This is a genomic window from Caldifermentibacillus hisashii, from assembly GCF_039654145.1.
GTDB lineage: Bacteria > Bacillota > Bacilli > Bacillales > Caldibacillaceae > Caldifermentibacillus > Caldifermentibacillus hisashii.
Map to the genome: position 1 here is coordinate 622672 of NZ_CP155467.1, position 230686 is coordinate 853357.

The 230686-nt window shown below is 37.5% G+C and carries 209 protein-coding genes, 9 pseudogenes and 4 riboswitches (2 of these 222 running past the window's edge); of the genes and pseudogenes, 148 read left to right on the plus strand and 70 right to left on the minus strand.

Translation table 11 applies throughout. The annotated features are described in order from the left end of the window. The 4 genes from ptsG to purB all read left to right on the plus strand — a co-directional run. Positions 1 to 1003 carry the 3' portion of a glucose-specific PTS transporter subunit IIBC gene (ptsG, locus tag NSQ14_RS02955; RefSeq protein ID WP_346216844.1) on the plus strand. Its footprint begins 1061 nt before the window's first position, so only the last 1003 of its 2064 coding nucleotides appear in the window; its start codon lies beyond the left edge, outside the window; its stop codon occupies positions 1001 to 1003. A gap of 270 nt (positions 1004 to 1273) precedes the next feature. Continuing rightward, positions 1274 to 1540 carry a phosphocarrier protein HPr gene (locus NSQ14_RS02960; RefSeq protein ID WP_034767942.1) on the plus strand — a complete coding sequence of 89 codons (267 nt, stop codon included), beginning with the start codon at positions 1274 to 1276 and terminating at the stop codon, positions 1538 to 1540. After that, complete coding sequence (ptsP, locus tag NSQ14_RS02965; RefSeq protein WP_095142193.1) at positions 1540 to 3255, plus strand: phosphoenolpyruvate--protein phosphotransferase; 1716 nt, start codon at positions 1540 to 1542, stop codon at positions 3253 to 3255. Before NSQ14_RS02960 ends, ptsP begins: the two co-directional genes overlap by 1 nt. A 280-nt stretch (positions 3256 to 3535) precedes the next feature. Continuing rightward, positions 3536 to 4828: an adenylosuccinate lyase gene (purB, locus tag NSQ14_RS02970; protein WP_346216845.1), complete on the plus strand. Its 1293-nt coding sequence runs from the start codon at positions 3536 to 3538 to the stop codon at positions 4826 to 4828. Positions 4829 to 4890: 62 nt separating this feature from the next. On the opposite strand, the gene NSQ14_RS02975 is transcribed toward purB, so the two are convergent. Then, entirely contained in the window at positions 4891 to 5280 is a 390-nt protein-coding gene (locus NSQ14_RS02975; RefSeq protein ID WP_095142191.1) for a YgaP family membrane protein, read from the minus strand. A 138-nt stretch (positions 5281 to 5418) separates the two neighbouring features. Between NSQ14_RS02975 and NSQ14_RS02980 the strand changes: the two genes are divergently transcribed. The 7 genes from NSQ14_RS02980 to NSQ14_RS03010 all read left to right on the plus strand — a co-directional run bounded on the left by NSQ14_RS02980 (position 5419) and on the right by NSQ14_RS03010 (position 15129). Then, positions 5419 to 7161, plus strand: coding sequence for an adenine deaminase C-terminal domain-containing protein (locus NSQ14_RS02980; RefSeq protein ID WP_034767948.1), 1743 nt, complete (start codon positions 5419 to 5421; stop codon positions 7159 to 7161). A 46-nt stretch (positions 7162 to 7207) separates the two neighbouring features. Then, on the plus strand, positions 7208 to 8227 hold the full coding sequence (locus tag NSQ14_RS02985) for a DUF3048 domain-containing protein (protein ID WP_041847411.1): 1020 nt from the start codon (positions 7208 to 7210) through the stop codon (positions 8225 to 8227). A gap of 177 nt (positions 8228 to 8404) precedes the next feature. Beyond that, positions 8405 to 8740: a YerC/YecD family TrpR-related protein gene (locus NSQ14_RS02990; RefSeq protein ID WP_041846696.1), complete on the plus strand. Its 336-nt coding sequence runs from the start codon at positions 8405 to 8407 to the stop codon at positions 8738 to 8740. 117 nt (positions 8741 to 8857) lie between these two features. After that, entirely contained in the window at positions 8858 to 9547 is a 690-nt protein-coding gene (locus tag NSQ14_RS02995) for a heptaprenylglyceryl phosphate synthase (RefSeq protein ID WP_041846695.1), read from the plus strand. A 71-nt stretch (positions 9548 to 9618) separates the two neighbouring features. Further along, positions 9619 to 11817: a DNA helicase PcrA gene (gene pcrA / locus NSQ14_RS03000; protein ID WP_041847412.1), complete on the plus strand. Its 2199-nt coding sequence runs from the start codon at positions 9619 to 9621 to the stop codon at positions 11815 to 11817. Positions 11818 to 11947: 130 nt separating this feature from the next. After that, positions 11948 to 13960 (plus strand): NAD-dependent DNA ligase LigA, encoded by a 2013-nt coding sequence (gene ligA, locus NSQ14_RS03005; RefSeq protein WP_346216846.1) that lies wholly within the window; start codon positions 11948 to 11950, stop codon positions 13958 to 13960. Between the two features lie 26 nt (positions 13961 to 13986). Then, positions 13987 to 15129, plus strand: coding sequence for a CamS family sex pheromone protein (locus NSQ14_RS03010; RefSeq protein WP_041847414.1), 1143 nt, complete (start codon positions 13987 to 13989; stop codon positions 15127 to 15129). 176 nt (positions 15130 to 15305) lie between these two features. Here NSQ14_RS03010 and purD read toward each other — a convergent pair whose 3' ends face one another. The 11 genes from purD to purE all read right to left on the minus strand — a co-directional run bounded on the left by purD (position 15306) and on the right by purE (position 27135). Next, the gene (gene purD, locus NSQ14_RS03015) at positions 15306 to 16580 is read right to left on the minus strand and encodes a phosphoribosylamine--glycine ligase (protein ID WP_340499280.1); all 1275 of its coding nucleotides are present in this window, start codon (positions 16578 to 16580) and stop codon (positions 15306 to 15308) included. 51 nt (positions 16581 to 16631) lie between these two features. After that, the gene (purH, locus tag NSQ14_RS03020) at positions 16632 to 18170 is read right to left on the minus strand and encodes a bifunctional phosphoribosylaminoimidazolecarboxamide formyltransferase/IMP cyclohydrolase (RefSeq protein WP_041846690.1); all 1539 of its coding nucleotides are present in this window, start codon (positions 18168 to 18170) and stop codon (positions 16632 to 16634) included. 1 nt (position 18171) lies between these two features. Next, on the minus strand, positions 18172 to 18777 hold the full coding sequence (purN, locus tag NSQ14_RS03025; RefSeq protein ID WP_052514602.1) for a phosphoribosylglycinamide formyltransferase: 606 nt from the start codon (positions 18775 to 18777) through the stop codon (positions 18172 to 18174). Beyond that, on the minus strand, positions 18774 to 19817 hold the full coding sequence (gene purM / locus NSQ14_RS03030) for a phosphoribosylformylglycinamidine cyclo-ligase (protein ID WP_041846689.1): 1044 nt from the start codon (positions 19815 to 19817) through the stop codon (positions 18774 to 18776). Before purM ends, purN begins: the two co-directional genes overlap by 4 nt. Before the next feature lie 291 nt (positions 19818 to 20108). Then, the gene (purF, locus tag NSQ14_RS03035) at positions 20109 to 21527 is read right to left on the minus strand and encodes an amidophosphoribosyltransferase (RefSeq protein WP_051988979.1); all 1419 of its coding nucleotides are present in this window, start codon (positions 21525 to 21527) and stop codon (positions 20109 to 20111) included. Then, positions 21512 to 23728 (minus strand): phosphoribosylformylglycinamidine synthase subunit PurL, encoded by a 2217-nt coding sequence (purL, locus tag NSQ14_RS03040; protein WP_326973994.1) that lies wholly within the window; start codon positions 23726 to 23728, stop codon positions 21512 to 21514. The genes purF and purL overlap by 16 nt, the downstream gene beginning before the upstream one ends. Further along, a complete protein-coding gene (gene purQ, locus NSQ14_RS03045; RefSeq protein ID WP_034767977.1) occupies positions 23712 to 24398 on the minus strand; it encodes a phosphoribosylformylglycinamidine synthase subunit PurQ in 687 nt (228 codons plus the stop codon). Before purQ ends, purL begins: the two co-directional genes overlap by 17 nt. Next, positions 24395 to 24649 (minus strand): phosphoribosylformylglycinamidine synthase subunit PurS, encoded by a 255-nt coding sequence (gene purS / locus NSQ14_RS03050; protein WP_346216847.1) that lies wholly within the window; start codon positions 24647 to 24649, stop codon positions 24395 to 24397. Before purS ends, purQ begins: the two co-directional genes overlap by 4 nt. Further along, complete coding sequence (purC, locus tag NSQ14_RS03055; RefSeq protein WP_326973997.1) at positions 24642 to 25361, minus strand: phosphoribosylaminoimidazolesuccinocarboxamide synthase; 720 nt, start codon at positions 25359 to 25361, stop codon at positions 24642 to 24644. The genes purS and purC overlap by 8 nt, the downstream gene beginning before the upstream one ends. A gap of 174 nt (positions 25362 to 25535) precedes the next feature. After that, entirely contained in the window at positions 25536 to 26663 is a 1128-nt protein-coding gene (gene purK / locus NSQ14_RS03060; RefSeq protein ID WP_326974010.1) for a 5-(carboxyamino)imidazole ribonucleotide synthase, read from the minus strand. Next, complete coding sequence (gene purE, locus NSQ14_RS03065) at positions 26647 to 27135, minus strand: 5-(carboxyamino)imidazole ribonucleotide mutase (protein WP_326973999.1); 489 nt, start codon at positions 27133 to 27135, stop codon at positions 26647 to 26649. The genes purK and purE overlap by 17 nt, the downstream gene beginning before the upstream one ends. 141 nt (positions 27136 to 27276) lie before the next feature. Further along, a riboswitch (purine riboswitch) is annotated at positions 27277 to 27378 on the minus strand. 425 nt (positions 27379 to 27803) lie between these two features. Here purE and NSQ14_RS03070 point away from each other — a divergent pair. From NSQ14_RS03070 to alr, 11 genes and pseudogenes are all read left to right on the plus strand, one after another. Next, positions 27804 to 28619, plus strand: a complete 816-nt coding sequence (locus tag NSQ14_RS03070) for a pyruvate, water dikinase regulatory protein (protein ID WP_034768082.1) — start codon at positions 27804 to 27806, stop codon at positions 28617 to 28619. A 1-nt stretch (position 28620) separates the two neighbouring features. Beyond that, the gene (ppdK, locus tag NSQ14_RS03075) at positions 28621 to 31284 is read left to right on the plus strand and encodes a pyruvate, phosphate dikinase (RefSeq protein ID WP_340499277.1); all 2664 of its coding nucleotides are present in this window, start codon (positions 28621 to 28623) and stop codon (positions 31282 to 31284) included. A 449-nt stretch (positions 31285 to 31733) separates the two neighbouring features. Continuing rightward, a pseudogene (locus NSQ14_RS03080) lies at positions 31734 to 31888 on the plus strand (IS1595 family transposase); the annotation flags it as partial. A gap of 203 nt (positions 31889 to 32091) precedes the next feature. Beyond that, on the plus strand, positions 32092 to 32601 hold the full coding sequence (locus NSQ14_RS03085) for a helix-turn-helix domain-containing protein (protein WP_034767992.1): 510 nt from the start codon (positions 32092 to 32094) through the stop codon (positions 32599 to 32601). Between the two features lie 265 nt (positions 32602 to 32866). Next, the gene (locus NSQ14_RS03090) at positions 32867 to 33319 is read left to right on the plus strand and encodes a YueI family protein (RefSeq protein ID WP_034767994.1); all 453 of its coding nucleotides are present in this window, start codon (positions 32867 to 32869) and stop codon (positions 33317 to 33319) included. Positions 33320 to 34162: 843 nt separating this feature from the next. Then, on the plus strand, positions 34163 to 34453 hold the full coding sequence (gene gatC, locus NSQ14_RS03095) for an Asp-tRNA(Asn)/Glu-tRNA(Gln) amidotransferase subunit GatC (RefSeq protein WP_034767996.1): 291 nt from the start codon (positions 34163 to 34165) through the stop codon (positions 34451 to 34453). A 12-nt stretch (positions 34454 to 34465) separates the two neighbouring features. Next, positions 34466 to 35923: an Asp-tRNA(Asn)/Glu-tRNA(Gln) amidotransferase subunit GatA gene (gene gatA, locus NSQ14_RS03100; protein WP_346206977.1), complete on the plus strand. Its 1458-nt coding sequence runs from the start codon at positions 34466 to 34468 to the stop codon at positions 35921 to 35923. 12 nt (positions 35924 to 35935) lie between these two features. Beyond that, positions 35936 to 37366: an Asp-tRNA(Asn)/Glu-tRNA(Gln) amidotransferase subunit GatB gene (gatB, locus tag NSQ14_RS03105; protein ID WP_041846992.1), complete on the plus strand. Its 1431-nt coding sequence runs from the start codon at positions 35936 to 35938 to the stop codon at positions 37364 to 37366. Positions 37367 to 37644: 278 nt separating this feature from the next. Continuing rightward, positions 37645 to 38199 carry a thioredoxin family protein gene (locus NSQ14_RS03110; RefSeq protein ID WP_322090812.1) on the plus strand — a complete coding sequence of 185 codons (555 nt, stop codon included), beginning with the start codon at positions 37645 to 37647 and terminating at the stop codon, positions 38197 to 38199. 220 nt (positions 38200 to 38419) lie between these two features. Next, complete coding sequence (locus NSQ14_RS03115; RefSeq protein ID WP_251246349.1) at positions 38420 to 39244, plus strand: aldo/keto reductase; 825 nt, start codon at positions 38420 to 38422, stop codon at positions 39242 to 39244. Positions 39245 to 39593: 349 nt separating this feature from the next. Beyond that, entirely contained in the window at positions 39594 to 40772 is a 1179-nt protein-coding gene (gene alr / locus NSQ14_RS03120; RefSeq protein ID WP_346216848.1) for an alanine racemase, read from the plus strand. A gap of 159 nt (positions 40773 to 40931) precedes the next feature. On the opposite strand, the gene NSQ14_RS03125 is transcribed toward alr, so the two are convergent. Beyond that, positions 40932 to 42380: an NAD-dependent succinate-semialdehyde dehydrogenase gene (locus NSQ14_RS03125; RefSeq protein ID WP_428831585.1), complete on the minus strand. Its 1449-nt coding sequence runs from the start codon at positions 42378 to 42380 to the stop codon at positions 40932 to 40934. Between the two features lie 166 nt (positions 42381 to 42546). Here NSQ14_RS03125 and NSQ14_RS03130 point away from each other — a divergent pair, with 166 nt between their 5' ends. The 8 genes from NSQ14_RS03130 (at position 42547) to NSQ14_RS03165 (ending at position 49998) form a co-directional block, all read left to right on the plus strand. Next, positions 42547 to 43464, plus strand: coding sequence for a diacylglycerol kinase (locus tag NSQ14_RS03130; protein WP_034768033.1), 918 nt, complete (start codon positions 42547 to 42549; stop codon positions 43462 to 43464). 522 nt (positions 43465 to 43986) lie between these two features. Then, a complete protein-coding gene (locus NSQ14_RS03135; protein ID WP_216405927.1) occupies positions 43987 to 44340 on the plus strand; it encodes a flagellar basal body rod protein in 354 nt (117 codons plus the stop codon). 45 nt (positions 44341 to 44385) lie between these two features. Continuing rightward, a complete protein-coding gene (locus NSQ14_RS03140) occupies positions 44386 to 45021 on the plus strand; it encodes a PspA/IM30 family protein (protein ID WP_041846995.1) in 636 nt (211 codons plus the stop codon). 122 nt (positions 45022 to 45143) lie between these two features. Further along, complete coding sequence (gene liaF, locus NSQ14_RS03145; protein WP_346208146.1) at positions 45144 to 45872, plus strand: cell wall-active antibiotics response protein LiaF; 729 nt, start codon at positions 45144 to 45146, stop codon at positions 45870 to 45872. Then, positions 45869 to 46912, plus strand: coding sequence for a sensor histidine kinase (locus tag NSQ14_RS03150; protein WP_095142263.1), 1044 nt, complete (start codon positions 45869 to 45871; stop codon positions 46910 to 46912). The genes liaF and NSQ14_RS03150 overlap by 4 nt, the downstream gene beginning before the upstream one ends. After that, positions 46905 to 47540: a response regulator gene (locus NSQ14_RS03155; protein WP_041846998.1), complete on the plus strand. Its 636-nt coding sequence runs from the start codon at positions 46905 to 46907 to the stop codon at positions 47538 to 47540. Before NSQ14_RS03150 ends, NSQ14_RS03155 begins: the two co-directional genes overlap by 8 nt. 983 nt (positions 47541 to 48523) lie before the next feature. Further along, positions 48524 to 48622, plus strand: a riboswitch (cyclic di-GMP riboswitch). A 274-nt stretch (positions 48623 to 48896) separates the two neighbouring features. Continuing rightward, a complete protein-coding gene (locus NSQ14_RS03160) occupies positions 48897 to 49646 on the plus strand; it encodes an EAL domain-containing protein (RefSeq protein WP_052514638.1) in 750 nt (249 codons plus the stop codon). Next, a complete protein-coding gene (locus NSQ14_RS03165) occupies positions 49639 to 49998 on the plus strand; it encodes a hypothetical protein (protein ID WP_216405930.1) in 360 nt (119 codons plus the stop codon). Before NSQ14_RS03160 ends, NSQ14_RS03165 begins: the two co-directional genes overlap by 8 nt. Before the next feature lie 69 nt (positions 49999 to 50067). Here the strand turns inward: NSQ14_RS03165 and NSQ14_RS03170 are convergent, their stop codons facing one another. From NSQ14_RS03170 to NSQ14_RS03180, 3 genes are read right to left on the minus strand one after another with little or no spacing between them, the layout of a single operon-like run. Then, positions 50068 to 51276 carry an ABC transporter permease gene (locus NSQ14_RS03170; protein WP_216405932.1) on the minus strand — a complete coding sequence of 403 codons (1209 nt, stop codon included), beginning with the start codon at positions 51274 to 51276 and terminating at the stop codon, positions 50068 to 50070. Next, on the minus strand, positions 51273 to 51953 hold the full coding sequence (locus tag NSQ14_RS03175) for an ABC transporter ATP-binding protein (protein ID WP_346206982.1): 681 nt from the start codon (positions 51951 to 51953) through the stop codon (positions 51273 to 51275). Before NSQ14_RS03175 ends, NSQ14_RS03170 begins: the two co-directional genes overlap by 4 nt. Next, entirely contained in the window at positions 51937 to 53154 is a 1218-nt protein-coding gene (locus tag NSQ14_RS03180) for an efflux RND transporter periplasmic adaptor subunit (RefSeq protein WP_346206983.1), read from the minus strand. The genes NSQ14_RS03175 and NSQ14_RS03180 overlap by 17 nt, the downstream gene beginning before the upstream one ends. Before the next feature lie 295 nt (positions 53155 to 53449). Here NSQ14_RS03180 and yfcE point away from each other — a divergent pair, with 295 nt between their 5' ends. Continuing rightward, positions 53450 to 53992 carry a phosphodiesterase gene (yfcE, locus tag NSQ14_RS03185; protein ID WP_269919306.1) on the plus strand — a complete coding sequence of 181 codons (543 nt, stop codon included), beginning with the start codon at positions 53450 to 53452 and terminating at the stop codon, positions 53990 to 53992. Here yfcE and NSQ14_RS03190 read toward each other — a convergent pair. Both NSQ14_RS03190 and NSQ14_RS03195 read right to left on the minus strand, forming a co-directional pair. Beyond that, entirely contained in the window at positions 53962 to 54402 is a 441-nt protein-coding gene (locus NSQ14_RS03190; protein WP_346216849.1) for a hypothetical protein, read from the minus strand. The genes yfcE and NSQ14_RS03190 overlap by 31 nt on opposite strands. Positions 54403 to 54450: 48 nt before the next feature. Then, complete coding sequence (locus NSQ14_RS03195; RefSeq protein ID WP_346216850.1) at positions 54451 to 55026, minus strand: hypothetical protein; 576 nt, start codon at positions 55024 to 55026, stop codon at positions 54451 to 54453. Between NSQ14_RS03195 and NSQ14_RS03200 the strand changes: the two genes are divergently transcribed. Continuing rightward, positions 54998 to 55291: a hypothetical protein gene (locus NSQ14_RS03200; protein WP_346216851.1), complete on the plus strand. Its 294-nt coding sequence runs from the start codon at positions 54998 to 55000 to the stop codon at positions 55289 to 55291. The genes NSQ14_RS03195 and NSQ14_RS03200 overlap by 29 nt on opposite strands. 88 nt (positions 55292 to 55379) lie before the next feature. Continuing rightward, a complete protein-coding gene (locus tag NSQ14_RS03205; RefSeq protein ID WP_346216852.1) occupies positions 55380 to 56900 on the plus strand; it encodes an amino acid permease in 1521 nt (506 codons plus the stop codon). A 51-nt stretch (positions 56901 to 56951) separates the two neighbouring features. Here the strand turns inward: NSQ14_RS03205 and NSQ14_RS18850 are convergent, their stop codons facing one another. The 3 genes from NSQ14_RS18850 to NSQ14_RS03215 all read right to left on the minus strand — a co-directional run bounded on the left by NSQ14_RS18850 (position 56952) and on the right by NSQ14_RS03215 (position 59483). Beyond that, positions 56952 to 57137 (minus strand): DUF4351 domain-containing protein, encoded by a 186-nt coding sequence (locus tag NSQ14_RS18850; RefSeq protein WP_368976681.1) that lies wholly within the window; start codon positions 57135 to 57137, stop codon positions 56952 to 56954. Between the two features lie 387 nt (positions 57138 to 57524). Further along, on the minus strand, positions 57525 to 58178 hold the full coding sequence (locus NSQ14_RS03210) for a hypothetical protein (protein WP_346216853.1): 654 nt from the start codon (positions 58176 to 58178) through the stop codon (positions 57525 to 57527). A 450-nt stretch (positions 58179 to 58628) separates the two neighbouring features. Further along, positions 58629 to 59483, minus strand: coding sequence for a TetR/AcrR family transcriptional regulator (locus tag NSQ14_RS03215; protein ID WP_346216854.1), 855 nt, complete (start codon positions 59481 to 59483; stop codon positions 58629 to 58631). Between the two features lie 87 nt (positions 59484 to 59570). Between NSQ14_RS03215 and NSQ14_RS03220 the strand changes: the two genes are divergently transcribed. The 4 genes from NSQ14_RS03220 (at position 59571) to rlmD (ending at position 68027) form a co-directional block, all read left to right on the plus strand. Then, positions 59571 to 62660, plus strand: coding sequence for an efflux RND transporter permease subunit (locus NSQ14_RS03220; protein ID WP_346216855.1), 3090 nt, complete (start codon positions 59571 to 59573; stop codon positions 62658 to 62660). A 712-nt stretch (positions 62661 to 63372) separates the two neighbouring features. After that, entirely contained in the window at positions 63373 to 64272 is a 900-nt protein-coding gene (locus NSQ14_RS03225) for an ABC transporter ATP-binding protein (RefSeq protein WP_041844896.1), read from the plus strand. Beyond that, positions 64265 to 65518, plus strand: coding sequence for an ABC transporter permease (locus NSQ14_RS03230; RefSeq protein WP_108897534.1), 1254 nt, complete (start codon positions 64265 to 64267; stop codon positions 65516 to 65518). Before NSQ14_RS03225 ends, NSQ14_RS03230 begins: the two co-directional genes overlap by 8 nt. A gap of 1138 nt (positions 65519 to 66656) precedes the next feature. Continuing rightward, on the plus strand, positions 66657 to 68027 hold the full coding sequence (rlmD, locus tag NSQ14_RS03235) for a 23S rRNA (uracil(1939)-C(5))-methyltransferase RlmD (protein WP_346216856.1): 1371 nt from the start codon (positions 66657 to 66659) through the stop codon (positions 68025 to 68027). A gap of 34 nt (positions 68028 to 68061) precedes the next feature. Here the strand turns inward: rlmD and NSQ14_RS03240 are convergent, their stop codons facing one another. Beyond that, complete coding sequence (locus tag NSQ14_RS03240) at positions 68062 to 69540, minus strand: recombinase family protein (protein ID WP_346216857.1); 1479 nt, start codon at positions 69538 to 69540, stop codon at positions 68062 to 68064. Then, entirely contained in the window at positions 69537 to 69707 is a 171-nt protein-coding gene (locus NSQ14_RS03245) for a hypothetical protein (RefSeq protein ID WP_162835916.1), read from the minus strand. Before NSQ14_RS03245 ends, NSQ14_RS03240 begins: the two co-directional genes overlap by 4 nt. A 521-nt stretch (positions 69708 to 70228) precedes the next feature. On the opposite strand from NSQ14_RS03245, the gene NSQ14_RS03250 reads away from it, so the two are divergent. From NSQ14_RS03250 to NSQ14_RS03270, 5 genes are all read left to right on the plus strand, one after another. Beyond that, complete coding sequence (locus NSQ14_RS03250) at positions 70229 to 71689, plus strand: class I SAM-dependent DNA methyltransferase (RefSeq protein WP_346216858.1); 1461 nt, start codon at positions 70229 to 70231, stop codon at positions 71687 to 71689. Beyond that, positions 71686 to 72822, plus strand: a complete 1137-nt coding sequence (locus tag NSQ14_RS03255) for a restriction endonuclease subunit S (RefSeq protein ID WP_346216859.1) — start codon at positions 71686 to 71688, stop codon at positions 72820 to 72822. The genes NSQ14_RS03250 and NSQ14_RS03255 overlap by 4 nt, the downstream gene beginning before the upstream one ends. Before the next feature lie 17 nt (positions 72823 to 72839). Then, the gene (locus tag NSQ14_RS03260) at positions 72840 to 76178 is read left to right on the plus strand and encodes a DEAD/DEAH box helicase family protein (RefSeq protein ID WP_346216860.1); all 3339 of its coding nucleotides are present in this window, start codon (positions 72840 to 72842) and stop codon (positions 76176 to 76178) included. Positions 76179 to 76282: 104 nt separating this feature from the next. Then, positions 76283 to 78301 (plus strand): DUF262 domain-containing protein, encoded by a 2019-nt coding sequence (locus NSQ14_RS03265; protein WP_041845299.1) that lies wholly within the window; start codon positions 76283 to 76285, stop codon positions 78299 to 78301. 420 nt (positions 78302 to 78721) lie between these two features. Beyond that, a complete protein-coding gene (locus NSQ14_RS03270) occupies positions 78722 to 79213 on the plus strand; it encodes a hypothetical protein (protein WP_041845298.1) in 492 nt (163 codons plus the stop codon). 74 nt (positions 79214 to 79287) lie between these two features. Here the strand turns inward: NSQ14_RS03270 and NSQ14_RS03275 are convergent, their stop codons facing one another. The 5 genes from NSQ14_RS03275 to NSQ14_RS03295 all read right to left on the minus strand — a co-directional run bounded on the left by NSQ14_RS03275 (position 79288) and on the right by NSQ14_RS03295 (position 83415). Continuing rightward, complete coding sequence (locus tag NSQ14_RS03275; RefSeq protein WP_346216861.1) at positions 79288 to 80862, minus strand: recombinase family protein; 1575 nt, start codon at positions 80860 to 80862, stop codon at positions 79288 to 79290. A 31-nt stretch (positions 80863 to 80893) separates the two neighbouring features. Next, positions 80894 to 82318, minus strand: coding sequence for a recombinase family protein (locus tag NSQ14_RS03280; protein WP_346216862.1), 1425 nt, complete (start codon positions 82316 to 82318; stop codon positions 80894 to 80896). Between the two features lie 6 nt (positions 82319 to 82324). Then, the gene (locus NSQ14_RS03285; protein ID WP_172967550.1) at positions 82325 to 82495 is read right to left on the minus strand and encodes a hypothetical protein; all 171 of its coding nucleotides are present in this window, start codon (positions 82493 to 82495) and stop codon (positions 82325 to 82327) included. Between the two features lie 59 nt (positions 82496 to 82554). Next, complete coding sequence (locus NSQ14_RS03290) at positions 82555 to 82689, minus strand: hypothetical protein (RefSeq protein ID WP_268235420.1); 135 nt, start codon at positions 82687 to 82689, stop codon at positions 82555 to 82557. A 333-nt stretch (positions 82690 to 83022) separates the two neighbouring features. Next, positions 83023 to 83415, minus strand: coding sequence for a hypothetical protein (locus NSQ14_RS03295; RefSeq protein ID WP_346216863.1), 393 nt, complete (start codon positions 83413 to 83415; stop codon positions 83023 to 83025). A 531-nt stretch (positions 83416 to 83946) separates the two neighbouring features. Here NSQ14_RS03295 and NSQ14_RS03300 point away from each other — a divergent pair. The 5 genes from NSQ14_RS03300 to NSQ14_RS03320 all read left to right on the plus strand — a co-directional run bounded on the left by NSQ14_RS03300 (position 83947) and on the right by NSQ14_RS03320 (position 90238). Beyond that, on the plus strand, positions 83947 to 85728 hold the full coding sequence (locus NSQ14_RS03300; RefSeq protein ID WP_346216864.1) for a hypothetical protein: 1782 nt from the start codon (positions 83947 to 83949) through the stop codon (positions 85726 to 85728). Positions 85729 to 85916: 188 nt separating this feature from the next. Continuing rightward, positions 85917 to 86630 carry an SEC-C domain-containing protein gene (locus NSQ14_RS03305; protein ID WP_346216865.1) on the plus strand — a complete coding sequence of 238 codons (714 nt, stop codon included), beginning with the start codon at positions 85917 to 85919 and terminating at the stop codon, positions 86628 to 86630. Positions 86631 to 86899: 269 nt separating this feature from the next. Next, positions 86900 to 88354 carry a transposase gene (locus NSQ14_RS03310; RefSeq protein WP_041845943.1) on the plus strand — a complete coding sequence of 485 codons (1455 nt, stop codon included), beginning with the start codon at positions 86900 to 86902 and terminating at the stop codon, positions 88352 to 88354. Positions 88355 to 88715: 361 nt separating this feature from the next. Beyond that, positions 88716 to 89348 (plus strand): tetratricopeptide repeat protein, encoded by a 633-nt coding sequence (locus tag NSQ14_RS03315; RefSeq protein ID WP_346216866.1) that lies wholly within the window; start codon positions 88716 to 88718, stop codon positions 89346 to 89348. A gap of 53 nt (positions 89349 to 89401) precedes the next feature. Beyond that, positions 89402 to 90238 carry a hypothetical protein gene (locus NSQ14_RS03320; protein ID WP_034768120.1) on the plus strand — a complete coding sequence of 279 codons (837 nt, stop codon included), beginning with the start codon at positions 89402 to 89404 and terminating at the stop codon, positions 90236 to 90238. A 269-nt stretch (positions 90239 to 90507) separates the two neighbouring features. On the opposite strand, the pseudogene NSQ14_RS03325 reads toward NSQ14_RS03320, so the two are convergent. Continuing rightward, positions 90508 to 90989 (minus strand): annotated as a pseudogene (locus NSQ14_RS03325) (IS1634 family transposase); the annotation flags it as partial. A 31-nt stretch (positions 90990 to 91020) separates the two neighbouring features. Between NSQ14_RS03325 and NSQ14_RS03330 the strand changes: the two are divergent. From NSQ14_RS03330 to NSQ14_RS03360, 8 genes and pseudogenes are all read left to right on the plus strand, one after another. Then, positions 91021 to 91083, plus strand: coding sequence for an SHOCT domain-containing protein (locus NSQ14_RS03330; RefSeq protein WP_311315803.1), 63 nt, complete (start codon positions 91021 to 91023; stop codon positions 91081 to 91083). A 362-nt stretch (positions 91084 to 91445) separates the two neighbouring features. Then, a pseudogene (locus tag NSQ14_RS03335) lies at positions 91446 to 91718 on the plus strand (MerR family transcriptional regulator); the annotation flags it as partial. An 8-nt stretch (positions 91719 to 91726) separates the two neighbouring features. Continuing rightward, on the plus strand, positions 91727 to 92623 hold the full coding sequence (locus tag NSQ14_RS03340) for a DUF2268 domain-containing protein (RefSeq protein WP_346216867.1): 897 nt from the start codon (positions 91727 to 91729) through the stop codon (positions 92621 to 92623). Positions 92624 to 92768: 145 nt separating this feature from the next. Then, positions 92769 to 92861: a DUF1413 domain-containing protein gene (locus NSQ14_RS18855; protein WP_428831586.1), complete on the plus strand. Its 93-nt coding sequence runs from the start codon at positions 92769 to 92771 to the stop codon at positions 92859 to 92861. Positions 92862 to 92883: 22 nt separating this feature from the next. Continuing rightward, on the plus strand, positions 92884 to 92967 hold the full coding sequence (locus NSQ14_RS18860) for a hypothetical protein (protein ID WP_428831588.1): 84 nt from the start codon (positions 92884 to 92886) through the stop codon (positions 92965 to 92967). A gap of 44 nt (positions 92968 to 93011) precedes the next feature. Next, positions 93012 to 93710 carry a VanR-ABDEGLN family response regulator transcription factor gene (vanR, locus tag NSQ14_RS03350; RefSeq protein ID WP_034768124.1) on the plus strand — a complete coding sequence of 233 codons (699 nt, stop codon included), beginning with the start codon at positions 93012 to 93014 and terminating at the stop codon, positions 93708 to 93710. Next, positions 93688 to 94833, plus strand: coding sequence for a vancomycin resistance histidine kinase VanS (gene vanS / locus NSQ14_RS03355; RefSeq protein ID WP_072012639.1), 1146 nt, complete (start codon positions 93688 to 93690; stop codon positions 94831 to 94833). Before vanR ends, vanS begins: the two co-directional genes overlap by 23 nt. 91 nt (positions 94834 to 94924) lie before the next feature. Further along, on the plus strand, positions 94925 to 95899 hold the full coding sequence (locus NSQ14_RS03360; protein ID WP_041844914.1) for a D-alanyl-D-alanine carboxypeptidase family protein: 975 nt from the start codon (positions 94925 to 94927) through the stop codon (positions 95897 to 95899). 723 nt (positions 95900 to 96622) lie between these two features. Here the strand turns inward: NSQ14_RS03360 and NSQ14_RS03365 are convergent. Beyond that, positions 96623 to 98077, minus strand: a complete 1455-nt coding sequence (locus NSQ14_RS03365; protein ID WP_041845943.1) for a transposase — start codon at positions 98075 to 98077, stop codon at positions 96623 to 96625. A 409-nt stretch (positions 98078 to 98486) separates the two neighbouring features. On the opposite strand from NSQ14_RS03365, the gene NSQ14_RS03370 reads away from it, so the two are divergent. The 4 genes from NSQ14_RS03370 to NSQ14_RS03385 are packed head-to-tail and all read left to right on the plus strand — an operon-like array spanning position 98487 to position 99793. Further along, complete coding sequence (locus NSQ14_RS03370; protein WP_251242468.1) at positions 98487 to 98786, plus strand: dsDNA nuclease domain-containing protein; 300 nt, start codon at positions 98487 to 98489, stop codon at positions 98784 to 98786. A 14-nt stretch (positions 98787 to 98800) separates the two neighbouring features. Beyond that, positions 98801 to 99229 carry a hypothetical protein gene (locus tag NSQ14_RS03375; RefSeq protein WP_346216868.1) on the plus strand — a complete coding sequence of 143 codons (429 nt, stop codon included), beginning with the start codon at positions 98801 to 98803 and terminating at the stop codon, positions 99227 to 99229. 10 nt (positions 99230 to 99239) lie between these two features. Continuing rightward, positions 99240 to 99446: a hypothetical protein gene (locus tag NSQ14_RS03380; protein WP_251242467.1), complete on the plus strand. Its 207-nt coding sequence runs from the start codon at positions 99240 to 99242 to the stop codon at positions 99444 to 99446. Then, positions 99443 to 99793, plus strand: a complete 351-nt coding sequence (locus NSQ14_RS03385; protein ID WP_251242466.1) for a hypothetical protein — start codon at positions 99443 to 99445, stop codon at positions 99791 to 99793. Before NSQ14_RS03380 ends, NSQ14_RS03385 begins: the two co-directional genes overlap by 4 nt. A gap of 357 nt (positions 99794 to 100150) precedes the next feature. Here the strand turns inward: NSQ14_RS03385 and NSQ14_RS03390 are convergent, their stop codons facing one another. Further along, positions 100151 to 100465 carry a hypothetical protein gene (locus NSQ14_RS03390; protein ID WP_346216869.1) on the minus strand — a complete coding sequence of 105 codons (315 nt, stop codon included), beginning with the start codon at positions 100463 to 100465 and terminating at the stop codon, positions 100151 to 100153. Between the two features lie 129 nt (positions 100466 to 100594). On the opposite strand from NSQ14_RS03390, the gene NSQ14_RS03395 reads away from it, so the two are divergent. The 4 genes from NSQ14_RS03395 (at position 100595) to NSQ14_RS03410 (ending at position 102574) form a co-directional block, all read left to right on the plus strand. After that, entirely contained in the window at positions 100595 to 100924 is a 330-nt protein-coding gene (locus NSQ14_RS03395) for a hypothetical protein (RefSeq protein ID WP_346216870.1), read from the plus strand. Beyond that, a complete protein-coding gene (locus NSQ14_RS03400) occupies positions 100834 to 101169 on the plus strand; it encodes a hypothetical protein (protein ID WP_346216871.1) in 336 nt (111 codons plus the stop codon). Before NSQ14_RS03395 ends, NSQ14_RS03400 begins: the two co-directional genes overlap by 91 nt. Positions 101170 to 101180: 11 nt before the next feature. Next, complete coding sequence (locus NSQ14_RS03405) at positions 101181 to 101951, plus strand: transposase (protein WP_343158005.1); 771 nt, start codon at positions 101181 to 101183, stop codon at positions 101949 to 101951. Between the two features lie 233 nt (positions 101952 to 102184). Then, positions 102185 to 102574, plus strand: a complete 390-nt coding sequence (locus NSQ14_RS03410; RefSeq protein ID WP_051988986.1) for a hypothetical protein — start codon at positions 102185 to 102187, stop codon at positions 102572 to 102574. A 7-nt stretch (positions 102575 to 102581) separates the two neighbouring features. Here the strand turns inward: NSQ14_RS03410 and NSQ14_RS03415 are convergent, their stop codons facing one another. Beyond that, complete coding sequence (locus NSQ14_RS03415) at positions 102582 to 102920, minus strand: winged helix-turn-helix transcriptional regulator (RefSeq protein ID WP_034768145.1); 339 nt, start codon at positions 102918 to 102920, stop codon at positions 102582 to 102584. Positions 102921 to 103103: 183 nt separating this feature from the next. On the opposite strand from NSQ14_RS03415, the gene NSQ14_RS03420 reads away from it, so the two are divergent. The 7 genes and pseudogenes from NSQ14_RS03420 to NSQ14_RS03450 all read left to right on the plus strand — a co-directional run bounded on the left by NSQ14_RS03420 (position 103104) and on the right by NSQ14_RS03450 (position 108795). Next, positions 103104 to 104177 carry an LLM class flavin-dependent oxidoreductase gene (locus tag NSQ14_RS03420; protein ID WP_034768160.1) on the plus strand — a complete coding sequence of 358 codons (1074 nt, stop codon included), beginning with the start codon at positions 103104 to 103106 and terminating at the stop codon, positions 104175 to 104177. Further along, positions 104174 to 104740, plus strand: a complete 567-nt coding sequence (locus NSQ14_RS03425) for an NADPH-dependent FMN reductase (RefSeq protein ID WP_034768147.1) — start codon at positions 104174 to 104176, stop codon at positions 104738 to 104740. The genes NSQ14_RS03420 and NSQ14_RS03425 overlap by 4 nt, the downstream gene beginning before the upstream one ends. A 211-nt stretch (positions 104741 to 104951) precedes the next feature. Beyond that, positions 104952 to 105296 carry a PadR family transcriptional regulator gene (locus tag NSQ14_RS03430; RefSeq protein WP_034768149.1) on the plus strand — a complete coding sequence of 115 codons (345 nt, stop codon included), beginning with the start codon at positions 104952 to 104954 and terminating at the stop codon, positions 105294 to 105296. Between the two features lie 65 nt (positions 105297 to 105361). Next, positions 105362 to 105880: an HAAS domain-containing protein gene (locus tag NSQ14_RS03435; protein ID WP_396122149.1), complete on the plus strand. Its 519-nt coding sequence runs from the start codon at positions 105362 to 105364 to the stop codon at positions 105878 to 105880. A gap of 229 nt (positions 105881 to 106109) precedes the next feature. After that, positions 106110 to 106514 (plus strand): VOC family protein, encoded by a 405-nt coding sequence (locus tag NSQ14_RS03440; protein ID WP_034768155.1) that lies wholly within the window; start codon positions 106110 to 106112, stop codon positions 106512 to 106514. A gap of 552 nt (positions 106515 to 107066) precedes the next feature. Continuing rightward, positions 107067 to 108547: pseudogene (locus NSQ14_RS03445) on the plus strand (cbb3-type cytochrome c oxidase subunit I); the annotation flags it as partial. Between the two features lie 56 nt (positions 108548 to 108603). Beyond that, positions 108604 to 108795 (plus strand): thioredoxin family protein, encoded by a 192-nt coding sequence (locus tag NSQ14_RS03450; protein WP_041848154.1) that lies wholly within the window; start codon positions 108604 to 108606, stop codon positions 108793 to 108795. Between the two features lie 385 nt (positions 108796 to 109180). On the opposite strand, the gene NSQ14_RS03455 is transcribed toward NSQ14_RS03450, so the two are convergent. Together NSQ14_RS03455 and NSQ14_RS03460 are read right to left on the minus strand one after the other, a co-directional pair. Further along, positions 109181 to 109510 (minus strand): hypothetical protein, encoded by a 330-nt coding sequence (locus tag NSQ14_RS03455; protein ID WP_346216872.1) that lies wholly within the window; start codon positions 109508 to 109510, stop codon positions 109181 to 109183. A gap of 118 nt (positions 109511 to 109628) precedes the next feature. After that, the gene (locus tag NSQ14_RS03460) at positions 109629 to 110633 is read right to left on the minus strand and encodes an Rpn family recombination-promoting nuclease/putative transposase (protein ID WP_346216873.1); all 1005 of its coding nucleotides are present in this window, start codon (positions 110631 to 110633) and stop codon (positions 109629 to 109631) included. A 377-nt stretch (positions 110634 to 111010) separates the two neighbouring features. Here NSQ14_RS03460 and NSQ14_RS03465 point away from each other — a divergent pair, with 377 nt between their 5' ends. From NSQ14_RS03465 to NSQ14_RS03495, 9 genes and pseudogenes are all read left to right on the plus strand, one after another. Then, positions 111011 to 111145 carry a hypothetical protein gene (locus NSQ14_RS03465; RefSeq protein ID WP_346216874.1) on the plus strand — a complete coding sequence of 45 codons (135 nt, stop codon included), beginning with the start codon at positions 111011 to 111013 and terminating at the stop codon, positions 111143 to 111145. Positions 111146 to 111157: 12 nt separating this feature from the next. After that, positions 111158 to 111412, plus strand: coding sequence for an HI0074 family nucleotidyltransferase substrate-binding subunit (locus tag NSQ14_RS03470; RefSeq protein WP_285847826.1), 255 nt, complete (start codon positions 111158 to 111160; stop codon positions 111410 to 111412). Between the two features lie 2 nt (positions 111413 to 111414). Next, on the plus strand, positions 111415 to 111738 hold the full coding sequence (locus tag NSQ14_RS03475; protein WP_041848310.1) for a nucleotidyltransferase domain-containing protein: 324 nt from the start codon (positions 111415 to 111417) through the stop codon (positions 111736 to 111738). Positions 111739 to 111805: 67 nt separating this feature from the next. Next, positions 111806 to 112000, plus strand: coding sequence for a hypothetical protein (locus NSQ14_RS03480; protein ID WP_041848311.1), 195 nt, complete (start codon positions 111806 to 111808; stop codon positions 111998 to 112000). Next, entirely contained in the window at positions 112000 to 112599 is a 600-nt protein-coding gene (locus tag NSQ14_RS03485; protein ID WP_251246468.1) for a zeta toxin family protein, read from the plus strand. Before NSQ14_RS03480 ends, NSQ14_RS03485 begins: the two co-directional genes overlap by 1 nt. A gap of 578 nt (positions 112600 to 113177) precedes the next feature. Beyond that, a complete protein-coding gene (locus NSQ14_RS18865; RefSeq protein ID WP_368993913.1) occupies positions 113178 to 113348 on the plus strand; it encodes a MarR family transcriptional regulator in 171 nt (56 codons plus the stop codon). 170 nt (positions 113349 to 113518) lie between these two features. After that, positions 113519 to 114172: a hypothetical protein gene (locus NSQ14_RS03490; protein ID WP_328188756.1), complete on the plus strand. Its 654-nt coding sequence runs from the start codon at positions 113519 to 113521 to the stop codon at positions 114170 to 114172. Positions 114173 to 114236: 64 nt separating this feature from the next. Next, a pseudogene (locus tag NSQ14_RS18870) lies at positions 114237 to 114326 on the plus strand (ATP-binding protein); the annotation flags it as partial. 49 nt (positions 114327 to 114375) lie between these two features. After that, positions 114376 to 114801, plus strand: coding sequence for an NUDIX domain-containing protein (locus NSQ14_RS03495; protein WP_012749280.1), 426 nt, complete (start codon positions 114376 to 114378; stop codon positions 114799 to 114801). A gap of 287 nt (positions 114802 to 115088) precedes the next feature. Here the strand turns inward: NSQ14_RS03495 and NSQ14_RS03500 are convergent. Beyond that, positions 115089 to 115436 (minus strand): annotated as a pseudogene (locus NSQ14_RS03500) (IS66 family transposase); the annotation flags it as partial. Between the two features lie 450 nt (positions 115437 to 115886). Here NSQ14_RS03500 and NSQ14_RS03505 point away from each other — a divergent pair. The 3 genes from NSQ14_RS03505 (at position 115887) to NSQ14_RS03515 (ending at position 119039) form a co-directional block, all read left to right on the plus strand. Then, a complete protein-coding gene (locus NSQ14_RS03505; RefSeq protein WP_346216875.1) occupies positions 115887 to 117101 on the plus strand; it encodes a DnaD domain protein in 1215 nt (404 codons plus the stop codon). 81 nt (positions 117102 to 117182) lie between these two features. Continuing rightward, positions 117183 to 118418, plus strand: a complete 1236-nt coding sequence (locus NSQ14_RS03510) for a replicative DNA helicase (RefSeq protein WP_041848313.1) — start codon at positions 117183 to 117185, stop codon at positions 118416 to 118418. A gap of 207 nt (positions 118419 to 118625) precedes the next feature. Next, positions 118626 to 119039, plus strand: a complete 414-nt coding sequence (locus NSQ14_RS03515; protein WP_041903402.1) for a hypothetical protein — start codon at positions 118626 to 118628, stop codon at positions 119037 to 119039. Positions 119040 to 119132: 93 nt separating this feature from the next. On the opposite strand, the gene NSQ14_RS03520 is transcribed toward NSQ14_RS03515, so the two are convergent. Next, complete coding sequence (locus tag NSQ14_RS03520) at positions 119133 to 119702, minus strand: Uma2 family endonuclease (protein WP_034768167.1); 570 nt, start codon at positions 119700 to 119702, stop codon at positions 119133 to 119135. Positions 119703 to 120029: 327 nt separating this feature from the next. Between NSQ14_RS03520 and NSQ14_RS03525 the strand changes: the two genes are divergently transcribed. Both NSQ14_RS03525 and NSQ14_RS03530 read left to right on the plus strand, forming a co-directional pair. After that, positions 120030 to 120989, plus strand: coding sequence for a LacI family DNA-binding transcriptional regulator (locus tag NSQ14_RS03525; RefSeq protein WP_346208173.1), 960 nt, complete (start codon positions 120030 to 120032; stop codon positions 120987 to 120989). Between the two features lie 888 nt (positions 120990 to 121877). Beyond that, complete coding sequence (locus NSQ14_RS03530; protein WP_346216876.1) at positions 121878 to 122207, plus strand: hypothetical protein; 330 nt, start codon at positions 121878 to 121880, stop codon at positions 122205 to 122207. A 384-nt stretch (positions 122208 to 122591) separates the two neighbouring features. On the opposite strand, the gene NSQ14_RS03535 is transcribed toward NSQ14_RS03530, so the two are convergent. Continuing rightward, complete coding sequence (locus NSQ14_RS03535; RefSeq protein WP_346216877.1) at positions 122592 to 122828, minus strand: hypothetical protein; 237 nt, start codon at positions 122826 to 122828, stop codon at positions 122592 to 122594. A gap of 76 nt (positions 122829 to 122904) precedes the next feature. Here NSQ14_RS03535 and NSQ14_RS03540 point away from each other — a divergent pair, with 76 nt between their 5' ends. After that, entirely contained in the window at positions 122905 to 123129 is a 225-nt protein-coding gene (locus NSQ14_RS03540) for a hypothetical protein (RefSeq protein WP_346216878.1), read from the plus strand. 290 nt (positions 123130 to 123419) lie between these two features. Here the strand turns inward: NSQ14_RS03540 and NSQ14_RS03545 are convergent, their stop codons facing one another. From NSQ14_RS03545 to NSQ14_RS03560, 4 genes and pseudogenes are all read right to left on the minus strand, one after another. Continuing rightward, on the minus strand, positions 123420 to 123557 hold the full coding sequence (locus NSQ14_RS03545; protein ID WP_251246476.1) for a hypothetical protein: 138 nt from the start codon (positions 123555 to 123557) through the stop codon (positions 123420 to 123422). Positions 123558 to 123626: 69 nt separating this feature from the next. After that, a complete protein-coding gene (locus tag NSQ14_RS03550; protein WP_034768180.1) occupies positions 123627 to 123974 on the minus strand; it encodes a DUF1048 domain-containing protein in 348 nt (115 codons plus the stop codon). Between the two features lie 9 nt (positions 123975 to 123983). Beyond that, a pseudogene (locus tag NSQ14_RS03555) lies at positions 123984 to 124331 on the minus strand (DUF1048 domain-containing protein). Beyond that, positions 124331 to 124654 (minus strand): PadR family transcriptional regulator, encoded by a 324-nt coding sequence (locus tag NSQ14_RS03560; protein WP_197057067.1) that lies wholly within the window; start codon positions 124652 to 124654, stop codon positions 124331 to 124333. The pseudogene NSQ14_RS03555 and the gene NSQ14_RS03560 overlap by 1 nt, the downstream one beginning before the upstream one ends. A gap of 193 nt (positions 124655 to 124847) precedes the next feature. Between NSQ14_RS03560 and NSQ14_RS03565 the strand changes: the two genes are divergently transcribed. Beyond that, positions 124848 to 125648, plus strand: coding sequence for a CPBP family intramembrane glutamic endopeptidase (locus NSQ14_RS03565; RefSeq protein WP_269920093.1), 801 nt, complete (start codon positions 124848 to 124850; stop codon positions 125646 to 125648). A gap of 275 nt (positions 125649 to 125923) precedes the next feature. Here NSQ14_RS03565 and NSQ14_RS03570 read toward each other — a convergent pair whose 3' ends face one another. Then, entirely contained in the window at positions 125924 to 126439 is a 516-nt protein-coding gene (locus NSQ14_RS03570) for an ABC transporter permease (protein WP_231553277.1), read from the minus strand. A 338-nt stretch (positions 126440 to 126777) separates the two neighbouring features. On the opposite strand from NSQ14_RS03570, the gene NSQ14_RS03575 reads away from it, so the two are divergent. The 3 genes from NSQ14_RS03575 (at position 126778) to NSQ14_RS03585 (ending at position 129038) form a co-directional block, all read left to right on the plus strand. Continuing rightward, positions 126778 to 127311 (plus strand): SRPBCC family protein, encoded by a 534-nt coding sequence (locus NSQ14_RS03575; protein ID WP_231553278.1) that lies wholly within the window; start codon positions 126778 to 126780, stop codon positions 127309 to 127311. Between the two features lie 337 nt (positions 127312 to 127648). Further along, positions 127649 to 128215 carry a DUF4256 domain-containing protein gene (locus NSQ14_RS03580; RefSeq protein ID WP_269920096.1) on the plus strand — a complete coding sequence of 189 codons (567 nt, stop codon included), beginning with the start codon at positions 127649 to 127651 and terminating at the stop codon, positions 128213 to 128215. A 181-nt stretch (positions 128216 to 128396) separates the two neighbouring features. Further along, positions 128397 to 129038, plus strand: coding sequence for a hypothetical protein (locus NSQ14_RS03585; RefSeq protein WP_041845857.1), 642 nt, complete (start codon positions 128397 to 128399; stop codon positions 129036 to 129038). 82 nt (positions 129039 to 129120) lie between these two features. Here the strand turns inward: NSQ14_RS03585 and NSQ14_RS03590 are convergent, their stop codons facing one another. Continuing rightward, positions 129121 to 130062 (minus strand): S66 peptidase family protein, encoded by a 942-nt coding sequence (locus NSQ14_RS03590; RefSeq protein ID WP_216408649.1) that lies wholly within the window; start codon positions 130060 to 130062, stop codon positions 129121 to 129123. A 690-nt stretch (positions 130063 to 130752) separates the two neighbouring features. Here NSQ14_RS03590 and NSQ14_RS03595 point away from each other — a divergent pair. Next, entirely contained in the window at positions 130753 to 131616 is an 864-nt protein-coding gene (locus tag NSQ14_RS03595) for a methyl-accepting chemotaxis protein (RefSeq protein WP_216408641.1), read from the plus strand. A 13-nt stretch (positions 131617 to 131629) separates the two neighbouring features. Continuing rightward, positions 131630 to 133090, plus strand: a complete 1461-nt coding sequence (locus NSQ14_RS03600) for an aldehyde dehydrogenase family protein (RefSeq protein WP_346216879.1) — start codon at positions 131630 to 131632, stop codon at positions 133088 to 133090. Between the two features lie 413 nt (positions 133091 to 133503). On the opposite strand, the gene NSQ14_RS03605 is transcribed toward NSQ14_RS03600, so the two are convergent. Continuing rightward, a complete protein-coding gene (locus tag NSQ14_RS03605) occupies positions 133504 to 133959 on the minus strand; it encodes a MarR family transcriptional regulator (RefSeq protein WP_346216880.1) in 456 nt (151 codons plus the stop codon). Positions 133960 to 134051: 92 nt separating this feature from the next. Then, positions 134052 to 134579: a glutathione peroxidase gene (locus tag NSQ14_RS03610; protein ID WP_346216881.1), complete on the minus strand. Its 528-nt coding sequence runs from the start codon at positions 134577 to 134579 to the stop codon at positions 134052 to 134054. A gap of 470 nt (positions 134580 to 135049) precedes the next feature. Between NSQ14_RS03610 and NSQ14_RS03615 the strand changes: the two genes are divergently transcribed. From NSQ14_RS03615 to NSQ14_RS03655, 9 genes are all read left to right on the plus strand, one after another. Further along, the gene (locus NSQ14_RS03615) at positions 135050 to 135874 is read left to right on the plus strand and encodes an MBL fold metallo-hydrolase (RefSeq protein ID WP_346216882.1); all 825 of its coding nucleotides are present in this window, start codon (positions 135050 to 135052) and stop codon (positions 135872 to 135874) included. 655 nt (positions 135875 to 136529) lie between these two features. Continuing rightward, positions 136530 to 137525, plus strand: coding sequence for a sugar-binding protein (locus tag NSQ14_RS03620; protein ID WP_251242273.1), 996 nt, complete (start codon positions 136530 to 136532; stop codon positions 137523 to 137525). Positions 137526 to 137541: 16 nt separating this feature from the next. Continuing rightward, positions 137542 to 138984: a sensor histidine kinase gene (locus tag NSQ14_RS03625; RefSeq protein ID WP_328188203.1), complete on the plus strand. Its 1443-nt coding sequence runs from the start codon at positions 137542 to 137544 to the stop codon at positions 138982 to 138984. Beyond that, the gene (locus NSQ14_RS03630; RefSeq protein ID WP_346216883.1) at positions 138981 to 140399 is read left to right on the plus strand and encodes a response regulator transcription factor; all 1419 of its coding nucleotides are present in this window, start codon (positions 138981 to 138983) and stop codon (positions 140397 to 140399) included. The genes NSQ14_RS03625 and NSQ14_RS03630 overlap by 4 nt, the downstream gene beginning before the upstream one ends. A 101-nt stretch (positions 140400 to 140500) precedes the next feature. Further along, entirely contained in the window at positions 140501 to 141799 is a 1299-nt protein-coding gene (locus tag NSQ14_RS03635) for an ABC transporter substrate-binding protein (RefSeq protein ID WP_095142347.1), read from the plus strand. Positions 141800 to 142047: 248 nt separating this feature from the next. Continuing rightward, on the plus strand, positions 142048 to 143019 hold the full coding sequence (locus tag NSQ14_RS03640) for a carbohydrate ABC transporter permease (protein ID WP_095142346.1): 972 nt from the start codon (positions 142048 to 142050) through the stop codon (positions 143017 to 143019). Next, entirely contained in the window at positions 143019 to 143840 is an 822-nt protein-coding gene (locus NSQ14_RS03645) for a carbohydrate ABC transporter permease (protein ID WP_095142345.1), read from the plus strand. Before NSQ14_RS03640 ends, NSQ14_RS03645 begins: the two co-directional genes overlap by 1 nt. Before the next feature lie 205 nt (positions 143841 to 144045). After that, positions 144046 to 144432 (plus strand): SMU1112c/YaeR family gloxylase I-like metalloprotein, encoded by a 387-nt coding sequence (gloA2, locus tag NSQ14_RS03650; protein ID WP_034768249.1) that lies wholly within the window; start codon positions 144046 to 144048, stop codon positions 144430 to 144432. A gap of 169 nt (positions 144433 to 144601) precedes the next feature. Beyond that, positions 144602 to 145147, plus strand: coding sequence for a cupin domain-containing protein (locus NSQ14_RS03655; protein WP_346216884.1), 546 nt, complete (start codon positions 144602 to 144604; stop codon positions 145145 to 145147). A 112-nt stretch (positions 145148 to 145259) separates the two neighbouring features. Here the strand turns inward: NSQ14_RS03655 and NSQ14_RS03660 are convergent, their stop codons facing one another. Continuing rightward, complete coding sequence (locus tag NSQ14_RS03660) at positions 145260 to 145535, minus strand: aminotransferase class IV (protein WP_346207290.1); 276 nt, start codon at positions 145533 to 145535, stop codon at positions 145260 to 145262. A gap of 83 nt (positions 145536 to 145618) precedes the next feature. On the opposite strand from NSQ14_RS03660, the gene NSQ14_RS03665 reads away from it, so the two are divergent. From NSQ14_RS03665 to NSQ14_RS03675, 3 genes are read left to right on the plus strand one after another with little or no spacing between them, the layout of a single operon-like run. Next, the gene (locus NSQ14_RS03665; protein WP_346207022.1) at positions 145619 to 146113 is read left to right on the plus strand and encodes a GNAT family N-acetyltransferase; all 495 of its coding nucleotides are present in this window, start codon (positions 145619 to 145621) and stop codon (positions 146111 to 146113) included. Between the two features lie 18 nt (positions 146114 to 146131). Next, a complete protein-coding gene (locus NSQ14_RS03670) occupies positions 146132 to 146620 on the plus strand; it encodes a diadenosine tetraphosphate hydrolase (protein WP_346216885.1) in 489 nt (162 codons plus the stop codon). 39 nt (positions 146621 to 146659) lie between these two features. After that, positions 146660 to 146794, plus strand: coding sequence for a hypothetical protein (locus tag NSQ14_RS03675; protein ID WP_268754504.1), 135 nt, complete (start codon positions 146660 to 146662; stop codon positions 146792 to 146794). Between the two features lie 101 nt (positions 146795 to 146895). On the opposite strand, the gene NSQ14_RS03680 is transcribed toward NSQ14_RS03675, so the two are convergent. From NSQ14_RS03680 to NSQ14_RS03690, 3 genes are all read right to left on the minus strand, one after another. Further along, on the minus strand, positions 146896 to 148710 hold the full coding sequence (locus tag NSQ14_RS03680) for a carbon starvation CstA family protein (protein WP_041845871.1): 1815 nt from the start codon (positions 148708 to 148710) through the stop codon (positions 146896 to 146898). A gap of 168 nt (positions 148711 to 148878) precedes the next feature. Continuing rightward, the gene (locus NSQ14_RS03685) at positions 148879 to 149616 is read right to left on the minus strand and encodes a LytTR family DNA-binding domain-containing protein (protein WP_346216886.1); all 738 of its coding nucleotides are present in this window, start codon (positions 149614 to 149616) and stop codon (positions 148879 to 148881) included. Positions 149617 to 149656: 40 nt separating this feature from the next. Continuing rightward, positions 149657 to 151408, minus strand: a complete 1752-nt coding sequence (locus NSQ14_RS03690) for a sensor histidine kinase (RefSeq protein ID WP_346216887.1) — start codon at positions 151406 to 151408, stop codon at positions 149657 to 149659. Positions 151409 to 151679: 271 nt separating this feature from the next. Here NSQ14_RS03690 and yiaA point away from each other — a divergent pair, with 271 nt between their 5' ends. Further along, positions 151680 to 152144 (plus strand): inner membrane protein YiaA, encoded by a 465-nt coding sequence (yiaA, locus tag NSQ14_RS03695; protein ID WP_216408701.1) that lies wholly within the window; start codon positions 151680 to 151682, stop codon positions 152142 to 152144. Positions 152145 to 152413: 269 nt separating this feature from the next. Here yiaA and NSQ14_RS03700 read toward each other — a convergent pair whose 3' ends face one another. Next, a complete protein-coding gene (locus tag NSQ14_RS03700) occupies positions 152414 to 153508 on the minus strand; it encodes an NAD(P)-dependent alcohol dehydrogenase (RefSeq protein ID WP_346216888.1) in 1095 nt (364 codons plus the stop codon). A gap of 334 nt (positions 153509 to 153842) precedes the next feature. On the opposite strand from NSQ14_RS03700, the gene NSQ14_RS03705 reads away from it, so the two are divergent. From NSQ14_RS03705 to NSQ14_RS03765, 13 genes and pseudogenes are all read left to right on the plus strand, one after another. Next, a complete protein-coding gene (locus NSQ14_RS03705) occupies positions 153843 to 155222 on the plus strand; it encodes a bifunctional metallophosphatase/5'-nucleotidase (protein WP_346216889.1) in 1380 nt (459 codons plus the stop codon). Between the two features lie 708 nt (positions 155223 to 155930). Continuing rightward, complete coding sequence (locus NSQ14_RS03710) at positions 155931 to 157385, plus strand: transposase (RefSeq protein ID WP_041845943.1); 1455 nt, start codon at positions 155931 to 155933, stop codon at positions 157383 to 157385. Positions 157386 to 157826: 441 nt separating this feature from the next. Then, on the plus strand, positions 157827 to 159251 hold the full coding sequence (locus NSQ14_RS03715) for an ABC transporter permease (RefSeq protein ID WP_346216890.1): 1425 nt from the start codon (positions 157827 to 157829) through the stop codon (positions 159249 to 159251). Positions 159252 to 159492: 241 nt separating this feature from the next. Further along, entirely contained in the window at positions 159493 to 159624 is a 132-nt protein-coding gene (locus tag NSQ14_RS03720) for a hypothetical protein (protein ID WP_328188002.1), read from the plus strand. Between the two features lie 360 nt (positions 159625 to 159984). Further along, positions 159985 to 160521, plus strand: coding sequence for a hypothetical protein (locus tag NSQ14_RS03725; RefSeq protein WP_346216891.1), 537 nt, complete (start codon positions 159985 to 159987; stop codon positions 160519 to 160521). A gap of 276 nt (positions 160522 to 160797) precedes the next feature. Further along, positions 160798 to 161271: a DUF523 domain-containing protein gene (locus NSQ14_RS03730; RefSeq protein WP_095141436.1), complete on the plus strand. Its 474-nt coding sequence runs from the start codon at positions 160798 to 160800 to the stop codon at positions 161269 to 161271. An 88-nt stretch (positions 161272 to 161359) separates the two neighbouring features. After that, the gene (locus NSQ14_RS03735) at positions 161360 to 161539 is read left to right on the plus strand and encodes a TetR-like C-terminal domain-containing protein (protein WP_268755843.1); all 180 of its coding nucleotides are present in this window, start codon (positions 161360 to 161362) and stop codon (positions 161537 to 161539) included. A 250-nt stretch (positions 161540 to 161789) separates the two neighbouring features. Continuing rightward, positions 161790 to 162404, plus strand: a complete 615-nt coding sequence (locus tag NSQ14_RS03740) for a 50S ribosomal protein L25/general stress protein Ctc (protein ID WP_034768245.1) — start codon at positions 161790 to 161792, stop codon at positions 162402 to 162404. 185 nt (positions 162405 to 162589) lie between these two features. After that, positions 162590 to 163540, plus strand: a complete 951-nt coding sequence (locus NSQ14_RS03745) for a methyl-accepting chemotaxis protein (protein WP_041845818.1) — start codon at positions 162590 to 162592, stop codon at positions 163538 to 163540. A 28-nt stretch (positions 163541 to 163568) separates the two neighbouring features. Further along, a pseudogene (locus NSQ14_RS03750) lies at positions 163569 to 163699 on the plus strand (transposase); the annotation flags it as partial. Beyond that, positions 163698 to 163835: pseudogene (locus NSQ14_RS03755) on the plus strand (IS1380 family transposase); the annotation flags it as partial. The pseudogenes NSQ14_RS03750 and NSQ14_RS03755, both read left to right, overlap by 2 nt. Before the next feature lie 508 nt (positions 163836 to 164343). After that, on the plus strand, positions 164344 to 164922 hold the full coding sequence (locus tag NSQ14_RS03760) for a TetR/AcrR family transcriptional regulator (RefSeq protein ID WP_216408719.1): 579 nt from the start codon (positions 164344 to 164346) through the stop codon (positions 164920 to 164922). Positions 164923 to 165037: 115 nt separating this feature from the next. Then, entirely contained in the window at positions 165038 to 167161 is a 2124-nt protein-coding gene (locus tag NSQ14_RS03765; RefSeq protein WP_095141438.1) for an MMPL family transporter, read from the plus strand. Positions 167162 to 167259: 98 nt separating this feature from the next. Here the strand turns inward: NSQ14_RS03765 and NSQ14_RS03770 are convergent, their stop codons facing one another. Further along, complete coding sequence (locus NSQ14_RS03770; protein ID WP_251246497.1) at positions 167260 to 168168, minus strand: EamA family transporter; 909 nt, start codon at positions 168166 to 168168, stop codon at positions 167260 to 167262. Positions 168169 to 168487: 319 nt separating this feature from the next. Between NSQ14_RS03770 and NSQ14_RS03775 the strand changes: the two genes are divergently transcribed. The 4 genes from NSQ14_RS03775 to NSQ14_RS03790 all read left to right on the plus strand — a co-directional run bounded on the left by NSQ14_RS03775 (position 168488) and on the right by NSQ14_RS03790 (position 172137). Beyond that, a complete protein-coding gene (locus NSQ14_RS03775; protein WP_342019744.1) occupies positions 168488 to 169117 on the plus strand; it encodes a VanZ family protein in 630 nt (209 codons plus the stop codon). Between the two features lie 79 nt (positions 169118 to 169196). Next, positions 169197 to 169385, plus strand: a riboswitch (Lysine riboswitch). 124 nt (positions 169386 to 169509) lie between these two features. Then, on the plus strand, positions 169510 to 170358 hold the full coding sequence (locus NSQ14_RS03780; RefSeq protein ID WP_095141441.1) for a transporter substrate-binding domain-containing protein: 849 nt from the start codon (positions 169510 to 169512) through the stop codon (positions 170356 to 170358). A gap of 261 nt (positions 170359 to 170619) precedes the next feature. Beyond that, positions 170620 to 171375, plus strand: coding sequence for an amino acid ABC transporter permease (locus tag NSQ14_RS03785; RefSeq protein WP_034768268.1), 756 nt, complete (start codon positions 170620 to 170622; stop codon positions 171373 to 171375). Positions 171376 to 171393: 18 nt separating this feature from the next. Next, positions 171394 to 172137 (plus strand): amino acid ABC transporter ATP-binding protein, encoded by a 744-nt coding sequence (locus NSQ14_RS03790; protein WP_041844577.1) that lies wholly within the window; start codon positions 171394 to 171396, stop codon positions 172135 to 172137. Between the two features lie 117 nt (positions 172138 to 172254). Here NSQ14_RS03790 and NSQ14_RS03795 read toward each other — a convergent pair whose 3' ends face one another. From NSQ14_RS03795 to NSQ14_RS03810, 4 genes are all read right to left on the minus strand, one after another. Next, positions 172255 to 172977: an exonuclease domain-containing protein gene (locus NSQ14_RS03795; RefSeq protein ID WP_251242261.1), complete on the minus strand. Its 723-nt coding sequence runs from the start codon at positions 172975 to 172977 to the stop codon at positions 172255 to 172257. Then, complete coding sequence (locus NSQ14_RS03800) at positions 172967 to 173947, minus strand: DUF294 nucleotidyltransferase-like domain-containing protein (protein ID WP_041902760.1); 981 nt, start codon at positions 173945 to 173947, stop codon at positions 172967 to 172969. Before NSQ14_RS03800 ends, NSQ14_RS03795 begins: the two co-directional genes overlap by 11 nt. Before the next feature lie 72 nt (positions 173948 to 174019). Next, entirely contained in the window at positions 174020 to 175285 is a 1266-nt protein-coding gene (locus NSQ14_RS03805) for an ammonium transporter (RefSeq protein WP_341287243.1), read from the minus strand. Between the two features lie 253 nt (positions 175286 to 175538). Continuing rightward, a complete protein-coding gene (locus NSQ14_RS03810) occupies positions 175539 to 180575 on the minus strand; it encodes a S8 family serine peptidase (protein WP_346216892.1) in 5037 nt (1678 codons plus the stop codon). A 614-nt stretch (positions 180576 to 181189) separates the two neighbouring features. Here NSQ14_RS03810 and NSQ14_RS03815 point away from each other — a divergent pair. Beyond that, entirely contained in the window at positions 181190 to 181501 is a 312-nt protein-coding gene (locus NSQ14_RS03815; protein WP_251242263.1) for a nitrous oxide-stimulated promoter family protein, read from the plus strand. A gap of 167 nt (positions 181502 to 181668) precedes the next feature. On the opposite strand, the gene NSQ14_RS03820 is transcribed toward NSQ14_RS03815, so the two are convergent. Both NSQ14_RS03820 and trhA read right to left on the minus strand, forming a co-directional pair. After that, on the minus strand, positions 181669 to 182115 hold the full coding sequence (locus NSQ14_RS03820) for an OsmC family protein (RefSeq protein ID WP_034768282.1): 447 nt from the start codon (positions 182113 to 182115) through the stop codon (positions 181669 to 181671). 74 nt (positions 182116 to 182189) lie between these two features. Beyond that, positions 182190 to 182837 carry a PAQR family membrane homeostasis protein TrhA gene (gene trhA, locus NSQ14_RS03825; protein ID WP_156103170.1) on the minus strand — a complete coding sequence of 216 codons (648 nt, stop codon included), beginning with the start codon at positions 182835 to 182837 and terminating at the stop codon, positions 182190 to 182192. 184 nt (positions 182838 to 183021) lie between these two features. Between trhA and mbcS the strand changes: the two genes are divergently transcribed. From mbcS to hemG, 3 genes are all read left to right on the plus strand, one after another. After that, the gene (mbcS, locus tag NSQ14_RS03830; protein ID WP_346216893.1) at positions 183022 to 184608 is read left to right on the plus strand and encodes an acyl-CoA synthetase MbcS; all 1587 of its coding nucleotides are present in this window, start codon (positions 183022 to 183024) and stop codon (positions 184606 to 184608) included. Positions 184609 to 184980: 372 nt separating this feature from the next. Then, entirely contained in the window at positions 184981 to 185553 is a 573-nt protein-coding gene (locus tag NSQ14_RS03835; RefSeq protein WP_041844583.1) for a DUF1836 domain-containing protein, read from the plus strand. A gap of 4 nt (positions 185554 to 185557) precedes the next feature. Then, positions 185558 to 186952, plus strand: coding sequence for a protoporphyrinogen oxidase (hemG, locus tag NSQ14_RS03840; RefSeq protein WP_328187977.1), 1395 nt, complete (start codon positions 185558 to 185560; stop codon positions 186950 to 186952). 1018 nt (positions 186953 to 187970) lie between these two features. Here hemG and NSQ14_RS03845 read toward each other — a convergent pair. After that, the gene (locus tag NSQ14_RS03845) at positions 187971 to 188444 is read right to left on the minus strand and encodes a QueT transporter family protein (protein WP_034768293.1); all 474 of its coding nucleotides are present in this window, start codon (positions 188442 to 188444) and stop codon (positions 187971 to 187973) included. A gap of 12 nt (positions 188445 to 188456) precedes the next feature. After that, positions 188457 to 188501, minus strand: a riboswitch (PreQ1 riboswitch). Positions 188502 to 188896: 395 nt separating this feature from the next. Continuing rightward, a complete protein-coding gene (locus NSQ14_RS03850; RefSeq protein ID WP_375293585.1) occupies positions 188897 to 189268 on the minus strand; it encodes a hypothetical protein in 372 nt (123 codons plus the stop codon). A gap of 577 nt (positions 189269 to 189845) precedes the next feature. Between NSQ14_RS03850 and NSQ14_RS03855 the strand changes: the two genes are divergently transcribed. The 7 genes from NSQ14_RS03855 to NSQ14_RS03885 all read left to right on the plus strand — a co-directional run bounded on the left by NSQ14_RS03855 (position 189846) and on the right by NSQ14_RS03885 (position 198048). After that, on the plus strand, positions 189846 to 190610 hold the full coding sequence (locus NSQ14_RS03855) for a threonine/serine exporter family protein (protein WP_095141449.1): 765 nt from the start codon (positions 189846 to 189848) through the stop codon (positions 190608 to 190610). Between the two features lie 315 nt (positions 190611 to 190925). Then, positions 190926 to 191378, plus strand: coding sequence for a threonine/serine exporter family protein (locus NSQ14_RS03860; protein ID WP_041902778.1), 453 nt, complete (start codon positions 190926 to 190928; stop codon positions 191376 to 191378). Positions 191379 to 191469: 91 nt separating this feature from the next. After that, positions 191470 to 191925 (plus strand): divergent PAP2 family protein, encoded by a 456-nt coding sequence (locus tag NSQ14_RS03865; RefSeq protein WP_034768315.1) that lies wholly within the window; start codon positions 191470 to 191472, stop codon positions 191923 to 191925. A gap of 424 nt (positions 191926 to 192349) precedes the next feature. Next, positions 192350 to 195052: a GTP-binding protein gene (locus tag NSQ14_RS03870; RefSeq protein WP_156103171.1), complete on the plus strand. Its 2703-nt coding sequence runs from the start codon at positions 192350 to 192352 to the stop codon at positions 195050 to 195052. Positions 195053 to 195238: 186 nt separating this feature from the next. Next, a complete protein-coding gene (locus tag NSQ14_RS03875) occupies positions 195239 to 195640 on the plus strand; it encodes a hypothetical protein (protein WP_034768319.1) in 402 nt (133 codons plus the stop codon). A 122-nt stretch (positions 195641 to 195762) separates the two neighbouring features. Next, positions 195763 to 196560 (plus strand): arginase family protein, encoded by a 798-nt coding sequence (locus tag NSQ14_RS03880; RefSeq protein WP_346216894.1) that lies wholly within the window; start codon positions 195763 to 195765, stop codon positions 196558 to 196560. Between the two features lie 315 nt (positions 196561 to 196875). Further along, on the plus strand, positions 196876 to 198048 hold the full coding sequence (locus NSQ14_RS03885; protein ID WP_227139798.1) for a DHH family phosphoesterase: 1173 nt from the start codon (positions 196876 to 196878) through the stop codon (positions 198046 to 198048). Between the two features lie 171 nt (positions 198049 to 198219). On the opposite strand, the gene NSQ14_RS03890 is transcribed toward NSQ14_RS03885, so the two are convergent. Further along, positions 198220 to 200718 carry a bifunctional diguanylate cyclase/phosphodiesterase gene (locus NSQ14_RS03890; RefSeq protein WP_346216895.1) on the minus strand — a complete coding sequence of 833 codons (2499 nt, stop codon included), beginning with the start codon at positions 200716 to 200718 and terminating at the stop codon, positions 198220 to 198222. 312 nt (positions 200719 to 201030) lie between these two features. On the opposite strand from NSQ14_RS03890, the gene NSQ14_RS03895 reads away from it, so the two are divergent. Then, positions 201031 to 201387, plus strand: coding sequence for a DUF3147 family protein (locus NSQ14_RS03895; protein ID WP_034768325.1), 357 nt, complete (start codon positions 201031 to 201033; stop codon positions 201385 to 201387). A gap of 135 nt (positions 201388 to 201522) precedes the next feature. After that, positions 201523 to 201879, plus strand: coding sequence for a DUF3147 family protein (locus NSQ14_RS03900; protein ID WP_041902769.1), 357 nt, complete (start codon positions 201523 to 201525; stop codon positions 201877 to 201879). 118 nt (positions 201880 to 201997) lie between these two features. Here the strand turns inward: NSQ14_RS03900 and NSQ14_RS03905 are convergent, their stop codons facing one another. Both NSQ14_RS03905 and NSQ14_RS03910 read right to left on the minus strand, forming a co-directional pair. Continuing rightward, positions 201998 to 203584 carry a GGDEF domain-containing protein gene (locus tag NSQ14_RS03905; RefSeq protein WP_346216896.1) on the minus strand — a complete coding sequence of 529 codons (1587 nt, stop codon included), beginning with the start codon at positions 203582 to 203584 and terminating at the stop codon, positions 201998 to 202000. A 520-nt stretch (positions 203585 to 204104) separates the two neighbouring features. Then, the gene (locus tag NSQ14_RS03910) at positions 204105 to 205460 is read right to left on the minus strand and encodes an MATE family efflux transporter (RefSeq protein ID WP_041844619.1); all 1356 of its coding nucleotides are present in this window, start codon (positions 205458 to 205460) and stop codon (positions 204105 to 204107) included. Positions 205461 to 205682: 222 nt separating this feature from the next. Here NSQ14_RS03910 and NSQ14_RS03915 point away from each other — a divergent pair, with 222 nt between their 5' ends. Then, positions 205683 to 206813, plus strand: coding sequence for an ATP-binding protein (locus NSQ14_RS03915; RefSeq protein WP_346216897.1), 1131 nt, complete (start codon positions 205683 to 205685; stop codon positions 206811 to 206813). Between the two features lie 58 nt (positions 206814 to 206871). Here NSQ14_RS03915 and NSQ14_RS03920 read toward each other — a convergent pair whose 3' ends face one another. Continuing rightward, a complete protein-coding gene (locus NSQ14_RS03920; protein WP_034768332.1) occupies positions 206872 to 207033 on the minus strand; it encodes an Arc family DNA-binding protein in 162 nt (53 codons plus the stop codon). A 13-nt stretch (positions 207034 to 207046) separates the two neighbouring features. Continuing rightward, positions 207047 to 207889: an SPFH domain-containing protein gene (locus NSQ14_RS03925; protein ID WP_244809270.1), complete on the minus strand. Its 843-nt coding sequence runs from the start codon at positions 207887 to 207889 to the stop codon at positions 207047 to 207049. A 200-nt stretch (positions 207890 to 208089) separates the two neighbouring features. Here NSQ14_RS03925 and NSQ14_RS03930 point away from each other — a divergent pair, with 200 nt between their 5' ends. The 3 genes from NSQ14_RS03930 (at position 208090) to NSQ14_RS03940 (ending at position 211635) form a co-directional block, all read left to right on the plus strand. Continuing rightward, positions 208090 to 208293, plus strand: a complete 204-nt coding sequence (locus tag NSQ14_RS03930; protein WP_095141457.1) for a hypothetical protein — start codon at positions 208090 to 208092, stop codon at positions 208291 to 208293. 1311 nt (positions 208294 to 209604) lie between these two features. Beyond that, positions 209605 to 210156, plus strand: coding sequence for a hypothetical protein (locus tag NSQ14_RS03935; RefSeq protein WP_251246531.1), 552 nt, complete (start codon positions 209605 to 209607; stop codon positions 210154 to 210156). A gap of 12 nt (positions 210157 to 210168) precedes the next feature. Continuing rightward, positions 210169 to 211635 (plus strand): flotillin family protein, encoded by a 1467-nt coding sequence (locus tag NSQ14_RS03940; RefSeq protein ID WP_216407983.1) that lies wholly within the window; start codon positions 210169 to 210171, stop codon positions 211633 to 211635. A gap of 382 nt (positions 211636 to 212017) precedes the next feature. Here NSQ14_RS03940 and NSQ14_RS03945 read toward each other — a convergent pair whose 3' ends face one another. Next, positions 212018 to 214657: a calcium-translocating P-type ATPase, PMCA-type gene (locus NSQ14_RS03945; protein WP_346216898.1), complete on the minus strand. Its 2640-nt coding sequence runs from the start codon at positions 214655 to 214657 to the stop codon at positions 212018 to 212020. Between the two features lie 607 nt (positions 214658 to 215264). On the opposite strand from NSQ14_RS03945, the gene NSQ14_RS03950 reads away from it, so the two are divergent. The 6 genes from NSQ14_RS03950 (at position 215265) to NSQ14_RS03975 (ending at position 220491) form a co-directional block, all read left to right on the plus strand. After that, entirely contained in the window at positions 215265 to 215492 is a 228-nt protein-coding gene (locus NSQ14_RS03950; protein ID WP_034768354.1) for a FeoA family protein, read from the plus strand. After that, positions 215489 to 217498, plus strand: a complete 2010-nt coding sequence (gene feoB, locus NSQ14_RS03955) for a ferrous iron transport protein B (RefSeq protein ID WP_340500262.1) — start codon at positions 215489 to 215491, stop codon at positions 217496 to 217498. The genes NSQ14_RS03950 and feoB overlap by 4 nt, the downstream gene beginning before the upstream one ends. Before the next feature lie 25 nt (positions 217499 to 217523). Further along, a complete protein-coding gene (locus NSQ14_RS03960; RefSeq protein WP_108897561.1) occupies positions 217524 to 217679 on the plus strand; it encodes a FeoB-associated Cys-rich membrane protein in 156 nt (51 codons plus the stop codon). Positions 217680 to 217866: 187 nt separating this feature from the next. After that, the gene (locus NSQ14_RS03965; protein ID WP_041847752.1) at positions 217867 to 218649 is read left to right on the plus strand and encodes an ABC transporter substrate-binding protein; all 783 of its coding nucleotides are present in this window, start codon (positions 217867 to 217869) and stop codon (positions 218647 to 218649) included. A gap of 467 nt (positions 218650 to 219116) precedes the next feature. Continuing rightward, positions 219117 to 219776: an amino acid ABC transporter permease gene (locus NSQ14_RS03970; protein ID WP_095141462.1), complete on the plus strand. Its 660-nt coding sequence runs from the start codon at positions 219117 to 219119 to the stop codon at positions 219774 to 219776. Continuing rightward, positions 219769 to 220491, plus strand: coding sequence for an amino acid ABC transporter ATP-binding protein (locus tag NSQ14_RS03975; RefSeq protein ID WP_346216899.1), 723 nt, complete (start codon positions 219769 to 219771; stop codon positions 220489 to 220491). Before NSQ14_RS03970 ends, NSQ14_RS03975 begins: the two co-directional genes overlap by 8 nt. 871 nt (positions 220492 to 221362) lie before the next feature. Here NSQ14_RS03975 and NSQ14_RS03980 read toward each other — a convergent pair. After that, on the minus strand, positions 221363 to 221890 hold the full coding sequence (locus NSQ14_RS03980; protein WP_328189181.1) for an NAD(P)H-dependent oxidoreductase: 528 nt from the start codon (positions 221888 to 221890) through the stop codon (positions 221363 to 221365). A 224-nt stretch (positions 221891 to 222114) separates the two neighbouring features. Beyond that, positions 222115 to 223674: an ABC-F family ATP-binding cassette domain-containing protein gene (locus NSQ14_RS03985; RefSeq protein WP_328189179.1), complete on the minus strand. Its 1560-nt coding sequence runs from the start codon at positions 223672 to 223674 to the stop codon at positions 222115 to 222117. Positions 223675 to 223819: 145 nt separating this feature from the next. Between NSQ14_RS03985 and NSQ14_RS03990 the strand changes: the two genes are divergently transcribed. From NSQ14_RS03990 to NSQ14_RS04005, 4 genes are all read left to right on the plus strand, one after another. Then, positions 223820 to 224473, plus strand: a complete 654-nt coding sequence (locus NSQ14_RS03990; protein ID WP_041845315.1) for an SIMPL domain-containing protein — start codon at positions 223820 to 223822, stop codon at positions 224471 to 224473. Positions 224474 to 224719: 246 nt separating this feature from the next. Then, on the plus strand, positions 224720 to 225778 hold the full coding sequence (locus NSQ14_RS03995; protein ID WP_328189176.1) for a fatty acid desaturase: 1059 nt from the start codon (positions 224720 to 224722) through the stop codon (positions 225776 to 225778). 204 nt (positions 225779 to 225982) lie between these two features. After that, positions 225983 to 227107, plus strand: coding sequence for a sensor histidine kinase (locus NSQ14_RS04000; RefSeq protein WP_041845313.1), 1125 nt, complete (start codon positions 225983 to 225985; stop codon positions 227105 to 227107). Beyond that, the gene (locus tag NSQ14_RS04005) at positions 227104 to 227703 is read left to right on the plus strand and encodes a response regulator transcription factor (RefSeq protein WP_034768379.1); all 600 of its coding nucleotides are present in this window, start codon (positions 227104 to 227106) and stop codon (positions 227701 to 227703) included. Before NSQ14_RS04000 ends, NSQ14_RS04005 begins: the two co-directional genes overlap by 4 nt. A 370-nt stretch (positions 227704 to 228073) precedes the next feature. Here NSQ14_RS04005 and NSQ14_RS04010 read toward each other — a convergent pair whose 3' ends face one another. The 3 genes from NSQ14_RS04010 to pflB all read right to left on the minus strand — a co-directional run. Then, a complete protein-coding gene (locus NSQ14_RS04010) occupies positions 228074 to 228694 on the minus strand; it encodes a DUF3298 and DUF4163 domain-containing protein (protein WP_328189173.1) in 621 nt (206 codons plus the stop codon). A gap of 197 nt (positions 228695 to 228891) precedes the next feature. Next, positions 228892 to 229635, minus strand: a complete 744-nt coding sequence (gene pflA / locus NSQ14_RS04015) for a pyruvate formate-lyase-activating protein (RefSeq protein ID WP_216408193.1) — start codon at positions 229633 to 229635, stop codon at positions 228892 to 228894. Between the two features lie 215 nt (positions 229636 to 229850). Further along, on the minus strand, positions 229851 to 230686 hold the final stretch of the coding sequence (gene pflB, locus NSQ14_RS04020; RefSeq protein ID WP_328189170.1) for a formate C-acetyltransferase. Its footprint extends 1396 nt past the window's final position; the window shows 836 of its 2232 coding nt (coding positions 1397–2232); the start codon falls outside the window, past its right edge; it ends in the stop codon at positions 229851 to 229853.

A 230686-nucleotide genomic window follows, 5' to 3' on the forward strand; every position in this document is an offset into this window, starting at 1 on the left:
TATCGGTTATACATTCTCAGGTGGTGCCATTGACTTTTTCCTATTCGGTATATTACCTGGAAGAGAACCGTGGTGGCTCACGATTATCGTCGGCTTCGTATTTGCAGTTCTTTACTACTTTTTTTTCCGCTTTTTTATATTGAAATGGGATTTAAAAACACCGGGTCGTGAAGAGATTGAAACTGTCGAGGAAGAAGATCGTACAGAGGAAACAAACAAAGGAGAACTTCCATTTCAAGTTATTGAGGCAATGGGTGGACAGGAAAATATCATTCACTTGGATGCGTGTATTACTCGCTTGCGTTTTCAAGTAAAGGATATGAAAAATGTTGATAAAGAAAAGTTGAAAAAATTAGGTGCGTCCGGTTTCCTCGAGGTAGGAAATAATATTCAAGCAATTTTTGGCCCTAAATCAGACACCTTAAAGAGTCAAATGCAGAATATCTTGAACGGGAAAAAACCTCATGCTGTAAAAACGGTTAAGCAACAGGGGTATATACAACAAATGGAGGAAATACACCCGGAAGTACAAGAAAATGATATGTATACAAATGTGGCATTTATTGCACCAATAAAAGGTACTTTAAAACCAATCACAGAAGTACCGGATTACGTATTCTCCGCTAAATTGATGGGTGATGGTTTTGCTATCGAACCGGAAGAAGGACTAGTTGTTGCTCCGGCAGACGGTACAGTTATAAATGTATTACCGACAAAACATGCCCTTTCCTTCCAAACAATAAGCGGACGTGAAATGTTCATTCACTTTGGTATAGATACATTCAACCTAAATGGTGAAGGTTTTGAAGTACTGGTAAATGAAGGTGAACAAGTGAAAGCCGGACAACCATTATTACGTGCAGATTTAGATTTCATTAAAGAACGAGTTCCTTCTATTATCACACCAATTGTTTTCACGAATTTAGATGTTGATGAAAAAGTTGTCATAGAAAAAATGGGTTCTGTCCAATTAGAAGAAAAAGGAATTATATCAATTAGGTAAACAAACGGCATCCAAGGGAAAAATGATGTTGAAAATAAACTTGTTAATTTGTTAACATAGAAAAAGATAAAGAGTAAAATAATAAGTAGTATCCAATTTTACGCGAGATTTGCATGAACGATAGTTAGGACAGGACAAGTTTTATATTGGGCGTGCAAGTTTTAGAAAATGAACTTTTCAGGTGTTCAACATATTGAATAATCTGAACTATATTACCGTTAATACCTTTTTTATCATGGAAAATCTAATTAAAATTGAGGAGTGTTTACAATGGCAGAAAAAACTTATAAAATTATTGAGGAAACTGGTATTCATGCAAGACCGGCTACATTAATCGTCCGTGAAGCAGGGAAATTTAATTCCAATATAGAACTCGAATATAACGGAAAAACAGTAAACTTAAAATCAATTATGGGAATCATGTCCCTTGGTATTGGAAAAAATGCTGTAATAAAAATTAAAGCTAACGGTACCGATGAAAATGAAGCGATGAACGCAATCGATGAATTAATGAAAAAAGAAGGGTTGGCTGAGTAATGAGTACATGGATTACAGGAATTGCCGCCTCAAGTGGTATTGCCATCGGTAAGGCATATCGTCTTGTGGAACCGGATTTATCCTTTCAAAAAACGACCGTTGAAGACAGTGAAAAAGAAATTTCCAGATTTCGTGACAGCTTAAGAATAGCTAAATCCCAGCTTGAAGCAATTCGTGATCATGCCCGGGAAGCTTTAGGTCCGGACAAGGCAGAGATTTTTGAAGCTCATTTGTTAATTTTGAATGACCCGGAAATTGTTGCACCTATTGAGGATAAAATAAAAAATGAAAAGATGAATGCCGAAGCTGCTTTACAGGAAACGACCGATATGTTTATCGGCATTTTTGAACAAATGGATAATGAATATATGCGGGAACGGGCGGCAGATATTCGTGATGTCCGTAAAAGAGTTTTAGCCGGCTTATTGAATGTAACCATTCCTAATCCAAGTATGATTTCAGAAGAAGTGATTATCGTAGCCGAAGATTTAACTCCATCTGATACCGCACAGTTAAATCGGAAGTTTGTTAAAGGGTTTACCACTGATATTGGAGGGCGGACTTCCCATTCAGCAATCATGGCCAGATCCTTAGAAATTCCTGCAGTTGTAGGAACAAAAACAGCAACAAAAGATATCCAAAATGGCGATTTCTTGATTTTGGACGGATTGTCCGGTGAAGTACATATTAACCCGACAGAAGAATTAATTGAGGAATATAAGAAAAAACAAGCAGATTATGAAGCACAATTGGCGGAGTGGGCAAAATTGGTTAATGAGCCTTCTATCTCTAAAGATGGTGTCCAAGTAGAATTAGTTGCTAATATCGGTACGCCAAAAGATGTAGAAGGTGCGCTTCACAACGGTGCAGAAGGTGTCGGCTTATTCCGGACAGAATTTTTATATATGGGCCGTGATGAGTTGCCAAGTGAAGAAGATCAATTTGCAGCTTATAAGGCCGTTTTAGAAGGCATGGAAGGCAGACCGGTCGTGGTTCGGACATTGGATATCGGCGGGGATAAAAAATTATCCTACTTACCGCTGCCGGAAGAAATGAATCCATTTCTGGGACACCGTGCAATTCGGCTTTGCTTGGATCGGACAGATATTTTCCGTACTCAACTACGTGCTCTCCTTCGAGCAAGTGTCTACGGAAAATTAAAAGTTATGTTCCCAATGATTGCCACATTAAATGAATTCCGGGAAGCGAAAAAGTTATTTTTGGAAGAAAAAGATAACTTAGCAAAGGAAGGCGTCCCAACTGCCGATCATATCGAACTCGGAATTATGGTTGAAATTCCTTCGACCGCTGTGTTAGCTGATCAGTTTGCCAAAGAAGTAGACTTTTTCAGTATTGGGACAAATGACTTGATTCAATATACAATGGCTGCAGACCGGATGAATGAACAAGTTTCCTATCTGTATCAACCGTACAATCCATCAATTTTACGTTTAGTTAAAATGGTAATTGATGCATCTCATAAAGAAGGAAAATGGACAGGCATGTGCGGTGAGATGGCCGGTGATGAAACAGCTGTTCCGTTATTATTAGGTCTTGGCCTTGATGAATTCTCAATGAGTGCGACTTCTATCTTGAAAGCTCGTTCCTTAATCCGCAAATTATCGAAAGCGGAAATGGAAAAATTGGCACAAGAGGCACTCCAAAAGAGCACAGTTGAAGAAGTAATCGAACTTGTAAAAAATGCTGTAAAATAAAATAGTTTTTCTTAACCCCACAGAATTTAGTATCTGTGGGGTTTTTAGGCCTTCTTAAATATTTGTTCTACTTGTTTATCGAGCAATCATATTACCATTTCGGTCTTGTGCTGCCAGATAAAAGTTTTTAATAAACTAAAATACGAACGTTTATAGGCGGTTTATTAATTAACGTTCGAATTTACCTTGACTTGTCTTTTTTCTATTTGTTAAGATGAAACTAGATCATGATGGAAAAATAAGAAAAAAATCAAGTTTGAAATAAAGTGGAGGGTAAAATATGATCGACCGGTACACAAGACCAGAAATGGGTGCGATTTGGACAGAGGAAAACAAGTTTCATGCCTGGCTTGAAGTAGAGATTTTAGCATGTGAGGCATGGGCGGAATTAGGAGAAATTCCGAAAGAGGATGTTCAAAAAATCCGTGAAAAAGCGACATTCTCTGTTAATCGGATTAAAGAAATTGAAGAAGAAACACGACATGATGTGGTTGCTTTTACAAGAACTGTTTCAGAAAGTCTTGGTGAGGAAAAGAAATGGGTGCACTACGGCCTTACGTCAACAGATGTCGTTGATACGGCACTATCTTATTTATTAAAACAAGCCAATACCATTTTGATAAAAGATATTGAAAACTTCATAGCGATTTTGAAACATAAGGCACAGGAACATAAGTATACTGTGATGATGGGACGGACCCACGGTGTTCACGCGGAACCGACCACTTTCGGATTGAAGTTGGCACTTTGGTATGAAGAAATGAAACGGAACCTTGAACGTTTCAAACAAGCCGCCCAAGGTGTCGAATTCGGGAAAATTTCCGGTGCAGTTGGTACATATGCAAATATTGATCCGTTTGTAGAAAAATATGTATGTGAAAAACTTGGCCTTACTCCTGCGCCAATTTCAACACAAACCTTACAGCGGGACCGCCATGCTTATTATTTGGCCACCCTCGCTCTTATTGCTACATCCATTGAAAAATTTGCCACAGAAATCCGAGGCTTACAAAAAAGTGAAGTAAGAGAGGTTGAAGAATTTTTTGCGAAAGGTCAAAAAGGTTCTTCCGCTATGCCGCATAAACGGAATCCAATCGGCTCGGAAAATATGACCGGAATGGCGAGGGTGATTCGCGGATATATGCTTACGGCTTACGAAAATGTATCCCTTTGGCATGAACGGGATATTTCTCATTCTTCGGCTGAACGGATTATCTTGCCGGATGCGACGATCGCTTTAAATTATATGTTGAATCGTTTCTCTAATATTGTGAAAAACTTGACAGTCTTCCCGGAAAATATGAAACGAAACATGGACCGGACATTAGGGTTAATCTACTCGCAACGGGTGCTTCTCTCATTGATTAAAAAAGGTTGGGTCCGCGAAACCGCTTATGATACGGTTCAACCGCTGGCTATGCTGGCGTGGGAACAACAAGTCCCTTTTCGCTCCTTAGTTGAAAGTAACGAAAAAATTATGGCCACCCTTTCAAAAGAAGAGTTGGCTGACTGTTTCGATTACCATTACCATTTAAAACATGTGGACACCATATTTGAACGTTTGGGGTTATAAAATTTTTAAAGAGAACTCGGGTACTCGAGTTCTCTTTAAAAATGTAAAAGATGGGATATTTGCTAACTTTGGCTATTTTCCTGTTCATGATGGTGACTGCCTTGTTGGTGCTGATTATTATTTGTTCCGTTTGATGATTGTTCTTTTTGTTTCGGGACAAACATATCCATCATTTGTTTTAAGTCCGATTTATTTTGGGACTCATTTCCGTTTTTATTAGAATCGCTATCTGAACCATTCATTTGATTCATTTGATTTTGAATAACATCTGTCATCGGGCAATATTTAACAATCCCTTCCCCAACTTTCATGGCAGCAAGAAAAGCAATGAACAAATAGGAATTTCTCCAGGGTCTTTTTACAAGTTTGGCGGTTGCCCAAGAAAGCGTCGTCAACCCCACAGTGATTCGAATCAATGCATTCATAATACCAATATTTTGCTTTACGTTCATTCTATTTTCCTCCGTTAACAAAATGTTAATGTTTTCTTTAATGCATGAACTGATAAATCGTGATATAATACGGTTACATTTAAATTTTTTTTGAATAGAAAAATACAAGGTAAAAACAATGAATAAAAGGTGGATAAAATGGTTGAATCAAAATATAGATGGAGAAACCGGGAACTTAGAGAACATGTAGAAGTACTTGACGGGAAAAGGTCTCCCACAAAAGTTTTCTTTAATGCAACCTATTTACATGGAATACTTAAGCAATGGATGACAGGCAATATATGGATTTATCAAGATCGAATTGTTTATGTAGGTGAACGGGAACCTGATTTTATAGATAGTAAATGCGAACAAGTTGATTGTAAACATTATTTTCTTGTTCCGGGATATATTGAGCCGCATGTTCATCCGTTTCAGTTATATAATCCCCTATCTTTTGCACAGTATGCATTAAAATTTGGAACGAGCGTTTTAATCAATGATAACTTACCGCTTATATTATTATTAAATAAAAAGAAAGCGTTTTCTTTTATAGAAGCTCTTCAAACTGTTCCGTCAACCTTATATTGGTGGGCACGGTATGACAGTCAATCAGAATTAATCGATGAAGAACGAATATTTTCCAATGCATTAGTAAAAAATTGGATCAATCATGAATTCGTTATTCAAGGCGGGGAATTAACCGGTTGGCCGAAATTATTGGCAGGAGATGATCTGACGCTTCATTGGATTCAAGAAACGAAGCGGTTAAATAAGAAAGTGGAAGGACATTTTCCCGGTGCCTCGGAAAAAACATTAGCCAAACTGAAACTTCTTGGAGCTGATTCTGACCATGAGGCTATGACCGGGGAAGAAGTGATGAGGCGGTTGCTTCAAGGTTATATGGTGACATTAAGGTACTCATCGATTCGTCCGGATTTACCGAATCTACTCGATGATCTTAACCGAATGGGGATCCAAAATTACGATCATTTTATGTTAACAACAGATGGTTCACCTCCGTCCTTTTATGAACAAGGTGTGATAGACTGTTTAATTAAAATCGCTATCGAAAAAGGAGTTCCACCAATCGACGCTTATTTAATGGCAACCTATAATCCGGCAAAATATTATCAGTTTGATCACTTACACGGGTTAATTGCTACCGGTCGCACAGCAGATATTAATTTTCTTGAAAAAATAGATCAACCAACACCTGTATCGGTATTAGCAAAGGGAGTCTGGGTGAAAAGAGATAGCAAACCGGTTGAAAATGAACAAAATATTTCCCTTGATCATTTTGGTTTTCAGCCGTTACAAATTGATTGGGATTTAACCATGACAGATTTACAGTTTTCCATGCCATTTGGTATCCAACTGGAAAATTCCGTTATTACAAAACCATATTCAATATCGATTGATGTCGATCGGGACGAAATTGACGATCCGCAAGATGAATGCTTTTTTATGACTGTTGATGAGAAAGGAACGCAAAGGATTAATACATTATTGAAAGGATTTGCGCGTATAGGTGGGTTAGCCTCTTCTTTTACTTATACGGGTGATATTCTTCTTATTGGAAAAAATAAACAAGACATGTTAATAGCGTTTAACAGAATGAAAGAAATTGGCGGTGGAATCGTTGTTGTCGAAAAGGGAGAAATCATTTATGAATTGGATTTACCTTTATCGGGCATCTCCAGTCGACTTTCTTTTGAACGTTTAATTATAAAAGAAAAAGAGTTTAAAAAAATAATGAAGGAAAAAGGGTACCAATTTGATGATCCTATTTATACGCTACTCTTTTTCACATCTACGCATTTACCTTATATTCGTATGACGCCAAAAGGAGTTTATGATGTCATGCAAAAAAAAGTTTTGTTTCCTTCTATATTGCGTTAAAATAATAAAGGGATACACTAATTACAACTTAAAGGGGTTAGACCGAGTGAAAAAACGAGTAAATTGGTTACTATTCATTGTCGCATTATTTTTATTAATGAGTTGCAGCAAAAATGAAGTCCCGTCAAGTAAACAAACGGACACCAAAGATTTGGAAAAAACGGAAACGAAAGAAGAGGAAAGTAAATATACGTACCCGCTAACGGGCTTACCAACTGATAAGAAACCTGAAAACCGTGCTGTCACGGTTATGGTCAATAATCATCCGGAAGGCCGCCCGCAATCGGGGTTAACGAAAGCGGATCTTGTTTTTGAGATACTGGCTGAGGGTGGAGTTACCCGGTTCCTCGCTGTGTTTCAAAGTGAGAAACCGGAAATGATTGGTCCGGTTAGGAGTGCGAGGCCTTATTATGTAGAGGTGGCAAAAGGGTTAGATGCACTTTATGTTCATCATGGTTGGAGTGAAAAAGCGCAAAAAATGCTGGAGAGCGGCTATGTTGATTCATTAAACGGACTTTTTTATGATGGAACTTTATTTGAGCGATCATCGAAACGGAAAGCACCGCATAATTCTTATATAACTTACGACCATATTGAAGAAGGTGCAGAGGAAGAAAATTTTTCTATGGTTGGGGCACCGGAACCGTATGTATTTTTAAAAGAGGATGAAGAAGTGGGAGGAACGGAGCAGTCCTCGGCAACGATCTCCTATTCTACAAAAACATTTGAAGTCCGTTATGAATACGACCCGGCATCAAGTACGTACAAACGTTTTTCTGCCGGCGCCCAAACCGTTGACAATGAAACCGGCGATCCGGTCCTTTTAAATAATATATTCATTGTTGAAACAAATCACCGGACAATTGACAGCTACGGGTTACTGGATATTGATTTAACTTCCGGCGGCCGTGCATTTCTTTTACAAAAAGGGAAATTACAAGAGATCCAATGGGAAAATGAAGATGGGAGAATTGTCCCTTATTTGAATGGAAAAGAAGTGCCCCTTGTGCCGGGTAAAACATGGATTAATATTGTCCCTGATTTAGATAAAATGGTTCAGTTTTAGGTAATTGCTATCCCACTCTTAAAGCCTCTACCAAATTTTAAATCAACGAGGAAGGTAGGTGGGAGGCTTGCCGGAAGCGTCAGATTTGTTCTACTATCAAATTTGTGGGAAATATAGATTTCTTCCATTTTTCTATTAGCAAGGAAGAATGTTATTTTGTAGGAGGAGGCATGATTTGTGCAGATAGATAAATTACGAGGAAAGGCGTTGGATCAATTATTCGATGCGATTTTAACATTGAAAAACAAAGAGGAATGCTATCGATTTTTCGATGATTTGTGCACCATTAATGAAATCCAATCCTTATCTCAGCGGTTAGAAGTTGCAAGACTTTTACAAGAAGGCAGTAAATACCATGAAATTGAAAAAGAAACAGGTGCTTCCACTGCAACGATATCTCGCGTCAAGCGTTGTTTAAATTACGGAAACGATGCGTATAAGATGGTTCTGGATCGCTTGGCTGATAAACAAAATAATAATGAGCAGGAAGAAGAAAAAGGGACTGGTTTGTAAGTCCCTTTTTCTATGGCACTGATTCCTTCTTGGTTTTAATAAGAAGATTTCATTATTTTTTATATAGCAAAGGAATGGTATAATGTTGGAATGGAGCGAATAATGGAGGAAAATCATATGTACGATTTACGGACTTGGAGACATGTATTTAAACTTGATCCGAATAAAGAAATTGATGATCTGTCATTAGAGAAAATTTGCGAATCAGGTACGGATTGTATTATGATCGGTGGCACGGACGGGGTAACGCTGGAAAATGTTCTTAACTTAATGGCGAGAGTTCGGCGTTATCCTGTACCATGTGCGTTGGAAATTTCCAATATTGACTCGATTTCCCCCGGATTTGATTTATACTTTATTCCAACGGTGCTAAACAGCCAAGATCCGAATTGGATTATCGGACATCATCATCAGGCTATTAAAGAATACGGGCATTTCATCGATTGGAAGGAAATGGTCGTTGAAGGCTATTGTATTTTAAATGAAAATAGTAAAGTAGCGAAATTAACCGGTGCGAAAACGGATTTGAGTTTGGATGACATTGAAGCGTATGCAGTAATGGCGGAAAAAATGTTGCGCTTACCCGTGTTTTATCTGGAGTATAGCGGAACTTACGGAGATCCGGAAGTCGTTCAATGTGTAAAAGAACAGTTGGAAGAATCGGTCCTTTTCTATGGCGGTGGAATAACAACTGCGGAACGTGCCCGGGAAATGATCACGCATGCAGATGTAATTGTGGTAGGAAATGTGATTTATGATAATTTACAGGAAGCGTTGAAAACCGTTAAAGCGGCAAAAGAATTGTAATACAAGTTGCATTCCAGTACGATTTCTTGTAAAATAAGAACAAATATTCGGATTTGAAAAGGGTGATTGTTGTGCAATATTTAAAGGATCGTCTTCTTGCAGGATTAAATAAGGAGCAGCAACAGGCGGTCAAGACCACGGAAGGTCCGCTCCTCATTATGGCCGGGGCAGGCAGTGGAAAAACAAGAGTACTAACGCACCGAATCGCTTATATTTTATTGGAAAAAGGAGTCAATCCTTATAATATATTAGCGATTACCTTTACGAATAAAGCGGCTCGGGAAATGAAAGAGCGGATTAACGGAATTCTTGGCGGTGCCGCAGATGAAATTTGGATTTCCACTTTCCACTCGATGTGTGTCCGGATTTTACGAAGAGATATTGACCGGATTGGTATTAACCGGAATTTTACCATTTTAGATACGACGGATCAGCTATCGGTCATAAAGGGAATTTTAAAAGATAAAAATATTGATTCGAAAAAATTTGACCCGCGGGGCATTTTAAGTGCCATCAGCAGTGCGAAAAACGAGTTGATTGATGCGAAACAATATGGAAAATATACAGGCAATTATTTTGAAAATATCGTAAGCGACGTCTTTGAACAATATGAAAAACGGCTTCTCAAAAATCATTCCCTCGATTTTGATGACTTGATCATGAAAACAATTCAATTATTCAAACGGGTTCCTGAGGTTTTAGAGTACTATCAAAGGAAATTTCAATACATTCATGTGGACGAATATCAAGATACGAATAAGGCGCAATATCAACTTGTGCACTTATTGGCAGCGAAATTTCAAAATCTTTGTGTGGTCGGTGATTCGGATCAGTCGATATACGGATGGAGAGGTGCCGATATTGCCAATATTCTTTCGTTTGAAAAGGACTATCCGAATGCAAAAGTGATCCTACTTGAACAAAATTATCGGTCAACGAAAAATATTTTACAAGTGGCTAATCATGTTATCTCAAATAATGTGAAAAGAAAACCGAAAAATCTTTGGACAGATAATGAAAAAGGGGAAAAAATCCAATATTATCGAGCTGACACAGAACAAGGAGAAGCATTGTTTGTCACCGGTAAAATAAAAGAACTGGTTGAAACGAAACAAAGAAAGTTTAGTGATTTTGCCATTCTATATCGGACAAATGCACAATCGCGGGCAATGGAAGAAATGTTGGTGAAGGCGAATATTCCTTATACGATTGTTGGCGGGACAAAATTCTATGACCGGAAAGAAATTAAGGATTTACTCGCTTATTTACGTCTTGTTGCAAACTTGGATGATGATATTAGTTTTGTTCGTATCATTAACGTGCCAAAGCGCGGGATTGGAGCTACTTCCCTTGATCGCATCGCGCAATATGCCCTTCAAAACGAGATGTCTATGTTTCGTGCATTAGGAGAAGTGGAACGGATCGGCTTATCGGCAAAAGCTATGAAAGCCTGCCGTGAATTTTATCAAATGCTCTCCGGATTGAATCAGATGCAAGAATATTTGTCCGTGATGGAGTTAACCGAAGAAATCATTAAACGAACAGAATATCGGGAAATGTTACAGGCTGAAAAAACATTAGAAGCAGAAAGCCGCCTCGAAAACATCGATGAATTTCTGTCAGTGACGAAAAATTTTGAGGAATCCAGTGAAGACCAAACACTGATTGCTTTTTTAACTGATTTAGCCTTAGTAGCTGATATCGATCAACTGGATAAAGAAGAAAATGTAAAAGATGCTGTCGTACTAATGACACTGCACTCAGCAAAGGGACTTGAATTTCCCGTTGTTTTCCTAATCGGTTTAGAAGAAGGAGTTTTTCCACATTCACGAAGTCTCATGGAAGAAAATGATATGGAAGAAGAAAGACGTCTCATGTATGTCGGAATTACCCGGGCAGAGGAAGAATTATATATTACAAATGCCCAAATCCGAACGCTTTACGGTCATACTAATATAAATCCCGCTTCCAGATTCATTGAAGAAATTCCCGATGAATTTATTGACAGGTTAAATGAACAGAAACGAAATGTTCCCGTTCGTGATCAGCATCAGGTTCGTCCGGTATTTCGACCTGCGCAATCAACCACAGGCGGTGAAGATATTCGTTGGAGAGCGGGCGACAAGGCGATTCATAAAAAATGGGGCGTCGGTACGGTTGTTAGTGTGAAAGGCGAGGGGGATCATATGGAATTGGATATTGCCTTTCCAATACCAGTCGGCATAAAGCGTCTGTTAGCCAAATTTGCCCCTATTGAAAAACAAAAATAATGTGATTTTTTCACAAAAAATATAGAAAAGATTTATGGATCATTTAAAATAACAAATAAAACCCAAAAGCTCTTTCAGGAAATCGCGCTTTGCTTAATCAGTAAATTACATACAAAGGTGAGGGTTGTCTATGCGTTTAGAAGATGCCAAAAAAAGGGTAGATGAATTGCATAAGTTATTGAACCAATATGGATATGAATATTACGTATTGGATAAGCCATCTGTTCCTGACAGTGAATATGATAAACGAATGCAAGAATTAATTGCTCTGGAAACGGAATTCCCCCAATTAAAGACACCGAACTCTCCAACGCAGCGGATAGGCGGTGAAGTGTTGGAAGGTTTTCAAAAGGTAAGACACCGAATCCCGATGCTTAGTCTTGCCAATGCTTTTAATGAGGCTGATCTTCGCGATTTTGACCGCAGAGTGAGACAAACGGTAGGCGACACTGCTTATGTTTGCGAATTGAAAATTGATGGGTTAGCGGTTTCCCTTCGATATGAAAACGGTGTGTTCGTCCAAGGTTCTACCCGTGGTGATGGAACAGTCGGGGAAGATATTACAGTGAATCTACGAACCGTCCGCTCGATTCCTTTACAGTTAACCGAGAAAGTAACGATTGAAGTTCGTGGGGAAGTATTTATGCCGAAAAGATCTTTTGCTAAACTGAATAAGGAGCGGGAAGAAAACGGAGAAATCTTGTTTGCCAATCCAAGGAATGCAGCGGCCGGTTCCTTGAGACAGCTGGATCCGAAAATTGCAGCTTCCAGGAATCTCGATGTGTTTCTCTATGCCATCGGTGAGAATCATTTAGAATTAATTGAAAGACATAGTGAAGGATTAAATTATTTGGACCGGCTCGGTTTAAAAACAAATCAGGAAAGAAGACTTTGTTCGACGATTGATGACGTCTTGGAATATATTAAAGAATGGCAAGAAAAGCGACCTGATTTGCCTTATGAAATTGACGGGATTGTGGTCAAAGTCGACCGTTATGACCAGCAGGAAAAGCTTGGAACGACGGTGAAAAGTCCACGCTGGGCGATTGCTTATAAATTCCCGGCAGAAGAAGTAATGACCAAATTAATTGGTATTGATCTCAGTGTCGGTCGGACCGGTGTCGTGACGCCAACAGGAATACTGGAACCGGTACGCGTTGCCGGAACAACGGTACAGCGGGCATCCTTGCATAATGAAGACTTGATTAAAGAGAAAGATATTCGAATTGGTGATTATGTTATCGTTAAAAAAGCGGGTGACATCATTCCGGAAGTCGTGCGGTCTGTTCCTGAAAAACGAACCGGTAAAGAAAATCCTTTTGCGATGCCAACTCATTGCCCTGCTTGCGGAAGTGAACTGGTCCGTTTGGAAGGGGAAGTAGCTTTGCGGTGCATAAACCCGAAATGCCCGGCACAAATTCGTGAAGGTTTGATTCATTTTGTCTCAAGAAATGCCATGAATATCGATGGTTTGGGTGAAAAAGTAATTACCCAATTGTTCCAAGAAAATTTAGTCGCAGATGTAGCTGATATTTATAAATTAACCAAAGACCAATTGATTCAACTGGAAAGAATGGGTGAAAAATCCGTTCAAAATTTATTAACTGCCATTGAAGCCTCAAAAGAAAATTCATTAGAACGGTTATTATTCGGTCTTGGCATTCGTCATGTCGGTGCAAAAGCAGCCGAAATTTTAGCACAAACATATGAACACATCGATCGGCTTATGGATGCAAAAGAAGAAGAATTACAAGCAATTACTGATATTGGGGAAAAAATGGCAAATTCGATTGTTACTTATTTTCAGGCTCCGGAAGTAAAAGAATTAATTGATGAATTGAAATCCCTAGGTGTGAATGTCACTTATAAAGGGGAAAGACCGCAAAATATCGCGGATATAGAATCTCCTGTAGCCGGGAAAACAATTGTTTTAACAGGAAAGTTAACGAATTTGTCCAGAAATGAAGCAAAGGAAAAACTAGAACAATTAGGGGCAACTGTAACCGGAAGTGTCAGTAAAAAGACTGATATTGTTATCGCCGGGGCTGATGCCGGATCAAAATTGGAAAAAGCACAAAGTCTCGATATTGAAATATGGAGCGAAGAACAGTTCCTTGAAATATTAAACGAAAATGAACAGTAGTCTTTTTTTAAAGAGGTGTCCAAAAAATGAGAAAATACATGATTCTATCCTTCCTTCTCGTTTTTGTTTTATCCGGTTGTCTGCCAAATGTTAATGATCAGGATGAAGTAGTTAAAAAAAATAATAAAACAGAGGAGAAAGCGATTATCCCAAAATATCAAATATCTGAATCTTATTATCGGACGTTGACGCCATTCAAACCTTCCAGTGTACGCGGGATGGTTGTCAGCAATTTAAATAATCGTTTTGACAGCGATGAATTTGAAGAAGGATTATTACGAATATCTCAACGGAATTTTCCTACTGACACCTATATTTTTCAAGAAGGCCAATATATTAATAAAAAGACGATCACCGGTTGGCTGAGAAGGAAAATGACAAGTGGACAATTACAAGAAAAAGGTTTAAAGGAAAATGAAAACATCGGTCTAAATCCATTATTAGAAAATGAAGCTGACCAAGAAAAAAATCCAATTTACTTAGCTCATATTCTTGAACACGATTATTTAGTTAAGTCAGAAGGTGATACGGTAAAACTGGGCGGTGTGTCCATTGGGTTGGCATTAAACTCTGTCTATTATTACAAATTGGATGGGGCAGAGAAAAAAGTTGAGATCCCCAATAATGTCATTGAAAGCGAAGGAAAGCGAATCGCTGAGGAATTGATTGGTCAGTTAAGAAAGATCAAAGGTTTAGAGTCTGTTCCGATTACAATCGGGTTATTTAAACAACAAGATAAAACATCCATTGTCCCCGGAAACTACTTTGCTTATGGAACGGCGGAAAGTGGAACATCATTGGAATGGAATAAGGTAGAAGAGGAATATGTGCTTTTCCCTTCAACTGAAGCAACGGAAAAACATCGTGACGATGCCCAACAGTTTGATACGTTTAAAAATAATGTCGGTCAGTATTTTTCCAACTATAACGGGATTGTCGGCAGGGCTCTATATATTAATAATGAATTAAATAAAATATCCATTGATGTAACCATGCAATTTTATGGAAAAACGGAAGTCATCGGTTTTTCACAATATATTGCAAGCTTAATTGTTGAGAGCTTTCCGAAATATGCAACGACGGAAGTAAATGTCAATTCAGTAACCAATCAAGAAGCATTAATTTTAAAAGAACCGGATATGGATGAGCCGTTTGTTCATATTTATTAAAATATCATTGAATAACAATTTTCGATGCTGAATAGAAGGCTCGAAAATTTCCCCAAGAATGTTCACTTTCCTGCATTCTTGGGTTTTATTATTTTGAGACATTGTCCTGACAGCTCTTTTGTTTCATGAAAAAAGGGTGCCAAAAAAGGTCGCCCTTCTTTATACACCCCGATCTCTTATTTTACAACAGAATGGTTAATGGCGCGATTGCCGATATCTTTTCGATAAAAGCAATTCTCCCAGTTCAGTTTTTCCAATTCCTTATATACATTTGATTGAGCAGCAGCTAACGTTTTTCCTCTAGCCGCTGCCAACAGGAGACGGCCTCCGTTGGCAAGCAGTTCTCCTTTATCATTTTTTACTGTACCGGCATGGAAGAGGAGGACATTTTGATCAATGGATTCACATGCAGGAAGAACAAAACCTTTTTGATAGGATTCCGGATAACCTTTTGCTGCGATCACAACACCGAGTACTGCTTCATCATCCCATTCAATGATTGGTGTCTCGCCATTTAATAATTGCAAAATTACTTCCACAAGATCGGATTCCATTCGCGGCAAAACGACTTGGGTTTCCGGATCGCCAAAACGGGCATTGAATTCAATAACCTTGGGGCCGGAAGCGGTATGGATTAATCCGGCATAAAGGATTCCTGTAAAACTTCTATTTTCCAAAACTAATGCTTCCGTAACCGGCTTTAAAATCGTTTCATAAGCTTTATGAATCGTGTCTTGACTGATAAAAGGGACGGGTGAATATGCGCCCATTCCGCCGGTGTTCGGTCCTTGATCCCCGTCAAAAGCCCGTTTATGGTCTTGGGCAATTTCCAAAGGGACGAGATTTGTTCCGTTGACAAAGGCCATGAACGAAAATTCTTCCCCTTCCAAAAACTCCTCAATGACGACTTTTGCGGAAGAGGAACCAAATTTATTTTGTAATAAAAATTCTTCCAGTGTGGAAACAGCTTCTTCTACAGTATTAGCAACGACAACCCCTTTTCCGGCGGCTAAACCGTCAGCTTTAATAACGATAGGCGCTCCTTTTTCCAAAACATAGTCTTTTGCTTGATCAAATTCAGTGAAAACTTCATATTCTGCAGTAGGGATTTGGTACTTTTTCATCAAGGATTTGGCAAATGATTTACTGCCTTCAATTTCTGCTGCTTCTTTGTTGGGTCCAAAAACTAAGAGTGATTCAGCGCGGAATCGATTCGCCAACCCTTCTAAAAGCGGTACTTCCGGTCCTATGATTGTTAAGCCGATATCGTTTTGTTTGGCAAACTCGACTAATTGATCTTGTTCATGTTCGTTAATCTCAATACATGTGGCACAATCACTCATCCCGGCATTTCCCGGTGCCGCGAAAACTTGTTCAACCAAGGGACTTTCACTGACTTTTCGGCAAATGGCATGTTCACGACCGCCTCTGCCAATAACTAGAACATTCATTTGTCAACCTCCAAATATGGTTCAGATTCAGAATGATAAAGGAACGAAAGATTAATGTTTAAAATGACGGATACCGGTAAATACCATCGCGATTCCGTACTCATCCGCCTTTTTGATGGAGTCGGCGTCCTTCACCGATCCCCCCGGTTGAATAATCGCTGTAATCCCTGCTTGACCGGCTGCTTCTACTGTATCATCCATCGGGAAAAAGGCATCGGAAGCTAAGACGGCTCCTTGTGCTTTCTTTCCTGCCTGGTCAAGAGCAATTTTGGCAGCACCGACGCGATTCATTTGACCGGCGCCAACACCGAGCGTTGAATCTTTAGAAGTGACGACGATGGCATTCGACTTCACATGTTTAACCACTTTCCAGCCAAGTTTTAATGCTTCCCATTCTTCCTCGGTTGGTTTACGTTTTGTTGGGACCATAATCGTAGCCTCGTCCAAGCCGGCCCGGTCATAATCTTGAACAAGCAAACCGCCTTCAATGGATGTAAGCCTGAATTCATTTTTATTTTCTTTTGTAAAAGGTACGGTTAACAGGCGAATATTCTTTTTCGTTGTTAAGATGTTTAATGCTTCTTTACTAAATGAAGGAGCAATAATGATTTCCAGGAAAATTTCATGAAGTTTCTTGGCCGTTTGTTCATCGACTTCCCGGTTTAAGGCGACTATACCGCCAAAAATGGAAACCGGATCGGCTTCAAATGCTTTTGCATAAGCGTCAAATATCGTTTTACCAATCCCGACACCGCACGGATTCATATGTTTTACGGCAACCGCAGCCGGATCGTTAAATTCTTCAACAATGGATAAGGCACTGGCGGCATCATTAATATTATTGTAAGAAAGTTCTTTCCCGTGTAACTGTGTCGCATTGGCAATGGAAAAACTGGATCCAAGTGGTTTTTTATAAAAAGCTGCATGTTGATGAGGATTTTCCCCATATCGTAACGATTGTTGTAATTCGTATGTAACTGTTAATTTTTCAGGGAACACTTCCCCGGTTAAATTGGTCATATATTCGGCAATCAAGGCATCGTATCCGGCTGTATGACGGAATACTTTTGCAGCAAGTCTTCTGCGTGTTGAAAATTGTGTTTCACCGTTCTTTTTTAATTCATCAAGGACAACAGTGTAATCGGTCGGATCAACAACAACCGTTACATGTTGATGGTTTTTTGCCGCTGACCGTAACATCGATGGACCGCCAATATCAATATTTTCAATTGCTTCTTCAACCGAAACATTTGGTTTGGAAATGGTCTCTTTAAATGGATATAAGTTTACGCAAACAAGGTGGATTGGTGAAATCCCATGTTCTTCAATTTGGTTAACATGTTCCGCTTCGTCCAATTTGGCCAGCAATCCGCCATGAATAGCCGGGTGTAAAGTTTTTACGCGACCGTCAAGAATTTCCGGAAAGCCGGTGATGTCACTAATTCCGATTACAGGGATACCGGCTTCTATTAAAGCGTTGCTCGTTCCCCCGGTTGAAATGATTTCAAAGCCGAGTTCAACAAGTTCTTTTGCAAAATCGACGACACCGGTTTTGTCGGATACAGAGATGAGTGCACGTTTTTTTGACATATTATTTAGCCTCCAATTGTGTTCTTGTAGAAAAGGATGATGAAAAGTTTAACAGCTTTTGTAAAGTAGCCGGGTATAATTGATGTTCAACGGCCTGAATTTTAACTTGTAATGATTCCCTTGTTTCATCAACGGAAATGGGAACCGCTTGTTGGGCAATTATTTTTCCGGTATCCATTCCTTCATCGACATAATGGATCGTTACACCGGTTTGTTTTACACCTGCTTGTAAACTTTGTCCGATCGCATCCAGTCCGGGAAAAGCCGGCAACAGGGAAGGATGTATATTAACAATTTTTCCTTCGTAATGCTTTAAGATTGTTGGACCAATGAGTCGCATGTAACCGGCCAATGCAATAAATTCAATGTTCATTTCGACGAGTTTTGCTAGAATGATTGTTTCATATGCAGCTTTATGTTGATATTGTTTCGGATTAAATAAAAATACGGGAATATGTTCCGCTTCTGCTCTTTCAATTACATAAGCACCCGGCCGGTCACAAACGAGAAGCGCAATATTTGCCCGAAGCGTTCCTTCTTTAACGGCATCAACCAATGCTTGGAAATTACTGCCGTTACCGGATGCAAAGATGGCAATATTTTTCATTGTCCGCCCTCATTTCTCAAAATTTGGATACCGGGCTTATCAGTTACCGTTCCAATTAGAAATGGTTTTTCACCTAGGATTTTGAAATGGCTTAATAGTGCATCCGCTTCTTCAGGATGTACGGCAATGACCATGCCAATCCCCATATTAAAAACATTATACATTTCAGCCCGGTCCAGTTTACCGATTGATTCCATGAGTGTAAATATTGGCGGGATTTCCCAGCTGCCTTCACGGATAATGCAACCGCAGCCGTCCGGGAGCATCCTCGGTATATTTTCAATAAAGCCACCACCGGTTATATGGGCCATTCCTTTCATATGGAATTTTTTTAATGCGGCTAAAATTGGTTTGACATAAATTCTTGTCGGTTTCAGTAATTCTTCGCCAAGTGTCGATTGTAATTCAGGGAACCAATCATTTAAGCTGAATTTCTTTTCTTCCAAAAACAATTTGCGAACGAGGGAATAGCCGTTGCTGTGAATACCGTTTGCTGCCAGACCGATAAGGACGTCGCCGCTTTTAATGGTGGAACCGGTGATAAGATTTGCTTTTTCAACGGCACCGACGGCAAAACCGGCAATATCATATTCGCTTTCATCGTACAAACCGGGCATTTCAGCAGTTTCTCCGCCAATTAACGCACAGCCGGCAGCCACACAACCATCGGCCACTCCTTTTACAATGGCTTCAATTCGTTCAGGTATTGCTTTCCCACAGGCGATATAGTCTAGAAAGTAAAGCGGTTCGGCCCCTTGAACAACAATATCATTGACACACATCGCCACGGCATCAATTCCGATTGTATCGTGTTTATCAAGAAGAAACGCCAACTTCAATTTTGTTCCGACCCCGTCCGTTCCTGAAACTAAAATTGGTTCCTTCATGTTCAGGACGGACAGATCGAACATAGCTCCAAAACTGCCGATTGCCCCGAGTAATCCCGAGCGGTTTGTCCTTGATACATGTTTTTTTATTCGCTTTACCGATTCATAGCCGGCTTCAATATCCACTCCGGCCGCTTTATAGGCTTTTACCATGAATGAAACCCCCGTAATTTTTTAGCTAATGGGAAAGTATAAATTTTTCAATTTCTACTTTCCTAACGCATAAGTGCTCTTGCGGCTCTGCTCTCGCCTAAAGGCTCGGACGCCCGAGTTTTCTTTACCGGTTTATCATAAACCGAATCATCTAATTGTTGAAAGTGAGCGTACGAATTTGTTCATTTCCTTTACAAAATTTCCTGCAGGGTTGAGTTTGCAGACTTGCCGGAAATCTATGTGTTACTAGATAAATCAGGACTCATTGTAAGGATACATTCTAAATTTTCATTAAAAATCAAATCCTCTTGTTGTTCCAACGGCAAATGTCTCGCGTTCTGTCGGGTATTTACCGGTAAAGCAGGCAAGACAGCTCCCTTTCATGCCACCGCTTTGCTCTCTTCCCAGTGCTTTCAACATGCCTTCCACACTTAGAAAAGTTAAAGAATCCGCACCGATGATTTGCCTGATTTCTTCCACCGATTTATCGCCGGCAATCAATTCTTCCCGAGAGGAGGTATCAATCCCATAGAAACAAGGATGCTTGATTGGTGGGGAGCTGATGACGACATGAACTTCCCGGGCGCCGGCTTCTTTGAGCATCCGCACAATCCGTCGACTGGTCGTCCCGCGAACGATTGAATCATCAACCATAATGACCCGTTTTCCTTCGACAACCCCACGGACCGGGGATAATTTCATTTTTACTCCTTGTTCGCGGAGTTGCTGGGTCGGTTGGATAAATGTTCGCCCAACATAGCGATTTTTGATGAGACCTAATTCATACGGAATGCCGGATTCTTCCGCATACCCGATGGCGGCAGAAATGCTTGAATCAGGAACACCGGTGACGACATCCGCATCAATGGGCGCTTCAAGTGCCAATTGCTTTCCTAAGTTTTTTCTTGCAGTATGGACATTCATTCCTTGCAAATCACTGTCCGGTCGGGAAAAATAAACATATTCCATCGTACATAAGGACATTTGCGTCTGCGTCGTAAATATTTCAGAACGGATTCCATCATGATTAATAATCAGCATTTCACCCGGTTGGACATCCCGGATATAGTCAGCGCCAACAATATCAAAAGCACAAGTTTCCGAAGCTACAACATAGGAATCCCCCAGTCTTCCGATTGATAAAGGTCTTAAACCATAAGGATCAAGAGCGACAATTAATTCTGTTTCGGTCATAAGTAAGTAGGCATACGCACCTTGCAGCATGTTCAAGGCAGCTTTCATTTGATCGATGAATTGCGTTCGTTTGCTTCTTTTAATTAAATGGGCAAGTACTTCTGTATCGGAAGTCGTTTGAAAAATACTGCCTTCCGCTTCCAATAAAGATCTTAGCACTGTTGCGTTGGTCAAATTCCCGTTATGGGCCAGAGCAAGGCTGCCGGTTTGTGATTTGAACAGGAGCGGCTGGACATTTTCCGGTCCACTGCCGCCTGCTGTTGCATATCGAACATGTCCAATGGCACCTGTTCCCTGCAAATCATCCATATCATTTTTAGAAAAAACTTCAGTAACTAAGCCCTCACCCTTTTTTATATGAATTTGTTTTCCGTCGGTAACAGCGATTCCTGTCCCTTCTTGACCGCGGTGCTGGAGACTTTGCAAGCCGTAATAGGTGATATGAGCGGCATTATGATGTCCCCAAACCCCAAAAACTCCACATTCTTCATTTAATCCCCTTAGTTCAGCAAGCATGGGATCGCCCCTTTCCATGCTTTTTTGATTTTTTCTGCCTCTACTTTGACGACCGTTTCATTATTAACGGAAATTTGTAAAATAGGTTCGGCTGTAACTCTGCCGATAAGTTTGGCAGATACGAAACGTTCGAATTGCTCCCGGTTTTCTTCTTTTACCGATAAAATAAACCGTGATTGCGATTCACTGAATAATTGAGTGACGGCTTCACCTTGGAGTTCAACATCAGCTCCAATTCCGTCTGCCCCAACGATACATTCACTAAGCGCCACTGCAACTCCGCCTTCACTGACATCATGGCAAGAGGCAACAAGTCCGGCACGTATCGCTGTAAGTATTTGCTCTTGGTATAAAGCCTCCACATCTAAGTCAAGTAACGGGGATTTTCCAAATATTTCTCTATAGATAAGTTTTTGCAATTCACTACCACCAAATTCCGGTTTTGTTTCTCCAAGGAGATAGATTAAATCTCCCGCCTGTTTAAATTGTTGGGTAGTAATATGATTAAGATCTTGAATTAATCCCACCATACCAATAACCGGTGTCGGATAAATCGCAGTGTCGTTCGTCTCATTGTAAAGAGATACGTTCCCGCTAATCACCGGTGTTTTTAAAACACGACAAGCTTCACTGATTCCGTCGGCAGCCTTTTCTAATTGCCAAAAAATTTCCGGATTTTCCGGACTGCCGAAATTTAAACAATCGGTAATGGCGAGCGGTTCGCCACCGGAGCAAACGATATTTCTTGCTGCTTCACTGACTGCAATTTTTCCGCCGGTTTCCGGGTCTAAATAAATGTACCGGGAATTACAATCTGTCGTCATGGCCAATGCTTTTCTTGTGCCGCGAATACGAACAACGGCACCATCGGAACCGGGAGCTACAACGGTATTTGTCCGTACCATGTAATCGTATTGGTTATAAACCCATTCTTTGCTGGCAATGGTTGGTTGTTGTAATAACTGTAACAATGTTTCCTCGATATTTTCTACTTTCGGAATTCGGTTTTCCATTTTTTGAAACGTCCGATAATAAGCCGGTTCTATTGATGGTTTGTAGTAAACCGGTGCATCTTCACTTAAGGCATCGGCGGGTACTTCGGCAACAACTTCTCCGTGATGAAGAAGGCGTAACATTTTATCATCTGTGACTCGTCCGATGGCCACAGCTTCCAACCCATATCTTTTAAAAATATCGATAATTTCTTGCTCTCTTCCATTTTTTACGACAAGGAGCATACGTTCTTGGGATTCAGAGAGCATCATTTCGTATGGTGTCATTCCGGTTTCACGTTGAGGAACCAGGTCTAAATTCATCTCGATTCCGGATCCGGCTTTACTGGCCATTTCCGCGCTCGAACTGGTAAGACCGGCTGCACCCATGTCTTGAATACCAACGAGTGCATCGGATTTAATCACTTCTAAACAAGCTTCAAGTAGTAATTTTTCCATGAACGGATCACCGACTTGTACGGCCGGGCGTTTTTCTTCGGATGCTTCCGTTAACTCTTCTGAAGCAAAAGTGGCCCCGTGGATACCGTCACGACCGGTTTTGGCACCGACATACATGACCGTGTTTCCGACACCATGTGCTTGCCCTTTTTTTATATCTTCATGATTGAGTATGCCGACGCACATCGCATTAACAAGCGGATTCCCCTCATAGCAAGCATCAAATTGGATTTCCCCGCCAACTGTTGGAATCCCAATACAATTTCCATAGCCGGCAATTCCGGCAACCACTTCTTCAAATAAATATTTTCCGCGTGCATTCTTCAATTCGCCAAAACGTAAGGAGTTGAGGATGGCAATTGGACGGGCGCCCATCGAGAAAACATCACGGATAATCCCGCCGACACCGGTGGCCGCTCCTTGATACGGTTCGATGGCCGATGGATGATTATGGCTTTCAATTTTAAAAACAACGGCCTGATTATCGCCAATATCGACAACCCCTGCGCCTTCCCCGGGTCCTTGTAAAACGTGCGGACCGGTAACAGGGAATTTCTTTAAGATCGGTTTCGAGTTTTTATAACTGCAATGTTCCGACCACATAACAGAAAAGAGTCCAACCTCGGTGTAGTTAGGCAACCGTCCAAGAATCTTTTCAATCCGGGAGAATTCTTCATCGGTCAAGCCCATTTGACTGTAAACTTTTTCTGCCTTAATTTGTTCCGGACTCGGTTCAAGCTTTAATTGCATGGGATTCCCTCCATTGATTAACAATTGATTGGAAAAGCTTCAATCCGTCATGACTACCTAAAAGATTCGCCACCGCCCGTTCTGGATGGGGCATCATACCAAGAACATTTCCTTGCTTATTCATAATCCCGGCAATGTTTTCGATACTGCCGTTTGGATTTTCGTTGTGATAGGTAAAAACAATCTGGTTATTGGCTTTTAGTTTTGCTAAAGTTGTTTCGTCACAGTAATAATTTCCTTCCCCGTGAGCGATTGGAATTTCGATTATTTCTCCGGGAGCATATTGATTCGTGAACATGGTGTTCGAATTTTTTACTTCAAGGAGAACGGGCCGACAAATGAATTTCAGGCTATCGTTGCGTCGCATGGCTCCCGGAAGAAGACCGGCTTCAAGCAAAATTTGGAACCCATTGCAGACACCTAAGACCGGTTTTCCAAGTTCAGCAGCTTTGACGACTTCATTCATCACGGGACTGAAGCGGGCGATGGCACCGGTCCGCAAATAATCGCCGAATGAGAAGCCACCCGGGAGGAGAATGGCATCAAAGCGGTCTAAATTTGTTTCATCATGCCAGACATATTCCGCTTCTTCACCGAGTTCATCAATAACCGCATGGTACATATCAACGTCACAGTTAGAGCCGGGGAAAACAATCACGGCAAATTTCATTGGGGCACACACTCCTCAATTTCATATCGATAATCTTCAATAACCGGATTGGCAAGCAATTTTGAACAAATTTCTTCAATCATTGCGTCTAATTGATCTGCCGATTCCCCAATCGTTAGTTCCATATATTTTCCGATCCGAACATCATTGACATCGTCGTAACCCATCATACGGAGCGATTTTTTGACAGCAGTCCCTTGAGGGTCGAGTACACTTTCCTTCAACGTAACATAGACCTTTACCTTATACATGTTGTTTTCCTCCCAGTCTTTGTAAAATCGTTTCATAGGCGTCAATTAAATTGCCGAGGTCTTGACGAAATAGATCTTTATCTAACTTTTCATTTGTATCGATATCCCAAAGCCGGCATGTATCCGGGGAAATTTCGTCGGCAAGCAAAATATTGCCGTCCGCATCTACGCCAAATTCCAATTTAAAATCGACCAGCTTTAAACGGCATTCTTTAAAAAACTCGGTTAATATGTCATTGATTTTCAAGGCTGAGGTTTTTAAAGTTTCGATAACATCTGTGCTTGCAATTTCCAACACTTCAATTTGGTCATCGGTAATCGGCGGGTCACCGAGTTCATCATTTTTTAGGCAGAACTCGACAATCGGGCGTTTCAACCTTTTCCCTTCATCGACTCCGAAACGTTTTGAAAAACTCCCGGCCGCATAGTTTCTGACGATGACTTCAAGTGGAATGATTTTTACCCGTTTGACTAATTGTTCGTGGTCGGAAATTTTTTTTATAAAATGATTGGCAATTCCTTTTTCTGTTAACAGGAAAAAAAGCAAACTGGTAATCTCGTTATTTAAACGACCCTTTCCGGTGATTTCGGCTTTTTTTACACCGTTAAAAGCGGTGGCAGAATCTTTATACTCAACCCAAACAATATTTTCGTCTTCGGTTGCATAAATTCGTTTAGCTTTTCCTTCATATAAGGCCTGTTTTTTGATCATTTTATTTCCCCCGTATTTATTTTTTTCCGGCAGTTATGTTCTTGAAGTAGGTGATACAAATGGTGAATGCACCGAGAAGTTTAGCTGTTACAAGTGAATGGATTTACCAAGTAATGTTTTCCTCCAGTTCTTGTCAGAAATGACTTTTTCCCGGTCCCGGGTCCCCGTTAGGATTCACCAAATATTGTTTTCTTCCAGTTCTTGTAAGGCTTCATCTGTATCGTTACATAGACGGGTGAGATGCCCCATTTTTCGTCCCGGTTTTGCTTCGTTTTTTCCGTATAAATGAATCTTCCAATGTTTAAAATGATGAAGATTTTCCAGCAATGGTTCGAGATGTTCGCCTAAAATATTCACCATGACAGCCGGTTTCAAAAGTGCCGTTGAACCGAGCGGCAAATTACAAATGGCCCGAATATGTTGCTCGAATTGGGATGTCATGCAGGCTTCAATCGAATAATGACCGGAGTTGTGGGGTCTTGGTGCGAGTTCATTTATATAAATTTCTCCATCTTCCGTAACAAACATTTCTACTGCCAATGTGCCAATTAAATGAAGAAACTCAGCAATTTTTTTAGCAGCCGCCATCGCTTTTTCTTCCGTTTCTTTATCAATTCGTGCCGGAACGATGGTTTGATGTAAAATATTGTTGCAATGAATATTTTCAGCGACTGGAAAGACCGCCGTTTCCCCATCCGGATTTTTTGAGACAATTACTGAAACTTCTTTTGTAAACGGAATCCATTGTTCTAACACACAAGGTCCGGTGGAAAGTAAGGAGGCTGCAAAAATCCGATCATGTTCCGTTTTTATGACCAACTGTCCTTTGCCGTCATATCCGCCTGTAGCCGTTTTTAAAACAGCAGGATATCCTAGATTTTCCAGTCCGTGTTCGAGTTCCGTTTGATTGAGAATGACCTCATATGGGACAACAGGGACCCCAGCCTTCTGAATGGTTGCTTTTTCATAAATTCGGTTTTGGGTTACCCGTAAAATTTCCGTTCCTTGGGGGACATATGCATGTTTTGTTAACCAACTCAGTGCATTCGCGTCAATATTTTCAAATTCATAGGTGATGACGTCACTTTTTTCAGCCAGTATTTTAACGGCTGTTAAATCATTGTAAGCTGCCACAATTTGTTCATCAGCTACTTGACCGCATGGACTATTTGGCGTCGGATCAAGGACGATGACGCGAAAACCTATTGATTTTGCCGCTAATGTCATCATTTGTCCGAGTTGACCTCCGCCGATCACACCAATTGTTTGTCCAGGTAAAATCGTTTTAAACAAGCTGATCACTACTTTCCAGGACACTGTTTTTTGCTTCTTCCCGCAACCGATGAAGTTTTGCGGCGATTTCGTTGTCAAAGGCAGATAAAATTTGTGCCGCAAGCAGTCCGGCGTTCTTTGCACCGGCAACACCGATTGCGACCGTTGCGACAGGGACTCCGGCAGGCATTTGGACAATTGATAATAGCGAATCCAATCCATTTAATGCCTTTGATTGAACAGGTACGCCAATAACGGGAAGTGTCGTTTTGGCGGCAACCATACCGGGTAGATGGGCAGCTCCACCGGCTCCGGCAATAATCACTTTCAAGCCTTCATCTCTTGCCGTTTCTGCAAAAGAGAACATGAGGTCCGGTGTTCTGTGAGCCGAGACCACTTTTTTTATATAAGGAATTTCCAATTGTTCAAGTACATCACATGTATGTTTCATTGTTTCCCAGTCCGATGTGCTTCCCATAATGACTCCGACAAGTGGCTTCACAAGTGTTCCCCTCGATTCTTTAAATAGATAAATAGAAAAACCCGGAATTGACAACCTCCCTCACTAAGAGAAAGCAGTCAATACCGGGTCAGGAAAGAGGACATACGGCAAAAATATGCACAACATGTCCGGGATAATCCGTTTTGAACTACTTTCTCTCATAGTCCAATGATTTACGGTCATTGGGTAGAGACTTATGGGCCATATTCCCATCATTATATGAGAGAAAACATATTTGTTTTGAATTCAAGTATATCTTAACAATTACAGAAGGACTTTGTCAACGGAATTATCGAACATTAAAAATTAATTTTGCATAAATGTTCGGTTTTTGTGATTAAAAATGATCTTTTCTTTCTGTTTATAAAAAGAAGGAAACGAACTTATGCTGATTGTGACACTTTTTAAGAAAAAGGAGAACAAGTTAATTTGTAGTTCATAGATTAGAAGGAAGTTTTGACGGTTATTTTGGTGGAACTTTATTATTTTGCAAAAAAGACAACTGATTTTTTGACAAATATGATATACTAATTATAAAATATAGTATCACATTTATATGATGAATCAAAAAAATGATGGAAAATAATAAAAAATGTGTGATATAATGTGACCTGTAGTTAAATAAAGTTAGCTTGTTCACTAGAATTTTAATAAAGGGGGAGAAAGTTATTACCCGACAAAAAGTAGTTCATGTTGTATCAGATTCAGTCGGCGAAACAGCGGAATTAGTCGTAAAAGCTGTTGCCAGTCAATTTAACGGAGGTCATGTGGAAATTAATCGGCATTCGTTTATTGAATCTACTCAAGACATTGATGAAGCAATAAATTCAGTTGATGAATTGAATTCACTGATTGCTTACACTCTTGTTATCCCTGAGCTAAAGGAATATTTAGATCGCCGTTCGGCTGAAAAAGGTATTTTTTCTGTTGACTTGCTTAGCCCGCTCCTTCATGTATTTGAGGACTTTTTTAAACAGGAAGCAAAACATCAGCCAAAATTAATTAGGCGAATGGATGAAGCGTATTTTAAAAAAATTGAGGCCATCGAGTTTTCGGTCAAATATGATGACGGGAAAGACCCTCGTGGTTTAAAATGGGCTGATTTGGTTTTAATTGGTGTTTCCCGTACATCGAAAACACCGCTTGCCATGTATCTGGCCCACCACGGATATCGGGTGGCCAATGTTCCGATCGTTCCGGAAGTCGCGCCGCCAAAAGAAATTTTTGAAATTCCGAGAAGCAAATGTGTCGGTTTAACAATTAGCCCGGAAAAGTTAAATGAAGTCCGTAAAGAACGATTGAAATCCATGGGGTTAAATGCAGAGTCAAACTATGCAAGTATGGAACGAATTTTTGAAGAATTGGATTATGCCGACAGGATCATGAAACGGATTGGCTGCCCAATTATTGATGTTTCGAATAAAGCAATTGAAGAGACAGCCAATTTAATCATACATACTTTGAAAAGAGGAAGGGGACTGTAGAATGGAGAAATATGTCTACTTGTTCAATGAAGGAAACAGTGATATGCGCAACATCCTTGGAGGAAAAGGTGCTAACTTGGCTGAAATGACCAATATCGGTTTACCGGTTCCATTCGGTTTTACCATTTCAACACAAGCTTGCAATGATTATTATAAAGCGGGTAAAAAAATATCGGATACGGTTGAACAACAGATTTTAGTTGCACTCGAACAACTTGAAGAAAAAACCGGGAAAAAATTAGGAGACGTGACGAACCCGCTGCTTGTTTCCGTCCGATCCGGTTCCGTCTTCTCCATGCCGGGGATGATGGATACGGTGTTGAATCTCGGCATGAATGATGAAACGGTTAAAGCGGTGGCAAGACTGACAAATAATGAACGATTTGCGTACGATTCATACCGTCGCTTTATTCAAATGTTTAGTAATGTGGTGTTAGGAATTGACCTTTTTTATTTTGAACAATTTTTAGAAGAAACAAGGGAGAAAAAAGGGTATAAGGTTGATCCGGAATTAACGGCGGAAGATTGGCAAGAAGTAATTGCCGGCTACAAAGCGATTGTGAAAAGGCAGAAAAAGATTGAATTCCCGCAAAATCCGCAAGAACAATTGTTTTTAGCAATCCGTGCCGTATTCGATTCTTGGAACAATCAACGAGCCATTGTTTACCGTCGTATTCATAAAATCCCGGACAGTTTGGGAACAGCTGTAAATGTACAAAGCATGGTTTTCGGAAATATGGGAAATGACTCCGGTACCGGGGTGGCCTTTACCCGTAATCCATCTACCGGTGAGCATCAACTATACGGTGAATATTTAATGAATGCTCAAGGGGAAGATGTTGTGGCCGGCATCAGGACGCCTGAAGCGATTCATGTTTTAGAAAAAGAGATGCCGGATGTATATAAAAAACTGTTGGCAACTTGCCAATTATTAGAAAAACATTATCAAGATATGCAAGATATTGAGTTTACTATAGAACGCGGTGAATTATTTATTTTACAAACAAGAAACGGAAAACGGACGGCACAAGCGGCTGTTCAAATTGCCGTTGATATGGTTCGGGAAGGGATTATTGATAAGGAAACGGCAATTTTACGGGTTGATCCCGAACAGCTAAATCAGCTACTACATCGGAGAATTGATCTAACGGCTAAGCGAGTACCACTGACAAAAGGACTTCCGGCGTCACCGGGTGCAGCAACGGGAGCGGTTGTCTTTGATGCAGATGAGGCGGAACAACTTGGGAAAGAAGGGAAAAAGGTGATTCTTGTTCGTCCGGAAACAACGCCGGATGATATTCACGGAATTGTCGCAGCCGAGGCTGTTGTCACGAGTCGCGGCGGGATGACGAGTCATGCTGCTGTTGTGGCGAGAGGAATGGGGAAAGCTTGTATTTGCGGCTGTGAATCTTTGAAAATAGATTTGAAGAATAAGCTGTTTACGGTTGGCGATACCGTTGTCAATTATGGGGATATAATTACAATTGACGGTTCGACCGGGGAAATTATGCTTGGCGGAGTAGCAATGATTGAACCGCAATTGTCTGAAGAATTTAAGTTGTTACTTTCCTGGGCGGATCAAGTTCGAGAAATCGGTGTCCGTGCCAATGCCGATAACCCGGTAGATGCCCGGAAAGCTTTCGAATTCGGAGCCGGCGGGATAGGGTTATGCCGTACCGAGCATATGTTTATGGACCCGAAACGCATCCCGATAGTGCAAAGTATGATTTTGGCTGAAAACTATGAGGATCGTACGGTTTTCCTTGATCAATTGCTCATCATGCAACAAGGCGACTTTGAAGGAATTTTTGAAGCGATGGAAGGTCATCCGGTTACCATTCGTTTGTTGGACCCGCCAATGCATGAATTTTTACCGGATAAAGAGGAATTATTGGTTGAAGTGACCAAATTGCAATTAACTGCACCGGATTCACCGGAGTTAGCCGAGAAAGAGCGGCTGTTGAAAAAGGTGAATCAATTGTCTGAATTTAATCCGATGCTTGGTCACCGCGGTTGTCGTTTGGGCATTATTTACCCGGAAATATATGAAATGCAAGTTCGGGCTATTATTAATGCAGCAGTGAAAGTAACGGAAAAAGGAATACCGGTCAAACCGGAAATCATGATTCCACTTGTTGGTCATGTCAATGAATTAAAGCGGATGCGCCAACTTGTTGAGGAGACGGCAGAACAAGTGATGAGTGCTACAGGTGTTTATTTTGATTATTTAGTTGGAACGATGATTGAAGTGCCGCGGGCCGCATTAACTGCCGATCGAATTGCCGAGCAAGCGGATTTCTTCTCTTTTGGGACGAACGATTTGACGCAAACAACATTTGGTTTTAGCCGCGATGATGCAGAAGGAAAATTTTTACAAACATATATTGAACAAAAAGTACTGCCGGAAAATCCGTTTGCCGTATTGGATCGGGAAGGTGTCGGCAAGCTGATTGAAATGGGGGTCACGCTCGGTCGAAAAACGAAGAGTAACTTGAAAACCGGAATATGTGGCGAACATGGCGGTGAAAAGAGCTCGATTGAATTTTGCTATTTAGCCGGTCTCGATTATGTCAGCTGCTCACCATACCGCGTTCCGTTAGCTCGTCTTGCCGCGGCACAAGCGACGATTCAACATCGAGGGAGCATTGTGGAAGCAGTTAGATAATATACGAAGGAATGAAGTTGGAAGCCTTGTAGCAGGGGCTTCCTTTTTTAAAAAGATAAGAAAGTATAAAAATACAAGTAAATAGCTTGAAATTAATTTTATTGTCTAGCTCCGAGCGCCAGCGACTGAGAAACTAACTCCCCTTTAATGTGCTCCTGCGCCATAGCCTATTCGAGGAAGCGGATGTTCAGCTCGTCGCAAAGCTTCATGAAGTATATCAAGGAAGATTACTCATGAAGTTCACTCTAGGAGTAGCTTCACTACGATAAGTCAACATCGGCTCGTCCCTCGCCGTGTTTCCTTTTCCTCGAAAATGCATTCGCATTTTCTTCGTGCGATGCCTATTCGGGGAAGCAAATCTGTTCTCATTGCGGGGCGCTCCAGTTTGTACGTCGCTAAGCGGGCGCTCTGCGCTTTTCTTAAAGGCTATGTCACAACATATGGTTTGCAACTATCTTGTATGGAACAACCTTGTAAACTATGCCAAGCCAAGGAAAGTGATATAGAGAAAAGGAACATCTTTTTGACTTTCGTGTTGGCCAAATTGAAAACAGATAAATGTAGAGATTTATCAAACAGACCAGCAGTTCCACTGGTCGCATAAGAATTATACAAATCATAATTTGTCTTTTTGTTGGATAAATAGAAGATATATAGAACAATTTTACGAGCTTAAGTTCTTCCTCACTAATATACCCAACAGCTTACCACGACTATAAATCTTGAATGTTAATATGCGTTGCTTGTAGCAACGGGCAGTTCCTCATACAATAGTGGTAACGACTGAAAGAAAGGAGGTTATCCCTAATGTTAAGCGAAAACATTAAAGCAATCAGAAAATCAAAAGGACTTTCGCAAGAAGAACTTGCTATCAAGCTGAATGTGGTGCGACAAACAATCTCTAAATGGGAGCGAGGATTGTCAGTTCCCGATTCTGATATGTTAATCTCCATATCGGAAGTGCTTGAAACACCGGTAAGCACTTTGCTTGGGGAAACTGTTATTGAGTCGAAAGTTGATGACTTAAAAGCGATTTCCGAAAAACTGGAGATTATAAACTTACAACTTGCACAAAGGAAGACCACGAGAAGAAAAATACTTCATTGGCTACTTATCTCATTGTGTACGGTCATAGTAACAATTTCTGCGGTCTTAATAGTATTAAATAGTCCTTACTTAGGTTGGAATTATAATGACCCTGAAACCACCGTTATCGGAGTAATTTTTCACGCATTTGAATGGCTGTTTGTCAGATTAGCACCGATTATCCTTATAGGGGCAATCGTTGGAATTTTCTTGACACGGAAGAAAGTATAAAACTTCTCTATTTTTGGGTACAGTTCAGACTTCAAAATCCCAGATTGTAGGAGAGTTTTAATGCTCTCATACAAAAAAATCTCATTTATCAACTATTTGTTGTGACATAGCCTTTTAAAAAATAATTGGTATTGAGGGATTTTGGGAATAGAGGGCACATCAACCATTATCTTAATAATAATAAAAACCTCAGAACATGTAAATTTCTGCACAATTTATTATATAATAACTGGTAGAGGCGAAAAAAATAATAAGGGTGAACTTCATGCAGAATGGACCAAACTTAGAAGATTACTTAAACCAAGGAATATATGGGAAAAAGGAAATAAACCCCGAGGAGAAAAAGAAATTTCTTGGTACGTTCCGGGAGCGAATTGTTGTTGCCTTAACTGTAAGCCAAGTGTATAAATCAACCATATACAAAGAAGTTGAACAAGAAATGAAAAAGAACGCAAAAGCAAAGCTATTACTGAACGGTTCAGTCGACTACGAATATTTAAGTAAGTATGTGAAAATTGCAAATAAGTACAATATTCCTTTTACCATCGTTGAAAATAAGGAACATGATACCGACATAGGTCTTGTCCTTGCCCACGATTATGCGGTAGATAAAGAGAATATCTTTGTTTCGGATGAGTCTGAATCTGTAACGATTAAAGACAATTTGGACACAACTGAGAATGGCGTAAAGGGATTTTTCAAAAAATTATTTTCCTAACTTGTCATATTGAAGATTCTTCAAGCACTTATTTGTGCGTAAGGCACAGTAGTTTGTCCCATAGACCGTGAATCCGATACATCTATGGGACATTTCAGCTTATTTTTCAACTAATTTTGTCCCATACAGCTGTTCTATGAGACATTTGCTCCACTTTCTACCGCGTTTTTGTCCCATAGACCGTGAATCTGGGAATTCTATGGGACATTTTAGCTTATTTTCCCACAAAATTTGTCCCATAGAGCCGTTCTATGAGACACTTCTGTTTCAAATTCCGTCGTTTTTGTCCCATAGACCGTGAATCCGGGAATTCTATGGGACATTTTATTTTACTTTTCAACTAAATTTGTCCCATAGAGCTGTTCTATGAGACACTTCTGTTTCAAATTCCGTCGTTTTTGTCCCATAGACCGTGAATCCGGTACATCTATGGGACATTTCAGCTTATTTTTCAACTAATTTTGTCCCATACAGCCGTTCTATGAGACATTTTTGCTCCACTTTCTGTCGCTTTTGTCCCAAAGACCGTGAATCCGGTACATCTATGGGACATTTCAGCTTATTTTCCCACAAAATTTGTCCCATAGAGCTGTTCTATGAGACACTTCTGTTTCAAATTCCGTCGTTTTTGTCTCATAGACCCTCATGTAGCGCTAGGCTCACCACAGAGTTTTTTATTGTAGACCGCAATTCCGCCACATATAAAAAGAATTTTTCCCTTCTATTTCGGAAATCTTGTAAAACATGGTAAAATAGTAGATAGTTTTGCAAAATGCATTGCGAAATACGATTGCATTTGCTTCTATAGGATCATTTTTTTCTGAAAAATGTGGAGGTGAAATCATGTCCAGAATTTCAAAAGAACAAGTAAAGCATGTGGCTGATTTAGCCAGATTGTCATTCAGTGAGGAAGAAATCGAAAAGTTCACGACTCAATTGGACGCCATTATCGGTTTTGCCGAACAGTTGAACGAACTTGACACAACCAATGTAGAACCAACATCCCACGTTCTTGATATTAAAAATGTATTGCGTGAAGATGTGGCTGTTCCCGGTTTACCAAGGGAAGAAGTTTTAAAAAATGCACCAGACCATAAAGATGGACTTTTCCGTGTACCATCTATTCTTGAGTAAGGAGGGATATCCATGTCACTATTTGACCATAAAATGAGAGATTTACATGAGCTTTTACAAAAAAAGGAAGTTTCCGTTTCGGACTTAGTTGATGAGTCATTTAAACGAATTTCGGAAGTGGAAGGTAAAGTCCAAGCCTTTTTAACCTTAGATGAAGAAAATGCTCGGAATAAAGCAAAACAGTTAGATGAAAAACTTGCTGGCGGCGATTCAACCGGTATTTTATTTGGCATGCCGATCGGAATTAAGGACAATATCGTGACAAAAGGTGTTCGTACCACTTGTGCGAGCAAAATTCTCGAAAACTTTGACCCGATTTACGATGCAACGGTTATGCAAAAATTACATAATGCCGAAACAGTCATGATTGGAAAATTGAATATGGATGAATTTGCCATGGGTGGATCGACCGAAACTTCCCACTATCAAAGAACATTCAATCCTTGGAATTTAGACTATGTTCCGGGTGGGTCTTCCGGTGGTTCGGCTGCTGCGGTTGCTGCCGGAGAAGTTCCATTCACATTAGGTTCTGACACCGGTGGATCGATTCGTCAGCCGGCTGCTTATTGTGGTGTCGTTGGCCTAAAACCTACATACGGTCGCGTTTCCCGATTTGGATTGGTTGCTTTTGCGTCTTCCCTAGATCAAATCGGACCAATCACGAGGAATGTTGAAGATAATGCGTATTTACTTCAAGCGATTTCCGGTGTTGATCCATATGACTCGACCTCCGCCAATCTTCCGGTTCCAAACTATGTAGAACAACTGACCGGAGATGTAAAGGGATTACGGATTGCCGTCCCTAAAGAATATTTGGGGGAAGGTGTCCAAGCATCCGTCCGCAACGCCATTTTAGAAGCACTGAAAGTTTTAGAAAAATTAGGTGCGACATGGGAAGAAGTGTCCCTTCCGCATTCGAAATATGGCGTCGCAACCTATTATTTACTTGCTTCTTCTGAGGCGTCATCCAACTTGGCTCGTTTTGACGGGATTCGTTACGGTTACCGGGCACAAGGAGCTGAGAACTTAATTGATCTATACAAAAAGACCCGTTCTGAAGGGTTTGGTGATGAAGTCAAACGACGGATTATGCTTGGAACGTTTGCCCTAAGTTCCGGTTATTATGATGCCTATTATAAAAAAGCGCAACAAGTACGGACATTAATCAAGCAAGATTTTGATAAAGTGTTTGAAAAATATGATGTGATTCTTGGACCGACAGCACCAACACCGGCATTTAAAATTGGTGCCCAAATTGATGACCCGTTAACGATGTATGCGAATGATCTTTTAACGATTCCTGTTAATTTGGCAGGCGTACCGGGGATTTCCGTTCCATGCGGTTTTGACAACGGACTTCCAATTGGTTTACAAATCATCGGTAAACATTTTGATGAAGCGACTGTTTATCGTGTCGCACATGCATTTGAACAAGCTACTGACTATCATAAACAAAAACCACAACTGTAAGGGGTGAAAAGGATGAATTTCGAAGCTGTTATCGGTTTAGAAGTGCATGTTGAGTTAAAAACCCAATCGAAAGTTTTCTCGCCTGCACCGGCCCATTTTGGCGCAGAACCAAATACAAATACGAATGTGATTGACTTAGGTTATCCCGGCGTACTGCCAGTATTAAATAAAGAAGCGGTTAACTATGCAATGAAAGCGGCAATGGCCCTTAATTGCCAGATCGCAACCGAAACAAAATTTGACCGAAAAAACTATTTTTATCCGGATAATCCGAAAGCCTATCAAATTTCCCAATATGACAAACCAATCGGTGAACATGGCTGGATTGAAATTGAAGTCGACGGGAAGAAGAAAAAAATTGGAATTACCCGTCTTCATTTAGAGGAAGATGCCGGAAAATTATTCCACGGAAACGATGGTTATTCATTAGTCGATTTTAACCGTCAAGGAACGCCGCTCATTGAAATTGTGTCTGAGCCGGATATCCGTACACCGGAAGAAGCGTATGCTTATTTGGAAAAATTGAAATCGATTATCCAATACACCGGCGTTTCTGATGTCCGCATGGAAGAAGGTTCCTTACGTTGTGACGCCAATGTTTCCATCCGCCCAATCGGACAAGAGGAGTTTGGTACGAAAACCGAATTGAAAAACTTAAACTCGTTTAACTTTGTTCGAAAAGGTCTTGAATACGAAATTAAGCGGCAAGAAAAGGTTCTTTTATCCGGCGGGGTCGTCCGTCAAGAAACGCGCCGTTACGATGAGGCAACCGGTGAAACGATTTTGATGCGGGTAAAAGAAGGTTCTGAAGATTATCGTTACTTCCCGGAACCGGATCTTGTTGATTTATATATTGATGAGGAATGGAAAGAACGCGTTCGGCGGGAGATTCCGGAACTTCCGGATGCACGAAAAAAACGTTATGTGGAGGAACTTGGTCTTCCTGCATATGACGCAATGGTCTTGACATTAACGAAAGAAATGTCGGATTTCTTTGAAGCAACAGTTGCAGCCGGGGCAGGCGCAAAACAAGCTTCCAACTGGCTCATGGGTGAAGTCAGTGCTTATTTGAATGCTGAACAAAAAGAACTTCACGATATTGCTTTAACACCGGAAAGTTTAGCAGGTATGATCAAATTGATTGAAAAAGGTACTTTATCATCTAAATTAGCGAAAAAAGTATTTAAAGAGCTCGTCGAAAAAGGCGGCGACCCGGAAAAAATCGTGAAAGAAAAAGGACTCGTCCAAATTTCCGATGAAGCAACATTGTTGAAATTCGTCACCGAGGCTTTGGATGCCAACCCACAATCTATTGAGGACTATAAAAACGGGAAAGACCGGGCAATCGGCTTCCTTGTTGGTCAAATCATGAAGGCAACAAAAGGACAAGCCAACCCGCAGCTATTGAACAAGATTTTACTAGAAGAGATTAAAAAACGATAATATGAGATGAGGGAACCGTTTCGTTAGGCGGTTCCTTTTTTTCAGAAAAAAGTACAGCTAGAAATTCAAGCTCTTGAGGGCGAATTTAGCGGAGGTAGCCGGAAAAGAATAATAGTGTTTTTGTTCATTCAGTCACAAACAGTACATATTCAATCCCAAAAATTTTTTATTAAAATAAAATATATTTGCTCATAAAATCACAAATCAAAAGAATGTAAATTCCATCTCAAAAACTTTATAATTATAAGTACATTCAATATTTACGGTGAGGTGGTTATGTGGCAACACTTATCCAGTGGTATGAAAAAGGAATGACTTATCGACAGTATATTGATCAAATGACTGTCAATAAAGAAGAAATGCTTTCCATATACGAACGGTTTCAACTAAGTCCAGGGAACGTCGAAACTTTAAAAAATTTAAAAGGAAAGAACTTAAGAGCAATTGTAATAACCGAGGATTGGTGCGGTGATGCCATGCTTAACAACCCAATATTCATGAAGATTGCTGAAACCGCTGGAGTGGAAGTTCGGTTTCTTCTCCGTGATCAAAATCTTGAGCTGATGGATCAATATTTAACGAATGGGACGTCCAGATCAATTCCTATATACATATTTATTGATGAAAAAGGAAATGAATATGCCGTATGGGGACCAAGGGCACCGGAAGTTCAGGAATATGTTGAACGTGAGCGTGCCAAATTACCAAACAAAGAAGCACCGGAATTCTCTGAAAAACAAAAGGAAATGTATAAAGCCATGAAAAAACATTTCTTGGAAGATGAACAAGTATGGAAACAAGTCGCCACGAGCATAATAGGGAAAATAAAGTGAAACTTCCATCAGCGGGGTTCTCTTCCCACTGATGGTTAGTTGAACCAATCGGACGCATGCGGGCAGTTCGTACAACACCTATCCTTTGTAAAACTTGAAAATCTTGAGGTGTAAGGTTGTAGGACTAACTGCCCGTTAAGGTGAAAAATAGTTAATAATACGGATTTTAATTCGAGCATGGTATTATTAGATGATCATTCATGGAAGGGAAGGATAATAAATGGACTATATCACATTAAACAATGGTTTAAAAATGCCACAGTTAGGCTTTGGTGTTTGGCAAGTATCCGACGAACAAGCAACACCTGCTGTAAAAAAAGCGTTGGAAGTTGGCTATCGTTCCATTGATACGGCAATGATTTACGGAAATGAAAAAGGGGTTGGCCGGGCCATAAAGGAAAGCAATGTTCCCCGTGAAGAACTTTTTATTACAACAAAAGTATGGAATGCAGACCACGGGTATGAAAATACATTAAAAGCATTTGATGCAAGCTTGGAACGTCTTGGCCTTGATTATATCGATTTATATCTAATCCATTGGCCGACACCAAAATATGACCAATATGTCGATACATACAAAGCAATGGAAAAAATTTATAAAGACGGTCGTTCCAAAGCAATAGGTGTTTGCAATTTTGATATCGAGCACTTAGAACGCTTGCTTAATGAATGTGAAGTTGTCCCGGTTGTTAATCAAGTGGAACGTCACCCGTATTTCCAACAGAGGGAGCTCCAAGATTTTTGTGAAAAACATCATATTATCATTGAAGCCTACAGTCCGTTAATGAATGGAAAAGATGTATTAAATGATTCTGTTGTGAAAGAAATTGCGAAAGCCTATGGAAAAACAGCAGCTCAAGTCATTCTTCGCTGGCACTTGCAAACGGGGGTTATCACGATTCCGAAATCGGTCACACCTTCACGTATCGAGGAAAACTTTGATGTATTTGATTTTGAATTAACGGCGGAAGATATGGAAAAAATGACGGCATTGGACAGAAATTTACGAATCGGTGCTGTACCGAGCGAATTCAACAAGAGATAAATAAATGATTAAAAGACAGTTTGCGTGACTGTCCGATTCCAAATAATCACTTATGGTCTTCATACCTGCGATGGAGACCATTTTTTGTTAGTCGTAAGCCTGACGCATGTAACATTAAATATTTGTCGTTCTACATATTAAAGATATCCATTTTTTGGTTAGTCGTAAACTCGATGCATGAAACTCTCCAACTTTTTTCATGCTTATCGTATGAATTTTCTCCTTTGTTATTTCTTAAGAATTTATTTTTAGAATCCGAGTGTTGGGTTGTCTTTCATTTTCAAGGGGCGTATACTGATAATATTAATATTTATACACCATTTTAAAGTGCCATACTAGGAGGATCTAAATGAGTTATGGTAGTTATCGTGATGCATGGGCTGAAATATCTTTAGATGCCGTTCAACATAATGTAAAAACATTTCTTAAACATTTAAAACCTGACACGAAATTTTGTGCAGTTGTAAAAGCAGATGGTTATGGTCATGGCGCCATTGAAGTCGCTCAAGCGGCATTAGATGCAGGTGCAGCTTACTTGGCGGTTGCATTTTTAGACGAGGCAATCGAACTGCGTAACGCCGGTATTACTGCACCAATATTAATTCTTGGGTTTACACCGAAAGAGGCAGTAAAAGAAGCGATTTTAAATGATATTACCTTAACCGTTTTTACCCGGGATGTTTTGGAGAAGATTTCTCAAGTTGCCGAAGAGTCTAAAAAACTTGCCCGTGTTCATATAAAAATCGATACTGGAATGACTCGAATCGGTGTTAATCATAAGGTAGAAGCATTGGAACTTGTTACGTCCATCCATTCTGATTTTGTGGAGTTGGAAGGGATTTTTACTCATTTTGCCGACGCTGATTCGACAGATCCGACTTATACTTACCAACAGTACAAAAAATTTACTGAAGTGATCAATTTATTTGAAGAAAATCAAATTCACATTCCGATCAAGCATTGTTGTAACAGTGCGGCAACCATCGCCTTTCCGGAAATGCATATGGATATGGTTCGTGTCGGTATTAGTCTTTACGGTTTGTACCCGGCAGAACACTTGAAAGAAAAACTTCCTTCATTAAAACAAGTGATGAGCTTAAAAACGAAACCGGTATTTGTAAAAACGGTAGATGCCGGTCAACCGATTAGTTACGGATGTACATTTGCACCGGAATGTAAATCAATCATTGCCACAATTCCGGTCGGTTATGCAGACGGTTTTTCCCGATCACTTTCGAATAAAGGCCATGTGACTGTGAAAGGTGAGAGGGCGCCGATTGTTGGACGGATTTGCATGGACCAGTCAATGATTGATGTAACGGATATTCGAGATGTTCATACGGATGACGTTGTGACGATATTTGGTGACGTGAACGACGGCTTTATTTCTTTGGATGAAGTGGCCGAGCAAATGGGGACGATACACTATGAAACAACTTGCTTGATTGGAAAACGAATTCCAAGGGTATTTATCAAAAACGGGGTAACCCAAGGAGTTAAAAGTCTGCTAAATTCAGAAAATCGTTAATTTGGCTAAGTTCGATACAACAACTTGATCGTCCAACATTCTTCTTAAAAAAGCATAAATCATACGAGAGGGGCTATCCGGAAAGTCCATTTTTCGACTTTTGGCTGCCCCTTTATGTTTAAGCAGTGACTAGAAAATAGGAACTGTCACCTCTCTTTTTTAGAATTTAATAGAAACATATTTTACTTCTAAAAATTCTTCAATCCCGTGGTGGCCACCTTCTCGTCCGATACCGCTTTCTTTAATTCCTCCGAATGGAGCCTGGGCAACAGAGGGAAGTCCGTCATTGATACCGACAATGCCGTATTCCAGTCGCTCGGAAACGGTAATGGCTGTTTGTAAATCCCTCGTAAAAATATAGGCGGCAAGTCCATACGGTGTGTTGTTCGCACGTTCAATCACATCATCCACGTCTTGAAAGGAAATAACCGGGGCGACCGGACCGAATGTTTCCTCTTGCATAATTTTCATATCTTCTGTAACACCGCTGATAATTGTCGGTTGTACAAAATAGCCGTCATGCAATTCAATGACTCGACCGCCACCATATTCGATTTTACCGCCTTTCAAAAGGGCATCTTCAATATGACTTTCCACCTTTTTAAAAGCGGCCTCATCAATAAGCGGTCCGATTTGTGTTTCCGGATTTAGACCATCACCAATAACTAATTTCTTTGTCTCTGCACGGAATTTTTCTACAAATTCATCCAAAATTGACTCATGAACATAGATTCTGTTGGCACAGACACAAGTTTGCCCATTATTCCGGAATTTTGAAACCATTACCCCTTCTATTGCTTCATCCAGGTCAGCATCAGGGAAAACAATAAATGGTGCATGCCCGCCTAACTCTAATGACACTTTTTTCACCGTATCTGCGGAGCCACGCATTAACAGCTTGCCGACTTCAGTTGAACCGGTAAAAGTCAATTTTCGAACCCGTGAGTCTTTTAACCAAGCATCACCAATCTCTGCAGCATCCCCGGTGACAAAATTAATGACCCCTTTTGGAATCCCGGCCTTTTCCGCGGCTTCAGCAAGTTTCAAGGCCGTCAACGGTGTTTGTTCCGCAGGTTTGATAACCACCGTACATCCGGCAGCAAGTGCAGGAGCTACTTTTCGCGTAATCATCGCAGCCGGAAAATTCCATGGCGTAATCGCACAGACAACACCGACTGGCTGTTTCAAGACAAGTATCCGCTTATTGACAGCTGAAGCGGGAATCGTTTCACCGTAAATTCGTTTTGCTTCTTCAGCATACCAAGTAACAAAACTTGCCCCATATGTAATCTCGCCCAATGCTTCTTTCATCGGTTTTCCCTGCTCAAGCGTCAATGTTTCGGCTATTTCCGTTTTGTTATCCATTATACAATCATACCATCTTTTTAATAAATGACTTCTTTCTTCTGCTGTTTTGCCGGACCATTTTTTAAAAGCAACATGTGCAGCATCAACGGCCAGCTTGGCATCTTCCCATCCACCGTTTGGTACGGTTGCAATCTGCCTGCCGTTCGCCGGATTCATGACCGGGAATGTCTCGCCCGAAATCGCCTTGACCCACTCACCATTAATATACATACGATTTAACAAAACAGTGCGTGTCGACATAATCAAACCTCCTAAATGGGATAAGTAAATTATACTAAATATTAGAAAAATTTAACAGAAAAATGCTCAGAACAATAAAAGAGGGCTTCGGTTTACTTGCCTTGCTCGCATGATTGATATATTATGATTTATAGTTGAAAAATCACTTGTAAATGGATGATGATATATGAAAAGAGCGCGAATTATTTATAATCCAACATCAGGGAGAGAAGTTTTCAAACGGCATTTACCCGAAGTTTTGGAAAAATTAGAAGTAGCCGGCTATGAAACATCATGTCATGCAACGACCGGAGCCGGAGATGCAACTAGAGCTGCCAAAATAGCAGTTGACAGAAAATATGACATCGTGATTGCGGCAGGTGGGGACGGAACATTAAATGAAGTTGTCAATGGACTTGCCGAACAAGATTATCGTCCAAAAGTCGGCTTAATTCCGGTCGGGACAACAAATGATTTTGCAAGAGCTCTTCATATTCCACGGGATATTTTGGCAGCTACAGATATAATTATTAAAGGTGACACGATCCCAATTGATATTGGTCGGATGAATAAAAAATATTTTATTAATATTGCCGGTGGGGGTCGATTAACCGAGTTGACCTATGAAGTTCCGAGCAAGCTGAAAACAGTTCTTGGACAATTAGCATATTATTTAAAAGGTATTGAAATGTTACCTTCAATCAAAGCATCGGAAATTAAATTAGAATATGACGGAAAATTATTTGAAGGGGAAGTCATGCTTTTTTTGATTGCATTAACGAACTCAGTTGGTGGATTTGAAAAACTGGCCCCGGATGCTTCTTTAAATGATGGATTTTTTACTTTATTAGTATTGAAAAAGACAAATTTAGCTGAATTTATTCGTGTCGTTACATTAGCTTTGCGCGGCGAACATATTAATGATCCAAATGTCATTTATACAAAAGCAAGTTACATAAAGGTTACAGCACCGCAAGAAGTATTAATTAATCTGGATGGAGAATTAGGCGGTACGGCACCATGTGAATTTCAAAACTTATATCGTCATCTTGAGATCTTTGCTCCGGTTGAAAAACTCCGTCCGGAAGATAAAATGGGTATTTAATGATAAAGCGTAATATAAAAGTTTACATCTACAGGTTTCTTTTTCCAAGATAAAGTCTGGTTTCCACCGCCGGATTTGCTCTAATGAAGATAGGTCGTTGGAGGCGGGCTACTCGTAAAAGTCCGTTTGGTTCAACTAACTATTCAGTGGGGGATACCGATTCCCTCACTGAATAAAGTAATCCTATATTAATCCACAAAGTCCCTTCCGTTTTTTTTCACTATCATTTGTTCACGAAGATTCCTCATTTATATCCCATATTTTCTCTTTACTTTACCCACTGTATTTTGTTAGCAAAAAATTTCTTCCTATACAGCCCATATTTCTGCCTTTATTTTCCCCCTGTAATTTGTCAACAAAGATTTCCTTATATCCCATGTTTTTTGCCAAATCTATTCCTTCCCTATTTTAAGAACTACATGACAGTACGCCTCAAGACCTAGTACAAAATATTTCTAAAGCTCATTATCTAAAAAGTTATTTCTCGGTAAGATGGAATCAAGAAGAAAGGAGGCAATGCACATGAAAAAATTTCTGCTCTTTGTTGGAGGGCTGGCCGCTCTTCTCATACTATTAGCAAACCTTGGCCCAATCGTACTATTAGCTCTTAGTGTTTGGCTTCTGTATATTATTTTTAAAAAATTCATCAGGAGCGATTCTACACTAGGAAAAATTGGCTGGGTGATACTTGGGTTAATTGTCTTTGGAATTGCATTTTCAAACATCTATGCAATCATCGGTGTTGCTGCAGCTTTTGCCCTTTACTATATATATAAAAGTTGGAAAAAAGACGATCACGACCCAGTTGTCGGTGTGATGAAGGATGATGACCCGTTTACAAATTTCGAACGTGAATGGGCAGAACTGAATAAGTAGGGAATATTGAAATAAAGGAAATGTACAAAAAAAGGAGCGATTGGAATGGCAAATATTTTTACACGGATTAAAGATTCGATTGAGGCGGATTTACATGATGTACTAGACAAAAAGGAACAAAAAAATCCTTTGAAAGCATTGAATCAATACTTGCGGCAAGCAGAACAGGAAAAGGAAAGAGTTCATAAGTTAATTGAGCGCCAGTATAAACTAAAAGAAGAATTTACAAAAGAGTATCATAGGGCACAAGATTTTGCGGATAAACGGTTGAAGCAGGCAAAAATTGCTGAAAAAGCCGGAGAAGAAGAAATGTATACCTTCGCAATGAAGGATTATGAAGAATATCAAGCACGTGCGGAACGGATGAAAGCATCACGTCAGGAAGCGATTGAACAATTAGAGAAACTGGAACAAAAGTATGAAGAGATGAAACATCGATTAAAGGATATGCATTTGCGCAGGATGGAATTAATGGGAAGAGAAAACATTGCCCGTGCGAACCATCAAATAAATCGGGTAATGGAAAATGTTTCTGAAAAACCATTCTCTAAGTTTGATGAAATGGAGCGGTATATTGAAGTTCTAGAAAACCAAGTGAATCGTTCCTACTACCGCAGTACATTCGATAGTAAAATTGCAGAGTTGGAAAAGGAATTAAATGAAAAAGAAAACACAAATTAGTTAACAAGGACAAAAACGAGAAATAAACATGATATACTGGTATAGGTGTCACATAGTTGACCCTATACCTTTTACTTAAAATGTTCCGCTGGTCAAATTACGATGAAAGGAGGATGACATGGATGTTCAGACGTTTCCGGACCGATGCATTTAACTGGATATTGATCATTGGTGTGATCCTCCTTATTGCTGAAATTATTTTTTCTTTTGGCAGTACAATTATTCCCACTCTGCTCTTCATTGTTCTTCTGTTTATCGGCTGGAAAAATTTCCATAAATTATGGGGAAAAATTTTATTTTGTTTTTTTTTCCTTTGCACAGTTATTTCTGTCCTAAATATTTGGGCTGTACGTTTCTTTATTGTTGCCGTCCTTGTTCTATTTGTGTTTGAATATGTAAAATCTAAAAAACAAACAGAAACGCTAACCCCTTCCTTACCGGGTAAGATAATAAATCAAGAAGATATGGTGAAAATAGATCCATTATTTGACCATAAACTGTTCGGTAATCAAAAAACGGAAGATACGGCCTATCAATGGCGTGATATCAATATTTATGGTGCTTTTGGCAATCGGATTATTGATTTAAGTAATACCGTTCTGCCCCAGGACACGGCTGTGATCTCGATACGGCATATTATGGGGAAAATAGAAATTTATGTTCCTTATGAGGTTGAGGTAAGTATCCATCATAGTTCAGTCTTTGGTCGGGCGCATATTTTTAGTCAACATCATTGGGAGTTAATGAATAAATCGCTTTTTTATCAAACAGAAAACTATGATACGAGTTATCCGCGGGTAAAGATTATCACCTCCATATTTTCCGGAGATATCGAGGTGAAGCGGATATGAATATCATTTTTCGGCATGTTTTTATTGCAAATATCTTTTCCATTCTTTTAACAATCGTGCTTATGAGTATAACATTTGTCCTATTTCCTCTTGATCGTTGGTCACTTCTTTGGCAAGCAAAGATGGGGAATGTTTCATTTTTCGTTTGGATTGGAGGGATAGCCATTGGGATTGGAACGATTGTTGGTCTCTCTACCGGATGGTATTGGAAACAGCGAATCGATCAGATCCACCGAAATTTAGATGAAATTATCAAAGGTCAACCAATCTCATCAGATGAAGTTGGTTATAAAGAAATTGAAAGTATTGCCGCACAGATTGCAAAAATTCAAGAGAAAATCAGAAAGCAAACCGAGTACTCACAGCGTCTTGTGACAGAACGAGCAAATGAACGGGAAAAAAGCCTCCAAGAAATTGTTGTACAGGAACGAAATCGTTTAGCAAGAGAACTTCATGATTCCGTGAGTCAACAGTTGTTTGCTTCGTCGATGATGATGTCTGCCATCAATGAATCCAATTCACCTATAGATGAAAAGATGAAAAAACAACTGCAAATGGTGGAAAAAATGATTCACCAATCCCAGCTGGAGATGCGTGCATTACTTTTACACTTACGTCCGGTACAGCTCAAGGGAAAATCACTTCAGGAAGGTATTCGTGAGCTTCTGGCCGAACTAACACAAAAAGTACCGATGAAAACGATATGTAAAATAGAGGATTTTTCCGTTGATAAGGGAATTGAAGATCAATTGTTCCGAATCCTGCAAGAATCACTTTCTAATACATTACGCCATGCAAAAGCAACGAAATTACAGATCTTATTAATTAAACGGGATGAATCGGTTATCCTGCGCGTAATAGATGATGGTGTTGGTTTTCATTTGGACGAGGTAAAAACAGGCTCATATGGCTTGCAAAACATGCGTGAACGTGCATATGAAATTGGCGGGACTTTTAAAATCGTCAGCTTGCCAAATCAAGGTACGCAAATGGAAGTAAAAGTGCCTATTTTGCAAAAGGAGGAAAATCGCGATGATTAGCGTATTATTTGCCGATGATCATGAAATGGTGCGGATCGGTGTTTCTGCCTATCTATCGGCTCAACCGGATATTGTGGTTGTTGCAGAGGCAGATGATGGCGGGGAAGCGGTAAAACTTGCCTTAGAACTGCGACCGGACATTATTTTAATGGATCTTGTCATGAAAGAAATGGATGGAATTGAGGCGACAAAACAAATCATGGAAAACTGGCCGGAAGCAAAAATTATTATTGTGACGAGTTTCCTTGATGATGAAAAGGTGTATCCGGCATTGGAAGCAGGAGCAACAAGCTATATGCTAAAAACATCGAAGGCCGAAGAAATCGCAAAAGCCATTCGTGAAACATACCGGGGGAAATCTGTATTAGAGCCGGAAGTAACCGGGAAAATCATGACAAAAATGCGTGAAAAGCCCGTTGTTAAAAAACATGACCAATTAACAGAACGTGAAATGGAAATATTATTATTAATGGCTCAAGGAAAAAGCAATCAAGAAATTGCTGATGAATTGTTCATCGCATTAAAAACTGTAAAAGTTCATGTAAGCAATATATTAGGAAAATTAGAAGTTCAGGACCGGACACAGGCTGTTATCTATGCATTTAAACATGGGTTAGTTGGTGAGTAAGGGAGGAGTAAATGGTAGTTAAGATTGGACTGTTTTGCGCAGGTGGAATGTCAACCAGTATGCTGGAAAAGAAAATGTCAGAGGCGGGCTCAAAAGAGATGATTGGATGTACAAATAAAAGCACATCCCGAGTCAGAGCTTGCAAACGTACTCGATGAAGGAATCGATCTAGTTTTACTTGGACCACAAGTACGCTAACTCCAATCATTAAAAACATTGTGTGATCCGAAAGGTGTTCCAATAGATGTAATTGATTCATTGAATTATGGAATGATGGATTGAGATAAAGTATTATTTGCTGCCTTAACGTTAATAGAAAACAAAGCATAGTAAGGTTCGGTTGGTGGGTCATTGATTCACCAACCTAATTTTTTGAAGTCACACCTTATGAAAAGTTTTCTGCAAAATTTGAATAACCCATATTTAGTATGACATGAAATAGTTTTTTTGAGGATAAGACTCTCAAAAATAGGCTATTTGGGTATTTAGTAGGACATAAATTTTCGAGAAAAATGTTGAATTTTATCGAAATTTGTAATAAAGTTAGTTATTGTAAAAAGCAATATAAAAATATAGTAGATAAAGATTTTTGTGTGGCTAGAAGCGTTCCCAACAATAGATTTCCCTATCATGATGCAAACACTCCAAGAGTCCGCAACAATTTTAAAATTCAAAGTAATGATCAGTATTGAGCATAGCCATGCTAGGGCAACGTATTAACTAAAATATTTTCGTTATTCTATTGAAGAATGAAATGAGTGATCAAACGAAAAAATGTAAAGAAAATCGATGCTGTAAAAGTGAATTTTAGTACATTTTCAAAAGTGAGGGAAAAAAATTAAGAAAACGAATTCCTTTGACAGCGGAGTGTATGTTTTTCATACGTGAAAAGGGAGTAGCGCCATTTCACCGGAACCTGGAACATTTGTTGTAACTTTTGTGAAGAATGTCGCTTTTTACAGGATGAGTACGATAAAAAATCAAATATTTTAGGGCAAACTATTCGAAAGGATAGGACGCAAAGCCTAGGGTCTAAGGTTGGAAATTCAAAGATTTTCTACTATGATCGCCTGGTTGCCAACGGATGAATCAGTTTTATCTTTACAATGGCTATTCTAGGGTGACCGGGAGTAGTCATTTTTTTATACCTATAAGAAAGGATAAATTTTCCAAAAGGATATGAATTCGTTTGTTGCGGGAAATTTTAAGTATTAAGTGTAAGTGTAACAAGGAAAGTTACGCGAAAATACATCAAGCCGAAAAAATTAATTTTTCGGTGAACTATGCGTCACGAGTCACCTTAAGGCTCGGGCGCCCAAGTTTGTTTAAAATATGTGGTAAAGTCGGGGTGCGTAAATGAGTAAGTTAGAAAAGCAGATGTCGTTAAATAAAAATAACTACAATTTTTATCATGTTGTTCAGCCAATTTTTGAACTAAAGCAAAACAAAATTATTGGCTATGAGTTTTTATTGAGATCAGAACAAGTCCATAATCCTGAACGTTTATTTGAAATGGCCAAGTCAACAAAACAGTTAATAAAGCTGGACAAATATTCAATCGAGTCTGTTTTTAGATTTGTTTCTGAGAGAGAATCCGATTTAACGGGATTATTTTTATTCATTAATGTGTTTCCGTCAACCATACTGAGTTCTGGTATGAAAGAATTTTTACAAACAATATTATTAATGACTAATCTTTCTCCACAGCAGATTGTTTTTGAAATAAATGAATCTGAATGTGAAATAAATTTACCGGTATTTAAAAATGCGATCGGTCAATTAAGAAAAAATGGATTTCTGGTGGCACTTGATGATGTAGGAAAAGGATATTCAAATATGAAAACGATTCTTGAAATTAATCCGGATATTGTGAAATTAGATAAGTACTTTTCAGAAGGTTTATCAAGAACACCTAATAAACAGAAAGTATTAAAGTCAATGATTCAGCTGCTTGACTCCAGCGTGATTTTAGAGGGATTGGAAACTGAGGAGGACTTAATGAGTGCCAAAGAAAATGGGGTTACGTACGGACAAGGATATTTTTTAGGAAAACCAGCCTTATTGAATACTTATATAAAAAAGGAAGAAGTAGTTACAAGTGATTAACGAGAATAAATTGCCGAAATTGAAGGAAGAATATCGGTGGAATTTATTAAAGCAGCAGTTTGATCTTGATCCCTCAAATGTAATGTATAAAGAAATTAAGGAATCGTTAAACCGAATATTACACTATGTGTATTCCTATACAGATATTAAGTTTATTGATTTTATTGATGAAAAAGTTTTGTATGGCTATATTAAATACCATATTTCCATTAATTTTAGTATTGTCGATTTTATGCAGGTTCTAAAGGATATAAAAAACTTTATCTTTTTCCTAGAAAATATAAAAAACAGAAAAGCAATACCAAAAGTTGATTTCTCAATAAGTAATGTTCGTTTATGGCTCAGGTTTTAGGGCAAGGCTGAGGCTACCAGAAAATGATTTGAAAGCGTAAAAAAAATAGGAGAACCCTTGTATGTTCTCCTATTCATACCTCAATGCGTCGATTGGGCTAAGTTTGGATGCTTTGTTGGCGGGAAGGATGCCAAAAATAATGCCAATGAACGCAGAAAATCCAACCCCGATGATTATGACAATCGGACTAACCGTTGCCGTAATAGGCGACCATTTTGAAACCATCATAGCCCCGATGATAGCAAGTCCAATACCAACAAGACCGCCAATTGAAGTTAATGTCATTGATTCAATAAGAAACTGTAATAATATTCTGCCGCGTGTCGCACCGATCGCTTTTCTCAGTCCAATTTCCCTCGTTCTTTCCGTCACCGAAACAAGCATAATATTCATAACGCCAATTCCGCCTACTAATAAGGAAATTCCGGCGATACTTCCGATGAAAAGTGTCATCAAGTTAATAACCGTATCTACCTCTTTTTCGTAATCTGAAAAGTCATTGATGTTGTACTGCCCGTCTTCAAGTTTTTTCGCTTTCGTTAATGTTTCGGCAGCAAGTCTTCCTGTTTCAGATATTTTTTCCGGGTCACTGGCGACAACGGCTAACTGCTCAATCTCTCTATTCCCGAACATCATCGAAATCACCGTACGGGGCATGAGCATTTCACCATCTTCACTACGATATTGTTCCGGTATCGGGGACTCATAAACGCCCACAACTTTATAAGGATTCCCGTTTACGTCAACAATTTCACCAATAATATCTGCTTTATTTTTGAAAAATTTTTCTCTGGCTTTCGTGTCAACCATAATTACACGATTCAAACCGTCTGTATCTCTTGAATTTATCGGGCGTCCTTCAACTACTTGAATATTTCTGGCAGTGAAAAACTCGGGTCCGACCCCGGTAATTTGCATTTCTCCTTGCTTGTCTTCGTAAACCATCGGCCCCCAGCCTTGATTGGTGGCAATAACGGCTTTAACACCCGGAACCTTGGATAATACTTCTACATCCTCAGAAGTTAACACAGGGTCCTCCCAACTCATCTCAGATTCATCTTGCCCTTCGACAGGAATCGGTTCGTACCAAAGATCAACAGCATTTTCTTCTGTAGCAAATAATTCTTCGGTCATTTTTGTTTTTGCACCCTGACCAATGGCAACAATGATAATCACCGCAGCGACCCCGATAATAACCCCGAGCATGGTTAAAATCGAACGTACCTTATGTTTCCAAATGGAGGATAATGCTAATTTAAAACTTTCAACTATACTCATGGCCTTCTCCTCTGGTCATCCGTTATTCTTCCGTCCTTTATGGTAATAACCCTGTTGGTATATGCGGCAACCTCTTCCTCATGGGTAACAATAATGACCGTTTTTCCTTCTTTGTTGAATTGGACGAATAGTTCCATGATTTGCTTACTTGTCTTTGAATCCAATGCTCCTGTCGGTTCGTCTGCTAATAGAATCGAGGGGTTATTGACAAGTGCCCGTGCAATGGCAACCCGTTGCTTTTGTCCGCCCGATAATTCATTTGGTAAATGTTTCATGCGTTCTCCTAAACCTACTTTTTCAAGCATTAGTTTTGCTTGCTCGATTCTTTTCCGCTTCGGAACGCCGGCATAGATAAGTGGAGACTCGACATTTTTTAAAACATTCAACCTTGGAAGTAAAAAGAATTGTTGAAAAACAAATCCAATATGTTCATTTCTCAATTTTGCCAGTTTCTTTTCCTTTTCTTGTCCGATTTTTTCACCGTTCAACTCATAACTGCCGGAAGTAGGGTAATCTAAAAAGCCGATAATGTTCATTAAGGTTGATTTTCCTGAGCCGGATGGCCCCATGATGGCAACAAATTCACCATCTTCAATTTGTAAGCTAATGTCATGTAAGACGGGAACTTCAAGTGAACCCTTCCCGTAAACTTTGGTGATTTCACTCAATTTCATCAAAAGCGGTCACCTCCATGCCATCGTGCATACTTTCATCCGGAGACACAACGACAAGCTCATCTTTTGTTACGCCTTCAGTGATTTGGATTAATTCATCATTCATGGCCCCGGTTTTTACCTCACGTCTTTCTAATTTTCCTCCTGAAAGAACGTAACAGACGGATACCTCACCTTCATCCAAAATTGCAGTATGCGGAACAACAGGAAGTTTTTCTGCTCCAACAATTTTCACTTCAAGGGATACGTGGAAACCTTGTCGAAGTTCTGATGTGTCATCGGTTATGGCAACCTTGAACGGATACATCGTTACATTTCCCCCGCCCTTATTGTCCATTGGTTCTCCACTCCCCTCGGCGTTTGGAAATTGCGAAACCGATTCAACAACACCTTTCCATTCACGATCTTTAAACACTTTTGGCCGGACAACTACTTCTTGTCCCGGTTGAATTTTTACTGCATCGAATTCACTCATCGTTCCAATTACTTTATATGGACTATTGGAAATAATATGTACGACAGGTTCAGTGGATCCTGTTTCGGTTTTCGCAATATTTTTATTTACCTTCACAACAATTCCGTCAATTTTACTGACTACGGTTAATTCCTTTTTACGCGTATTGAGCTCATTGATTAAATCTTGTGCGGCTGCGATTTCCGCTTTTGTATTTTCATATTGTAGTTCCAATTGTGTTTTTTCACTGGTCAATTGGTTTATGTCTTCTTGCGGCTCAACTGCATCAGGAGCTAACTCTTGATTGTTCGCAGGTTGTTTCTTTTTTGCTTCTTCAATCCGTTTATTTAATGCTGCAATTTGACTTTGTTCCGTATTGGCTCTCTTTTGAATTAACTCTTTTTCACGAACGGCTTTATTGTATTCAGCATCCAGATTAGTAGAGTTATATACAAATAGAGGGTCACCGGCTTTTACTGCTTGATTTTCTTCAACTTTATATTCGCTTATATCACCTTTATCCGGCTCCAAGAATACTTTTTGTTCACTCTCTGGAACAATTTCCCCGGTCACTAATATTGTTTCAACTAATTCTTGTTCTTTCGCTTTTTGAACCATGATACTCATATTTTCACTTTCATTACTTGCCACGTCTGCTTTTTTTCCTTGTGATAAAAAGATAATTACTCCTGCAACTGCTAATACGCCGACAATCGAGATAATCCATATCAAAATCTTTTTTCTTTTCACATGCCATCCTCCCAAACAAGTATTCATTCAGTCTCTTAATTGTTAGTGTGTTGTAAAAATTCACTAATTACGCAGAATTTTCTACACACTACGGAGAAATTATAACAAATATTTTACAAAAATGCTACAAAATTTTTACGAGTTTTTCGGAGAGTAAGATAACCCGTTTCGATCTGTTGCATTTAATTTTACAATAAGTAACCCGTTTGCAAAATATATTAAGTCATAAATATCTATGGAAAGTAGTGGTATAATGATATAAAAAGTAATGAACCATTGATTGTGAGGGATTGAAATGAAGCTTGGATTTATTAGCGATACGCATGGTGGTTATGAGGATACACTTCAAGCTCTTGATTTGTTAAAAGGGGCTGAATTGATTTGTCATGTGGGAGATGTTCTTTATCATGGTCCGCGAAATGATCTTCCGAAAAACTATGATCCTAAACAGTTAACGGAACTTCTTAAAAGTCGGACCGATATCGTTTATGTTCGCGGAAATTGTGATGCCGATGTGGATGAAATGGTTTTGGAGCAAGACCTTTCACAAAAATCGAGAGTCATCGAATTTGATAATTATCGGTTTTATGTTGTTCATGGATATGAGGAAACGGAAGAAGAGCGGCTGCAACGGGCAAAAGAGTTGGGTTGCCAAGTGGTCGTTTCAGGACATACACATGTAAAGGTGCTGGAAAAACGGGACGGAGTGATTGTCCTAAATCCCGGAAGTACAACGATTCCAAAAGATGAGTCGAGGTCTTTTGCGTTTTATGAAAATGGACAAATTGAATTATGGAGTCTTGATAGTCAAACGCCAATAAAGACTTTGAAATTATAATTATTTGGAGTTTCGCACGTTAGAAAACCAAAGCCCTTCTCGTCGATGGATGAGGAGGGAATTTTATTTTTGGTTGACGAGAGCATTTTTGTCGCAATTTTAAGGCGGGGAAGTCGGATTTTTGTCGGCGAGACTTGTTCTCGTCGTCGTTTTGAGTTGAGGAAGTCGGATTTTTGCCGGCGAGACCTGTTCTCGTCGCCACTTTGAGCCAGGAAACTCCCTTTTTTGGCGACGAGCCCTTTTCTCGTCGCTATTTTTGGGCAGAAAACTTGATTTTTTGGCGACGAGCCGCGTTCTCGTCGCCGTTTTGAGGTCAGAAAGTCGTGTTTTTGGCGACGAGCCCTTTTCTCGTCGCCATTTTGAGCCGAGAAACTCGATTTTTTGGCGACGAGACTCTTTCTCGTCGTCATTTTGAGCCGGGAAACTCCCTTTTTTGGCGACGAGCCCTTTTCTCGTCGCTATTTTTGGGCAGAAAACTTAATTTTTTGGCGACGAGCCCTAATCTCGACGTCATTTTGAGCCGGGAAACTCCCTTTTTTGGCGACGAGCCCTTTTCTCGTCGCTATTTTTGGCCAGAAAACTTGATTTTTTGGCGACGAGACTCTTTCTCGTCGCCGTTTTGAGGTCAGAAAGTCGTGTTTTTGGCGACGAGCCCTTTTCTCGTCGCCATTTTGAGCCGAGAAACTCGATTTTTTGGCGACGAGACCTAATCTCGTCGTCATTTTAAGCCGAGAAACCCCATTTTTTGGCGACGAGCCCTTTTCTCGTCGCCGTTTTGGGGTGAGAAAGTCATGTTTTTGGCGACGAGACTTAATCTCGTCACCATTTTGAGCCGAGAAACCCCATTTTTTGGCGACGAGACCTAATCTCGTCGTCATTTTGAGCCGAGAAACTCCCTTTTTTGGCGACGAGACCTGTTCTCGTCGCCGTTTTGGGGTGGAAAACTCGATTTTTTGGCGACGAGACTCTTTCTCGTCGTCATTTTGAGCCGAGAAACCCCATTTTTTGGCGACGAGACTCTTTCTCGTCGCCATTTTGAGCCGAGAAACCCCATTTCTTGGCGACGAGATCCTTTCTCGTCGTCATTTTGAGCCGAGAAATACCTATTTTTGGCGACGAGACCTGATCTCGTCACCATTTTGGGATGAAAAACTCGATTTTTTGGCGACGAAACCCCTTCTCGTCGCTATTTTAAGGCAAGAAACACATAATTTTAGCGACGAAACCTATTCTCGTCACCATTTTGAGCCGGGAAACTCCTTTTTTTGGCGGCCAAACCTTTTCTCGTCGCCAATTTGAAGCGAGAAACACCCCATTTTACCGACGAATCATTTCTCCCAAAATGAAAATAATAAGTAAGAAAAAATAAAAAATGGGTGATTGATTTATGCAAAAAACAAGTAAAGGACTTTCAGCATGGCAATTAGCTTTAATGTCATTAGGAAGTGTGATCGGGGGGTCTTTTTTCCTTGGTTTATCAGTAGCAATGAATGCAGCCGGCCCCTCGATTATTATTTCATTTATTTTATCGGGAATATTAGTTTATTTTATTCTATATGCTTTATCTGAAATGACGGTCGCCAGCCCGGAAAAAGGATCTTTTAGTACTTTTGCGGCAAAAGAACTCGGGCAAGGAATGGGGTTTATCGTGGGCTGGATATATTGGACCGGAATCGTCCTTTCAATGTCCAGTGAAGCAACAACCATATCGATCTTATTACGGGAATGGTTCCCAAATGTATCAATTCCAATTATGGGAAGTTTGATTATTGTTGGCGTTACTCTACTCAATCTCCTTGGTGTCGAAAAACTGGGGAAAATTGAAAGCTTTTTATCAAGTGTAAAAATATTTATGATTATTTTCTTTATTTTGACTGCATTCGTTTTAATATTTGGAGTACTTCCGAGAGCAAATCCTATCGGTCTTGGTGAATTGGCAAATGAGCCTTTTATGGCAGGCGGAATTAGCGGAATAGCAGGCAGTATGTTATTGGTCATTTTTGCTTATGCTGGATTTGAGGTAATCGGTTTAGCTGCTTCTGAGGCAGAGAATCCAAGGGAAACCATTCCAAAAGCGATTCGCTACACGGTATTTAGTCTTGTAGGACTATATGTCATTTATGCTGCTGTAATACTGCCACTAATCCCGACTTCAGCTCTGAATGAAAATGTGAGTCCCATTGTTGCTTCATTGGACAGATGGGGAATTACTTGGGCAGGGTCGGTATTGAATCTTGTTTTAATATCAGCTATCCTTTCAGCGGTGATGGCGGCGATATTTGGTTTAGGTAGAATGATCAGGTCTTTGACTGATGAAGGGTATGCACCGAGATGGTTAAAAGATACAAAAGACGTTCCTTACCGGGGTATTTTATTCTCCGGAATGGCCATGCTTGTCGGACTCAGTTTTGGTCTTTTGTTTCCGCGGGTATACTTAGTTTTAATTTCAACAGGCGGCTTTTCCTTAATTTTTACATATGGGATTATAATGGCTACCCATATCCGTTTTCGACAAAGAAATGGGTGTCCACCGGATGGTATTTGCCAAATGCGGGGTTTTCCGTATACGTCGTGGATTACCTTGATCAGTATGATTCTAGTGCTTGTATGCATGCCTTTAATTCCGGGTCAGGGTGTTGGGTTATTTGCCGGATTAGCTATGGTTGCAATGTTTTCACTCATATATTTAGGACTTAGTTTTCAATTAAGGGCTCGGGCACGCGGGCAAGCTATTGCAAAAATCCCACCATCTTTCAGTACGGAATTCGCAGCGGGGAGGAGAACAATACGGAAGAGAAAAGAGAAGACTAAAACGGTGTCTATCCCGGTAAGTGGTAGGCTATCACCAATACACCTTAAAGGAAGCCTAAACGGGGAGTTCATCATGATAGGCAAATGCCAAAATTAAAGAAGGAACCCCAGTCCATACCACTGAACTGGGGGGTGAAGTGATAAGCACTTAAGAAATAAACTTTCTAACATCGTCCAAACTAGTATAATTAAAAATATTACTTAGTATTAATTCCAAGCTTATGACATCCAGTTTCGAAATTTTTTCTGTCAGTTCTTTAGGCAATACACCAAATTTTTCTGTCATCTGTTGAAGAGCGATTTTAGATAATGCTTTTGCTTGCCCCAGTTCAATTCCTTTTTCTTCCCATCCCTTTTTCCATACCTTCTTCTCTTAAAATACTGGTCCCCTCTGGAAAAGTTGTTTTAGTTTCCCGTCTTATTTTATTCATATCATCTTTTGTTAAGTATCTTGCAGCACTGAAAACATATCGTATCATCGTTTCTAAAAATTCAATGCTTGTTTGTTTATCTTCCAGCTCTAGTAAGTAGTGGATACATTTACGAATAGAGTGTATGAGTTCGTCGGTGTCTTTTGTGAATATATCACGAAGTAGTGTCAGTAGAATCCGGGTTTGTACTTTGCTTTTAATATCCTATATTATACAATTTCTCTTGTTTTCCGCTATCATTTGTGTCGCCATGAAAAAGCATCAAGTGATGAGTACCGGATAAAAATAACTTAATGAACTCGAAATTGGAAATGTTTTGTCATTACTAAGGAAACAATAAAAAGAAGTTCAAAAACATTCATTATCGGAAAGTTTTTTATCCAATTGGCCAGTAGTCCACCAAGAAGCATGACAACAGTGCCAATGAATAGCCACGGAAATCTTAATTTTTTCATTAGTAAAACGCCAACTGCACCAAGGACCAGGGTAACGACCATGACCATGAGTGGGAATCCGGGTTGAGTCACATTTTCATAGGTTAAAACACCGTCTTCCCATTTGGGCTCAAGTTTCTTTCCTATAATTGAAGTCAGCAGTTCATATATAATGAATCCGATGGTTAACACATAGGCTAGTAATTTCCAAAGAGTTTGCCGGGTTGAAAGCAGACCGGTCTTGTGAAAAACATTCCAAGCAAAAAGAATAAGCGTAGGCGTGAACAGGGCATGGAACCAATACCGAATTTTGCTCAAATCTTCCAGTGTATTGCCTTCTCCGATAAAACGGCCAAATGCAATGATGAGGTTATCATAAACCAGCCCGAAAATGACGAGAATAAGGAAATTGGCGTCATTCCTTATCCCGTATTTTTTTACTTGTAAGAGCTCCCATACGAATAGGCAAAGATAAGCAAATCCAAGGAAAAGAAAAAGAAAAGTCTCCATTCGTCCACACCCCTTTTTACCTAGTTTCACCTAAATCGATTGGGTAAAAACATAAGAAATTGATGTTTTAAAACTGTAATCGATGAGGATTATGGACGAAAATTATTTGTTTAACGAGCAGTACGATTTCCTCTCAATATTTTAACGGAAATCAACTGCGCGTATCTGTTCTATTGGTTCAACTACCACCCGTAGGAACCCCCCGCGGATGGAAGTTTCATTGAACATATGTGTATTATGTAAAAAATCGGCCAACGGATTATTGTGTACGAGGAAAAACCGACCAATAGCGCTTTTTTTTGGACTATCGTGTACGATGAAAAATCGACCCATACCATTTTGTTTGACTGTCGTGTACCTATGAAAAAATTGACCAATTGCGCACTTGCACGATTGGTCAATAAGCTTTCGCGGGCTTCTGGCTTCTGGTCACCTGATAAAGGCTGTTAATTATTCGCTTGAAGTCGCGCGGATGGATCCCTCTAAATACAGTTCATAAATAGAAGCGACCCATCTGCATTGTGTGTTTGTCCGAATATTTTTCAAAAGACCTTGAATAATCGCTTCGTTTAAATGTGGATCTTCTAAGTCTTCTTTTAACAATAATAAAGAATCACGGACAATCGGATCATCGCTCGTTTCCTGTATTACTTCCTCTAGCTTATTTAGTACTTCCTCTTTTGAAATATCCAAGTGAAAATTTATTTTTCCTAAATATTCAGGAGTGAAAACCAAAATAGTCGAATGGTCGGCAATGATGGTGATCTTTTCAACTATCGAATGACACAATCGATCTAAATCGACCGGAAATTCGTCAATTAAAAATAACTCTGTAAAACCTTTTAATAATCCGTTAACTGCATAGAGAAGTTCAAAATGCATATCCGGATTCTTTTTTGGAAATTGTCTTTGAATAATGGAAAGTAAAATATGATTGAGCGTTGACATGTACATCTGCAGTCTGTTAAACAAATCATTATTATAGGAAAAAACTTGTTCCTTTAAAAAAAGCTTTGCAAACTTTGCATGTTTTTTAAATTCGCTTAAAGTAACATAGACAAAATTATAAAGTAATCGGTCTGTATGTTTTTCATTACTGACCGATTGTTCAATATCGGAAATGATATTACTCAAAAAATAATCAATTAGACCAATTATTAATTCATCTTTTGATTTAAAATAAAGGTAAAAAGCACCTTTTGATATGCCGCAACGTTCGGTTATTTGTTGAACAGATGTTGACTCGAAACCGTTTTCAGCAAATAATTCAACTGCTTTTTCTATAATTAATTGTTTTTTAGACATATAAAGGACTCCTTATTTGACAAATGACCGATTAGTCATTATTATAAATAAATATATAAAAAATGTCAATTTAAGGTAGGTGGAATTGTGAAAGGCTTAGTAAATTTTGTTCTGAAAAATAAACTGGCGGTGTGGTTACTAACCATTATTATAATCGCTTCAGGTATTTATTCGGGTACACGAATGAAAATGGAGTCAATTCCTGACATATCTATCCCGTATTTAATTGTTATGGGGGTTTATCCGGGTGCCACTCCTGAACAAGTGATGAATGAAGTATCTATGCCAATCGAAAAAGCGGTAGAAGGATTGGAAGATGTTAAAGCCGTCTATTCAAATTCATCATCCAATGTCTCGCAGATTCAGATCGAGTACGATTATGGTGTAGATATGGATGAAAAGAAACGTCAGCTGGAATCAGCCATCGATAATGTCACATTACCGGAAGAAGTCGAGCAGCCTACGATTATGGCGATCAATATGAATATGATGCCGGTTCTTGCTCTTTCGGTTAGCAGTACAGAAGAAGATATTGTCGAATTAACATCAACAGTTGAGGATATTCTTTTACCTAAGATTGAAAAAATTGATGGTGTGGCTTCCGCTGAAATTACCGGGCAGCATATTGAAGAAGTGGAGTTCAATTTTGATGAAGAAAAAATGGCTGCGCTGGGACTCTCGGAAGATACTGTAAAAGATATGGTAAAAGCGAGTGACATGGCGCTGTCTTTAGGTCTTTATGAGTTTAAAGAGGGAGAAGAAGCTGTTGCCATTGACGGTGATATAAAAACGGTTGATCAACTGAAAGAAATGCTCATCCCTGTCACACCGACTGCTGAAAACCCGGTTCCATTTGTAAAACTTGGTGATATTGCAAAAATTGAGACAGTCGGTAAAGTTCAATCAATTTCCCGGACGAATGGGAAAGACGCGATTGCCATTCAAATTGTAAAAGGTCAAGAAGCCAATACTGTCACTGTAGTTAACGCTGTAAAAGATTTAATTAAGGATGAAGAAGCGAAAATTGACGGTTTAAAAGTGGATGTAACACTTGACCAAGGAGAACCGGTTGAACAATCCGTATACACAATGATTGAAAAAGCCTTATTTGGCGGATTAATTGCCGTCCTTATCATCCTGCTGTTTTTACGCGATGTGAAATCGACTATTATTTCAATCATATCTATTCCGGTTTCCATTTTAATGGCTTTATTGCTGTTACACTGGCTGGGTATTACTTTAAATATTATGACATTAGGTGCAATAACGGTTGCGATCGGACGGGTAATTGATGACTCAATTGTCGTTGTGGAAAACATTTACCGACGTCTGCATTTAAAAGATGAAAAACTACGCGGCCGTGCCTTAATTCGAGAAGCAACAATTGAAATGTTTAGGCCAATTTTGTCTTCTACATTAGTTACAGTCGCTGTTTTTGCACCGCTCATATTTGTTGGCGGAATGGTTGGCGAATTGTTCATGCCATTTGCTTTAACAATAACTTTTGCTCTAGGTGCATCATTGCTTGTTGCGATTACCATCGTGCCAACTCTGTCACACACTTTATTCCGTAAAAAACTGTATGGTGAAAAAACAGAGAAAAGCCATAAAGGACTTGGAACCCTTGCAAAATGGTATAAAGGCGTTTTAGAAAAAGTTTTAAATCATAAAGTGATTACATCGGTGATCGCTATGGTTTTATTAGCCGGGTCACTGGCACTCACACCTCTCATTGGATTCAGTTTCTTGGGCTCTTCTGAAGAGAAGATGATGTTTATAACGTATACGCCTAAAGCGGGTGAGTTAAAAGAAGAAACCGAAGCCAATGTCGCAGAAGTTGAAAAGAAATTATTAAAGCGCGATGATATCGAATCTTTACAGTTGTCCATTAATGACTCTAAAAATGTCGATGCCGCTTCCATGATGATGGGTGGCAGAAATGGGGCATTAATGTACATAATCTTTGATGAAGATATGGAAAATTTCCCTGAAGTAAGAAAAGAAATTGAAGATTATGTAACAAACTTAAATCAGTCAGGTGAATGGACATCACAAAACTTTAGTACAGGTGGTATAAACTCCAATGAGTTAAGCTATACGATTTATAGTGAAGATTTGGATGATTTAATGACAGCCGTCAAACAAGTTGAAGGAGAATTATCTGATATAAAAGACTTGGAGGATGTCACATCAGATATTGAAGATCCATATGTGGAAAATGTCTTTAAAGTATCCCAAGATCATGTGCTTCAGTACGGCTTAACCACAGCCCAGATTGCCATGGCATTATCTAACGCCGGAAATAAGGAAGTATTAACAACGGTTGAAAATGATGGTGATGAAATTGAGGTTGTGATACAAAGAGATGCAAAAGTAACTCCGGATACGGTAGAAGATTTATTAAAAACGCCAATAAATACACCGCTTGGTACGAAGATTCCTTTGTCCGAACTCGTGGATGTAGAAGAAGGAACGACATTAAATACATTAACTCGTTCAGAAGGTGAATACTACGCAACCGTTTCAGGGACAGTTATCGGTAAGGATATTTCAAAAGTAAATGCTGAAGCTGATAAAAAAATTGAAAATCTTGACTTACCAAAAGGTGTTACAACAGGAGTATCCGGTGTTGCGGCAGATATGGCTGAAACCTTTACACAATTAGGTGTCGCCATGCTTGCAGCTATTGCCATCGTCTACTTCATCTTAGTGGTAACGTTTGGTGAAGGCATGGCACCGTTCGCCATTCTCTTCTCACTGCCTTTTACCGTTATTGGTTCATTCATCGGTCTATATATTACCGGACATACCATTTCGGTACAGGTAATGATGGGATTGTTAATGTTAATCGGAATCGTTGTTACAAACGCCATTGTTCTTGTGGATCGAATTATTCACAAGGAACGGGAAGGCTTAGCAATGCGTGAAGCCATCCTAGAAGCCGGTGCAACCCGTCTGCGCCCGATTTTAATGACGGCGATTGCGACGATTGGTGCTATGTTACCGATGGCACTTGGAATTGGAGGCGATGGGGGTCTCATGTCAAGAGACTTGGCCATTACCGTAATTGGTGGTCTGTTTAGTTCAACGTTATTGACGTTGGTCATCGTACCAATCGTTTATGAAGTACTTTCAAAACTATTGAAGAAAAATCGGAAAGAAATCGTAGAAGATTAATTAAAAAGGAGCCTGTCCCCCTGTATTTGAGAATGTAATACGGTGGGGCCAGGCTCCTCTTTTATCGATTGAGAAACGGTGCGAAACCGAAAATGAGTGATGAGAAAAAAGTCAGTGCCATGGATAACGTAATACGTCATACGGCGCAAAGTGGAGGCCACTGAAAAACTATTTAAAAAGTTTTACTAACACAATATATAGTATAATAAAACTTGGGAATACATCTAAATATGGTGTTTAGCAAGATTATTTTGAACTTTTTCAGTGGCGTCCGCAAAGTGGGGAAAAATGTCAGGCTCCGCTTTTGGTTATTGCCCAAACCACAATGAAATATTTTCCGATTTTTCCTATTTTTTCGTCTCCACCTTCTGTTATAATGATATTAAGCAACAATTAATGAATCTATAACTTGTCACGGCTTTATTTTAAGGTTGGGAAAATTCCCCTTTAACGGCAAATCTTGTACTTTCACCGGATGATTCATTCGAAGAGGAACACAAGTGGGGAAGGGATTCCCGCAGCACACATCTGATTTGGGTACGAATAATCAGTGAGGATACCGTTTTCTGCTGTTTCCCTTTATTATGTGAGAACTTGGTCCGAACGGGTGGTGGAAAACGACACTGATAAAATAGAAGTTTCCCTTTATTATGTTAAACACCTTAAAATAAAGGTGTGACAAGCTTTTTATTTTGCTTAAAGGAGGAAGGACATGGCTTTAGAAATCGAGCATGTTTCAAAGCGATTTGGAAAGTATACAGCTGTTGATGATTTGTCGCTTTCGATTCCTGAAAAGACGATTTTTGGTTTTTTAGGCGCGAATGGAGCGGGAAAGACAACAACTTTTCGAATCATACTAGGCTTAATGGATGCCAGTTCCGGAAATGTTTCATGGAATGGAAAGCCGGTTGATTATTCAACAAGTGACAACATTGGCTATCTTCCGGAAGAACGTGGTCTTTATCCGAAACAAAAGGTTAAAGAGCAATTGATTTTTTTAGCTAGATTAAAAGGAATGAGTAAGCAAGAGGCTGAAAAGGAGTTGGGGAGATGGTTGGAACGGTTCAAAGTTCCTGACTATGCCGATAAAAAAGTGGAGGAACTGTCGAAGGGGAACCAACAAAAAATTCAGTTTATCGCTTCCGTCCTGCATAAGCCATCTTTACTTATTTTGGATGAGCCATTTAGCGGGCTCGATCCGATCAATGTCGAGCTATTAAAGCAAGCTGTTTTAGATTTAAAGGAAAGCGGTACAACAATTGTTTTTTCCAGCCACCGAATGGAGCATGTCGAACAATTATGTGAGAATTTATGTATCTTGAATAAAGGAAAAACTGTACTTCAAGGCTCTTTAAAGGAAATTAAACAGTCCTTTGGCAAGAAAAATTTAATCATTCATGCAGACTTTGATGTAAGTTTTTTGAAAGAATACCCGGGTGTTCGTAAGTCGTCTGTCACTCCAGAAGGTATTCAACTGCAAATTGAAGGTGAAGAGGTTGCCGGCAGCATTTTACAGGAGATTGTAGGAAGAGGGTTTATTCGGAAATTTGCCCTGGAGGAACCTTCTTTGAATGATATTTTCATTGAGAAAGTAGGTGCTTCCTATGAATAAGTTTTGGATCATTTTCTTTCATACTTTTTTAACTAAATTAAAAACCAAGTCTTTTATCGTGACAACGGTTATTACTCTTCTGATTATTGTTCTGCTGGCGAATATTACTAATATTATTGATTTCTTTAATAAAGGAGAAGAAGGGGAAAAAATTGCGGTTATTGATGAAACCGGGGTACTGTTTGACCCATTTCAAAATCAGTTAAAAGCAATCGATAAAGATATTCAATTGAAAAAATTTACCGGGGATAAAACAAAGGCTGATAAACAGGTTCAAAACGGCGACTTTGATGGTGTACTCGTTCTTTCCAATAATCAAGAGAATTTGCCGGCAGCGGTTTATCGATCATTAACCATTTCTAATACCTCATTGTTATCATCGCTGGAAAATGGACTGCAGCAGATGAAGACCCAAATGGCTGCAACCCAAATGAACTTATCTCAAGAACAGCTTACGAAATTGTACGAGCCTGTCTCCCTGAAAAAAGTTGCATTGGAAAAAGATGCAAAGACCGAAGAAGAGCTAAGCCAGGCGAGAGGATTAGTGTATGTACTTTTATTTGTTATTTATTTTGCCGTTATTATGTATGCGAATATGATTGCGATGGAAGTGGCTACCGAAAAATCATCACGGGTCATGGAAATCTTAATCTCCAGTGTGCCGCCGATCAAGCAGATGTTTGCGAAAATTTTAGGTGTCGGCTTGCTTGGGTTATTGCAACTTGCTCTCATGTTAGGAGTCGCCTATTTTTCATTAAAACAAAATATGGATTCAATGGAGGGCGGTTTTTTTGATGTATATGGGTTCGGTGATGTTCCGGTTGCGACCCTTGTGTATGCTTTTGTTTTCTTCCTGCTGGGTTATTTCTTGTATGCAACATTAGCGGCGTTTTTAGGGTCGTTAGTTAGTCGGATTGAAGATGTGAATCAGTTAATCACACCGATGACGTATTTGCTGATTATCGGTTTTATGATTGCCATGTTCGGTCTAGTGAAGCCGGATGCGACGTTTATTACAGTAACTTCTTATATTCCGTTCTTTACGCCCATGCTGATGTTTATGAGGGTGGGAATGCTAAATTTACCGATTTGGGAGCCGATCCTTGGAATTGTCATTTTGCTGGTTACCATTATTTTATTCGCTATTTTCGGGGCAAAAGTTTATAAAGGCGGCGTCCTCTTGTACGGGAAATCCAGTTCATTTAAAGATATTAAAAAAGCCATGCAGTTAACGAAAAATGAATGAGAAAAGGGAATAACTGTAAATGAACATGTGCAACGTTCGGAAGCGAGTCGATCGATGAGACAACTGCCATTGGGTTGTCTTATAGAGTTTGTTCAATGGGGCACATTACTTCAAATGATTGAATAATGTTCCATCGCGTTCAGAAGTGAGCCGATTTTTATGAGAAAACCGCCATCGAATTGTCTTTTAGAGCAGTTCAATGGGGTATATCACTTCAAATAATTAAAAAAAGCCCCACCGCGTTCAGATAAGAGTCCACCTATGAGGCAAAACTGCCGAAGTTTGAGAGGTCACTGAAAAACTATTTGATTACATTCACTAACACAATATATAGTATGATAAAACCAAAAAATACATCAAAATACGGTACTTAGCAAGATTATTTCGCACCTTTTTCAGTGGCCTCGAAGTTTGAAACGGTTTTGTCTCATAGTTAAAAAATAAGAGTGAAGCCGGCTTAAAAATGAATGCTGCGTGAAATTGACTTCAAGAAGGTTTACCTAATTTAATAAGAATGACTCCGATTAAGCCGCCAACCAGGTAACCGCCAAGCCCTAAATATATAGGTCCGGGAAAGTATTTGGAACCAAAAAATTACCCCCACCGTCGCAAACATTCCGGATAAAATGAAAGGCAATTTGTGTGAAACAGGAGGCGCACATTTTCGTTGAATTTCATAACTAACTTCATATGCATCCCAATGTGATATGTCAAAAATAGCTGGATAAAATAAAATCCATTGGTAGTTTAATATCGTTTGCGACTTTTCAATATCACCTAAAAATGCGTACAACAGGGCTTCATTTAAATGCCCATAAAAATTAATAGTCGTATTGGGGATTCCGAATAAAAGCCCCTTTAATAATTGACCGTTATATATTTGCCCGAATCCTGTCATTAACCAACCACAAAGAATAGCGATAAAAGGTCAAAAATCTCCGTTTAACATTTTTTAGCATTCACCCTTAAGTTTCATCATTCCCTATAATGAACTGACTTATGTGACACCAACAACTAAGCCTTAATTAGATAGGTTATTTGGTTTTGTTTAGCTATTTCCTTTGCCCCTCTATTTTTGATATAGTTTTACTTGATAACAGGCAGATGGATGAAAAACAGAGGAGTAAAGGTGGATAAAATGAGTCAAACAATACCAGTAAAGAAAAATGATTACATAGATGTAGAATTTGTTGATTTAACCCATGAAGGACAAGGGGTAGCAAAAATTGACGGCTTCCCGGTATTTGTTCCGGGTGGGCTGCCGGGTGAATCTGCGCAAATTAAAATTTTAAATGTGAAAATGAACTACGGTTATGGGAAATTGATCGAAATTAGGGAAAAAAGTCCGTACCGCGTAGAGATTCCAAAAGAGGACATGCACAAATACGGCGGTTGTCAACTTCATCATATGTCTTATGAAGGTCAGCTTCAATTTAAACAAAACTTGGTGGAACAGACACTAACGAGAATCGGAAAGTTGCAAGATGTGAATATTCATCCGATTATTGGTATGGAGCAACCTTTTCATTATCGGAATAAGGCGCAAGTTCCGGTTGGTGAGAGGAATGGACGGTTGATTACCGGATTTTATAAACCACGCACCCATGAAATTATTGATACGGATGAAAGTGTTATTCACATGGAGGCCATTAATGATGCGATTAAGATTGTAAAAGAAATTTGTAGTGAACTTGGAGTTGCGGCATACAACGAAGAAGCGCATACCGGGGTGTTGCGGCACATTATGGCGCGCTTCGGACGGAAAACGGACGAGTTAATGATTGTCCTTATCACGAGGACGGAAAAATTGCCCCATCGGGAGGAAATTGTTGGAAAAATTGTGGCTGCATTACCGAATGTTAAATCGATTGTCCATAATGTAAATCCGAAGCGGACGAATGTGATTTTAGGAGAAAAAACGCAGGTGCTCTGGGGGCAAGATGTGATATATGATTATATCGGAAATGTCAAATTTGCTATCTCACCACGATCCTTTTACCAAGTGAACCCGGTACAGACGCAGGTTTTATATGATAAGGCGTTGGCATATACAGGTCTTACCGGTGAAGAAATTGTCATTGACGCATACTGCGGAATAGGAACGATCTCGTTATTCTTGGCACAACAGGCAAAAAAGGTGTACGGGGTGGAAGTAGTCCCGGATGCAATTAATGATGCGAAAAAGAATGCTGATTTGAACGGGATAACGAATGTGGAATTTACGGTGGGAGAGGCTGAGACCGTGATTCCAAATTGGGCAAAGGAAGGAATTCATGCGGATGTTATCGTCGTGGACCCGCCAAGAAAAGGTTGCGATGCGGCGTTGCTTAAGACAATTATTGAAATGAAACCGAAGCGGGTTGTTTATGTAAGCTGCAATCCGGCAACATTGGCTCGGGATTTAGGTATATTGGAAGCAGGCGGCTATCAAACCTTGGAAGTCCAACCGGTAGACATGTTCCCGATGACGATGCATGTGGAGTGCGTTTCGCAGATAGTTTTAAAATGAAAAAATGAGGCAAGATAAGGTTTCTTTCTTGCCTCTATTCAATTTTTGGTGTGGTAAACCGGTAATGAATTATTGGTGTACCGTCCTCTTTTACCTCGATTCGATTAATCAGTCGATGGAGAATATCCTCGGTTAATTCATCGAAATTTAGGAATTGAAGTAATTCCTTTTTGAGCTTTTCAATCGTTTCGATTACATCCTCGCTTTCCATCAATGAAAGAAGTTCATTTTTCTGTTCCATTAATTCAGTTAAATCCTTGTTCGTTGCTTCAATACTCTCTTGATATTCTTCATGTGTGATCATTCCGTCAGCCAACAGGTTGATGAATTTCCTTTTTCGATTTTTTAAAACATCCATCTGTTTGTTAATCTTATTGATTTTCTTTTGAGAATTCGATTTTGTACTTTTCGATTTTCTCTCCATCTTCTTTATATATTGCTCTTTGTCCATTTGATGAATTAAGGATTTTATGTCATTTAGAATTGTTTCTTTTAAAAAATCCTCTTTTATTGTGTGGGCGGTACAAGCTTTTTTTCCATGACGCGCATAAGCCCCACAAATGTATCCGTCTCGATTGCTTCGGAACCACATACCTGTACCACAATCGGCACAAAAGAGAACATTAGTAAAAAGATGTATCTTGGGTGCTGTAATATATTTTCTTCTCTGCTCTAATTGATTTTGGACAGCATCAAACGTTTCCCTAGATATAATTGGCTCATGTGCATTTTTGATAATAAACTGTTTTTCTTTAGGAACGTTTTTTCTTCTTTTACTTGTTACACTTACTGTCGTTGTTCTTCCTTGAACAAGATCCCCAACGTAATGGGGATTTGTTAAGATGCATCTAATGGTAGAATCATGCCACTTATCTCCTGCGTTTGCTTTTCCAGCTATTTGAGCAGGGGTTGGAACTCCCTCGTTATATAGCCGTCTTGCAATACTTTGTCGTCCGTTTCCTTCCAAATATTCTTTGAAAATTCGTCTAACAATCTTTGGTGTTTCATCATTTCGGATATACAATTTTCCATCTCTTACTTCATACCCATATGGAGGATTCGAACCTTTAAAAAGTCCATTTTTTGCTCGAGTTTTTAATGTCTCTTTCACACGATTACTCGTGTTTTGAGATTCTTGTTCGTACATCCATGCATAAAGGCCAAACATATGAGTGTTCCCTGTTAATGTATTGATCGCATTATCTAATGTAATGATGTGAATCCCTTGGTTTTCACATAAGTTTTTGATTTTATAGGATAATTCTCCATTGCGGGCAAGGCGTGATAACTCTTTAGCAAGAATGATATCGAACTTCTTAGCCTGAGCATCTTCAATAAGTTTTTGAAGTTCTTCTCTTTTTGCCGTCGTCCCGCTTTCAACGTCAATATAAAATTTGTAAATATCCCAACCTTTTTCCGCTATATAATTATAAAACAGTTCTTGCTGATATTTTAAGGAATCTTTTTGTTCTTCTTTATCGGTAGAAACACGAACATATACTGCACATCTCATTTTGAATCATACTCCTTCTCGTCTTTTTGAGATGTAGCAGTGTTTACCTTACTAGCATTATTGACGAGTTCTTCAATTTTATGATCAATAATGGAATTTATAACATCCATGAAAGTGAGCGAAGTATCTGCAAAAATTCGCTCAACGGTGTTTTCTGATCTATTCATGATTTATCGCTCTCCCTTTTATAATTTTTCAATATAAAAAAAATCCGCAGAATTACATAACCAACAATGTGAATGGTTACGTAACCTCTGCGGTTCTCGCTTTTTATTGGGTTACACTATTTATTTGACTTTGTACAAATATTCTTCAATGCGATGTTTATAGGTATTTCCCTTTCCATTGTAACGATTTCTTCTATACTCAAATAAGAAATTAGTTAGCTGTGAATGTTCTTCTGTTGAAAGTTTTGATGGATGGTTCACTCTTATATAGAGAAATCCCTTTAGGAAAAAGGAATTTTATAAAAAAATATAACCGAAATAAAAAAATCTTAGATTAACCGATTTGTTCTGAAACATTATACTTATCGATTCAATGTATTTTAATAGGATTTTAAAATTTTTTAAGATATTTTGGATTAATCAATTGGGCAAATAGTTATAGGTCTCCAAGATTATCCTTTTAATAAAATGAGATAAATAGGTATAATGAAGATATATTAGATGCAGCAGGAGGAAGTTAGATGATTACAGGGGAAATTAAAAATAAAGTTGATAAAATATGGGAAACGTTTTGGACAGGTGGAATTACAAATCCACTAACTGTTATCGAACAATTTACTTATCTATTATTTATAAAAAGTTTAGATGAAGCAGAAACAATTAAAGAGAAGGAAGCGGAAATTTTAGGCATTCCTTTTGAAGGAGTCTTTCCAGAAGATAAACAACACTTGCGCTGGCACCGTTTTAAACAGCTCGGATCCCCAGAAGAAATGCATCGTGTTGTTTCCGATGAAGTTTTTCCTTTCATTAAGAATTTACATGGGAAAGATAATTCAGCATACTCCAAGTACATGGGCGATGCGATGTTCCTAATTCCTACAGCAAATATGCTAGCAAAAATAGTGGAGGGAATTGACAATTTACCACCAGCGACTGATCGTGATGTTCAAGGGGATTTATATGAGTATTTACTTTCAAAATTATCAACGTCGGGTACAAATGGACAGTTCCGTACGCCTAGACATATTATTCAAATGATGGTAGAACTCATGAAACCAACACCAGAGGATATAATAATTGACCCTGCTATGGGGACAGCTGGATTTTTAGTTGCAGCAAGCGAATACTTGCGTAAACATCACAATGATCTGTTCCTTGTTCAAGGCTTAAAAGAACATTACCATAACACCATGTTCTACGGAAATGATATGGACCGGACGATGCTTCGTATTGGTGCAATGAACATGATGCTTCATGGTGTAGATAATCCAAATATTGACTATCGAGATTCTCTCTCAGAGATTAATAAAGATAAAGAAAAATATACTTTAGTACTAGCTAATCCACCATTTAAAGGATCGTTGGATTATGAAGCGGTTTCGAACGATTTGTTGAAAATCGCTAAGACCAAGAAAACGGAATTATTATTCTTATCATTATTTATTCGGATTTTAAAACCGGGTGGTCGGGCTGCCGTCATTGTTCCAGATGGTGTGTTATTTGGAAGTTCAAAAGCACATAAAACTATCCGGAAAGAGATTATTGATAATCATAAACTTGAAGCCATAATCTCCATGCCGAGCGGAGTGTTTAAACCATACGCAGGGGTATCCACGGCCGTTATGATTTTCACAAAAACAGGTGCAGGTGGTACAGACAACGTATGGTTCTATGATATGAAAGCAGATGGTTTTTCGTTGGACGACAAGCGTAACCCAGTTGAAGAGAATGATATACCGGACATTATTAAACGATTTAACAATTTAGAAGCAGAAAAAGAAAGGAAACGGACAGAACAATCCTTCTTTGTACCGGTTGAAGAACTACGGGAAAACGACTATGATTTGTCGATTAATAAGTATAAAGAGATTGAGTATGATGAAGTTGAATACGAGGAGCCGCAGAAAATAATTAAAAAGATAAAATCCTATGAAGATGAAATAATTGCAGGCTTGGAAGAACTGGAGGAGTTATTAAAGTGAAAATCATTTCGCTTGGTTCTTTAGTTAAAATTAGAACAGGGAAATTAGATGCTAATGCAAATGATCCTAATGGAAAGTATCCTTTTTTTACTTGCTCTAGGGAAGCTCTAAAAATAAACAGTTATACCTATGATTGTGAATGTGTGCTAGTAGCAGGAAATGGCGATTTAAATGTTAAATATTATAATGGAAAATTTGATGCTTATCAAAGAACATATATTTTAGAATCATTAGATAAAAAAACACTGAATGTTAAGTATCTTTATTATTTTATGGAACGATACGTTTCAAAATTACGCAAAATGTCTATTGGTGGGGTTATAAAGTATATAAAATTGAGTTATTTAACAGAAGCAAAAATTCCATTACCTGATTTAAAAGTTCAGAATAAAATTGTAGAAGTGTTAGATAAAGCTCAATATTTAATTAGTAAGCGTAAATCCCAAATCGAAGCATTAGACCAATTAACGCAAAGTGTGTTTTTGGAGATGTTTGGGGATCCATATAAGAACCCTAAAAATTGGCCAGTAGGAACCATTAAGGACATTACTTTAAAAACACAATATGGAACTAGTAAAAAGGCAAGTGAAAATAAAGGAAAGTATCCAATATTAAGAATGGGAAACATTACCTATAATGGGTTTCTAGATTTTAATGATATGAAATATATTGATTTAGATGATTCAGAAGCTGAGAAATATTTGGTTCATAAAGGTGATTTATTATTTAATAGGACAAATAGTAAGGAACTTGTAGGCAAAACTGCTGTTTACCGTGAAGAATTACCAATGGCCTATGCTGGATATTTAGTTAAACTAGTACCAAATGAAAAGGCAAATAGTGAGTTTATATCTGGATTTTTAAATTCTAAATACGGAAAAACTCTACTTTATTCAATGGCAAAAAATATAGTGGGTATGGCGAATATCAATGCTGAAGAATTAAAAAGGATAAAGATTTATATACCACCAAGAGATTTGCAAGATAAATTTGCCTCAATAATATCAAATATATTAGAGAGAAGAGAGTTGCTAAATAAAGGGTTAAAGCTGCTAGAAGAAAATTATAATTCCCTTATGCAACGTGCCTTCAAAGGCGAATTATTTACCGAAGAAAAAGTTTCTAACCTTTAATCAAAGGAGGTGTTCATGTGTCTAACTTCAGCTTTTTAAAAGGGAAAAAACAGTATCGTAGTTTTGCTGATGCTTGTTTTGAAGCTGAAAAAGGCTTAGTTGTTAGCCCAGCTGTCAGTGCGATTCAGTCTCGTCGAGCGCTGGAGCTGGCTGTGAAGTGGGTTTATAGTTATGACAGTGCTTTGAAAGTTCCTTATCAGGATAACCTTTCCAGTTTGATTCACGATCGAGAGTTTTTAGGAATTATTGATGAAGATTTATTGCCGATGATGAAGTATGTGGTGAAACTCGGCAATCAAGCGGTTCATACGAATGCCCCCATCACCCGTGATGAAGCGGTTTTATCTCTTCATCACCTATTCCAATTTATTGCGTGGATTGATTACTGTTATTCTGATGAATTTACGGCCGGGGAATTTGATGAATCCCTACTTCCGGTTGGTGAAGAAAAGAAGGTTCGCCCGAAAGAATTACAAGATTTATATGAACAATTAAGTGCGAAGGACCGGAAACTTGAAGAAATTATTAAGGAAAATCAACATCTTCGTAAAAAGGTCACAGAAAAACGTGAACAGAACACGAAAGAAAATAATTTCCAAGTAGATCAATTAAATGAATTTGAAACAAGACTAAAATATATCGATTTAGATTTGAAACTTGCCGGTTGGGAGTTTAATAAAGATATCATTCGAGAATATCCAGTACTAGGTATGCCAAACAAAGAAGGTAAAGGATTCGCAGATTACGTTTTATTTGGAGATAATGGGAAGCCTCTTGCTGTAGTAGAAGCAAAAAGAACGTCAAAGGATCCAAAAATTGGTCGCCAACAAGCCAAACTTTATGCTGATTGTATCGAAAAAATGTCAGGTGTTCGCCCGGTGATTTTCTATTCGAACGGCTTTGAAACGTATATTTGGCATGATCAGTATCCGCCAAGAAAAGTTTCTGGATTTTACAATAAAGAAGAACTAAGTTTGTTAATCGAACGTCGCCAAATGAAGCGTCCATTATCAAATGTACAAATAAATGATGATATTAGTAACCGTTATTATCAAAAAGAAGCCATTTTATCTGTTTGTGATGCATTGAGTCGTAATCAAAGAAAAGCACTTCTTGTAATGGCTACAGGTAGTGGAAAAACGAGAACAGCAATTTCAATTGTCGATGTTTTGACTCGGCATAATTGGGTGAAAAATGTTCTCTTCTTAGCAGATCGTAAAGCTTTAATAAACCAAGCATATCGTAACTTTAATAACTTACTGCCAAGTATACCTTTATGCAATCTTTTAGATAACAAGGATAACCCAGAGGAAAGCCGAATCGTCTTTTCTACATATCCAACGATGATGAATGCCATCGATGAGGCGAAAAGAAAAAATGGCAAAAAACTATTTACCGTTGGACACTTTGATCTCATCATCATTGATGAGTCGCATCGAAGTATCTATAAAAAATACCGCAGCATTTTCGATTATTTTGATGGAATTTTACTCGGCTTAACGGCAACTCCAAAAGATGAAATTGATAAAAATACGTATGAAGTGTTTGAAATGGAAAATGGTGTTCCGACTTATGCTTATGAGCTGGATCAAGCTGTAAAAGATAGGTTTTTAGTTGATTACCGAACAATTGAAACAAAGACAAAGTTTCTAGAAGAAGGTATTCATTACGATGATTTATCGGAAGAAGATAAAGAAAAATATGAAGAAACCTTTGATGAAGAAGATTTCACTGAAGATATTGACAGCTCTGCCTTAAATGAATGGCTCTTTAATGACAACACCATCGATATGGTTCTGAAAGATTTAATGAACAAAGGCATTCATGTAGAAGGCGGAGACAAGCTAGGCAAAACTATTATTTTTGCGAAAAATCATCGCCATGCCGAAAGAATCGTAGAACGGTTTGACGCATTGTTCCCAGAGTATGGTGGAGATTTTGCTAGAGTCATTGATTATAGCATAAAATATGTTCAAACATTAATAGATGACTTTTCAGATAAAAGTAAAATGCCACAAATTGCTGTATCTGTAGATATGCTTGATACAGGTGTGGACATACCAGAAGTGGTTAATCTTGTATTCTTTAAAAAGGTTCGCTCGAAAACAAAGTTCTGGCAAATGATTGGTCGTGGAACACGGCTTTGTCCAGATTTATTTGGAATTGGACAAGATAAAACGCATTTCCTCATCTTTGACTATTGCGGAAACTTTGAGTTTTTCCGTGAAAATCCAAAGGGAATGGAAACTCAAGTTGGTAAAAGCCTGACAGAAAAACTATTCAATGCCAAAGTGGATATTATCCGTGAATTACAAGGAACTGAGTATCAAACAGAAGAATATATCAAACATCGCAGTGAATTAGTCCATGAAGTAACGAGGGATATACTTGCATTAGATAATGAAAACTTTCGTGTCCGACAACATTTACAATATGTGGAGAAATTTAAAAACAAGGATAATTGGATCTCATTATCAGTTCTTGATACGAATGAAATAAAAGAACATATCTCACCAATCATTGTCCCAGTCCAAGATGATGAATTTGCTAAACGTTTTGATTTATTAATGTATACGATTGAATTGGCAAAATTACAAGCCAACAATGCAACAAAACCAATTCGCAGCGTCATTCAAACGGCGGAAGCACTTTCTAAACTTGGTACAATCCCACAAGTATTGGAGCAAAAGCACATCATTGATAAAGTGTTAACAGAAGAATTTTGGGATAGTGCTGATATTTTTGAGTTAGATGAAGTGCGTGAAGCATTAAGAGATTTAATTAAATTTATCGAAAAAGAAACTCAGAAAATTTACTATACAAACTTCCAAGATGAAGTGATTGAAGTAAAAGAAAACGCTTCGATGTTCAATGTAAATGATTTACAAAATTACCGGAAGAAAGTAGAATATTATTTAAATGAACATAAAGACCAAATGGCGATTTACAAACTGTACCATAATAAACCACTAACAGCCCAAGATGTAAAAATGCTTGAAGATATACTTTGGAAAGAACTTGGTACGAGAGAAGATTACGAAAAAGATTTTGGTGACACGCCGATTACAAAACTAGTTCGGCAAATTGTTGGCTTGGATCCGAAAGCAGCCAACGAAGCATTTTCCGAATTCCTTTCAGAGGAGCGGTTAAATCTAAACCAAATTCGATTTGTTAAACACATTGTTGATTACGTAATAAAGAACGGAACACTCGATAAAAAAGTCTTACAACAAGAACCATTCAAATCAGTTGGCAGTATTGTTGAATTGTTCAAAGATAATATGGACGATGCAAGAAAAATTATTGGGATTATTGATGAGATTAATCGTAATGCGGAAGGAGTGACAGGGGCATAAAACAACTAAGATAGGCATCTAAGAATATATAAATTTTAGGTGCCTATTTATAGTTCAAAAGAAAACCAGAAATTAAGAAACTAGTGTAAATTGGAGGAGTGAAATTGAATACGCCACAACAAACTGAATCTATAAGGAACCTTGTAGAAAACATAGATAAAGAGAATATAGTACTCCCGGAATTTCAACGTGATTTTGTTTGGGAATTAAGAAAAACTTGTGATTTATTTGACTCTATAGTTAGAGATATATTTATTGGATCCATAATTTATGGGAAACCAACATTTGAAATTACGGTTAGGGAAATCGATATTAGACCTAGAAAAGGAAAAGGAAGTCGAAGAAAGTTAAAAATAACTTCTTTCAATAAAGAAGAGATTAATCAAAAATCACAAACATCAAATTTTAGGCTGATACTCGATGGACAGCAGCGTGTTACATCATTATATAGAGCGTTGAAAGGAATAGACGATATTTGGTTTATTGCGAAAAATGAAGTAGAACTGAAGGAAGAAATTAAAAATAAACAGTTTAGAGAGCGAACACTTGAAGAGATGCTTTTTGAATTTTCATTACAAGAAGATCAAGATAGACTTTCTATAAAGATATCTGATGCATATGAAATCTCAAAAGGTGGAATGTTTGAAGATGATATAAAGGAAAGTTTTTTTGAAAATCTTTCTTTTATTGCAGGAATGGATGAAAAAGAAACTAAGGAAAACTTTAGACGATATTTAATTTTTTGTACAAAATTAGGTGAGTTATTTAACAGTGAAGTAATGTTGTCATATTATCTTTTAAACATGGATAATGAAAAATTTGCATTATTTTTTGAGCGTAGCAATAGCAAGGGAGTTCAATTGAATTTCATTGATATTCTAGCAGCTAAATTATATAAAGGCTTTAATCTTAGAGATAAAATAGATGAATTAGAGGATAAGTATCCTAACCATAAATTTGATAGAGAAATCATTGTTCGTACAATTGCATATATTGTAAGTAATGGAAAAGATATTGATCGAAACTACATATTGTCTAATTTAAATTATGAACATTTTAATTTATATTGGAATGAAGTTTGTGAGCATTATAATCAAGTATTAGATTTTTTATTTAATGAAAATTTTATAATTTCTCAGTCTTGGATGCCTTATGAAAACATGGTTATCCCATTAATAATTTTCTTAAGAGAGTCCAATCAAAAAGAGTTTTCTCAAATGAATGAGTGGCAATTTGATTTTATTAAGTATTGGTATTGGGCATCGATATTTTCTCAGAGATATTCATCAGGATCTAATGAGGCTATTCTTCAGGACTCAAATGTTTTAAAAAGTATTGCAAATGGTAAAAAAATTACTGATTGGGTAATTTTCACTCGTTTGAAGTCCCAAATTGTTTCATATGAAGATATTTATTCTTATTCTAGAAAGGCAAATGTTATTTATAAAGGCATTTTAAATTTACTTAATTATGAGGCTAAAGGACTTTCCGATTGGAATAATTCGAGTAAGTTGACAGCTAATAAAAAATTAGAAGATCATCATATTTTTCCTAAGGGCTATATAAAGATGAAGTTTCAAAATGACGACCAAGCTTTGTCGTTAATCGATTGTGTTGCAAATAGAACTTTAATACCTAAAATTACAAATATTAAAGTGGGAAAGAAGGCCCCATCACAATATTTATCTGAAATAAAAAAATCAAATGCAAAATTGGATATTACTTTAAAAGAACATTTAGTTCCAATCGAGATTATTGAAGGGCTATACGATGACTTTTATACTGAATTTGTAGAGGAAAGATCCAAACTTTTATTTGAATTGATTAAAAATAATGTTATTGATAAAGAGAAGAAGATTATAAAAGAATACTATCAGGCACCCAAAGTTAAGGGAAATATCAAAATCTTTGCAACATATTATAAAAAGAGGGTAGATGCAACGTTTGATATTGAATCGCAAAAGGTATTATTTTCAGGAGAAAGTCATTCAGTATCATCTGCAGCTAATAAAGCTAAATTTGCCCTAACTGGGAAAAGTAATACTTCAACAAATGGTTGGAAATTTTGGAAATACTTGGATGACAGTGGACAAGAAAAATTTATAGATGAGCTAAGAAAGTAACTTTTAAACAAGGTTTCTTCACTAATCTTTTGTTAATATAGGCCGAAACTTTAATGATTCCTTAGCTGAAAATAGTCAAACGAAGATAGTTGGAGAATAAATATTGAAAATAAAAAGGTAAAATAGTTATGCAAAATCAGTCTATGCTTGGAAGAATAATTAAATGAAGGTCAAGTGATTAATATTTCGGTAATATGAGTATATTGTAAAATACAAATTCGGTAAAGTACTCATCGAAGTATCCTTCGATGCTTGCTTTACCGAATATTATTATCAAGAATCCCTTGATATCAAAGGGTTTAATCGGTCCTTGAATTTTACTTAAAAAGCCATCCGGTGAATTACTCGGTAAAGTAAGCAGTGTTAAGATAAATTATTCGGTAAAGTAAGCAGATGTTTTTGTATTGGAGGGATATGAAAGTGAGAGATCCGAAGAGGATTCCAAGGATTTTAACTCTGTTGTTCAAAATATGGGAGCAGCAACCGGATTTGCGATTTAATCAGTTAGTTCAAAATCTACAAGCTTTATATTCCCAGCAAAATAATAACTTTGGTAAAAGAAATTTCTATGAAAAGGATGGAGAGATTACTTACCAGAATTATTATATAGATTTATTTTACTTGGAGGATGACCAGTGGGAACAATTTTTAAGAGATTATTGGTCGGAAATCGAAGAAGAGTTGCAAGAGCGAGAAAAGCAGATTACTCCTGAAGTAATAGAAGAAGTTGTGCAACTATTTATTGAAGAAGGGATGATTGAAACAGAAGTATCAGATTCTTTAAAAGAAAGAATTCGGTTATTTTTGAAAAAGGAAAGCAAATGGTTAACCATTGACGCTCTGTTAATCGCAATTAAAACACTTCCTTTGGAAGAACGAAAAGAATTAATTGAAAAGATTAAGAGAATATAAATGACATAATCTTTTGCTGAAACTTTTAGTTTAATTAAAGAAAAAACTGTTGCCCAAATTAATTGGACAACAGTTTACGCACTTTCGATATCTAGCTGCTTCATTAAGTCTTCAATCTCCACATATGGTGTGAGCCGGTAATCAATTCTAACATGGTTATCTTTCGAAAAGTTAATTCCTATCTTTTCGATTGCCAAAAGAAATATAGCGCGTTTTTCTTCATTTGTATAATTATGAATATCTTGTTTGAATCGACCAATTAATTCGGCTTGCATTTCATCTTCTGACAAAAGATTAATCTGTTCTCTTGTTGTGTGGTATTCCTGTATTTCGTTTGTAGTAGATAATATTTGCATTTCAAAGATTTCTTTTAACTCCAGATAGTACTCATTATTTTTATCTAGTGTGGATAAAAGATATTTTAGTTTTTCAAGGTTTTCGTTCAAGTCATTGATTTTTTGTTCAAGCCCTTTTTTCCATCGATTTAAGATTTTTTCTGTTTGCTTTTCATAATATTTCAATTCCCTGCCCCATCTTAATGAAAAATCAGCAAATATACTTTCATGAATTTTATCCGTTGATATTTTCTTTTTACATGAAGGGCAACAGTAATACATATATTTTTTCTTGGACTTAGCTGGAGTTGAATTTCTCGTTACCAGTTTTTCTTTACATTCATGGCAATAAATTAAATCACGCAATATAAACGGACTATCCATGTGATCCTTATTTTGTTTATAATTCCTGAAAAATTGGGTGACATTCCACAAGTTAGCACCAACTAAAGGTTCATGATGATTTTTGAATAGAAGAATGTCTTCCTCTGGTTTCTTTTTACTATTCTCAAAACTGGTGCGGGTAAACCATGCTAAGTCACCGATATACCATCGATTGTTTAAAATATATCGTACGGTTGAATCACTCCAGCCTTTTGCATCCATACTTGGCGGTGGAATTTTCGCTTCATTTAATAAATTTGCGATTTTTCGATCACTATAACCGTAACTGTATAAATAAAAGATAAGAATGACAATGGTTTTATTTTCATTGGTTTCAATCGTATTGTCCTTTGTTGTTAGAGAATAACCATAGGGATTTCTAGATCCGGGACGTTCGGGTTTCGATGAATTTACTACAGACGTATGATAATCAGATGCTCTCCGAGACTTCTCTACCGATTCTTCATGAGCAAATGACAATCTTGCTTGAACATAAGGATTGTTTTCGTTCCATTCACCTTCTATCTTCGTTGAGTATACTTTAAAATTTGGTCGGGCTTCTTTAATTGGTCCGAGTACATATAATACAAAGTCTTCAATTAGCCTTGTGATTCTTGATTCTTCATAGAAAATGACGGCTTTCACATTTTTATTGTTTAGAATAAATTGCTTCATATTTTGCATTTGAACCCTTTTTTGTGCAGGAATATGATAGGCGGATTTTGCTTCTTCAATAAAAGATGCCACAACTTGAAATCCTTCTCTTTTTGCTCTAGCAACAATTTCGGATTCTTGGATATGCAAAGAATGGCCGAATGTTTGTCCATCATCAGACCAGCGAATATACGATGTTGCTAAAGGAATAGAATCTTTAAAAATATTAAAAGGTAAATTTACCTGTTGAAGATTCGGTCTAGGTGTTTCTGTCAATAAGTAAACCCCATTTATTAAGTAAGTGTATTTATGCATAAAGTGCATATGGCTCACCAACCTTTAAAAATTCTCCAAAGGGAACATGATAAATAAATGTATCCGGGCCGATTTCTACTTTTTCAAGGAATAGATGGCATAAATAGTATAAGTTGTAGTTTTGTATTTCCATTTCTAGGTTTTGTTTAATGGCTCTGACAAGATCATTTACCGAATTTCGTGCTTCCGCAATTTTGGCTAGTTCGATATGGAGATGATTGATTTTATTTTTTATATCCTTTGACTCAATAATGAGTGAATCGATGTTCTTCTTTGCCGCATATTTTTCTACTATAGTAGAATGAATTGAGCTTAACTTTCGATTTAAGTTAATGATCTCATGATTGTAATCCTTTTCGATTCTAGATAAATGGGAAAATACAAAGCTTTTAATTGTGTCAACTGGGATATGTTTTATAATGATTGAAAGTTTAGATTGAATGGTCTCATTCAATTGTTCCACTGTAATTCTGATTTTCTCATGTCCTCTTTTACAGATGTAGTAACTGCTTTCTCCCAGTTTTGAAGTTTTAAAAGTCATGTCTTTTTTGCAAAATATACACTGTGGAGTAATGTATCCTCTGTTCTTTGCATTGGTTATGGCTTGAAATACTTCATCTTTCAATTTTTTTAGCACTTCTTGAATTTTTAGATGTTCTTCTAGTGAGATAATCGGTTCTACATGATGGAGGACTTCAAAACCGTACGAAGTCTTCATATGTGCCGAATAAAAAGGATTTTCTAGATATTTTAATAAATCCTCGTACCTTTTGTTTTTTAATATCTTTTTGTATTTCATTATAATATTGAACAAATCATCTGCTTCATTGGTTTCAGCCACTTCATAGAAAAAAGATTTTAAGTCATTAACCACTTCTGGATTCGGGATATACTTAACATCTTTTCTTTTTCCAATCCGTTTATATCCAAATATAGAAGAAGGAAATTGTTTCATTGTATCCTTTCTTCTACCGGAAATATTCTGGCCCTCGACTTGTGCAAAAATCCCATATAACGATTCAATTGAAAGTTTAGGAGAAAACGGCGGTTGTTTTGTTGATGTGAAAATCACCTTGATTCCGTATTTATAAAACTCTTTAACTATTGCAACGTATTCATAAAAATTTCGCGCTAAACGATCACGACTGTATACAATGACTGTTTTTACTTTTTTCTGTTGAATAAGTAATCGTAACTTTTGTAAATCTGGCCGATCCTCAATGGCTAATTTATTGGCTGAAACATTATCATCTTTTAACCAAATCACTTTATCTAAATCAATCCGATTATTATGAATATAAGATTCAGCAAGTAGAATCTGCTTTTGAATGTCTTGCTGAGCTGTACTTACCCTACTATAAACCGCAATAAAATATTCATAGTATTTATTGGGTTCATAATATTGGTGTGATTCCATGAGAGTCTACTCCTTTTCTACAATTTTATTACTTTCTTCAAGAAGGAAACCCTTCATTTTTGGTTGTAATTCAAGCTGATCGATTAAAACTTTTTCAACTAGCCTTTTCATAAAGTAATAAGATTCCTCTTGTAAATCTTCATTAAATGAAACTTTTACTATATCTTTTCGAGACATAAATACTCCTCCCGTCAAAGCCTTTATTAAAAGGATTGACGGGAGAAGAAGGTTTTAAACTATTTATGTTGTTTATCCAAATCTAAATCCATTTGCAATTGATATTCGTAATTTGTTTGTTTCGGTGATTCAATGAACACTTTTGTCTTAATGGGAACCCCTAACTCTTTCAGTAGATCGAGTAGGTTTGACATGGTTATCGAAAACCTCCTTTCCGTAGAACAAAATAAAACGTTCAATGACGGTTTTAGAGATTCCGACTTTTTCAGAGCTTTTTAATATCTTGTTAAGAAATTGTTTTTCTGTTTCTTGTTTGCTTATAGATCATCCCTCCAATAAAAAACGCGGCACATGATGATAACATCATGTAACCGCGGTTTTCGCTTATTATGGTTACTTTTGAACAAATCGGTTAATCAGAAATCATTATAGCTTCAGAATTAAGGATTTTAAGAGGGAATTTTAAAAAATTACTTATTCAATTCCCCATTCTCTATGAAATTCTCAAAAGAAATGACTCTGACTTTTTACAATAACCATTTATCAGGAGAAAGCAAATCTTTTTGAAATTTATCAGGAATAATAGAATTTATATCTTCAAAAGTAAAATCATTAAGGCTAATCATTCTTTCCAAAATAATTCGAAGTTCATTTTTACGGTAATCTGTCAAAATGGAATTAAATACTGTTTCGACATCAATAGCTCCGTATTGTTTAAAATAATCGGTAATTAATTTAAAATAATCATCATCTATTGTGGGATATAATGCTTTTATAGTTTCTGGTTGATGTCCGCGACTTAATAGATTATGAATGACTCTCCAACTTTCTTTAACCTCTACGATTGTTGCTAATTTCCAGTGTAGATGTTCGGGTAAAGGTATTTTATTTTGTGAAAGTTTTCTTTCTGACCCTTCCAACTCGTTCACACCCTTTTACTTTTTTGAAATTCTATTTTTGTAGCAACTTATATTAGATATATGCCAAGATATTTAGTATTCTGTCCCTAAAATAATGGATTCAATGTTGATCATCACTTCTTGGATAGAAATGCATACTTTCCTATAATAAGTATTTCTTAACTTGAGCCTTTTTATAATATATCTGTTAATTTGTGAAATAATACAATTTTTTAATATCAGACTTACAAGTAGTAGTAACATTGATATCTTTTATCAAATTACTAAAAAAACTGAAAGATTAGTGGGATATTGGAAAAACTTGTGAATTGCTATAAAATTATTGTAAAAGCACATTTAGATAGCTAGCGTACTATAAAGCAAATAAATTAACCAGAAAATTTATTGAAAGACCAAGTGGGTATAAACACTAGAAGAAACCATAGCAAAGTTTAAAATCAAGTATCAAAATTTCTTGAGTGAGAAGATTATTAGTCAAAATTAAGAACAGTTGAGGGTGAAATGATTAACCCGAACAAAAGAGGTGATTTTATGGATATCAATAATATATTAACTGAAAAAACAGATAAATTAATTGGGTTAATAAAACAAGTTGATACACTAGATGTAATTGGCATGGTTTGTGTTGAGTTTCAGCTCCATTATGATGGTAAAGATGTGTTTGACACAACAAAATTAATATCCCCTTTTAAGCAATATATTTATTTGTTGAACCTGCTACTTAGCAATCCACAAACAGAAACAAATACAAGTGTAGATTTTGAAACAACTTATGAGGAAATAAAAAAGCTATTAAATGAGATTGCTCAAATTTATGGATTAATTTTCTTTCCTGATGATAATGAAGAAGTTTCAGATTCTTGGTACAAACATCGTGAATTAGCTATGCCAGTTTTTATGAATTATTTCAATACACATTCATTACCGTATGAAGAACAACTTATTGATAGAATTCAACAATGGGCCTCTCCTTATGATTCTGTAATCATTGATAAATTTGGATGCACAGTAAATGAATTTATTGATATGTATAAATATTTAGTGAAAATACTTCAGAAACAACTTGATGATTATCAAAATGGAACAGAGAATTTTTTTGAGAAATTATTACCCGCATATAAGTATTTTAATAAACTAATAAAAAATGAAAAAATGAATTCTGATCTTGCTATGCAAAAAACTAGAGAAGCTTTTCCGCTAGATAACTTAGAGAATCCTTTTACAACAATTTTTTTCAAAATAAATCTTAATAAATTTGAAGAAAAATTTACACACGAAAAAGTTATGAGTTTTTTGAATTATTTTTCTGTAGGAAGAGAAGAAAGAGAATTTTATTATTATACTGAAAGTGGACCTTTTGATAATAAACCTATAATTAAACATGAAAATGAATATTATATCCCAATTTCAAAACAAATCTTACATGCTTTTGAAAATCAATTTTTTAATGCTATAGAAGAAAGTAATCGTAGAACGTCCTTTTTTAGAAATAGAGATAGAAAATCAGAAGAAAAGACATTAGAAATTTTTAAACGGTTACTAGGGAAAAATGCAGAGTACTTTTCATCTATATATGAAAGACCCGATTCTCAAAATGAACATGATTTATTAATAAAAACTAATAAAGGTACTATATATATAATTGAAGTTAAAGCTTCAAAATTTAAAGAACCATTCAGAAATCCTGATAAAGCCTATGAACGTATAAAAAGGGATTTCAAAAGTGATGGTGGTATTCAAAAAGCATATGATCAGGCAAAGAGATTATATGATTTAATTATTGGCCAAGAAGTAACAAATTTATACAATCAATCTGGACAATTAATTACAACGATTAATTCAAAAGAAATTAATGACATCTATATTATTTGTGTAACGGCAGAAAACTTTGGGGTGATAGCCTCTAACTTATCATATCTCTTAGAGAAAGAAAAAAGTGATAGATTTCCTTATGCTGTTAATATATTCGACCTAGAATCTATTGTTGAGTACTTAGAGTTTAAAAAATTATCACCGAATATACTGAATGATTACCTTGATTTTAGGAGTAGATTTCAAGAAAAATTTATAGCCTTTGATGAGTTAGATATATTCGGATTATTTATGAGTAAACCAAATATTGATCAATTAATAAAGGCGGATAAGATTATTGTGAATCACGAGTATTCAGATATATTTGATGAAATGTATTTTACTAAATTAGGTATTATAAAAAAACCTCTGAAACAAAAGAGTACATATAAAACAGTAAACAAAAAAAGAAGGAAAAAGATAGCAAGAGCAAGTAGGCGTAGAAATCGTAAAAATAAATAAGGAAATTATTATGAGAATAACTAAAATTCCCCATATCATGAAATGAATTAATGTTAATGAAAAATATAAAAGTTGAAAAGTAGTAATAAAGTATTTTGTTCACAACCTTTCTATTTTGTGTTTAAGAAGGAAATTCTAATTTAGAATAATAATTTATAAGATTATCTTTAGGTGTGAGTTGATAAAAGGTGTATAAATTTAAACTAACAGGAAATATGGAATGTTTTTGTGGATCGGGAAAAGAATTCAAATTTTGTTGTCAAGATTTATTGACTATCTCTTCATTAAAAAATTTGTCTACTGAAATCGAAAAAGGTGACTATAAACAAGCATTTTTATTTTGTAAGGCTGAAATAGTTAGATACATGATTAATGTAAAAAGACATACAGAAGGATTACTAGTTAGAAATCCACTGTATGGAAATAAATTGCTTGATATAGATATAAAAGCACTTTCGGAACTACTTGAAAAGATGATTGTTATTATTAGTAAAGCAAACTTACAAATACCATTTATTGATATGTTAAATAGGTTAGAAGAATTACTCGATAATGGAAAATGGCATACACGCATTTTATATTATAAAGTTATGTGGGAATATTTATACAATAATAACTTAGTTAATGCGAAAAAATATTTAACAAATATATCATTTAGTGAGATTAATGATTTAGACTTTCTTCAATTGTATCTAGATATTATGGGAGATGAATTACCCTTTTCTAATAAAGTAGAAATAATAGACAGATTAATTAAAATGGAGACGAAAATTTCTGGAAAGATAAAGTATTTAGGAGCAAAGTCGATAGAATTTTTACTTATGAGCCTTTGCCAAAATGCTGTATCTCCTGAAGCAGTAGGCAGTCAGACAATTAAAGATCGTGGATTTATTCCACTATAGAAAAAGGTATTTGCACGAATATTATGACAAGTATAAAAGAAAAAATGGTGAGTTTTAATTTCAGTGGATAAATTCGCTTATTATCAATATCTGAATTTTTCCATTTCAGTCGGTTTTAGACGAGTTTTAATAGATTAGGCTACTCATTCCCCTGGTAAATATTGTAAAATGGAAAAACATAATTATTTTTGAAAAAAAAGTGCCATGAAAGTCACTCCTTTGGTAAGATATAAGTACTACCCAATATCCAGTATCCAAGGAGTGATTTCATGACTACTTCTATTCTAACACAAACCAGAGATTTATCAATACAACAAAATTTGATTCCCCACAATTGGCAAGACTATGCCGATATACCCTTTGTCATTCCGGCCATGTGTTTTCCATGGGAGATTTTTAAACCGGTTGAACGAGATTACTACACCTTTTTATATTTGCACCTAAAAAAGGAAAGAGCACATGATCATTTTAATGAAATACAACCAGCACTATTTTCAATACCGGAGGAAGAAGATAAGTCTACGTCTTCCTTATTTCATTCCTCTCCTGCCGGGAGAAAACCGCATCCTTTCATGCCCTTTTTTCGTGCTTTTGAACTGGCCTCTTTACAATATATTGAAGTGATGGTTGAAAGTGTCTATTTACAAGTGAAATCAAACCCGCTATTTGCCGCCATGTGTGGATTTACGGAGAAAATTCCGAGCTACCGTTCCTTTGCTCGCTTTGATCAAATCATGACAACAAATGATCTTTGGGAAAAAGCCCGGCTATTGGTGGTTGAATATAATAAAAGGGAAGGCGTGGTTGAAACTTTTGAGAAAGCAGTCGCCGTGGATACATCACATATAGAGGCAGAAGCAACGTTGAATAAAACAAGGAAGACGTGTTCTTGCAAAGGTGATTGCGATTGCCCCAGAATCCTTACAGATGATAACGCAGGGGTGATGCGTAAAAGCAATGCAGTCTCCTATATTGCGCATAAATTATCAATGGTATGCGGGGTGAAATCCGGCTTGCCTTTGACGCGGGAAGTATTCAAAGGAAATACACCTGATGGGAAAACATTAGAAACGACATTGGAGACGTTTAAGGCGGAGCACCCCGAGATGGCTGAGCAGTTGGACTTTATCTTGGCAGATGGAATCTACCAAACGCCGGAAAATCAAAAAGTGACAAAGGACGTATTACAGGCGAAATTGGTGGCACCCATCAACCCACGGAACCGTAAAGATAAACCAACTTCCGCCCGGGGAATTGAAAAAATCAATCGGTACGGCACCCCCATCTGTATCAGTGAACATAAAATGGACCTTAGAGGATCTGATCGGGAAAAGGGGCAATATATTTACACTTGTCCTGTATTTCATCCAAATGCTAGGCAAGAAGGACTCACCTGCCCGCTGTCGAATCACGTGGAATGTTGTAATGGGGCAGCACAAGGAAGAGTATTTCGGCTGGACTTTGATCAAGCGCCTCAAGTAGACGTCGAGTTGCCCCAACATGGGCGGAAATTTAAAGTGTTATATAGTGCCAGAACGATCATCGAACGAATCTTTGGCATTCTAAAAGACGGATATAGTCTCCGTCGTGTTCACAAGCGTGGAAAACAGGCAGTTGAAGCGCATGTGGATCGTTGCATGATATCTATGCATATCATGGCAAATATGGCGTATCATCAGACAGGAAAGGCCAATTGTGGATGGACACGCCATCGACTGAATTAAGTTATTCACAGGTGGATATGTGAATAAGTCAAATGCAGCGTCTCCTTTCCACAAAGGGCAGTGAAAAAAACCCATTTTGTGAAGGCAGGATACGTATGCCCTTTTTTGGAGAAAAATAGCCATTTTATTTTTATTAAATTTAAAAATCTGGAAGAAAAGGCAAAAAACGAGATAATTAATTTTCCAGAGCCTCGCTCAAGGGTATATTTTTTATTTTGGCAGAGGCTCTATAGGTGATACTGCCGAAGCAAAAAATATAATAAAACAAGCGATAGAAATTGCAAATAACAATTCAGATAAAGTAAAAGAATCCTATGACTTCTATCAATATGGTAATGTGTACATTCTGGGTGGAAAACTGTTGGAAGATACTCATTTAAAACAAAGATCAGGTACATATTTTGAATCAATGTTAAGTGATAATAGTTTGACAGTTTCAGGAAAAGCAATGGTCTATTCGCATTTAGGAGATGTATATTTCTCATTAAATGACTTTGAAAAAGCCTTTGAATTTTATAATCAGAGTTTGAAGTTGGAGGATTTACATCTAACAAGAATACTAATTGCCGATATATATTTTCATAAGTCAGACTTTAATAATTCAATAAAAATATTAAAAGGTATTGAATATGATACATTAACATTTGAAAATAAAATAGACTTTTTAATAATTTATGCAAAGAATTTATTATCTACTGTTCAAAATCGGACCGAAGTAATTTGGATTTTAGAAGAGTTGAAAAAATTAACTTTACAATCTAAATACTTCAGTGACATTGTAAATGAATTAATTATTAGTATTCAAGAATTGCTTGTTGAAAAAAATAATAAAAAACAAAGGAAATCATTAATAAGAAAAATTTTAAGTAAACTAAACGAGTATCTAATATTACAACCTAATTTAATGGGATTTGGTGTTAATATTAATAGTTTAATTAATGATTTGGTAAAAGAAGATAATCCAAATAAAAGAACTAAAAGTAAAGGAATTTAAAAACTGGATATAGAATATTGGAAAAATATAAGTTTGGAAATAAGAGGGTGTAAATGAAATATTATAAAGATTCATTAAAACGTAGACGCGAAAGCATTATAGCACATCCTAGTTTTGAAGAAACAAAATTAAAAATAGAAGATCTAGCAAATTTTATTTGCAATTTTACTGATTTGATATGGTGGAATGGGAATTTTGCTTTTTTATTTCATAAAAATAAGGTCTTTATAATGCAAAGTGAGATATTAGATTCAACATATAGTACATTGCTAAGTATTAGACAACTAGTTGAGATTGGACACTTTAGTGATGTAAATGTATTAATGAGAAAACTTAGGGACGATCTTTTTCTTTTTCTATATTTATTAGAAGTAGTGAATAGATATCGTTTGGGACATGAAACCGTACACGAGAGAAATGCCTTCAAATGGATGGAGAATAAACTAGAAAATCTTACTATATCAGATATTCTAATCTATCTCATAAAGAATGAATCGATAAATAAAGCAATAATTAAACATAATCTACGTAAAGCATGGGACAATATAGGGAAGAATTTAAATAATTTTGTTCATGGAAATGGAATAATGTACGCCCAACTAAATTACGCAAATTATGATTACAAAACTATCGAAAAGATATTTAATGACATCACCTTTAAACTTAGTTATATTGTTTCGGTATTTGTTGTTTTACTTATTTTGATAAAGCCAAGTCTTATTTCTTCTAGTGACTATGTTGACGCATTAGAATTAGGTATTCAACCAGCAAGGGACAGTCAATATAATATTGCACCCTTTATACAAGAATTTATAGATAATTATGTAATAAAACTACATCCTGATATAAAGAACTTTTTGAAAGATAGGGTATATATGAGATTTGATTAAGATAAAAACAGAAGATAGATATTTAAAGAATTTGATAAAAAGGATTTTCTATTCATAATAAATATAGGCAAACACTACTACATCCATATATCTGCGATTACCAATCAAGCCATGTTGAGTGCGTGGTATTGATGTCAAGGGTAGTGTAAAGAAATAATATAGTTTTTCCAAATTAAACCCTAGTTCGACAATTGCTAGGTAAACGAATGCCCCTCAAAGATTTGTGTATCAAGGTTTTGAGGGGGAAAAAGGGCATAATTATTGTGTTACTAGCTTTTCGGTTTGATTTCTAAAATTTCAGGAGGCAAATCCACGCCTACTTTATTGAAAATCTCTTTCTGTTTGGCGGTTGGTGTCGTCGTACGATATAGATCTCCGTCACTTGAAGCCTTTGGACCTCACGACGCACGAAATCCCAACTCGAGCCGGTTTCATTTTCAATCAACATGACAAGTAAAAGTGCCAGCCAATTAATGATGATATGAGCTCGAATTCGTCTCTCTAGCCGATGGTACATCGGCCGTATTTTTAATGTGGACTTTAATGTTCGAAAAGCGCTTTCGACTTGAAGTAACTGCTTATACCCTAACGCAATATCCTCAAGGGATAACGTATCGTCTGATGTCCGGATTAAGTATTTGCCATCGTATTTCTCTTCATTCCGTATGGCTTGCTTATTCAGTTTCAAGGTACCATCTTTCAATTGGCGGATATATTTCCCGTACACTTTATGCGCCCGCAAAGCACATGATTATATCCAGGCAGAGAAATTACTTAGAGAGATGCTCCAAAAAGGTTCAATAACTGAAGTAGAATTCAACAAGATAGATGCACTCAATCGCTAAACTTTCCCCCCTTTTTTAGCAGAGATAAGGCCCTGAATTCGTTGATATATAAGGATTTCAGAGGCAACGAATTGCTGAAATGTCAGATTTTCTAAATGAACAATCCTGCAAGTTGGAGTAATATGATGAGCAATTAGTAAGGCGGGTTATTGCATGGATCACAGCGTTTGGTGATAAGCTGACCATTGGTTTCAAATCAAGTATTTAAATAGTTGTATGAAAATAACCTTGGATGAACACTCTTGAATTAGGAGAACCTTTCTTTTGGCGGGTGTTTTTTCTGCAAAATCAGGTTCTGAATTTAACTATTGACCTTTACGTTACGTCATACTTTATAATGGCAACTGAAGGAGGTGCAAGACATGAGTATGAAAGTAAAAGAAGCAGCTGAATTGGTTGGTGCAAGTATTCGTACACTTCATCATTATGATCAGACTGGATTATTAACGCTAAAAGAAACCACCGCTTCTGGCTATCGGCTTAATTCTGAAGAGGAACTTGAAAAGTTACAGCAAAATTTATTTTTCAGAGAGCTTGGTTTTTCCTTGAAGGAGATTAGAACGATTATCCATAGCCCTTCATTTAATCAACAGGAAGCGTTAATCTTGCAACGGAAAATGTTAAAAGAAGAAAGGTGGCAGCAATGAAAATAGGGATTGAAGATACTATCAAACAATATGAAGAATTATTTAGTATGGAAGAAGAGAGAGAAGACTTCTATCGATTTTCAATGATGAAACCATTTAAACAAATGTGGAATATCATGAACGTTCCTTTAAAGGCAAATCAACCTAATGGATACGACGTAATAATGGCTACCAAAATGCTTGGATACCTTGATATATCAAATACCGAAACTGGAAAAATTGCGTTAGAGAAGTTAAAAGACATTCAAGCTCTTCAAACTGCCTATGACACTTTGAAGCAATGTGTTAAATTTATTCAAGATAATAATCTGAAAATAAATGCTGACGAGTTAAGATTTGGAATGTATATAGCTGACCCCGAAAAGCTCGAATTGCAAAAAGGTTATTGTGGATTCGGTGGGATCCCAGGTTTTATTCAAGTATCCATTTATCCCAATTCCTATAATATTCCGAAAATCCCTGCTGTAATTGCACATGAATTTCATCATAATATCCGTTTTTCATATTTTGATTGGGATCATGGAAACGTAACTGTTGGTGATTACTTAATTATAGAGGGGTTGGCAGAGTCTTTTGCAAAAGAACTGTATGGCGATGAACTTTTAGGACCTTGGGTTACTTCTTTTGACAAAGAGGATTTGGAATATTCAACAGAAATAATAAAGGACGCACTAGATGTTAAAGGATTTGCTGAGGTTAGTAGTTATATGTTTGGTGACATTATTGCAAAAGAACAGGGCTATCAACCGGTTGGCTTATCACCATTTGCTGGTTATGCAGTGGGATACCAAGCGGTACAATCCTTTATGAAAGTCAATAATGTGGGAATAGGAGAAGCTACCTTGCTTGATACAAAGGAAATACTGTACAATTGCGAACTATTTACAAAATAACTGATTTGTGGACGTCGTTAATCCGGAGATAAATTCTTTTGGTTGGCGGTTTTTATTTTGTAATTGATAAAAGTTTGTAATGTATGTATATTCTTTATAACAATGCTGTTGATATTGTTATTAAAAAGGGAGGACAACATGACTGATGGAAGAAGCTATCAGAGAAACTAAAAATTTGATTGAAGGTGAAGTCTTTTTAGTTAAGGATCTGTACAAAGTTTACGTATGGATGGAATAGGATACCAAGAAAGGACCGGATTTTGCTTGGAACTTTATTTCTTAATCGGGTTAGTAAAATATATAGTGTTTTAAAGGTTATTGAAAAGACTTCTTCAAATCAGTAGAGATATAAAAGAAAATTGGCAAGTAGAAAGAAGGGATAAAATTTATGGGTACCAGTATTTTAGTTGTTGATGATGAACAAGCTATAGCAGATCTAATTGAAGTTTATCTAAAAAATGAAGGTTTTACAGTATACAAATTTTATAACGGTCAAGATGCGTTTCGATGTGTTGAGTCGAAACAGTTGGAGCTTGCGATACTTGATGTTATGCTGCCAGATATTGATGGTTTTACTATCTGTCGGAAGATTAGGGAAAAACATAATTTTCCGATTATTATGCTGACAGCTAAAGAAGAAGAAATCGATAAGATTACCGGGCTGACATTAGGTGCCGATGACTATATCACTAAACCATTCCGTCCTTTGGAATTAGTTGCTCGTGTAAAGGCGCAGCTCCGAAGATTTACCAAATATAATTCTCCAGAGCAAAAACAGGAAGAACGCTTGATTACCTTTTCCGGCTTGGTGTTAGACATGGATGCTCGTGAATGTACGCTGAATGAGAAAAAGTTATCGCTTACACCTACGGAGTTTTCAATTCTTTGGGTTCTTTGTTCCAATCGAGGACGAGTGGTAAGCTCTGAAGAATTGTTTCGCGAGGTATGGGGAGACAAGTACTTTAGTAACAGCAATAATACGGTAATGGTTCATATTCGACATTTAAGAGAAAAAATGGGCGATAGCGCGGAACATCCTAAATATATCAAAACGGTATGGGGGGTTGGTTATAAAATTGAAAAGTGACAGAGATAAGAGAAACAATGATTATACAAAATTAAAAAGAAAAGTATTTTTTAGAGTGCTCCTTATTGTTTTTGCCACGATCGCAACTGTTATTTTTTTGCGTGATGTAATTCAAGACAATTTCAATATTGGAGAGAGTATTGTAGAATTTTTAAAGAATAAGTTTTATTTGAGTGAAAGCGATGCTGTAATAATTTATCGGTATATTTTTCTTTATAATAAAGAGCTTATTACACTTATTGTGATCTTCATCTTATTAATTATTTTGCTTAGATTTTCAATTTCGTGGTTTACTAAATATTTTGATGAAATAGGTAGTGGAATGGATAAACTTGTTGAGGAATCCAATGATGAAATTACATTATCACCGGAATTGGATTTTATGGAAAATAAGCTTAATCAAATAAAAAACAACTTGGAAAAACAAAAAAAAGCTGCACTTGATGCCGAACAGCGCAAAAATGATTTGGTCGTTTATTTGGCACATGATATAAAGACACCCCTTACATCCGTTATAGGGTACTTAAGTCTTCTGGATGAAGCTCCTGATATGCCTCCTGAACAGAAATCAAAATATGTCGGTATTACTTTGGAAAAAGCTTATCGATTAGAAGAGCTTATCAATGAGCTTTTCGAGATCACAAGATTCAATCTTCAAACTATTGTTTTGAATAAAGAAAAAATCAATTTACTGTTCATGCTCCAGCAAATGGCTGATGAATTCTATCCAATGCTGGCTCCACAGGGAAAGCAGATATCTGTCAATGTGCCTGACGGACTCACTCTGTGGGGAGATGCAGACAAACTAGCCCGTGTATTCAATAATATTCTGAAAAATGCCATAGCCTATAGCGATGAAAATAGTGTCATAGATATTTCTGCATGGCAGCAGGACGAAAATATTGTTATAACTTTTATGAATCAGGGAAATCCAATTCCACAGACAAAGATTGATACTATTTTTGAAAAATTTTACCGATTAGATGCTGCACGCTCCTCAAAGACCGGTGGAGCAGGGCTAGGTTTGGCAATCGCACAAGAAATTGTCACAGCTCACGATGGAACGATTTCTGTAGAAAGCAACCCGGAAAATACTACATTTACAGTAAAGCTTCCGTCTTAAGAAAATCTTAAGAAGTTCATAAGATTGAATTCCAACATAGCTTCTTGTTCTGTGGTTAAATAATTTTACGCAGAATAAGGAGGTATTTATTATGGTACGAAAAATAAAAAAGAAAAAGTCAGGAATACGCGAATTTGTAATATTTTTATTGATAGTTGTTGTTTTTGCTTTTGTTTTCAAATTCAAAATTACTCCGGGAAACCAACATGAGTTTGAGAAAGAATATGTCGATAAAACAACGCCTATTCCCTCGTCAGAGATAGAACCCGATTCCTCTGTTTCTATATCTCTCGATAAACTAAACAGTACTAATGCGATCCTAATTCGTTTAGAAGATCAAACTATTCTGATGCAAAAAAGTAGCGAAGAAAAGATCTACCCTGCTTCGTTAACTAAAATGATGACAGCTATTGTTGCGATAGAAAATTTGACAAATTTGCAGAAAGAAATACAACTAACCCATAATACCTTTAATGGTCTTTATAGCGCCAATGCTTCTATGGCCGGTTTCCAGCCAGGAGAGAAGGTAAGGGCTATTGACCTTTTATACGGAGTGATGCTTCCAAGTGGTGCAGAAGCTTGTATTGGTCTTGCGGATCAGATTGCTGGTTCGGAGCAAGACTTTGTAACGATGATGAATCAAAAGGCGGCAGAACTAGGGATGTACAACACCCATTTTGAAAATACCACAGGACTTCACAATAAAAGCCATTACACAACAGTCAAAGATTTGGCTATTCTTCTAAATTACGCTTTGAAAAATAAAACTTTCAGGGAGATTTTTACTTCGTCTCGACATTCCACACAACCCACGAATAAGCACCCTGAAGGGATAACATTTTATAGTACCATGTTTGAAAAACTCAACAATCAAAACATTATTGGAGGAGAAATTTTAGGAGGGAAAACTGGATATACCGATGAAGCTGGTCTGTGTCTTGCGAGTCTTGCAAAAGTGGGTAACCAAGAATATATATTGATTACAGCTGGTGCAAAAGGAGATATCCATTCTGAACAGTATAATATTACTGATGCATTAGCTGTATACAATAGTATTGGGAAATAATAAGTTTTTCATAAGATTTTGATTTGTTCCCGCCTACCGATAGTGCAAAAAGTGGCGATGACGTGTTTCCGACTACTGACAATGTAAAAGACATCAATCCACCCCGCTCGTTGCATGTGGAGTGTGTATCGTTGCTACAAAGAGAAACTATTTAGAAATCCTTAGTTTTAAACATTTTCACAAGCATTTCGTGTTTGTGGGAGAAGGTGAAAAAACGAGAAATAAAGTGCTGAAAAACCACATTACCGTTTCAGTGGTAATTGATCTGGGGTGTGGGAACACAATAGAATATTAGTGAAATAAAATTTGTAAGGTATTAAATTCGGTAACTGTGAGTAATTAAATCATGGTTACCTTTTTTTATTCTAAACTAAATAGTTTAGAGTGGTTAAATATTCCAAATTATAAAATCACATTAATGTTTTGTAGGTACTAAAGTTTGAAGAATGGATATGTTAAATGATTGAAAGGGATACTTAGTATAACTTTTATTGAGAGCCTCTGCCAAAATAAAAAATATACCCTTGAGCGAGGCTCTGGAAAATTAATTATCTCGTTTTTTGCCTTTTCTTCCAGATTTTTAAATTTAATAAAAATAAAATGGCTATTTTTCTCCAAAAAAGGGCATACGTATCCTGCCTTCACAAAATGGGTTTTTTTCACTGCCCTTTGTGGAAAGGAGACGCTGCATTTGACTTATTCACATATCCACCTGTGAATAACTTAATTCAGTCGATGGCGTGTCCATCCACAATTGGCCTTTCCTGTCTGATGATACGCCATATTTGCCATGATATGCATAGATATCATGCAACGATCCACATGCGCTTCAACTGCCTGTTTTCCACGCTTGTGAACACGACGGAGACTATATCCGTCTTTTAGAATGCCAAAGATTCGTTCGATGATCGTTCTGGCACTATATAACACTTTAAATTTCCGCCCATGTTGGGGCAACTCGACGTCTACTTGAGGCGCTTGATCAAAGTCCAGCCGAAATACTCTTCCTTGTGCTGCCCCATTACAACATTCCACGTGATTCGACAGCGGGCAGGTGAGTCCTTCTTGCCTAGCATTTGGATGAAATACAGGACAAGTGTAAATATATTGCCCCTTTTCCCGATCAGATCCTCTAAGGTCCATTTTATGTTCACTGATACAGATGGGGGTGCCGTACCGATTGATTTTTTCAATTCCCCGGGCGGAAGTTGGTTTATCTTTACGGTTCCGTGGGTTGATGGGTGCCACCAATTTCGCCTGTAATACGTCCTTTGTCACTTTTTGATTTTCCGGCGTTTGGTAGATTCCATCTGCCAAGATAAAGTCCAACTGCTCAGCCATCTCGGGGTGCTCCGCCTTAAACGTCTCCAATGTCGTTTCTAATGTTTTCCCATCAGGTGTATTTCCTTTGAATACTTCCCGCGTCAAAGGCAAGCCGGATTTCACCCCGCATACCATTGATAATTTATGCGCAATATAGGAGACTGCATTGCTTTTACGCATCACCCCTGCGTTATCATCTGTAAGGATTCTGGGGCAATCGCAATCACCTTTGCAAGAACACGTCTTCCTTGTTTTATTCAACGTTGCTTCTGCCTCTATATGTGATGTATCCACGGCGACTGCTTTCTCAAAAGTTTCAACCACGCCTTCCCTTTTATTATATTCAACCACCAATAGCCGGGCTTTTTCCCAAAGATCATTTGTTGTCATGATTTGATCAAAGCGAGCAAAGGAACGGTAGCTCGGAATTTTCTCCGTAAATCCACACATGGCGGCAAATAGCGGGTTTGATTTCACTTGTAAATAGACACTTTCAACCATCACTTCAATATATTGTAAAGAGGCCAGTTCAAAAGCACGAAAAAAGGGCATGAAAGGATGCGGTTTTCTCCCGGCAGGAGAGGAATGAAATAAGGAAGACGTAGACTTATCTTCTTCCTCCGGTATTGAAAATAGTGCTGGTTGTATTTCATTAAAATGATCATGTGCTCTTTCCTTTTTTAGGTGCAAATATAAAAAGGTGTAGTAATCTCGTTCAACCGGTTTAAAAATCTCCCATGGAAAACACATGGCCGGAATGACAAAGGGTATATCGGCATAGTCTTGCCAATTGTGGGGAATCAAATTTTGTTGTATTGATAAATCTCTGGTTTGTGTTAGAATAGAAGTAGTCATGAAATCACTCCTTGGATACTGGATATTGGGTAGTACTTATATCTTACCAAAGGAGTGACTTTCATGGCACTTTTTTTTCAAAAATAATTATGTTTTTCCATTTTACAATATTTACCAGGGGAATGAGTAGCCTAATCTATTAAAACTCGTCTAAAACCGACTGAAATGGAAAAATTCAGATATTGATAATAAGCGAATTTATCCACTGAAATTAAAACTCACCATTTTTTCTTTTATACTTGTCATAATATTCGTGCAAATACCTTTTTCTATAGTGGAATAAATCCACGATCTTTAATTGTCTGACTGCCTACTGCTTCAGGAGATACAGCATTTTGGCAAAGGCTCTGATATAAAAATTCCAATAGATTACGATAGCTATATAATAACTATCTGAGGTGGAGTTTATATGTCCGATTTTGAAAATGGTGGTGCGTTCGCTATAAAAGGATTCAACTTTCAAAAGGCTGCTATTACTTTTATAGCAATTAAAAATTTTAATAAGCCAGATTTTCATATCTTAGTTGAAGCAAGAGATGATTTTGAAGTTAAATTTAATGGTTATGAAGCATATATTCAAGTGAAGAGTCAAAAGTTAAGTTTAAATAAACTATTAAATAGTAAGAACGGAAAATCAATACTAGAAAAAAATTTAAGTAATGGGAACACAAATTCTCATTATAAAATTTTTGTTAAAGCGTTTGCATAGACTGATGTAAAAAAATGCTTTTAAATTCTGAAGGTAATATCTGTGATCCGCTATACTCATACAGTGATGAACAAAATCAAACTATTTTAAACACGTTAAAGGGAAGTAGTGATATTGAAGATTTTGAAAAAAAGTTATTAGCAAGTTATATTTATATACTTCCTTTTGAGGATAGATTAATAGATGCAATACCCGCCTTGCTAGGTCAAATGGCGTTAAAAGAAATAGATGTTAGTCACAAAAGAGGACAAATTGCAATTAATGAACTTTTTACCCTTATTGATCAAAAAAGCGAATATGTTGTTGAGAGTGATGAAGATTACGTGAAAAAGAAAATTTTAAAAGAAGATTTACAGGAAATTTTCAGATTAACTTCAACTTTAGATTTTTTTGATTCTATACTTTCATCAACTTCATATTCAGTTTTTTTGAAAAAAGATTAAAAAAGAGCAATTGAAAATAATTCATGCATATGTAACCGAAAAGGAAATAGCGAAAAGACAATTATATAATATTGATATCTTTAGTACGACGGAAGAAGAATTAATTAATATTGCATTAGAAAAATGCAATTGCGATGTAACATTTAATGATCTGAATGATTTTACTAAGAAGGCGATTATCATTGAAGTATTAGCAGAAATGAGTGAGGAAATATGATTATAGAAAAAATAATTATATTAGATTATGAAAATAGGGTGGCAAATGAATTTGAATTTTCAAAAGGTCCTAATATTATTACCAGTGATGGAACAACTGTAGGGAAATCAAGTCTAACTAAATCATTATACTATGCATTGGGATTTGAGATTAAACAATTTCCGCACGGTTGGGATGTTAAGACAATGAGATTTCGGATAGATATATTAATTAATGGATTGTCTTATTCTATTATTAGAAATAATGCCTTATTTTACGTTTCAGACAAAGAAGGAGTACTAAACCTTAAAGAATTTTCAAAATGGTGTAAACGAGCACACTATTTCAGCTTATCATTTTCAAATTAATCCAGCTTATCATCTGAAATAATGTGCTTATTTTTTCACTTTATTTCAGAATGTGCAAAAATCAGTTCAAAATATTTCAGTGAATTTTAGAGAAAAGAAAACCCCTCTAAAAAGGGGCATCTAAACGTATATAATCCTGAATGTTAATTCGAACTTTATATATCTCATTAGGATGAAGGATAAACTTCACATCTTGATCTAAAGGAATAAACCAATCCAAATATTTTTCCAAGAATGCTTTAAATCTATTTTGGATTCGCAGTTCAAAATGATATCCCTGCGCAATTCAATAAGCCTGTTGCCCAATCCAAACTCTCCATTCCAACTCATCATGGTTATAAACGAAAATCCTCCGTTTCATACCCCACTATCCTCTATGGCCAATCGGACGACTTCCTCATCGATTTGTTCTTTCTTTAATTGAAAACCAAATAACAAGCTGTTAATCGTTAATGTATTAATGACTCTGGGCCAACCTTGAGAACGTAATGCAATAGCTTCCAATGCGGATTCAGTAAATATCGGCATTTTCGCCCCTGCTATTTTTAGGTGGTGATTAATATATAAAATAATCTCCTCTTTCGGCAAAGGCTGGATTTCATACTTTAGAATGAAACGTTGAGCTAGTGGCCGGTGATGATTCATTGTTAGCCGAGTTTTAAGATGTGTCAATCCTGCCAAAATTAAGACAGATCTGAAGAGTAAAAATTCTTCGAGATAATTCCACCCAAACTTTGCCAAATATGTGATAATAAGGGTATGTAAAAAACCTAATATATTGGCATTTGGGGGGATTTTTTTATGGTAACGAGGAAGGAAAAGCGTGAAAAGGAAAAAGAGGTAAATTATTTATTCGAGTTGCTAAAAACACAAAATCACTTTTTTAAAAATTTAAACAAATTGCTCAAAACTATTGATGATCCAAGGCACCAAAGCTATATTACCTATGACACGGAAGTCCTTTTGATGATGGTTATTTTGAAAAATGCATGCAACTTAAAAAGTATGCGTGAAATGACAAATGAAATCAACAAGGAAGAGTGCATCAAAAATGTGGGAAAATGGTGGGGAATGAAGATTTGGAAGAACTGCCCCATTATGACACAATCAATGACTTTTTGTCACGATTGAACCCGGCAGAACTTGAAAGGATCCGAATCGATATGATCAAGAAATTATTCAAAAAGAGGTGTTTTGATTCCTATCGTATCAATGGGGAATACTGGGGTATTGCCATAGATGGGACCGGTATTTTTACTTTTGACAAAAAACATTGTGAACACTGCCTGAGACGAGTGTACAAATACACAGACAAGGAAACGGGTGAAGAAAAAACAAAGACCATCTACATGCATCATGTCTTGGAAGCCAGTTAATTGTGGGAAATATGGTACTAAGTGTGGCCTCCGAGTTTATTGAAAATGAATCAGAGGACGTAAAAAAACAAGATTGTGAGTTGAAAGCTTTTTATCGACTGACTGCTAGACTGAAAGACACCTTTAAAAAACTGCCTATCTGTCTGATTGCCGATAGTCTTTATGCCTGCGAAAATGTATTGAAACAATGCAAGGCGAATAATTGGAACTACTTATTCCGTTTTAAGGAAGATCGTATCAAAAGCATCGCCGATGAGTTTGAAGCGTTAAAAAATATGGAAGAGGAGGAAGGCAAGAAAGCCAATGTGGTAAAGATACGTGAAAGCGAACAGCGAGGGGAAATCACCTGGGTGAACGATATTGATTACAGAGGCTTTGGAGTAAATGTTTTCGAATGCGAATTAGAAGATGAAAAAAGAAAACAAAAATTTACCTTTATCACAGATATAAAAATCACAAAAAACAATGCAAAGAAACTGATGAACGCTGGCAGAAGCCGCTGGAGAATAGAGAATGAGGGGTTTAACAGACAAAAAAACCTGCGCTACCACATTGAACACGCAAGCAGCCAAGATTACAATGCCATGAAAAATCACTACCTATTAACCCAAATTACAGAGATTATCATGGTGTTACATGAGCATGGGTCAAAAATATTGAGAAGCATGAAGAAAACGATAAAAGAAATATCCTCGCGATTGTTAGAAGCCTTTCGCGGGCAAACACTAACAGACGAGGATATCGCACAACTGGGAAAACCTATGCAAATTAGGTTTACCTAGCGATTTAATTGTACCAAAGGATGTGATGTTTGGCAAAGAAAAAAAGTTATCCACAAAAAAAAATAAGCAAATTTGGTTCTTTTTGACCCTTTTTGTAAATAAATTTAACTGGAAAATTTTACCAACTATGGATAAGTCGTAATTGCATAATACTACCGAAAATTGATAAATTTACTCCTCATAGCTGAAAGTCCTTATCGAATTTAGAAGAAGAAAAGGATATTAAAAAACGCTTGTTAGCTTTCAAAAAAGTATTGGAACAAAATGAAGTGATTGATACGTTTGATCGGTATGTATTTGAAAGTGTCGTTGACAAGGTAATTGTCGGTGGAGTAGATGAAGAGGGAAATAAAGATCCTGCCATGATTACGTTTGTATATAAAACGGGTTTAAGTAATAGTCTAGATGGTGAAAAATTTAAACCTGCTAGAAGAAATGCGAAAAAAGAAAACACAAAAACATCTAATGAATTGTGTTCACATACAGTCAACGAGGATAATAAATTGTGTTCACATAGTAGTGACGACACATGTAGAGTGTTGCGCGTTACTAAAAAAAATATAAATTTATGGAAAAGCTCGGTTAATTCTTTAGTTTTAGACGAGCTTTTCCAAACTAAATAAATAAACCTCATATAAATTTATACTGCTGTTTATGCAATGCATGCTTCACACCCCATTTATGCATTGCATGTAATAATGGTTCAAGTTCCTTTCCATATTCCGTAATGGAGTACTCGACTTTTGGGGGAACTTGTGGATACACGAAACGCTCAATAATATCTTCATTTTCCAATTCTCGTAAATTTTTGGTTAACATTTTTTGGGTGATATTGGGGATGCTACGTTTTAAATCACTGAAGCGCATTGTTCCATTTTTTAATAAATGGAGTAAAATAATCGGTTTCCACTTGCCAACAATTATTTCAAGGGCATCTTCAACCCGACATAAATTCGGTTCGATATTCATTCGAATCCCTCCAGTAGTATCCTTTTGTATACTATACCACTTTTTTTTGCGTACTTACATGGATATTGATTGTAACTTATAATGATATTACAAAGGTTTATATCGAATTCATCATTTGCAATTTGATATATAGAAATATTATTTTGAAGTAAATGTGTACGAAAGAAGGTAATAAAGATGGGTATGGAAAAATATCGGATAGATCCGAGCAAAGGCTTGGAGTTTGGTATCTATACACTAGGGGATCATTTAGCAAATCCTTATACGGGGAAACGGATTTCTCCTCAACAGCGGTTGCAAGAAATTATTGAGATCGCCAAACTTGCAGAGCAGGCCGGAGTCGACTTTATAAGTGTTGGAGAAAGCCATCAAGAATATTTTACCACTCAAGCACATTCAGTCGTGTTAGCTGCGATTGCTCAAGCAACGGAAAAAATAAAAATTGGCAGCTCTTCAACAATTATTAGTACGTCAGACCCAGTACGAGTTTACGAAGATTTTGCAACAATTGATTTAATCTCAAATGGCCGTGCTGAAATTATTGCCGGACGGGCGTCAAGAGTCGGGCTCTTTGAACTGCTTGGCTATGATCTACGGGACTATGAGGAATTATTTGAAGAGAAATTCGAATTATTATTGGAAATCAATGAAAATGAAGTGGTTAATTGGAATGGTCAGTTTCGAGCACCATTAAAAAATGCAAAAGTCCTTCCACGACCAAAAGAAGGGTCAATGCCAATTTGGCGTGCGGTGGGCGGAACTCCTGCCAGTGCAATAAAAGCCGGTTATCAGGGTGTTCCAATGGCCCTAGCAATGCTTGGCGGTCCTGCATCTTACTTTAAACAGTCGATTGATGCATATCGTGATGCGCTAACTCGGCGTGGGCTTGATCCGACAGATTTCCCAGTTGCAACAACCGGCTTTTTCTATACAGCAGAAACAACCCAGCAAGCATTAAGCGAATATTACCCTCACATAAATGAAGGAATGAAACGAACGAACGGCCGCGGCTTTGCGAAACAATTATTTGCCCAAGGCGCAGACCAACGCAGCATAATGAATGTCGGCAGCCCTCAGCAAGTCATTGAAAAAATTCTCTATCAACATGAACAGTTCGGACATCAACGATACATGGCACAAATGGATTTTGGGGGTGTGCCTTTTGACCGAATTAAACGAAATATCGATATAATCGGAACAGAAATTCTACCTGCAATAAAAAAATATACAGCAATAGTTGAGGGGGGCAAAGAATGAAGGTTGTCGGATTATCCGGGTCAAAAGTTGGTTCAAAGACAAGAACGGCAATGGATGCCACATTAAAAGAATTGAAGGAAAATTATCCGGAAACTGAAGTAACGTTAATTGATTTAGCGGAATATGATGTTCAATTTAGTGATGGTCGCAATTATTGGGAATATGAAGGTGACACAAAATATGTAACAGAAACGATTATGGATGCAGAAGCCATTATCATAGGGACGCCAATATTCCAAGCATCAATTCCAGCAACATTGAAAAATATTTTTGACTTGCTTCCGGAAAGGGCATTTGAGGGGAAAATCGTCAGTATTATTGTTACAGCCGGAACATCAAAACATTACTTAATAGCCGAGCAACAATTAAAGCCCATTTTATCGTACATGAAAGCACAAATTGTTCAATCATATGTTTTTATAGAAGAAAAAGATTTTTATCGGAAAGAAATTATTAATGATGATGTTATTTTCCGAATTCAACGCTTAGTGGAAGATACGGTTGTGTTGACGGAAACTTTTGCAAAGATTCGCGAGGTGAAGGAAGCTGAGTATGGTTTTTAACGTTCAGTTATGAGGAAGGACAAATCGTTCTTCCTTTTATTTTTAAAAAGTCAAAAATAATACTTTTTTGTTGACAATGGCACAAGTGGTAATTTATAACAAAACTATGTTGTAATGCAAAGTAGTTTTTGGCTATGTTGGATGATAGCTTATATTTTTAAAAAAACTATATTGTTAAGCAATATAGTTGTAAAGAAAAGGAGGAGATGGATTGAACTCAAGTCAGATTTTAAAAGGAGTTTTGGAAGGATGTTTATTGGCCATTATTTCCAAAGGTGAAACTTATGGGTATGAAATGATTGAAAAGCTGGGTAAGTACGGGTTTACGATGGTGAAAGAGGGGAGTATCTATCCATTGCTCCTACGAATGAGAAAAGAAAAATTAGTGGAAGTGAAAACAAAGCCGGTTCCTTCTGGGGGACCACAGCGGAAATATTATTATATTACAGAAAAGGGACTTGAGGAACTTCAGGAATTTAAGGGAATCTGGATGGATATTTCCACAAGTGTAAATCTGTTAATAGAGCAAGAAGCAAAGGGGGAGCTGGAGAAATGAATGTAGGTGTTTTTGCTTTTGTCATCATGGGGGATGTTATAACTTAAGAGACAGCTTATTCTTGGATAGAACTTTTCGACTATCCATTATTTACCGCTTGTTTCTTACTTCTTTTCATGAAAAGTATGGGATATTTAGCAAGCCATCGCCTCTCTAAATACGGTGAATGGTTTGTCCTCTCATTACTGTCAATAGTTCCAATTGGCGGGTTTATTTTATTAATATGGTTAAATAACCGTTTTGGAATAACGGTCGTTCAGTTTGGTACGATCGGAAACATTATCCTGTTTTGCCTTGCAGCATTCATTTTTATTGGTTGTTCCATTTGGAGCAAATCATTAGTGTTAATTATCATTCCAACCTTGCTATATGTCCCTAAATATGTTTTAACCTATACACAACTAAGTAAAGACCTGCAAATGATTCTCTCTTATTTCATTTCAATATTAGGCATTGCCTTCTATTTATTTCTCTTATATGGAAAAGAAAAAGGTATAGATATAACTTATCTTACAGTGCATGGCGAAAAAGAAATAAGTGATACACTTGCAGTCTATGAAGCTGTTTTGTCTAAAATGATTTAGGAATCAACTTCTAACAGGATTAATATTTGGTTTTAGTGAAATTCCTATCTTAACATTGTTTTTTTAGAAAGAAGAATGAGGCAGCACCCCTAAAGCCAAAAGGAAATCGCTTTAATTTTAGTAAAATTTTTAAAATATACAATTTAGCCTGAAGTCCAATTCTTAAGATTTTGAAAAAGTATAATAAAATACTATAATTTAATTATTAAATGGTTAGGGAGGTTTATATATGGAATTTAGAGATTTTACAGCAGCACAAGTTAGAATCGCAAGGCCGACAGACAGACTAGAAGAGGTTATAGATTTTTATGTGAATGGTTTAGGTCTTAAACAAATAGAAAGATTTACAGGGAACAAAGGATTCGAGGGAGTAATTATTGGTTTGCCAGATGTAAATTATCATTTGGAATTTACACGACATGCAGAAGGAAGTCCATGTCCTGCACCAACAAAAGATAATCTGTTAGTTTTCTATATAGAAAATAAAAGTGAAATAAATACTGTATACGAACGGTTACAAAAAATGGGATATTATGAGGTGGAACCCGAAAATAGCTATTGGAAAGAAAAAGGAATCACCGTAGAGGACCCTGATGGTTGGCGAATCGTGTTGATGAATAGAACGTATAATTAATAAGTAGTTTAAAAGAACCTTAGCTTAAGGTATAAGAATTGAATGCTTGGGGGCTGTCCGATAAGTATAAACATCTAAAAATGCATTAAACGAGAATACTGATATATCAAGGTTTTAGGCATAAAATGGAGCATCCAGAAGTCAAAAATATGACTTTCTGAACAGCTCCTTCGTGCGCTACTTATTCGAGGAAGATTATTCAGAGTCCTCGAAAAATGCTAAACGCATTTTTCTTCGTGCGATACCTATTCGAGGAAGAAAATCTGTTCTCATTGCGGGGCCAAAGTTTGTACGTCGCTAGGCGGGCGCTCTGCGCTTTTCTTAATATGTATTAATTTGTAATAAAAACTGATCTGCGTCAAGGATTATACAGTTTTGTTTTTTAGATTTAAGATTTTATTTAGAAAGTACTTAATCAATCATGTAAAAAATGTCACTAAATGACTTTTGTTTACATGATAGGCATTACTTTCCTAAAAAATAACAAAAAGGATGGTCTTGGTGGAAAATTCGATTTTTACGAATGGGAAACCTACACCGGCATTTACTAAAGGGAATTATCCGGTGTTTAATCTAAATAAAGAGAAAATCACGATATCACAAGTGAAATCGGGTAAATTTTTCTTACTCGTAGCAATCATGTTCTTTATACAAGTCATGTTTGGTGCATTATTAGCCCATTATTATACAGAACCTACTTCATTTTTCGGAATCAAATGGATTTATGACCTTCTGCCTTTTGGTGTTGCAAAAGGTTATCATCTCCAACTAGCTATTTTCTGATTGCAACAGCCTGGCTAGGATTAGGTATATATATTGCACCGAAAGTTGGAGGAGAAGAACCGAAGCATCAAGGATTATTGGTTGATATTTTATTTTGGGCATTAGTTGTCGTTGTTATTGGTTCCATGCTTGGTGAATGGCTTGGGGTTAATGGATATTTAGGAAATCAATGGTTCTTATTCGGACACCAAGGTTGGGAATATTTAGAACTAGGTCATATTTGGCAAATCGGTTTAGTTGCCGGAATGGCCATTTGGTTATTCATTGTTTATAGAGGAATCTACAACGGGCTAAAAAAAGAACGGGATAAAGGTGGCTTAATTCATCTCTTATTTTATGCGTCAATTGCAGTTCCGGCATTTTACATTTTTGCATTCTTTATCCATCCGGATGGAAACTTTACCATGTCGGACTATTGGCGTTGGTGGGTTGTCCATTTATGGGTAGAAGGTATTTTTGAAGTATTTGCCGTTGTCATTATTGGTTATATGCTTGTAAATATGAATCTCATAACAAAATCTTCTGTTGTACGAATGTTATATTTCCAAATTATTTTATTACTTGGAACAGGTGTATTGGGTATTGGACATCACTATTACTACAATGGTTCTCCGGAAAGCTGGATTGCCATCGGAGCTGTGTTCAGTGCCTTGGAAATCATTCCGCTTACTCTTCTTGTCTTTGAAGCAAACGATCATTATAAATTGTTAAAAGAGGGTGGCGTTCATTTTCCTTATAAAATGACATTTTGGTTTTTAATTGCTACTTCTCTTTGGAATATTGTCGGTGCTGGTGTTACCGGATTTTTAATTAATCTACCGGCAGTCAATTACTTTGAACATGGACAACAATTAACCCCTGCACATGCCCATGCCGCAATGATGGGGGTATATGGGATGTTTGCGATTGCTGTCCTTATCTATTCTTTAAGAAATATTGTTAACCCTAAAAAATGGAATGACAAACTATTGAAGTGGTCATTTTGGACAATGAATATTGGTCTATTTGGAATGGTCTTTGTCAGTTTAACAACAATTGGCTTTATTCAATTAAAAGAGGCTTATGAAAAAGGCTATTGGTCATTACGCACGAGTGAATTTTTACAAAAAGATATTATTCAAGATTTATTATTAATTCGGGCGGTACCGGATACAGTTTTTATTATTGGGGTTGTTCTCCTTGTTATTTTTTGTGTAAAAGTTTTGTTCCATTTAAGAAAGCCAAATCAAAAAGAAGAGGGACAACAATGAAAATACTAAAAATAAGTAAGCCACATTGTATTCCATGCCAAAATGTAGAAAATTTCTTGCAAGATAATCATGTTGTATTTGAGGAAATTGATATTTATAAACAACCGGAATTAATACTACAATACGGATTAACCGGAGTCCCGGTTACATTATTAATAGATGTTAATAATAATGAATTGAAAAGAGTTGTGGGATATAATCCAATAGAATTGAGTGAGTTGATTAGTCAATATAAGGATAATGTATAAATCTATAAAACTATTTTAATACTTAAAGTAGTCAAAAAATGGGGGTTCTCGATCCCTCACTAATGGTTAGTTGAACCAATTGGACCTTTATAGGGCAGCCTACCCCCCACCTGCGAAAAAACTGAGTTAGGGTAAACACTACTGCAACGATACAATTCTCTGCCATTACCACGCAAGCCAAATGAAGTGTGTTCAGGACTTATTAGAAAACAAAATGGTTGTAGGATCCCGTTGTGATTGATGTAGGAAGTAGGTTATCTCTGTCTAGCTATTTGCAGGGATAGACTGCCTTTGACTATATGCAAGCTTTATTATGGATAGGCAGTCTAGGAAGTTTTTTTACCGATACGTAATATGAGTAGATAACCCGATTTTTTGGCTAAAATCATTCACAAATTTTTTCTATCTCTTTCACTTCATCGAGACTCAGCTTCACCATTTTTGCCACTTTTTCAACTGAAAAACCTTCCCGTAACAGCTCAGCAGCTAAATTCCTTTTTTCTTCCATTTTTCCTTTTTCAATCCCTTTTTCAATCCCTTTTTCAATCCCTTTTTCAATTCCTTTTTCAATCCCTTTTTCAATTCCTTTTTCGATTCCCTTTTCAATTCCCATTTCCAATCCTTTTTCAATTCCTTTTTCAAATCCTTCTTCCCTCACAATTTTAAAATATTCAGCAAGTGTAGGTGCTTCTTTAATTTTTTCAGAATACAGCATATGTTTTGCCTCCTTTTCAATGTTAATCGATAAGTCTTTCGTTAATTGTTTTGTCAGCTCGTGAGGAAGATACATTAAATAATCAATAAAGTAAAAAGGTCTGTCCGTATAATCAGATTTAAGATTCGGGTCGGTTAAAATGAATGCTTGCCTCTATCTCTTTCACTTCATCGAGACTCAGCTTCACCATTTTTGCCACTTTTTCAACTGAAAAACCTTCCCGTAACAGCTCAGCAGCTAAATTCCTTTTTTCTTCCATTTTTCCTTTTTCAATCCCTTTTTCAATCCCTTTTTCAAATCCTTCTTCCCTCACAGTTTTAAAATATTCAGCAAGTGTAGGTGCTTCTTTAATTTTTTCAGAATACAGCATATGTTTTGCCTCCTTTTCAATGTTAATCGATAAGTCTTTCGTTAATTGTTTTGTCAGCTCATGAGGAAGATACAGTAAATAGTCAATGAAGTAGAAAAGAGCTTCCGCATAAATAGATTTAAGATTTGGGTTGGTTAAGATAAAGTCTTTTAACAATTTTTTCTTTACTTCATATCGTTTATGATAGTTCTTCTCCGTTTGATGAAGGTAAATGCCTGCCAAAACTGCAATGGCAAAAGGGTTCGTTGATTTTTTCAAAGAAGGAATATCCTCTTCATTAAACTTATAAGTATTGAAGCGATACGTAAGTTCAGTGCCGTAAAAGGAATATTGGAACGGCTGCGGATTGTTGGATTTAGACAAATCGGTCAAAATTGCAATGGAATAAATGTTTTCTTGGAAGCGATCAAACAAACGATAAAAATAAGTAAACATTCGCCTAGAAAAGTCCGGATCCTTTTTTCCTTGGATTTCTATGTGAATGAATACATATTTTTCTTCCCCGTTTTTCAAGGAAACCTTTACAATTTTGTCTGCGATTTTTTTTCCTTTATTATGTTCAATGATGACTTTGTGCAGTTCTTGTTCGAGAAAGACAATTCCTTTTCCAAAATCAATGGCCTCATACAAATCCGGTGCAAAGAATAAAATAAATTCCTCAAACAGTTCACTGATAATTTTCTTCCAAAGTGCGTCATAATCAGTTCCGGGTGAATAGATCACCCTTTTCTCCAGAACAAGTACTTCTCCCATTATTTTACCCCATCCTTTGATAAATTTGAATTATTAATCATATTATACACGATAAGAACATTTGTTTCCATAAAAATTTTTCGACATTGAAAAAATGAAGACGTCAATTAATTTGTCAAGGAAACTCACGGAAATAGCAAACATTGCAGCATTCAGTCCTCTGTAAGGATAGTGAAAAATTTCTAAAAAAGGGGATACCAATGAAGTGTAACATGATAAAAAAATTTATTAAAAAATGGTACAATTGAATCAAGATTAAGCTTCGATAAGGTTTTGGAGATAGCAATGATTGATGGTTGTGGCATTGCTTCCGGTGAATTGTTGTTTGATGGAATTTCTTTTAAGGACAAGGCAATCTAAAAGGAGGGTAAAACTATTTGGATTTCCAAAAAGATATCCGCCCGCAACAGCGATTTGATAACTTTAAAAAATCATATCAGCTATTGGAAAAATACTCCTCTCTGGAACTAACTCCTGAAATTGAAAAGGCTGGTCTTATTCAATTTTTTTAAATCACTTTTGATCTGGCTCTCAAAGTGTTAAAAGATTATTTAGAGGCACAAGGATATATTGTAAAAAGTCCGAGGGAAACCATTAAGCAAGCGTACCGAATGGAAGTTATTGATGATGGATATGTATGGATTGAGGCATTGTCGAGTCGAAATCTAACGACTCATACATATGATGAGCAATTTACGGAAAAATTTGTTCAGGATATTCAACAAGTGTATTTTCCATTATTCAAATCCTTATATGAAAAACTCTTGGAGGAGTATTAATTATGTATGGGTTATTAGAAAAAGACATGGATTATATATTAAAGGCATTGAAACAATTTGATGAAATCGATCGTGCTATTCTTTATGGTAGTCGGGCAATGGGAAATTATAAAAAGGGCTCTGATGTAGATATTGCGATTCAGAGTGAAAAAGTTACAGGAAAAACCTTTTTCGAACTGGACGATTTGTTGAATGAAGTTTATCCACTTCCCTATTTTTTTGACATTATCCATTTTGAAAAGTTAACCAATCAAAATTTAATTGAACATATTGAAAGGTGCGGAAAGATTCTATATTCACGAAAGGAAATGCGTGATGATGTTTGAATGAGAGCTTAAGGGTGGAAAAATAATTTCAGAAAGAGATAACTATTTGTAAAAGGTGGTGTTTTTCATGTCGGAAACACAAAAGAATGTGCCTAAAAGAAAATTTGGCTGGGTAGATAAATGGGTAAAGATGACTGGTGAGCGTGCGAGAATTGATGCTAAGGCCAATAATACTTATATTGTTTACGAAAAGAATGGTGAATTGGTCAAAGAATTTCCAAATGGTGATATAGAACCTTTATACAATGATGGTGATCGTTAATGCATATACACAAGCCAATGTTTTATGTTTTTGCCGGTAACAATGGAAGTGGCAAGAGTACATTAAGGAATCTTATTATAGACAAAATCGGTATCGAAATTAATATTGATCCGGATGCTATTGCAAGGAAGATTGATCCTGAAAATCCTGAAACTAGGGGTTTAGAAGCTGGTAAGGAGGTAATAAAGTCAGTATATCAATATATTAAGGAAGGTAAGGATTTTTCAATTGAAACTACATTAGCAGGAAAAAATGCAATAAGGCAAATAGAGAAAGCTAAAAATTTGGGGTATGAAATTACGATGTTCTATATTGCCCTTGACAATGTAAAGCAAAACATTGAACGTGTTGCATTGAGAGTTAAAAATGGCGGTCACCATATTCCTACCGAAGATATCATTAGGAGAAATTCAACGTCTTTTGCACACCTTTATCAATATTCTCACTTGGTTGACAACCTTATTTTAATAGATAATAGTCAAGACAATGGAGAAATTGTTATGGAAATAAATAATGGTAAGATTACTTTTCAATCTGAATATTTACCATCATGGGTTCTACCGCTAAAGGAACAGTATCAAAAACAGGATAAAATTTAAGATTAAATTAAAAAGATAGAATAGAAAAGAGAACTATTTGAAAAAAGCTTAAACGGATTGGAAAATGCTTTTCATTCCCTTATGGAACGTACTTTCAAAGGTGAAATTAATTACTGAGGGAAAATTTCTACCCTTTAAATTAAAGGGAGATGTCAATGTGTCCAACTTTTGCTTTTTAACAGATAAGAGGATTTATTTTGGTTTGTTCGTATTCTTTTGTTCTCCTCTATTTTCTATGAAAAAAGGATAGTGAGTAAATCACTACCCTTTTTTGCTACTTTAAACCTCGCGCTTAGGGAGGCGAAACTTCCCAGATTTAAACCTCGCACTTTTGAGGGCGAAACCCCAACTTTAAACCTCGCATTTTTGGCAGCGATACGCCAACTTTAATTTAGGTAACTTACTGTTTTATTTTAATAATTAATGTGTAATTTCTTATACTGTCAATAATCCTAGGGTAACTGGAATGGGAGAATAACCGGTGAATCAATAATTAATTTCATTCATATTTTGTAACTTTTATGTAAAATCATTCGTTTCGGAATCATTTAGTAATTAATTACTACTCTTTACTAGATATTGAACTCTCCCCAAAACAGTTCATGGTACTCCATCTAATACATGAAATTGAACCGGCAAAGATTCAAGACATATCTCATCAGTTGCAGTTATCAATGAGTTCAGTAAGTCAACTTGTTAATAAATTGGAGGAGCTTTTTACAGGCAACCGTAATCTAACAAGATTTTAAAAAAATTTTATGCATTTGACTTTACAATTTAGCTTTTAAAAAGAGTACCTAGTGAAATTGTAATTAATGAAGTATTATTTAGTAGTCTTATTAAAAAAGGATGGATAAATCATATTGTATTGAATAAATATGACAGAATTTTCACGTATTATGACAGTTGTTTTTGGTTAATGACAACTTACAGGGAAGGTGAAGAATTTCAACATTCAAACCTTTCGCATTTAATGTTGGCGAGAAGTTATCTCGAGACTTTCCTTGAAATAACACCGGAAGTGGGCGAAATTGAATTTCATGATAATTTCAGCGTTCGTAAATGGTATCAAAATCCGGATGATATGATTAAAAAAACATTTAACCTCATTAATCATTATTTCGGGGAAGTTGATGCTCAATACAAGAAAAGAATTATGGATATTTATGATTCTTTAGATTATAATAAAAATGACTATGACATAATGAGGAAGTCAGTATCACATGGAGAGTACCAGAATACAAACATCTTATTTATCAAAGATCGAATCAATTTAATTGATTGGGATTCACTTTCAGTTAGACCACATTTATTTGATATAGTATCTTCTGCCTGTTACTTATGTAGAGATAAACGCGGGGATTTTATTATTAATCCAGTAAAATTAAAGAAGTATTTGATAGAAGAAAATTTATTGAATGAAGAGGTTAATAATCTAAGAAATATGGTATTCATCACCTTTGTGCCAAAAGAAGATACAATTGAGAAGTTTTATGTATCTGGTCATGATCAATTAAAATGGTATTTAGAGTGGACGCTTGATGCAATGGAAAAATGTATAAAATATTTTTAAACATAACATTAACTATTTTAATGTAGATGAGTAAATTCGCTAACATAAATTTACATCCCTTACTTTCAACAAAAGCTTTGGGGAATGGGAGAATTTTTTAGGGGATTCATTGTTAGTGACAGCGATGTTGAACCGGTTTGCACAATTGGATTAAGAAGATCATTGAAGATCAAGGGAAAATTTAAAGCCAGAGGAGAAATTCAATGAGAATACGCAAATGTTCTAGAGCGGTGATAGTGAATGAATTTAATAAAATTCTTCTTCAAAAGTTTGAATTTAAAGATGTTGTAGGAAACAAAGTGTTATGGGTAACTCCGGGCGGTGGTGTTAAGGAGAATGAAACTCCAGTAGAAGCATTAAAAAGAGAATTAAACGAAGAACTTGGCATTGTTGTTGATATTCATGACAAACCAATATTTGAAATGGATGTATTAATTGAAGGGAAAAAGGGTCCTTTTATAAGTCGTGAGATTTATTATAAAATTGCTATTCAATCTGACACAATATTGTCTATCGAAAATATGACTAAAAATGAGAAAGATACATTTATAGAGTTAAAGTGGTGGAGCAAGGAAGAGTTGCAGAAAATAGAAAACTTTGCGCCGCGTGAAATATTGAACTATTTTTAGTAAAAATGAGAAATGAGAAATTAGAGATGCCGAAAGGAAATATTTACACAGGGAGCCTTCACCACAACAAAGGCAGGATGAATAAACTCTTACATATCTGCTCTATGTGCAGATTTTTTCTGGATATTAATGCAAACGATGATTTAAAATTCTTCAATTTCAACGAAACGAAATTTCTCATTATGAACGTTGTAATTAAGGTAAGCCCGAAATAAAAAAATAAACGTACCTTCACGGTACGTACTACAAATAACCGTAAAACCATGATTTTTTAATCAGATTTACGGTTATTTTACACATTCTGCTTGGATCGTTTTTGACCAAGGCAAATAGTTGTTTATAATTTCTGGGTTTCTATGAATATCTAAATTTGGTAGGTCTCTCAGTAACTTCACTAGATACTGGTAGAAATCTACTCCATTCGCTTTAGCTGTTTCTGCGATACTTAGACAGATTGCGTTTGCTTTCGCACCAGCTTCACTTACGGAAAATAACCAATTTTTTCGACCAATTACATTCGGACGGATGGCATTCTCAGCGGGATTGTTATCAATTTCTATTCGTCAATCATCCAAGAATGCTTTTAGTCCATTCGCTCGATTTAGCGTGTATTCAGCTGCTTTAGCGAGCGCATTTAAGACTTTTTGTATCCTTTAACAATCTAGCAATTATTGATATAATATCCATAGGAAGACCTCTTTCTAAATGTATTCGCCTACTAGCGTACATTTAAATGATAGAGCGTCTTCCCATTTTTTTCCACTCATCTGCCCTTCGAGTAAAATTTTACACATACAGTTTTTCAGTGGCCTCTAATGAAAGGTCAAAAATGTCTAGTATTTGCTGATTAAGATTTTTTGTGGGAGCTTGTTTTTCATGAGCTCCCTTTTATTTTTGCACTGTCCTTTTACACGCTAATACTTAATGTGCTAAGGGGAGGTGCCGTTTTACTTTTCTCGGGATATTCTAAAATGAGTCAATGGAGCTGTTCCCTCCCCATTAAAAATTTTTGACAATCTTATGTTCATTTTGCAAAAGGGAATCTATAACACTAATAAAAGGATAATTACAAGGGGGAGTCGAAAATGAGCAAGCTATTAATCAATGAAAGTCCAATTTTAGTTCTACCGACATTAGCGAAAAAGATTGGACTGAATCAGGCGCTGTTTATCCAACAACTTCACTACTGGCTGGCAGATAGCAAGCATACATATGATGGGTATCAATGGGTGTATAACACATACGAGGATTGGCACAGGCAGTTTCCATTTTGGTCCACGAGTACAATCCGGAGAATTATTGGGAAGCTTGAAAGGGAAGGCTTAATCGTTTCCGGAAATTATAATCGTTTTAAGATGGACAAAACCAAATGGTATCGGATTAATTACGAGTATTTGGAGTCGCTGATGGATGAGGATGCGCAACTTTCCGACCTTTGCAGCAAGCGGACTGACACAAGCGACCCAACCGAGCAGCATAACGGCACACACACGGACGCTTCGAACAGTCAAAAAGGAATAAATTTAGGCAAGGCATCGAGCCACCAAACGCAGAACAATCTGACGGGTCAAAACAAACCTAATATAGGCAAGGATGAACAAACGAATGCAAATGTAAGCAAATCGACGAACCAATCGGATATCAACTTAAGCAAACGGACAAACCAATCAGATACCAACTTAAGCAAGCCCACGAACCAAAATGGTGCTAACTTAGGCAATCCGACAAATCAAACTGGCACCAATTTAACCAATCACACTGACCAAACGGTGACCAAATTGACCAAACACAACGACCAAAACAATTCCAACTTGACCACATCGGGTGAGCAAGCTGGTCAGTACGTGGGTGCAAGCTTGGCACTAGCACGAACAAACATAACCAAAGCAATACCAGAGACTACTTCAGAGACTACCCCAGAGAAAAAAAGCGTAGTAATAGTTACGCATGCGCGCGCAGAAGAACAAAACCTATTTACATTTTTCGAACAAAACGGGTTTGGAACCAACAGTGGGTATCTTTTTGAAAAAATACAAGCGTGGTGTGAGGATTTGTCCCAAGAACTTGTTTTAGAAGCGATGAAAATAGCTGTCGAAAGCGGGAATAAAAATTGGAGTTACGTGGAAGGAATTCTTCGCCGGTGGTTTGATAAAGGCTATCAAACCATCAATGAGGTTCGTGCCGCACAAAAGGAATATCGAGAACGTTTGAACAAAAAGAGTGCAAAACAAAAACCCCGAATGGAACGGGATATTCCAAGAAACTTTATCCTCGACATGGATGCCGGGGAAGATGAATAGATAGACAGGTCCCGCAGCCTACCTTAACAACATTGACTAAAAATGGGACAAGGGACCTGCCCCTTTGGAGGTGAGTGGATTATGATGCATGAGAAAGTGTTTCTAGGTTGTTTGATGCAGGAAAATCCTTTAATTAATGACACGGTTATTCGGCCAGATCATCTTCAAGATTTACGTCACAAACAATTGTATTCAAAAATGGTGGAGCTTCATTCCGCTGGCAAGTATTTTAACTTAATCGCCTTATCCATGCTTCCGGACTTAGAAATCTATGGCGGTATCAGTTACTTAAACGAGCTCAATGCCTTTTGTGATCTTGAAAAATTTGATGAGGTAGAAGAATTAATTTTGGACGCATGGAAGGAACAGCAAACGCAAATGATTTTGACCAAGGCAACCTTTGAAAAATGGGAGAGTGCCAGAGTTATAGACGAGTTGGAAAAAATTGAAAACCTAAAACTGAAAAATGGCACGACCATCTCTGAAGGATTAGCAGCGATTTACGAAGCACCTTGGGAGGAAAAAGAAGATACGACAGGAATAACGACCGGTATACAAGCATTGGATGACATAACAGGGGGTTTTCAAGAAGGAGAAGTCACGATTCTAGCTGCCCGACCTTCCATGGGGAAAACCGACGTGATGCTTCATTTTGCAAAAGAAACAGGTTGGGCCGGGTATTTACCGATTCTTTTTTCATTGGAGATGCCTGAAAAACTGATTATTTCCAGATTGGTAGCCTCTACCGGAAATATTAATCGAGTTAAAATGCGGAATCCTTATAAGTTTTTAAAACCGAAGCAAAAAGAAAAATGGACGACCATTATCGCAAATCTTGATGAAACGAACATGATTATATTTGATGAATCTGGACAAACGATTCCTGAAATGAGGGCACAAATCAGAAAATTGATGTATGAATATCCGGATCGGAAACCGGTTGTCTTTATCGACTATTTAACACTGATTCGGCCGATTAACCCGTACTTTGGCAATACGCATCAGCAAGTATCAGAAATCTCACAAGGTTTAAAGAAAATGGCAAAGGATTTTCATATACCGGTCATTTGTTTAGCCCAACTGAACAGGAGCGTGGAAACGAGAAGCAATAAACGACCGCTTATGTCTGATATCAGGGAGTCAGGAAGCATTGAACAGGATGCTGATGTAATCATTTTCCTGTACAGGGAGAAGTATTATGACAGAGAGATTACCGATAACTCGCTCGAACTTATCATTGCCAAAAACCGCAACGGCCCGGTCGGAACCGTAATCGTAAAATACAACGAACACACCGGCAAAATCGAGTCAAGGTGAGGCTAGGGGACGGTTTTCTCGTCTTATAGTGAGGCCGGACAAGGTCAAGGTGACAAGGTCCCACAGCCCAGTTCGGTCATGGGGGCGAATCCTCGACTAACCTGAGCCCATTCTTCGGGGACATGACCAATCTCCCCCTCGCCCCACCCTCGGACCAACAGCGGGCAGAACTTAATCCAACGAATAAAAGTGATGAGGTGATAATGAATGACACTGAAAGAATTTTATATGGATTGTCTTTATTATGAAGAACATATTCTCGTCTACTACATTCAGCACCTACTCTCGGAAAATAAAATTTCACTGGAAGACGATGTTTCAAAGCTCGATTTCAATCAGGCAGACCAAGATAAAGTGGCGGAATTGATTCGAAAAAACCCGCTCGGTTTCCGAAAAATTTACGTCTTTGAACTGAAGGTGGATGGTGGTGGCGTTGTTTATATTTTTGCGGCAAATGAGCAAGATGCAATCAATTTATTTAAAAGAACATTTCGAAAAGCACCGCTCGAACTTGATTATTGCCCGCTTGATACAGAAATAATTGTAGGAAACAAAGTCATGACCTTTCGAGAGCTAAAAAGAACATATAATCACTTTCCTACCTTCATTTCGTTTGGGTAAAGGTGAAGGTTCAGATTCATCGGCCCAATCATATAAGGGAGCTTATCCATAATGAGAGGTTTGCAAATATTAATATCGTAATATTGAACTTATCTATTCAAACACTTGATTTAGGTCTAATTTAAAATCGGGAAAAAGATGAACAGAAACGGTATCCTCTTTTGTATAGACTCCCTGAAATTTGTATTGGTTATCAATTAAAAGATATACTTCTACAGAATTGTTAACCGGGTCAACAAGCCAGTATTCGTTTACATCCGCTTTTTCGTAAAGTTGATATTTCTCCCAACGGTCTAACTTAACAGATGAAGGTGAGAGGATTTCGATTATCATATCCGGAGCACCTTTACACCCCTTGTCATCCAGTTTTTCCTTATTGCAAACAATGGATAAATCGGGTTGAACAACATTATTGATCTCATCGTCTCGTTTGTTATCCGCCAAAAGTCGGACGTCGAAAGGAGCGAAAAATACTTCACATTCCTTTCCTCTCAGGAAAACTGAAAAAGCTGTAGCTAACTCTCTGAGTACCTGTTGATGCCTGCGTGAAGGAGCAGGAGACATATTGAAAATTTCCCCATCAATTAATTCAATCCGTTCACCTTCATTCCACGTTAAATAATCGGCATATGAATATTTCTTTTTTTCGCTCGGAATGGCCATACAATCATCCCTTTCAACTTTTCCTTAACGATATTTTATCATAGCACAAAACATTATACATCATTATGTAAATATTACTTGGAGACAAAAGTTGAATTTATCGTTACGCCGGACGAACCGTTACGCCGATAGCTCAACTTTTGTCGTAAGAGGTTAGATTCCCCTTTGACAATAGTTTATTTTATGAAATCCATTTCAGAGCAAAAAAAAATATTCAAAGAAAATCAAATTAGGCAAAAATTGACATGAAACCCATTTCATAAATTAAAATGAGACTAATAATAATCTTTTTCTTTATTGAAAAATTTTTATAAGGTGAATGGTGAAATGACAAATATTAAAGATGTGGCAAAAATGGCTGGGGTGTCAGTTACAACTGTATCCCGGGTGTTAAATAATCATCCCTATGTTAGTGAAGCAAAAAGAAAAGCTGTAATCCATGCGATTCGAATGACAAATTATCAAAAAAATATAAATGCCGTTCATTTGATTAAAGGGAAAACAAACTTAATTGGTGTTGTTCTCCCATATTTTGATCATCCTTATTTCTCTTTAGTGCTAAAAGGAATAACAAATCAGGCAATCAAAAAAAATTATAAGATCGTCTTATTTCAAACGGACTATCGGGAGGAAAGGGAAATAGAAGCCCTGCAAATGTTAAAGCAAAAACAGATTGATGCGCTAATTATTTGTTCCAGAGCAACCGATTTGTCAATCATTGAAGATCATCTACAATTTGGTCCAATTGTTTTATGTGAGGATATAAAAAGCAGGAAATTTTCAACAACCTTTGTCAATCATTATACCGTTTTTCATAAAGCATTAGCATTTTTGTACGAAAAAGGTCATCGAAAAATTGGTTATTGCATCGGTCGAACATCAGGGACAAATAGTCATATGAGAGAACTTGCCTATCGAGAGTTTCATGAAAAATATCATTTGCCATATCGCCCGGAATATATCATTGATCAGTGTATATATTTTGGGGATGGAGAAAAAGTTATTGAAAAATTAACCACGATGATGGATCCTCCGACAGCATTGTTGGTAACCAGCGATCAGGTTGCTGCGGGAATTGTCATCAGTTGTCAAAAAAGGAAAATATCGATCCCGGATGATTTAGCAATTATCGGCTTTAATAATGAACCGATTGCCGAAATGATGAACATAACCACCATTGAAATTCCGTTAATGGAAATGGGGAAAAACCTCTTTCTCCAAGCAATAGATGAAGAAATATCCAGTAAGGAAATCATCGTCAAACTAATAGAGAGAGGAACTGTATAACTTGTTGAAGACTAAATACTAATGGAGAGAAAAGGGACTGAGGGACAGTTGGGGTGCATTGGAAAAAATGTAAGAAATTACTTACCGGACAAGAGCAGGGTTAAGAGTAGCTGTCCATTCGATCCACATGAGTAACAAGGGAGATTGCTAAAAAAGATGAAACCCTATCAAGCAGTGAATCGTATATTAAATAAAGAGTTTTTTGAGGGTAATTATGATAAGAAAAGCGCAGAGCGCCCGCTTAGCGACGTACAAACTGGCCGGCTAAAAGCGGCAACGTCCTGTTGCAACGCATGTCTGACCACGTCCTGTGGCCCGACCTCCCCGCAATGAGAACAGATTTACTTCCTCGAATAGACATCGCACGAAGAAAAAGCGATTAGCTTTTTCGAGGACTCTGAATAATCTTCCTTGAATAAGCATCGCACGAAGAAAATGCGAATGCATTTTCGAGGACTCTGAATAATCTTCCTTGAATAAGCATCGCACGAAGAAAAAGCGAGTAGCTTTTTCTAAGGAAAAGGAAACACGGCGAGGGACGAGCCGATGTTGACTTATCGTAGTGAAGCTGCTACTTGAGCGAACTTCATGAGTAATCTTCCTTGATGTACTTCATGAAGCTTTGCGACGAGCTGAACATCCGCTTCCTCGAATAGGCTATGGCGCAGGAGCACATTAAAGGGGAGCTAGTTTCTCAGTCGCTGGCGCTCGGAGCTAGACAATAAAACTGATCCCGAGTTATTTACCTGTATTTTTATACTTTCTTATACTATAAAAAAGAATTTCATGTTATTTTTGATTGCCATTTGTGTATTGATTTTTTTCGTTGGCTGTAATTCGAAAAATAATAAGTCTGATTCCGAAAATTAGGCTGACAGTTTAGAAAACGTGCAAAAAATTGAAGTTATATCGCCGGAAGAAAATCCTATTTTAACAATTTCAGATAAACAAGAGGTAGAAGACTTTGTTAATGCGCTGAAAATTGACAAATGGGAAATGAAGGATGTTCCTTCTGATGCAATCAAAGGGAAACAATTTGACTTGTATCAACAAAAAACAATTAAATTTGGCGAATCAAGTAAGGACAAAAAAGAGTTGAAGCACGTTGCAAGTATTACAACGTATAACAAGCCTTATCTTGATTTTAACTTGGATGACGTAAAGTTCAGTTTCAAGATACCAAAAGAGGTTTTCGAATATTTGTCTGAATATCAATAGACATCAAAGCTGTTGAATGGCTGATAAATTGTGCTGTTGGTGTTTGGTTTGTTGATGGCTTTTAATAAAAGTGGTTACTGAAAAGGTTTTATGAACAAAATTCACAAAGCTAATCAGGAAACACACTTATTAAGAAAGAATGTGTTATGTGAAAAATACATATTGTTTGTAGGGAGTTTTTGTATAGGTTATGTCGTACTTGGAAATATTGTCTGGATTGTTATTGACAATGTTTTATACACCGAGTATGTCCTTGAAAAATGATACTGTATTACCCTCTCAAGTTGAGTTTGACAGTATAAATATTTTTCCGTCGCTAATTATATCTCTACTCGCTTTAGCCATTGCTTTTGGTACAACGAAATTATTTAAAAAGGTGGTGAGCTAATAGGGAACTAGTCTCGTCGCCAATTTGGGGTGGAAAACAGGGTTTTTTGGCGACGAGCCCTGATCTCGTCGCCATTTTGAGGCGGGGAACTTGATTTTTTGGTGACGAGCCTTGTTCTCGTCGCCGTTTTGAGGCGAGAAACACCATTTTTTGACGACGAAGCCCTGTTCTCGTCGCCGTTTTGAGGCGAGAAACACCATTTTTTGACGACGAAGCCCTGTTCTCGTCACCATTTTGAGGCGAGAAACACCATTTTTTGACGACGAAGCCCTGTTCTCGTCACCGTTTTGGGGTGAGAAATGCTAAATTTTGACGACGAGCCCTGTTCTCGTCACCATTTTGAGGCGAGAAACACCATTTTTTGGCGACGAAACCCGATCTCGTCACCGTTTTGAGGCGAAAAATGCACTATTTTGGCGACGAGCCTCATTCTCGTCACCGTTTTTGGTCGAAAACCACTCAATTTTGGCGACGAGGCTTGTTCTCGTCACCGTTTTTGGTCGAAAATCTCATATTTTTGGCGACGAAACCTAATCTCGTCGTCATTTTTGGTCGAAAACCACTCAATTTTGGCGACGAAACCTAATCTCGTCACCATTTTGAAGTGAAAAATGCTCTATTTTGACGACGAAACCCGATCTCGTCACCGTTTTGGGGTGAGAAATGCTAAATTTTGACGACGAGCCCTGTTCTCGTCACCATTTTGAGGAGAGAAACTCCATTTTTGGGCGACGAAACCTGATCTCGTCACCATTTTGAGGCGAGAAACACCATTTTTTGACGACGAAACCTGATCTCGTCACCGTTTTGAAGTGAAAAATGCTCTATTTTGGTGACGAGCCCTGATCTCGTCGCCATTTTGAGGCGGGGAACTTGATTTTTTGGCGACGAGACCCGATCTCGTCACCATTTTGAGGCAAGAAACACCATTTTTTGATGACGAGCCTGAATCTCGTCACCATTTTGAGGCGAGAAACTCCATTTTTTGACGACGAGCCCGAATCTCATCACCATTTTAAGATAAGGAATTTTCATTTCTTATCCGTCACCTTTTTCATAGCCTTGTGAACGTCTTGGTCAACTGACTCTTGATAGATGTTGGCGTAGGTTTTTGAATCTTTGATTAATTCGTCGCAGAAAGCCGCTACGTCATTTCCCGTCATTTCAAGTACGCTTTTCCCCGAGGCAGCACCTTCTTCAAACAGATCGACAATTCCCGAGAGCAGACCCGTCATCTCAGTTAGCTCAACAGGGCCGACCTTAAAGAGATATTTTTGAATCTCCTTATAAACAATCTGATAATCTTGCGGAAGGGCCTTGACACGCGCCACGTGAGCTCGCCACTCGTTTTTTCCTTCAATGATATCTCGTATGCTCATGTTATCCTCCTACTTACCTAATTTTTTTGCGATATTATTGTTGAGTTGTTCGCGCCACTTGTCACGAATGGACTTTGCCCCCTCTTCTCCGGCAAGCGCTGAACAGAAGCCTCTGATATCGTCACCCAAAACCTCTTGAACACGCTGACCGTCCGCCGCCGTTTCCTCAAACAGGCCAAGCACACGGTCGAGAATTGGCATAAGGTTGCGACCGGTGAAATCCGTGTACGCCCAAAGATTGGCATTAATCTCTACCTATGCCGCTTGATAATCAGCCGGTAGCTTCTTGACTCTCTTTTCAAAAATTTTAAATTCCCTCGTCATGTCGCTACCGGTAATTTTCTCCCAAAAATTCATTATTTTTCCTCCTTCAGCTCGTTAATTTTTGATGATACAAACGCCCATTTTTCCCAGAACTTCCGCAGCTCTTCACGTCCTGCGTCGTTGAGCGTGAAAAACTTTCGTGGCGGTCCCATATCGGAAGGCCTTTTGGTGATCTCTACCAACTTGTTTTTTTCAAGCCGGATGAGGATGGTGTATACCGTTCCTTCCACAACATCAGTGAAGCCGAGAGCATTCAGCCGTCTTGTAATTTCGTAGCCATAGGTTTCTCCGCGGCTGATAATTTCAAGGACACAACCTTCAAGCACGCCTTTAAGCATTTCCGTTAAGTTTTCCAGCACAATCACCTCATTACTACTTTGTATGACTGGTATGAAGTATTACCTAGTACCGGTATATAGTATCACTTAATAGGACGGCTGTCAATAGGTTATTGCCATGTTAAATTGAAAAATACGCAAATGCCTTTGAGGTGGTATAATAGGGATAATAAGTCTCGCTTAATAAAATACACAGTCATCGGAGGTAGTAATGAAAAAGTTGGTAAGTACGATTTTAAAAACAGTGATCTTTTTTCTTGGATGGGTAATTTTCATTTCTTTTACGCCCGATATACTAACGAATAATCAGGCATATATGCGATTATGGTGGGAATTTGCGCCATTTGCTATACTGATTTTATTTTCTGTTATTTTTATTTCGTTAATTGAAAAGGGTAAAATTAAAATCCCCGTAGCTTCAAGATTCTTTAAAAATTCTATAATAGGTGTTTTAATAGGTGTCTTATGGTTGGGGAGTGTAGTCGCTGTCCTTTTCCTAACAAAAACAATGAATATACAAGATCAAAACAATATTGATTACATATGGCTTTGGATTGTGGCGTCACTGTTGAATGTTGTAATGCAAGAATTGTTGGTGAGAGGTTATCTATATCAATTATGGAAGCAAAATTATAATGTAATTGTGGCAACCGTTTTAACTACTATTCTATTTGCTGCGATGCATGGTGGAGCATTTGAAGCAGGTATTATCCCCGTGCTTAATGTCGTTTCAATGAGTGTATTTGTAACATTGCTCTTAGAATACACAGGTACAATCGTGGCACCAATCATTGCTCATTTTATTTGGAATACGATTGGGGCGATTATCTTTGGCGGTGTTTCCTTGGCTAGTGATTATCCACATCTATTAAACAGTACGTTTCAAGGGAATTCATTCATATCAGGTGGCAGCTTCAAAATTGAAGGAAGTATAATCGTCTTAGTTGTTAATTTACTTCTAATTACAACCTTGTTTATTTTAATTAAAAGAACGGATTCAAATAACCGCTAGTTGCCGGTGCTCTTTTTATCGTTACTCATTACATAGGTAGGAAAATCATTCGAAAAGTCGAGTTGCCGGTGCCCCACACTTTGGGTGATGTATTTATAAAAAATATAACAAGTGAACTTAGAAGTTATTATTTTCACTATGGGGAGACCGGTTCAGGCGTCCTTTTAAAACTGCGTATCGCGGAGTCGCCAATAGACTCGGTCTCACAAGGTTTTTTTCATTAATGCCTTGGGGCTTTCAATTATCAAAATTTTCAGCAAAATCAAATATGTATTTTACTCATTTGACTTCAGCGCCTCAATCATGTTGATGTGTTTCAACTTTAAATGAGTAACTACCATAACAATCGCCGAAAAGACAGTAGTCATTGCAGCTGAAATAAGATAACTTTCCCATGGAATGATTAGCGGAAACGTAACTAAATCAGATGATGCCATCGTTATAATGAACCATGTCAACATTTTTCCGATTCCAAAGCCAACTAATATCCCAAAGATAGTAAAGATAACATTTTCTCGAACAATATACATGGTTACTTCATTATCAAAGAATCCAAGAACTTTAATAGTGGCTAATTCACGTTCGCGTTCGGATATATTGATATTCGTTAGATTATATAGGACAACAAAAGCTAAAGTTCCGGATAAGACAATGAATATTAATACGACTGGTTGTAGACTTCTTGATAGAGAATCTTGCTTTTCAACTTGTGTACTAATAAAAGAAGTATTCTGGACTTTATCTGTATCACGAAGTTTTTGAGATAATTGAGCTTCTTGATTGTTAGTCAAATTTTTAGTCTTGACTAAATATGAATTTGAAACAAAATGATGGTTACCACCCAAAAAGCCCATTTTCCAAGAACATCACGCTCAAATAACAATATATTGTGTCTTGATAAAGAACAATAATACTATATTTGGTGCAAATATTTTTATTAAACCTTTTTGGGTGCTAATCATTAAGTGAATTATATGGCTGTAAAAGTATATGTGTATGCTATTCAAAACCATATTATGGAGTGAGGAATTTTGTCATAAAATGAGGTATGGTTCAAGAATAAATGAAATCTTTTCCAAGTGACAACGGATAACGATGTAACAATTGTACTGCCAAACGAAGGAAAAAGGTGAAGTTGCTTTGGAATCTCGTTATTTTTGTGACAATAAGAAAAACAGGAGAAGTGATTAAGATGAATGACAGGTCGAAAAGAACGGACACCGTATCGAGAATCATTATGGCACCACCGCACGCAGTCTACCGGGCATTTATGGATCTGAAGAAGCTCGTTGCATGGCTTCCACCAACAGGGATGGAAGGCAGAATAGATACGTTCGACGCAAGGGAAGGCGGCATTTATCGGATGACGCTTACCTACCTGGATTCGGATCATCAGACAGGCAAAACCTCTGACAACACGGACGTTAGGCAGGGTGAATTTCTCGAACTTGTTCCGGGCAAGCGGATTGTGCAACGGATCGTTTTTGAATCTGAGGATCCTGCTTTTGCTGGAGCCATGACTATGACTTGGAATCTGGATGAAGTTCCGGGGGGCACCAAAGTTACGATTGTCTCCGAGAACGTACCAGTAGGTATTAGGCAGGAAGACCATGAGGCCGGGATGAGTTCCACACTCGCCAATCTTGCTGCTTTTCTTGAGTAAATATGGAACACGGGGGCCTTATCTATGATTTAAGACAGTTCGCTCCTTATTTTAACGAAAGGAAAAATGCCTTTATTTTTTTGCTTTAGTAGTTGCAATTTTTAAAAAACTTGTTATAATCAAAACACAAACAAACGTTCTTTAAGTAAGGGCAATAAATATTTAATGGCTGGAAAAGTTCGATATTTTGGATCAATGTTTTTTAAAAGGGCGGAATCTTCAAACGCCTTTAAAGGGAATTTTTTCGATTAGGCAACTCTATATTGAAAAATATTTTTAAGAGCCTTTAGTAAAATTAAAAACTTGTACGAATCAAATGAAGGGGAGAGGTTTTAGTATGAAAAAAGGAAAAAGCCAGTTGTCACCGGAACAACAGGAAAAACTACTAGAAATATTGAAGACCCGATTTGAGAAAAACATGAATCGCCATAACGGATTTGAGTGGGAGAAAGTACAAGCCAAGCTAGAAACGAATACTGAAAAATTATGGTCGCTATATGAGATGGAAAGAACTGGAGGTGAACCTGATGTTGTTGGTTTCGACAAAGAGACTGGAGAATTTATTTTTTATGATTGTTCACCAGAAAGTCCTAAAGGTCGCAGAAGTGTTTGCTATGACCGTGAAGCGTTGGAGTCTCGGAAAAAACATAAACCACAAAACAATGCGATTGATATGGCTCGTGATATGGGAATTGAAATTTTATCGGAAGAACAATACCGGGAACTGCAGAAACTTGGCCATTTCGATACGAAAACATCCAGTTGGGTGAAAACTCCTGAGAATATAAGAAAACTAGGTGGCGCCATCTTTTGTGATCGCCGCTATGGTACAGTCTTTGTGTACCATAATGGAGCAGATTCCTACTATGCTTCCAGGGGCTTCCGGGGTTCACTAAGGGTCTAATTTTTGTTGACAGGCTGGAAAGAAGTGATTAAATCTAAGGAAAGGGGAGTGACCGGCTAAATTGCTCCTTGTGCTAAGGAAGTTGCCAAGTTAGTATATATTTATAGTGGTTTATCTTCTTAGTGATTTGTTTTTCTTTATCATCATATCTGGTCATAAGACAAAATTGGGAGAATTTATTATGGATATTGTAGAAAAATATAAAGAGTACAGAAAAATCCAAGTTGGATTGCATAACAAAATACTAGAAAAATGTGTTAGTAAAAAGGATTTCAAAGAATCTACCAAACGTTTGGGGATTTATAAAAATAATGTGATGGTACTTGAATCCGTTTATGAAAAGGATGTAATTTTTGATTATAATACATATGAAAATATCAAAAATGGAAAAAACTCTGTATCTGCATTTATAGAACTTGGAGAGGAAACGACGCCACAGGAAGCTGAGTTACTAGCTGCCATGCAAGAAGCAACTACAAGTCTGTATGAAGTTATTGAGTGCCAAAAGGAAAATGGAATCATTCTACTAAAGGATTTAATGGGTGATTCAGATGTTATTTTTAAGGTTATCGATATTGGTTTGAGTGAAACATTAAATGAAAACTTTCTCTTATTTACTCGATTAGTTCATCTTGCTGATTTTAGTATGACAACAGGCCTTTGTTTTATTTTTTCCATTAATCATAAACAATATTTATTGAAAAGAAGTAGAAGGTTGATGAAAAAAATAAATAGCGGGGATTCATCTTTAGATAGATTCATTGCATTTTTTCATCTTAATCGATCAGATGGGGAACCAATGAAGTTTAATGAGATAAAATAGCAAAAACCTAATTTCCATTTTTAAAGAGTTTCATAAGTCTCAATAAAAAGAAATGACGTACCTCAGGCGCATACATCATTTCTTAAACGTTCGGATTTTCCAGCTGAACAGTTGCTTCAAGGACAGTTAGTGAGGGTTCGGTTGCATTGAGACGAACAGTGGCACCGATTGGAATAGTTGTCTTATAATAACCGTGACCTGTAGCAAGATTTGCAATCATCGGCTTTCCTAATGGAACTAATAATGCGTTGATTAAATCATCAAACGTTGTCCCGTAAGAAACGAGACAATTGGTACATTGACCGATGACAATGCCAAGACAATCATCGAACTTACCCGACATAAGTAACTGAAGTAAATAACGGTAAATGGTATTTGATGGCGCATTGGTTTCTTCTATAACGAATATTTTTCCGCTTGTGTCAATTTCGTACGGGGTACCGAGTGTATTCACTAATGAAGTTAAATTCCCACCTATAATTGGTCCTGTTACATTTCCGGGAACTAAACTCCTTAAAGCGATGTTGGGCGGATTTTCAATGATTCTTGGAGAAGTTATTGTCGATGTGGCTTCAAAAAACTGATCGAAATTGTAAGCAGGCGTATTTGGTCGAAAATCACCGACCATCAAACTATGAAATGTAAGTAAATTGCTAAATTGATAGATAATATTTAATAATACGGTCATATCACTATAACCGGAAATAATTTTTGGATTCCTACTGATCACGCCAAAATCTAAATAAGGGAAAATCGACTGAATCCCGGTCCCTCCACGAGTTGCCAGTATCATGTTTATACTTGGGTTGGTAAACATATCCATAAGATCTGCTGCCCTTTGATCAGCAGGTGCTGCAACAATTCCGTCATATGAGAAGACATGTCTGCCCAAAACAACATGAAAACCGAGATTTCTTAGTGTTTGTATACCAATGTTAATCGTTGTTTGGTTAAGGATTGGACTACCCAGTGTAACAAGTCCAATCGTATCTCCCCGTTGTAACATCCGTGGTTTTTTCGCGATAATTCCTCACCCCAAACTTCCGGTTATTTTCTCTCGTCTTAACGGCGAGTCAAGACCCCCACCTCAAGATACCCGAGTTTACAAAGAAGATAGGTGGGGGACGGTCTGCCTGCATGCGTCCGATTGGTTAGTTCTACTTTATCCCGTACAAACAGTCACTAAATCTTCCTCCTGTCCGCTTAAGGAAAGTCAAAGATGTAAGTTAGGAAGATCAAGTGTCAGTAAAGTGGGGATGAAGAACCCTCACTGCTGGAAGTTTCACCTTATCATTACTTAAATGTATTATCCAAAAGAGCGAAATATGATTATTTTTGATGTGGATGGCCCCAAAGATTCACCTTCCCTTGATTCACAAAATTGGAGAACTGATAGGCCTAGAGTTCACAACAAATTCCCAGGAAACGAAATATGGCTGCACTTGTTTTTTAGTAAATAAAGACAAATAGATTTTTTTGAGTTTTAAAATAAGGAAAGTAATTATACAAAATTAATTATAAATATCTCTATATTTTATAACAACACACGTAAACCTCAGAAGTCTTGGAATGAATCGCAATTACGAATAATTAATCGGATAATTTAGGTCATTTCAATTAATTACTAAAATTTACTTAAAAACATTCCCTTTTTGCCGATATAAATTTATGGATTGTACTAGCTATCCAAGAGCTGAAAGGAGTAAATGAAAAAATGAACCAAGATTATTCTCAAGATAGAGAATATCATCCCCTACTTAAAGCGTTTGTTGAAGTAGCCCCGTATTTTCAAATGTTGGTAAATGAAGATATTACAATTGGAATTTATGATACGGAAAAATTAATCCAAAATTTTCCTGCAAAAACATTTTCCCTTAATGTGACACCGGGGGATCCTCTTGTTGAAGGAGATATTATCACGAAGGCAATCCGAGAAAACAAAAACCAAGCGATGGTAGTACCTGCTGAATTGTTTGGTGTAAATCTGATTGCTCGTGCGGTTCCTATCCATGATGAAAACAGACATGTGATTGGTGGCGTGGGAGTTGGTTTAAATGTTGAAAAAGCCAATAAGTTATCTGAAGTTGCTTCCAATCTCTCCGGCGTTTTTAATGAGGTAACAAATACCATTCAAGAAATGGCTGTCTCGATTACTCAACTTGCTGACAACATGAATTTTATTTCTGATAAGGCAAATGAAGTAAATAATAGTGTCAATCTTATTGAAATGGTATCTAATGTTGTTAAAGAAATTGCTGATCAAAGTAATTTGCTCGGATTAAATGCAGCAATCGAATCCGCACGAGCTGGTGAACATGGAAGGGGCTTTTCAGTAGTAGCCGATGAAATTCGTAAAATGGCTACCAATTCAAAAAACCAAGTTAATGAAATACAATCGATTACCAATCAAATAAAGAATGTAATTAATACACTTAATCAAAATGTTCAAAAAGCAAGCACAGAATCAGATTCCCAGTCTGCAGCTATTGAAGAATTGACTGCAACAATGGAGGAAATTAACACAAACTTACAAAATTTAGCCAAACTAGCCAAGGAAAATATTGAACTTAATCAATGATGGAGGAATAAAAATGATCAACTTTCGAAAATTATCTGGTCAATATATAAATGGAGAATGGAGAGACGGGAATAGTAGTCTCGTGATGGAAAATAAAAACCCATATAACGGGGAAATTCTTGCAACGTACAGAGCTGCAAATATGGATGATTTAAATGCTGCATATATATCGGCACAAACGGCACAGAAACAATGGGAAAAAACCAATCCTGTTGTTAAACGAGGGGTTTTTGAAAGAGCTGTTGCTTATATAGAAGAAAATCATGAGGCAATTGTAGACATTATAATTGATGAAATTGGCGGGACAAGATTAAAAGCAGAGTTTGAAATTGATCTTGTCAAAAATATGATTAAAGAGGCATCTACTTTTCCGATGCGTATGAATGGAACGATTTTACCGTCTCCAATTGATGGAAAAGAAAACCGTGTTTATAGGGTTCCTGTTGGTGTTGTCGGTGTCATCAGCCCTTTTAATTTCCCGTTTTTTTTATCAATGAAATCTGTAGCTCCTGCATTAGCCACAGGAAACGGGGTTGTTTTAAAGCCACATGAGCATACACCGATTACCGGAGGGACGATGATCGCAAAAATATATGAAGAAGCCGGCCTTCCAAAAGGTTTATTAAATGTAGTGACAACAGAGATTTCGGAAATAGGGGATACTTTTGTTGAGCATCCTGTTCCACGTGCAATATCCTTTACCGGTTCATCCCAAGTGGGTAGGCATATTGGTGAAGTCGCAGGAAGAAACTTAAAAGAAGTTCATTTGGAACTTGGCGGTAACAGTGCACTTGTTGTATTGGATGATGCCGATATTGATTTAGCTGTTAGTGCCGCTGTTTTTAGTAGATTTACTCATCAAGGACAAATTTGTATGTCGGCAAACCGCCTGATTATTCATGAAAAGGTTTATGATGAGTTTCTTGAAAAGTATCTTGCAAAAGTTTCATCTCTTACTTGTGGTGATCCAAGAAAGCCGGAAACAATCATAGGGCCACTAATTAATGAACGACAAGTAAGAAATACCGTTGCCCTTATTGAAAAAGGTATTGCAGAAGGTGCAACACCGATCCTTAGAGGAAATGTGGTCGGAAACATAATAGAACCCGTTGTGTTTACAAACGTCACTCCGGACATGACTATTGCTAAGAAAGAATTTTTTGCTCCTGTTGTATGTATTATGAAAGTCTCCAATGATGAAGAAGTTCTTGAATATGTTAATAAGACCCCATATGGTCTAAGTGGCGCTATTCATACAAGGGATGTTGAACATGGGGCTGAACTGGCAAAACAAATGGATACCGGAATGATCCATATTAATGATGGAACAATTAATGATGAACCAAACGTAGCATTTGGCGGTGTTAAAAACTCAGGTGTTGGTCGTTTGAATGGAGAATGGAGTTTAGACGCATTTACAACATGCAAATGGATTTCCATACAACATACAAAACGAGCATACCCATACTCTTAAACAGAAAATTTCCAAATAATGGGGGCTTGACCAAGCTTCATTGTTGGAGATTTTGAAACAAATGGTGATTTATTAAAATTTCCGGTTAATTGAAATTACCTTGAATGAACCGGAAGTTGCTACTGGACAGTTGGATAGAATTGAAAGAGCTGTAATGAGTCTTGATGAAATGCCGGAACGATTCCATCTATATGAAAAAGAGCCTTGGTAGAGGACTCCGACAGTTCCCTGTTGACAATTTTATACTTCTGAAATTAGAGATAAAACTGTTACAGTTATCCGGATAATGTATGAAGGCCGGGAAATTGATAAGCAATTAAAAAAATCTGTTCTGTAATTTGTCAAATCATTTGTTTTTCAAAGAAAGCCGATTACCAAATTAGGGTAACGGCTTTTTTAATATAGAAAAAATATTATTTCTTTCCTTCCGTTGAAGTGAGTTTACTGGCCAATTTTTTGTGAAGATTCTGTAGTTGCCTCATCAGTTGCTCGTATTCTTCATATTCGATGTTACATGATTGGACTTCATTGGTAATTTTTTCAATGATTGCTTGTTTTTCTTTTATCGCTTTTGGCTTGAGGGAAATACAGACTTTTCGTTCATCGGTTGTGGAACGTTCGCGACTCACCCAACCATTTGCTTCCATTCTTTTGATCATCGGTGTCAAAGTACCTGTACCTAAATTTAACTTTTCACCTAATTCTTTTACTGTTAGGCCATCCTTTTCCCAAAGTGCTAATAAGACTAAGTATTGGGGATAGGTGAGACCAAATGATTGAAGTGCTTTCGAGTATAATTTATTAAATTGACCGGCTGCTTCATAGATTGCAAAACAAAGCTGATGATCCAATGTAAAAAAATCCTTCAAAATCGTTTCTCCTTTTTTAGCTAATAGCATATAAGTGTACTAGAGTGACTTCGGTAGCATTACCTCGCAAGCGAAAATATTTTTTCGCTGAACTACGGTTCTGTTCTCGCCAAAAGGTTCGGACGCCCGAGTTTTCTTTGTAATGACAATTGTTGAATGATATCTTTTTCGATTTTACCAGGGGTTGTTGTAGGTGCATAGCGCTCTACCACTTGTCCGTTTCTATTGACAAGAAATTTCGTGAAGTTCCATTTAATATCTTTAGAAAGAACGCCACCTTTTTGTTCTTTCAGATAAGTAAATAGTGGATCTGCGTTTTCTCCATTTACATCGATTTTTGCGAACATTGGAAAGGTCACACCATAATTTACCTGACAAAATTGGGTTGTTTCCTCAATATTATCAAATTCTTGGTTGTTAAATTGGCTGCACGGAAACCCTAAAATTTCAAAACCTTGATCTTTATATTTGTTATAAAGTTCTTGGAGGTCTTTGAATTGAGGCGTTAACCCACATTTGCTTGCAGTGTTGACAATCAGTAAAACTTTTCCTTCAAAGTTCTTAAGCGATTGTTCGTCACCATTCGTTTTTTTAACAGTATAATCATAGACCGTTTTCATTTTATGCCCCCTAACAAAATTGAAAGTTAATAACACATCGTAATAAAGAGACCACTAAAAAATTCCAGTAATATCTATAAGATTCCTCGTCAAACTAGGTTTTTCATGTAGTTCGCCGTGTATATTATGTAAGTGAACGTATTCAGTAGTCTCATAAATAAATCGTATGCATTTTAATCGTACACGATATATTAATGAATTTCAATAATTGGGGATGTATATTTTCTATTAAAACGTGAGTATCGCACCTACGAAAACCAATAAATCAGTAAGACCAATTGTCGTCACCATTTTTAGCCAAGCCACCCCTTTTTTGCCGACAAACCAAATCCCGTAGCAAATCATGACCATATATAATCATGCACCAAAATTGGATTATCGGACAACATCCCAAGTTGCACAGAAAAACGAGTGAATAGTCATTCACCTTATGATACAATTAAAAATAATCAAATTCGGGATGTGGGTCTATGTTGTTTAAAAAGAAATTTGAGGAACAGACAGTGAATGGGGTAAGAATGGGGAATGGGACGGTTGCGTTTCGAGGTGTTAAATTAAATGTTCATTGCTTTTTCATTGATGGTGTGTTAATTGATACGGGGGCCCAGTCGTTGCAACGGTTTTTCACGCCATTTTTCCAACAGCTTGATATAGAAAAAGTAGTAATTACCCATTTTCATGAGGATCATACCGGATGTGCGGCTTATTTGCAGGAAAAATTTCAGGTTCCGATTTTCATGAATGATCTCATGATTAACTATTGTACGAAAAAGGCAGATTATCCGATGTACCGTCAAGTTTTTTGGGGAAGGCGAAAACCGTTCCGTGCAGAAGCGATTGGGAAAACTTTTCAATCTGCCAATGCATCTTGGACGGTTATCAACACACCCGGCCATGCCATTGATCATCTTGCTTTTTTAAATGAGGCCACAGGGCAGCTTTTTACCGGAGATCTTTATTGTCAGGAAAAGACAAAGGTGGTTCTTCGGGAGGAAAATATTCTGGAAATTATCGCATCATTAAAAAGAGTCTTAACTTATGATTTTGAGGAAGTGTTTTGCAATCACGCCGGCTTCCTGAAAAACGGGCGGAAAGCTTTGGAGCGAAAATTGGATTATTTGTTGGACCTCGAAGGAAATATTGTCAAACTATATAGGGAAGGGAACACGCCGGAAGAAATAAAAGACCAATTATTTCCGAAAAAATATCCGATTACATTTTTCTCTTCCGGCGAATGGGATTCGATTCATATCGTAAACTCCATTATTAAACATCATGAAAAAGTAAGTATTTAACTTGACCAGCAAAAACGCCGCCACTCAAATGTTTGTAAGTCGCAAATAGAACGCTCTGTATTTTTTAGCAAGAAGGGGAGAGTTGAAAAAATTGAGCTCTCTCTTTTATTTTTTCCATCCTCAAAAAAATTTACTAACACCACACTAAATCCTTCAAAAATACATGATTCTGCCAATATTCCCCTTCGTCGCAAGCAAAAAGTATTTGTCAAAATTACTTTGACATTCGGCAGAGTAGCCAATCATCATTCATTCCGCTGCATTCGTTTTCTTAACAAAAAATGCGGAATTAACGAACATCATTCATCCGCACTGCATTCGTTTACTTAACTAAAAAAAGAATTGCCAATCATAATTCATCACTGCATTCTTTTCCTTAACAAAAAAAGCAGAGTAGCCAATCATCATTCATCTGCATTCATTTCCTTAACAAAAAATGCAGAGTTACCAATCATAATTCACCACCGCTACAACCATTTCCTCAACTAAAAATTGACATAACCCGCATTTTACATAATGTTTTCAAGCAAGTTGGAGAAAAGCCATAACATAAAAAACCATTTTTGCAGGAGTTATTCATCTTTTTGAAGAAATATCAGAGATAAATATACTTAAAAAATTGCGAATCTCCATCTTTCCAATGAGGTGATACCGATTGAAAAAGAAACTGGTTTACTCCATATTTGCTCTAGCTTTTCTAATCAGTGCGTTTCTTATGTTTTTTTACGGTCAACAAACTTTTTATGTAAAAAAAGAGACGAGTACCACCGAGCCAAAATATGATTATCATTTCGTTCTAATCCCGGAAGAAGAGGACAATGAATACTGGCGTCAAGTTGAAAAAGGGGCGAGGGATGCTGCGGAAAAACAGGGGGTGTATTTAGAATACATCGGGCCAAAACGTGCCAATCTCAATGATCATGTGAGAGTTTTTGACAAAGAGATTGCCGGAAAAGTGGATGGAATTATGGTACAGGGTTTATCCAATGAAGCGTTTACTCCGCTTATCAATAAAGCGGTTGAAAAAGGAACCTCGATTATTACGATTGATACGGATCTGCCGGAAAGCAGAAGGGATGTCTATGTCGGTACAGATAACTATATGGCCGGTTTTATGGCGGGGAAGGCTTTCATTGAAGATACGAAAGGTGAACAAATGGTAGGCATTGTTATTGGACGTAATGATGCCATTCACCAGCAACTTCGAGTGGAGGGTTTTAAAGAAGCGGTAAAGAATGAATTAAGAATAAAAATCGTTGGCATGAAGGAATCGAATATATCAAAAACCGGCGCGGTACAAGCTACATATGACTTATTGAAAGAGAATCCGAATATCACGGCTTTTTACGGTACAAGTGCATTAGACGGGGTCGGAATTGCGCAAGTCATCCGGACGATGCGGCCATATTCCGATCCGTATGTCATCACATTTGATACCTTGCCTGAAACTATCCAACTTTTAGAAGCTGAGGAAATCGATGCCATCGTTGTTCAACATCCATATGAAATGGGATACACTGCAGTAAATATGCTGGTTGAATTAAAGAAGGGCAACCATCCGGAAAAAATTCAGCATACCCCGACAAGTATCATACGGAAAAATGACCTGAACCAGTTTTTGCAGGAACATATTCAAGAAAATAACAAGTAGAAGGAGTTCTCAGGTTATGAAGTCAATCCGGAGTAAACTGATTACTTATTTTTTCGTCTTTGTTATCTTATTTAATATCGTTGCAACCGCCATTTTTTTAAGCAGTAATCAACTGATGAAAACATATAATTCCAGCTTCGAACGCTTTCTCTTATTCAATTCCATTTCGCAAAAGACAAATGAACTGATTGAAAAAGTGAACCGTTTTGTTGTGGAACGTGATTCACATGATGTTATCGACTTTCAAAAGATTCGTAGAGAGATTGAGAATGAAAAAATTAAATTAACGAAAAAAATGGATGGAATCGACCCGTATCAATTAAAAAAATATGAAAATGTGATTGATACATTGATTGTAGAAGGGGAACTGACAATCGGTTTTGCGATTCGTGATAATATCGATATGTATAATGACCACTTGGAAGAAGCACAAAATACCGCCATCTATTTAAAAGAAATAACGCTTGACTTAATTGATTTGGAATTGACGGAATACCAGTCTTTTTATCAGCAGTTGAATGAGCGAAATGATGCGTTTCGTCAATTTATTATTTATTTGTTTTTAACATCTGTTCTTTTGGCAGTCTTTTTCGCTCTTTGGTTTTCAAAAGAACTTAATGAACCAATCCAGGTGCTGACGAATATGGCCAGGGAAGTTTCAGCGGGAAAATTAGACGGAAAGACAATTGAAATCCAATCCAATGATGAAATGAAGATTTTAGGGGAAGCTTTTAATCAAATGCGCGGGAATATTCGTGAATTAATTCAGGAAATGCAAAAAAAGTCAGAGCAGGAACAACTCATGAAAGAACTGGAATTAAAACATTTACAAAATCAAGTGAATCCGCATTTTTTATTTAACACATTGAATACAATCTCAAGGATGGCTTTTTTAGAAAATGCCGATCAAACAACAAGATTGATTGAATCGGTTTCTTCCCTTCTCCGCTATAGTTTAGGAGATTTGGAGAAATCAGTACCATTACGTGAAGAGGTAAAAGTGGTAAAAGACTATTTCTACATCCAGCAAACCCGCTTTTTTGATCGAATTACCTTTCATACCGATATTGATGAGGGCTGTCTTGATACACGTGTACCGCGGCTGATTTTGCAACCGCTAGTAGAAAATGCTTTTATTCACGGGATTGAAGGGAGAGAAGAAGGTGGGGAAATTTGTTTATCAGTTCGTGATGCCGATTCCTGTATTATTGTTGAAGTGGCCGATAATGGTGTCGGGATGAGTGAGTCAATCATTCAAAAGTATCGTCATTTAACAGGAAGCGATAAAAAGAAAGGACATACCGGTCATTCGACGGGACTCGGGTTGGAAAATGTCATGCGTAGACTCCAGTTGTTTTTCGGGATGGATAATTTGGTGCAGATTTTATCGGAACCGGAAAAAGGGACAAAAATTCAGCTTCACCTGCCTAAATCGACATTGAGAGGTGATGAACAATGAATTTATCGATTGCTTTAGTGGATGATGAAATGATTGAAAGAAAAGCGATGCGTAAAATAATCGAGGACCACTTTGGGAAGACCATAATCTGCGGCGAGGCGGCAAACGGAAGACAAGCTATTCAGTTGGCCGATGAAAAAAGACCGAACATCATGTTGATGGATATAAAAATGCCGGGTATTGACGGTCTGGAAGCGATTGAACGGATTAAGGAGAAACATCCGGATATAAAGTTTATCATGATTTCTGCCTATGACTCGTTTGACTATGCAAAGCAGGCGATGAAAAAAGGAGTGAAAGAATATATCTTAAAACCGGCGACGAAAGAAGAAACCATTCAAGCTATTTTAAATGTATATCGGGAAATTGCCGAAGAACAAATGAACCAGGAGAGGAAAAAGTATGCCGCAGAAATTGCCAAAAAACATTTTTTACAACAAATAATGGACCAAAATATCACAAAGGATTTGCAGACGATAAAGCAAGAATATTTTCCGACAATGAAAGCCGGGTTCTTTCTCGTTATCGACTTGGAACGTGAAGAGGAACGGGAGATACTTAGCAGAAAAATTACGGAAACATATAGGTATTCAATTATCCAAGAAAAAAACAGAGCTCCTTTCATTATGCTTATCATGAGTGAAGACACAGTCGATAAAGCCGAGGTGCTTCGTTTTGTCAGGATGTTATTTTTGACATCAAGCGGGAAAAAATGGATGGGCATTGGTGGTATCTATGAACAGCTGCAAGACTTCCCAAGATCATTTAACGAAGCATTATTGGCACTCGGACAATTAAAGATGCAAAATCGCGGCGGGTATGGTTTTCCGACACATACAGAGGCCGCTGTTCAAGAAATTTTGAAGGAAATACTCGATTGTTTATTACAAAATGATGTGATACGGGCTATTAAACATGTAAAGCAAACGGATGAAGAAAACTTACAACGATTGTATGTACTGATCAAACAAAACTTACTTACAAAAGGAATCGATATTCAAAACTGTTACATAATTAATAGCAAAAGCATGAGTGAGTGGGCGTCGTTTTTACATCAATGTTCATTATCTGTACAGCAATTTTACCGGTCTCAAGGTTATGTTGAGCGGGCAAAACAATATATCCGGAATCATTTCAATGAATTGCTAACTTTAGAACAAGTGGCGGAAAAAGTGGAATTAAGTCCCCCGTATTTTGCAAAGATTTTTAAAGAAGAAACGGGAAAAACCTTTGTTGATTATGTTACGGAATTGAGACTCGAAAAGGCTAAAGAACTGCTTTTACAAAATCAGCTAAGCTTTAAGGAAATCAGTTTTGCTGTCGGATATCGGGATCCGAATTACTTCAGTCGGGTGTTTAAAAAATATTTTCATATGTCACCACGTGCATTCCGGAACACCATCTTAAAAAAATGAAGAAATTGTTAAAATCGTACAGAAAAAAGGAGATAGGCACTTCTTTTTTATTATTATAATTGGAATGGAAGCGGTAACAAAAAATCAGAGGGGGAGAAAGAATGAAAAAGTTTCGTATATTGTTAGCTTTCTTGCTCGTTGTTTCGTTCGCGCTGGCGGCTTGCAACAATTCGGAAAAAAGCACCGGCTCAGGCGATGGGAAAAACAATAAGGAAAGTTCTAAAGCAGCAAAGTTAGAAATTTTTAGCTGGTGGACAGGGGCCGGTGAAGAGGACGGTTTGTTGGCATTATTGGATTTATTTAGTGAAGAGTATCCGGATATAAAGGTTGAAAATGCTGCTGTAGCCGGTGGTGCAGGAACAAATGCAAAAGCTGTATTGGCCAGCCGGATGCAAGGAAATGATCCGCCTTCCACTTTCCAAGTTCACGGTGGGGAAGAATTGAATGCCAGCTGGGTTGCAGCGGGGAAAATGGAACCGTTGAACGATTTATATGAGAGTGAAGGCTGGAATGATAAATTCCCGCAAGATTTAATTGATATGGTCAGTAAGGATGGAAAGATCTACTCTGTACCGGTAAATATCCATAGAAGTAATGTTTTATGGTATAACAAAAAAATATTTGAAGAAAATGGTTTGCAACCGCCTGCCACGTTCGATGAGTTTTTTGCGGTTAGTGAACAATTGAAAGATAAAGGAATTACACCATTGGCACTTGGAGATAAAGAGCCATGGACAGCTACTCATATTTTTGAAAATATTTTACTGGCAAAACTCGGTCCGGATGATTATAAAAAACTTTGGACAGGTGATATCTCCTTTAAAGATGATCGGGTTGTAAAGTCGGCAGAAATTTTCGCTAAAATGATCGGGTATATTAATGATGATCATAGTTCCCGTAACTGGCAAGACGCTTCCCAATTAGTTGCAAACGGTGAAGCGGCCATGAATATTATGGGAGACTGGGCAAAAGGGTATTTTGTTAATGACTTGAAATTGAAAGTAAATGAAGACTTTGGCTATGTGGTAACTCCCGAAACAGACGGATATTTTATGGTCATTACCGATACATTTGGTTTACCTAAAGGTGTAAAAAATCCGGACGATGTCAAGAAATTTTTAGGTGTACTTGGGTCGGTGGAAGGTCAAGATGCATTTAATCCGTTAAAAGGTTCCATCCCTGCACGTATTGATGCGGAAGTATCAAAATATGATGAATACGGTAAAGCTGCGATGGACGATTTCAAAGCAAGCAAACTGACGCCTAGTCTGGCCCACGGTTCGGCTGCACCGGAAGGATTTTTAACAAGAGTGAACCAAGCTGTAAATATTTTTGTTACCCAAAAAGATGTTGATCAATTTATTAATGCACTGGAGACAGCCGCACAAGAGTTGAAATAGATCGGACGGAAGAAAATGGGGGGCAATCATCCCCCATTTTCCATTCAAGGATATTTTGAATGATATTTATGGAGGCAACCTTTGCATAAAAAAATCAAGAAGTCATGCGGTAGGAAGAATAAATAAATTTTAAAAAGAACTTTGTAAAAATAATCGGTAAATTTAGGCAAAACGGGATGTTTTTTGTTTTTAATGCAAATCGAATCGTCCGAAACATAGTTAAGAAGTCATGCAGAGGAGGGGTGGATATGGAACCCGCAAAAACTGTACATGTAAATCAGCAACCGATTGTGCAAGTAAAGAAAAGAAAAAAGCTAACAACAGATCGCTGGAAGTCCATTCTTTTCTTAACACCATCAGTTATATTAATCGCTATTTTTGTATATGGATTTATTGGTTGGACGGGATATGTATCGGTTAGTAATTGGAATACGATCGTACCTGATTTTTCTTTTGCCGGAATGAAAAATTACCATTATTTATTGAATGATTTCCGCTTTCAAGCTGATTTGCGCAATACACTTGCCTTTACCGTATTATTTATCGCTTTGGTTATCATTTTAGGAATGGGATTGGCGATTTTGCTCGATCAGAAACTTGTTCGTGGGGAATCCATCTTTCGCAATATTTTCTTTTTCCCGATGGCTTTATCATTTGTTGTAACCGGGGTCGTTTGGCAATGGATTTTAAACCCGTCGACCGGCATTAATCTTTTTTTGAAAAATTTTGGGATTGAACCGAAATGGTACACAGATACAAATATTTTAGCCGGATTTGAATGGGGGAAAATTGAATTTGGTCTGCCGGTTGCCATTATAGCGGTAGTCATTGCGGCAGTTTGGCAAATGACCGGTTTTGCTCTTGCCATGTATTTGGCCGGGTTAAGAGGGATTCCCGATGATATACGGGAAGCGGCCAGGATGGATGGCTGTACAGAATTTCAGCTTTATCGAAAAATTATTATCCCATTATTGAAGCCGATTACGGTCAGTGTCATTATTATGATGGCCCATATCTCGCTGAAAATTTTTGATTTAATATATGCGATGACCGGTCCGGGGGCAAATTTTGTTACCGATGTTCCGGGGGTTAATATGTTTGAAACAACGTTCCGCGGAAATTATTATGCAAACGGTGCAGCCATTGCGATAATTATGCTGTTAAGTGTTGCCATCTTTATCGTTCCGTATTTATGGAGTAATCGAAAGGGGGAATCGTAATGGGTATTTCAAAAATTCGCCGTCCCCTTTTATATATTGTTTTAATTTTATTCAGTTTCTTCTTTTTAATCCCGGTTTATGTCATGCTAGTGACAAGTGTCAAACCGCTTGATGAAGTAAACTTAGCAGACATGTGGTCACTGCCGTCAGCACTTGATTTTTCCAGTTACAGCGAGGCATTTGGAAAATTGGCTCCAAACTTGTTGAATTCCTTTTATTTAGTTATACCTGCAACCATAATATCTGCTCTATTAGGGGCAATGAATGGCTATGTAATATCGAAATGGAAGTTTAAAGGCTCGGAGATAGTATTTACGGGGATTTTGTTTGGTATGTTTATTCCTTATCAAAGTATTTTAATCCCGCTTATTCAATTTTTACGGGAAATGGGTTTGTATAATACAATAACCGGTCTTGTTTTCGTGCATGTTGTCTACGGAATTCCGATTACGACATTGATGTTCCGCAATTTTTATGCGAATATTCCCGATGAAATGATTGAATCGGCAAAAATGGACGGAGCCGGATTTTTAGGGATTTTTCGCTATATGATTTTGCCGCTGTCGATTTCCGGATTTGTGGTAGTCGGGATTTGGCAGTTTACGAATATTTGGAATGAATTTTTATTTGCGGCAACAATTACCCAGTCCGATCAGCAGCCAATCATGGTCGCCCTGCAGAACCTGTCCGGCAGCCAAATCGTTCAATGGAATGTACAGATGGCCGGTGCTCTCATTGCCGCGTTACCGACATTGCTCGTGTATATCTTCCTTGGCAAATATTTTGTCCGCGGACTGTTGGCCGGTTCAGTGAAAGGATGATGGAACTAACCAATTTCGCCCAACTTAATCAACATAATCCCAAGAGTGAAAAAATTCTTGGGATGATATGTTTTTGAAAGCAAACGTGTTGGCAAATATGAGCAGACGCCTCTTTATGCAACAAGCCACCTTTTCCCGGGAAATTCGCTCGGGTAAAGGGTTCTTTGTTATAATTGAACAGTATAAATTACTCGGAGGTATTAGTATGAAACTGGAATTTATTCATCATGTAGCGATTATTTGTTCCGACTATGAAAAGTCAAAACATTTTTATACCAAAATACTTGGTCTTCCAATCATTCAAGAAACTTATCGGAAAGAACGGGACTCATATAAACTTGATTTAGCTGTTGGGGCGAATAGTCAAATAGAGTTGTTTTCTTTTCCAAATCCGCCAAAGCGACCAAGTTATCCGGAAGCAGCCGGTCTTAGACATTTGGCATTTGCCGTTGTGTCGGTGGAAGAATGGAAAACAGAGTTGGAAAACAAAGGCATAGACGTTGAACCGATCCGAATTGACGAGCTTACCGGTAAACGATTTACATTTTTTGCAGATCCGGATGGCCTACCGATTGAAATTTATGAAATATAATTGTTTAGACGTCTCTCAAGGATATTAAAGTAAAGTTTTTCAAGGCAAGTTATTCTTTAAAACATTGATCGAATTACATACTGGAAGCTCATTCTCTTTCCTTTTGTAAAGTACATTAACTGGGTATTTTGCATAGGATACTTTGAAAATATTTGAAGGGAATGAGAACATGTATTACTATGTTTCCTATTGTTGTCCACCTCCTTATTATGTCAATGTACCGATAAATTCTTATCGTGAGTTGCCTTTTTATGGAACCGATTCGAATGGTAACCCTCAATATCAGGCACAAAGAGTGAACAATCAGACGTCCATCAGAGATTACGGGCCGGAACCGTTTGTGGTGGATATCGAGGAAGTTACGAAGCGAAACAACACCTTCCGAACAGCCCTCTGGACCGGTAATCATTTACAGGTGACATTGATGAGTTTGAAGGTAGGGGAAGATATAGGTTTGGAAATTCACCCGGAAGTCGATCAATTTTTACGTGTAGAACAAGGTCAAGGTGTTGTTCGCATGGGAAGAAATCGTAATAACTTGAATTATGTGAGAAGAATACACGATGATTCGGCGATAATGGTCCCGGCCGGTACTTGGCATAATGTGATTAATACCGGGAATGTCCCGCTGAAATTGTATTCAATTTATGCACCACCACAACATCCACGCGGAACCGTTCACGCGACGAAAGCTGAAGCAATGGCAGCTGAGTAAGATTTACCAAAGAAACTACAAGTGAAAAGATGGATAATAGATAAAAAATTGAAGCAATCTCGTGGACAAAATGGGTTTAGAAATATGCCAAATCGTCCACGAGACCTTATCCTCACTTACTTTCGATTCGTTCAACCTCGACCCATTTTCTTACGCTATTAATCAACCAAATCTTTGTGCATGTGTTTAAGTCTGCAAGTTTTAAGGTTTTTTCGCTAATGTTCCCTAGCTTTAGCAGAAATCCCCGATATGTCCCGGCGAGAAGACCGCTTTTTACAATCGTTGTATGACCAATCAGTTCCAAAATTGAATGATATATTTTTATTATTCCATCCTGCTTTTTAAACAATTGATACCTATAAAGATAGTATACTTTAAACTTTTTCATATACAAATTGAAAACAACTGTTTCTTAACATCCGCTTATGATAAAATAATAAAAATATTTTATATAAATAAGGTGGGTTTTCGGTGGAAATTAGACTAGCGCAACTAGATGATAAGAAAGCCATTCTTTCAATTATAAAAAATGTAGTAATAGATATGAGTTCACAAGGAATCAATCAATGGGATCAAACTTATCCAAATGAAGAAGTTGTGACGGAAGATATTTTGGACAGGGAGGTTTATGTGGCTTCCGAGGATACGGTCATAAAAGGCGTCATTACATTAAATGAGTATCAAGATGAAGAATATGAAACCATTCCCTGGAAGTATAACGGAGATAAAATCTTGGTTATCCACCGGCTATGCGTGGATCCGAAATTTCAAGGAGCGGGTATTGCAACTAAGCTATTAAACTTTGCCGAGCTGTTTGGAAAACAAAATAACTACTCGGCTATCCGCTTAGATTCCTTTACAGAAAACAAAGGCGCGTGTAGATTATATGAAAAGCACGGTTATGAAAGGCGCGGATTCGTCACGTTTCGTAAAGGGGACTTCATTTGTTTTGAAAAAAAATTATAAAACCCACAAGGAGATTTTATGAGAAAAATTATCTTATCGAATGGACAAACCGTTGAAGTTGAATGTTTAAGTTGTGCGCTAACAAGTGGAGTGATGGAACCGGACGCGCAAGTTATTACCGAATCGGAATATTTTCATGCACACCAAGATGTTGCCTATCCAATTAAAGGTTTGGTAATCCTTGCATCCAAGCGGCATTTTACCAGTTTTGACGAAATGACCGAAGAAGAAAAAATGGATTATATAACGGTATTGACCAAAATTCGTAAAGCTCAGAGAAATGTTTTGGGAATTGAATATGTTTATAATTTTTATAATGAAGACACTACGCACCATTTTCATACTTGGATGGTACCAAGATATGAATGGATGTACCAGTTCGGACGTTCAATCGAATCGGTTCGCCCCGTATTACTCCATGCAAGAAATGAAATGAATACGAAAGAACACAATGAAGAAATAAGAGAAGCGATTCAGAAGTTAAGGAAAGAGCTGACGGAAATGTAAGTTTTGATGGAATGTAAATACGAAAGGTTTGATTCATCAATGAAAGTAAAAATGGCAGAGGTTTCCAATGCGCCGATTATCCATGAAGGTGTTATGGAATACAAAGATGTAGTACCGACATCGAGTGTATTAGAAGGAAACCGTCTTACACATACATCTTTCAAAAACAAGTAAAACCAGAAGAAACCAGTAAATAATTTTTCCCAAAGAAGAGAAAAAGCGATGAACCATCATTGGGGATAGGAGAAAACCCCCAATGATGGAAAATCACTTTATTAGGCAACTTCCGATTTCGATCTCTTTACTAATTCCGGTTGAGGGATCTTCCATAACTGCGCCCATTTTGTAATGGCTGAAACCATAATGACAATACCGAGAACGAGCATAATTACGGATAGCACACCGTTGATCACATTATAGCCTGCATTTGCCGAATTTAAGTAGACGTTTTTAATCATCCAAAATCCTGCGACATTTACGGTAACATACAGATAAATGAGTGGAATTAGACAAGTCAACATATACCAGCGTTTATCGGCAATTTTCAGAATAACGGTTGCTCCAATAATTAATCCGATTGATGCCATTAATTGATTGGATACACCGAACAGGGCCCAAACAGAACTGATGTCACCCGAGAATAGCAAATATCCCCATGCAAAACAGGCAATGGCACTTGCCGTAATGTTTGCCCAGATCGAATCCATCCGTTTAAGCGGTTTGATAAAATTTCCAAAGAAGTCTTGAATTAAATAACGTGCTGTTCTTGTTCCCGCATCAATGGCCGTTAAAATAAAGACTGCTTCAAAAAGAATAACAAATTGATAGAAGTAGGCTGCTAAATTTTCAAATATTGGTACTGCTTTAAAAATGTAGGTCATCCCAACAGCAAGTGTAACAGCCCCGCCTGTTCTTCCTTCAAGATCCATATTTACTTCGTCTTCAAGGTGTGCCAAATGGACCGGTTCCATTCCTAATTCTGCATATTTTTCCGGTGATGAATTGATGGCGAAATAGTCAGCCGGCTCTAAGGAAACAGCTGCTACTAAAGCCATAACTGCAACAATACATTCTACAAGCATAGCGCCAAATGCAACCGGCTTTGCATCTTTCCAACGATTCAGCATTTTCGGTGTAGTACCGGAACCAACGAAAACGTGGAATCCTGAAATCGCTCCGCAAGCAATCGTAATGGAAACAAATGGCCATACAGGACCGGCAACAACAGGTCCCCCTCCTAAAAAATTCGTAAAAGCCGGGAATTCAATAGATGGATTAATGGCAATGACCCCAATAATAAGTGCGGCAAATACCCCGACTTTCATGAACGTGCTTAAATAATCCCGCGGTTGTAATAACAGCCAAACCGGTAAAGCAGCTGCAAAGAAAGCATAAATAGGTAAAATAATAGCAAGTGTTTTCGTATCAAATGTCAAAAGATCGCCTAACCATGTACCATTTAAGTAATGCCCAAATACGACCGCTACCATAATTAACGTAAAACCAACAATTGTAGCAAGTTTTAAATTACCTGTTTTTCTATGGTATAAGCCAACGCCCATGGCAATCGGGATTGTGATACCGACTGCAAAAGTTCCCCAAGGATTTCTTTCCAGTGCATGTAAGACTACGAGTGAAAGCCCTGCCATTGTAATTGTTATAATAAATAACATAGCTAAACCTGTACAAAAACCGGCGACAGGACCTAATTCTTCTTTGGCAACTTCTGAAAATGATTTACCATCTCTTCGCATTGAACAGAATAAAACAACAAGGTCATGGACAGCTCCGCCAATGACGGCACCAATTAGCAGCCATAATAAGGACGGCAAATAACCAAATTGAGCCGCCAAAACCGGGCCAACTAACGGACCTGCTGCTGCAATTGCGGCAAAATGGTGACCAAACGTAACCCATTTATTTGTTGGCACATAATCCCTGCCATCATTAAATTTTTGCGAAGGTGTTGGGACTTTTTCGTCTTCCAGTTCATCAATTTTTAATACTTTTGATGCCATGAAAGTCCCGTATAATCGATAGGCTATTAATAATATACAAACAGAACCGATAACAATTGAAACCGCATTCATCGTAAAACCTCCCCACTCAATTTCTTTTACGTTACTAATTATACAAATTGAAAGCGAATTCTCCGTGTTTTCAATTTAATGTGCAAGAAATGGGGGATGAGAAACAGATTTTGAATGCTGAATGACAAAATCTAATATTAATTTGTAAACAATTCGACAAACATTGATTTAAAAGCCAATATGATTTTTCAAGTCTTTTACATATGTCCGGCTTACAGGAACTTTTGATTGGTCCTTCATTACCAGATTGTAAGTCGAATTAAACCACGGCTGAATTTCAGTAATATATTCCATATTAACAATAAAGCTTCGATGAACACGAAGGAATTTTTTGCTATGTAACTTTTTCTCCAAACTTACCAATGTTTCGTCAACCTTGTATTCATGATCGACTGTTTTAATTTTCACTTTTCCATCGGATGTTTCTAAATAAATGATATCATCATGAGATAGAAGGACAATCCGGTCATCGACAATAATTGGAAATCTTCCATTATAGTCATTTGTTAATTCATTTGAAGACGGCATTTCTTCTTTTGCGATCTTTTGAAGGTTCATGAATTTATCCAATGTTTTTTCTATCCGCTTCTCATCAAATGGTTTAAGGATATAATCGAAGGTATTTGCTTCAAATGCTTGTAGAGCGTATTCATCATAGGCCGTTGCGAAAATAATGGCCGGAGTTGGGTCAACATTTTCCAGATGCTTTGCCAGATCCAGCCCACTTTCTTCATCCAATTCAATATCAAGAAATACTAGGTCGGGTTTTAAAATGATGATATCAGCTATTGCTTCTTCAATATTGTCGCTATCGCCCAACACTTTCACTTTTTTCGTTCGATAAAGTAAATATTTTAATTCATCCCGTGCTAACGGTTCATCGTCCACGATATAGGCAGTCAACATCTTTATCATTATCCTTCCTATCAGTGAGATTATAAGAGACTCAGTGCGACTCAATACTTGAATGGCTGTTGATTGGTATTGATATCGTTGTGCTCGTTCCTTGGTTTTCTTTACTGTCAAGGGTTAAATAAGCCCTGTCACCATAAATCCCTTTTAACCGTTGACAGATATGAAATATGGCAGTTCCGCTTCCTTTTTTGGAATCGACAATTTGTGTACCTAAAACTGCTAACTTCTCCTTGGGTATTCCCTTCCCGTTGTCTTCAATGACAATCAATAATTTTTGTTGTTCCGTAAAGATGCGAATGTTGATTTCTCCTTTCTGTTTACTGCCCGGAAATCCGTAGTTGATTGAATTTTCAACAATAGGCTGTAAAAGGAACGGAGGTATTGGTATTTTTTCAAGATTCGGTTCGATTTGAAAATGGATTCGGTATTTGTCCGGAAAACGCGCTTGCACCAATGATAGATAAGCTTTTACATTTTCAATTTCCGTTTTTAGCGGGACAAATAGTTGTCCGGCTCCTTGAAGATTTCCACGAAAAAAAGAACTTAATTCTAACAATAACTCCCTTGCTTTTTCAGGATCCGTTCGGCAAAGGGCAGAAATTGTATTCAAACTATTAAAAAGAAAATGTGGATGAATTTGGGCCTGCAATGCTTTAATTTTTGCATCTTTCAATAATTTTGTTTGTCTTTCCGCTTCGACAAGTTCCAATTGTGTGGAAAATAAGCTGGCTAAACCTGTAGCTAATTGGCGTTGAATTTGATCTAATTTTTCCGGATCTTTGTAATACATTTTTAATGTTCCGGCGACCCTGTTTTTTACTTGCAAAGGAATAACAATGGCGGCCTCCAGCGGGCAATCTTTATGATGACAGGCAATATCTTCCTTGGAAGTGGCAACAAAAATTTTTCCGCTTTCAAGAACCTTTCTCGTTAAAGCTGTTTCCGGCTTCGACATCGGTGTATGATGATCTGAAGCCATACCTACATGAGAAAGAACAATTTGGTTATCTGTAATGGCAACTGCATCCGCATCGGTCATATTTAAAATTAGTTTGCAAATTTGTTCACATGATTCCACATTTAATCCTTGTCGAAAATAAGGGAGTGTTTGATCGGCAATCGAGAAAACCTTATCTGTTTGATTGGCCAGTGTTCGCTCTTCTTCGCGTTTCATTAAATGGATAATATGCATAAACAGCATCATACCAAGTCCATTGACCGAAATCATTGGAATACCAATGAGTTGAACGAGTTCCAGCGCTTTTTCAAATGGTTTGGCGGTAGCTAAAATAACCAGCATTTGAACCAATTCTAAAGTCATCCCGATTGCGACAGCAAAACCTTCCATGATTTTTTTCCTTTTTGCGCCTAAATAGCCGGAAACCACTCCTGCTAAAATGGTAGAAACGGAACAGGAAAAGGCTGTAAACCCGCCAAGTAAATAACGATGAAGTCCAGCAATAAATCCGGCACCCACTCCGACTGCGGGTCCGCCAAGCAAGCCGCCAATAACGACACCTAAAACCCGCGTATTGGCAATGGCGCTTTCCTGATCGATACCTGAATACCATCCCGCATGCTCAATGGATGTATGGTTAATTTCAATCCCGGTATAATTGCTGAATACTCCAAAAGCGCCAAAAAGAATGATGAGCATTATTTTATCTTGACGAGTATGCTCTCTTTGAACAATTTGCCGGAAAGATTTTATTTGTGAAAGGAGAAATAGGGCAATAAGAATAATTCCAACCTTTTCAAGCATTAACGGAACTAAATAAAACATCTCATACATCCTTTTTATGTAATATTTTCTAGCGTTTGCGAAATTTACTCTTCACCTACATTATACGTGATTTTTCGACATATACTAAATGTAGAATTGAAATATGAATATCAGAAACTTTTTGAAAGTAATAATGAAACAGGTGCTGTATAATGTTGTATAAAGTTATTTTGCAAAATTAAGGCAGGACTTTATGGATTACTTATTTTCCATTTCGGATAAAAGGGAGTTTTAAAAGGTGGAAGGGAGTCTTTTACAAGGGGGAAGGAGTATGTCAGAAAATCAAGAGTACAACTTGGAGACAGAGAAACAACCGCGTAATAAATACGAAAGAAGAGAAGGAGAACCGACTGCTGCATTTAAAGGGGCGTCATGGGGAGCGTTGTTGTTAGGAATCGTCGCTTATTTAATCGGCTTGTACAATGCATCCATGCAGTTAAATGAGAAAGGGTACTATTTTTCTGTTTTAGTGTTTGGGTTGTATGCTGCTGTTTCTCTGCAAAAAGCGGTCAGGGATAAAGAAGAAGGGGTTCCCGTTACAAGTATTTATTTTGGGATTAGCTGGTTTGCGATGATTATTGCCATTTCATTAATGGCGATTGGTTTATATAATGCAGGGAGTATTACGTTAAGTGAAAAAGGTTTTTATGGCATGGCCTTTATTTTAAGCTTATTTGCGGCAATCACTGTTCAAAAAAATGTGCGAGATACGCAAAAAGCTAGGGAAAGAGAGTAATTAAAAAGAATAGACTCTTTGTTTGATTGGTAAAGGGCCGTATTTTTTCTTAAGTAGTGCTGTCCAACAAGTGCCTGGCACCCAAAATTTTTGCAAGATAGAATTCATTTTCCGCTGAGTTCCTATATTTTGTACTTGGGTGCCTAGCTCTCTGTTATTGTATTGGACAGCACCATTTTAAAAATAGCCATACCACCGATTAATTCGGCATGACAACTTCTGTAATTGGTAAATAGTGTTGGCTTAATAGTACTAGCCCTACTACCGATTTATTCAGGCATGACAACAACCGGTTTGATTGTTTTTCCGGTTTTCGAGTCTTCAAATGCTTTTTCAAGCTCTTCAAATTGATAGAAATTGATTAATTTATCGAATGGGAATTTCCCTTCTTTATAAAATTGAACCAATTTCGGGATGAATGTTTGTGGTACAGCGTCTCCTTCAATCACACCAATCATTGATTTACCTTCACCCATCAATTCTTCTTGAACATTAATAGTTAAGTCACCGGTGGCACCGACAACAGCTAATGTTCCCATGCTTCTTAAACCATTTAGAGCTTGGCGAGTCACCGCCGGAACACCAGTGGAATCGACTGCGTAATGGGTTCCACGACCAGTAATGCTTCTTACTTCCGCTACTGTATCTACTTTTGAACCATTAATCACATGTGTGGCACCTAATTCTTTCGCTAATTCAAGACGATCATCATGAATATCGACAGCAATAATCGTTGAACAACCGACAATTTTTGCAGCCATAATTGCACTTAAACCAACAGCCCCTGCGCCATAAACGGCAATCGTTGAACCGAATTCAGGTCTTAATTTATTTAGAACCGTTCCACTTCCTGTTTGGATGCCACAACCTAGTGGAGCCATTAGCCGAAGATCAACGTCCTTATCAATTTTTACAACATTTCTTTCATGGGAGACTGCATACGTTGCAAAAGAGGATTGACCAAAGAATGTTGAAAATTCAATATCATGTTTATGAATTCGCTTTGAGCCATCATTCATGATTCCACCAAAATTAAAATCATTTAAGTGATCGCAACTGCTTGGATGCCCGGAAAGACAGTTTTCACAATGTCCACAGGAAGAAAAAGATAATGCCACATGATCGCCGGGTTGAACCGTTGTTACATTTGCCCCGACTTTTTCAACAATTCCAGCTCCTTCATGGCCGAGCACAGCAGGGAGTGGGACCGGGATAAATTGTTCACGTACGACAGAATCTGTATGGCAAACGCCAGATGCAACGATTTTTATTAAAACTTCATTTGCTTTTGGTTCTTGAAGCTCCACTTCCTCAAATATAAAGTCTCCTTTTGCCTTATATAATGTTGCCGCTTTTATTTTCATGTGTATCGTCCCCTTTAAACATAGCTAGTCTATTTATTTAGTGAACCCTGTAAATTTATGGATTCTATGGTAAATTATAACTTTTTTCTTTGAAATGTGCAATAATTAACATGGTATAATTTAATAATCATATTATTTTGAAAGGTTTTTATGGATCCAAATCAATAGAAATACTGGTAATACATTTTTAGCTTGTATTATTTCTCTTAATCCATTGGTTAGAGTATGGTGTCTTACTGGAAAAAACTCCGAATCAACTTCTACTGAAGGATTGTATAGTTTATGAAAATTTGAAATAATTACCTATGAAGGACTATAAAAATCGGAGGAGCCAATGAAACTAACAATTATACATACAAATGATGTACATAGTAATTTTGACAATTTTGCCAAGGCAGCTACACTGATTAAACAGCTGAAGAATGATCATACACTTTTACTTGATGGCGGCGATTTTGCTGATTTTAAAAGTATAGAGTTACAGGGAACTAGAGGTATAGCTGCCGTTGAACTACTAGAATCGGTGGGTTACGATGCATTAACGATTGGGAATAACGAGATGTTCAACGGTGTACAGACTCTCGAGTATATGGCCGGTTCCAGTTCGTTCCCTTTTATAAGCAATAACTTGTTAAAGAAGGATCGTACACCTATTCACGGTGTTTGTTCAAGTACAATTATTTCTAAAAATGGACTTCGCATATTAATTACCGGAGCATCCCCAGACTTAGGAGTATTTTGTGATGGACTGGGTATTGCCATCACACCTTATAAAGAAGTTATCCTTGAAGAAATCCATAGAAATAAAGGCAAGTATGACCTTTGTCTTTTGTTAAGTCATCTCGGAACGTTCGTTGATGAAGTGCTTGCAGAGGAAATTCCGGAAATCGACATCATTATTTCCGCACATGATCATAAACTCTTTCCAGAAGCAAAAATTATCAACAACACGATTATCAATAGTGCAGGTAATTACGGAGAACATGTGGGGGTTCTTGAAGTTGAAGTGGAAAGCCGGACGATTATTTTATTGCGGTCAGAATCGATTGCAACCCAACATGTGGAAAAGGATGCGGAAATTTTATCAATTTTAGGGACGAACAAAGAAAAAGCAATTCGAGTTCTCAGTCAGCCACTCTATACCCTTCATCAGCCGCTTTGGCATGATGTGGTAGAAGAAAATCCATTAACAAACTTAATAGCCGATGGATTAAGAGATATGCTTCAATGCGATATCGGTTTAATCAATAGTGGGATTTGTAATGCTGGGATTTTTCATGATGTATCAAAGAAGAAGTTGATTGAAGTTTGCCCATCGCCTTTAAACCCAACTTATTTTGAAATACAGGGGAAATTCTTGAAAGCGGCCCTTCAACAATCCCTCGATTCGCAAAAATGTTTGGAAGACGGTCGAGGTCCTGGATTCCGCGGAAGATTTCTCGGGAAGTTACATATTTCGGGGGGAGAGGTCGTTCATGATGGAAAGGAGATTATAGAAGTTCGGATTGGTGGTCGGGTCATGGAAGAGGAATCATGGTATTCTGTATCAAGCTCAGACTACTTACAACGAGGAAGCGGATATGAAAGTCTTGCCAACAATCGAAATGCTAAGTACTTTCCTGAAGAAATAAAAGATGTGATTCGCATGTATGCCGATCAAAATACATTTGCAGCAGCTTCATATGAAAATCGGTGGAAAAATATTCTTTTCTAAGGACAGTGGGTTAAGGGGACAGGTACAGTGGATCGATAGGAGATAACTGGAGGACGAGGTTCAACCCAAGCTTTAACGTACAGCAGTGTCCCCAGTTTTCCTGAAGAGGAATTTATTACAGGAAATATAAGAATACAATGTGTTCTATTTCACCTGAACAGCAAAAAGGACTGCATCACGCCAAAAATATTGGAATAGAGTAGTTATTTTCTGAAAAATCAGATTGTAACGCCAAAAACATCGTAATAAAGTGGTTCTTTTCAAAAATAATAGCGTTCTTTTTGAACAAGTTCTTTAACAGAAAGTGAGAAGTGGAACCTACCTTGAAAATAAGCAAGTTGAAAAATGAACAATCTCTTAGAGCCTTTGCCAAAATGCTGTATCTCCTGAAGCAGTAGGCAGTCAGACAATTAAAGATCGTGGATTTATTCCACTATAGAAAAAGGTATTTGCACGAATATTATGACAAGTATAAAAGAAAAAATGGTGAGTTTTAATTTCAGTGGATAAATTCGCTTATTATCAATATCTGAATTTTTCCATTTCAGTCGGTTTTAGACGAGTTTTAATAGATTAGGCTACTCATTCCCCTGGTAAATATTGTAAAATGGAAAAACATAATTATTTTTGAAAAAAAAGTGCCATGAAAGTCACTCCTTTGGTAAGATATAAGTACTACCCAATATCCAGTATCCAAGGAGTGATTTCATGACTACTTCTATTCTAACACAAACCAGAGATTTATCAATACAACAAAATTTGATTCCCCACAATTGGCAAGACTATGCCGATATACCCTTTGTCATTCCGGCCATGTGTTTTCCATGGGAGATTTTTAAACCGGTTGAACGAGATTACTACACCTTTTTATATTTGCACCTAAAAAAGGAAAGAGCACATGATCATTTTAATGAAATACAACCAGCACTATTTTCAATACCGGAGGAAGAAGATAAGTCTACGTCTTCCTTATTTCATTCCTCTCCTGCCGGGAGAAAACCGCATCCTTTCATGCCCTTTTTTCGTGCTTTTGAACTGGCCTCTTTACAATATATTGAAGTGATGGTTGAAAGTGTCTATTTACAAGTGAAATCAAACCCGCTATTTGCCGCCATGTGTGGATTTACGGAGAAAATTCCGAGCTACCGTTCCTTTGCTCGCTTTGATCAAATCATGACAACAAATGATCTTTGGGAAAAAGCCCGGCTATTGGTGGTTGAATATAATAAAAGGGAAGGCGTGGTTGAAACTTTTGAGAAAGCAGTCGCCGTGGATACATCACATATAGAGGCAGAAGCAACGTTGAATAAAACAAGGAAGACGTGTTCTTGCAAAGGTGATTGCGATTGCCCCAGAATCCTTACAGATGATAACGCAGGGGTGATGCGTAAAAGCAATGCAGTCTCCTATATTGCGCATAAATTATCAATGGTATGCGGGGTGAAATCCGGCTTGCCTTTGACGCGGGAAGTATTCAAAGGAAATACACCTGATGGGAAAACATTAGAAACGACATTGGAGACGTTTAAGGCGGAGCACCCCGAGATGGCTGAGCAGTTGGACTTTATCTTGGCAGATGGAATCTACCAAACGCCGGAAAATCAAAAAGTGACAAAGGACGTATTACAGGCGAAATTGGTGGCACCCATCAACCCACGGAACCGTAAAGATAAACCAACTTCCGCCCGGGGAATTGAAAAAATCAATCGGTACGGCACCCCCATCTGTATCAGTGAACATAAAATGGACCTTAGAGGATCTGATCGGGAAAAGGGGCAATATATTTACACTTGTCCTGTATTTCATCCAAATGCTAGGCAAGAAGGACTCACCTGCCCGCTGTCGAATCACGTGGAATGTTGTAATGGGGCAGCACAAGGAAGAGTATTTCGGCTGGACTTTGATCAAGCGCCTCAAGTAGACGTCGAGTTGCCCCAACATGGGCGGAAATTTAAAGTGTTATATAGTGCCAGAACGATCATCGAACGAATCTTTGGCATTCTAAAAGACGGATATAGTCTCCGTCGTGTTCACAAGCGTGGAAAACAGGCAGTTGAAGCGCATGTGGATCGTTGCATGATATCTATGCATATCATGGCAAATATGGCGTATCATCAGACAGGAAAGGCCAATTGTGGATGGACACGCCATCGACTGAATTAAGTTATTCACAGGTGGATATGTGAATAAGTCAAATGCAGCGTCTCCTTTCCACAAAGGGCAGTGAAAAAAACCCATTTTGTGAAGGCAGGATACGTATGCCCTTTTTTGGAGAAAAATAGCCATTTTATTTTTATTAAATTTAAAAATCTGGAAGAAAAGGCAAAAAACGAGATAATTAATTTTCCAGAGCCTCGCTCAAGGGTATATTTTTTATTTTGGCAGAGGCTCTTAGTCAAAATCGCTTAATTTACCCCTCATTGTGCAAGTTTTTCATATGGATGTCGGCCCCCTCTACACAAGAAAAGTGGGACAAGGAACCTGTCCCCTAATCTCCTAATTTTTTTCAATAAAAGCGTATAAAAGAAAATAATTATAACCTAAATAATTTGAATTAATGGTAAAATAATAGCAGCAACTAGGAAAATAAAGGTGGATTTATGGATGCATTTTTTAGGTAAGTATGCAAAAAAGTATTGGAAGCTTTTTTGTACGGCTGTTTTCTTTTTGATGATTGAGGCGTTCTGTGATTTAATGCAACCAACGATTATGTCAAAAATTATTGATGTTGGGGTGGCTTCAAGAGACCTGCATTATGTGCTGAAGATGGGAGGATTTATGCTATTGATTACAGCTTGCGGTGCTGTGGCTGCTTCATTACGGAGTACCTTGGCAAGCGTCGTATCACAAAACTTTGGGGCAGAGTTACGATCGGATTTGTTTTGGAAAATTCAGGGACTCTCTTTCCAAAGCATCAATCAATTTGATCGGGCTTCTCTCATCACAAGACTTACCAACGATGTAACTCAAGTGCAGAATTTTATTAATGGTTTAATGAGGATTTTTGTGAAAGCCCCGCTATTGGCACTTGGTGCTTTGATTATGGCTGTTCGACTCGATCCCGAGCTCTCTATTGTATTGGCTGTGGTTGTACCTATCGTTATTATTTTAATTATTTTCAACATGCGACTCGGTTTTCCTTTGTTTATGAAAGTTCAAAAAGCCCTTGACCTTGTGAACGGCATTATGAGGGAATATTTATCCGGTGTGCGGGTGGTAAAGGCGTTTAACAGGTTTCAGTTTGAAATCGATAAGTTCAGTGGAGCAAATGACGAACTTCAGGAAAGAACGACTTCCTCGATTCGAATTATGTCCATCTTTAGTCCGGCTATTTTGTTAACAGTTAACTTTGGCATTGTTTTTATTTTATGGCTTGGCGGTTTTGGTGTAAACAATGGGACGATGCAAGTTGGTCATATTATTGCTTTTATGAATTATATGACGCAAATGGCCACATCTTTAATGATGATTTCCATGGTGTTTAATATGTTTGTTCGGGCAAAGGCTTCAACTTCGCGAATCGCTGAAGTTTTTGCAGCAAATGATAACGTGACTTGGAACGATTGGCAACCTGAGGAAACGATTGAAAAGGGAAGGATAGACTTTGAACAAGCTACATTTTCCTATACCGGCGACGAGGCTTGTTCTCGTCACCGTTTTTGGTCGAAAATCTCATATTTTTGGCGACGAAACCTAATCTCGTCGTCATTTTTGGTCGAAAACCTCTCAATTTTGGCGACGAAACCTAATCTCGTCACCGTTTTGAGGCGAAAAATGCACTATTTTGGCGACGAGCCCCGTTCTCGTCACCATTTTGAGGTGAGAAACATCATTTTTTGGCGACGAGAGTCCCGTTCTCATTACCATAGTCACCCATATAATTTCCAAGCTCACCACAGAGGACGAAAATGGTTTCTTCACGGGAGAAATCAAATGGATATGAAAGAGCAAAACAAAGATATAGGGAGAAGCGATTCAAAAGTTAGAAAAGAATTAATTACGAAAGGTTTGACTCGTCCATGGAAGTAAAAATTGCAGAGGTTTCCGATGCGCCGGTTATTCATGAAATAATGATTAGAGAGTTTATGGAATACAAAGAGGTAATACCGCCATCGGGTGCTTTAGATGAAACCGTTCAATCGATTTCAACCGCTTTAAAAAACGATGAACAGTGCTTGATTGGTTATGTTGAAGAAAAACTGGTAGCGATTGTTCGATTCCAAATAAAAATAACAAAATTTATTTCTTTAGACTTTCCGTTATTCCTGAAATGCAAGGGCGCGGAATGGCGAAAGAATTACTTAGATCATTGGAAAGATATGCTGCGAACAATGGTATTCCGACATTATCTTGTAAAATTCGGCTGCTAGTTCAAGAAATATCCAACTATATCAATCATTAGGTTACGAAATTTATGATGAAGAAGTAATCCATAAGCCAAATGAAATTCAAGTTAAAATTGTTTTGATGAAAAAAATGCTGTCCACCTCAGCTGATATTTCAATGATTAATTAATATATGTTTCCAATGTTCCGGCAGTTTGTAATCGTAAATATGCTCAAAGATTATAAGCTGAACTTGACCGCCTCTGTTTAATAACGTGTTCAACAATTACGTGCTTTTTTGCTGAAGAGAACTTTCTATTCCGCAGTTCTTTGCGAGAATCTGTAATTACTTCCCAATACATGGATTGTCAAAGTAGTATAATCAAACTGAAGCTATCATTCTCTAAAAATTAAAAAAGTAAAGGAGTTGCACGGTTGTGAAGCGAATATTAAATTGCCTTGCCTCAGATTTCACAAAAATGAACGGTAAAGATTTAAAAGCGTCTATTGAAGCGGCAGAAGGAAGAACGATGATTGCGGAAATCGTTTGTACAGCCACACCGTTATATCCCGGTTTAACCAATGCGGAATATGCAGCCGCTTTTAGAGCTGACATGATTTTATTGAACATGTTTGATATCAATGCTCCGCGGATTATGGGGCTCGAGGATGTACCGGCTGAAAATTTGATAAGAAAATTGAAGGTACTGCTTGGGAGACCGGTTGGAATTAATCTTGAACCCGTTGATGTTCATGCGTTACCCGCAGAAACTTTACAAAAATTATTACCAACCGGACGAATTTCAACGGCTGATTCTTTAAAAAGGGCAAAAGAGTTAGGCGTCGATTTCATTTGCCTAACAGGAAATCCGCAAACAGGTGTAACGAATAATGAAATCATGCAAGCCATTACAACTGCAAAAACAATTTGTGATGACGATTGTATGATTATTGCCGGAAAAACAACTTTATGAAGGTATGGGGGGATAGCATTAATAGATGCGCCACGGTATGCTCCGACAGAACTGTTTCTATTTGGCTCGGATTAATATGATATAGTATTTTTGAACAGTTAGTGGTTGGCACAAAGTATACATTACTTTTTGGCTTGTTGGTTGCGTTTAACGTTTTTTGGGAGAACTTGTCTTTGGTGTCATTTTGCTTTTTAGTTGGATCGGACCATTCAAAAGTGGTATGGGAAACTAACCAATTTTTTTAATATTAACATAATAACACGGGGTTGAATATCAATGATTTTAGTTAGTTCATGTTTGGCAGGACTAGAAGTTCGTTATGACGGGAAACATTGCCTTCGTGACATAATCAAGAGGTTAGTAGATGAGAACCGCGCTATCACAGCTTGTCCGGAACTATTAGGAGGTCTTCCAATACCAAGGATCCCTGCCGAAATCATTCAAGGTGATGGCTTCGATGTATTGGATGGCCGGGCAAAAGTGGTAGATCGGTTAGGAAAAGATGTAACCGATATGTATATAAAAGGCGCATATGAGACATTAAAACTGGTACAAAAGATGAAGATCACAACTGTTGTGTTGAAAGAAAATAGTCCTTCATGCGGAAGTTCAATGATTTATAACGGAGAATTTATCGGCAAAAAGGTACCTGGCAATGGAGTGACTTCTGCTTTATTAAAAAGAAACGGAATCAAAGTAATTTCAGATGTAGAGCTTACAGAGTTGGAAGAGTTGCGGGAAATGCTTTAATATCAAAAAACACTATTAGAGAACTAAAAGAAGTGAATATTAAATTACTCAACATCAGATTTTAGGCAGACACCCCGAGAAAGATACAATCCTTGACACGAAATGGTTATATATTTTTCTTTCCCATGGAATCGCAGGAATGATTATTCGTTGGATTGAAGAAGATTTTTCAACCCCGCCGGAATATATGGCAAAACAAGTTATTGAATTCATGCTTGTCTCGACGGAAGTTTTTTATGTGAAATCAAAAGAGGAAGAAATAGTTTGAAATTCCAACCAAAAACAAAAATAAAAAAGACTTATTGAACATTGGAAAGCCCGCAAATGGTGATTTCAAGCAGTCTCTTTCAATGTGAAGGATTGATGGGTTTGTGTTAAGAAATGTCAAATATTTGAAACCGGCGGCATCCTTTACTATAATAAAGAAATAAGTGTATATAATTACACAATCCTTAGACATTCCTATAAAGCAAAATTTATACCTATGTCTAAAATCTTATATCGGAAGGTGACAGGAAATGAGTAATACAATAGTCGCAGAAGTACGAAAGGATTTTAGAAGTTCAGCATTGCACAAAATAAGGAGTCGAGGAATGATTCCGGCAGTGGTTTATGGCAAACATGAAGAAACGAAACCGATTGCTGTGAAAAAAAGAGAATTGCTGAAAATAATTAATGAACATGGCAGAAATGCATTAATCTCCCTCGATGTCGATGGAAAAGTAGAAACTGTGATTCTTGGAGAATATCAAGCAGATCCAATTAATCAACATCTTATTCATGTAGATTTTCTCCATGTAAGTATGTCAAGTGAAATCCATGCAAAAGTTCCTGTCTTATTAAAAGGAACTGCTAAAGGTGTTGAAGTTGGCGGTGTTGTCCAACAATCAATTCATGAACTGAACATTAAAGCGACCCCACAAAATATTCCGGAAACAATTGAAGTCGATGTTACTAATCTGGAAATTGGTCATACAATTAAGGTTGGTGATATTCGTAACCATTATCGCAATATCATAATCAATCATGAGGACGAAGATGTCATTGCAACCATTGTTTCTTCACAAATTCAAGTTGATGATCTTGAAGAGGAAACTTCCGGCGACACCGTTCAAGCGACAGTAGAAGTTTAATAAAATGATAGAAATCTCTCGCAGCCAAATGTGCCGCGGAGACGTTTGTTACAGAAAAATGATGCCTAATAGAGGCATCATTTTTTGCGGAGTAAGCTAAATAAATTATAATAAATAGGAAAAATCATATCAGAGGATTTTATGCTAAGATAATAATTATCTACTAATAAAAAGGGAGTGTCTTAATGTTTACTAGACAGAAACCAAAGCAAGAAGACATCAACTTATTAAAACAAAAAATCGATGACTTAAACCGAAAATTAGATGAGAAAGAAGATGCCTTTCAAATCTTTTTAAATAATATCCATAAAGAACTATTGTCAACGATGGAAGCAAATGAAAAAGTTAATGACGAACATCATGTCATTATGAATATGGTGGAAAAAATCAACAACGAATATCAACGAGTTGAGGAAAGTACGGTCAGAAACCATGAAAATTCGGTCCAAATGATTAAAAAAGGCAATTCCTTGATTACATCCACCGATTCGATGGTTAACGTCTCTGGGCGAGGCAAAAACTCAATTGACCAAGTAAAAGCGATCATTGATGATTTAGGAAACCAAGCAAACGTAACATTGCAAAGCATGCATCAATTAAGCGAAAGTTCACGTCAAATTGAAGAAATCGTAGGCGTTATTAGTAGTATTTCGGAAAATATCAATCTTCTTGCCTTAAATGCCTCCATTGAAGCATCAAGAGCGGGGGAACAGGGGAAAGGTTTTGCCGTTGTTGCTTCAGAAATCAGGAAGCTGGCTGAAAACACAAAAGAGAGTACAAAAAACATCAATGATTTAACGAAAAAAATTCAATTAGAAATTTTGCAAGCCAACACCAATAGCGCACGTAGCAACGACCTGATCAATCAAGGCGTAAAAGCGAATCTGCAAACGAATGAAGAAATCAGTAAACTTTTATCGATTATCAATAATGTCAAAGAAGAGGTACAGCAAATAATAAAAATTATCGAAATCCAGCAAGAAACAAGTGAAGATGTGATCAATAAATTTAAAACAGCTGCTGATTTATTCAAAGAGACCAATAAAATCATTGTCGATCATATTAAAGAAGGCGAATCAATTAGCAGCAAATTATTAGAAGCATTAAATGAAGTTGAAAAATATAAATTAGATTAGATTACCCTGAATTATTAACAGAAAATTATCGAAAGAGTTTTTTGTCGACTTGGATTTGACTCATCCGGATACAATGGGGATCAAGAATCTTCGGCGTATAATACTTATTATGACACAATAGGTTTTCATCCATTGGTCGCCTTTGATGGTGAGACTGGTACGAACTCTTTGTTTTCCAGAAGGTCAAAAAAACATGCAGATTGATACGATACGTTCTCGGTAAATTAAAGTGGTAAGAAAAGTTGTGAAATCAGCCAGTTCACTTGACTTCAAAATATCATCGAGTTTTGAGTAACAAAAATTCTTGTAGGATGTACTGAATCAAATTCAATAACTGCAATTGGAATAACCAAAAGAATGCTTCTCATAACTGAAAAAATAAGTTTTTCAGTCAAGGGTGAAAATGCCCAAAATACAGGAGGTAGCAATTGAAGATTCAGTTATTTTGATAAGTTGGCTACAATTCTCATCTAAATACCGTTATATTCAACTAAGTTAACAGATTTTCTGGGGCTTCAGGATTATTAAAAATATCCTTGTCTGGTAAAAAATATTGAGGTTTGAATGTAAATTTTTTGAAAGGTTTTGGTGGTTAACCAACTATTACTTTGGAAAAAATGTCAATTTATGTTGGGAATCCCCTGTTAACCAAAAAATACTTATACTACAGAATTCTTACTAAGATAATGAATTATTTTAAAAAATAGTCGTATCCTAAAAAGTAATATGAAAATTTATTACGATTTCCAACCCTTTTTCTCGTTCTTGTTTTCCCTTATACTAGATATAAGGGGGGTAAGTCGATGGCAAGAGAACGGAAATTTACAAGAGATGAAATCTTTCAAGCTGTCAAAATATTACTTCTTGAACACGGGTACGAAGCGTTTACTTTTAGTTTGTTGGCAGAGTACTTGGACGTGGCCAGAGGGACAATATATAAATATTATGACAATAAAGATGAACTGATTACCGAGTTCATGATTAATGAAATGAACACTTTTATGAACGATTTAAAGAAAATAGATGCGTATCCGAATTTTGATGCACAATTCGATTACTTGTTTAACATTATGTTTGAAAATACCTCCATCCACCAGCTTATTGAAATTGGCAAACAGATGATGGATAAAAATAATGAAAAAGTGGCAGAGAACCAAAGGACATTAGAGCATCTTCACCTGGAAATGTATCATTATCTCGATGACTTGATTACGGCTGGAAAGAAAGAACAAAAAATTAAACAACAACTTCCTAATCCATTAATCTTGGGATATATTTTTCAAGCCGTTGCGATTCCTAATCATTTTGGAGTACCTCATCAACAATGGGTAAAAGGGTTAAAAGAAATCATTAAATATGGCATGAGTGCGGAATCAAAATAATTGACACTACTGTCACCTTGGTCGATAATAGAACTGTTTAAAACAGTTGTACGTCTAAAATGACAGTTGTGTCACTTTGGTTTTTATTATTGTTAACATAAAAGGAGGAGAATGGATGAGGAAATTTTTACAAGCGGTAACAGATCGTGTATCAACAAAAAAAGGAATGTGGATGACCCTTGCCGCATGGTTCATTATTACGGTGCTTCTTGCAATCTTTACTCCGAGTGTAAGGGATTATGAGGTTTCCAGTATTGATTCATTACCGGATGATGCAAAGTCAGTCATTGCCCAGAAAAAAATCGATAATTATTTCAAAGACAATGAAGGAATTCCGGCAATCCTAGTCTTTCAATCAAAAAATGGTCCAATTCAGCTAAATCAACTTGCTCAAATTCTTGAACAAATAACAGCCGGAAAAATCAATGGTGTAGAGCAAGTTGTCCCGTTAGCACAACTTCCGCCGCAAGCAACGGCCGAATTTTTTTCTGAAGATCAAACAACGGCAATCATTCCATTAACGTACAATGCTTCAATGGAAAGTAAAGAAATAAAAGAGGCGAATGAACAATTGCAAAAAATCGTGCAACAATCATCTGATTATACCCTTTATATTACCGGACCTGCCGGGATTGCTGCCGATACGTTGTCACTTTTTTCGAGAGCCGATTTCGTATTGATTATGTCTACAGTCGGACTTATATTAGTTTTACTAATTGTTATATATCGTTCACCATTGTTAGCTTTCATCCCGTTATTTGCTGCGGTATTTGTATATGAAGTGGTGACACAAATATTAGGATTAATGGGAAAAGCGGGTCTCATGATGAGCAAACAGACCATTTCGATTATGTCAATTTTACTTTTTGCAGCCGTTATTGATTATTCATTATTTGTTTTTTCCCGTTATCGAGAAGAGTTGAAACAGCATGAAGACAAGTTTGTTGCAATGAAAGAAGCAATGAGAGAAACGGGTATGCCGGTATTTTTCTCAGGCGGTACGGTACTCGTAGCAATGCTTGTATTATTTTTTGCCCAATTTGGCGATTATCGCAACTTTGCGCCGACGTTTGCTACAACGATGGCCGTTATTATGATTGCCTCCATCACCCTTGTTCCGGCACTATTCATGTTGTTCGGGCGGAAATCATTTTGGCCGAAAATCCCGCACATCGGTGATGAATCAGTTGCCAGCCACTCATTTTGGAGTAAAGTTGGTCGCTTTGTTGTGAAAAAACCGTGGGTAGCCATTGGCGCCATTAGTATCGTCCTCTTGCTATCTGCCGGCCATTTATTTAAATTGGAATATGAATTCGATACGATGAAATCTTTCCCGGAAGACATGCTGTCGCGTCAAGGTTATGAAATTTTGGAAGAAAAATTTGCAAAAGGTGACTTGGCGCCGACGACGGTTCTATTGGAAGGGTCAGAACCTTTTCATCAAGAACAAATTGCCAAAGTACAGGAAGAACTTAGCAACCAATCGCTGGTCGATAATGTACGAATCAATGGGGTAACGGAAGATGGAAAGGCTGTTAATTATAGTCTGACCTTTGCCGAGAGCCCTTATGCGGTTGAAACAATTGATGCAATGGAAAAAATCATTGGCAACTCGGATGAAATCATGCAAAAGAGTAACGTGGACGGAGAACTGTTTTTTGCGGGAGAAACGGCCAGTCTCGTTGATGAGCGTGGGATTAATAACCGCGATGTTATCGTTATTGTTCTCCTTGAGACAGTATTGATTTTTATAATGCTCATTGTGCTAACAAAATCAGTGAAGATGCCGATTTATATGATGGGAACCATTTTAGTTTCGTTCTTGGCCGCACTTGGTTTAGGTACGTTTCTAACAAATCTCTTTTTCGATATCAGTACGATAAGCGATCGGGTTCCGCTGTATGCTTTCGTATTTCTTGTCGCACTCGGCATTGATTACAATATCATATTGATTTCCCGATTCCAAGAAGAAAGGCAGAAACATCCGGTTAAAAAAGCCGTTGAAATCGCCGTTGCCAATACAGGAGGGGTTATATCGTCCGCCGGTTTGATTCTTGCTGCTACATTTGCTGTCTTAATGACCCAGCCGATTGAGCTCCTGTTTGTGTTTGGTTTTACTGTTGCCGTGGGGATTTTATTAGATACTTTTTTAATCAGAGGCGTATTGTTGCCGGCTCTCGTCACTGTTATTGAAAAAGATAAACATGAAGATAAGAAATTAGCGACCACGCCTCATTGACATGATGACCAAACTGATGAGAGGAAATATTGAAAATGTTCAGCCCGCCATATGAATAAGCGGCGGGGAACATTTTTTATCGCAAAGAATTTGCAAGTTCACAACTCATCAGCAATCCCGAGTAGCGCAATCCCGATCAACACAATGACGACAAATATATAATGTTGTGTACTTAATTTTTCCTTTAAAAATATTCGTGACAAGATGACTGATACAACACTGTAAGAAGCAATTAACGGTGCAGCAATGATCGCTCTATCTGTCATGGCATACACATAAAAGAACTGGCCGGCCGTTTCAAAAATAGCTGCCGAGGCCCGAGTTGGCTGTTTGAACACATTGAACCGGTCTTGCTTAATGAACCGAATGTAGATATAGGACACCACAGCAATGATTAGCCAAGTAAACTCATAAGCCAACAATGCCGCATCTTCACTGATTAAATTCAACTCATCCAAATAGATTCCATCCGCAAATGTACCAAGCGCATCAAATAACGCATATAAAATCGGGAATGTGATGGCTAAGACACTTAATTGATATTTCGGATCAATCTCTGCTTTTTCCGCCCTAAGTGCTTCCGATTGTGCCCTTTTTTCCAAGATGGCCAACCCGATGACACCCGATGTAATAACAATAATTCCAAAAACATTTATCCATCCAACCGGTTGCGGGAAAAAGATATATAATAGAATCGCCGTGATGGCACCGGATGAATTTTGTACCGGAGAAGAGATTGACAATTCGATGTAACGTAAACCAAAATACCCGATTAACATGGAAAGAATATACAAGGCGGAAACCGGTAAATATTTTAGCAAATCCATTGGGGCTAACGTGGTCCCTTTAATAAGCATGTAAAGTGTACCGTGAATCCCCATGACCAAACCGACCATAACGCCGATTTTTAGATGACTGAGGGAATCCTTGCTATCAGATCCTTTTTTATAAAATAGATCGGCAATCCCCCATGATAAAGTTGTTAAAAGTGCAAAAAGAAACCACATAATGACAAACTCCTTTACTAAAATACAACTGAATACATACGAAACGATTAAAAAACGGTATAATTATATACAAAATTACGTACGAAATCTAGAAAAAAGTTCTTTTTGGAAATGAATGGAAGGTATTGTCATAAAAGAATATTAAATGTATGGTTATTATAGAAAAATATAAACTTCTAATTACATATATGCACTAGGACAGTTGTCCAGAATTTGCGATTTGCAAATCCCCGCAATACCTAGTGAAGCGATCGACACTGCCTGGCCGGAATCAGAAGCCGAATCTGCATTATTTCTATATTATGAAAGGACTTTTTTTATGGATCGGATTAGTTATTTTGTTGATGATATGGCCCCTTATTTAATGATTGCACTCCCAATTATTTTAGTTGTAAGATTCATTCACTATTTTTCAAAAAGGAAAAACGGATTTCAAACAACTTTATTTCATGAACTTCTAATCATCCTTTATTTTTTATTCCTAGTAGGACTGGCCTCCCAAACGATTTTCCCGGATTTTGTGAATGGTCCGGACGGCTTAAAAATAGTAGAAAGTGAGGTACAGCGGTTCAATCTCGTTCCGCTTAATAAAATAAAGGAAATAAAAAATGCGATTATGTATGATAATGTAGACTATGTTATCATTGAAGTGTTCGGGAATATTGCCATATTTGTAATTATCGGTTTTTTAACCCCCTTACTCTGGAAAAAGTATGAAAAAATGAAAAATACAGTGGGTATTTCCTTCTTGATTTCACTTTTTATCGAAACGACGCAAATCTTTCTTCCCCGTGCGACCGATGTGGATGATCTCATTATGAATACATTGGGCGGTTTGATTGGATATATTTTGTATTTGCTTGTAAAAAAAAGGTTTCCTCAGTTTTCTAATCGATGTAAAGCCGATAACAGAAAAAATCAGGTGGTCGGTATGACAGAAGAGCCATGATTGCACATTTTTAGTTGACAGTCAATTTTTGATATAGTAGTCTAATAATATAATTGAATCAAAAACCTCACTACTTTTTTGGTGAGGTAGAGGCGCGGTATTTAACAGTCTTTAGTGGAACTCGAGATAGTGATGAAACTAAAGAGAAGGAAATATCGCCGAAGCTTGCAATATGATCTCGCTATTGCTTGCTGGGCTTACAGTGAATAACTGTAAGACTGTCTCAGGTAGAATGGTCCCGGTTTGCCTGAGTTGTGCTATCTCCAAAAAAAAGGGAATGTAGTGGGGGGACTAGGTGCAATCTGAAATCATGCGACCTGAGTTCATCTCAGGTCGCTTTTTGCATTGTTGTTATTTTCTTCATTGACAATATATTAGAAGGAGAGTAAATCATGAGAAGAAAATTGTTGTTATTGTTAACTTTATCTTTATTGGCTATGCTCACACTCGCAGGCTGTGGATCAAATACTTCTTCAAGTAAAAGTAATGGTTCAAATGGAAATAATGACGATACCTTTAAAGTTGGCATGGAAGCGGGTTACCCTCCATTTAACTGGACGCAAAAGGATGATGCCAATGGGGCTGTGGCTATTGAAGGAAGCAAGGAATATGCCGGTGGTTATGATGTCGAAATTGCGAAAAGAATTGCGGAAGGTTTAGGGAAGAAATTAGTTATTGTAAAAACAGAATGGGACGGTTTGATCCCGGCATTACAATCAGGTAAAATTGATGCCGTTATTGCGGGGATGTCGCCAACCGCTGAACGGAAAGAATCTATTGATTTCTCGGATAACTATTATAAATCTGACTTGGTTATGGTTGTAAAAAAAGGAAGTCCATATGAAAATGCGAAATCCATTCAAGATTTTAGCGGTGCAAAAATAACTGCGCAATTAAATACATTCCATTATTCAGTTATCGATCAAATTAAAGGTGTCAAAAAACAACCGGCAATGGACAACTTCCCGGCCATGCGGGTTGCCCTTGAGTCCGGTGTAATTGACGGTTATGTATCCGAACGTCCGGAAGCGGTCAGTGCTTCTTCAGCAAATGAAAACTTTGTTATGGTTGAATTTACGGAAGGATTTCAAACATCTGAAGAAGATACAGCCATTGCGGTCGGACTTCCTAAAGACAGTGATTTAACAGAAAAAATTAATAAAATTTTAGCCGGCATTTCAGAGGAAGAACAAACCGAAATCATGGATACGGCCATTAAAAACCAACCGGCAGCAGAATAGAACTCGAATTTCAATTAGATATAAATAAAGTGAAACTTCCATCAGTGGGGTTCTTCACCCCACTGATGGTTAGTTGAACCAATCGGGCACAAGCAGGCAGTCCGTCCCCACCTATCTTTTTTGTAAACTCGGGAAATCTTGAGATGGGGGTCTTGCCTCGCTGTTAAAGTGGGATCAAACAAAAGAGAAAGGAAGCCACAGAAGTTTCTGTGGCTTTATACCTTTGAAGCGTTAAAAATTCTAAATTTTAGGAGGATCGATATGAGCTTCGATTGGATAATAAAGATTTTTACAGAAAATTGGCCAATGTTTATTAGAGGGGCCGGAATTACGCTCTTAATTGCATTGATCGGTACAATTATCGGTGCAATGATCGGATTAATTATCGGTGTGATCCGCACGATTCCGATTCCGGAAAAAGGAATGAAACGGGCTTTATTGAAGTTCATAAATGCGATTTTATCCATTTATATTGAAATTTTCCGTGGTACGCCAATGATTGTGCAGGCAATGGTTATTTATTACGGTATGGCCATAGCGTTTGGAATCGATATGGACCGATTACTTGCGGCATTTTTTATCGTTTCCATTAATACGGGGGCATATATGTCGGAAATTGTCCGTGGCGGGATTTTATCGATTGATAAAGGACAATTTGAGGCCGCCCACGCCATTGGTATGAATCACCTGCAAACGATGACCAATGTCGTTTTGCCCCAGGTGTTACGGAATATTTTACCTGCCACCGGGAATGAATTTGTAATCAATATTAAAGATACCTCGGTTTTGAATGTCATCTCTGTTTCGGAACTGTTTTTTGCAACCAAATCGATTGCCGGAAACAACTTCAAATACTTTGAATCCTTCTTTATTGCTTCTGTTATTTATTTAATTATGACCTTTACGGTGACCCGGATTTTGCGCTATTTAGAACGAAAATTGGAAGGTCCGGAAAATTACAACTTAGCTGGAAACCAAATGCAAGTTGATACACCGAAAATTCCGTCTAATCATTAATGAAAAGGGGGGTAACGAATGGAAACGATGATTACTGTTCAACATTTAAGTAAATCATTTGGAACTCATGAAGTTTTGAAAGATATTAATTTTTCCGTAAAAAAGGGGGAAGTTGTCAGTATTATTGGTTCTTCCGGTTCAGGAAAATCCACATTGCTTCGTTGTATTAATCTTTTGGAAAAACCAACCGGCGGAGAAATTATTTATAAAGGTGAAAATATTTTGGATGATAAACATAATGTCAATCAGTATCGGACAAAATTAGGGATGGTTTTCCAACAGTTTAACTTGTTTAATAACCATGATGTGTTGAATAACTGTATGGTCGGTCAGGTGAAAGTGTTGAAACGTTCCAAGGAAGAAGCACAGAAGTTAGCCATGAAATATTTGAAAGTCGTTGGCATGGATCAATACATTCACGCAAAACCAAAACATCTGTCTGGGGGGCAAAAGCAGCGGGTTGCAATTGCTCGGGCGCTCTGTATGGAACCGGATGTCATGCTCTTTGATGAACCTACGTCGGCTTTGGATCCGGAAATGGTCGGTGAAGTATTGAAGGTTATGAAAGAATTGGCGGAGAGCGGATTAACAATGTTGGTGGTCACGCACGAAATGGAATTTGCCCGCGAAGTATCCGATCGTGTTGTTTTTATGGATAAGGGCGTCATTGCCGAGGAGGGAACACCGGAGCAAATTTTCAATCATCCGACACAAGAGCGGACACGGGAATTTTTAAAACGGACATTAAAGCAAAATATTTAGATTTTACAATTTGAGGGATGGTTCATAAATGGATTTGAACACATCCCTTTTTTTGCTTCTGCTAATATGCCGGAGTTTCGGGCGGGAACTCGGGTCTGGGACGAGAGACCATTCCAACTATATCCGCTCGTACACATCCTTCAATGAATCTATACCTTTGTCTTTTACTTTTTCAATATAAACCGTCCAGAGTTTGGCGGCTAAAAGGGCATCACCGAGTGCATGATGGCGATTGATGACCGGAATCCCATTATGGTCACAGAGATCCTCCAATTTTACTAAATTCAGATCCGGTTCTGCTATCCGATATAAAAAAGAAGTGTCAATTATTCGTAGTTGCAGTGGTTTTCGGTATAATTTCCAAAAAATATTTTGCAGGAAGGATTTCTCATGTACTGCATGATGGGCAACAAGCGGGAAGTCTTTGCTGAAATGTAAAAATTGATCGATGACTTCGGGGAGGGTTGGTGCATTCAACAATTGGTCATTATTAATTCCGGTTAAAGTTTCAATTTCCGGAGATATTTCTTTTTCTGTATGAACAAGGGAATAAAAGGTTTCCTCTTCCCGAATTTCTCCGTGAATAATTTTTACAGCGCCAATGGATATCATCTCATCTCCCTGATACGGATAAAACCCCGTTGTTTCTATATCAAAAACGACTAAATCTAATCGATCAAACGGGATATGCAAAATGTCTTTCTGTTTGATTTCCCTCTGCAATTGTCTCATGTACGCCATTTGTTCTTTATTTTGTACAATGGGTCTTTCCGGCGATGTACCTGTGGAGAATTTATGTTGGATGCCCCGAAAGAATTCGATAAACGGTTCAAATGCCATTTTGAACACCTTTCTTTACCAGATTAATCGTCTGTTTATGCAGTTTTTGCCCCTCTTTTATAATCTGTTTTAATAACGCTTTTTGATGGTTTGATAAGTTTCGAGTGTTTAAATAATGGGAGTCTTCATATGTGTCTTCTTTTATTGACAAAAGGCGAAGTTGCAGTAAAGCTTCAAAATGTTCCTTTTTTCCGTGCAATAATCGTGCCAATACCATGTTCTCCATAAGTCTGTCCATTCGATCACAGGTCGAAGTTTCATATAGTCCTTCCTTGATGGCTAAAAGACGAATGCTGTTAACATAGGGAAGGAATGCAGTGTATTTAATATTTATTGATCCATGATGTTCCCCTTTTTCTTCAATTAAAATATTCCCCATCGGTCCGACACCTTTTTTCGTATGCTTGACATTTTCAGCAAATCGAACAATTAATGCTCGATCGTCTTTTTGATATTGAAAAATCAAATCTTTTAACTGGTGGATCATTTGGTTGGTACCAACGATATTTCGGGCATCATAAAAGATTTGTAAATACCGGATCGTCTCCCAACTTTTTTCCTCCATCCATGAGTATAATTGTTTTTTCCAACTATCAAACGATTTACACCAGAGGGGATTGGAACTCATGATATTGCCGGTACAGTACGGATAACCGACTGCGTTCAATCCGTCCGAAAGTTCTTTTCCGAGTGTAAAAAAATAATCATGGTTTTCTTTATTTTCAATTTCATAAATAAGACCGTGGTCCTGGTCGCTTGTTACCCCCTGTTCCAAGCGACCGCCACTGCCTGTAATAAACCAAGAAAATTTGCACGGTGGCTGACCTTTATCTATTTTTTGTACCGCCGCTTCAAAAGCTTTTTTCATAACCGTATCATGAAAATCATTTAAGCTGCGTGTATCCGTCATAGATTCTCGGATATGTTGATCTTTCCACTCCTGGATCTTTCTATAAGAATGGTCAGTCATATGTGATCATCCTTTTCACATTCATAATCAAAAGAGGAGGGGAAGAAGTCTTCTCCTCTTATTCCCATTATATCAGGAACTTATTTTCGAAGTTGAATTAGCTGACATTTGTTCTGGATAGCCATAGCTTCCATGTTCGCTTATATCGAGACCCATGATTTCCTCTTCTTCTGATACGCGGATACCGACTAATTTTTTCATAACGATTAGGATGACAAAAGAAATGATAAATGCATATAAACCCGAAGTAACAACGCCTAATGCTTGGACGCCCAACTGATGGAGTCCGCCACCGTAAAACAATCCGGCCTGACCAACCGTTGCCAGTTCTTCTGTAGCGAAAAATCCGGTTGATAAGGTTCCCCACACACCGGCAGTTCCATGAACCGATAGTGCGAAAATCGGGTCATCAATTTTTCTCTTTTCAAAAAATCTAGCACTATAGAAAACTAGTACGCCGGCAATGAACCCGATGACAACTGCTGCCCATGGTTCAACAAAGGCACAGGATGCGGTAATGGCAACTAAACCGGCCAATGCACCGTTTAAAAGCGTTGGGACATCAGGTTTTCCAAGTACCAGCCATGAAATGAATGTAGCTGCAACAGCACCGGCACCTGCCGCCAAATTCGTATTTAAGGCAACAAATCCGAAAAATGCCCCGTCGACAGAAACCGTACTACCTGCGTTAAATCCAAACCAGCCAACCCAAAGGATAAGGACAGCTAAAGCGGTATAAACTTGGTTATGCCCGGCAATATTATTGGCAGAGCCGTCTCTATTATATTTGCCAATCCGTGGTTTTAAAAGAATCGTAGCTGCAAGGGCCGCCATAGCACCGGTCAAGTGAACGACGGTAGAACCAGCGAAGTCTTGTTTCCCGTGCTCTGCTAACCAACCGCCGCCCCAAATCCAGTGGGCGATAACCGGATAGACAAGTATGCCAAAAAGAATCGTAAAAACAACATAAGCGGAAAATTTAGCTCGTTCAGCAAAACCGCCAAGAGCAATGGTGATGGAAATACCGGCGAATGCTAATTGGAATAAGAAAAATACCGTGTCAGCCAAGCCCCCGTCCTCGGCTAACGCACCATTATAAAAGAAATCACTCATGCCAACAAAAAAGTTTGCGTTATCGCCAAAAATAAATGCATAGCCGATAGCCCAGAAAACAATGGATGCTAAACCAAAAGTGAAAATGGTTTTACCGGCAATATGTCCCGCGTTCTTCATTCGAGTTGACCCGGCTTCCAGTAATATGAATCCAGCAATCATAAAAATAACTAAAATTGCACTAACCATGGTCCACAAACTGTTCATTAAATACATTTCATCCATTTACATTTCTCCTCCTTGTATAATTTTTATTACATTATTATGTTAGAAAACATAACATAATGTTTATAATACACATTTTAATATTAGCACTTTGAATTGTCAATATGTTTTTGAAATATTATGTGAGAAAATATAACGTGATTTTTAATAAAAAGGGTTGTTGTTAGGGGAAAATAAAGAAAACTCGGCAAATACCGAGTTTTCTTTAAGAGTGGGGTGTTCTTCTATAAACACCCCTATTTGATTTGTTGAATTACATCATTGTTTTTCTTTTTCTTCTGTATTGGAAATAGACAGCAGCTACACCAATCATAACGAGTACAAAACCAATGATAAAATAATTATTGTATGGTGTCGCTGTATTTGGCAATTCTCCGCCATTCTTTCCACTGTTTTGGTTGGAACCATCATAAATACTTTGGTTTTTATCGCCAGCATCTTTTGGACTAGGTCCCTTAGGATCTTCTTGTCCACTAGGATTTGGTTGTGGAACAGGATCTTGCCCGCCAGGAGTTGGTAATGGAACAGGATCTTTCTTATTCGGATCTTTTGCGAATACTGCGAATGTACTAAAATGATTTATCCCAACGGAAACTTTGCCGTCTTTATGCACCGCATTTGGTATAAGCTCCCATTTTTTCATTTCTTCGTTGTAGTAATATACGTTTAGCTTGTCTGTGCTTTTAACTTTGTCATTATCGACAGTAAACACGAGGATAATTGGCTCACCAAAATCACTCACTACCTTATCACCGGCATAAATGGTAAAGTCGTAAACGCCACTAACCGCTTGATCTGCACTGGCTACATCGTCTACTTTTCGTACGTCAATAGAAATATCCTCACCATCCGCTAAATTATTCGATGGGATTTGGATTTCGACAGCGTAATTCCGGATAATCAAAGATACTTGTTTTTCTTTTAGTGTTTTAATTTGATCTGCTGTTAGGAATACGCGTACTTTATCTGCTTTACCAAGTTCAATAATGAAGGTTCCGCCATTTTTCACTCTATCAATATCATCATCCGAAATTGTTGCTACACCATTTGCAATAGATGGTGTTGTAATAACGATCTCTTCTTTTTCCACAACTTTAATATTATCAATCGTAATAGTTTGTACTGCTTCTGCACCACCACTGTTTTTTGCATAAACAGTGTACGTTCCATTTTCAGTTACATCGAATTGTTTCGCTTCAAGGTCGATTGGATTTCCGGCATTATGAAAAGCGTCCACATTTTGTTTGCCTTCTAACCATTTTAATTCGACAAGCGCCGAAGTACTGTCTGCATCAACTTTAATAGATACCGGTTCCTCTGTTTCTTCCGTTGTAGAAGGTGTTAACGCAATACTTACCGCAGGAATGACAATATTGTTAATTTCAATGGTTTGAACTACTTCCACACCTTTACTATTTTTTACATAAACGGTATAGACACCGTTTGTAGTTACAGAAAAGCTGCTTTCTTCAAGATTAATTTCGTTTCCGGCATTGGCAAAGTCTTCCGTTGCCTTCTTGCCTTCCAACCACTTCATGGAAACAAGATCTGCTTCACTGTTCGTTTCAATTTTTACCGTAACCGGCCCTTCCGTCGGTTCAACTGTTGAAGGTGTTAATGTAACGGTGAATTCATCAGCTGGTTTTGTGATATTTTCAATTTTTATCGTTTGAACAACTTCCGCGTTTTCACTATTTTTTGCATAAACCGTGTAGATACCATTTTCGGTTACATCAAAGGTTTTCTTGTCTAGGTCGATAGCATATCCGGCATTAGCAAAATCTTCCGCTGTCTTTTCCCCTTGTAACCATTTAAGTGCCACAAGATCTGCTTTACTGTCTGTGTTAACAGAAATAGTAACCGGCCCTTCTGTTGGTTCAGTTGTTGACGGTGTTAATGTAATTGCAAAATTCTCAGCTGGTTTTTTAATGTTTTCCACTGTAATGGTTTGAACAGCTTCTACATTCTCACTATTTTTCACATAGACAGTGTAGGTGCCGTTTTCTGTTACATTGAATTCACTCTTTTCAAGGTCAATGTCATTTCCGGCATTGGCAAAGTCTTCTACTGTCTTTTCTCCTTGTAACCATTTCATAGAAACTAGCGGAGATGTACTATCTGTGTCGACTTTTACTGTAACCGGCCCTTCTGTTGGTTCAGTCGTTGACGGTGTTAATGTAATGTGAACATCTTTTTGCTCGCCCTCAACGTTTAGTTTTACTTCCTTGTCACTAGCGTTTGCAACAATATCTTCTACATGTAGTGTTACTGTATTTTCGCCTGCTGGAAGTTTAGTTAAGGAAATCGCAAATGACCCATCTTGTTTTAGCGTAACAGGACCACTTCCCACATCATTTCCATCTTTATCCGTAACACGATAAGTGACGGTTAATTTCTCATTGACATCATATGGGATACCAAAAGCTTCCTCTACAGCGGACTTGAAATCAATAAATTTATCGTTAATGGAACCTGTAAGCTCGTATTCCGATCCTTTGATTTCTTCCGTCTTATTAAATTCGATTTCCGGTGTTGATGTTTTCACAAATAATGGACCGTCATCTGCAAGGAAAGTAATCGTTTCGTTTGCAAGATCCCATGAATTATAATCAACCGTGTATACGCCTTCCGGTATTTCGGTTTTTTCTCCCGTTTCCCAATCAAAGTATGTTCCATCAATTTTGAGTTTCCAATCCCCGGCTGGTAATGGCTGGAATGCAAAATAGCCTAAATAGCCATCGCCAAACGGTCCGCCACTCGGATTTTGAGCATCCCATAATTCAAGGGACATCAATTCTTCGTCACCTAACAAACCGAATTGGAGAGCGGTTTCTTCATATTTACCATCCCCATTTGGTGAGATTGCATTATCCAGAAGTTGGTAATATGATAACCCGGCTGGACCTGCTGTTGAGAAAGCGGCAGCGAATGGTAAGATTAACTTAGTCGTACCATTTGTTAAATGAATGTATCCAAGCATTTCATTATCTGGAGATTCCTCCCCGGCAGGAACAGTCAATGTTACATTTAGTGTTTCCGTTCCATTTAAAGTAAACGATGATTTATCTACGGTTACACGAGCATCTGCCATTTCGCCTGTAGCTGCTTTGGTCACTTCTACACTGACATCAAAATTACTAGGTTTACCTACTAAGTCTTTAACTGCAATTTGTTTGGTGATTTTTTTCTCACTTTCAGGATCTGGTGCAACTTTACCAAATGTCACCGTTCCTTTTTCATATTCAATTGTTTTTTCTTCAAAGGATGTTGTATCGAGTGCATAGGCAAGAGCTTCTGCATTCATGGCTTCAAGCGGTTGAGCACGTCCCGGACCTTGAGCAAATACATCATATAATTTAGTATCTAATTGTTTTGCTGTATTCGATATTGCTACTTTTACATCAAATGGTGTCCAATCAGGATTTTTTGATAAAAGTAATGCTGCTATACCTGCAACCTGTGGTGTAGCCATGCTTGTCCCGGTAAAACGATCATAGGCTTCAGAGTAATCAGCATCAGGGTAATCTTTTCCATAGGCCGGAACAGATGACATAATATTTGTTCCAGGTGCCGAGACATCTGGTTTAATGTCAAACGTTGGTGTAGATGGCCCGCGTGAACTGGAATCATTGATTTTATCCCCTTCAGTTGTGCCTTTTTCATATCCGCTAATGGTTACTTTTCCTGTTTTATTGGCTGTTGCCTCAATTGCTTTTCTAAATGCGTTCCCATCTTTTGTTGAAATGTCAAAGGTAGGAATAAAGGCAAATGAATTACCAAGTAAAATACCTGATGGTGCTTCACCAACATTATTATGAACCAGGAGACCCGCTGCACCATGATTTTTAGCTGCCGCAATTTTATCGACAAAAGGAATTTCTCCACGTGATACGAGGGCAATTTTTCCTTTTACATCAAGACCTTCGTAGTCTGATTCCGTCCCAAAGCCGGGAACAGCTACGACGTCGTATTCACCTGTTAATGTTTCGGATGGATCTTTTCCAAATGTCCAGCCCATTAAACTTGCCTTGTATTCATCGCGAAAATCTCCCGCCTCAACAGTGAGTGTTGCTTGGTATGTTTCTTCTGGCAATGTCGAGTTTCCTACAGAAATTGCCAGTGCAGCAGATGCTGGGTTGCCAATCGTACTACGACCAGGACCGCTGTTTCCGGTTGCAACGACTGCAGTGACACCTGCTAATGTCGCGTTGTTAATAGCAATTGCATCTGGAGCGGTTTGGCTATTACTACCGCCACCTAAAGATAGATTGATTATATCCATATTTTCTTCAACTGCTTTGTCAATACCGGCAATTATTCCTGATGTTGAACCGCTGCCATATGCACCAAGTACACGATAAGCATACAAATCAACTTTTGGTGCAACTCCTTTAATGTTATATTTATTATTTCCTTGTGCAGCAATGATGCCTGCTACATGTGTTCCGTGGGAAGTATAAAAAGCATCTCCGTCTTCATCGAACTCCGGCATATTATCTGGTCTATCTTCCGGTGTTGTTTCATAAGGATCATCTTCTGCACGATCACGAGCATAATTACTGCCATGAATGATAAAATTATGGCCACCTTTATAAACGTCTTTCAATTCCGGATGGTTGTAATCAATTCCTGTATCAAGAACAGCAACTTTTACGCCTTGACCTTCATATCCCATCTTCCAAATTTCCGGGATCTTAAGGTGTGGATTACTGTCCATCATTGCTGCTTTTACCGTATCATCTTTTTTTACTTCCAATGCATGAACTTCTTCATCCGGGTGTATGCTTACAACCCCATTTAACTTTAACAGCTTCTGTAATTCGCTTTTATTTACGGTAAGTGACATCCCATTAAAAGCTTGATGGTATGTAAAGCCTTTTTTATAATTAATCTTTTCTGCTTTCAATTGTTTCTCAAATCTTGCTTGTTGATTTAGTACTTTGTTTTTAACAGTACTTGCCTGTTTTTGAGAGAAAGATTTACCCTTTACTGTTTGCTTTCCTTTTGCAAGTGCGACTGGTTCTTCGGAAAGCTGAACAATAACTTTAACTTCACCATCACTTTTTGCCATTTTTAAGGATGAATCTAAATATGGATCTTTCTTTAAAAGCTCTTTTTGTTGATTGATGATATTTTTTAATTGTGAGATTCTTTCATCACTGTTTACTTGTTTACTAGATTGGATGTTCGTGTTTGTTTGAGCATGGGAAAATGCCGGTTGAAACAGTGTGAAAATAAGTATAAAGATTAGTAAACTGCTAAGTAATTTTTTAAAACCTTTCCTGTTCAATACTCCTTCCCCCTTTTTCCTTAGTGAATGAAAGTTTTTCAACGACTTTATCCCTTATTTGACAACACCCCTTTTATTCCTGTCTTTTTACTTCTGTTAAATCAGGAAAGTAGTTTAATAGTATCATTTTTTTTAAAAATATCAATAGATAATTCAGAATAGGGCAAATGTTACATAAATGTCTTAATATTAGACATATTTTGCTATGAAATACAGGAGGAGAAAAAAGTCAATTATCCAAAAGACCTAAATCTACCCTAAAATCAGACAAATTCAGATCATTTTTAACAGGTGCCTGAGACCTCCAAAATTATTTTAAAAACGAAAATAATTGTTCTTTATTTTGCCTTCCAAAAAAACTTGTACGATAGGATTAATAGAAACCAAGTTTTACATAAAGATGGTTCTGCCAAATAGGTCGGCGTAAACCAAAGTTTCCAATGCTGAAGTTGTTTTGGCTCTTAAGGTAATTGTTAGCAACTTTTCAAAAAAGAGATTCTGACGGGGAGTTCCTTTGTGGTAACCTAAAATTACAGAGGTTGTTTTTAATTTTTCTATTGTACGAACTATGGGTAGATCAAATGCGTAGGACGTTTCATAAGGAGGGGACTCATATGAGGAAACTGAATGATGGTCCAAAAATTCAAAAGGAAAAAGAAACAGTGCAGAAAATGATCGAAATCTACTGTAGAAAAAAACATCACCGAAATGAATTATGTGATGACTGTCAAGATTTGTTACATTATGCACATAAACGATTATCTTATTGCCGGTTTGGAGAGGAAAAATCAGCTTGTTCCAATTGCAAAGTCCATTGTTACAAACCGGTTTATCGCCAAAAGATAAAGGCCGTCATGCGCTATTCCGGCCCGTGGATGCTTCTGTATCACCCGGTATATTCGGTTAAACATTTACTTAAAAAATGAAAGCTTGAAATCGATAATGACTACTGTAGTCAGAAGGTCCCATGCTTTTGAAGAAATAAAATTGAATTGATACATGTACTACATCAGTGTCTTTTTAAAAAGTCAGATGGTGACCGGATAAAAAACATCCATGGTTGTTCGAGCAGCCATGGATGTACACACTTCATTTATCCTTTTTTAATCGTTACTTGCAATTCGAGTTCGACATTTCCTTGAATAGCTCTACTGATCATGCATGATTTTTCTGCTTTTTCCGCTAATCGTTGAGCTAATTTTTCATCCTCGAAAGTTGCATCTTCTTTTAAGATAATTGTTGGCCGATGAATGATTTTTTTATATGTAAATACACCATTCGTCACATCCACAATTCCTTCTGATTCCATCAATAAATCTTTTTTATCCAAATGACTTCTTTGCATCATGGCAGCAAGGGTAATGATATAGCAAGTTGCCGCAGCACCCAAAAGCATTTCATCCGGATTTGTTCCGACACCCGGTCCATCCATTTCCGGCGGGATAGAGATTTTGGTCACCAAATTCCCGACAGCAATATCACCAACGTCATTCCTTAACCCCGGCCAATGTGCCTGCAAATGAAAATGATGTTCTGCCAATTTTATACACTCCTTCAAAAAGGAAGCAAAACCCTAATGAAATGAGGGACCTGCTCCTAAATTCCGATAAACTATTATAACACAAATTCGTATACGCATAAGAAATGCATGAGACTTCCAAGCAAAATGAACAGATGAAAGATTTCATGAAAGCCCATATGTTTAAAGGTTAAAAATTTTGGCTTGGCTCCGTATATAATTCCGCCGATTGTGTAAATGACCCCGCCTAAGATTAAGAAAAGAACGCCACCAATATGAATTGATTTTGCTAGTGGAGAAATTGCAAAAATGGCAATCCAACCCATCCCGATATAAATTGCTGTTGATAACCACCTGGGACAATTAAACCATACCATTTTAAACACAACCCCGGCGACTCCGAGTCCGGTTATAATCCCAAACATTGTCCAACCAAGCGTTCCTTTTAAGCTAATTAAACAAAGTGGTGTATAAGTTCCGGCAATTAATACAAAAATCATGGAATGGTCAATTTTTCGCAAAAAGGAAATCACTTTATTGTTAGAAATGACCCAATGATACGTTGTTGAAGCTGTATATAATAAAATTAAGCTAATGCCAAAAACGATGACAGCTGTCAAACTTGTAGCCGACCCGGAAGTTGTCACTACCTTAACAATCATAAGAACAAGTGCGGCAATTGATAAAAAAATCCCGACCAAATGCGTTAAACTATTGATTGGTTCACGAATATATTTTTCCAAAAACAACATCTCCCTGTAATGATAAGTAGTTATTAAAACTACTTATAATGATACACCCACAACATGACACAGTCAATATTTACTTGATGCAATTTTATCGATCATTCATGAAAAAAATAATATTCATAAATTCAAAACTATAGTATAATTAAAATAATATTTATAATCATAGGAGTTGAAACATATGATCAATTTAATTGCCCCGGAATATTATAATTTTACCGAGGAAGTAGAGAAGTTTTCCAAAGATCCGTATAAAGTAGCGATTAAATGGGTGGGGACGGACGGATCAGAAAAAAATATTACATATGTCTCCTTAGTTGAAAAAATGAACCGATATGCGAATGCTTTAGTTAATCTCGGATTGAAAAAAGGCGACCGTGTTCTTATAATCACACAAAAAGTACCTGAATCTTATTATATCTATTTGGCATGTCTAAAAGCCGGCCTCGTGATGATCCCTTGTTCTGAGATGCTTCGGGCCAAAGACTTAACTTACCGAATAAACCATTCAGAAGCAAGTGCCGTAATTGTTTATAATCATTTGACAAATGAAGTCGATTCAATTACCGAACCAATTCCGACATTGAAATATAAATTAATTATCGGTGAACATGAGACAGAGGGATGGACATCTGTAACGAGGTTTGCAGAAAATGAAAGCGCATACTTCGTCGGTGAAAAAACAAAAAGAGATGAAATGGCCCTGTTACCATATACATCCGGAACGACAGGAAATCCGAAAGCAGTCGTCCATAATCATGGCTGGTTTTTTGCTCATTTACAAATTGCTCCGTCCCTATGGCTTGATATTAAAGAAGGGGATCTTGTTTGGGCAACCGCAGCCCCCGGTTGGCAAAAATGGATTTGGAGCCCGTTTGTTTCAACGATCGGCATGGGGGCAACCGCATTTGTCTATAATGGACGTTTTGATGCAGCAAATTACTTACAACTTTTGCAGAAATATCAGGTAAATGTACTATGCTGCACACCGACAGAATACCGGTTTATGGCAAAATTAAATAATCTCTCAGACTATTCGTTGCCGGCATTAAGAAGTGCAGTTTCTGCTGGAGAGCCGCTGAATGTCCAAGTTATTGAAACATTTCAAAAGGAGTTTGGTATTACGGTTCGGGATGGTTACGGCCAGACTGAAAACACTTTATTAATCGGAACGCTACCGGGAACCAAACTGAAAAAAGGATCCATGGGTAAGGCGATACCGGGTTATCAAGTGGAAATTATTAATCACGAAGGAAAACCGTGCGCCATCGGGGAAGTAGGTGATATTGCCGTCCATAAAAGCACTCCGACCTTATTTAAGGAATACTATAAAGATTTTGAACGGACACAGAAGGCTTATCGCGGGGATTGGTATTTAACCGGAGACCAAGCGAAAAAAGACGAAGATGGCTATTTTTGGTATGAAGGTCGCAGTGATGATATCATTATCAGTTCGGGTTATACAATTGGACCATTTGAAGTAGAAGACGCATTGACGAAACATCCGCTCGTTCGTGAATGTGCTGTTGTGGCCAGTCCTGATCCTGATCGAGGCAATGTCGTTAAAGCTTTTGTCGTTTTGGTTGATCCGCATATGGAGAAAGGGGAAGACCTTATTGCCAAACTTCAAGAGCATGTAAAAAATTTAACCGCCCCGTATAAATATCCGAGGAAAATCGAGTTTGTCGAGGAACTTCCTAAAACTGCCTCGGGGAAAATCCGCCGCGTAGAACTAAGGCAAAAAGAAATGCAACAACCGCAAAAATAAAGGAAATCTTCAATCCGTGGGGGTCACTCTCCCACGGATTTGTTGGTTGCCCGTCGAAAGTGGTTATCGATTCCGCGAAAGGCGCCTCTCCTGACGGGGTTGTTAGTTACCCGTCAACAGTGCAGTAATGGTTAACAATTTTGCAAAAGGCCACTCTCCCACGGATTTGTTAGTTGAACCAATCGGGTTCGGGTGCGGCAGCATTTTTCCCCTCTTTGCTACTATAATTTGCTTTAAAATCCCTTAACCTCGATATGTAGTTTTTTGGACTATATAGGAGAACGGTCTAAACTGATCATGTAGTTAACATTTACTTTTTCTATAAAAAAAGATAAAATTTATGTAGAATGAAATATATATGGAGGGCTATTATTGGAAAATACAGAGCAATTTCTTGAACAATTGCAACTTGATAAAAATATTACACTTGATGATATTCCAAATATTGATTTATATATGGACCAAGTCATTCAGTTGTTTGAAAGTAAATATAGCGGTACAAAAAGAAATGAAGATGATAAAATATTAACAAAGACGATGATTAATAATTACGCAAAAGGAAAATTGTTTTTCCCGATAAACAATAAAAAGTATTCCCGGGATCATTTGCTTCTTATTAGCATCATTTATCAATTAAAAGGCACTATTTCTATTAATGATATAAAACATGTACTGGAAAAATTGAATGAAAAGATTGTTAAAGAGAATTTTCGATTAGATCTACTATATACAAGCTTTCTAGCACTTGTAGAACAAAATGTGAATCAATTCAGACGGGACTTCCGGGAATTGGTCTCCGGTACAACGGAGGAGATTCAGCACTTCGAGGATGAAGACTCCGATTACTTAGAAAAGGTATTGTTGATTTCTTCTCTATCTTATATGAGCAATTTATATCGGCGGACTGTGGAAAGATTGGTAGACGAAATTCATCGTGAGGAGTGAAAAAATGGAAACGATTTTAATTGTTGGTGGGGGCATCACCGGTCTCTCTGTCGTGTATACGTTAGAAAAAGAAGCTGCAAAACAAAAGCGGGATTTAAAGTTATTGTTAGTCGATTCAGCAGCCCAACTGGGAGGAAAAATCCGGACAGTAAAAGAAAACGGTTTTATTATGGAAACAGGGGCAGATTCAATTGTTGCGAGAAAGATGAAAGATTCCGGCCTCATTGAAGAACTGGAGCTTGAAGAGGAGGCTGTCTATAATGCGGTCGGTACATCTTTTCTTTTTAGAGAAGGTGAATTAAAACAAATACCGCGAGATTCGGTCTTCGGTATTCCGACAAGTATTCAATCACTGGCGGAAAGTCCATTATTATCGGATCATGGAAAAGTGGAGGCATTAAAGGATTTTTACATTAATGATAGAAAATTTACAGAGCATGATTCAATTGGAGAGTTTTTAGAATATTATCTTGGCAAGGAACTGGTCGAAAAGCAAATTGCCCCTGTTTTATCAGGTGTTTATTCCGGAACATTACATAATTTAACAATTGCTTCAACATTGCCATATGTATTGGAGTATAAAGAAAAATATGGAAGCATTATGAAAGGTTTTGCAACAAATAAAAATCAGTTTTTAGGTAAAGATGACAAAAAATTCCTCTCGTTTAACAACGGATTATCAACGATTATTGATGCGATGGCAAACCGGTTGGAAAAAACAGAAATATGGTTGGAACATGAAGTGGAGCAAATTAATAAGACGGATGGTAAGGGTTATAAGGTCTATTTTACTAACGGCAAAGTAGTTGAGGCTGATTCCATTGTTTTGAGTATTCCCCATAATCATGCCAGCCGCCTATTTTCTGATAAAGAATTACATGAAGAGTTTTCAAAGATAAAGACAAGCTCTTTGATTAGTGTGTATGTAGGATATTCGGTTTCGGACGGGGTGTTACCTGAAAATGGGACAGGCTATATAGCGCCTGATAATGATCTGTTTTGTAATGCTTGTACATGGACAAGTCGGAAATGGGAACATACTTCAAAGGGTGGAAATTTACTCATCCGTTTATTTTACAAAAGTAGTCATCCAAGGTTTTCTGAAATTAAAGATTTGAATGACAAAGATTTATTAAAAATTGCTAAGGCGGATATTGAAAAAAGTTTACATATAAATGCGGAACCGGTTGTGAGTACAGTAACAAAGTGGACAGACCAAATGCCGACATACCAAATTACCCATCCGGATACTGTATCTTCATTGGAGGAGCAGTTCGCGCAAAAATACCCGGACATCTTTCTCGCAGGCTGCTCTTATTACGGTGTTGGCATTCCAGACTGTATTGAGAACGGTAAAGAGATTGCAAAGAAAATAAGCGAAAATGTTTTGTTGAAGTAAAGGTAACTAGGTCGTCTATGGGACAAAACAAAGGGAAAAATAAGCAAAATAGTCTCATAGAACAGCATCACCAGCAGTCTATGAGACAAAGTGGTACAAAAATCAAGCCCAACTGTCCCATAGAAAAGCTCTATGGGACAAAACAACGAGGAAAACAAGCAAAATAGTCTCATAGAACAGCATCACCAGCCGTCTATGGGACAAAATGGCTCAAAAATCAAGCCCAACTGTCCCATAGAAAGGCTCTATGGGACAAAACTAAGAGGAAAATAAGCCAAACTGTCTCATAGAACAGCGTCATCAGCCGTCTATGGGACAAAATGGCTCAAAAATCAAGCCCAACTGTCCCATAGAAAGGCTCTATGGGACAAAACAACGAGGAAAACAAGCAAAATAGTCTCATAGAACAGCATCACCAGCCGTCTATGGGACAAAGTGGTACAAAAATCAAGCCCAACTGTCCCATAGAAAAGCTCTATGGGACAAAACAACGAGGAAAACAAGCAAAATAGTCTCATAGAACAGCATCACCAGCCGTCTATGGGACAAAATGGTACAAAAATCAAGGAAAACTGTCCCATAGAAAAGCTCTATGGGACAAAACTACGAGGAAAATAAGCAAAATAGTCTCATAGAACAGCATCACCCGCCGTCTATGGGACAAAATGGTTCAAAAATCAAAGAAAACTGTCCCATAGAAAAGCTCTATGGGACAAAACAACGAGGAAAACAAGCAAAATAGTCTCATAGAACAGCATCATCAGCCGTCTATGGGACAAAATGGTACAAAAATCAAGGAAAACTGTCCCATAGAAAAGCTCTATGGGACAAAACAACGAGGAAAACAAGCAAAATAGTCTCATAGAACAGCATCATCAGCCTATGAAATAAAATAATCAAAAAATCCCAGAGAACTGTCCTTTTATCATATACAAAACTTTATACTAAATAAATAATGAAAATACAAACTAACCAAAGTTTTAAAAAGCCGGACTACATAACAGCCCGGTTTTTCCTTTTACAAAATTCCTCGTTTGTAAATCGCATTCATGATCGGCATACCTATGACCATCACAGCAAACTCGCCAACCGCAGTTAATAGCCATGTTTCCCAGAAAGGTACACCAATTGCTAATTTCAACTCATATGCAACAATAAAAATCATTATTGAAAAGACAAATGAATTTGCGAGCATTCGCCCCCAAATATTTTTAATATAACGACTTAATAATATTGTGATAGAAAGGGAAATAACTGTGTGAGCTACTCCAAAAATTAAATCATATGGCAACAATGTGGAGAAAAATAAATTGGATAAAAAGACACCAATCACGACCCCGAAGAAGTACTTTTTGTTAAATACAACGAGGTGATTAAAAATTTCCGGAATCCGAAACTGGATGTTCGAGAAGGCAATTGGTTGAATCACGGCAGTAATCGCAATGTATAACGCCGCAACAATTCCGTTAATAGTAATTGTTCTTAATTTCATTTTAACAAATTCCTTTCCTTAGTTTTTTTACGTGGGATGGTTTCGAACCACGTCGGTCTTAACCGAAAAATGAACGGTTTAAATTATACAACTAATTTTTATAGAGAACAAGATAAAAAATGGTTAAGGTGAGTAGGCTCATCAGGAAAAGGTCTAACTTTGAGAGTAAAATCCAACAATCTTCCCAACATCAAAAGAGTCCCATCAACGGAGCTACATACAACATCGACTACTATATTCAGAGTCAAAGCCCCTTTATCTATATCAACAGTACTACGACCAAGTTAAGCCGTAAAAACAAATATGTTTCTTTCTAAACAACCTAATTAAATAAAAACGCCAGACTTCAAAAGGAGCCTGGCAACGCACACAGTAATAAGTTAAATCCGTTTCATTTGTTCACTTCACGTTCTGTCCCAATCCTGATATTGTAGGTATAAAGTAACAACAAGTTAAAATCCGTCTTCATTTGCTGTAAACGGGATGTTGAGGCGATTTTCAACGTTACGTAACCGTTGATTTAACCGTTGTAATCTGCGTGTTTGTTGTTGGTTGACATCATTTAATCTTGTCACTTCACCATTTAATCTTCTTATTTCTTGATTGATTCTTCTAATTTCCTGATTCAGTCTGCCAATTTCATTATTTTGTCTCGTCAGTTCTTCGGATTGTCGTTCGTTTTGCCGTTCAAGTTGGGTAACGCGACGTTCCAACGCAGGGGGTTGTCTGTAAAAGTATTCTTCATCAACTTCCATCATGTTATTATATCCGTCCCCTTCAATCGGAGTAACCGGATAAGTCGGATAATAATAATACGGGTACACGGGCAAGCACTCTCCTCTTTTTATAGTCAATACCCTATATTTTTATGAAAATAACCAAGAAATGACCGGGCGTATTTCCCATTTTCCTAAATACAACCAATGACAATGTAGCGATAAAATATTGTTTTCAAATTGAAAGGGGTCGGTTTTAGGTGATAAGTCAATCTGGTCCAAAAACAAATAAAAATAATAATTTTGGAGATTGTTGGGAACTGCAAAAAATTAGAAGATTATGCTTGCAAAGGAGAACAGGTAATTTTCGGAGTCTGTTCCCATCTATATCAAAACGAAAAACGATCCCTGCAAAGACACCGGATAATTTCAAACAAATCTAAACTGCAGTATTTTAAAAACCCGTTGCATGAGCAAAATTCATTGTATAAACTGAATGAGGAGCGATTTTGACATCGAAAAAAAAGACTTTCATTGTTTAAACTGGATATGACAATTTTGACAAGACAAAAAAACCGCAATTCAAACAAACAAAGTTCATTTTTTAAACTGAATATGAAGCGATTTTGACAAAGTAAAAACCAAGTTTCAAGCTTATATGATTCGAAAAAAGTGGGGAACGAGAATGGAGAAAAATAGACAAAATTACATAGATGTAAGTGAGATTTGTTTGCTTGCCGGAGAAATCATGTTGGCAAGCGGGGCGGAAACATATCGGGTAGAGGATACAATGGTCCGAATTGCACATGCTTACGGTGTAGAGAATGCTGAAAGTTACGTGACTCCCACCGCAATTATCTTTGCCGTCAACGGAGAGTTGTATCCGGCCGGAACGAAAATGAAACGAATTGAACGGCGAACAACTGATTTGAATAAAATTGCTACCGTCAACAGCCTTTCCCGGGAAATTAGTGAAGGAAAATGGACAATGGAATCAGCATACGAGCGACTAAAACAAATAAAAAAGGAAAATATATCTTTTTCCGTCCCGATCCAACTATTAGCTGCCGGTATCGCCAGTGGCTGTTTTGTTATTATGTTTTTAGGAAAATGGATCGATGTCTTACCGGGGATCGTTGCCGGTAGTATCGGCTATTTCTGTTTTCTTACCATTCATCAAATCGTGAAAGTTCGTTTCTTTTCTGAGTTTGTTTCATCATTAATTATTGGATTTACTGCGAATATTTTTGTTTATACAGGAATCGGCGACCAAGCAGATAAAATTATTATCGGTTCGGTTATGCCGCTTGTTCCCGGACTGCTGATTACGAATGCCATTCGAGATTTGATGGTTGGACACTTGATTTCCGGATTAGCGAAGGGAGCAGAGGCATTGTTGACAGCTTTTGCCATCGGAGCAGGTATAGCGGTTGCTTATGCGATTTTTTAAAAAGATAAGAAAGTATAAAAATACAAGTAAATAACTTGGGATTAGTTTTATTGTCTAGCTCCGAGCGCCAGCGACTAGCAAACTTCACTCCCCTCCACTACGATAAGTCAACATCGGCTCGTCACTCGCCGTGTTTTCCTTTTCCTCGAAAATGCATTCGCATTTTCTTCGTGCGATGCCTATTCGGGGAAGCAAATCTGTTCTCATTGCGGGGCGCTCCAGTTTGTACGTCGCTAAGCGGGCGCTCTGCGCTTTTCTTAACGAATCCCATTGAACAGAAGATGATTAGAAAAACCGGTTAAGGATGTGGAAACATTGATTGCCCAATTAATTACTAGTTTTCTTGCAACAAGTGGCTTTGGAATCCTCTTTAATGTACCAAAAAACGCGATTATAAAATGCGGACTTGTCGGTATGATTGGCTGGTTTATTTATTTTTCTATGGTTGAAAAAAGGATTGATGCAGTTCCGGCAAGTTTTGTCTCAGCGTTTTTTATTTCGGCCCTTAGTCATGTTTTTGCAAAAAAGTATAAAACCCCTGTGATTATTTTTATCGTTGGAGGTATTATCCCACTGGTACCGGGTGGCCTTGCTTATGATGCCATGAGGAATTTTGTCAGCAATGAGTATAGTATAGCCATTGAACTCGCTGCCAAAGCATCGTTAATTGCCGGGGCAATTGCCATGGGGATTGTTTTTTCAGAAGTGTTTAATAATACCATTAAACAAGGTGTTTCAGTAAGGAAATCAAAAAAGATGAATGAATGAAGTTAGCGAGCAGCATGGAAACATGATAAGTCACAAAAAAATTTTACATAATCCCGTTTCGTTCATAGAAAACTAAACGGGAGGTGGTTTGATGAATAAACCGATAATAACAGCACTTGCAACGATTGGAATTGCACAGTTTTTAAAAATGCCAATCAGAAAAATAACAGGAGGAAAGTGGGATTGGCGTTTGTTCTTTGAAACAGGCGGGATGCCAAGTTCCCATTCGGCAGGTGTTTCTTCACTTGCTACATATATAGCTAAGAAAAGAGGGGTAAAAACGATTGATTTTGCCCTTGCTTCCATATTTGGCCTGCTTGTCATGTATGATGCCCAAGGTGTTCGCAGGCAGGCTGGGGAGTTATCGATTAAAGTAAATGATTTGGAAGAAGAAGTGGAGCGGTTACGTGGCCAAAAGGATTATCATTACCATGATCGCAAATCAAGAAAACTTCGTGAAAGATTAGGACATCAGCCGGTTGAAGTTTTAGTCGGTTCGCTATTTGGCATCATCAGTGGAATCATTTCTCACAAGTTTTTTGAATAGTTTATTTCAGGGTCAGGTGAAAAACGCTTGACCTTAAGTATATTTATAAAAAATTATAATGACGGTAAAAACGCTTGACCTTGGTATTGTTATGAAATTGGAGAAAATTAACATGACCATGACAGGTAAAAACGCTTGACCTTGCGTATATTTATAAAAAATTATAATGACGGTAAAAACGTGTGACCTTGGTATTGTTATTGAAATTGGAAAAATAACACGACAGGTAAAAATGCTTGCCCCTGCGTATTGTTATGAAATTGGAAAAATTAACATGACAGGTAAAAAACACTTGCCCTTGCATATTGTTACGAAATTGAAAGGAAATTAATATATAATAGAGAACAAAGTTTGTTAGAATAGTTATTTATTGAATGGAATATGTTAATATGAATGAAATAATAAAAACCAGGTGGTCAAAATGTTGGAAAAACAATTCATTACGAAGACGTATTACCGGTCGCTTATTCATGAAAATGATTCCCGTCACCCAATTGAAATTTTAGGGGAATTATTTGCTGAGGAAGAACAGAAGGAGTTTCCCGATGCATCCGAAATTCGTTTTGCCCAAGGTGAAGTCTATTTTCATAATAAAGATTATGAAGCAGCCATCTTTAAATGGGAAAACGTGCATAACGAATTAGAACCATGGGCGAAGAAAAATATTGCCGATGCCTATTTGGAACTTGCCATCTATCCGGAAGCAGAAAGTATCTATCAATCGATTAATACGGAGTCCCTCACTTTACGTACAGAAGTTTTATTGCAACTATTTTCTCTTTACATCCAACAAGAAAAATACCAAAATGCCAATCAAATGATTAAGAAAATGGTAAAATTAAATCCGGACTATCCCAATGTAACCAAATTAGCACGTTCATTTTTTGAGAAACAAGAAGATTGGCAAAGTGCTATGGAATTAGCAATACAAGAAGGGGTTCGGACTGAAAATCTTAGTTGGTTTGAACTTCTAAAATCATATATTAAAAACGGGCATGCGAAACAACAATTGCCAAACTTTTTCTTTGATGCTTTAACCGTTGCCAGAAAAAATGCCCCGGACTTATTTGAACAACTGGTCATAGCGTTATGGAATAATTATGAAACCGAACAAGAATTTTTCCAATGGTTGAAAGCTTTTAATACGTACTTAAAAAACTTGGGGTGGGAAGAGGAAGATTACAGCTATAATTTTCTTTCCAAAAAGTATAAAGAAACATATGACGAATTGATGGGCGGCAGTTACTCATTAAAACAACTTACCGATATGATCCCTGATTTATTAAATGCATGGATAAAAATTGTCGGAAAAGAGGAAGAAGTTCTCCCTTCATCGGCCATTTTTGCTTGGAATGAAATTGTCCCTGATCGATTTCAGGCTGATGCATTAAAAATAGCAGAAAAAATCTTGTTTAATGCCGAGGTCAATGTTGATGTTCTTGAAAAAAGCAAGGATCTAAATATCGTCATTGATAACTGGACGGATAAACACAATCTCGATCATAATATTCGAATCCAAGCGTTATCCCGACAATCGCTGGATTTTCATCATCAACTTACCGGTGTCATCAGTTTCAATCATGATACAAAGACCGGATTTCTTAATCACTTTTTGCAAGAGGAAATGGTTGTGCGGAACAACCGGGAAGGTGCCGTTTCCATTTATAAATACAGTGATGAAATGAAAATTATTCAATACCGGGATTATCAAGAACAGGAATTATCACTTGATCAATATATGGCATCAATGGAACGAGGGAAGCCGGCGAAAATTTGTTATGAAGTAAATGTACCTAATCAATTGCTGGAACGTAATCAATTGGTAATTGTGGAATTGCCGGAATTGAATCGCGCATCCGGATTAACAGATGCATTCATTGAAACGATGCAAATTTTGGATAGCTTACTGGTTGTGGTAGATGTAAACCAAGGCTTGCCAGAATCGAGGCAAAAATGGATTGAAATGATTCAACAGCAGTTTCCTCAGTTAAAAACATATTTTATTCAGGTTGGCACCGATGCTAACGAAGAAACAAAAAGTTACCTAGGTGCGGAAGTTTTCGTTTACGATTATACAATTGAACACCGGGAAAAATTGGCCGATTTCCTAACAACCGATTGGCAACAAAATAAACTGGTGCATCAACGAATGAAAAAATACTTATTTTTGATACAAAAAAAGATAAGAAACTTGTTCGATCAACGGATGAAAATGAAAAGTCAATTGGAAGAAACGATTCAAAGTAAACAAGACTTGGCCCGAAAAGTAAACGGTGCAATCAACCAGTTGGAAGACCTGATAATAGAAAAAATTAATATGATTAGAAAATCGTTTATTTTAGCAAATGAGGAGACAAGAAAGGAATTAGTAAACGATATACCTGTAATTTTAAAAGCTACGGCTAAAACAATTACAAAAAAACGTGATTTCCAGCGCATTCATATCGAATTGAATGACGAAATGAATAAGAAAATCGAAACGTATTTGAATGAAGAATGTATGCCGAAGTTTTTATCAAGAATTCGTGATTGGCTTGTGTTGTGTGAAACCGAGTTGAAAGATGGAAAAACATTCCTCGATGAGATTGCTGAAGGGTTTAATTCTTTGATTGGATTTGATCGTTTACAACTCCCTTGTGATTTTATGATATTGGAAGATTGGGAGAGAGATATTGACCGTTTGACAAGCGGGGTCAATTATGAACCGGTAAACATTTTGCTTCGTTATACGCCAAGGCAAGTATTATTAAAAAGTGCCGGTAAAGTGTTTGGTAAAATTATTCAAAATAAAGAGATGTTTGTTAATGGTTTTAAACAGCTGATTGAAACTGGAAATTACGGACCGATAGTAGAAACTATTGCTGACCGCTTTTTTACACCGTTTCATTTAATTGAGCAAGGCATTGAGCGGGATTTGCGACTGTTTTTCAAAAATGCTTTTGAAGAGTTAAAGGGCTTGGCAGAAGAAACTGATAAAGAAATAAATGAAAAAACGATGGAACTGGTGGAAATGAAGGAAAATCCGGAAGCATTCCGTGATCCGCTGAAAATCTTTGAAATTACCAGGCTTCAATATAAATATATTTTAGAAATTGATGAAATGGCCTATTCTCAAGTCAATTCATGAAAAAAATCACCCAACCGCATTTTCGGTGGGTGATTTTTTGTCTTAAATGAACAAAAAACTTGCCCATGTTCGAAATAAAAAACAACTGTTCTATTTTCCTTTTTCGATCATAAAAATGGTTATAAACGTATTGGTGATTTTTGCTCTGATTATGATTACAATTTATTTCAAACGGGGGAAGTGGGTATGGTGAATTTTGAAAAAACACAAGATTTCATAACGGAAGAGATGGTGGAAAAATTTTTTCAATTAAATAAACAGGCAAAGGAAATCGACAAAGAGCTATCCCGATTGAAAAAAGCATTTAATCAATATTTTGATTTAACGGTTGGGGAAAATCAAAAAGGAGTCCTCACTTTTGAATCATTTGAGCTCCAACGACAAATACGGGTTGCGGAAAAATTCCGTGAAGAAGAAACGGTGAAGAAATTGGAGGAAATGAATTTAACCGATTGTATTAAGGTTGTCAAACAAGTGGACGAGGAAAAAGTAAAGGCGGCAGTAACGCTTGGTATCCTACCGGCAGAAATCTTGACCGATTATAAAGACAGAAAGCATATTCCAGTCATTGCTGTGAAGGAAAGATAATCAGGTTGGCGATGCCGGACAGACTCGTTTCCATCCGGTTTATGCCAATTACAGGAAAATAGTATAACCAATTTGCTCTTATATGTTAAAATAATAGTAAAAATCGCTAGGAGAGGAGCAAAATGGAAGACAGTGGGAAAATTACTTTTTTAAACTTTGATAACAGTTTAACGGAACAAACATTTCTGCAAAAATTTCCTCATCATTGGGTCGACTGCTCAAATATTCCACACACGAACGGCTTTTGTGAACAAGATGCATTAGACGAAATTCGCAACCGACTTATCAAGCAAAATGTCCATTCATTCGTTTTAATTGGAAATGGAAATTATCATTATGTCACTTATTTACTGATGGAAAGGATAAAAAAACCGCTTTCTCTTGTCTTGTTTGACCACCATGATGATATGATGGATCAGGGAGAAGGATTGATTTCTTGCGGGTCCTGGGTTGCCTATGCATTAAAAAATAATCCTTTCCTTCAAAAAGTTTGTATCATCGGTGTAAATGATCATAATATTTCTCCTATACCGCTTGAGCATTTTGGGGATCATGTCAAGATCAAATGGATCACCAAGAAAATACTCCAACAAGTTCCTTTATATGAAATTGCACAAGATGTCCGTACTTTTCTTGATAATGAAACAAATCTTTATATTAGTATTGATAAAGATGTTTTATATAAAAAAGAAGCCTTCACGAATTGGGATCAAGGAAATATGTCTTTGGTCCAATTGCTTTATCTGTTGGAAGATTTTGCTCAACATTATGAAATTGTTGGGATGGATATTTGCGGGGAATATTTGCTTGATTACCGAAATGAATATCATTCGATTTCATGGGAATATGTGAAAATGAATGAACTTGTCAATCGGGTGATCATTGAATTTATCTTGGAGCTGGAATTGAAAACACTTTAATTGAGGACAAGCTAAAAATAAGCATTTAAAAAACGATCCATCTAAAAATTGCAGTCATTTTCGTTTGAGGACAAGCTAAAAATAAGCATTTTAAAAAACCGATACAACATAAAATAATTGCAAACATTTTCCTTGGGGGACAAGCTCTAAAGTGGTAAAGGATTGAAACTTCCTTCTATTGATGACACAGGGCATGCCACCGGTCCAAAAATTTTAAGATCAAGAGGTTATTTCTGATTTTTTATCCCCATTCCTGTGCATAAAGTGGTAATATTTAACACATAATGAGTTTGCAGAATACGGGAGGTTATTTTTTTGAAGATCAAATTATTTACCGATACAGATTTAGATGGTTTAGGATGTGCGATTGTTGCCAAACTTGCCTTTGGTGACGATGTTGAGGTCACCCACTGTTCTTATCGTAATTTAAATCAACGGGTCGAACACTTTTTGCAAAATGAAGATAATAAAAATATAAAATTATATATAACCGATTTGGCCGTTAATGAACAGGTCGAAAAAAAATTAAATGAACGCTATCATCATGGCGGTCACGTACAAATGATCGACCATCATGTAACGGCTCTCCATTTTAATCAATATCCATGGGGCTTTGTCCAACCGGAATATGATAATGGAAAAAAAACGTGCGCCACATCACTGCTCTTTGAACATTTTGTAGAAAATCAACAATTGGAACAAACACCGGCATTGGTTGAATTCGTTGATTTAGTCCGCCAATATGATACATGGGAATGGGATGAAAATGATAATATTTTGGCAAAACATTTGAATGATTTATTTTTCATGTTCGGTCGGGAACAGTTTGAAGAAGATTTGTTAAAAAGGCTAAAAGAAAATCCGGATCTTTTTCAATTAACGGATATGGAAAATATGCTCATGGATGTGGAAGAGAAAAAGATTGAACGGTATATTTATGCAAAGAATAAGCAGATCGTTCAACGTTTTGTCGGCAAATACTGTATCGGAATTGTTCATGCAGAGCAATACTTGTCCGAGCTTGGTAATGCACTAAACAAAAAGAACCCGCATCTGGATATGATTGTATTGGTAAATGTAGGGACGAAAAAAGTAGGTTTCCGTACTATCCATGATGAGGTTAATGTTGCACAGTTTGCCAAAGAACTGGGCGGTGGCGGCCATCCAAAGGCATCGGGATGTGATTTGAATGAAGAAACGTTCAAACTCTTTGTCACAGATGTTTTCCATCTCGAACCAATTAAGCCGGACCCTGAGAAAAATGAAGTGAATGTAAAGGATGCGCTTCACGGTACATATTATGAAAATCGAAATGGTGAAATTAGTTTTATTAAGAAAAACAATATGGGAAAATATATATTAGTTCATCAAGGCAGGCTACAAGAGGTGCAGTTTAAAACATTTGAAGAAGCGGAAAAATATGTAAAACGAACCTATCAATCATGGCTTCAATTTGATCGTGATATGAATAAATACCATAAAAACTGACGAAATAAGGCGACTGGACAGGATCATTTCCTTTTCAATCGCCTTGTTTGCAGAATATGAAAGTATAAAAATATTGGCGAAGAATGAATTGATTAGCAACTTCCGCATTTTTCGCCACGAGATTAGCTCTTGAGGCCAAATCAAGCGGACAAAAAATAAATTTTCGAAATGCTAATTTCTATTTATTGAACTTTCAATAAACTCTTCCAATGGCAAGGGACGGCTAAAATAATATCCTTGAGCAAGAATATTCGAAAATCTATTAATAAACGCAAGATGTTCCTTTGTCTCGACTCCTTCGACAACAATATCCAAATGTAAAAGTTGCCCCATTATAATAATTGCGTTCGTTAATTTAGCTATTTTTTCATCGCTTAATACATGAAAAACATAAGATTTATCAATTTTTAATGTATCTACGGAAATATGCTTTAAATACCCAATCGAAGAAAACCCTTTTCCAAAATCGTCAATCGCAATGCGAAATTGTTTATTTTTCAATTCTCCAATCGTCTTAATTAAGTCGCTATCTTCTTGTAAAGTCACCGTTTCAGTAATTTCAAATTGAATTTGTTTCGCATTTAGTCCATATGTTTGGAGAATTTGATCAACTGTCGGTATAAAATCAGGATGTTTTAATTGTTTTAAAGAGAGATTAATGCTGACAAACAAGTTTTCAAACCCTCTTTTGTTTAATTCGGCCAGATCCTGACATGCTATCTGTACAATATACGTGCCAATCGGAATAATCAATCCGTTACTTTCTGCGACGTCGATGAATTCCTGGGGCGAAATTGCACCTTCCTTAGGGTGGTACCAACGGGCAAGAGCCTCTAAGCCAGTAATTACCTTTGTTTTTGGATTTACGATTGGTTGATAGTGAACGGTAATCTCATTATTAAATAAGGCATTGTTGAGATGATGTTCGATCCAGTTTTTGCGAACCCGACGATATTCCAAGTCATCATTATAAAAAACATATTGATTTTTACCTAATCTTTTTGCTTCAGTAAGAGAGATATCGGCCATTTGAATTAATTTTTCACTATCAACTCCATCATAGGGGAATAAACAAATACCGATGCTGATGGAGAGAAAAACTTCATTATGTTCAATGGGAATAGAAGTGTGCAAATGATTGATTAAATTTTCTGCTTGTTCTTTTATTTCATCCTTATTCCCACCCATCAAAATGGCAAATTCATCACTGCTCATATGGGCAATAAATGCATGATGATAAAGACTCCTTAACTTTCTAGCTACCTCAATGAGCACGATATCACCAATTTTGTGCCCGTAAGAATCATTAATATTTTTAAAATCATCAATATCAAGTAAAATGAGCGCAAATTCACTATTAAAGTCGCTCTTGATAATTTTCTCATCTAATTTCTCCAGAAAATATAGCCGATTCGGTAAATCCGTTAATATATGATGATAAGCTTGATGCTTGATGCGGTTCAAGTATTCCTGTTGCTTTGAAATATCCTGAAACACAACAACCGACCCAACAATGGTATTGTTTTCAATTAAAGGAGTAACAACGTAAGATACCGGAAAAGTTCGTCCGCTTTTATGAATAAAAATATCTTCGTCGATCCTTATCGCTTCCTTGCTCTCCACACCTTTACAGATCGGGCATTCCGAAACATGAAGGATGTCCCCGGATTTACTGCCGTGTATAAGACTGTGGATTTCTTTTCCTAAAAGTTCATGGGACTGATAACCTAATAACCGTTCTCCTTCCCTGTTGATAAACGTCAGTTGACGATGTTGATTGATAACGAAAACGCCTTCACCAAGCGAGGCCGTAATCGTTTTTAATCGTTTTTCATTCATCTCGAGTTTTCTTCGTATATAAATAAGTTTTTCAAATGGATCTTTAACCGTTGATAAATACAGAACCCTCATGAAAAATAGAAATCCTAGAACTTTGTAAACATGTCCCAGCAAATTAAGAGAGTCATAGACGCTTTTATATAGTGTAAAAATAAGTTCACTGAGTAGTAAAAAAGTAACAGCAACAATGAAATGTAATGTAACGGTTTTCCTAAATTTTTTATAAATGATCGCTAATTTAATCATCGAAATAAATAATAGAAAACTAATCACATATTCAAGAAAATTTTTTAATGTTGTCGTTCCTTGACCTTCAATGACGAGTACCGGAAGTTTGTTCTGCAAATAAGAAAAGGTTATCAATATGACAATAATAGTAAGTAAGGTATTCAAGAAATAAACTCTCTTCTTGGCAAAAGATACGGTTTTCACTTTTGCATGTAAAATATAAACCATAAAAATTGCTTGAGTAAATCTTGCTAAAATCCAAAACCAAGTAGCATTGTTTGCTGAACTGTCAATAACCATCGATCCCGGCATGCCGTTATATGTGAGTAAATGAAATAGATCAAAAACAGCGATGAGCGTAAATCCTGAAAAATATAGTAAACGATCCTGATATTGTTTATAAGAAAAAACAATCCAAGACTGAATAGCGATACTGGCAGAGATGATAATACTGGCCAATTCAAGCACGATATGCATAAATAAGAAATCCGTGTAATTAAATAAAATTGGGTTCTCTTTCAATAAAATCAAGATAATTAAATAAAATATAATACCACCTGACAAAATGAGAAGGTTCTTTTTTTCATTTCTAATCAACTTCATCTCATAATGACCGCCTTTGAAATGGATTTTTTCTAAAGTGACAGCAAAAGTGATGTAATATTCCTAATATATAAGATACAGGAAAAATCGAAATCTGTCGAAAAAAACTATGTAAATTTATGCTTGTAGAAAGAAAGCTCCTTGTATAGTTTATAAGGATGCGCTTACACTTTAATGTATAAAAAATGTTCACAAACATTTGCCGGATTCTATTATAAAATAGTACTTAGTGAACAAATTAACAAGTTTTGTTTGTGAATAAACGTCACGAGTCACTTGACGGTTATAAAAATAAAAAGGATTGAGTATAAAATGGCGACAATATCTTTATTTGGAATCATAATTCGTTTTTTATTGGGTGGAGGTGCTGTGGTAGCTTGTACGGTTATTTCGAGGAAAGCCGGTACGAAAATCGGCGGTATATTTGCTGCTTTTCCCGCTGTATTTCTCGCTGCTCTATTAACCTTGCGACTTGATATGAAAGGAATGGATTTAATTCATCAATCAATTATTCTTTCCCAAGGTGCGCTTGTCGGAATGTTTATAAATATTATCTGTGCGATGGCAGTTGTCTATTTTAGCGATCGTCTTGGCTGGAAAAAAGGTTTGACTCATTCGCTAATCGGGTGGTTTATTGTCTCACTTGGATATGCTGTCTTTCTCGGCTAATTGAAAAAGGGGTTATCGAATAAAACCTTTCTTTTAAAAACTTTTTATCGGTATGTTAAGCAGCCGGCTGTGTAAAAGACATCAAGATTAAGGGTTTAGAACTAGAATGAAAGAGTTACTTTGGAGGGACCGGAATTGGATACAAAAGATTTACTGTACCGCTTTTTATTTGGCGGTTCAGCTGTTGTTTTAAGTTACGTAGCATCTGTTTTATTGCCCTGGAAAATTATCGGTGGTATATTCGCCGCATTTCCAGCCGTTATGATTGTTGCGGTCATGATGGTAGGGATAAAAAAAGGGTCTAAGGAGGCTGCAAAAACGGCAAATGGGTCGGTATACGGGATGATTGGCTGTTTTATTTGTGTCATTGCGGTCCTATTGATGCTAAAATGGACTGACCTTTGGCTTGTCAGTTTATTAATCGGGCTTGTGGTTTGGTTTTTTAGTTCAATTTTCCTTGTTCATTTGCGGGAAAATGGAGTTAGAAAATAGTTTGAAGTTGATCATCAGGTGAAAAGGACAAACAAAGGCAACCCTTTCATAATAGAAAATAAGGGTTTGCCTCTACTTAAAAGGGATCGACATAGATACTTTTAACCGAAGCAACCCGCTACCATTCGTTATCATTTGTTATCGTCTTCGTTTTCACGATAATGGTATTTCTAGTTTTTTTCGCTTCATACAATGCTTCATCGACCCTCCGATAAATATCATTGAACTGGTCATTTATTTCCCAAACTGTTACCCCGATACTAACGGTGATGTTTATGCATTGCTCATTAATAAGAATTGAATAATCCTCCATTTTCTGATGAATTCGTTTCGCGAGTTGTACCCCTGCTTGTAAATAAGAATTTGGTAAAATAATAATAAATTCTTCTCCGCCAAATCTGCCGAGTATATCGGTGGTTCGAACGGAACTAAGGAATATCTGGGCTGCCTTTTGAATAACAATATCACCTACATCATGCCCATATCGGTCATTTACGGATTTGAAATGATCGATATCAATGAGTAAAATGGAGAATGGTTTATGTTCATTATTTGCTTCTTTAATCAGTGAGTGTAGGAGACTGTCAATATATCTCCTGTTGTACAACCCTGTCAAAAAGTCAGTACGAGCTTCTATTGAACGAATCTCATTAATTTTTTCCAATTCTTTAATGGTCTTTTCCAATTTTTTGTTTTTTTCTTCCAATTCCTGTTTTGCATTCGTCAACAAAACATTTAATTGACGGTTTTCTTTAAGCAAGATAAATAAACGAATAAACAGGAGGAAAAAGCTAAAAATTAATCCGATAAATAACTCATCAATTCCCCTATTATAAATTCCGTATATAATAATTAACAGAACGATACTAACTAAAGGAAGGAAATGGGATTGTGTCAAATCCTTTTTTCTGCTATTCATTCTCTCTGGTAACTGATCATTATCTGCATATAAAGTTGCCATACTTATATAAAACATCCCCATCGTATATAAGGGATTAAGATAAATTAATAAATCTTCTAAATTATAAAACAAAAAGAACAGATAAATACAAGTGCTGATCAACATCGTTACGGTGCTTAAAGCAAATATGTTTAATGATTTTTTTGAAACGATCGCTTGTTTTACGAAAAAGCGTGCATGAATGATACCAAATAATATAAGCAGTTCCAAAAGCGGATAAGATAGTAAAATGGTAATCTCGGGAATCGTTGCGTTAAGGTGAGTGAAAAATGGCCCCACCAATAAATACCAACTAAATGAGGAAATGACCATAACGATAATTAGAATATCAACGATCGTAATCGCCATCCTCGTTTTTCGTAAATCATGGGAGACAAGAAATATAAACGCAGCCAAATAAAAGAGCGGTTTCAGGGAAAATATGATATTGGTTAAATTAGGTGATAATGGAATTTGTTCCATCTTTAAAGAATAAATATCCCAAACCAATTCCCCTAGAAAATAGAAAACTGTCCCGAGAAATAACAATCCCCATAAAACTTTTTCAGCACTTCTCTTTTTCCTAACTGTAAAAAATAGAATGACGGTTGAAACGAGTGACCCGGTTATTGAAAGGATTCCGGTAATAAAATATTTTCCTGGATGCTCAGGAGCAAAGATGATGACAATATAGTAAAGCAAAATATGGACGGGTATATAATATAGTAAAAATTTTTTAAGGGAATTCTTATTTATATGAGCCATTATTCATTTCTCCCTAAAAATTATGGTAAATAAAACAAACATTAACGGAATACAGTTATAGTTATTTATACCTAAATTTATTGTATCAAATATCGAAATTATGTCCACAATTAATGGGAAATACTGAAAAAGAAGACATTGGTACCACAAAATTGAAAATAAAGCAGCGAAGTATAGGTATAAAGAACTACTATGTTCGTCTGTTGTTTGATAAAGAAAATTTGGCGACTCGTGAGGAAAAATGTGAATTTTTTTTTATACGTTAAGAAAGTATAAATTTCCAGCAAAGAAGCGAATTCGACGTAGTTGGAAATTTTAAGAATTAAGTATAAGTGCAACTACGGCTCTGCTCTCGCCTAAAGGCTCGGCAGTCGCCGAGTTTTCTTTAACTGCAAAGCCTTCCCTGCGCCACAAAATTTCCATCTACATTTTTATGTAAAAAAAGAGCCGGGGAAGGGTAAAGGAAATCGCCATTAACCCGCCACCAGCTCATCATCTCGAATATATTCTATGAAACAGCTTATATATTTTTTGCAACAACTTCTTTTCGGGTCCATGGTTTTGACAGCCAACGCTTATAAGCAAATATGCCGCGAACCCATTCATCCAGACCTTGTGCGATCCAAACACCCAGCAATCCAAGACCGAACACAATCCCTAAGAAATAGCTGAAGAGAACAGCTACACCCCACATTGAGATTACGCCGATAATGACAGGGAAGCGAACATCGCCGGCAGATTTTAACGACCCCATTAACACGATATTCATCGCACGCCCCGGTTCAATAAAAACAATTGCCCATAATACCGGTAACCCGATGGCAATAATTTCCGGATCGTTTGTAAATAGTTCGAGTAACGGTTTACCAATAAGTGCGATTACTAAAGAGGTCGCAAGTGAGACAAACATAGAAATTTTCAATGTTTTTATACCCCGGTGCAGAGCTCGATCATATTGTTTCCCACCAATATAACGGGCAACTAATAATTGAGTCCCTTGGGCAATGGCTGTCGTGAATAAGAAACAGACCATTGATATGTTCAAAATATAAACTCTTGCGGCTAAAGCACTGGAACCAAGCAAGGCAACAAAACTGGTAATAACAATTTGCGAAAACTGATAGGATAAATTTTCTCCGGCAGAAGGGAGACCGATTGCCAACAATTGTTGAATATCCTTTTTGTCAAAGTTAACTAAGTCTTTTATATAAAGCTTTAAAGTTAGTCTTCTATAAACTAAGAAAATAAATGCACAGATAACAAAGATACGCGCAATAACGATCGACCAGGACACCCCGACGACACCGGTAACAGGGAGACCGAAAATACCTGTGACGGAAAGGATGTTACCGGTAATACTGATAAAATTCATGATAACCGTCACAATCATCGCATCTTTCGTGTAACCATGGCTTCTTAATACAGCACTTAATGCTAATGAAACGGCTTCTAAAAAAAGTGAAATTCCCGTAATTTTTACAAATGTTGAAGCATAAGGAAAGACATCGTCCTCAAGTCCATAAATGGAAAGGAAAACATCACCAAATAATAAGATACTAATAGTAATGATAATTCCAACCCAAAAGTTAAAACCAAAGGCCGAACGGGATAATTGCCGAGCACGATCAAGCCGGTTGGCACCGAGATTTTGGCCGATTAAAATAGTTGCCCCAATCGATGTGATGTTAAACACTAAAATGGCGATATTTAAAATTTGGTTAGCCACACCAACACCGGCGACCGCCTGATCGGAATAATGACTCAAAATAAGCGTCGCAATAATTCCAATACTCATATGTAGAGTAATCTCAATAAATAACGGCCATGTAATACTGAACAATGTTTGTTCTTGATATTTGTTTGTTGTTTCTGTCACGCTGCTCCCCCTTTGCTGTTTCTCATATGAAGATTGTATACCTTTATTCTCGAAATGGGAATAAGAAAAACGTGACATTTTTGTTGAGATAAAAGGAAGTGGAAAATTACCATCGTAATGGATTATTTTGTCAATTATAAATAACCATGATATGCTATAATCAAGAATCATGTATTGTCATAAATTGGAAAAAAAGTGTTATTTTGAAAGGATAGTGGAGGGGTGAACCCTGCATTGGAACGAATGAGCGGCTATTCAAAAGAGGATTTTTTGCAATTGCATTTGGAGCAGTTATTTCACCCGAAAGACATACCAACATTGAACAAATGTATCCAAGATATTTTAGATGGCAGGGGCACGGTTGATTCGTTTGAAATAACAATGATCAATAAAGCAGGACATTATGTTCATACGGTTGTCACTGTCGTACCAATTTATATTGATGAAAAGTTGGAAGGCTTTTACTTAATTTTTAAAGATGTGACAAAAGCAAAAATGACGGAAGAATTACTTATTCAATCGGAAAAATTATTTGCCGTCGGACAGCTGGCGGCTTCCATTGTTCATGAAATCCGCAATCCGCTAACATCCTTAATGGGATTTTTACAGCTAATTGAACATAGTGATGGAGAAAAAAATGAATATTTAAAAATTATGTCCGACGAATTGATGAGAATCCATTCGATTACCAATGAATTACTCGTATTGGCAAAGCCGCAAGCAAAAAAGACAAATAGGGAAAATATTCCTTCACTTTTGAACGATGTAATGAAATTGATGGATTCTCAAGCAATAAAGGTGGGAATTGAGCTGGTTTTATACAGTGAAGAAAACGTACCGGATATTATGTGTGATGGGCAACAGTTAAAACAAGTTTTTATCAATTTAATTAAAAATGGGATTGAAGCAATGGATGAAAAACCGGGAAAAATTACGATTCGGGTCGTGAGAAAAGATCATCACATTATCATTTCTTTTACTGATGAAGGAATTGGTATGACGCCGGAACAAATTAAGAAGCTGGGCGAACCGTTTTTTACAATGAAACAAAAAGGCACAGGTCTCGGTATGTTAACGACTTTCAAAATTATCGAGAATCATGATGGAAACATTGAAATTGAAAGTGAAGTTGGAAAAGGGACAACCATCCATGTGATTTTACCAATTCAAAGCGAAGAAAAATTCCTGGAAAGATCTTTCCAGGACGGTTTTCAAAGAGATTGTTGCTTATTGATTATAATAAAAGCAATTGGCGAGCACCCAATTGCTTCTAGTCTGACTTCTATTAAAAAGTTTTACGGAGCTGCTTCTGTATCCAATAGCAACAAAAATTGTGGAAATGTCCCTTTCTAAAAAGGATCGGGTTTAAGTGCTTTTTCGTTAAACTAAGCCTTTTTTTAAACAAGAGTTTTTATTTCTCATCCTTTTTTAAACGCCCGCTTTTTTTAGCCGCTTCCCGGAGAAGATATTCAATATGGCTATTGACACTGCGAAATTCATCCTGAGCCCAACGTTCAATAATGGCAAAAAGTTCAGAATCGATTCGGAGCGGAAAGTTTTTCTTTTTCGGCATTATGTATTCACCGTCAATATAAGCTTCCTACATTAATAACCGGTTGCGTTCCACGATCTGAAATGATAGCTACCATAATGTTATTGACCATATGGACTTTCCGCTCTTCATCGAGATCCAAGACCCCGTTTGCTTCAAGTTGTTCCACCGCCATTTGAGCCATGGAAACAGCACCCTCAACAATCTTTTGCCTTGCAGAGAGAATAGCCCCCGCTTGTTGCCGTTGAAGCATGGCACTGGCGATTTCGGTGGAATAGGCAAGATGTGTTAACCGGGCTTCAATCACTTCAACGCCTGATACTGCTAACCGTTCTTGAATATTTCGTGCCAATTCCTCAGAAACGATATCGGAATTTCCTCGCAGTGTTACCTCTTCATCAGCAAATGTATCGTACGGATATTTTCCAGCGACATGACGGATAGCTGTCTCACTTTGAATTTCAACAAACTCTTCATAATAGTCTACTTCAAAGACTGCTTTTGCTGTATCAACTACCCGAAAGACAACCACTGCCGCAATTTCAATCGGATTTCCTTCCACATCATTCACTTTCAATTTTTTACTGTTAAAATTACGGACACGTAAAGACACGGTTTTTCTTAATGTTAGTGGAACAGTTAAAAATAGCCCGCTGTTGCGAATGGTACCCATGTATTTTCCAAAAAAAGTAATCACTTTTCCTTGATTAGGCTGAACAATTGTAATTCCGGTAAAGAGAATAGCTGCAATGAAAGCAAATAAAATAACGAGAAAAATGTTTTCAATAGAGACAAAATATACAGCTGCCCCGGCAAATAAAACAACTAACAAAACGCCGATGAACCCATTGATTGCAAACGCATTTTCTTCTCTCATAACACCACGTCCTTTTAATATTATTTTTATATTATTATGATATCATACTAATATAAAAATGGCAATTTTTAAACAAAGTTATTTTTGGATTGAATGGACAGATGCGGGGGGAACGAAAAAATGGTTATTTATGAACATGTTTGGCGAGAAATTACAAATACTATAAAAGTCCAAAGATTATTCTTGGTAGGAGGGAAAGCATGGGTAAAAGGAAAACAGAGGATTTACTGGCAGATACACCGAAACAACCAACGATCACCGTTAGTACAGAGATGAATTCAGCACACCCGTTTCAGGCACAGCATTATTATCCCGGCGATTCGGTTAATGAACATAAAAACTTGGAGGAGGCCAACCTGTTAATAAACCAGGGGGAAATCGGCCAGCAAAAGGAAAATAATTAATTGAACCATATGGTTTTCGACTTAAATGTCCCTTTATAGGTGTTCTATGGGACATTTTAGCTCGGTTTTCCACTTAAACTGTCCCATACAGCCGTTCAATGAGACATTTCAGCTTGAATTTTAGATGATTTTGTCCCATAGAGCGTGATTCGGATAATTCTATGGGACATTTTGGCTTGGTTTTCCACTTAAACTGTCCCATACAGCTGTTCTATGGGACAGTTTAGCTTGAATTTTAGATGATTTTGTCCCATAGCACGAGATTCCGATAATCCAATGGGACATTTTGGCTCGGTTTTCCACTTAAACTGTCCCATACAGCCGTTCAATGAGACATTTCAGCTTGAATTTTAGATGATTTTGTCCCATAGCACGGGATTCTGACAATCCTATGGGACATTTTGGCTCGGTTTTCCACTTAAACTGTCCCATACAGCCGTTCAATGAGACAGTTTAGCTTGAATTTTAGATGATTTTGTCCCATAGAGCGTGATTCGGATAATTCTATGGGACATTTTGGCTTGGTTTTCCACTTAAACTGTCCCATACAGCCGTTCAATGAGACAGTTTAGCTTGAATTTTAGATGATTTTGTCCCATAGAGCGTGATTCGGATAATTCTATGGGACATTTTGGCTTGGTTTTCCACTTAAACTGTCCCATACAGCTGTTCTATGGGACAGTTTAGCTTGAATTTTAGATGATTTTGTCCCATAGCACGGGATTCTGACAATCCTATGGGACATTTTAGCTCGGTTTTCCACTTAAACTGTCCCATACAGCCGTTCAATGAGACAGTTTAGCTTGAATTTTAGATGATTTTGTCCCATAGAGCGTGATTCGGATAATTCTATGGGACAGTTCAGCTTGGATTTTTGATGGTTTTGTCCCATAGAGCCCGTCTATGAGACAGTTTCGCTTCTATTTTTGATAGTTTTGTCCCATACAGCTCTTCTTGAGTTTTAAAATTTAATAGCTTGAATATTGCAATCTACTATAGTTTTACAAAATAGTAATAACACATATATATTATTAACTTTCGAAAGATGAAAATTTAAGTTTATTTTATTTTGTGATTATGGTCATTACTTACTTAACTACCAATCGTTTTAACTTAACAACTTGGATATTCAGCTAATTGTTTTTTTAAAAATAAGGGTACCCATGTTTAGGCAAATTTTTAAAAAAGCCGATAAACATGAAACTAATTAATGGAAAAAACGTATTACAAATTAGCACTAATATTATAACGCTTCCCAATGAAATACTGATTTTCCTAAAAATTTTTTCCTTTATAAAGGAGGTGTTTCCCATCGAACTTTTTGGCTACCCGATTCAAACCGTTTATTTAACCGTTTTGATTATTTCAGGTATTCTCATTCTTCTTTTCTTCTTTTTTGGCGACTTTTTGGAAGGAATTGGTGAAGCGGTTCCTTTTTTCAATCCTGACCTGATTTTAGCTTTTTTAATTTTCTTATCAGCTTCCGGCTATATTTTGGAAAGCTTTACTTCTATGAAAAGTTTATGGATTTTGCTTATATCTGGAGTTGGAAGTTTCATTTTAACCACCATGCTTAATGTATTCATCCTTGTTCCACTTTCGTCAGCGGAAGAGTCACTCGCTTATACCGATGAATCACTAAAGGCCCGCATTGCAACAACAATTGTCCCGATTCCGAAAGATGGCTATGGGGAGGTTTTAATTGAAAATGCAAGCGGAAGAATCGCAAAGTCGGCTGTCAGTTTCCATGGGCAGGAAATAGGAGAAGGAACAAAAGTGTTAGTAGTAGAGGTTAAACAAGGAGTGCTTTATGTTATTCCTTATGATGAAGCTAGTATTTATAAAGATTATCAAAAAATTTGAGGAGGTTGAAAGATGAGTAGTTTATGGATTGTTATTGGTATTGTTGTCGTTCTAATTCTTGCATTAATTGGTGTTTTCATTGCCAAATACAGGACTGTCGGACCGGATGAAGCGCTGATTGTAACCGGCAGCTATTTGGGAAGTAAAAATGTGAATATCGATGAATCAGGAAACAAAGTGAAAATCATCCGTGGCGGCGGGACATTTGTCTTACCGGTTTTCCAACGGGCTGAACCATTGAGTTTATTATCGAGCAAGTTAGAAGTTTCAACGCCTGAAGTGTATACCGAGCAAGGTGTTCCAGTTATGGCGGATGGGATTGCAATTATTAAAGTAGGCAGTTCCATTGCTGAGATTGCTACAGCTGCCGAGCAATTTTTAGGAAAAACAAAACAAGACCTCGAAAATGAGGCACGAGAAGTGTTAGAAGGTCATCTGCGTTCTATTCTCGGTTCGATGACCGTTGAAGAAATTTATAAAAATCGCGATAAGTTTTCACAAGAAGTACAAAGGGTAGCAACCCAGGACTTAGCAAAAATGGGATTGGTCATCGTTTCATTTACCATTAAAGATGTTCGTGATAAAAACGGTTATCTGGATTCACTCGGTAAACCGCGCATAGCTCAAGTGAAGCGGGATGCTGATATCGCAACTGCCGAAGCCGAGAAAGAAACAAGAATTAAAAAAGCCGAAGCAGCAAAAGAAGCGAAAAAGGCAGAATTAGAGCGAGCGACAGAAATTGCCGAGGCGGAGAAGGAAAATCAGTTAAAAATTGCTGAATTCCGGTTAGAACAAGATATTGCAAAAGCACGAGCCGACCAAGCCTATGATTTGGAAAGTGCCCGGGCAAAACAACAAGTTACTGAACAAGAAATGCAAATTAAAATTATTGAACGTCAAAAACAAATTGAGTTGGAAGAAAAAGAAATTCTCCGCCGTGAAAAACAATATGATTCAGAAGTAAAGAAAAAGGCGGATGCGGACCGTTATGCTGTAGAACAATCAGCAGCTGCGGAAAAGGCAAAACAAATGGCAGAAGCGGATGCGAACAAATATCGCGTTGAGGCGTTAGCAAAAGCAGAAGCCGAACGAATTCGGATTGACGGTTTGGCCAAAGCAGAGGCCCAAAAAGCTCAAGGTACAACTGAAGCGGAAATTATTCGTTTAAAAGGGATTGCCGAAGCAGAAGCCAAGCAAAAAGTTGCCGAAGCCTTCGAACGTTTTGGTCAGGCTGCTATCCTCGACATGATTTTAAAAATGCTTCCGGAATATGCAAAACAAGTGGCTACACCTTTAGCTAATATTGATCAAATCACTGTTGTTGATACAGGTTCAAGTGATGGGAACGGCGGTGCCAATAAAATAACCGGTTACGCAACGAATTTGATGAGCAGTTTACAAGAATCATTGAAAGCATCATCAGGAATTGATGTGAAACAATTACTCGAAAACCTTTCAGGAAGGGGAAGCGAGCACTAATCACCATGTAATGTATATCCTCACATTTCGTGGGGATTTTTTTATCGTTTCAAAATTTGTATGTATAGGTGGGGAGCACTGACGAATTAAAAGGGGAAACTGTTGAATTAAGGGTAGCGCTGTTGAATATTCGCTTTTTACTGTTGAATAACACCTGTTTCACTGTTGAATTTTGGGATTCTACAATTGAATTAGCAGGGGGTACTATTGATTACAAGCCCCCCTACTGTTGAATGTATGATTGATCTGGCCTGGACCAAATACGCCCCACCCACATAGGAAAAGGGCCCCCATCCTTGATAAGGCCCCTCACCATATTAAATAATTCATCTTACACCATTACCGAAAATTGAAGCCATGACAACGGAAGACGTTCACTAAATTAAATAATTCGTCTGATCCCTTTATAAATCTCATTGATGATCACCGGTATTAAGCTGATACCGATCACGAATCCCCAATCTTTCAAACCAACGACATAAATGCCAAATACATCATGGAAAAATGGCACGTACACCAATGATGCTTGAATCAAAAGCCCAATTATGATTGCTCCAAGCAAAAGTGGATTGGTAAACAAGCCCGTTTGGAATATCGATTTTCTCCGGCTTCTTAAATTCAATGAATGGAACAGCTGCGATGCACTCAAAGTGATAAATGCCATGGTTTGCGCATGAGTCAGCGCATCTTCGGAAATATTCCCGAAGTCAACCGCAAAAATTGAAGCAGCTCCCGTATAATAACGTAGGCCTTCGATAAAAGCAAATAAAGTGATAAACCCGATTAACATACCGTTTAATACTGTATAAGCACCATTTCCATGGGCAAAAAAGCTTTCTTTCGGATTCCGCGGTTTTTCCTTCATAATATCCGGGTCATCCGGATCCATACCAAGTGCAATGGCAGGTAATGTATCCGTAATTAAATTTACCCATAAAATTTGTACAGCCGTTAACGGTGCAGGCCATCCTAATAAGATCCCGATAAATAAGGCGGTAATTTCACCTAAGTTACAGGAGAGTAAAAACAAAATGGCTTTCCTGATATTTTGGAAGATGTTCCGCCCTTGTTCTACAGCGGAAACAATGGTCGAGAAATTATCGTCAGTTAAAATAATATCGCTTGCTCCCTTAGCTACATCGGTACCGGTAATCCCCATGGCAACCCCGACATCGGCTTGTTTCAAGGACGGAGCATCATTAACGCCGTCACCGGTCATCGAAACAATTAAGCCATTTTCCTTTAATGCTTGGACAATTCGTACTTTATGCTCCGGAGATACACGGGCAAACACACGAACTTTTTCAACTTTTTCTTGCAATTCGGTGTCGCTTATTTCATTTAGTTCCTGTCCGGTCATTGTTTGTGATAAATCGTCGGCAATACCGAGCTCTTTTGCAATGGCGAGTGCGGTGTTTTGATGGTCCCCGGTAATCATAATCGTCCGAATACCTGCATCCTTACATTGAGCAACGGATTGTTTTACTTCTTCCCTCGGTGGGTCAATCATCCCAACCAAGCCAAGAAAGATGAGCTGCTCTTCTGATGCTTCCGTGTCAGCCAACGATGTTCTTTCAGCAACAGCCAATACTCTCAATGCTTCATCAGACATTTTTTTTGAAGCATCCAAAATTTCTTCTTTATCGTGAGCAGAAATCGGTTGGACTTGTCCGTTTTTAAAAATACTTGTAGTTCTTGGCAAGATACTTTCAAGCGCCCCTTTTGTAACGGAAAAATAAGATGAAGAGTCTCGATGGACGGTCGTCATCATCTTTCTGTCCGAATCAAAGGGCAGTTCGTTCACACGTTGAAACTGTTGCTCCAGTTTCGCTTTATCCAAGCCCAAATCATTTCCTGCGACTATTAAGGCGATTTCGGTCGGGTCACCACTATCAAGGGTAGCATCATTACAGAGCATCATCCCCCTTAATAGACGGTAACTCGCATCGTCTTTCTGTTGGATCGTACCGAGGTCGGTGTACTTGCCATCGACATAGACTTTAGTAAGGGTCATTTTGTTTTGCGTTAACGTCCCGGTCTTATCGGAACATATGACACTGACGGAACCTAATGTTTCAACTGCAGGGAGTTTGCGTACGATCGCATGGCGTTTACTCATTTTTTGGACTCCGAGAGCTAAAACGATCGTAACAATGGCAACCATCCCCTCAGGAATAGCAGCAACAGCCAGACTTACGGCGATAAGGAACATGTCCAAAACATCTCTGCCTTGAAAATAGCCGACGAAAAACATAATAATACAAATCATAACGGCGCCAATGCCAAGAATTTTGCCCAATTCATTTAATTTCTTCTGTAATGGGGTTATTTCTTTTTCTTGACCGCCGAGCATTTTGGCGATTTTTCCAATTTCCGTCTCCATCCCGGTGGAGGTGACGATTCCAGTCCCGCGGCCATAAGTGGAGAGAGTCGACATAAAAGCGATGTTTTGTTGGTCACCAAGGGGAACTTCCGAGTAAGAGCTCCAACCGGCATTTTTGTCTACCGGGACAGACTCACCGGTTAATGCGGATTCTTCAATTTGTAAGTTAGCTGTCTCAATAAGCCGAAGATCAGCGGGAATGTAACGGCCGGCATCAATAATAACAACATCTCCGGGAACAAGGTTCTCCGAGGAAATTTCTTTAATTTGCCCATCCCGTCTTACAATCGCTTTTGGCGTAGACATCTTTTTTAATTCTTCCAAAGCTTTTTCTGCCTTTGATTCTTCCACGATTCCAATTATTGCGTTTAAAGCGATGACGATGAAGATGATGATAGCATCTGTAATTTCGCCAACAAAAGCAGAAATAATTGCAGCAACGATCAAAATCCAGATGAGGATACTGTTAATTTGCTCCCAAAGCATTTTCCAGATGGAAGTTTTTTCGCCTTCTTGAAATTTGTTCGGACCATATTGCTTTAATCGGTTTTCAGCTTCCTGGCTTGATAAACCCGTTTCAATATTGGTGTTCAATTCTTCAGTGATCTCTTGAACAGTCTTACTATACCATTGTGACAATTCACACCACTTCCTTCTAGGCATTTTGGAAAATATATCTATTTCTATTATGTCATATTTTTTGTGAAAATTAATCCAAAACAAAATTTGTTTATGAAATTTTCATTTTTAATCGTAAAAATGGTCGTATATAGGTTTATAATAGAATTGTTAATAATAATGATTTTCATTAACAGGACTTTTTTCAAAATAAAATCGTATAAAAATACTGGTTAACACTGTAGACGAGTTTTATCACTGCGGGGCGCTCGAGCTACAGGATGCGGTCATCCATGCGTTGCAACAAGACATTGCGCTCAGTATGTACGCCACTAAGCGGGCGCTCTACGCTTTTCTTATAGAATAAGAAAGTATAAAAATACAAGTGAATAACTTGGGATTAGTTTTATTGTCTAGCTCCGAGCGCCAGCGACTAGCAAACTTCACTCCCCTCCTCTACGATAAGTCAACATCGGCTCGTCCCTCGCCGTGTTTCCTTTATCTCATTGCGGGGCGCTCGAGCTACAGGATGCGGTCATCCATGCGTTGCAACAAGACATTGCGCTCAGTATGTACGTCGCAAATAGGTCGTCCTCCGCTTTTCTTATAGAGAAGGGAATGATTCTCAATGGTTCTAGCTGATTTAAAACAAGGTGAAAAGGCAACAATTAAAGATCTTTCTTCATTAAATCAACTTGTAAAAACAAGATTAATGAATTTAGGTATATATTTAGGCTCAGAAGTAAATGTAAAGACGAAAATGCCTCTTGGGGGCCCATGTGTGGTTGAATGTAACGGTCAACGCATCGGCATTCGCTTGCATGAGGCCAATTCCATTCGGGTGGAGAAAAAATGATGCAAATCGCCTTGTTTGGAAACCCAAATATTGGAAAAACATCACTCTTTAATCAGTTGACAGGTTCCTACGAATATGTTGGCAATTGGAGTGGTGTCACGGTCGAGGAAAAAATTGGTTTGTTAAAAAATAAACAAGCAAAATTGGTCGACTTACCGGGAACGTACTCCCTTAATCCGCTGTCAAGGGATGAACGGGTCGTCACGGAGTTTTTATTGCGGAATCACTTTACTTCTATCATAAATATCGTCGATGCCTCCCAGCTCCAAAGAAATTTACACTTGACCATTGAATTGCTGGAATTTGGCAAACCGCTAATGATTGGCCTGAATATGATTGATGTTGCGAAGTCCCGTGGGATAGAGATTAACATTAAAAATTTATCAAACAAACTGGGCGTTGCTATTCAGCCGATCATTGCCCGGACAGGAAAAGGTTGCAATCAATTGCTGGAAAAAATTACTTACGAGGAAAAATTACCTCAAGAACCTTTTCGACTGGACTACGGGGTAATAATTGAAACAGGAATTAGCAAACTTGTTGATTTACTTTATGAATGCCCAATCGAATTGCCTTCAAAACGATGGTTGGCCATTCAATTTTATTCGGGTAATGATACAGTAAAAACATATTTGGAAAGATTGTTAAATCATGCTCTATTGTTGGAATTGTTGGCGGAAACAGAAAAAGAACTGCTTGAAACAACGGGACAAACATTGCAGGATGCTATTTTTGAGAAACGAGAACAATTTATTCGAACCGTTTTAAATGATTCCATTGTTATAACCAATGAGGTTCGCCAAAGTTTGACAGATAAAATTGATCGATTTGCAACAAATAAATATTTAGGAATGCCCATCTTTCTAACGTTATTATATTTCATGTTCATGATTACTTTTAATTGGATCGGTTCACCGTTATCTGATGCGTTGGATTCCTTTTTATCGGGACCTTTTACAAATTGGCTGGAAAATATTTTGAATAAATTTGGGACATCGGCTTTTCTATTCAACTTGATTTTAGATGGAATTGTCCCGGGTGTCGGCGGTGTGCTTGTTTTTGTTCCGCAAATTTTTATTCTTTTCTTCTTTATTTCTGTATTGGAAGATTCAGGTTATATGGCACGGATATCCTTAGTTATGGATCGAATTATGCAGAGTATCGGATTAAACGGAAAAGCATTCATCCCAATGGTTATTGGGTTTGGCTGCAATGTACCGGGAATTATGTCGGCGCGGACCATCGAGCAACCAAAAGAGCGTTTGATTACAATTTTACTCACCCCATTAATGTCATGTTCCGCTCGCTTGCCGGTCTATGCATTATTTGCCGGGGTATTTTTCGGGGAAAATCAAGCCCTTGTCGTATTGTCTTTGTATACAATGGGTGTTGTCCTTGCACTTGTTTTAGCAAAATTATTTTCAAAAACGATATTAAAAAGTGAAGCATCGGTGTTTGTCATCGAACTTCCTCCATACCGGGTCCCGCATCTTGGAACATTGGCAAAAAGTACATGGGATAAAGGGAAAGGGTTTATAAAAAAAGCAGGTACGTTTATTTTTGGAGGAACCGTCGTCATCTGGTTATTATCAGTTGTTGGGCGTAGTGGATTCAACGTTACGATGGATGACAGTTTGTTGGCGGAATTAGGTGGGTTTTTGGCACCGGTATTTGCCCCCCTTGGATTTGGTTCTTGGCAAGCGGCAGTCGCATTACTTACAGGTTTTTTAGCAAAAGAATCGGTCGTATCTACTTTAAATATTGTTTATCACACGTCATCAACCGCTTTTTTGCAAGGTGTCGTGGCCGATTCATATACACCGTTATCTGCTTATAGTTTTCTCGTTTTTATCTTACTCTACATCCCTTGTCTGGCAACAGTCGCAACGATTAAAAAAGAAACGGGATCAATGAAATGGACGATTTTCTCGATGGTTTATCCATTTATCATTGCTTATGTGATATCTTTCATAATCTTTCAAGGCGGCAATTTATTGGGACTTTAAATATGGAAGAAAGAAGCTGATTTGTATGTTTAATATTTTGCTGGGTTCGCTTATATTTGGTTATGCTGTTTGGACGATTGTAAAATTTATTAAACGCAGCAGTAAAGGAAAATGTGCCGCTTGTGATTTGCAAGATGCTTGTGCAAAATGTTTGATAAAAGAGGAGAAAATAAAAAGATAATTGTATCTTTGTCTGCTCATTACCCCGGAAAAAACGGGGTATTTTTTTCTGCCCTTATAAATAATATAATAAAAAAACTATTGCTGAATAATGAAAAGTGTGTTATAAATATACATACTAACTTATAAATATACGTATATTGTATATAGAAAATGGAAAGTTAAAAAAATTATGGGGGATAAGCATAATGAAAAAACAATTCAAGATAATGGTAATGTTCCTATCATTTGTTTTGCTGCTTGCCGCTTGTGGTAAGAGTAATGAAACAAGTTCCGACTCTTCTAAAAATGACAAGGTGTTAAAAATGGCGACTTCTGCGGATTTTAAACCTTTCGAATCACGTGATAAAGAAGGAAATATTGTTGGTTTTGACATCGATTTAGCGAATTTAATCGCTGACGAATTGGGATATAAATTAGAAATTCAAGATATGAATTTTGATGGATTAATTGGTGCTCTTCAGTCAAAACGTGTGGACATGGTCATGGCAGGAATGAGTACAACAGAAAAGCGGAAAAAGAATGTTGATTTTTCCAAAGAATACCATCGTTCCGGTGAAATGTTTCTCTCGCTTCCGGATAAAAAGATAGAGAGCTTGGAAAGTTTGGAAGGGAAAACGGTAGGTGTGCAACTTGGTACGATTCAAGAAGAAGGTGCCAATGAATTAAGTAAAAAATATGGATTTACAGTTAAACCTGTTGATAATGCAGGTGTGCTCATTCAAGAATTATTATCAAACCGTGTGGATGCCGTTTATATGGATAGTGTTGTGGCTGTTGGTTACCGAGATGAACAAGGATTATTTGGGTTTGATGACCCGACAACTAGCTCTCCGGGTATGGCAATTGCCTTCCCTAAAGGCAGTGACCTTGTTGATGATGTAAACAAAGCCCTTGATAAACTTGAAAAAGAAGGAAAAATTAAAGAACTGAAAGAGAAATGGAAATTAGACCAAGTCGCTATCGAATAAAAGAATAGTTTTTTATGAAATTATGATAAAATGAATAACTGGGTAGCAATAATCGGTGGTTTGCGTGTAATTGCGATGACCACCGATTCTCTGTTTGTTTGAGCCGAAAAAATTTTACCAATCAACAAGCTCATTTTCTGTTGATATAATGATGATATACGTAATTGTGTAATCATGGAGCGACAATAACAAAGGACATTTATTGTATGAATGCCGATGATGTCCGATGGTGGAGTGACAATCAAAAACAGCATTTAGTTGCGAATGCCGATGATTGTGATGGTGAAATTTTTTGGGCTTACGTGACAATCAAATACGCCGTTTATTGTATGAATGCCATTAATTTTGGATGTTGGAATTTTTTGGGAGTTAGGTAACAATTAAATACAACATTTTGTGCGTGAATGCCTGAGAATTTTTTTTGACACTAAACCAAGGATCAGGCAGAGGAAGTGAGGTTTAAGTCAATGAATTTAGATTTTAGTCAATTAGGTCCGTATATTCCATTTCTTTTACAAGGAATTTGGGTCACATTAAAATTTGTGTTTGTTTCGATTTTAATCGGGTTAATTTTAGGTACATTGTTAGCTTTGTGTAAAATTACGCGTCATTCGATTTTAACATGGTTTGCCAATGCATATACATCGATTTTCCGAGGGACCCCATTAATTTTGCAATTGATGATAATTTTTTATGCGATCCCTCAGTTAACAGGTTACGATATTCCAACCTTTTTAGCAGCTATTTTAGCATTTGGATTGAACTCTGCAGCCTATGTTTCGGAAATTATTCGTGCAGGGATTATGGCAGTGGATAAGGGACAAGTGGAAGCGGCGGAAGCCCTTGGTATACCGTATCGACCGATGATGTTGAATATTATTTTGCCGCAAGCGGTGAAAAATATTTTACCGGCCTTGATGAATGAATTTATTACATTAACAAAGGAATCGGCCGTTGTCTCAACGATTGGATATTTAGACTTAATGCGCCGAGCCCAAATTATTGGCGCCCAGCTTTATCGAAACTTTGAACCGCTGCTGGTTGCCGGACTCATCTACTGGGTCATGGTTGTCATTTTAACAAAACTTGGCAGCATCTTGGAACGGAGGTTGAGAGCAAGTGATTAAAGTGGAACAAATTACGAAAGTATTCGGGAAAAACCCGGTTTTGAAAAATATTAGCACAACCATACATCAGGGGGAAGTCGTCGCTATTATCGGGCCATCAGGTTCGGGAAAATCCACTTTTTTACGTTGCCTTAACTTATTGGAAAAACCAACGGAAGGAAAAATTTATATTAAAGATCGAGAAATCACCGATCCGAAAGTGAATATTTTGGAGGTTCGAAAACATATCGGCATGGTTTTCCAACAATTTAATCTCTTCCCGCATATGACGGTTTTAGAAAATGTTACGTATGCGCCACAAAAGGTAAAAAAGTTAGCGAAAGGGGAAGTAGAAAAAAATGCCAAGGATCTTTTGGCAAAAGTTGGTTTAAGTGACAAGGTGGATAGCTATCCAAGCCAGTTGTCAGGCGGTCAAAAACAGCGGGTAGCCATTGCCCGGGCACTCGCAATGGAGCCGGAAATTATGCTGTTTGATGAACCGACATCCGCACTCGATCCGGAAATGGTAAAGGAAGTACTGGATGTAATTAAGGATTTAGCGGAAACGGGGATGACGATGGTGATTGTCACCCATGAAATGAATTTCGCGAAAGAAGTGGCAGATCGGGTTATTTTTATTGATGATGGTGTCATTTTAGAAGATGCTGAACCCCATCAATTTTTCAACGAGCCAAAGAGTGAGCGGGCAAAGGATTTCCTATCGAAACTACTTTAATTTTATGGTCTTGAGGGGAGCTCTCAAGACCAATATTTATGGGGAATTTTGGGAAAATGGTTCAACGGATTGACTAATATGGGACAAAATAGACGGAAACTTCATAAATATGCGTAACTAGCTGTCTATGAGACAAAACTATCAAAAATTGAAGGGAAACTGTCTCATAGACGGGCTCTATGGGACAAAACAAGTGGAAAACAAAGCCAAACTGTCCCATAGGATTGTCGGAATCGCATTGTATGGGACAAAACTATCAAAAATAGAAGCGAAACTGTCTCATAGACGGGCTCTATGGGACAAAACAAGTGGAAAAGTAAGCGAAACTGTCCCATAGGATTGTCGGAATCGCACTGTATGAGACAAAACTATCAAAAATTAAAGCGAAACTGTCTCATAGACGGGCTCTATGGGACAAAACAAGTGGAAAAGTAAGCGAAACTGTCCCATAGGATTGTCGGAATCGCATTGTATGGGACAAAACTATCAAAAATTAAAGCGAAACTGTCTCATAGAAAGGGTCTCAATCCCAAATTATGATTTGAAGAATGAAAAATTGACTGCAAGAACGGCTGTCGGTGAAAAATCAAGCGTTGAAAAAACGAAATCTAGCATCGAGACGGGTTCTAAAAACCAAATTAAGTGCAAAGTAATGAAAAATTGGTATCGAGACCGGCTGACAAAGCAAATTTTGCATAGAAGAATGGCAAACGGCCTCTGAAAAACGCTCCATGAGTCTGTCCGACTGAATGCCACAACTGGTATTAGCTACGGTATAGCATGTATAAAGCGTACGATTAGCGATAGAATTATTCAAGTCCATGCATGATCACACGCTAAAAGAGGTTCATCGCACAGACCCCTAACACATTTACTTCTTTGACAACTTCAAGAATTCTTCAGAAAATTTCATAATCCTCCTATCAATAAGATCGTCATCAATTTCACTTTCTACATTAAAACTACTGTCGGGAACAAATACATTTCGGGAAGGTACAACGCCTCCAAGAAATTGAATAATGGGTCTTAAATGATATTCAGCGACGAGAAAATATTTATCAGAACCGGCAGTTGAAATAAACCCGACAATTTTATCCCGAAAAGCTCTCTCAGGTAGAAGATCCAACAAATTTTTTAAACTACCGGAAATGGAAGCTTGATAGACTGGCGTTCCAATAACAATACAGTCCGCCTCTAGTAGTTTATTTACAACTAGTTGTGTGTCATCATTATAATAGGAAAGTGGATAACCCCGCATGAATTCCACATCATAGTCCTTTAAATCAATCAATTCTATTTCAATATCTTGATTTTGCAATTTTGCGAACTGGAGTACCTTAAAAACCATGTGTGAAGTTTTATGCCCTGTTAATGCACCTGATAAGCCAACGAATTTCAAACGATGTTCCCTCCTTTTATGGTTTCATTTTAAGTATATAGCTCGAATTCGGGATTTTCAAACCAGCATCACAATCACGATTTCTAATAAAAAATTATCACCTCTTAATGAGATCCTGATAAAATACCTTCATCGTCCACGAATTCAGGATTTTCAAACCAAACTAACGATTACTGTTTCAAATAAAAACCAGGACCTCAAAATAAGATCCTTAAAAATAAACATTATAATACCTTCGTCGTCCACGTTTCTCCGTTCCACACATCCGTGACAATATCTTGGTAAAATTCCGGTTCATGGCTTATGAGAAGGATGCTGCCTCTGTACTCTTTCAAGGCACGTTTCAACTCCTCTTTGGCGTCAACGTCAAGATGGTTCGTCGGTTCGTCGAGGACAAGGACATTCGATTCTCTATTAATTAATTTGCATAAACGGACTTTCGCTTTTTCACCACCGCTTAACACATCAACCTTACTTTCAATATGTTTCGTCGTCAAACCGCATTTGGCAAGGGCTGCACGCACTTCATATTGAGTCATATGGGGGAATTCGTTCCAGATTTCATCCAGGCAAGTATTGGCATTAGCAGTTTTGATTTCTTGCTCAAAATAACCGATATGAAGATAATCGCCTAACTCTACATGACCTGACACCGGGGCAATTTCGCCAAGAATACTCCTTAACAAGGTCGTTTTCCCAATCCCGTTCGCCCCGACAATGGCAATTTTTTGGCCGCGTTCCATTTTCAAATTCAAAGGTTTGGAAAGCGGATCGTCATTGTAGCCGATAACCAAGTCCTTTGTTTCAAAAATAACCCGACCGGCTGTACGAGCTTCTTTAAACTTGAAGGAAGGTTTTGGCTTTTCTGAGGCAAGTTCAATCACTTCCATTTTATCCAGCTTTTTTTGCCTCGACATCGCCATATTTCTTGTTGCAACACGGGCTTTATTCCGAGCAACAAAATCTTTCAACTCGGCAATTTCCTGTTGTTGTCTTTTGAATGCCGCTTCCAATTGTTGCTTTTTCATTTCATAAACGCGCAAAAAATCATCATAGTTGCCGACATAACGGGTGAGTTCCCGATTTTCCATATGATAAATTAAATTGATTACACTATTTAAAAAGGGAATATCATGGGAGATTAAGATAAAAGCATTTTCATATTCCTGTAAATACCGTTTCAACCACTCAATATGCTGAACGTCCAAAAAGTTGGTCGGCTCGTCCAGTAATAAAATATCCGGTTTTTCCAACAGCAATTTCGCCAACAATACTTTTGTCCGTTGACCGCCGCTTAAATCATGAACATCACGGTCAAGACCAATATCCGTCAACCCAAGACCACGGGCAATTTCTTCCACTTTTGCATCGATTAAATAAAAATCGTTATGGGTTAGCAAATCTTGCATTGTTCCGGTTTCTTCCAGCAAAGCTTCAAGCTCTTCCGGTGAGGCTTCCCCCATTTTGGCAAACAACGCATTCATTTCTTCTTCCATATCAAATAAATATTGGAATGCACTTTTTAACACATCACGAATCGTCATCCCTTTTTCGAGGACAGCATGTTGGTCAAGATAGCCGACCCGAACCCGTTTTGCCCATTCAATTTTCCCTTCATCCGGCTGCAATTTCCCGGTAATAATATTCATAAATGTTGATTTACCTTCTCCATTGGCACCGACAAGGCCAATATGTTCCCCTTTTAACAGCCGGAATGAAACATCTTCAAAAATGGCCCTGTCGCCAAAGCCATGACTTAATTTTTCTACATTTAAAATACTCATAAGGCACTCCTTTAAATTGATACTCATACCGTTCTTTAATAGACATCCTTTTCATTATAACGGTAAAATTTTATTTATGGTAGCAGGAAAATTTAACAAAACGTAAGAGGCTCGAATATATTTCAAGGGAAGGGAGGTGTGGGCGATGGTTTATTATCGGAATGGGCTGCCAATGAGAAATGCCAATGTGCTTACTGTTTTTGGTGAGGGAAAAGTGCATGTCGAACCGAATTTGGCATTCATCACAATTGGTATAGTGAGAGAAAATAAAAATTTACAAACAGCACAGGCTGAAAATAGTGTTGCCTCAAACAATGTCATCCAGGCGCTCCTCGCACTTGGCATCAATCCGAATCATATCCGGACGGTGGAATACCGGATTGACAATGTTTATGATTTTGTCGATGGAAAGCAGATTTTTCGTGCCTATGAAGTTCGGTATTTATTGGAAGTTCGGGTCGAAAACATCGGTCAAATCGGGCTTGTTGTCGATACAGCGGTGGCACAAGGGGCAAATATTATTTTTAATATTCGCTTTGATACATCGAATCGGTCGGCAAAATATCATGAGGCTTTGACGTTGGCACTATCAGATGCGCATGCGAAGGCGAGAACAATCACAAATGGGTTGGGTGTTGTTTTTCAACCGATTCCAATTGAAATTACGGAGACAAGGCAAGGTGTGGTCCCTGTCCCTTATCAAACTTTTACCCTGGAAAAAGTTGCCGGGGCCAGCACACCGATTGAGCCGGGGACGTTGCAAATTGAGGCTAGTCTAATCGCAAAGTTTTTATATTGATTTTTGCTTAGAATCCAAAAAGGTTTTATGGAAAGATTTGCACCAAATATCGTATGAAGACACAATGTATTGCAGTTTGAGCCTTAGTTTTTTTGAAAAATAGGCGTCTCGTGCAACCATTTTTCATAATGAAAAACCAAAACATATGACATTTATCATACTCATCTCTTGACGTTTATGACTAATAAAGACAAAGTTTTCCTTCTAAAATAGAAAATTAAAGAATCATTATTTTAGGAGGAAAATATGAGCAAGGATAAAGAAAAACAGGTACAATTGAAAAAGAGTGTTGCCCCTTTTGCAAAGTCTGAAACGAGAAAGAGTGTGTTACAAATCATTAATTCAATCGTTCCCTTTCTTCTGCTTTGGATTCTTGCCTATCAAAGTTTGGCGATTTCCATTTGGCTGTCTTTATGTTTTTCTGTCATTGCGGCAGGCTTTGTTGTCCGGATTTTTATCATTTTCCACGATTGTACACATATGTCATTTTTTAAAAACGGTAAAGCAAACCGAGTTGTTGGGACGATTACCGGAATTATTACACACTTTCCCTTTGAAAAATGGAAACGAGATCATGCCATCCACCATGCAACAAGCAGCAATTTAGATAAACGGGGCACAGGTGATGTTTGGGTCATGACGGTGCAAGAATATACCGAAGCATCATTTTGGAAAAAGTTGGGATATAGACTTTACCGAAATCCGTTTATATTATTTGGGCTAGGCCCGCTATATCTTTTCTTCATATCGAACCGGTTTAATCGGAAAGGCGCAAAACGGAAGGAACGGTGGAATACGTATTTAATTAATGTTTCCATTGTTGCCATTTATGTGTTGTTAATTTGGGCGATCGGCTGGCAATCATTTTTAATTGTTCAAGTGCCTATTATGTATATCGCCGGTGTACTCGGTATTTGGCTATTTTATGTCCAACATACCTTTGAGGATTCTTATTTCGAAAATGAAGAAGAATGGGATTACGTAAAAGCCGCAGTCGAAGGGAGTTCATATTACAAGCTTCCGAAAGTTTTGGAATGGATAACAGGAAGTATCGGCTACCACCATGTTCACCATTTAGCTCCAAGAATACCGAACTATCACTTAGAAGAGGCACATGAATCAACACCGCCATTGCAAAAAGCAACAACCATTACTTTGGCAACAAGTCTAAAATCGATTCGCTTTCGTTTATATGATCAAGAGACCATGTCCTTCTTAAGTTTTAAAGAATATAAAGAACGAAAAAAAACAACAGGAGCCCGTTTACATTTGGGTATCGGAAGACCGAACATTCAAGAAAAGTAAAGAAAACTTGGTGAGTGACGAGCCTTTATGCGAAGGCAGAGCCGATTTACACGTATCCTTAATTCTTAAAATTTCCCGCTACGTCGAATTTACATCCTAGCCGGAACGTATAAAAAAATGTCCCTTTAAAATGCCCTTCCATTTAATTCGAGAAGGGTTTTTTGATATACTTACTAAAAAGTCTGTATACAAGGGGAAAGACCGATGCAAAAATGGTATCAAATATTTTCAAAAAATACCGGAATTAGTATTTATGCGTGGATCATCTTTTGTCTTCTGCCATTTTATTTTGTTATCGTTTCATCCACGCCCACTGAAATTGTGATTGGGATTATCATGATTATGTTATTTTTTGCCGTATACAGACTCGCTTTTATAAAAAAGGGCTGGACGGTTTATGTTTCTGTAGCGGTAGAAATCATATTAAGTACTTTGTTGACTTTATATTTTGGTTATGTGTATTTTTCACTGTTTCTGGCATTTTTCATTGGAAATATTCAAGGGAAAGCCGGGTTTATTACCTTGTACATTATCAATCTTGTAACAACAATCGGTTCGGTCGTTGCCGGCTTTTTTATTCAAAAGCAAATTTTTTTCTCACAGTTGCCATTTATTGTAATCAGTGTAACAGGAGTCATATTGTTACCGTTCATTATGTATAATCGGAACAAACGCGAACAACTGGAACAAGAGCTGGCGGATGCGAATCTACGGATCTCTCAGTTGATGGTAATTGAGGAACGTGAACGGATAGCCCGTGATCTCCATGACACTCTTGGTCAAAAGCTGTCACTGATCGGTTTAAAGAGTGATTTAGCCGGGAAGCTGCTGGATAAAGATCCCAATCGAGTAAAAAGGGAAATTTATGATATTCATCAAACGGCAAGGACAGCCCTAAAGGAAGTTCGTGACATGGTTTCCATGATGAAACGGATAAGGTTGAAAGAAGAAGTGTTACAGACCCAACAGATGATTGAGTCGGCAGAGATGGAGTTTAAGTTAATTGGGAATCCGGAACTTCCATCTACACCTTTATTTGTTGAACATGTGCTGAGTATGTGTTTAAAGGAAGCTGTGACAAATGTGGTAAAACATAGTAATGCAACCGTCTGTGAGGTACAAATTATCCATTCGCCAAGTGAAGTATCGATTCACATCCGGGATAACGGGGTGGGCATTCCGGATCAACTCGATTCCATAAAAGGTCATGGTCTTCGAGGGATGAGGGAGAGACTAGAGTTTGTCAACGGAAATTTAGCAATTGATCGTTCAAATGGAACTAATTTGAAGATTTGGGTTCCGCTTTTTCATAAGGGGGAGGTATTATGATACGGATTGTCATAGCAGAGGATCAACGGTTGTTATTGGGGGCGCTCGGTTCTCTGCTCGATTTGGAAGAAGATATGCAGGTTGTTGGGATGGCCAGAAATGGGGAAGAAGTATTAAAGCTGGTAAAGGAACACAAGCCGGATGTTTGTATTATGGATATTGAAATGCCGGTTATGAACGGTTTGGAGGCAGCAGAGCAATTAAAAACGGATCCTTGCAAAGTAATTATTTTAACAACATTTGCTCGGGCAGGTTATTTTGAAAGGGCAAGAGCAGCGGGTGTCAGCGGCTATTTATTAAAGGACAGTCCCAGCGAGGAATTGGCGAATATGATTCGGGTGATTATGGATGGACGAAAGGTTTATGATCCGGAGCTGGTTGAACTTGCCTATAGTGAAGTAAATCCGCTAACAGCCCGGGAAGAACAGGTCATCAAGTTGATTGCAGAAGGGAAAAATACGCAGGAAATTGCCAAAACACTATTTCTCACAACAGGAACCGTCCGAAATTATGTATCGGTCATTCTTGATAAATTACATGTGAGTAACCGCATTGAAGCCATTACCAAATTTAAGGAAAAGGGCTGGTTTAAATAGAAGAAAGGCCGACTCATCGCGAGTTTTGTAAGAATAGGCAAAATGCCGAGGAGAAAGGGGCGCTCGCAAACGAAAATCAACCCTTACATTTCTCTTGGAAATTTTTGGTAGGGAGGATCAGTGAAGAGTCTCTCTCAACCCTTACTTCCTCCTTGAGACTTTTTATTGCGTAAGGAAGGTTATAGAGAAGGGGATCTCGTAAATGTAATCCCCCTTACAGCTCTCCTGGGGATTTTTGGTAAAGAAGATCAGAGAAGAGGCTCTCGCAAATGTGATCAACCATTACAGATCTCATGGATTTTTTGCTAAGGGAGATTAGAGAAGAGGAAACAACCCTTACTCGCAGCTGGCTTGAAAGTAAAATTAAGACTCAATTGTTCACCGCCATTTTCCCTAATGGTCCTTCTTCATTAATTACCTCCATCAAATCATATACAGAAATTGGGAACATCGGAAAACCAAAAGCATATGGGGTAATCTCATAAAGTTGAAAATAAATTACCAGTGCTTTATCAGCTATATAAAAATCTTGATTAGGACGAATCTGTTTAAAATCGTCCAGTAAAAAGATGTCCCGCTTAGCAATTTGTTCTTTAATTAACCGGGATAACCGCCCGACATAAGCACTCCCCGGTTTAAATAAGTCGGCTAACTGATACTGCTGGCCGGTTTTTGAATCAAAGGTTAAAGACTTGATATAAGTCATCCCGTGGGCAGCGTGATCATGATAACCGTAATTAGCAAGGCTTAGGCTTAACACATCGCGCTGGTTATTTTTGATTTCATAGGTTCCGAGCATGCTTATTAATGTTGTCGGTATGTCGCCAAATAATGTGTTTATTAATTGTTGTGTTGCGTTTACTATCGCACGGTTCATTAAATGCTCCGCTTGTTTATTCTTGAGATGATACACAACCGGATAATAAACAACGATGTCCGGCCCGCCCTGAACCTTTTCTGTTTTAATTGACACAGGAAATGAAACCGCCATACTCCTCATCCCTTTACATGAATTTCTGTATTGTATTCTTTTAAAAGGAAAAAGGTGTATTTACCTAATTTCAAAAGTACTTTAATATGGTCATGATTGTTCAGGAATATGCTGTGGAAAGTTTTTGTAAAAACTAAGAAAGCAGGCGGGGGATACCTGCTTTTTTAATGAGTCATCTATATATAAAAGGGGAAGGATTACGCATGTGCTAAAGCTGCGTTTAAAATTCTTTTTGCATTTTCTACTCGTTCTTGGGAAGGTGGTTCAACATCTTTTAATTTATATTCCAATCCTAGGCTTTCCCATTTATAAACACCTAGTTTGTGATATGGCAATACTTCAATTTTTTCAACATTATTCAGTGTTTTGATAAAATTGGCAAGGCGCAACAGGTCTTCGTCAAAGTCGCTCAATGTTGGTACCAAAACATGACGGATCCAGACAGGTATATTTTTTTCAGATAAATATTGGGCAAAGTCGAGAATATGTTCATTTGTCATACCTGTGATAAACTTATGTTTCTCACTATCGATATGCTTTAAATCAAGCAAAATTAAATCCGTATATTGCAAAAGTTCATCAAGTTTTTCCATAAAATTCGGGCGACGGTTAAATGGTCCGCCTGAACTGTCAATCGTTGTGTGAATGCCGTGTTTCTTGCATTCCTTGAAAAGTTCAATTAAAAAATCCATTTGTAAAAGTGGTTCACCGCCGCTGACTGTAATACCACCGCCGCTTGCTTCAAAGAATGGTAAATAGGATAATACATCGTCCATAATTTCTTGAACGGTCATTTCTTTGCCATTCCCGATTTTCCAAGTATCCGCATTGTGACAATATTGGCATCTCAGTAGGCAACCTTGGGTAAAAACAACATATCGTAACCCGGGTCCGTCTACTGCACCAAATGATTCAACAGAATGAATCCGACCTGTTACCATTTTGCATCCTCCTTGCTTTTTAAAGGGGAGGAGAAGCTGATTAGATGGCTTCTCCGTCTCTTAATTTGTCTAGCTCCGGCTCCTAGAAACTGCTAAACTTCCCGCCCCTTCACGTCGATAAGTCATCATCGGCTTATTCAAGCCGTGATTCCTTTATCTCGTTACGGGGGCAGTCCAGTTTATCAGTTTCAAAACAGTCGCCTTCGCTTTTCTGTCTACATCGATTCGTGGAACGTACGATTTATGACATCGATTTGTTGTTCACGAGTTAATTTTATAAAGTTAACGGCATATCCGGATACACGAATGGTTAATTGTGGATATTTTTCCGGATGATCCATAGCGTCTAGTAAGGTTTCACGGTTCAAGACGTTAACGTTTATGTGGTGACCACGTTTTGTCATATAACCGTCCAGCATACCGACTAAGTTACTTACTTGAGATTCATCTTCACGACCAAGTGCTTTTGGTGTGATGGTGAATGTATTTGAAATACCATCAAGAGCATCTTCATAAGGTAATTTTGCAACAGATGTTAAGGAAGCAAGGGCACCTTTTGTATCACGACCATGCATTGGGTTTGCTCCCGGTGCAAATGGTTTACCGGCTTCACGACCATCAGGAGTGTTCCCGGTTTTCTTACCGTATACAACGTTTGAAGTAATCGTTAAGACAGATTGTGTTGGAACAGCATTCCGGTAAGTGTGATGTTTACGAATCTTTCTCATCACTTCTTTAACAATCCATACAGCAATTTGGTCAACGCGATCATCGTTGTTCCCATATTTAGGGAAGTCGCCTTCGATTTCATAATCAACTGCAAGCCCGTTTTCGTCGCGGATTGTTTTTACTTTTGCATATTTAATTGCACTTAACGAGTCAGCACAGACAGAGAGTCCGGCAATCCCGCAAGCCATTGTCCGTAAAATTTCACGGTCATGTAAGGCCATTTCTAAACGTTCATAACTGTATTTGTCATGCATGTAGTGAATAACGTTTAATGTATTTACATAAAGCTCACATAACCAGTCAAGCATGGTATCGAATTTAT

Excerpts from the sequence above, each read along its gene's own strand:
- NSQ14_RS02960 (WP_034767942.1), top strand. The coding sequence starts at position 1,274 with ATGGCAGAAAAAACTTATAAAATTATTGAGGAAACTGGTATTCATGCA.
- ptsP (WP_095142193.1), top strand. The coding sequence starts at position 1,540 with ATGAGTACATGGATTACAGGAATTGCCGCCTCAAGTGGTATTGCCATC.
- purB (WP_346216845.1), top strand. The coding sequence starts at position 3,536 with ATGATCGACCGGTACACAAGACCAGAAATGGGTGCGATTTGGACAGAG.
- NSQ14_RS02975 (WP_095142191.1), bottom strand. The coding sequence starts at position 5,280 with ATGAACGTAAAGCAAAATATTGGTATTATGAATGCATTGATTCGAATC.
- NSQ14_RS02980 (WP_034767948.1), top strand. The coding sequence starts at position 5,419 with ATGGTTGAATCAAAATATAGATGGAGAAACCGGGAACTTAGAGAACAT.
- NSQ14_RS02995 (WP_041846695.1), top strand. The coding sequence starts at position 8,858 with ATGTACGATTTACGGACTTGGAGACATGTATTTAAACTTGATCCGAAT.
- ligA (WP_346216846.1), top strand. The coding sequence starts at position 11,948 with ATGCGTTTAGAAGATGCCAAAAAAAGGGTAGATGAATTGCATAAGTTA.
- NSQ14_RS03010 (WP_041847414.1), top strand. The coding sequence starts at position 13,987 with ATGAGAAAATACATGATTCTATCCTTCCTTCTCGTTTTTGTTTTATCC.
- purD (WP_340499280.1), bottom strand. The coding sequence starts at position 16,580 with ATGAATGTTCTAGTTATTGGCAGAGGCGGTCGTGAACATGCCATTTGC.
- purH (WP_041846690.1), bottom strand. The coding sequence starts at position 18,170 with ATGTCAAAAAAACGTGCACTCATCTCTGTATCCGACAAAACCGGTGTC.
- purN (WP_052514602.1), bottom strand. The coding sequence starts at position 18,777 with ATGAAAAATATTGCCATCTTTGCATCCGGTAACGGCAGTAATTTCCAA.
- purM (WP_041846689.1), bottom strand. The coding sequence starts at position 19,817 with ATGGTAAAAGCCTATAAAGCGGCCGGAGTGGATATTGAAGCCGGCTAT.
- purF (WP_051988979.1), bottom strand. The coding sequence starts at position 21,527 with ATGCTTGCTGAACTAAGGGGATTAAATGAAGAATGTGGAGTTTTTGGG.
- purL (WP_326973994.1), bottom strand. The coding sequence starts at position 23,728 with ATGCAATTAAAGCTTGAACCGAGTCCGGAACAAATTAAGGCAGAAAAA.
- purQ (WP_034767977.1), bottom strand. The coding sequence starts at position 24,398 with ATGAAATTTGCCGTGATTGTTTTCCCCGGCTCTAACTGTGACGTTGAT.
- purS (WP_346216847.1), bottom strand. The coding sequence starts at position 24,649 with ATGTATAAGGTAAAGGTCTATGTTACGTTGAAGGAAAGTGTACTCGAC.
- purC (WP_326973997.1), bottom strand. The coding sequence starts at position 25,361 with ATGATCAAAAAACAGGCCTTATATGAAGGAAAAGCTAAACGAATTTAT.
- ppdK (WP_340499277.1), top strand. The coding sequence starts at position 28,621 with ATGGAGAAATATGTCTACTTGTTCAATGAAGGAAACAGTGATATGCGC.
- NSQ14_RS03085 (WP_034767992.1), top strand. The coding sequence starts at position 32,092 with ATGTTAAGCGAAAACATTAAAGCAATCAGAAAATCAAAAGGACTTTCG.
- NSQ14_RS03090 (WP_034767994.1), top strand. The coding sequence starts at position 32,867 with ATGCAGAATGGACCAAACTTAGAAGATTACTTAAACCAAGGAATATAT.
- gatC (WP_034767996.1), top strand. The coding sequence starts at position 34,163 with ATGTCCAGAATTTCAAAAGAACAAGTAAAGCATGTGGCTGATTTAGCC.
- gatA (WP_346206977.1), top strand. The coding sequence starts at position 34,466 with ATGTCACTATTTGACCATAAAATGAGAGATTTACATGAGCTTTTACAA.
- gatB (WP_041846992.1), top strand. The coding sequence starts at position 35,936 with ATGAATTTCGAAGCTGTTATCGGTTTAGAAGTGCATGTTGAGTTAAAA.
- NSQ14_RS03115 (WP_251246349.1), top strand. The coding sequence starts at position 38,420 with ATGGACTATATCACATTAAACAATGGTTTAAAAATGCCACAGTTAGGC.
- alr (WP_346216848.1), top strand. The coding sequence starts at position 39,594 with ATGAGTTATGGTAGTTATCGTGATGCATGGGCTGAAATATCTTTAGAT.
- NSQ14_RS03125 (WP_428831585.1), bottom strand. The coding sequence starts at position 42,380 with ATGTCGACACGCACTGTTTTGTTAAATCGTATGTATATTAATGGTGAG.
- NSQ14_RS03130 (WP_034768033.1), top strand. The coding sequence starts at position 42,547 with ATGAAAAGAGCGCGAATTATTTATAATCCAACATCAGGGAGAGAAGTT.
- NSQ14_RS03135 (WP_216405927.1), top strand. The coding sequence starts at position 43,987 with ATGAAAAAATTTCTGCTCTTTGTTGGAGGGCTGGCCGCTCTTCTCATA.
- NSQ14_RS03140 (WP_041846995.1), top strand. The coding sequence starts at position 44,386 with ATGGCAAATATTTTTACACGGATTAAAGATTCGATTGAGGCGGATTTA.
- liaF (WP_346208146.1), top strand. The coding sequence starts at position 45,144 with ATGTTCAGACGTTTCCGGACCGATGCATTTAACTGGATATTGATCATT.
- NSQ14_RS03150 (WP_095142263.1), top strand. The coding sequence starts at position 45,869 with ATGAATATCATTTTTCGGCATGTTTTTATTGCAAATATCTTTTCCATT.
- NSQ14_RS03155 (WP_041846998.1), top strand. The coding sequence starts at position 46,905 with ATGATTAGCGTATTATTTGCCGATGATCATGAAATGGTGCGGATCGGT.
- NSQ14_RS03160 (WP_052514638.1), top strand. The coding sequence starts at position 48,897 with ATGAGTAAGTTAGAAAAGCAGATGTCGTTAAATAAAAATAACTACAAT.
- NSQ14_RS03170 (WP_216405932.1), bottom strand. The coding sequence starts at position 51,276 with ATGAGTATAGTTGAAAGTTTTAAATTAGCATTATCCTCCATTTGGAAA.
- yfcE (WP_269919306.1), top strand. The coding sequence starts at position 53,450 with ATGAAGCTTGGATTTATTAGCGATACGCATGGTGGTTATGAGGATACA.
- NSQ14_RS03190 (WP_346216849.1), bottom strand. The coding sequence starts at position 54,402 with ATGACGACGAGAAAGAGTCTCGTCGCCAAAAAATCGAGTTTCTCGGCT.
- NSQ14_RS03195 (WP_346216850.1), bottom strand. The coding sequence starts at position 55,026 with ATGGCGACGAGAAAGAGTCTCGTCGCCAAAAAATGGGGTTTCTCGGCT.
- NSQ14_RS03205 (WP_346216852.1), top strand. The coding sequence starts at position 55,380 with ATGCAAAAAACAAGTAAAGGACTTTCAGCATGGCAATTAGCTTTAATG.
- NSQ14_RS03210 (WP_346216853.1), bottom strand. The coding sequence starts at position 58,178 with ATGGAGACTTTTCTTTTTCTTTTCCTTGGATTTGCTTATCTTTGCCTA.
- NSQ14_RS03215 (WP_346216854.1), bottom strand. The coding sequence starts at position 59,483 with ATGTCTAAAAAACAATTAATTATAGAAAAAGCAGTTGAATTATTTGCT.
- NSQ14_RS03225 (WP_041844896.1), top strand. The coding sequence starts at position 63,373 with ATGGCTTTAGAAATCGAGCATGTTTCAAAGCGATTTGGAAAGTATACA.
- NSQ14_RS03230 (WP_108897534.1), top strand. The coding sequence starts at position 64,265 with ATGAATAAGTTTTGGATCATTTTCTTTCATACTTTTTTAACTAAATTA.
- rlmD (WP_346216856.1), top strand. The coding sequence starts at position 66,657 with ATGAGTCAAACAATACCAGTAAAGAAAAATGATTACATAGATGTAGAA.
- NSQ14_RS03240 (WP_346216857.1), bottom strand. The coding sequence starts at position 69,540 with ATGAGATGTGCAGTATATGTTCGTGTTTCTACCGATAAAGAAGAACAA.
- NSQ14_RS03245 (WP_162835916.1), bottom strand. The coding sequence starts at position 69,707 with ATGAATAGATCAGAAAACACCGTTGAGCGAATTTTTGCAGATACTTCG.
- NSQ14_RS03250 (WP_346216858.1), top strand. The coding sequence starts at position 70,229 with ATGATTACAGGGGAAATTAAAAATAAAGTTGATAAAATATGGGAAACG.
- NSQ14_RS03280 (WP_346216862.1), bottom strand. The coding sequence starts at position 82,318 with ATGGAATCACACCAATATTATGAACCCAATAAATACTATGAATATTTT.
- NSQ14_RS03285 (WP_172967550.1), bottom strand. The coding sequence starts at position 82,495 with ATGTCTCGAAAAGATATAGTAAAAGTTTCATTTAATGAAGATTTACAA.
- NSQ14_RS03290 (WP_268235420.1), bottom strand. The coding sequence starts at position 82,689 with ATGTCAAACCTACTCGATCTACTGAAAGAGTTAGGGGTTCCCATTAAG.
- NSQ14_RS03300 (WP_346216864.1), top strand. The coding sequence starts at position 83,947 with ATGGATATCAATAATATATTAACTGAAAAAACAGATAAATTAATTGGG.
- NSQ14_RS03310 (WP_041845943.1), top strand. The coding sequence starts at position 86,900 with ATGACTACTTCTATTCTAACACAAACCAGAGATTTATCAATACAACAA.
- NSQ14_RS03320 (WP_034768120.1), top strand. The coding sequence starts at position 89,402 with ATGAAATATTATAAAGATTCATTAAAACGTAGACGCGAAAGCATTATA.
- NSQ14_RS03340 (WP_346216867.1), top strand. The coding sequence starts at position 91,727 with ATGAAAATAGGGATTGAAGATACTATCAAACAATATGAAGAATTATTT.
- NSQ14_RS18855 (WP_428831586.1), top strand. The coding sequence starts at position 92,769 with ATGGAAGAAGCTATCAGAGAAACTAAAAATTTGATTGAAGGTGAAGTC.
- vanR (WP_034768124.1), top strand. The coding sequence starts at position 93,012 with ATGGGTACCAGTATTTTAGTTGTTGATGATGAACAAGCTATAGCAGAT.
- NSQ14_RS03360 (WP_041844914.1), top strand. The coding sequence starts at position 94,925 with ATGGTACGAAAAATAAAAAAGAAAAAGTCAGGAATACGCGAATTTGTA.
- NSQ14_RS03365 (WP_041845943.1), bottom strand. The coding sequence starts at position 98,077 with ATGACTACTTCTATTCTAACACAAACCAGAGATTTATCAATACAACAA.
- NSQ14_RS03370 (WP_251242468.1), top strand. The coding sequence starts at position 98,487 with ATGTCCGATTTTGAAAATGGTGGTGCGTTCGCTATAAAAGGATTCAAC.
- NSQ14_RS03375 (WP_346216868.1), top strand. The coding sequence starts at position 98,801 with ATGCTTTTAAATTCTGAAGGTAATATCTGTGATCCGCTATACTCATAC.
- NSQ14_RS03385 (WP_251242466.1), top strand. The coding sequence starts at position 99,443 with ATGATTATAGAAAAAATAATTATATTAGATTATGAAAATAGGGTGGCA.
- NSQ14_RS03395 (WP_346216870.1), top strand. The coding sequence starts at position 100,595 with ATGGTAACGAGGAAGGAAAAGCGTGAAAAGGAAAAAGAGGTAAATTAT.
- NSQ14_RS03405 (WP_343158005.1), top strand. The coding sequence starts at position 101,181 with ATGGTACTAAGTGTGGCCTCCGAGTTTATTGAAAATGAATCAGAGGAC.
- NSQ14_RS03415 (WP_034768145.1), bottom strand. The coding sequence starts at position 102,920 with ATGAATATCGAACCGAATTTATGTCGGGTTGAAGATGCCCTTGAAATA.
- NSQ14_RS03420 (WP_034768160.1), top strand. The coding sequence starts at position 103,104 with ATGGAAAAATATCGGATAGATCCGAGCAAAGGCTTGGAGTTTGGTATC.
- NSQ14_RS03425 (WP_034768147.1), top strand. The coding sequence starts at position 104,174 with ATGAAGGTTGTCGGATTATCCGGGTCAAAAGTTGGTTCAAAGACAAGA.
- NSQ14_RS03440 (WP_034768155.1), top strand. The coding sequence starts at position 106,110 with ATGGAATTTAGAGATTTTACAGCAGCACAAGTTAGAATCGCAAGGCCG.
- NSQ14_RS03455 (WP_346216872.1), bottom strand. The coding sequence starts at position 109,510 with ATGCTGTATTCTGAAAAAATTAAAGAAGCACCTACACTTGCTGAATAT.
- NSQ14_RS03460 (WP_346216873.1), bottom strand. The coding sequence starts at position 110,633 with ATGGGAGAAGTACTTGTTCTGGAGAAAAGGGTGATCTATTCACCCGGA.
- NSQ14_RS03475 (WP_041848310.1), top strand. The coding sequence starts at position 111,415 with ATGTATGGGTTATTAGAAAAAGACATGGATTATATATTAAAGGCATTG.
- NSQ14_RS03480 (WP_041848311.1), top strand. The coding sequence starts at position 111,806 with ATGTCGGAAACACAAAAGAATGTGCCTAAAAGAAAATTTGGCTGGGTA.
- NSQ14_RS03485 (WP_251246468.1), top strand. The coding sequence starts at position 112,000 with ATGCATATACACAAGCCAATGTTTTATGTTTTTGCCGGTAACAATGGA.
- NSQ14_RS03490 (WP_328188756.1), top strand. The coding sequence starts at position 113,519 with ATGACAACTTACAGGGAAGGTGAAGAATTTCAACATTCAAACCTTTCG.
- NSQ14_RS03495 (WP_012749280.1), top strand. The coding sequence starts at position 114,376 with ATGAGAATACGCAAATGTTCTAGAGCGGTGATAGTGAATGAATTTAAT.
- NSQ14_RS03505 (WP_346216875.1), top strand. The coding sequence starts at position 115,887 with ATGAGCAAGCTATTAATCAATGAAAGTCCAATTTTAGTTCTACCGACA.
- NSQ14_RS03510 (WP_041848313.1), top strand. The coding sequence starts at position 117,183 with ATGATGCATGAGAAAGTGTTTCTAGGTTGTTTGATGCAGGAAAATCCT.
- NSQ14_RS03515 (WP_041903402.1), top strand. The coding sequence starts at position 118,626 with ATGACACTGAAAGAATTTTATATGGATTGTCTTTATTATGAAGAACAT.
- NSQ14_RS03520 (WP_034768167.1), bottom strand. The coding sequence starts at position 119,702 with ATGGCCATTCCGAGCGAAAAAAAGAAATATTCATATGCCGATTATTTA.
- NSQ14_RS03525 (WP_346208173.1), top strand. The coding sequence starts at position 120,030 with ATGACAAATATTAAAGATGTGGCAAAAATGGCTGGGGTGTCAGTTACA.
- NSQ14_RS03535 (WP_346216877.1), bottom strand. The coding sequence starts at position 122,828 with ATGGTGACGAGAACAGGGCTTCGTCGTCAAAAAATGGTGTTTCTCGCC.
- NSQ14_RS03545 (WP_251246476.1), bottom strand. The coding sequence starts at position 123,557 with ATGGTGACGAGATTCAGGCTCGTCATCAAAAAATGGTGTTTCTTGCCT.
- NSQ14_RS03550 (WP_034768180.1), bottom strand. The coding sequence starts at position 123,974 with ATGAGCATACGAGATATCATTGAAGGAAAAAACGAGTGGCGAGCTCAC.
- NSQ14_RS03565 (WP_269920093.1), top strand. The coding sequence starts at position 124,848 with ATGAAAAAGTTGGTAAGTACGATTTTAAAAACAGTGATCTTTTTTCTT.
- NSQ14_RS03580 (WP_269920096.1), top strand. The coding sequence starts at position 127,649 with ATGAAAAAAGGAAAAAGCCAGTTGTCACCGGAACAACAGGAAAAACTA.
- NSQ14_RS03585 (WP_041845857.1), top strand. The coding sequence starts at position 128,397 with ATGGATATTGTAGAAAAATATAAAGAGTACAGAAAAATCCAAGTTGGA.
- NSQ14_RS03595 (WP_216408641.1), top strand. The coding sequence starts at position 130,753 with ATGAACCAAGATTATTCTCAAGATAGAGAATATCATCCCCTACTTAAA.
- NSQ14_RS03600 (WP_346216879.1), top strand. The coding sequence starts at position 131,630 with ATGATCAACTTTCGAAAATTATCTGGTCAATATATAAATGGAGAATGG.
- NSQ14_RS03610 (WP_346216881.1), bottom strand. The coding sequence starts at position 134,579 with ATGAAAACGGTCTATGATTATACTGTTAAAAAAACGAATGGTGACGAA.
- NSQ14_RS03615 (WP_346216882.1), top strand. The coding sequence starts at position 135,050 with ATGTTGTTTAAAAAGAAATTTGAGGAACAGACAGTGAATGGGGTAAGA.
- NSQ14_RS03625 (WP_328188203.1), top strand. The coding sequence starts at position 137,542 with ATGAAGTCAATCCGGAGTAAACTGATTACTTATTTTTTCGTCTTTGTT.
- NSQ14_RS03630 (WP_346216883.1), top strand. The coding sequence starts at position 138,981 with ATGAATTTATCGATTGCTTTAGTGGATGATGAAATGATTGAAAGAAAA.
- NSQ14_RS03635 (WP_095142347.1), top strand. The coding sequence starts at position 140,501 with ATGAAAAAGTTTCGTATATTGTTAGCTTTCTTGCTCGTTGTTTCGTTC.
- NSQ14_RS03640 (WP_095142346.1), top strand. The coding sequence starts at position 142,048 with ATGGAACCCGCAAAAACTGTACATGTAAATCAGCAACCGATTGTGCAA.
- NSQ14_RS03645 (WP_095142345.1), top strand. The coding sequence starts at position 143,019 with ATGGGTATTTCAAAAATTCGCCGTCCCCTTTTATATATTGTTTTAATT.
- gloA2 (WP_034768249.1), top strand. The coding sequence starts at position 144,046 with ATGAAACTGGAATTTATTCATCATGTAGCGATTATTTGTTCCGACTAT.
- NSQ14_RS03655 (WP_346216884.1), top strand. The coding sequence starts at position 144,602 with ATGTATTACTATGTTTCCTATTGTTGTCCACCTCCTTATTATGTCAAT.
- NSQ14_RS03660 (WP_346207290.1), bottom strand. The coding sequence starts at position 145,535 with ATGAAAAAGTTTAAAGTATACTATCTTTATAGGTATCAATTGTTTAAA.
- NSQ14_RS03670 (WP_346216885.1), top strand. The coding sequence starts at position 146,132 with ATGAGAAAAATTATCTTATCGAATGGACAAACCGTTGAAGTTGAATGT.
- NSQ14_RS03675 (WP_268754504.1), top strand. The coding sequence starts at position 146,660 with ATGAAAGTAAAAATGGCAGAGGTTTCCAATGCGCCGATTATCCATGAA.
- NSQ14_RS03680 (WP_041845871.1), bottom strand. The coding sequence starts at position 148,710 with ATGAATGCGGTTTCAATTGTTATCGGTTCTGTTTGTATATTATTAATA.
- NSQ14_RS03685 (WP_346216886.1), bottom strand. The coding sequence starts at position 149,616 with ATGTTGACTGCCTATATCGTGGACGATGAACCGTTAGCACGGGATGAA.
- NSQ14_RS03690 (WP_346216887.1), bottom strand. The coding sequence starts at position 151,408 with ATGTTTTATTTAGTTCCGTTAATGCTTGAAAAGGTTGGAATTATTCTT.
- yiaA (WP_216408701.1), top strand. The coding sequence starts at position 151,680 with ATGTCAGAAAATCAAGAGTACAACTTGGAGACAGAGAAACAACCGCGT.
- NSQ14_RS03700 (WP_346216888.1), bottom strand. The coding sequence starts at position 153,508 with ATGAAAATAAAAGCGGCAACATTATATAAGGCAAAAGGAGACTTTATA.
- NSQ14_RS03705 (WP_346216889.1), top strand. The coding sequence starts at position 153,843 with ATGAAACTAACAATTATACATACAAATGATGTACATAGTAATTTTGAC.
- NSQ14_RS03710 (WP_041845943.1), top strand. The coding sequence starts at position 155,931 with ATGACTACTTCTATTCTAACACAAACCAGAGATTTATCAATACAACAA.
- NSQ14_RS03715 (WP_346216890.1), top strand. The coding sequence starts at position 157,827 with ATGCATTTTTTAGGTAAGTATGCAAAAAAGTATTGGAAGCTTTTTTGT.
- NSQ14_RS03720 (WP_328188002.1), top strand. The coding sequence starts at position 159,493 with ATGCAAGGGCGCGGAATGGCGAAAGAATTACTTAGATCATTGGAAAGA.
- NSQ14_RS03730 (WP_095141436.1), top strand. The coding sequence starts at position 160,798 with ATGATTTTAGTTAGTTCATGTTTGGCAGGACTAGAAGTTCGTTATGAC.
- NSQ14_RS03740 (WP_034768245.1), top strand. The coding sequence starts at position 161,790 with ATGAGTAATACAATAGTCGCAGAAGTACGAAAGGATTTTAGAAGTTCA.
- NSQ14_RS03745 (WP_041845818.1), top strand. The coding sequence starts at position 162,590 with ATGTTTACTAGACAGAAACCAAAGCAAGAAGACATCAACTTATTAAAA.
- NSQ14_RS03760 (WP_216408719.1), top strand. The coding sequence starts at position 164,344 with ATGGCAAGAGAACGGAAATTTACAAGAGATGAAATCTTTCAAGCTGTC.
- NSQ14_RS03765 (WP_095141438.1), top strand. The coding sequence starts at position 165,038 with ATGAGGAAATTTTTACAAGCGGTAACAGATCGTGTATCAACAAAAAAA.
- NSQ14_RS03770 (WP_251246497.1), bottom strand. The coding sequence starts at position 168,168 with ATGTGGTTTCTTTTTGCACTTTTAACAACTTTATCATGGGGGATTGCC.
- NSQ14_RS03775 (WP_342019744.1), top strand. The coding sequence starts at position 168,488 with ATGGATCGGATTAGTTATTTTGTTGATGATATGGCCCCTTATTTAATG.
- NSQ14_RS03780 (WP_095141441.1), top strand. The coding sequence starts at position 169,510 with ATGAGAAGAAAATTGTTGTTATTGTTAACTTTATCTTTATTGGCTATG.
- NSQ14_RS03785 (WP_034768268.1), top strand. The coding sequence starts at position 170,620 with ATGAGCTTCGATTGGATAATAAAGATTTTTACAGAAAATTGGCCAATG.
- NSQ14_RS03790 (WP_041844577.1), top strand. The coding sequence starts at position 171,394 with ATGGAAACGATGATTACTGTTCAACATTTAAGTAAATCATTTGGAACT.
- NSQ14_RS03795 (WP_251242261.1), bottom strand. The coding sequence starts at position 172,977 with ATGGCATTTGAACCGTTTATCGAATTCTTTCGGGGCATCCAACATAAA.
- NSQ14_RS03800 (WP_041902760.1), bottom strand. The coding sequence starts at position 173,947 with ATGACTGACCATTCTTATAGAAAGATCCAGGAGTGGAAAGATCAACAT.
- NSQ14_RS03805 (WP_341287243.1), bottom strand. The coding sequence starts at position 175,285 with ATGGATGAAATGTATTTAATGAACAGTTTGTGGACCATGGTTAGTGCA.
- NSQ14_RS03815 (WP_251242263.1), top strand. The coding sequence starts at position 181,190 with ATGAGGAAACTGAATGATGGTCCAAAAATTCAAAAGGAAAAAGAAACA.
- mbcS (WP_346216893.1), top strand. The coding sequence starts at position 183,022 with ATGATCAATTTAATTGCCCCGGAATATTATAATTTTACCGAGGAAGTA.
- hemG (WP_328187977.1), top strand. The coding sequence starts at position 185,558 with ATGGAAACGATTTTAATTGTTGGTGGGGGCATCACCGGTCTCTCTGTC.
- NSQ14_RS03845 (WP_034768293.1), bottom strand. The coding sequence starts at position 188,444 with ATGAAATTAAGAACAATTACTATTAACGGAATTGTTGCGGCGTTATAC.
- NSQ14_RS03855 (WP_095141449.1), top strand. The coding sequence starts at position 189,846 with ATGGAGAAAAATAGACAAAATTACATAGATGTAAGTGAGATTTGTTTG.
- NSQ14_RS03865 (WP_034768315.1), top strand. The coding sequence starts at position 191,470 with ATGAATAAACCGATAATAACAGCACTTGCAACGATTGGAATTGCACAG.
- NSQ14_RS03875 (WP_034768319.1), top strand. The coding sequence starts at position 195,239 with ATGGTGAATTTTGAAAAAACACAAGATTTCATAACGGAAGAGATGGTG.
- NSQ14_RS03880 (WP_346216894.1), top strand. The coding sequence starts at position 195,763 with ATGGAAGACAGTGGGAAAATTACTTTTTTAAACTTTGATAACAGTTTA.
- NSQ14_RS03890 (WP_346216895.1), bottom strand. The coding sequence starts at position 200,718 with ATGAAGTTGATTAGAAATGAAAAAAAGAACCTTCTCATTTTGTCAGGT.
- NSQ14_RS03895 (WP_034768325.1), top strand. The coding sequence starts at position 201,031 with ATGGCGACAATATCTTTATTTGGAATCATAATTCGTTTTTTATTGGGT.
- NSQ14_RS03905 (WP_346216896.1), bottom strand. The coding sequence starts at position 203,584 with ATGGCTCATATAAATAAGAATTCCCTTAAAAAATTTTTACTATATTAT.
- NSQ14_RS03920 (WP_034768332.1), bottom strand. The coding sequence starts at position 207,033 with ATGCCGAAAAAGAAAAACTTTCCGCTCCGAATCGATTCTGAACTTTTT.
- NSQ14_RS03925 (WP_244809270.1), bottom strand. The coding sequence starts at position 207,889 with ATGAGAGAAGAAAATGCGTTTGCAATCAATGGGTTCATCGGCGTTTTG.
- NSQ14_RS03930 (WP_095141457.1), top strand. The coding sequence starts at position 208,090 with ATGGGTAAAAGGAAAACAGAGGATTTACTGGCAGATACACCGAAACAA.
- NSQ14_RS03940 (WP_216407983.1), top strand. The coding sequence starts at position 210,169 with ATGAGTAGTTTATGGATTGTTATTGGTATTGTTGTCGTTCTAATTCTT.
- NSQ14_RS03950 (WP_034768354.1), top strand. The coding sequence starts at position 215,265 with ATGGTTCTAGCTGATTTAAAACAAGGTGAAAAGGCAACAATTAAAGAT.
- feoB (WP_340500262.1), top strand. The coding sequence starts at position 215,489 with ATGATGCAAATCGCCTTGTTTGGAAACCCAAATATTGGAAAAACATCA.
- NSQ14_RS03960 (WP_108897561.1), top strand. The coding sequence starts at position 217,524 with ATGTTTAATATTTTGCTGGGTTCGCTTATATTTGGTTATGCTGTTTGG.
- NSQ14_RS03965 (WP_041847752.1), top strand. The coding sequence starts at position 217,867 with ATGAAAAAACAATTCAAGATAATGGTAATGTTCCTATCATTTGTTTTG.
- NSQ14_RS03970 (WP_095141462.1), top strand. The coding sequence starts at position 219,117 with ATGAATTTAGATTTTAGTCAATTAGGTCCGTATATTCCATTTCTTTTA.
- NSQ14_RS03985 (WP_328189179.1), bottom strand. The coding sequence starts at position 223,674 with ATGAGTATTTTAAATGTAGAAAAATTAAGTCATGGCTTTGGCGACAGG.
- NSQ14_RS03990 (WP_041845315.1), top strand. The coding sequence starts at position 223,820 with ATGGTTTATTATCGGAATGGGCTGCCAATGAGAAATGCCAATGTGCTT.
- NSQ14_RS03995 (WP_328189176.1), top strand. The coding sequence starts at position 224,720 with ATGAGCAAGGATAAAGAAAAACAGGTACAATTGAAAAAGAGTGTTGCC.
- NSQ14_RS04000 (WP_041845313.1), top strand. The coding sequence starts at position 225,983 with ATGCAAAAATGGTATCAAATATTTTCAAAAAATACCGGAATTAGTATT.
- NSQ14_RS04005 (WP_034768379.1), top strand. The coding sequence starts at position 227,104 with ATGATACGGATTGTCATAGCAGAGGATCAACGGTTGTTATTGGGGGCG.
- NSQ14_RS04010 (WP_328189173.1), bottom strand. The coding sequence starts at position 228,694 with ATGGCGGTTTCATTTCCTGTGTCAATTAAAACAGAAAAGGTTCAGGGC.
- pflA (WP_216408193.1), bottom strand. The coding sequence starts at position 229,635 with ATGGTAACAGGTCGGATTCATTCTGTTGAATCATTTGGTGCAGTAGAC.